Genomic DNA, 230686 nt, shown 5'->3' on the forward strand with positions numbered 1-230686 from the left:
GGATGCTGCTATCTGTCCAGTTGAATTACGTAATTCAGTATACATTCCTGTAAGAGTATCACCTGTTGATAGTTGTGTAGATACCGTTAGTTTGTATGTAGAAGATTGTGTAGTAGCCGATGCAGTGTTTGATGGAGGACTGGCTTCGGCTCCATACATAGCAGAGACACGATAAGTATAGGTTGTACTAGGAGACAGTCCAGAATCCAAGTATATTGTAGAACTAGTGCCAGTGTTGGATTTAGTAGACCAAGTGATACCTCCATCAGATGATCTTTCAATCATGTATCCTGTTACCAAGCTGCCACTGTTACTTGGCGCATTCCAATTCAAGCTTATTTGTGATGATGATACTGCACTAGCAGTGAGGCCAGTTGGAGACAATAATGTAGCTGCATTTTGCGTAGTGGCAGATGCAATGTTTGATGGTACACTGGTACCGACAGAATTGATTGCAGATACACGGTAAGCATATGCAGTACTGGGGGACAGTCCGGTATCAGAATATGTTGTTGATGTAGAGGCAGTGTTGGAAGATATTATTGACCAAGTAGTTCTGTTGTCTTGTGATCTTTCAATCTTGTAACCAGTAATTGCAGAGCCACCATTGTCTGATGGTGCAGTCCAGGACAGATTAATTTGTGAGGAGGAGATGGTAGTAGCAGTAAGACTGGTTGGCGGTTGTGGAGTTGTAGGACCGTTAGGACCTACTATAAATAGTGCAGCGTGTGTGTGGGTTCCGTCTGTTGCCTGTACCTTGTGTGAACCAGCTGTTGCAGTGCTAGGCACTTGGAATGTTGCCGAGAATCCTCCAGTGGAGTTTGATGTTATTGTTGCAAGTGCTGTGCCATCCCATCTTAGTGTGACTGCAGTACTTGGTGAGTAGGCATTATTTGCACCCGTTACTGATACCGTTGTACCTGCAGGTCCTCTGGATGGAGAAAGTACCAGCCCAATATCCCGGTAAATAGCAGTTAGTTGTGTGTCACTTGATATCGATACTGGTCGGGGGTTAGTTGTAGAGCCCGTATCTGCCCAGTGATCAAATATGTATGTTACAAAGTTGCCCATTCCAACTGTATACTGTGCACCATTTTTCAGGACAAATGTAGCAGGGGAGAAACTGGATGCTGCTATCTGTCCAGTTGAATTACGTAATTCAGTATACATTCCTGTAAGAGTATCTCCGGTGATTAACTGTGTTGACACTGTCAATGTTGATGTATTAGATTGTGTAGTAGCCGATGCAGTGTTTGATGGAGAAGAAGTCAGCCCACCATCGTACACAGCTGAAACACGATAAGTATAGGTTGTACTAGGAGACAGTCCAGAATCCAAGTATATTGTAGAACTAGTGCCAGTGTTGGATTGTATAGTAGACCAAGTAATTCCATTATTTTGTGATCTTTCAATCATGTATCCCGCTACCAAGCTGCCACTGATACTTGACGCATTCCAATTCAAGCTTATTTGTGACGATGATACTGCACTAGCTGTCAGACCAGTAGGAGATGGTAACACAGGAATTACCGGATTATTTGGAATTACAGGAATTGGAACTGGGGTAGGAATAGATGGTACTATGCTTGTAAGTCCAGAAGTGGATGTAAGAGAGTTTGTAAGTGAACCTAGCTGAGCAGATGCACCCGATGTAAATGCGCTAGATGATGATAATAAAAGAAATCCAAAGAACAGTGCAGTTATTATCTTTGTTTTGTTATCAATTTTTTTTCCATAATTTTTGCTCACAACTATTAACCTTGTTATACTTATTTTTGCAAGATATATACCAGTGAACTAATATTTTTCTAGAACATTTTTATGGTTTCAGGGCTGCATAGAAATTATCAACAATAAACAAGAAATTATATACATTCTATGATAGTTGTATGCCAGAACATGATTACAGCAATTCCTTTCTTTTATGATATAGCTGTATGATCTGATCTAGGATCCAAATTTTCTCTGCATAACAGAAAATACGGTGATGTTTTTTGTAAATATGAACCGATTATGACAAAGAATCACTGTTTGTTCTGAGCAGGCATAGGAGAGACCAGATCTTTTTTACTGTCAGATGAGGATGCTACCAACGATGCTAGTTTATCAAGATAGGAAGTTAATGAATACCAAGGGTTTGGAAGCGTCTTATCTGTGATGTAGATCAATCCCACATGTTTTGATGCAGATTGGACAAATTTTTCATCCAGATTATCAACTCCATATGATAATATCGAGAAATTAGATTTTGAATACTTTGTATGCCATCCTGTCAGTAGTTCAATTGAAGGAAGCCCGGAATTTTCGTATATTACAATATTATCTACGGTACCAAGGTATGAGGGCGATATGTCCTTGCCAGGATTTCCCACAGTAAAGTTAAGGCCAAGTGATTTTGCATAATTGTTCAAGTGTAGATAATAGCCCTCTTTTCCAGGCACATGAGCCATCTCGTCAAAAAATATGCCGTTGACGCCATACCAGTTTTTGTAGACACCAATATCAGCAGTGATTTCAGATGAATTTCTAGATCCATAACTTGTGTAAACATATCCAAGTGACGGAATTCCAGCAGATTGGAGTTTTTTTATTCCTAGAACATATGTTGGATCCCAAAATCCAGGGCCGTTGTCAGGATTGACAATGGCAATAATTGTCACTGATGGATGTGCATGCTTTACCTGTATCAGATCATCCCATGTAGAATCAGGATGTCTGTAAAGCGGAATCAGTATTCCAGTTTTTGTATCATCCACATTAATTGTAGGCGATGACAGAGCCGCAGTTAAGAATATTACGGTCAAAAAAACCCCAGAAGACAACCCCAGAATTATTATTTTCCAGTTACCAAATAAATCATGTTTCAATTATAGGTTTTAGATACTTCATGTAGATGGATTGACTTGGAACGCATGTAATTTTTCATTAGCATGTTTTAAGATAGGATTATTATGTAGAGCACCTGGATGTGGAAAAAGATTTCCAGGTATTGGGGTTGGGCCGTTTTTATGAAAGGCAAGCACTGGATTTGAATTTATGATCAATGTTGTAAGTATGATCGCAAAGGCTAGTGCGATAAAAACCATATTGTGTTTTCTCATGTTTTAATTTTGTTACTCATTTCTTAATTGGTTTTGCCATGATGGCGTCATAACAATGTTCTAGAAATGTGTTAAAGATTATTCCAGATCACAAACAGGTTTTTATAAAAATATTCCTTTGACCTTTTATCAATCTTCTCCAAAGGATTCAGAATTTTTTGCTCCAGATTTATTTTATAAATTTTTACATTATATCTGCATCAGAATAATATTATGGAAGGCTTAGCCTAGAAGATTAAGACCGGATTTCAAATCTACTGAATATACATCACCACCATAGAGGCTTACAGGACTTTTTGTTGTTGCAAGTTCTATTCCACTAGAAGTGTACACTTGGATGTATGCTTGGAGTGGCATGGGGATGTTTTCTATGTCAAGAGTTGCAGTGCCAGATGAATCCACAGGGGCAGATGCAACCACTTGACCCGTAGATGACGATGTTGGCTCTACCAGATCCACTCTTGCTGCAAGAGAGGGATTGTTTGTTACTTTTACATTCACATCAGATGTGACAAAGAAATTCTTGTACGAACCACTGAGTAGTTGACCCGCATAGTTTGTTTGTGGCTCTAAGAATGTGACTGGTGTGTGAGTCATGCCCAGATTCAAATTATTATTTTCGTACACTTGTACTCCGTCAAGAATTACCTTGAGATAATTAGTTCCATTTGTTATGATAGTGCAATCCCTTGTTGTTGGTTCAGTTAGAGTCATAGGCGATGCCCATAATACATTTTCACTAGTAGCTCCAAACGCATTGCCTTGTACTGATGCAACTACCCATTGTGTTCCAACTATGCTTGTGTTTGAAGTACATACTACATAACTCACATTTGCAGTGCCATTCTGAACATACATTCCATTTTCATACCAATTAGATTTCGACGGTATTGTTTGATCCGGAGTTGTAATTACAGAGTGAAATAACATTGCCTTGGTGTCTTGTGTTACAGCGTAATATCCAGCCCAAGTTCCATTAGCCGGTGATTGAACTCCAATGTGTAATCCTTGAATATCTTTCCAAAATGTATAAGGTGCCTTTTCTGCTGGCGCATCACCACCATATCGCCAATAACCAGGATTTGTCTGCAGTTGCTGTTGTGTTTTAGTTTCATTGGTTAGTGAGTCTGATACCACTAGACCAGTTTGTACTTGGTCAACAGAATATGGAGAAAGAGGCAATGATGGTATCGAAACTATGCCCAAGTTTGGCAAGGGTAACGGTATACCCAGAGAGCCAGTACCAGCTTGTGGCACAAGGTTTCCCGGTATAGGCAAGGGTGCAGATATCATAGTAGCACTTGCAGGACCAATAGTTGTAGATATCGATAGTACAACCAACACCGTGAGTATCCCCAAGATTGACATGAATTTTTTCATTTCTGCCTAGGTATACAATTCAACCATTATCTTGCTATGCGTGTAAACTACTAGAAAATGCGAACACATTGGTTTTGTTTAAGAATTTTAACGAAGATTTTTCTATAAAAAAATTACAGGCCCTTAATATTTATTGATCTGAATTTTAAAATGTGACACAAAAAATGCATGATGTAGAATTTGATATAAAATCAATTTTGTCCAGCCTAAATATTTTCTACGAAATGGAGGGAGATGATGAAAGAAGAATAAAAAACATATCTTCCATTACAAGTGCAAAACCAGATGATCTTTCTTTTTGCTCGTATGAAGGTAGCAAAGCAATTGATCTTATTTCTGAATCAAAAGCTGGAGTTATTTTATGCAAAAAAAGCTTATGCGGTTTAGTGCATCCAAGACAAGGAACACAGCTCATCTTTCTTGATAAACCAAGATATGTTTTTGTAAACCTAGCCAATAAAATATTTGCAAAACAAAAGAAAATGACTGGAATATCACCTAGTGCAATAATATCCAAAACCGTTGTCATAGGAGACAGATGTTACATTGGTGAGTATACCGTAATTGGAGATAATTGTAAAATAGGAAACGATGTCACAATTTATGACAAGGTAACGCTCGTAAAAGATTGTACCGTGGGCGATAGATGCATAATTCATTCTGGAGTAGTATTAGGTGACGATGGTTTTGCATTTGAGAGAGATGAGAGAGAGCTTCACAGGTTCCCGCATTTTGGTCAAGTGTTAATTGGGAATGATGTTGAGATATGCGCCAACAGCCATATTGCTAAAGGATCTCTTTGTGACACAGTAATATGTGATGGAACAAAAATTGATTCCCTAGTACATATCTCTCACAATGTTCATGTTGGAAAAAACTGTGAAATCACTGCAGGTGCAGTCATTGGAGGAAGTGCCAAAATAGGCAATTCTAGTTGGATAGGACTCAATGCTACTTTAAAAGATCAGATCAAAATTGGAGATAATGTTATTGTAGCTTCGGGTGCTTCTGTCATACATGATGTACCAAATGGTGATATAGTTGCAGGAGTTCCAGCAAAATCAATAAAAAATAAAATAAATGAAAATTCTGACAAGTTGTTTCTCATGGCAGGACAAAGCTCTGACAAGAAAGAATGAAAACCATACTAATACTCCACTAAATTTAGATGATTGACATGATTTTAGATCAATGATTGACAGAATATACATCACCACCATAAATGTTTGATGAATCAGATGCGATCATGATATTGCCAGAGTCATATACTTTGATCGTTCCAGACAATGGAAAGTGATATTGTCCAACATCAAGGCGTGCAATATGATTTACAATCTGACTTGTTGCAAGAATTTTACCTGATGAATCGGTAATATCTACTCTTGCAGCATTTTGCGGTAAGTTATTTACTGTGACATTTTCGCCTGCTAGTGTATAATAATCCGTAAATGTTCCATTTAGCATTTGTCCTGCATAAGATGACTGGGGTTCAAGAAATACATTAAATGGAGGAGGCATCTGCAGGTTCATATCAGTACGATCCACTACTTTTACTCCATCAACGTACACCCTTAGGTAATTGTTGCCATTTGTGATGATAGTACAATCTCGGGTGAGTGGCTGGTTAGGATTAGGATCATACCACAGTCTAGTGAAATTTGTAGCACTGAAAGGATTACCTGTTGCCCAAAATACGGCCCAGACTGTACCAAATGAGCTTACGTTAGATGAACATGCAACATAGTTTACATTGCTGGTTCCATTAGTCTGCACATATATCCCATTGTTGTAATAGACATTATTTGCAGGTATTGTTTGTACAGGAGTTGTAATTATAGAGTGGTAAAGCATCGCTTGTGTGTTTCTTGACAAAGCATAGATCCCTGCCCAGGTTGCATTAGATGGAGCTTGAACTCCAATGTGTAATCCTTGTGTATCTTTCCAAAATGTGTAATGTGCCTTTTCTGCTTGCGCATCACCACCATATCGCCAATAGCCAGGATTTGTCTGCAGTTGTTGCTGTGTTTTAGTTTCATTGGTTAGTGAATCTGATAATAACAGACCAGATTTAATCAATGTTAAAGACTGCGGGTTTGTGGTAATTACAGTACCAGATGCCTTTATCTCAATTGCAGCATCATCCCAGAGGTCTCCACTTCCGCTTGCAGTCCATCCGCATGTTGTAAGTCCTGCCGATGTCTTTACAGATGAGCTTGATGCACCAGTTATTGCGCTTGGCATGTTGATATTCCATTGTTGTGTGCACGTTGGAGAACCAAGTGTTACACCGCCATATATTGCTGGCAAGTCTAAAACCCAGCTGTTTGGATACTGGGTCGTAATGGATATGGTAGGACTGCTGGCAGCAGCATCATAGTTTGTTATATTGGTCGGTATCGGAGTTGTCTGGTCTACTCCGGAAAATGAATATGCGCCGACTACTACCGAGGTAGAGCCATCCATGGTAACAACAATGTTTCCAGTGCCAGACGGGTTTGTCAGGTACCAAAATCCAGTATAATCATTATGAAATGAGCGTACTGCTTTTGTTAACTGTGTTCCACCAAATGTAACAGATGTAACAAATTGGTTGTTTGCAGTCACGCCTACTACAAGCAGACGGTTGGTTCCAGTTCCGACATTAACGTTGGAAAGCGTAATCTGGTATGGTAATGAGGATACTGTACCGGATGTTGTCTTGACGCTGTTTAGTATGATAGATCCTGTCGTTGTACTACTGCTTGTAGTGGCAGACGCAGTGTTAGATGGAGAACCAGTTCCAACAGAATTGATTGCAGATACCCGGTAGGTGTAGGCAGTGTTTGGAGCAAGTCCTGTGTCAGAGTATGTTGTGGATACAGAAGCAGTATTTGCTACAACAGTAGACCATGTTATACCGCTGTCAGTAGAGCGCTCAATCTTGTATCCTGTTATTGCAGAGCCTCCGTTGTTGGAAGGTGCAGTCCAGGACAGATTAATTTGTGATGATGATATTGCACTAGCAGTGAGGTTAGTCGGGGATTGTGGTACAGAAACCGGAGCATTTTGTGTAGTGGCAGACGCAGTGTTAGATGGAGAACCAGTTCCAACAGAATTGATTGCTGATACCCGGTAGGTGTAGGCAGTACTAGCTGCAAGACCAGAGTCAGAGTATGTTGTGGATACAGAAGCGGTATTTGCTACAACAGTAGACCATGTTATACCGCTGTCAGTAGAGCGCTCAATCTTGTATCCTGTTATTGCAGAGCCTCCGTTGTTGGAAGGTGCAGTCCAGGACAGATTAATTTGTGAGGAGGAGATGGTAGTGGCAGTAAGACTGGTTGGAGATTGTGGTACAGTGAGAGTTCCAGACGAACTAGATACAGAATACACATCACCACCATATATGCTTGCAGGACTTGATGCAATTATGGAATTGTTTGAATCATATACATCGATAGTACCGGATAGTGGAAACTTGTACATGCCGACATTTAGTATTGCAGTGCCTGCACTTACAGGAGCAGTTGCAAGAACATTTCCAGCAGTACCAATTACCTTTACCATAGCAGCATTAGAAGGATTGTTGGTAATCTTGATGTTTTCATCTGTTGTAGAATAATAATTAGAATAAATCGCATGATCCATTGAACTGGATGACGAGTCTACCTGAACGAATGCATGAAGAGGAGTAGGCATATTCAGGTTCACAGTAGTGCTTGAAAAGACAACATTACCGCCGATGTAGACCTTGAGATAGTGGTTCCCATCAGTCATGACGGTGCAGTCATCAGTTTGAGGCAGGGAGTTTGCCGGTGGTGCATAAAGAGTAGTCCATGTAGAGCCAGCATCAGTTGATGATTGAACAGTCCAATAGTATCCAGTATTATCAGCATACGCCTGGCAGCCAACTATACCATTATAATTTGATCCCTCTACATACAAACCAGGATTGAACACCCCATCTGGTACCGATGTATATGGAATTGTCAAGGCTGCATGAAAAAGATGTGCGTTTGCGCCAGAAGAGGCTGCATAATAGTTAACCCACCGCCCACTGCTTGGAGCCTGTACGCCAAGATGGAGTCCTTGCGAGTCTTCATAGTAATTATATAATGTTGCAGTTCCTCCAAATGTCCATCCTGCAGTGTTTCCAGTTGTGAGCGAATCAGAGGAGACAAGACCTGATTGTATCTTGCTGATAGAATTTGTAGATGCACTGACAGTACTTGTCGGTGCTATGGTTCCAATTACGATAACCGACATTACAACCGATAATGTCAACATGATATTATGTGATCTTACCAAAACTCATTCCCCATGATTTATCATAGTCAATCTAATATCATGTCATAGAATATTTTTGGCTATGCACAAAATTATAGGTAAAATTAATCGGGATTGAAGTTACGCAATATTACTACAGTTTTCACAAGAGTGTTTGTAGAATTTATCTTGAACTCATCTAACCATAATTTCTAAAAGCTAAAACCTGTCATCAATTTGTTAAAAAAATCATCAATTGTATTCAGCCATATTTTTATCGCATCTGTAAGTTTTGCACATATTTTGAAATATAAAAAAATTCAATCAAAAAAATTACAAATTTTCTACAATGCGGATACTGCAGTCTTTCCTACTTGTAGTTTAGCACATTTATGTTCCCATTAAGATCCATAAAATAGAGTTTTCCATTCCACTCTTGCATGTAAATTGGAGCATCTGTCAAACCATACAATATTGGCACAACTTGTCCTATCGGATATCCACTTGCAGGGTCTGTTGTGGATGGAGATACACTTGATGGCAACAGAGCAGCGATATTACCTACACCATAATCTCCAAAAAAGTATGCACCCTGCAGGTTTGGATATATGGTTCCATGATAGAAAGATCCAGCAGATAGTGCTTCAAGTCCAGCAGTTGGACCAGTCTGTGGTTCCACTCCCTGATGTGAGTACCAGTATAATGGAGCAGTATAGCTTGTCAGGTTTTGTGGATTGTCATAAGGTGGGCTCTCATAGTTAGGCCAACCGGCATTTGAGCCAGCAGTGGTAAAGTCTTCAATTCGTTCCCATGTGTTAAAACCTACATCTGAGGCATATAGCTTGCCTGTCTGCAAATCTATATCAAATGTGTACGGATTTCTTACTCCATATCCCCAAATCTCTTTTTTGATTGATGTATTGGTACTTGATACAAACGGGTTTGTACTTGGAATGGAATATAATTTGCCATTGACCGGAGAAACAAGCGGCGTTATGCGTAATATTTTTCCTTCCAGTGTTGTCAAGTCCTGTCCAGCGGTAAATGTCCATCCGTCACCTGTTGATATGTAGATGTTACCTTGTGAATCAAATTTTAGAGTTCCTCCATTGTGACCGTTATTGAACGCCGGAATATTTCCCAGTACGAGTTGCTCACCTACTGACTTGTCTTCCACTATATTTCCAGATGAATCAGTCATAGCATGATACCTTATCAGCTCACCCACGGTAGATCCTGATACAGTCCTTGTCACATAAAAGTAAACATATTGTGAGGCAGAAGAGATTGCCCAGTTTGGATCAAATGCGATCCCCAGCAATCCATTTGTTTCATAATTTGTTTGTAAGTTTGGCACTGTCACAAATGGAACTGTTTGTTTTACAAATTGCCCGTTTACATTCTTGAATACAATTACATTTCCAGTATTTTTTTCATTTACCATAAATGCACCAGAGCCATCCACCCCAGGACCATTATCAGGAATAAATGCAAAATAAGCAGGGAAATTGAGTCCTGTTACGACAGATTGAGCACTGAATGCATGAGCATTTGGATCAACAGTATACAAAGTAGAAAATGCATGTCCGCTAGCATCAGATATCATAATTGTATGCGAACCAGGTGTTGCTCCACTTGGTATCGTGAAATTTCCTCCAAAGCTACCAGTAGCGTCAGATGTTATAGAAGCAGAAGGAATGATTGTAGTACCGTCAAATTTTATTGTAATAGTAGAATTTGCTGCAAAGCCATTTCCTTGACTGGCTGGAATAAGTACACTAGAGCCTGCACGACCTGTTGTTGGAAATATGTATACACGTGGTGAAACAGTGACAGATTGGCTGGCTGTATTAGCTGATGCATCATGAGCAGATATTGTATGTGTACCTGTAACAGATACCAAGGTAGACATTATTGCAGCAAAGTTTCCATTAGAGTCTGTTGTTATGGTTAATGGAACAGTAGAATAACCGTTATCCTGGAATCCCACCCCAAGTGTAGTATTATCATAGGATATGGTAATCTGAGAATTTGGTGCAAATTTAGTACCTGTTATTCTTACATCAGTACCTACATTAACTGAATTAGTGCTAAGTGAGATAGCATGAACGATAGATATTGGATTTGTAGTGGCAGATGCAGTGTTAGACGGAGAACCAGTTCCAACAGAATTGATTGCTGATACCCGGTATGTGTAGACAGTACTAGCTGCAAGACCAGAGTCAGAGTACGTTGTGGATGCAGAAGCAGTATTTGCTACAATAGTAGACCATGTGGTACCGCTGTCAGTAGAGCGTTCAATCTTGTATCCTGTTATTGCAGAGCCGCCGTTGTTGGAAGGTGCAGTCCAGGACAGATTAATTTGTGAGGAGGAGATGGTAGTGGCAGTAAGACTGGTTGGAGATCCTGGTATAGTTACAGTACCTGATGCCTTTATCTCAATTGCAGCATCATCCCACATGTCTCCACTTCCGCTTGCAGTCCAGCTGCAGATGACCGAGCCTGCAGATGCTTGAGAGGTAGAGCTTGATGCACCAGTTATTGCACCTGCAATGTTGGCATTCCATTGTTGTGTACATGTTGGAGAACCAAGTGTAGTGCCACCATAGATAGATGCAGAATCAAGCACCCAGCTGTTTGGATACTGGGTCGTAATGGATATGGTAGGGCTGCCGGCAGCAATATTGTGATTTATCATACTGGTCGGTATCGGAGTTGTCTGGTTTACTCCGGAAAATGAATATGCGCCGACTACAACAGAGGTAGAGCCAGCCATGGTAACAACAATGTTTCCAGTGCCAGACGGGTTTGTCAGGTACCAAAACTCTGCATCGTTGTTAGCAAATGATGCCGCTTTGTTTGTTAGTGGCACTCCTCCAAATGTGACGGACGCTACGTTGTTGTTGTTTGCCTCAACGCCTACTACAAGCAGACGGTTGGTTCCAGTTCCGGCATTAACGTTGGAAAGCGTAATCTGGTATGGTAATGAGGATACTGTACCGGATGTTGTCTTGACGCTGTTTAGTATGATAGATCCTGTTGTGGTACCACTACTTGTAGTAGCAGACGCAGTGTTAGATGGAGAACCAGTTCCAACAGAATTGATTGCTGATACCCGGTATGTGTAGACAGTACTAGCTGCAAGACCAGAGTCAGAGTACGTTGTGGATGCAGAAGCAGTATTTGCTACAATAGTAGACCATGTGGTACCGCTGTCAGTAGAGCGTTCAATCTTGTATCCTGTTATTGCAGAGCCGCCGTTGTTGGAAGGTGCAGTCCAGGACAGATTAATTTGTGAGGAGGAGATGGCAGTGGCAGTAAGACTGGTTGGAGATCCTGGTATAGTTACAGTACCTGATGCCTTTATCTCAATTGCAGCATCATCCCACATGTCTCCACTTCCGCTTGCAGTCCATCCACATGTTGCAAGTCCTGCCGATGTCTTTACAGATGAGCTTGATGCGCCAGTTATTGCGCTTGGCATGTTGATATTCCATTGTTGTGTGCACGTTGGAGAACCAAGTGTAGTGCCACCATAGATAGATGCAGAATCAAGCACCCAGCTGTTCGGATACTGGGTTGTAATGGATATGGTAGGGCTGCCTGCAACAGTATTGTGATTTGTAATACTGGTCGGTATCGGAGTTGTCTGGTTTACTCCGGAAAATGAATATGCGCCGACTACTACCGAGGTAGAGCCAGCCATGGTAACAACAATGTTTCCAGTGCCAGACGGGTTTGTCAGGTACCAAAACTCTGCATCGTTGTTGGAGAAGGTGGATGCTTTGTTTGTTAGTGGCACTCCTCCAAATGTGACTGATGCTACGTTATGGTTGTTTGCCTCAACGCCTACTACAAGCAGACGGTTGGTTCCAGTTCCGACATTAACGTTGGAAAGTGTAATCTGGTATGGTAATGAGGATACTGTACCGGATGTTGTCTTGACGCTGTCTAGTATGATAGATCCTGTCGTTGTACTACTGCTTGTAGTGGCAGACGCAGTGTTAGGCAATAAAGACAAAGGATTTACGGAAATGACATTTGTTGGAAGCATCAGCAAAATTGCAAAAATGACAAATATGCCAAATACTGAATATGATTTTTTAACATACCTTACCATCCACCTTACGATTAAACCTCAGTTGATATTCACGTATGCATAGATTTTTCCGTATGATCACTATAGAGATTTATTCGGTCACAACATATTACTCCAAAACAAGTTTCAATAAAATAATTTCAGATCATTTCATGTAGTACATCTATGACAAATTGAGTTGTAAATTTGAAATGGTTATTACAGCAAAAAATTTGTCTGAAGGGCAGACATGCAAATTAATCACCATGCCAATGACACTTTCGGTTCAATGGTATAGCGCATGGCATAGATTATACCTACATAGAATATCTTCAAAATTTCTACACTCATTAAGAAAAGATCTGCCTTCACTTGTAAGCCTGTATCTTTTATTATCGTTGATAGTCTCTCCTGTAACAAGTCCTACGCTTACGAGTTTTTCACAATTTCTAGTTGCAGCATCATGCGACATGTTATTGGATCTGGCTATTGAAGAGATTTGTGTGTTATTTGATGACCCGATGTATTCTAAGATCTGTAAAAGCTGACCAAGCTCAGTCCTCTTTTTTTTACCGCCATACGAGTATTCATAATTAGACCGCGAATACACAGACTTTTGATCATTGTCTACAATTGATCTTTTGAAATTTTCATCGTGTGTTCTGTGATCATCCAATATATTTTCTTGATAAAATGTTATTAAAAAAGTATTGTGTAGATTGATCTGTATCATACTAGAATAATTTTTTACTGATAAAATTTTTCATATAATTATTTCAGAAGATCACTACAGCAAAGTATTAGACAATTGATTTATGATTTGAAATAAATGACATACATATAATGTGTTCAATAATTGGCTACACAGGCAATGGAGCTGCAGCACAGTTACTCGTCAAAGGACTCAAACGCATGGAATATCGAGGATACGACAGTGTGGGCATAGCTACAATCACTAGCAACCACATAGACATAAGAAAAGGAGTGGGAAAAGTGTCAGAGGTAGACAATTCAGAGAAATTACGATTGTTGGTAGGCAACATGGGCATAGGACACACCAGATGGGCAACACATGGAGTTGTAAACAACGTCAACGCCCATCCGCACAAGTCAAGCACAGGCCAAATTGCCATAGTTCACAACGGAATAATAGACAATTACAACATATTAAAAAAAGAACTTCAGGACAAAGGATATTTTTTCAAGAGTGAAACAGATAGTGAGGTAATAGCAAACCTACTGCAATATAATTTTGACGAGACAAAAAATATAAAAAAATCAATGATAAAAACTGTCTCGTCATTAAAAGGCGAATACTCGTTTGTAGCAGTGTTTGAGCATGGATTGCTTGCAGCAGCTAAATTTCATGAGCCAATGGTAATCGGAGTTGGAAAAAACGGGTATTTTGTATCAAGCGATGTACTGGGGTTTGTTGAATATACAGATGATGTGATTTATCCAGACAACAAGGAAATTGTCATCATGAATTCAAGTGGGCTACTTCAGTTTTTTGATTTTTCTGGCAATCCCGTTAGACATCAGATTACAAAGGTTTCAAAAGAGTTCTCTGATGTCTACAAGGGAGAATATGCACATTTTACATTAAAGGAGATTTCAGAACAGCCAAACACCATAATGAGGGCAGGCCAGGCTTGCGAGGATGAGCTTGAAAAAATTATTACTTTGTTAAAAAATGCTAAAAAAATCTACGTGACAGGAAGTGGTACAAGTTACAATGCAGCCCTTGTGGCAAAGCATTTGTTCCTAAAGTATGGCAAAATTATCATAGAACCAATAATTTCAAGCGAAGTAAGATTCTATCCAGATTACTTTGATGACAAATCAGTTTTGATAGCTTTATCTCAGAGTGGAGAAAGTGCAGATGTACTAGAAGCAGTAAAGATTGCATCAAACAAGGGCACCAAGATAACCTCTATTGTAAATATCTCAACCTCGTCCCTTGTGCACATGTCCTTACATTCTGTGAGCCTCAACTGCGGACCAGAAATCGGAGTGGCTGCAACAAAAAGCTTTACATCCCAACTTGCAATATTATACAAAATTGCCAACAGTCTTGTAGATAATTCATTGAAACCTGATTTTTTAAAGATTTCAAAATCCATGAGCGAGATTTTGTCTGACCATGAACATATTTGCAAAATATCAAAAGAACTCAAAAATGCAACTGATGTCTACGTGCTTGGCAGGGGGATTCATTTTCCCATTGCGTCAGAGGCCGCACTAAAACTAAAGGAGTTGACATACATCCATGCAGAAGGCCTACCAGGCGGAGAATTAAAACATGGGCCTCTAGCACTCATGGATACTAGCGTATACGTAATCATCATAAATCCAAATGATTCCACTTATGTGGATACATTATCTAGCACGTATGAGATAAAGGCTCGCAAGGCCAAGGTGATTGGAATATCAGACAAGAATGATCCAATATATGATCATTGGATAAAAATTCCCTCCATCAGTGAACCATTTTATCCCCTTCTTGAGATAATTCCGCTACAACTTCTTTCGTATTATACAGCACTTGAAAAACAAACAGATCCAGACTATCCAAGAAATTTAGCAAAGTCTGTCACAGTAAAATAATCGGACATTTTCTAGACAAAAAGTAGCCATATGATATAAGAAAAGACAGAATGAATCTTCTAGTGTTTTATACGTAAATGCAGATAATCTTCGAATATATACTATAAATGATGATAACACATAGTTCGCTATCACATGTACACAATGACTCTGAAGAAGAGCACCATCCCCATTTTTTGGGGACAATAGAAAAAAAACATTTGCGCGAGCAAAAGATTACACAGAAGAAGATCAGTTTTTGCATTCCAAGATGTCATGCATGTAAAACTGAGATGCAATTTACAGAAGGAGAAGTAATTTATGGCGAAAGATGGTATCATAGTTCATGTTGGAAAGACATAGAAGAAGTAATAGAACTGGCATCTCATTAAACCGTTATCAAAATTCAGTATTGTTGTATCAGATTTTTAGAAAAATACATCAATACTTCAAATACAATTTCACATATCTACCCATTTCCAAGGTGAATCAATGACAGAAGTAGGAAGTTATCAACTCACAGGTGACAAAGTTAAGATTCCATTAGAGTTGGCTCATTTCCTAAGGCAGGAAACATATTCGCTGCTTATCAAAGGACATACGGGAACTGGAAAGACAACACTTGCGCTCAGCATATTGAGGAAATTAAACATTGACAGAAATTGCTTATACATTTCAACGCGAGTTTCTCCAGACCAGCTTTTCCAGTATCATACATGGATGGATGGATTTTTCAACCAGCCAAAAAAAATAGATGCCCCCCTAGATGCACCTGAAGAGGAAGAAAACATTCATCCTACATTTGTGGATGCCAGACTTGATGAACCAGTTACACTTTTTGAGCGTATTACAAATGAGTTGATGGATGTAAGGGCTCCAATCATTATCATTGATTCATGGGATTCCATAGGATGTTTCATGGACAAGGAAGCATCAATGAGTAATTCCAAAGTACTACAAACTTGGAGAGAGCGAGCAGGTGCAAAATTAATTTTTGTTACAGAGAATCCAGAAGACAGGGCACTGGATTTTTTGGTAGATGGTATAGTAGAGCTCAGACAAAAGTATCACAATGAGCGAATAATACGTGAAATTAGACTATCCAAACTGCGCGGAGTCAGAATAAACAAGCCCTCATACATATTTTCAGTCAACAACGGTATGTTCCATAGTTATGACCACTACCACCCATCAGAGTTTCTAAATCCTGCACGTTTTCTCCAGCCCAAAGATAATGTCAGAAGAGATTTGATCAAAACCAAGTCTCATTTTACCACAGGATATCCAGAATTAGATGAAATGTTGGGTGACGGATTTCCAACAGGATGCGCAGTTAGTGTAGAACTTGGGCCCCATGTAAGCGCCAATGTCGCACTTGCCTTTCTATGCAAAATAATTACAAATTTTATTGCAAGTGAAAATCTCTTTTTATTCCAACCTCTTGAAAAAACTGGTCAGGGTGTCATACTACAGTACGCCAAATCGCTCGGTTTGCAGAGTGATTTGATAAAAATTATTTCATCTACTACTCAACCAAAACAATCAACTGCCACCCTCAGAGATAATCCAAATAAACATCTAGATCATATACGCCAAGAAATACAAAAAATCAAGAAAAAACACCCAAAAAAGATGTTACTTACAATACTTGGTACAGAGGTGACAGATTTATTTTCAAAAGATCCAAGTAAGCAGGACCGCAAGTCTCTGTCATTTATAAAATCAAATTCAGATCTTTCTATTTTTGTCTCAAGACGCCTGCCGGATAACAGGCATACCATCATGTCAGATATTGTAGACGTGCGTTTACTCATAGTTGAGATTGACGGAACGCTGTGTCTCCAGTCAGAAACACCATGGTCTCACCTCTATGCAATTACTACATCGCCTGAAAATGACAATGAAATCAATTTAGGTCCGATAGTCTAGTAGATTATCGCGCAGTTTATACAGTAAAACACCAACACACAGATCTACAGATTGACATGTCATAGAACATTATACCATAGTGCTTAATATCCATATACAGCAAATCATTATTATCCATGCCAAGACAAAAAATACGAAAAAAACAGACAGTAACTCCTGCTTGAACAAAAACATGTCAAATAATTTTTCCCAATTGGTTTTTGATAAGACAATAACGAAATCAAAGTTATCCCTTGACAAAGCACATACTTTTAATGCTGATGAAACGTTAAAACACAGTAAAATTCAGGACGAGTTTGTCAACATTGCAAGTCATGAAATAAAAACTCCTATCCAGTCCATATTGACATATTCCGAGCTGCTTCATTCCAATCCCAATGAAATTCATCAGGAATACATTGAGGCAATATACAGAAACGCGCTTAGACTCCAGAGATTATCCAAAAATCTTTTAGATGTTACAAAGATGGAGAACCACACTTTCACACTACAAAACGAAAAGTTTGATATCAATGAGCTTATTTTATCAACAATACAGGATTTTGTAACACGTGCACATAATTCAGGCATAAAAACTAGGAATGTACAATTTTTGTTTTCTCCAAAGGGACGCATTTTGGCATATGCGGACAAGGATCGTATCGCTCAAGTGATATCAAATTTGATAGACAATGCCTTCAAATTTACTCAAAGGGGAAATATTTCAACAAATGTAACCAAACAAAATGACAGGATAATTGTATCTGTTAGCGACAGTGGTATCGGCATAAATTCACAGATTGCTTCAAGATTATTTTCAAAGTTTGTCACATCCTCTGAAAATGGCATAGGACTTGGCCTATACATTGCAAAAAACATTGTTGAGGCTCATGATGGAAAGATTTGGTTTCAAAATAATCCTAATAGAATTGGCGCTACAATTTCATTTGAAATACCATCCAAGATACGCACAAACTATCTAGCAAATCATCAGGTGTTACAGTAAATTTTTAAACATCAGGAAGCAATACAAGACATGAAAAAGATTCTAGTTGTTGATGATGAACCTGATATTACCACATCTGTAAGAAACGGATTGGAACGAAAAGGATTCGAAGTCCACACACACAATGATCCTTTAAAGGCACTTGAAAATTTCAAGCCAGATGTGTACGATTTGATGCTAATAGACATCAGAATGCCCAAGATGAGCGGTTTTGAATTATATCGTGAAATTAAAAAGAAAAATGAGGGTAAAACAAAAATCTGTTTTTTTACTGCATTTGAAGTGTATTATGAGGAATTTAGAAAAATGTTTCCCAACCTGGAAGTAAAATGTTTCATACGAAAACCTATCACAATTAACGATCTGGTGACACATATTAATTCAGAACTGGAAAGAAAATAAAACTAGGAATAGAGCAAAAATAATCCCAGAGAGATGATTTTAACATATAATTACCATATCTAACTTGTAGTCAGCATTACTGCATAAAACGTTACATATGCACCAACTAGAACATTATACTAGAACAATCTATCAGAGAACTTTATAACATAGAATTCCCTAGAGCAGGAGTCTAGAAAATGTCACAACAACAAATGTACAGACCCATGCTGAATATCTACGATCTGGTAGACAGAATATTAGACAAGGGTTTAGTCATTGATGCAAACTTATCTGTGTCTCTTGTAGGAATTGAGATCCTAGTCATAAGAGCAAGAATAGTTGTCTCGGGAATTGACACCTTCCTACGATATGCATCAGCATTAGGACTTGCCGCACCACCAGGACTACCGCCCAAGTAAGAAGAGAGAAGATTTGAATTGGCAGTATGTCTAGTTTGCGGCAAATTTACGGACATGGGCCTGAAAAAAGCAATGAGTGCAGGATGGGTCTTTACAAGATGTCCAGAATGTCAGCGTGGAACTCCACTTGATATCATAGTATCACACCTGTTGAAAACAGTTGGAGAGGAATATTTAGAGGGATTTTGTGAGAGGCACTGGTTCAAGGATAGCGGAATTTGTGGTTACTGCAAGATGAAACGAGAGGGATCAACTGAGAGTGTCGGCTAGACAATTAGCTCCTCAGCAGCTAACCATAGTAGATCTGGTTGATAGAATTTTAGATAAAGGTGTAGTGATAACCGGAGATATCACCATTTCAGTCGTAGGAGTAGATCTGCTTTCATTAAAAATAAATTTGGTAATAGCATCGTTGGAGACAGCAAAAAGATACGGAATAAAACTTCCCTGGGAAAAATGGGACAAGATACAGCCAAAAAAAATAAGCGGAAAAAACAGTAAGAGGTAATCAGACAGTTGCAAAGATCTAAAATGCAAATTTCTGAACCTGCACCAGAACAAATTAATCTTGATAGTGATAAACTCCAGAAGGGACTTGCAAAGTTAGTTCTTGTAGTAGTTGAATTGCTAAGACAAATTCTAGAGCGCCAAGCTCAAAGAAGAATCCAGTCAGGAAGTTTAACATCAGAAGAGGTCGAGAGGCTTGGCATGGCATTCATGCAGATAAAACAAAAAGTTGCACAGATATCAGACCAATTTGGCCTAAAACCAGATGAACTTGACGGTACTCTCAAAGGCATGCTCAAAACTACAGATTCCCAGATTGCCAAGACATCACTTGTTGATGTACTTGATAGTCTTCTAGTGAAGGGCGTAGTCCTAGGCGGAAGTGTAACTGTTTCTGTTGCAGACATTGACCTCATAACACTTGATCTTCTTGCCACACTTTCTGCAATCCCTGGCACTCGCAAGACTAGGAAAAAGAAAAATGGTTGATGGTAAGTACCTCTATTGTGTAAAAGAGGGATCCAAAAATCATCGCTTCAGTGATGCCGGATTATTTGGAAAACAGGCATATATCATCACCTACAAAGACATTAGCGCCGTAGTGAGTAACATACCATTCAAAGAGATGCAACCAGATGTAGAAAACCTCACGGCGCATCAGAGAGTAATAGAGGAGTCAAGATCACTTGGTACAACTCTGCCAGTCAGATTTGGAATAATGTTCAAGACAGATGACGGCGTGAAAAAAATGCTAGTCAAATCATATGCGGACCTAAAATCCAAAATCGTAAAGCTCAGAGACAAAGATGAGTTTGGCGTGAAAATAATCATGGACAAATCAGATCTTAAAAAGATCTCATTGATACAACATGATAATCAGGATATCGAGAAGATAAAAAAAGAGATCTTGTTGGCAGGCGAGGGAACTTCATATTTTCTTAAAATGAAGCTGGATGAAGCAATCAAGAACCAGACATATAAAAAAATAGACCAGATAAGCGGGCAGATTCACAATGAAATTACAAAGGCCTCAGAGGACAAATGTCTTTTAAAATCAGATTTTGATGAAATAATTCTAAATGCTTCATACTTGGTAGATCGCGATCAGAGCACCAAGTTTCATCAAAAGATAGACAATCTCAAGAAAAAGTATGAGAGTGCCGGTTTTATTTTTCACCTTAGCGGACCATGGGCACCATATTCGTTTTGTTGAGGCCAGACAAATGATAATAACAGCTTTAATTTTGAAATTGACTCTTGGATCAATCCTAAATGAATGCAATAGGATTGCTGCAGAACAACAATCAAAAGATCAAATCAGGTGGTTAAAATCAAGATTACTCAATCTTAGACTAGAATACCAAAAGGGAATAATCGACGAAGAGACATTTAACAAAATGCAGGTTGACATCCTAAAGGATTTGGGAAGGACTTGACAGACACTTCTGACGAAACAAATAGGGCAACACTTCATGCCATTCAGGTAAAAAACATTCAAAAGCACATAAGAGAGCAAGTTGAGAAAGTAAAGGGGGATGCATTTGCCGCACGTGAAGAAACAGTGCATAAAAGAGCAGAGAAAATAGAACAAGTTAGAGAAAAATTGAACCAGACAACTCTTGACATACAACACAAACATGAAATGATAAGAGAGAGATTAAACCAAGAGGCAGTATTTAGAGAAGCAAACATCAGAGTAAGCAGAGGTCTTGAGGCACTTGAAAAATTTATTCAGGTTTTAAGAGATACTCAGATGGAAGATGAGATGCTTAAAAAAGCAATTCGAGATCCGATAATATCGGGTTCCTTAAAATCAGATGCAATGAAGATCATAACATCGGAATTCTTTAGATCCATTCAAAAACAGCTTGTAATGCAAACAGAATTTATCAACATAGCAGCTCATGAACTGCGCACGCCAATCATGCCAATACTTGTAAATATAGAACTATTAGAAGATCAATTAGGAAAAGACAATCCAGAAATTAAGATCATAGCAAGAAATGCAAGAAGACTCCAGCGTCTTACTGAAAACATATTAAGCGTTGCAAGGTTAGAAAGCAAATCGTTTACACTAAAGACTGAAGTTTTTAATTTAAACGATATAATTTTAGCAGTAATAAAAGATGAATCAGTCCAGTTAAGCAATGACAACATAGACATAGCATATGAAACAGATACTAAAAACATACAAGTGGATGCAGACAAAGACAGAATTGCTCAGGTCATATACAATTTGTTGCACAATGCAATCAAGTTCACCGATATGGGAAAGATTGTCATTACTTCAAAACATGCAAAAGACTGCGTAGAAGTAAGTGTGAGCGATAACGGAAAAGGCATAGATCCAAAAATAATTCCAATATTATTTTCCAAGTTTGTAACAAAATCAGACAAGGGAACAGGACTTGGCTTATACATATGCAAGGGAATTATTGAGGCTCATGGTGGTAAAATATGGGCTGAACCCATGTTAGAAAAACGACAGGGAGCCAAATTCTGCTTTTCTCTACCTATGCGATCCAATATCGATTCCCCTGATCACAGCATGACTAGATAATGCAAAAGTGGATTGTTCATGCTCCCATCAGATAGATAACCTCCAGAGACTTGACATTATTTATTTGGAACTCTAGTTAGAGTTGCCATAAGACGTCTGGTTCTTAAATATATCAAAATTTGTCTTGGTTCCATCAATTACTATATCTGACCATCCCCATTCCATGTTGTTTTTTGCATCTATTGCTTTTATCACATAATCACCCACTCTTAGGTTTGAGAAATTTGCCTCCCCACGATAATTAACATTGGATTGACCAATAACATTTCCATTGGAATCAAACAGATATACAATAAAATCTCCTTTTTCAGGAGGTGCCGTGCTTGACTGACCATCATAAAGATGTACTGTGAAAAGATCTTCTACTCTTGGAGGCCATGGTGTAACTATTTTGATGTCATGTGAAGATCCTGGATACAATGATACTGGCATGAAAGAATACGAAATGTGCGGACTGATATTTACATCTACAATAAAGTAATTGTTTTCTAACATAGAAGGTTCTAGCCAAAAACGCAATGTGGCTCCGCGTGAATCAGTAAAACTCGTAGCCCATGTTTTACCATCCTGAGATTTTATATTCACTGTAGCATTAAAAATTGGTGTATATCCATCATTATAAAAAATACTAGGCCGTAATCCCCCAGGCAGGGGCAAGTTAAGAGTTAATGTCTGAGAAGTTTTCCGAAGATCTACATATCCCACGTTAGAGAACATTCCATTTGCATAAACTTCGATTTTGTATTTATGTCCCAATGGCAAAGATGTGATATCAAATGGGTTTTCTGGAATGGATTCTACATCTCTGTATACAGTGGAGTTTACATCTTGGTAAACTTTCAAAGCCATGTTTGACGAATAAGCCCTATCGCCTCCAACATATGCCAAGGTAACGATGATAGAACCCGTATCTTGTGTACTAGTCAATTCATGTGATGTGCAATTACATTTTAGAGTGTCATGCACAGGTATGTGTACTGCAGATGAACTAGTCTGGTTTTTTGGCATGTCATGATTGGTATCAGTAATATGATTTTTCGATATTGCATTATCTACCACCATGGCATAAGATTTGAAAGGCTTGTCGACATTTACCAAAACCTGAAATGGTTTACTATCATATGCTCCAATATTCCATATAGTACCCATTCCGGTACCTACTAAATGACTAGAGTTATCATAGAGATTTAGCCTTGGAAATATAGCTATGTAAGGAATGCCCCCGTTAGTATACTGACCAGTTACTAGCACAGAATACGGTCCACGTACAAGATGAACATGGCTAAATCCCATATGGCTATGATTAGAACCATAGTAAGCAGTTAATGTCATGTTCTTGTCTGGCACAATCACTTTTGTGTCATTTATTGTTCCATCACCCCAATGATCAAACGTATAATTCTGAAAGTCTGACATTGTTACAGTATAATGATCGTTTATAATAGCATCAAAGGAAAAGGGGGTAAATCCAGAACTGTTATTTTCGTCAGAACTAATCTCCGTCCAAAGGCCATTGATTGGAATACCGTTGTCAGAATATGATTTGATTGTGATAAAGACAGATGATGTTTTGTTATTTTGTTTATCATTATTTTCAATCATGCCCATTAGGTCATCAAAGTATTTTGGCAGAGTACCAAAAGGATTTGGAAGTGTGGAGTTTGTCACATATATGTATTGTACATGTTTTGCAGCATTTTCTACATAGGTCTTGTTTATGTTATCGACTCCATAGGAAACAATAGAAAAATTATTTCTAGTAAAATTTGTATGCCATCCTCCAAGTGATGATATCAATGGTAGGTCAAGACCATCATGTATAACTATATTATCCACAGTTCCAATGTAACTAGGCAATGTGTCAGTTCCAGGATTGCCAACAGTATAGTTAAGCCCTATTGATTTTACATAATTACTTAGATGAAGATAAAATGTTTCATTACCATGCATGTTTGACATTTGATCAAAAAATATACCGTTAATATTGTACCAGTTTTTATAATCATCAATATAATTTTTAATTGTAACAACATCGGTTTTTTGCGTATATACATAACCCAAGACTATGATCCCGGCAGATTGAAGTTTTTTTATTCCTACCACATAGTTTGGATCACGTACTCCTGGACCACTATCAGGATTAATTATTGCCACAATTGGCACTAAAGGATGTGAATTTTTTTCTCGTATTAGGTTATCCCATGTCTTTCCAGGATAGCTATAAAGAGGAACTATGATTCCAGTCTGAGCTTCTAGTGCTTCTGCATTTTGCCGATGTTCTGCAATAACAACACATGTAATCCCAATTATCAAAATCAAGAGAAATGATGGCATGGATCTGTTGGAATTAATAGAGCCTGAGAAGATCATGTGTTTCAAAAAATTAATGGTATTTACCCGATCTACGATAGGAGTTACTTCATACGTACCCAATGTTTTACACTACAAGACTACAGAGTTCACCTATTATCTCATTATAGGTAAAAACTACTAGAACAATAGTATGGTCACACGCAATCGAAAAAATCTACATCTGTCCATATTAAACACAAACATGAAACAATACTCTAGAACATTTTTACAATGTATTTTTATAGCTTGATTTGAGTATGTTTTCATATGAAAAATCGTAGTAGAACAGAGATAATTTCAATGATTCTAGATTCAGTGAGTTCTGGAGCTACAAAAACAAAGATAATGTACAGAGCATATTTATCATATGCGCAGTTAAAAGACTACCTTGAATTCATGGAAAAAAATGAGCTGGTCAGACACGAAGACGGAACCCAAGTATACAGAATAACTGAAAAGGGAATAAAACTAATGCGTCTGTGTGAAGAAGTTGGCGACATGATAACACCAACACATGGATATGAACTTGCAAAGGTATCATTCTAAAATCATTATTTTTTCACTTTATTTTCATATGAAACCATGTTTGTTTCATGGTTTTACACTTTTAACCACACACCATTGACAAATGAGATTTTCAAAAACAGGATCGATCTTATCGACAACTTTTATGGAATGAACTCGCCCAATGGTTAAATTCGATACATCATATTTTATAGATGTGAAAGTATTTGAAAAAGCCATCAAGGTTAACTGATTCTCAATCAGATGAGATGATAATAGATTATAACAGAGCAGTAGCAATAGCAAGAAAGTTTCTCGAGCAATATCACTCATCAATCATATTCAAGTCAGCATATAATGATAAAAAAACTTGGATGGTTTCTATGGAGGTAGGATTATTGGATGACGACATAATTGAAGTTGCAATAGATGCAAAAACTGGCAAGATATTAGGATATTCCCACTAGTGAAAGACAATTCGCTATCGATACATAGACCTGAAGAATAACAGAACATGACTGGATTTAGGAATCCAACGTGTCCAAGAATTTTGACACAGGTTTGACATACGAAAACTCTTCCAATCCATTTCTTATTGATTGTGTAATTTTATATCGAGAATTTCTAGGTAAAGTTTTTAATATTTCATTTAGGCATTCAGGATGTTTATAGCAGTCATAAAGGCTACAATTGTATTTTTTTTCTAATTGCGATAGAACCTTGTGATAGATTTCAACACCATAACCTAAAAGCGCACTTTCTACTGACACAGATACTAGTGCAACTCTTGCTGCATCATTACCACAGTTACCTTGATAGAATAAGACTGGTTTTTGGTACTTGGCCACAATACTAGATATATCATTTACTTACTTAAGTTACCATGTAAAATTCTTCTAGTACATTATTACGTGGTAGATAAAGTAAATGGAGAACATCAAGTGACGCTATGCAAGACAGACAACAATTTTTCAAATCTACAGATCAAGGTAGATATGATAAAGTCAGAGAGAATCTAGTGTTAATAATTCTTGAAAAAACTCTTGTTAGTGCACAAATCTATCACAAGGTTCTATCGCAATTAGAAAAAAAATACAATTGTAGCCTTTATGACTGCTATAAACATCCTGAATGCCTAAGTACGATACTAAAAGACCAACATAATAATTCATACAAGAGTATAACGAGATCAATAAACCAACAGTTAGACATATTTGCGGATGCAAAATCTATCATAACATTCCTCCAAGCCTTTAATCATTAGTCACTACAGTATTTCATCATCAACTGTAATCCATGTGACATTACATAAAAATAAGTTAGAACAAAATTACATAAAAAATATTTAGGAAGTTTTACGCAAATTCAAATAACATTTGTGACACATCATAAAATGTTGAACCTATGCTGTGATATTTGTTGGGAGGACATTGAAGAGATCGATATCGATACGGAATTTAATTCCGATGGAAGTATTGTATGTTTCAATTGTCAATCTAACTCTGGAGGTATGTGAGCCTCAAGATCAAATTTCTATGGAGTTTTCAAATATCAAGCGTTCCAATGGGTCGTATTTTTTTTCCATAAATTCCATTTTTTTTATTGTGTTATTTTTTTACATTTTATCACTCTCAGAGGCCTATGGAGATTCAGGTACAACAAATTCTTCCTCGTACAGTTTTAGCAATATAACATGTTCCGAAGGGATTGGCAACGTGTTGCTAATAGGACAATTTAACAATAATGACACATTTTACAGAGTAATTTTTTTGAAAATGTTGATACAGGGTAAAGATGGTCAGGTCCTTGCCACTGGTAATGGAAATATATCAGATGTCAAACCACATGAAACAAAAATCTTTAATGCAATAACCAGGTTTAGTGGCGATTTTTCTTCATGTACAATTCAAATCGATAGTGTAATACAAAAATAAATTGATACAAAACTAGCATAGAAATAATATCGTTTGACATGCATAAAGTATCATCGCTAATCACATCTATCAACAGATATGGAGATATGACATACGATAATCCTTTAAAAAATGAAATTTCATGAATAGCATAACAATAATCATGGATTTTGAATACATCATAAAACTAGAAGACAGATACATGTTATTCATACGATTTATTTTAATAAAAAAATCCAAGATAGTCAACATTGAAGCATCATAATGGATTGAACATAATCAGAAGGATGCTAGAATCAGCAAGACAGGGAGCAACCAAATCTAGGATAATGCATGACGCGTATCTTTCTTCTGAAAAAACAAGCGTATACCTAAAATTATTGCAAGAAAATAAGCTATTAAGATGCGAACTTGGCAACAGGGTATATCATACCACTGAGAAAGGATTCCAGTTACTTGATGAATCTAACGAACTAAATGAATTTTTATACAAAGTAGATCCCATATTCTCAGATTTGGACTCTTTAGGGGAATTTTCTGATCAGTTTAATGAACCAAGGGAATAACATACGATACAATTTAACAAGATATCATCACAACCTAAGGCAAGGAATTAATGAGTTTCACACACAATTCAATAGATCATTATAAAAAATGAAAAATCTAATAAAATTAGAAACGGAGATCTAGAAGATTTTTGCATGGCAACTTAAATAAATTAATGTCATATGAAAATTATGCAAGATATCATACCAACAGATATGCAACAGTTATCGCAAGATGTAATCTGGAAGGTATGGGCAAAAGGTGAAATTTTTGCAGGAAATGATCCAGTTTTTTGGCGAAGAGATGTATGTGGTGCCTGGATCTTTCGTAGCCATTACGGTAGAAAAGATTCGGAATACGGATGGGTGATAGACCGCATAAACCCAATGGTAGAGAGCGATATTGATACCATTTCAAATCTACGTCCCGTACAATGGGAAAATACGATACGAAAAACAGATGGTACCATAGAATGTAGCATAACCTCAACTGGTGTTCATAATGACAAACCAACTGAAAATGTGATAATCGCAGAACTCCAAAATGCATATTTTATAGATTTGTAAATCCCATAGTGAAAACATTTCTGAATTTTATCACTTTGAAATAGGACATGTTTGTTCAAGGTTTTCAGTCTAGTACATAATACAGATTAAAAATATGGATTGTACATCAAATAAATAACAAGAATCATTTCAACCATCAAGATATATACATATTTGAGAGGGTTGTTCCAGAATCACATTTCAAAAACACGAATTATAACAATCAATAAAAAATTACAGATTTGTATTAGTAATAATTTTTACATATGCAATGCACCTAATGGTTAAATCATACGGATCATATTTACATATGTGCAGGAATACCTCCGAAGCAATATGGATAGAGGTGATTTTTTAACAGTGAGTGTCGATGAAAAAATACGTAATGCAATACAAGTAGCTAGAAAGTTTTTAGAACAATACAACTCACCAGTGATATTCAAATCTGCCGTCCTCAACGACTGCATATGTGAGATTGTCATGGATGTTGGTTTAGCGCATGAAAAAATTGTTCAGGTAAAGATCAATATCGTTACTGGTACAATAATTGAATATACACAGTAAATTGCAGTGTTGATGTTTTCTACGTTCATGTAAAAATTAATTTTATCAAAACAGATCATTTTCTGGATCTTTACGTATGATTCATCGAGAACATTATTACTATAAATTGATGAATAAAGCTAATTTACCAACATTTTTTGTAAAAATCATGTCAATTTTTACCAAAGGTGAAAGGGTACGCATAATAGAACCAGAAAGAAATTCGGATAAGATTTACATCATAAAGGATATCAAAAAATACAGAAAAGGTGGAATGCTATACCTGCTGAAAATGCTTGATGAAAGCCATGTTTTGCGTCTCCATTACGAGAACAGCAAGTCACTTCTTGAAAGAATTTGCTAGAGTTGTTATTTTCATAACACAAACGTTAACAACAATCATTTAAACAAAATTTAGAAAACGTAAACCTAGGATTGTACATAAATAGAAAGTGTCATGCTTTGTGAGAGATTTGTTACCGATATAACCCAATTACCAGTCTCATAAGACTGGGAGATTGAGAAGAATAGCGCATAGGTTCCATCAGAGTTTGTGGTAGTAGTAACCGTATGAGTCTGTCCAGATGGACTTGTAAAGATTCCAGATACCGTAGTACTAGGCTGTCCTGTTCCAGACACCTGAATCAAATTGCCTCTATTATAAATGCCCTTGTCAGTCTGGGCAGTAAACGTATACGAGCTAGTTGATGAGATACCCGAGCCGACATTGATAGAAAGGGACTTGGTTTGACCTAGATTTGTCACAATTATGCTCCAGTTTCCTGTTTCATATGGCTGAGAAGGTGAGAAGAACATAACATAAGATCCATCAGATTGAATGGTAGTTGCAGTAGAGTATGTTTTGCCAGTAGGGCTTGTGAGTACACCAGTAATTGAGGTGTTTGCTGGTCCTGCTCCCAACACCTGGATAAAATCACCATTATTGTAGACAGTCTTATCAGTCTGTGCAGTAAAAATATTGTGACTTGCAGTAGTAGATGTGGTTGAATTCGGTGTCATTATGGAAAGTGATTGTAAGCTTGACTGTTGATCTGAGATAACTTTAACTTGATAATTCCCAGCAGGTAGTGCACTGGAGAGTTGCATCGTATACAATACTTTTCCAGTCGAGTCAGACCATGTTGTTTTGTGCAGGACTACAAATCCAGTATTATCAAGCAATTCTACATCTACAATTTTTTGTGGATTTGCACCAATTGCAGTGATTTGTACTGCATCAGTTTGTAGATAGATTGACTTGTCTAAAATAATTGCAAGTGATGTAGGTGGTGTAGTCGATGGAGGAGACGATACAGGTTGTTGCGTTGTGTTACTTTTTGATTCAAGATCAGTTAATTTTCCATTAATGTCTGCAACATTGTTTTTTACAGTATCAAGGGTAGTCAAGATATTGCTCATAGAACCTATCTGTGAATTTATCGAGTCAACTTGCGATTTTAATGAATCAAGTTCTGCAGTATAATCAGGTATTTTTACCTGTTCTGGTTTTGCTTGAATCTGTGTGTTTATAGTCAAGATTCCATATACTGCTGCAGATGTTGCAAGCAAAGTCAATACGCCAAGTGTTATGATTGCATAGTCTCTTAACACATGCAATATTTTACCTCCGAAATATATAGGAGATACTACTCTATTATCAGATTCAAAATAATAGAATAATCATTAATTATATTTTCTCAAAAGTTGATACATGTTATTAAATTTGGCTCAGCAGTAACAGGTATCATTCTAAGATAAAATTTTTCGATCATAGATAATAGCAAGACTGCAACAAAGTAGATTTCAATGCCATCATCAAATACACAGGAGAATGATGAATCTGTTAGTACACCATTCCTGAAACATCAATACCGGACATCGTTCGGTATAACTTGGGACATTTTACGAGCATGTATGGAAGCAGGTATTGATGGCATATCTGTATTCAAGATATCTCAGAAGGCAAACCTGTCACACAGTGTAGTTGTAGATAATTGTCGGAGACTAACTAATGTTGGTATTATCAAAACTAACAGAATCAAAAAAAAATATATTTTTACAATCACAGAAAAAGGGATAAAGTTCTTTTATGAACTTGAAAAATTCCATGATACAATAAAAGAAATAAACATCAGGTACTAGAGTCATCCAGTCGGTATGTTTCAACCATGTCTTCTACGGTACATGGTTCTTCAATGTCCAATTCTAATTCTTCAAAGCCTTTCCACCATGGAATCAATCTTTTCACATATAGTAACCATCGTTTATAGATCTGCCGATCTGTTTCTATGAAAGATGATTTCATATTTTATACATTTTAGAAGTTTAACATTGGTGTGCAGTGTACAGAAAAATTATTCTAGAACTTTGTACCAACAGCTTAAGATATACTCACCACATAGAAAATGTCATTGCCAAGAAAAGAGTACAAGACAATAACAGTAAAAGTAGAATCACATGCAAAATTTCTAAGAGCAATCAAGGAAGCAAAAAAAGCATATTCCGGAATTGACAATAGTGAATTCCTAGATTTACTGGTAGACATGTATAAGAAATCCAAAGCCCAATAATATGACAATCGGACATCTCATGAAAAATAGATTCTAGTTGATCTTTTCCCAGAAGAGATGGACTTTGGTCCAGATCTTACATGGAAATTAAGACAGCATTTGCATTCCTTTTGGATACATTCCTGCTCTGTGTAATGTCCACATATGCCACAGTCACAGTGTACATGGATTCGTTCTACACTACTCAATTTCTTACTATATTAGTACAAACCAAGATAAAAATGATCGCTCTATGATTCTAATGTGAATTCTAGCGTAAAAGGTCTAAAACCTCTTTTGGTGGTTTTATGTGCTAAAATTTCAAGCAAAATTAAGATGTGTTTTTGTATACAGCTGTAAGATAGGCATTAGACGACAAAGATATAGTCCTAGGATTCACTGACGAACCGGTATCTAGCCAATAATTGAATGTATCATTGCCAAAGCTGCCCATTCCTATTGTATACTGGGATCCACCCTGAAGATCAAATGAACAAGGCGTAAAACCTGTTGCCACTAACTGACCATTAGAATTGTGCAATTCACAGTACATGCCTGTCAGAGTCTGTCCTGTTGTAAACTGTGATGTTACAGTTAGTTTGGCTATGATGCTTGTACTCGCAGATGCAGTGTTTGATGGCATGCTTGTTCCTACCTGGTATATTGCAGAAACGCGGTATGTATATGTCGTATTTTGAATCAATTGAGTATCCACATATGATGTTACAGTACTGCCAGTGTTTGATTTGACAGTAAACCAAGAGGTGCCACCGTTATTTGACCTTTCAATTTTGTATCCTGTGACCAACTTGCCGGTGTCAGATGGTGCATTCCAGTTTAGAATTATCTTTGATGATGAAATACCGGTAGCAGTCAAACCAGTTGGAGATGGGAGTAGATTACTTACGGTCTGATTTGCTGCGGCACTTGCAGGGTTTACAGCAGACATGGCTAACGGCGTGGCAGTGTTTATCTCAGCTATTGCAGTCTGGTTGGCAATATTTATTTCAGAAAGCGCTGCTTGTGTGGCTGTATTTATTTCTGCGATAGACGTTGGAGTAGCAATATTAATTTCTGCAATGGCAGTCTGGTTGGCTGTCTTTATTTTCAAGATAGCTTTTTGAGCAACAGTATTAATTCCTGAGATGGCAGTCTGGTTTACTTGGCGTATTCCAGAAATGGCGGTCTGAGCAACAGTATCCTTGGTGGATGTTGCTTTCTGGTTTGCTGATATTACTGAAGAGACTGCAGTCTGGGATGCTGTGTTCACTGCAGAGTTGGCATTCTGAGCAGCTATGTTTACTGTCGAGATTGCTTGTGGAGTGAGAGACATCATGGTTGATGTTGCTTTTTGATTTACTGTTGTTACTGTAGATATGGCAGCCTGGTTGGCTGTAGTTATTGCAGAGACCACTGCCGGTGTAGCTACTTCATTAATTCCTGCAATGGCAGTCTTGTTGGCTGTAGTTATTGCAGAGACAGCAATTGGTGTTGCAGTATTAATTCCTGAGATGGCAGTCTGGTTTACTTGGCGTATTCCAGAAATGGCGGTCTGAGCAACAGTATCCTTGGTGGATGTTGCCGTCTGGTTTGCTGATATTACTGAAGAGACTGCAGTCTGGGATGCTGTGTTCACTGCAGAGTTGGCATTCTGAGCAGCTATGTTTACTGTCGAGATTGCTCGTTGTATGGCATTATTAATAGTAGATGTAGTATTTTGACCAGAAGTAGCAATCGTAGATGATGACGTCTGATTTGCAGTAGCAACTGCCATCATACCTGTCTGGTTAGCTGCGATTACTACGGATGTTGCAATTGGTGTAACAGTGATAACATTTGGATCGTTTGTCTGGTTAGCCAAGTTTATTTCTGCAAGAGCTGCCTGGGTTGCAGTATTCATTTCTTCAAATGATGCCAGGATGGCTGTATTTATTTCTGCGATAGACGTTGGAGTAGCAATATTAATTTCTGCAATGGCAGTCTGGTTGGCTGTGTTTATTTCAGAAATAGTTATCGGTGTAGCAATACCTAACTCCGAAATGGCCATCTGATTGACTTGATTTATTCCGGACAAACCTGCTTGAGCTACAGAATTTTTAGTAGAAGTAAGAAGAAGATCAGCTGTGTTTACTGTTGAAATAGATGTCTTGGATGCAGTGTTCACTGCAGAGTTGGCATTCTGAGCAGCTGTGTTTACTGTTGAAATAGTGATGGGAGTAAAAGTCGCTATAGTTGAAGTAGCTGCTGCATTGGCTGTGGTAATTGCAAAGATAGATTCTTGGTTAGATGTATTTATTGCAGAAACCACTACCGGTGTAGCTGCATTAATTTCTTCAATGGCAGTCTTGTTGGCGGTGGTAATTGCAGAGACCGCAATGGGGATAACAGTATTAATTCCTGAGATGGCAGTCTGGTTTACTTGGCGTATTCCAGAAATGGCGGTCTGAGCAACAGTATCCTTGGTGGATGTTGCCGTCTGGTTTGCTGATATTACTGAAGAGACTGCAGTCTGGGATGCTGTGTTCACTGCAGAGTTGGCATTCTGAGCAGCTGTGTTTACCGAATTGACAGCATCCTGAGAAGCTTTCTTTATTTCGGAGATTGCTACTGGAACAGTGGTTGTTATAGTTGATGTAGCTTTTTGATTTGCTGCCGTTACAGCAGAGCTGGCTGTTTTACTAGCTGTTACTACTGTTGAAATGGCAGTATTTGAAACAGTAGAGATAGTAGGATCTACCTGTGCATATGCATCGAATGCGAACATGCCAAGTGATGATAACATACCATAAACGAAGAATATTGCAAGGATCTGTTTTTTGTTGTCAATTATTTTTCTGGTGTTTAGATTCAGAGTATTCTTACCTCAACTAGACCATATGTCCGAATATATATATCAGTCAACTAAGAATTTTCTAGAACAATTTATTACCGATCTTTGGGAAAATATTGAATGATGTAACGTTTTTATGATTTCAGATCATATCTGTCGAATTTTTATTATTTGTAAGTACATGATTAAGTTTGAAGTGTCACCTCAAAATCCAATTTTGAAGTCTGATTTAAATTTCATCGAAGCTACATACGACCACATTTCATTTCAGGTTGAATTTTGTTTAAAGAAAAACATTGAAAATTAGCGACTACATCGCATTAGTTAGGTTTCATTAGTTAGGTTTCATTAGTTAGGTTTCAAAACAGAACTAACCCACCCCCGGGCGATCCTGTCTAGGAAAGCATCTACAAGCTCACCTCAGAACAAAAAAGAAATTACAAAATAAGATCACTTCCAAGTACACTAAAGGATGTCTTGGAATCCTTAAAAAGTGACCAAAAGTTCCTGGAGCATGTATTCACCAAAGGATTTTCTTGATACTTACATATCGATAAAATATGTAGAGCATGATATCTTTGCACAAACTCCAACTCCGTGAGAAGTTGCAATATATAGTGATGTGTAACTAGGCATTTGAAACAAACCCCTCTAGTTCTAAGGACATGATATTACACGTATTCATAAATTCCATATTGATTTCAACCAACATTGCAACACCTGAAGATACATCGTTCAGGTAAGAATGGCATGAGATAATTGTATAAACAAACAGGCAGTTGTGGTGCAAATATTTTATTCATGAAATCAGTGTACAAAGATCTGCATCACTAGTTTCCGGATTGAATTTCAGATGAATCACCAATGTAGTAAATCATGAGATTAATTCCAAAGACAAGTGTTGTGGTCAGTTTATCATTGAAGAATTTTTGTCATCAAAGGAATCCAAATTCTCAAGGTCAGTTATGAGTGAAAAATAAAAACCAACCAAGTGTTTCATATGTACATTGTGAATTTTTTGGGACCAAAATGTATGCAGTCCAATTCTACTAAAAATTTCATAGTTTACACTAGATACAAATTTCAAACAAGTGTATAAAATTAAAGATATGACGTATGATTTCGTCGCGTATAGTCTCTATGTATTATGACTGACTGATGTATTGGGTTGTTAGTAACAGCCAGCTCGCCCCTCGGCGAACCTTGGGGCATACACTGCTGTTCTATCAAAGCAGTCTTCTGCTGCCACCCTTTGTCTTACGACCGGATACCTTTTCTCAGGATAGGTTTCCTCCTTAGATGCTTTCAGGAGTTAGCCTAAATGGCTTAGCTGCACGGCCTGCCTTATCAGACAACCGTTAAACCAGAGGCCACGCTGCTCTGTTCCTCTCGTACTCGGAGCAACTTCCCCTCAAGTATCCACGCTTCCATCAGGCAGAGTCCGACCTGTCTCACGACGGTCTAAACCCAGCTCATGTTCCCCTTTAATAGGCGAGCAGCCTCACCCTTGGCCCCTGCTGCAGGGCCAGGATGGGAAAAGCCGACATCGAGGTACCAAACCGCGGGGTCGATAGGAGCTCTCGCCCGCGACGAGCCTGTTATCCCTGGGGTAATTTTTCTGTCACCACGAGCCCCCAATAGTGGGGACGTCATGGATCGCTAGGCCCGAATTTCTTCTCTGAATCCCGTGCGTTTGGAGATCCAGTCAGTCCAGTTTGTGGCCTTGCCCTCTTCAACGGATTTCTGACCCGTTTGAACTGAACTTTGGGCCCCTTTGATATCTTTTCAAAGGGGTGCCGCCCCAGCCGAACTGCCCACCTGCACCTGTCCCCCAAATTAATGGGGTAAGCAGTACGAAGGAAAATGACTGGTGTTACACTTTTGCTTCCAATGCCCCCGAAAAGGCATTAGCATGGCTACCAGTTACTCTATGCAATTTCCACCATACCGCAAGCACAAGCTGCAGTAAAACTCCACGGGGTCTTCTCTCCCCGATGGAAGATGCTGGACTGTTCGTCCAGCTTATGTGGCTTCACCGGGTTGTAGGCGGGGACAGCGGGGCCCTCGTTGTTCCATTCATGCACGTCGGAACTTACCCGACAAGGCATTTGGCTCACTTCTGTTACTTAGTGACCTTGATTGTTTGGAAACAAATCGAGGCGAGTTTGCATTTGCAAACCTCCCTACATCGCTGCAGGGGTCGGACTATATCTTAATCATTTTCAATGATTTCTGGCATGTAGTCTCTGAGGATTCTAAAAAGCGCGGTTTGACCTTTCTATTCATTGACCAACAAAGATTTGCAATGTCGGTCAAGCCTTCAATGGTCAGATGTTTTTTGTTTTCCATCAGTTCTAGTATTTCCCCGAAAATTTCAAGATCTTTTTTCTTCTTTGTTTGCAATTGATATTGTTTGAAGAACAAAACTATCTTTCTTAGATCTTCTAGTTTTCGTATTCGTAGTTCTTTTCTTGCACCATGATTCGTAACGACTTTTCCTGCTTGGAAGAATTGTTGTAATTCTTTTAATACAGACTCGTCACGCTCATGTTGAACAACGCGAAATTCGGGGAGTACTTGCCAACCAATAGACATCTCTGGTGATTTATTTATGGAAACGTGAAAGCATCCTTCGCCATCTACGAATCCACTAACCCAGCGCGCATCTAGTCTTTCCTGCTGATTATCTGCAGTCATGGCATTATCAGATTATTCAAAGATTTTAAGCTTTGAATAACCTAGCCTGACATTCTCAGACCTTCCAGCAAATAGCCAGATTTTACTAAGGCAATCCAAATTTGTTTTACCTTAAGAGAGTCAGAGTTACTCCCGGCGTTTACAGGCCCTTAGCTCAGTTGAACCCAAGTTTTAGGTACCTGCACTGGCCAGGATTCAGTGACTATACGCATCCTTTCGGACTAGCAGTCACCTGTGTTTTTATTAAACAGTCGGGACCCCCTTGTCACTGCGACCTGCGACGGCAATTCTACATTACCGCTGCAGGCATCCCTTATACCAAAGGTACAGGACTATTTTGCCGAGTTCCCTCGCCTACGGTATACCCGATACATCTTAGACTTCTCATCCAGCGCACCTGTGTCGGATCTCGGTACGATCATTATAAGACGCTCACTACGCAATTTTTCATGGTCTCTTGGACTCGAGCAAACTCAGCTAACGCCAAGCCATTTGCATCTCGAATTGGTTCTCGTCATTGCGACACTCCCCAACTCTTGAATACTTAGACAGAACGATGGTTCTGCAAGCCCTATCCGAAAGCGTATGCTAGATTATAACGCACCTATAAGGTACTTGAATATTAACAAGTTTCCCGTTCGATCAACTCTGTTGAGGTTGATCTTAGGATCGACTAACTCCCGGCTGACGACGCATTGCCGGGAAACCCTTACGCTTACGATGGTGGAGATTCTCACTCCACTATGCTGTTACTGCCGCCAGGATCTGCAATAGGAATCGGTCCACAGGATCTCACGACCCTGCTTCTACCCAATCCCTACGCCTAACTACCATGTGTTACCATATGATAACAATCTGAAGTATCGGTGCTTTGCTTTAGCCCCGTCCATTTTTGGGGCATCCAAGCTCGGCAGGTAAGCTGTTACGCACTTTTTAAAGGATAGCTGCTTCTGAGCTTACCTCCCTGCTGTCTTGGCTTAAATACGCCCTTCAGTTTGACACTTAGCAAAAACTTGGGGACCTTAACTTCAGTCTGGGTTGTCCCCCTCTTGATTACGAGCCTTACGCCACGTAAATCCGTCTCTTTGCTTCTACGACGCACATCTCTTCGGAGTTTGAATGGGCAGCGAAAGATTTCTCTCCCGACATGCCCTATCGGTGCTCTACAAGACACGCTGTCTCCACAAAGGCTGTACTGCGATACACTTCGTTAGGAACTAGCGATCACCAGACTAGATTGGTTTTTGACCCCTATCCCCAAATCAGACAAACAAATTGCACGTTAGAACTGCTTCAGACCTCCATCAGGCTTTCGCCCAACTTCGTCTTGTTCAGGGATAGATCGTCTGGTTTCTAGCCTTGCCGCTATGACTCTACGCACTTTCACACGCTTCCCCTCGTTATTCACTGCGGGAACTTGGTTTCCCTTCGCCTCCATCTTTAAAGATTTAGGCTCGCCATAACAGTAAGCTCCCTGGCCCGTGTTTCTAGACGGAACGCATGACACTGGAGCTATGAACGCCAGACCTTCAGCTCTATTGCTAGAACCTCCAATCTGACAAAAACTCCTTTCATGCCATGCACGTCTGTAACCAATAGATTTCAGGCACTTTTCACCCCCCTTCCGGGGTACTTTTCAGCTTTCCCTCGCGGTACTACTCCGCTATCGGTCTTGAGAAATATTTAGCCTTAGATGCTACTTTCACCTATATTCATTGCCCACTACCAAGGACAACTACTCGAGTCATAGTAAGATCCTCTCTTCCATCGCTCACGGGGGTATCACCTTCTTTGCCAGGCCTTTCCAGGCCACTTAAGCTCCGATTTGAGGATCGTAATACCATAACAACACCACATCTCTACCATGTTACCATGGCAGATTCAGTTTGGGCTATTTCCTTTTCGCTCGCCGCTACTTGGGAAATCTCTGTTGATTTCTTTTCCACGTGGTACTCAGATGCTTCACTTCCCACGGTTCGATCTCAACTACCATTGTAATTGAGTATGCTTAACGCATCGGATTCCTATTCGGACATCTCAGGATCATAGGTCGCCTGCACCTACCCTAAGCTTATCGCAGCTTGCCACGTCCTTCATCTCTTCTCAAGCCAAGCCATCCCTCTATTGGCGTCGGCACATCAGCATATTCAGTCATAATATTACACGACTATACACGACGATCATTGCTAGTCCCAGGTTACGGGTACCAGCTACGTCCTTCACTAAACAATTTCTTGCCTAGTTGCATCTTTTTTTGAAGAAAGTGTGGACAATCCACACAACCCAATTATGTTTAAGGAGGTGATCCGACCGCAGGTTCCCCTACGGTCACCTTGTTACGACTTCTCCCTTGTTGCTAAACTCGTGTTCGATGACGTCAATTAGGCGTCACCTCGCACAAACCCAACTTCAATGAAGCGACGGGCGGTGTGTGCAAGGAGCAGGGACGTATTCACTGCGCGGTTATGACGCGCGGTTACTAGGGATTCCATATTCATGAGGGCGAGTTGCAGCCCTCAATCATAACTGAGATAGAGTTTAAGGATTGCCTCCCTCTTTCGAGTTCGGAACCCGTTGTCTCTATCATTGCAGCCCGCGTGTAGCCCCAGGGTTTCGGGGCATACTGACCTGCCGTGGCCCCCTCCTTCCTCCACTTCAGCAGTGGCGGTCCCCTTAGTTAGCCCAGCTACTCCTGAGAGTAACTGCAGCAACTAAGGGCAGGGATCTCGCTCGTTACCTGACTTAACAGGACACCTCACGGCACGAGCTGGCGACGGCCATGCACCTCCTCTCAGCTTGTCTGGTAAAGTCTTCAGCTTGACCTTCATTCTGCTGTCTCCCCGGGTAAGATTCCTGGCGTTGACTCCAATTGAACCGCAGGCTTCACCCCTTGTGGTGCTCCCCCGCCAATTCCTTTAAGTTTCAGACTTGCGTCCGTACTTCCCAGGCGGCAAACTTAACGGCTTCCCTGCGGCACTGCATTGGCCATAAGCCAATGCATCACCGAGTTTGCATCGTTTACAGCTGGGACTACCCGGGTATCTAATCCGGTTTGCTCCCCCAGCTTTCATCCCTCACCGTCGAACGTGTTCTGGCAGACCGCCTTCGCCACTGGTGGTCCTCAATGGATCAGAGGATTTTACCCCTACCCACTGAATACCGTCTGCCTCTCCCACTCCCTAGCTCTGTAGTATCTCCAGCGGCCCATCTGTTGAGCAGGTGGATTTAACCGAAGACTTGCAAAGCCGGCTACGGATGCTTTAGGCCCAATAAACGTCCTGACCACTCGAGGTGCTGGTATTACCGCGGCGGCTGACACCAGACTTGCCCACCCCTTATTCACCTGTGCTTTTAGGACAAGCAAAAGACTCCTTTATCAGGAATCACTCGGACTGACCCAGTCGTGCTTTCGCACATTGCTAAGGTTTCTCGCCTGCTGCGCCCCATAGGGCCTGGGTCCGTGTCTCAGTACCCATCTCCGGGCTTCTCCTCTCAGAGCCCGTACCTGTAATCGCCTTGGTGGGCCATTACCTCACCAACAAGCTGATAGGCCGCAGTCCCATCCCATGGCAGTAAACTGTTTGGACCATAAGCCATTCCAGGCACTATGATCTATCGTGGTTTATTCTCAGTTTCCCGAGGTTATCCACGTCCACGAGTTAGGTTGACTACGTGTTACTGAGCCGTCCGCCTTGTATTGCTACAATGACTCGCATGGCTTAGTACCAATCCGATAGCAGTCAGGTCCGGCAGGATCAACCGGATTCGTTTTGTTCGTACATTTTTCAGTACGCGTCGAAGTAAGACGTAATATTTATTGGAAATTGGTGGATTGCACACACTTTCTTCAAACTTCGGATAAGATCTTTTGATCAAACCCACATGTTGTATGCGTAACTGGAGGCCTGTGAATCACAAACTGGTATACTACCAAACATCATCACAAGCGCCGCCTTGCTGTTACGTATGCAAAAATGGGATCAAAGAGAAATAATATAAACTATGCAAAATCTTGCTTTTTTTACAATTTTTTTCCGATCACTAATATTAAACAATCAGTGATAATCTACAATTGTCTTCGGTCACAGATGCTTACAAAAAACATACTAAAAAATCTGCCAAGTTATTTGAGAGATCAAAAAAACTCCACGTTGGAGGAGTGTCACATAACATACGATTTTTTGAGCCATATCCATTTGTTACAAAATCTGCAAGAGGCAAGTACCTCATAGACGTAGATGACAACAAGTATACAGACTATTGGATGGGTCATTGGAGTTTAATTCTAGGACATGCAGCTCCAAAAGTTGCAGAGAAGGTCAAAAAACAAATCTCCAGCTGCTGGATGCACGGAACGGTAAACGAAAACACCATAGAATTTTCAGAGGTGATACAAGGATCAGTTCCAGTTGCAGAAAAAATTCGTTACGTATCTACAGGTACTGAGGCTACCATGTATGCAACAAGAATTGCAAGGGCAAAGACTGGAAAAAAAATAATCGCAAAAATTGACGGAGGATGGCACGGATACACAACCGATTTGTTAAAGTCAGTCAACTATCCATTTGACCAACCAGAGAGTGCAGGACTTACAGATGAATCTCACATAATTTCAATCCCGTACAACAATCTAGAAAAATCAACCTCAATTTTAGAATCTGTAAAAAATGATCTTGCTGGGGTTATAATAGAGCCAGTGCTTGGCGGTGCAGGCTGCATACCCGCAACAAAAGAATATCTCACAGGAATCCAGGAATTTATTCACAAAAATAATGCGCTCTATATCTTGGATGAAATTGTAACAGGATTCAGATTCAGATTTGGATGTCTTTACAATACAATGAGTCTTGATCCCGATATTGTAACACTGGGAAAAATTGTCGGTGGAGGATTTCCAATTGGAGTAATTTGTGGAAAAGAGGAAATGATGAAGATAATAGATACAAAATCAAACAACAGACAAGACAGATCATACATTGGAGGTGGAACATTTTCTGCAAATCCGTTGACAATGACATCAGGTAGAGCAATGCTAAAATTTTTAAAGAAAAATTCTATCCCAGTCTACAAAAAAATTGGAAGACTAGGGGAAAATGTACGAAATGGGCTATCAAAAATATTTCAGGACAAAGTGACAGTTACCGGCATGGGCTCTCTTTTTATGCCACATTTTTTGGCAAATGGGATAACACAGGTTACAAATGCGGAAGAAGCATCAAGATGCAATATAGAAATGCTCAAGAAATATCATTTTGAGTTGATTGCAAAGAATAGAATATTTTTCCTCCCAGGAAAACTGGGTGCCATATCGTATGTACACTCAGAGTCAGACATCAAAAACCTGCTTGAAGCTTCAAAGAAATTTACAGTTTCAATCAGAGACTAGGTTCTATCTTTCTCAAGAACATTTGGTAACAGATGTTAGCAATACGTCGAAACTTTGCCAAACAGAATAATCAAAAACATGACCCGTAAAAACAGCGTTAGTTGTCCAAGGGCATAACCAGAACTGTTGTGGACATCTTCCAAACTTTTATTTCAGAATGAAAAGGACTAGTTTCAACTACGCTACGACACTCAGAGAAGACATTTATCGTCAAATTTCTACGCTTCTAATATTTTTAACATATCGTTGGCTGTTACTATCTTTATTTTCCTAAATTTTTTTAGCGCAAGTAGGTCTTCATCTCCTGTTGCCAGATAACTAGCATGGCCATCATACGCAGCTGCCAAAATTGGATTGTCTTTATGATCTCTTACCACTCCAAGTCTAGATCTTACAGCAATCAGTTTTGAAGCAGGTACAAGATCTTGCAAGAATTGCGTAACCTCTTCCTTAGTTACATATTTTCGCATTCGTGGTTCTGCAGTTATTTTTACAAACTCTTCTATGATTTTTCTGGAGATGGCAATCTCAGGGTTTTTAGTCATGATGGCATTTAAGACTGCTCGTGGTTTTCCATTCGTTATTAGATCTGATATCAGTATGTTAGTATCAAGAACTATTCTCATAAAAACTAGTTCGAGGTTATTTCTTCCTATACTTCTGGACTATCTCGTTTATCTCGTGGTCAGACATTTTGCCATATTTTGCACTCCTCGCATCTACCTTCTGGTATATCGACTTTAGATCTTTCAGTATATCTGGAATATCCATCTTTTTCATTATAACTGCATCCTTGTAACCGTACACTAGGAGTTTTGTCTTGGGCTTAGGACCTAGTTTTATCCTCAATGATTGTGGTATTACCACTGCCCCTTCCCACTGACTACTGTGATGTCTTCTTCCTCATAGGTTGTAATGTTCTTCATACTATATTCTTACTTTCTTACCAAAAATAGTTGATGGTGTAAATCAAGAAGCAACCACGAAATTGAAAGATGATCTAGTACAGACAACAATATTTACTTTAGATTTCATACTAACATCTAGAGAAAAAAATACGAGTCTCTTTATGATGAGATCATAGAACAGGTGACAGTTTCATACACGGTTTTGTCTAATGAGTTACTAGACAATAGTCATCAAGAAAGATGTCTGGCAATACGTGATGTATATCTTGGTGCAGTGTCGGTATTAGGTCAGGATTCATCTAGAAAGAATACTCCTGTTAGAAGATTTCCCACTTGTTGGTTAAAATAATTAGCCAAACCCGTTAACTAGCAAGATAGTAAACCTCAGTCATGCTCAAGATAGTAATTGTTGCAGCAATAGTAATTTTGCTTGCTCCAATGGCAACATCTTCCTTTGCCCAAGAGTACAACAAGACCATTGCAGGGGTTGGAAAAGATGCAGGAGATGGAGCAAAAACATTTGATGTGCAATATTCATCTGTAAAGGACATAGTGAGTTCATCAGTAAGTGTAAAAGACAAGTCGGTTGACTTTGTTCTTGTAGGCAAAGCTGACACAAACAGTACCTTGATTCTAAAACTTCCAACAGGATTGATTAGTGGCCCATTTATTGGAGTTTTTGAAGACGGTCAGATAATAACAAACTATACTGCAACTAACGAGTCAGGGGATACAGTAGTATCAATACCAATTACTCCACTCTCTGAAAACATTTCCATTGTTGGAACAACTGTGGTGCCAGAATTTGGGCCAATAGCTGCCATAGTTTTAGCAGCCTCCATTGTAGCAATAGTTGCAATTACAAGACTTGGACCAATACGCCTGTAAATATACAGCAAGTTGGAAAAATTCCTTTCATTTTATTATATCAATCAAAATAACTTTGATCAGGATCAAAACGTTTTCCATGACTGTGTGATTCGACATCCTTTGCCATGGTATCAAGCTCGGAAGTGTCACCAAATCTGCGATAAGTCATCTTTTCGAGTGTTTTGATTATGCTCTTTGAAGACCTATACTGTGGAAGCTTGGGCTGGTTCAATTCTGCATATAACCCAATTCCCTGTATACCATTCATTTTTGCAAACCCAAGTATCAGTCCATTGAATCCAGTAATGATAGAGGATTCAGGCGTTGTCAGGATTCCAAGTTTTTTCACCTGTTCTGTGAGTTCTTTTGATGTAGTAGTAACAAATGTTTTGGGTTCCCCCTCAATTGGATTTTTCGTGTGAAAACCGCCAAGTGTATATATGAACCGTACAGAATATTTTTTTGCAATGTTGATTACATCTTGGCACAGCACATTTAGCTCTTCTGTAGAAGATGGTTGGCCAGAACCCCCTCCAAACACAATGATATCTTTTGCATATCTATAATCCCACTTTTCTTCCGGAATGTCAATGTATCCTCCATTGTCAATCACATATGCAGGGTATGATGGCTGCACTTCACGAAACACCGACGTATTCAGATTTGAATTAATAAAGTCAATCACAATGCTTCCAACGTCTCCCATGTCTTGCATGGCTGCAATCAAGAGCGGTTTTGAGACATCAGGCTCGCCCTTTTGGATAAAATCCACATTAGTTATTTGACCTTTTATGATTAATACCTTATCTCTGAGTTCCACTAGAGCATCCCAGAGTGTATAGGAATTGGGGATGGCGAGCGATTAATTACCAGATATGTAACAAATCATCATTGGAAGATAGAGAATCAGATCCATTTAGTACGTATCAAGAGAACAAGCTGCTTCTCAATTCAATTTTCATGAAGGAAAAAATGTCCAGGTATTCCAAACAAGTTATTGACAAGTATTTCAAATCATTGCTAAGAGCACACAAGAGGGTCGAATTTGCAAGAGACTTGCTAGAACTCAGTATGATTCAAGACATTGTAGCAGACTATCTCATGGACATGCAGTGGCATGTAAAATATGATGTGTCCAATCCAGATTTTGATCCTCAATACAGATTTGATCTGGTGGCAAGAAAAGAAAAAAGAGTAATTACAGTCTTGATCCAGCCTGAAATCACGCGACAATCCACATTAGAAATTCAAAAGGACATTTTTAGTGTCAAAAAGGAGATGCCAAGTACCAGAGTGTTACTGGCTACAGACATCCAGGAATTGCCATACATTCTACAAAAGGGTGCACTTTCCGATTTTATAATAGACATGGCAAAAAAATACAAACTAGGTATACTTTTAGTTGACAAAAATTTAGAATATCAAGAAACCTGGTTAGTACCATCAGAATTCCTTTACGCATAGGCTAGATCCTGATTATCAAAAAAGAAACATGATGGATTTTATTGGTTTATCTGAAAATAGCTGGGTTATTATTTGATAAAAGCTGTACATGTGTGTTATTGATGACAGTACAAGGCTCAGAGATGAACACAAAGTGTGCCAGATGCGGAAAAGCCAAGATGTTAACAGATGGCACTACAGGCGAGCGATTTTGTGGAGGATGTGGATTCGTAATAAATGAGATTGTAAACGACTTGGGTCCTGAGAGGCAGTCATTTTCAAAAGAACAGTTCGAAGACAGAGCCAGAACAGGCGTTCCAACATCTCTTGCAATGCACGACATGGGACTTGCAACAGTAATTGGACAAGCAAACAAGGACTCGACTGGTAAGCCCTTGTCAGCATCAATGAAAAATACAATCACCCGTCTTAGGACATGGGACAGCAGAAGTCAGGTTCATGAAGCAACTGAGAGGAATTGCAGACAGGCATTCAGCGAGCTTAGTAGACTAAAAGACAAACTTGCACTATCAGATGCAGTTGTAGAAAAAACTGCATACATTTACAGAAAAGCATTAGAAAAAGGACTTGCAAAGGGCAGATCAATCCCAGGGTTAATTGCAGCTGCTCTATACTTGTCATGTAGAGAGACTGGCACTCCAAGAACATTAAACGAGGTTGCAAAGAGAATCAATGTAAAAAAGAAAGATGTTTCAAGGTGTTACAGATTATTATTGCAGGAGCTTGACATGACAATGCCAGTATTGGATCCAATAAAATGCATGTCTAGAATTGCAAGCGAATCTGGTCTCAGCGAGAAAGTAAAACGGGAGGCACTCAAGATTTTAGAACAGGCAAATAAAAAAGAGATCTCTGCAGGAAAAGATCCCATGGGTCTTGCAGCTGCTGCGCTATACCTATCATGTGCAATACATGGAGACAGTACAACTCAAAAAGTAATTGCAATAGCAGCAGGAGTGACAGAGGTAACCATACGAAATAGATACAAAGGATTGCGAGAACTCTTAGACATTCAGGTTCCAGACAAAAAGACAAAGCCTGATCCGACGGAAGACTAGCCCAAAAAAATTATATCATGATATTTCGTACAAAACTATTTGATAGAAACTATATTGTAATTTTTTGCTAGGAAATTACCTAAAGTGCGATACTGTTACCTTTTGTCCAATCTTTAGTTCTTTTTGGATCTTGACTTTCTTTACTGCATCCTCAAAGTCTTTCATCTTTATTTTTGCTGCATCCACTTGTTTTTCTGCATCTTTTGGATCAGGATATTTCTCAACAAAGTTATGCAGTACTATAGAGGCAGCAGTATTTGCAATAGCAGCAACATCTGCCCCACTCATGCCATCAGTCATCTCTGCAATCTTTGCCAGATCAACATAATCTGGATTCAGCCCATTTGGAGTTCCCATCTCTTTTTCAATAGGAATGTCTGCAGAGCTTATCTCCAATATCTTGAGTCGTCCTTCTTTATCCGGAATTGGAACTAGAATAATTTTGTCAAATCTGCCCGGCCTGAGCAGTGCAGAATCGATCATGTCTGCCCTATTTGTAGCAGCAATTACCACTACCCCATTGAGTGAAGTGATTCCATCCATCTCTGTGAGTAATTGGCTGACAACTTTTTCGGTAGTTGCACTCTCACCCATCCCCCTAATTGGTGCAATAGAATCAATCTCATCGAAAAATATTATACATGGTGATGATTGTCTTGCCCTTCGAAATATTTCTCGGATTCCCCGTTCAGACTCGCCTATCCACTTGGATAATAATTCTGGGCCCTTTACTGAGATGAAGTTTGCCTCACTCTCTGTTGCAACTGCTTTTGCCAGCAGTGTCTTGCCTGTTCCACTTGGACCATGTAACAAGATACCCCGTGGCATTCTATATCCAAGCTGTGCGTAAAGATTAGGATATTTCATGGGCCATTCCACTGCTTCTTGAAGTTCACGCTTTACATTTTCAAGCCCACCAATCTCGCCCCATTTAATATCAGGTGTCTCGATGTATACCTCACGCATTCCTGCCGGAGTGACATCGCGGAATGCAAGTTGATAGTCCTCAGAGTTTACAATTAGTTTATCCAAGGTTTCCGGGGGAATTTTTTCGTCAGACAGATTAATTTCAGGCAACAATCTTCTCAGACATTTCATTGCAGCTTCCTTGCAAAGATATTCTAAATCAGCCCCCACATATCCGTGGCTAGTACCGGCAATTTTTTCCAAATTGATATCTTCGTTTAGAGGCATGTTTCTTGTATGAATTAATAAAATCTCTAATCGTCCCTTTTTGTCAGGAACTTTAATCTCAATTTCTCGGTCAAACCTTCCAGGCCTTCTAAGAGCAGGGTCTAGTGCATTTGGTCTGTTTGTTGCAGCAATAACAATCACTTTGCCCCTACCCTCAAGGCCATCCATTAATGACAACATTTGTGATACAACTCGTCTTTCTACTTCTCCTGTAACCTCCTCTCGTTTTGGTGCAATTGAATCAATTTCATCCACGAAGATGATTGATGGTGCTTTTTCTTTTGCCTCCTTGAATATTTCACGCAGTCTAGCTTCACTTTCTCCGTAAAACTTGCTCATTATCTCAGGACCTGATATGCTGATGAAATGTGCATTGGTCTCATTTGCAACTGCTTTTGCAAGCAATGTCTTTCCAGTTCCAGGTACACCATATAGTAATACACCTTTTGGAGCCTCAACCCCCAATTTTTCAAATATTTCCGGATGCCTCATTGGTAGTTCGATCATCTCTCTGACTTTTTTTATCTCGTCAGACATTCCTCCAATGTCCTCATATGACACCTGCGGTACTCCACGCAAACTTTCACCTTTTTCAGCAATATGAAATTCTGTCTTGGGAGTTACAAGTACTGCATCAGATGCAGGAGTTATTCCAACTACTTGGAATGTCAGCCTACCACCAAAGTATGGTACCATTATATTGTCACCTTTTACAAGCGGAATATTTTCTAGAGAATCAGTCAGATATCTTTCGTCGATTGGAGGTATAGAATCAAGAGGGGCGACTATTACCTTTTCTGCAGGTACGGTCTTTATCTTTCTCACAGTCACAGTATCACCAATTCCTACACCCGTGTTGTTTCTTCCAAGCCCATCCACTCGAATAATTCCTTTTCCTTCATCAGATGGATATAGTGGAAGGCACCGTGCTACAGATCTTCGTTTTCCCGTAATTTCTAAAATATCACCAGTTGATGCACCAAGGGCATCCATAGATTCGTAGTCAATACGTGTAACACCCCTACCTACATCTCGAGTATACGCCTCCAATATTTTTAATTGAACGGAATTTTGGACTATGAATATACTTGTAGGTATGTCTTGTTATACCTTTGGAATTTTAGATATATGACAGACTAATTTTTAAACATGGATTGCTACCAAGACAAAAGATCAAACGTGGATTAAACCAACCATACTACAAAAATAGTCAAGAATTTTTATACTGTAAACATAGTCAAGATGCCATTGGATGCTTATCTTGAGGAAGAATTGTACGATCTCATAACATATTGCATTCAAAATTCAAATGCCTCCGATTATTCTTCCAAGGAAGACAGAATAAAAGAGATAGGTCAGGAATTGTTTGCAGATGGCGGTGTAGATGCACTTGAGAACATGTACTTTTCGATAGAACATAGGATAAAAGAAGAGATCTCAGGAGATGCCAAGCAATACCGTTCACTTTGGAACGGCATATCTAACGAGTGGAATTACTAGGCAACGGCGGCAAGTGGTTTTTCTTGTACAGATTCTTGCATCTCCTTTCTTGCTCTAGATAGTGCCATTCTTAGATGTTCGATTTCAATTTCATCAATCATTTCGCACATGGTATTTTATAAAAAATTATGATACTTAAGAGATGCGTATCTTTTATGCAAACGATCGCTTAGATTCTGGATTGCTTACGGGTTTCAAGTTTGTGCAATAATTAATCCATTGGTGTGTAAAAGATATCTCCTTGTCTCCGTGCAAGTAACATCCTAGTATATTTTTTCCATCGATGTATAATGGAAAATCTATGACAAATTTTTCTTGTTCTTCTATTTTTCTAAAGTATGTGGGTTTGAGGCCCATCGAATACAATTCTATCACATATTCAAATGGATTATTTCCGCCAAGTTTTTCCTTGACTGATTCAAATGCTGCATATCTTGCGGCATATTTTGCAGCATCTCTTGCTGCATCTCTTACAGTTTCTCCTGAAATAAACTCACTTCCATACCATCCATAATTATCGCGGGCAGACTGACTTGCTTCTTTCCATGCAGAATTCCAGGCCAAATCCCAAGTGTTTGTACGGCCTGACCTCATTGCTTCAATTCTAGCCAAGTCCCAAAGTGAATCTGATGCATGTTGTAGAGTACCATTGTCTTTCTTCCAAGGCATCAATATCTTTACATATTTTTCGACAATCTCCGATACTTTTGGCAAGAGAGAGTTGGCATCTCCAATAGATCTGGCAGGAGCAAAATACCTTAGTGATTGTAATTTAGATATCTGTGAATCAGAATTTGTTTGCGTCATAATTATTCAAAAATTTCTGGGTTTAATATTAATCTGTTTTTTTGCGTTCATAAAATTTTTCAGGTGGTTCTTGTCTGTCCTTTTTTCGCCCTGGCAGGTACAACTTGGCAACTGCCCCCATCATGAATCCACCAACAACCACTATGGCAATTCCGCTTATGATTAATACCAGGACTCGTCCAATTGTTTTCAGTATTGCCATTATACCATAGTTAGTGCCACTAGTAAATATGAATTAGTTACAGAGACCCCTGTTCTTTGTGAATATGTGAGATCATTCAAACGCCAGATACCTACGTTTTTAATCTCTAGTTTTTTTGAGAGATGGCAACGTGGAATCACCAAGATAAACAGTCAGGTTTTCCGTTATTTTTTTCACAGTGCCAAGTGCAGACTTTATCTCTTGTTCTGAAAGATCTTTTGTTGAGATTTTTTTGATCTGTGTTACACATTCCTGCATCGAGTCCCATAATGAATCAGTCTTGTGGGTAACGTAGATCCTTTTTATCCTCCTGTCTTTTGCATCGGGTTTTCTTTTCACGTATCCGTCCGCTTCTAGTTTATCAATTATTGGCACAAGTGTAGGACTTTCAATTCCAATCCTGTCAGCAATTTCTCGTTGAGTTGGGCCAGATTGCATGTACAATGCAAATATGACCTTAGACTGGGTCAAGTTTATTCCTGTTTTGTTTCGTAGTTCCAAATCAAATGCTTTCTGCATCATCTTTGACGCAGAATACACAATAAATCCCACACTGTTTTCATAATCAAATCTTTTCATTTGGTTCCTAACCATTAGTTTCCTAATGATTATATAACCTTGTTCTAACAAACAATGCATGAAAACAAGTTTTCCAACACCAATCATGGGAATGATAAACTGATGGCAATCAGTATAAAACAACAGTACAGATCAGAGATTGGAGTAATTTCAGAGATATTACAAGTTACAATGAACTGTGGAATGCAAGGTACAATAATATCTTCAATTGCTCGAATAGCCAACCTATCACACTATACGGCAATAGAGAAATGCCAAAAGCTAATAGACTTTGGACTAGTAGAATTGAGAACGGACAAGAAAAGTCGTAATTTTGTCATTACAGAAAAAGGAATCAAGTTTTACCAAGAAATGCAAAAATTCCTAGAGATTGCTCAAGAGATCAAGATAAGATACTAGTATTTACAGTCAAGCTAGATCCACTTGCTTTAAATTAAGAACAGATTGCTTTTTAATGAATGTCAGAAGATCTTGCCAATAAAATCGATGAGTTGATAAAATCTCAGAAAGGAGATATCGAAAGATTACAAAACATTCTGACTGCAGTCAAAAACGGCGAGCCAGTCTCTTTTGAGGATCATCAGTACATAGAAAATTTGACAGAAAATCAACCTCAATCCAGCCAAGTTTCAAATGACAGTATCACAGATGCCAAGCCAGAAAATGTATCAGACAATACAGTCCCAAGTCCTGAAATTCCAACCCAGCCAGAGACAAAATCTGCCAAGAGAATGTCTGGCAAAAGATATGCTTCAGTAGGCATTATTGTTGCAATCATAGTTGTAGCATATGTCGGACTAGACATATATGCAGTAGATAGTCTGCAATTTCGCCCTCATCATGGCCAGCAGGTAGCAATCTCAGATACTGAGCTTAGCATACAAACTGATGCATGCAATCCCTCATATTTTCCCGTCACATTTACCAAGTATGAAATAGACGCATTTTACAATTCAGACATTATAGAAAAAGCTACAGTAGGAGGTTCTACGTTATCACCAAAATCGGCTGCAATATTAAATGGAATATTTGCCATAAACAAACAGGCAGTAACTAAGATTGGACAAGAAAATACTACATTTGATCCAGCCAGGGCAACCATAACAACTTCAGTGAGCGCACCAATCTTTGGGTTCATTCCATATACAGTGGATCAGAAATATGCAGCAGTAGACTTTCAGGAAAGGATAAAAAATCCGCCTCCAGGTACATTTGATTGTTATCCATAGGACATAGAATACAGTAAAAGTTCAAGTTCTCTAGATTAAAAGGGGTCGGTCAGACCACCAATAGAAGATCTGAGTCCCCTCTTGTTGAATGAGTTTCATATGTGATACCAGGTCTTATGTTCATGTTTTTTCATTTTGAATAAGCTATGCTTCATGTCATCCTAGAAAACTCGTACAAGTTTATTTGAAAGAAAATCATAGAAGACAAGAGAAAAATAAAAAATTCACTAAAAAACTGCTAGTGGCATGGAAATCCAGATGCGTGTCGCATATCATGAGTGTACTCATGCATCAATCCCACACCATTCATTTGTGCATATGCAGACTGTCCCTCGAATATGCTGAAGATCTGTCCTTGGTCAAAGCCCACTTCAAAGTATCCCATTCCAAATATTGCAAATAGAACTACTGCTGCAATTATTGGAACCGCATGTTTTGTCTTTGTGATTTGCGATGTGTTAGCCATTTCTATTTTCGTCTCATAATATGATTATTTAAACAATTGGATGGTTTATCCAATTCAAAATACTAAAATCTAATAATGGAACAACATACACTTAGCAGTATGCATCAGGTAATACATCTACTCTCCAAGGTAGCACAAAGACATGCTCCAAGCAGAATGCTTAGTTTCGATCTAGTCCATGTCTTCAAGACAATGCAGATGATGTCAGACAACAATAAGATAAGTAGATCAATTATGATGCAGGAACTTGGGCTTGGGGAAGGTTCCATCAAGACACTAGTAAAGCACCTAAAAATGCACGGCCTTGTTGAAAATTCTAATGCAGGCATGTGGCTGACAAACAAGGGAGAGGCACTTTACACTAAATTACACATCTTAATTCCAAGAGAGACAGATATTACCAAGTGCTCAGTAGCCTTGGGAAAATTCAATCATGTGGTACTTCTAAAGAGCATGGCACATAACATAAAAAGTGGAATTGAACAACGTGATGCTGCAATCAAGGCAGGCGCAGTTGGAGCAACTACTCTCATCTGTAAAAACGAGAGACTTGTTTTGCCAGGGACTGACGAGAATTTGATGCGAAATGATCAAAAGATACATTCGCTCATCATGGAGAAATTATCACCTGAACAAAATGACGTAATAATAATAGGAAGTTCACAAAATAAAAAAATTGCAGAGATGGCTGCAAAAAGTGCTGCGTTGTACACAATAGAAGATCATGAAAAACACTAGATCTGTTATTTGTCAAGATGTAATCATAAAACCATTTACAGATTCAAGATTTTGAGATTAATTCGTGTCTTCATCAATACTGTAAATATTGTTACCAACCCAACTGCCAAGACCAGTATCAGGCTAGATGCATTTTCAAATTCCGGAATAACCGTAGTTCCAATAATTTCAATTTTAGAGTCTCCGCTTACAATTGGAATATCTAACACTCTATATCCATAATCAGAAGATGTCTCCTTAAATGAGGTTATTTCGTCACCGTTAACAAAGACCAGAAATGACTCATCAGCATTGCTCGATTTTTTTGCATCAAGTAACAATCTAGGTATCTTGATGTGTATCATACCAGGATTTTTTGAATCTATTTGTATATCAAGTGCAATATCTTGTTTATCAATAATCATGCTTTCAACTTGGCTTCCAGTAATAGTATAATTGAGATCAAAGTTTTGTCCACTGGAAAGATCTTTTACATTGAACACGCCTTCTGTAGGAATATCGGCCTGTTCAAATTGGAAAGTTACAATAGCAGAAACATGTTTGAATCCATATTGTACAACAAGAGAATACGTGCCTGGCAGATTCCATAGCGGGCCTTCTATTTTTATCGGTAATGAAAACCTTCCATCTGTTGCCACCAATATCTGTTCTACATGAACCAAGTTATTGTCAGGGTCAAATATCTGGATTGTTAATGGTATGTTAGTTACAATGCTTTTGACTTCTCCTGAGACGACCATAATGTCACCTAGATTATATTGGTCCTTGTCTATTTTTACCACAATCTGCGCTTCCGTTGGCGGTGAAAGTGGTGTAGCCGCAGCAGGTGAAAGTGCCAAGAAAAATGCGGATGCACTAACAAGCACTGCCAAAGACAACACGTGTTTTATTTTTAAATTAATATCACATTGTCTAATGTAATAAGATAAAGTCATTTCTACCGATATCAACAAAAATACTTAATCATATACATCTTGCCAACTAAGCGTGACTTGTAAAAATCATCCCATCAATCTTGAACTAGAGGTATATTCAACATCGAAAACTAAATTTAGAAAACCAATTGTCGGCGATTCATTTGTTACAAAAACGTGTCTACATCATGGTTTTTTCAGAGAAAAATCAGTATCAAGTTATGCTCATGGTTTTATTTCAACAATATCAATCAAGACTAGTGTTTTCGTTCTCTTTTTCTCTGCAACATTCTCTGCTCCCCCTCGGTAAACCTCTTCTTGTCATCTTCTGTGACAATCAAAAGTGGAGGTACATCTGTTGGCTTGCCAGCCTCGTCTAATGCAACAGAGGTAACATATGCAGTATTTGTAAGAGTTCGAGCTCCAGTAAATAGATTTTCCGCCTCTACTTTTATTTCAATTTCCATCGAAGAATGAGATACATAGTTTAATCTGGCATTTAGTATCAGTGCGTTTCCAACTAGAACGGGTTTTAAAAAGTTGACCCTGTCAATTGATGCAGTTACGGCATTTTTCTTGCAGTGTCTCTGAGCTACAAGACCTGCTATCAAGTCAATTTGCCTTAGTATTTCGCCACCAAATACATTTCCTGCAGGATTTGCATCAGATGGAAACATTCTAACTGTCATCTCTGCTCGTGATTCCTCTGCACTCTTTGGTTTCAGAGACATTCTATTGCAATAACTCAAGCCGCGGATTTATGAGTCATTCTTTTGTTTGTTACCAAAACACCATTTAATTAATAGGCATTTTGAGACTAGACATTGAATTCTGTAACTGAGACTTGTGTAGTAAGCGCACCGATAGACAAAGTATTCAAGTTTTTATCAAATATTGAAAATATTCCAAAGTGGGCTACAAAGTTTGTCAAGAAACTAACATTAGTCAATGGCAAATACAAGGTTTTAACTCCTATTGGAGAGGCATTCATCAGATTTGACACAGATCAAAAGGCAGGTTTGATTGACATCTATGCAGGACCTACCGAAGAGAGTATGACACCTGCATACATGAGAATAATTTCCTTGCAAAATAACTCCACTGCAGTAATGCTTACTTTCTTCCAGTATGACTCTACACCAGATGCTGTTTGGAGTATCTTTTGCGAATGGATAAAGATCGAAGTGGAAAACATCAGGCTATATTTTTCCTAACAAACAAGTAAAATCAATCTTATATTTTAGACATGTCAATATAGAACAAATGAAATATTTCTGGTGGAGGTTATTGGATTATGCAACAGGTGCTCTTGTGGGAGGCATCATTGTGTTTCTTTTGAACAAGTTTATCTGCAATCAATGCATAGGGCACTATACACCTGTCCTTATGATCTTAATATGGATTGGATTTATGCTGTTGTGTAACTTTATCTTTCAAAAAGCAATGCCTGCTAGCATAAAACAAGACAACATGTAAAAAGAAATTTCCCAGAAAGCAAATATAGCATAACTGATACTCCATATTGAATGGCATTTTTTGATGATTTCTGTAAAAACGTAGTAGCGTTAGACAAGAAGATAAGATTTGCAGGAATTGCAGATGGAGATGGAACGTTGGAAGGGGCATCCGAGAGGGCAGGTCTAACCCCCGTAATGAAACCAGAGGAAAGGGCACAGTATGCAATAACTGCAGCCACAAGGCAGTACACCAGACTTAGGTGGGAGTATCTACTTGGAAGGATTTCTTATGCAAGTTCACACTATACAAAAATTATCAGAGCCACAATACCAATTGCTGACGAAAACCGAAGACTTGCTCACGTACTTTTACTGTCATTTGATCCTGATGCAGACGATTTTCATCAAATCATAACAAAAAAGATAATTCCCCTAGTTAAGCAAAACATGGAAAGATTCATGCAAGAAGCTCAGAAATAACAATCAATTTCCAGTGTTTATGGTTGGACGCTCAAGTCCCCTGCTGTCAATATATTCCTGCACCCTGACATCAGAACAGATAGAAATATTTTGGCCCCTGTTATTAGCACAATAATTTTTTATCTGTAACATTTCTTGATCACAATCTGAAGTCGGCGTTGATACACATGCATCAACATCACTTGCCAGTGTTGAAACTGAATCAGGACTTTGGTTAAAGGCAGGCACCTGACCACCACCCTGATCTGACGGATAAATGAATGGAGAGACAAAAAAATAGAGCGTAAATGCAAACGCCACCCCAATCATGAGATAAACTGGAATTCTTCTCCTAATATCCATACATAGGCTGTAAATTTCTAAATTATAACTGATGCTAATCTGGGCGCTGTTCAATCTATGATACAATAATTTTCATTACAAGTGGGGGAGATAGTGCGTCAGGATTTCCGACACTTGTCCATACAAAGATCTGTGCAGTATATGTTCCTGGTGTAGTAGGTATCCACGACTGGGACGGACTTAGAGACTGACCTACATCAAGTGTACCTGTGATCCATGATAAAGAACATACAACCCCATCTTGGTTTTCAATTTGTACAAGATATGCAAACGGTTGTGCCCTGTTTTGTCCGTTAGTGACATCTGTTGTAACCTGCACTTGTTTTCCAACTGTAGTATGCCAGATGCCATTTTCAAGTGTAGCACCAGACTTGGTAAGTTGAGAATATCCAGGATATGTCATCACGGATACAATCGCGATGGTAAAAATTATCAAAATTGCACATGTGTTCACGTGATAAACTGGATTTGACTTGTTTTTTAGGGTTTGGTAAATTATGACATCACTTCAATTATCTTATCCTGTGATTTTTCTCCTGCAATTATTCTTACTTTAGACTTTGATACTCCAAGATGTTTTGCAATCTGTTTTACTATCACAGCATTTGCCTTACCTTTCACAGGCTTTTCCATTATACCAATTTCGATGGAATCGTTTTTTATTGTAAGATAATTCTTGTGAAATGACACAGATACTCTGTATAACATGCGTTACTCTTATGTAAGACAAATATTAAAGATAGAGATACGGTCATTGTGCAAGACAACAACGATGATCTCGAAAGACTTCAACTCTTAGATATCATATTTGCAAGAGGAATCAATGCATTATCAAGGGCAGATCTTGAACGCCTGCACGATTTGATAGAAAAAAAAGATTACAGCCATGATAAGAAAGCACAGAAATCCAAAACAAAACTTCTTAAAAAAATAGGTAATGCAATTTATGATCATGATGTAAAATATGGCAATTCATTTAAAATGAGCTAGAAAGAAGTTTAGGCAATGTTATATGAGATCATACATGCCATAGTTCATAATACAATATTCATAAAATATGGTTTGTTGGGACTTTTTTTCAATGGAATGTTTTCAAGTTTTATTCCAATTCCAACAGAGATTACCATCTCAGCTTTGTTGTTGGGTAAAGCAAATGTATTTGATGTATTTGTGGTGTTGGTAGTTGGCTCTACAATTGGTGGCTATATTGCGTATTATATCGGATACAACGGAAGGCTGTTAAAAAAACTTAGAAAGACTCCAGAAGAAAAATATGAACAAAAAAGCATCAACATAATGACAAAATACGGTTGGTTTACAATAATTTTTTTGTCCCCATGGATTCCCATACTTGGTGATGTCGTATCAATAGTCGCTGGAACAAAGAAATACAATATTGTGAAATATTCCATTGCAATGACAACAGGTAAGACAGTAAAAGCAGTTGCAATCGTATTTTTCGGAGTGCATTTCATACAGTGGCTAGTCCAAATTCTGCATTAGAAAGTATATTACGTGTATATTAGAACAAAATCTTGTGAAGGCTGTCTTTCCAATAAATTATAATCTAGAGTTTGAGCCTGACTTTAAGAAATTTACATTCATAGGAAAAGAAAAAATATCAATTATGATATCAAAACCCACAAACAAAATTGTGTTGCATGCTGCAGAACTTGAGATAAAACAATGTAAGATATTTTGGAATGGAATAGAGATTAAACCAAAGATAAGACTTGATGAAAAAACAGAGGAACTTACACTTGCGTTTTCTCGAAGAATATCTGGCAAGGCAGTACTTTCAATTGATTTCATAGGACAGTTAAATGACAAGCTTGTTGGGTTTTACAGAAGCAAGTACAAGTACAAAGGAAAAGAAAGACACCTTGCAACCACTCAGTTTGAGGCAGCCGACGCGCGAAGAGCATTTCCATGCTGGGACGAGCCAGAAGCCAAGGCAACATTTGATGTCTCACTTTTAGTTGACAGGCATCACACTGCAATATCAAATATGCCGATAATATCAAAAAAAATAGAAGATCAAAAGATCCTGTACAAGTTTGACACTACACCAGTCATGTCCACATACCTTCTCTATCTTGCAGTTGGAGAATTTGAGTCCATTTCAACCAAGTCTGGTAAGACTCTGATCAGGGTAATAACCACGCATGGAAAGAAACAGCAAGGAAAACTTTCATTAGAATTTACAAAACAATTCTTGTCGTATTTTGAAAAATACTTCAAGATTGCATATCCACTACCCAAGCTCGATATGATTGCAATACCTGATTTTGCGTCAGGTGCAATGGAAAACTGGGGTGCAATCACATTCAGAGAGACCATATTGCTTTATGATCCAAAGACATCATCTACTGAAACAAAACAACACATTGCTGAGGTAATTGCACATGAGATAGCACATCAGTGGTTTGGCAACTTGGTTACAATGAAATGGTGGAATGATCTATGGCTCAATGAAAGTTTTGCCACATTCATGGCAACAAAGGCAGTCGATGCATTATATCCCGAGTGGGATTTTTGGGACCAGTTCCTCATTTCAGAAATGACAGGAGGTTTGAGTCTTGATTCTCTAAAATCATCACACCCGATTGATGTGCCAGTAAAAAGCCCCGCGGATGTGCGACAAATATTTGATGAGATTAGTTACAACAAGGGAGGTTGTGTACTTATGATGCTAGAGAACTTTATTGGAGACGACAATTTTAGAAAAGGATTGTACGGATACCTGAAAAAACACGAATATGCAAATGCTACAACAGAAGATCTTTGGAACTCGCTTGGATCAATATCAAAACAACCAGTACGACAGATGATGAACACATGGGTAAGACAAGTAGGATATCCAGTAATTGAAGCCAAAACAAAGGACTCAAAATTGAGATTATCTCAGAGCAGATTCCTTTTGGAAAACAATGGTAAAGCAAAGCAAGGAAACTGGATCATTCCACTCTCTGTTAGAACTGGAGACAAGGTAACTACCAAACTAATGAAGAGGCCTATTACAATTCCCTACAAGGAAGACTGGTTTAAGGTAAATGACGGTCAAAAGGGATTTTATCGAGTAAAATATGACAAAGACTCCCTTTATGCGCTAGCAAAGCAAGTTGAAGAAAAAACAATATCGAATGTGGACCGCTGGAGTATTCACCATGATCTCTTTGCACTCTGCATATCAAATCAGATATCATTCAGAGAGTATCTTGACGGTGTGAGACATTATGAAGACGAGGATGACTATGTGGTATTGTCAGACATAATATCTAGCCTGAACTTTTTCTACATATTACTATCAAAAGAAGAATTTTGGGATGAGATAAAAAAATTCAACCTTGATTTTTTTAACAAGGTATTTGCGAAACTTGGATGGGATCCAGCCAACGAAGAAAAGTCAACAAGTGCACTTTTGCGTGCACAGGTAATCAGCTCACTTGGAAGACTGGAGGATCAAGACATAGTTACAGAAGCAAGATCAAGATTTGCCAACTTGTCAAAGACTGGAAAGCTAAATCCAGATCTTCGCGGCCCGATATATTCAGTGATAGCATGGACAGGAGACTCGTCTACATATCAAAAAATGCTGGGTTTGTATCGCAAGGCACAAACACAGGAAGAAATGGTAAGACTGCTTAGTTCACTTGCAAACTTTCAGGATAGAAAATTATTATCAAAGACGCTCTCGTTTACTCTTACAAAAGAGGTAAGAACACAAAACCTATTTCAGCCAATTGCAAGAATGGTTACAAATCCACAAGGCAAGGAACTCGTCTTGCCATGGATAAAACAAAACTGGAAAGGAATTGTATCAAGATTCGGAGTAGGAAACCCACTTCTTAACAGAATAATTGGTAGTGTTTCAATTGAATCTGATTTTGCAAAAGAAAAAGAGATCAAAAACTTTTTTGCAAAACATCATGTTCCGGGAACCGAGATGAAGCTTGCACAGACCTTGGAGAGGATAAGAATTAATGCAAGATTAGTTCAGAGTATAAGAAAAGAATTTTCCTAGACATGTTTCTCATATTGTTATAATTTAGAATACAATTCGCTCAATGTTTAATAGTGTCATAAAAACAAAATCGCTAATGAGCAATCCCTCCAATCGCAGGTTAGGAATTATCACAGTCATGTTTTTCATTGCAGGATTTTGGGGCATATTTATGGGACTGATTGTATTTACCAAACCAAACTTTATTTTGACTGCACTTGGGATGGTGAATATATCACTTGGGATATTTTTGGGATTTCGTATTATACGAAAGAATAGACAAAAAATGATGGACAGGCGAAAATAATCAGAAATTGCATCATACTGAGCAACGATTTTTATAATTTAACACCAAATGTCTAAAGATGGTAGAGTCAAGTCTAGGTCACATTTTATCAAGTGAATATGTCATTCCGGTATTTCTTTTGACAATATTTCTTGCTTCTCTGATTGCAACAAAGGTAAGAATTCCTTATACCATGATTCTGGTTGGAATTGGAATTTCAATATCAATCGTAGATTTTACAGGTCATGGAATTCCAAACGTTTCAGGATTCAAGGTAGATCCAAAACTAATCCTGTACTTTGTAATCCCACCTCTAATTTTTGAAGCAATGATGAGAATAGATCGTGAACAGTTTAAAACTATCAGGGTGTCGGCGCTATTATTATCCACAGTAGGAGTTGGAGTTGCTACCATAGTTGGGGGACTTTTACTCTCATATGTTGCAGGACTTCCAACAATTGTTGCTTTTGCATTTGCTGCGTTAATTGCTCCAACAGATGCAGCAATAGTAATTGAGGTTTTCAAGAGGATGAAGGTTCCAGTCCAACTTGCAACACTGATGGAATCAGAGGCTAGTTTTAATGACGCAGCTGGTGCAATCATATTTTCTTCAATCATGGCAGTATCAATAGCACAAGGATCATTACTTTCGCCAAGCACTTCAACAGAAATTAATGTCAATATTTTAGAAACAATAGGACATTTTACTTTAGTATTTTTTGGAGGCATTGGCATAGGAATTGGCCTTGCAGTAGGTTCGCAATTTTTACACCGATTACTAGAAGAGCCATTTTCGGAGACAGCACTTTCAGTAGCAGTTCTTTTTGGTGCAGTTGTAATCGCAAATTCACTTGGTCTTTCAGGTCTGGTTGCAGCAGCTGCTGCAGGACTATGGTTTGGTATAATCATGAGAAAATCCCATATCATAAGTGAGAAGGTAAGAGCATACACAACTAACTTTTGGGAGATGATTGCGTTTTTTGCAAACTCTGTTGCATTTTTGTATCTGGGATTGAGTATGGACATTGTTCGAATAGGACAAAATCTTCCTCTAATTGCGCTTGCGGTCATAATCGTATTAGCGGCAAGAGCTGCATCCACATATCCAATACTTGCCGTGACACATAGATTTACAAAAGAAAAGACATTTGGTACATGGAGACATGTCGTCATGATTGGCGGTATGAGAGGTGCACTTTCAGTGGCACTAGTTGCAACCCTTCCTGAAAGCAATGTAAAAGAGATACTAAAAACGATCACATTTGGAGTAGTATTGGCTTCTCTGATAATCCAGTATCCAGTCCTTTCAAGATACATCAAAAAGGCATTTCCTGAATCAATGCAAGAACCAGCAAGTAAATGACTCCAGTATAGTCATAAGAGAAGTTATTTGTCTCAAAGACCAATAAATCTACCCGCACATATTAATTTCATCAAAAAACATTAAACAAGACACCTTGGATATTTTCTAGTGTATACAAATGAGTGAAAAAAGTCAGATTGAAAAAACGGTTCTAGAGGGTATAAGCTATGCCAAGCTTGAAAGGCACAAAGATGCAGTATCATTTTTTGACAAGGCGTTAAAACAAGACTCAAAAAATGTAGATGCGTTATACAACAAAGGAATGTCTCTTTTGAAACTAAAGAAAAACAAGGATGCAGTATCATGCTTTGAAAAAATAATTGAATACGATCCCAACCACGTAGACGCACTAAACAATCTAGGGAACCATTTTGCAGAGTTGCAACAGTTTGAAAAAGCAGTTATGTATTATGACAAGGCGTTAGTAAACGATTCAGGATACATCCCAGCACTATATAACAAAGGAATTGCGTCAATTAGACTTGAAAAATATGATGCTGCCATAGATTGTCTGAACAAGGTACTTGATAAAGAACCTGAAAACATGCAAGCAATGCACTACAAGGGATTGGTACTTGGCAAACAAAAAAAACATGAAGATGCATTATCATACTTTAATAAAATTTTAGAAAGGGAGCCAGAAAATAACGAGGCAACATTCTACAAGGCTACGGAGCTATCAGAGATGGGCAGACATGAGGAGGCAATCACAATCTTTGATAAAATACTAAAAGAGTTTCCAAAAAACGGTACAATAATTTATGCAAAGGCGCGAAGTAAAGCACAAATGGGACAAAATGATGATGCCCTTGTTCTTCTTGCACAGGCAATATCCCATTACGGCAAAACCATAAAGAATTGGGCTATCAAAGACTCGGCATTCGATAAGATAAAAGGGGATCCCAGGTTTAAGACAATAGTGAAATAAAATGTCAGAAGATATGCTAAAAACAATCAAGGGTCTGCTCGCATCGGGCAGGGGAAATCCAAAGAGATTACGAGAAATAATGGAGATTATAAAAAACGATGAGCCAATTGTTATGTCAGACTATAGATACATCCAGGATTTGGTAGAGTCTCACAACAGTACAGAAATAGAGCAGCCTCAAGTTACAGCCCAACCCAAAAAAGATACATCTGTGGAGCTTCTACGAATTAGACTTGCAGAAGGACAGATATCAATAGAAGAATTTCGTGTACTCAAACAAGCCCTGACAGAAGAAGAATAAATCATTCCTAAATCTTAAATTCAAAAAGATTAGCTTATTTCTAGGATTAAAAGTGGAACAAAAACAACATCATGTCTATAACAATCAAGCATGGACTGTACAATCTTGGACTATACCATTAAAGAGACAAGTTCTAGTTTCAAACAGTGATTAGATTTGTCAAAATTTGCCCCACTACCACCAGCGCCGGTTATAATGACATGTTTTGGTCATTGCGGAATTGGCCTGGGTGCAGAAGCATATAGAAGACTATTGATTGATGTTGGAGCAGATCCACTAAAACCAACATTAAAGGGCGAAAAGGACGAGTCCCGCATACTCAAAAGATATGGAAGTACAATTTTACGATTTCCAAACGCTTATGGTGGAAATGAAATTCCACTCATCCCAAGAGCGCTTTTAATTGATCTAGATCCAAGAGCTGCCAATTTAATTTTACAGTCATATCCAGACCTGTTTGCCCTAAGAGACAAGCATGTAATTTCAGGTGCAGGCGGTGCTGCCAGAAACTGGGCAGAGGGCCGTACTAGATTCATCAAAGAAGTAAGTACAAAATATGACATGCAAAAACAGCTTGCAAGCCTTTCCCCAGAACCAGTAAGAGGTTTCACAATTCCATTTGCAATGGGAGGGGGCACAGGTGCTTCATTTGCAAGTGCGTTTATGCAATATATCAAAAAAGACACAAAAGAGCATGCTACAATTGCATCATTTGGATTATTGCCAGAATTTGGATGGGATCCTGTAATTCTAGAGGCATCTGCAATTAACATAGTAATGAATCTTGAACACCAGATAAAATACAGTGATTGTTCCATATTATTTTCAAATAAAAGACTAAGAGAGCTTGCACAAAAACATGAAAAGAGGTTGGAAAAAATATCTTCCATAATAGACGACCTTCCAAAGGAACACGAGGTAGGTTGGAAGGACTATAGAGGAATGAATTTGATTGCAGCAAATGCAATTTCTATGTTTATAGCATCTTTTGCAAGAGAGACAGAATGGGACATGTCGAACTATAGGACATGGCTTGCAACAAAGAGACCAAGATTTGCAGTTACTTGGGTAATTCCAGTTATTCCTGAAGAGAGACAGTGGAGTTCTGATCTGATGACAAGTACCAAACACAATACAATGGAGGGAATTGTAGAACACATCAACAAGAAAGAAGATGCAGTACTGTTTGATATTGATGAAAACGACATAAGAGACAAGGGAGGACCAAAGGATTCCTGTTGTGTGCTTGTAAAAGTAAAAGGAGATTTTGAAGCAAAAGAAAGAGATGTACTAAAGAACATCATAAAAGATAGATTCCACATTGAGGAATCAAGAATGATATTTATCAAGATCCCAATTCTAGAAACGGAGCAGGCAAATGTTACAATACTTGTCAATACAAAGGCAATCGGAACAAAGATCTTAGAGATTGCAAGTGAAGCAGAAGCTTCATGGGATGCATTCAAAGACGAATATGGCAAGTGGGGATTGTCTACTGAAGAATTCAAGGCAAGCCTTATGGACGTAGTCCATGAGTTTAGCTAGAAATGGCTGACTTTGCCTTTCTAGAGCAGGTTGCATCACGCATCAGAGAAAATAGGTCACAGCTAAAAGATACTGAGGACGAGCTTGCAACAGTGAATTTTAGAATTCATGAGATTCCCCTGAAGAGTCCAACAGAGTCTACATTTGCAAAAATGATAGGTCAAGACTACTATGATGCATCAGTAGATTTGGAAAAGGCAAAAGAGAAGTTAATTGCACAAAAAGATGATCTCAGTACAAAAGTAAAAGAAGATATTGCATCATTCATAACAGAGTTTACTTCACATGACCTTGTCATTCCTCTAGAACCAAACCCAAAGATTGCAGATGGTAACACTGTCTTTCACTACAAAAATAACGCAGTTTTTAATAACATACTTGCTATACTAGGCGAACTTTTGGGACTATCTCCACCAATACTTGTCAAGGACGTAATGTTCGCAGCCTCAGAAATAACAATCAAGGTAACAGATGAATATGAAGCCAAACAGAAATTTCTGAGTAGTATAAATGAAGTTCAGAAAACCTTATCAATCAAGAGAAAATAACGTCTAAGAACCATACTCGTACGATTTTACGTATAAAATATAACAAGGTAAAAACAGCCAAGATTTTATGAATAAAAATACCAAAAAGCTTCTTGCATTATCATTTATGGCAATTTTCATAGTTTCCACAGTAAGTGTTGCATTCCTAGGAGGCGGCCGGGTCGCAAACCGGGTTAGTACCACAGATAGAACAATCACTGGTACACCAGCAGATAATTACAAAGACAAGGACAGGCCAACATTTTGTCAGACAGGTCCAGCCAAATCAAACAAGTACATAACAGAATTTAAGATACCCACAGCATGTACCCAGCCGCTTGCAATAGTAGTAGACTCGTCTGGCAGCGTTTGGTTCACAGAATCAAACACAGGAAACTTGGGCAAGTTTGATCCATCTTCAAAATCATTCCAAGAATTTGCCAATCCACAGTGGCAAAGTGGAGAAAAATCCATGATGTGGGGACTTGGCATTGCACAAGATGGAAACATATGGATTACAGACTCGCAACACAGCTTGGTCTGGAAATTCAATCCAATAGACAAGAGCTATCAGAGGTTTGTATTTCCAAAGAGCAATTCGTCAGGTGGATCTTTCCCACAAATGTTACTAATTGATGGTAAAAATGCTTACATCAATGACTTTACTGGAAGACAGATTGGAGTATTTTCCACAGATCATATAGGTCCAGACATAGGCATGACCACCATTCCATCCCCTGGCAATAACAACTTTACAAGTTCAATGGTCACGGATTCTTCAGGAAAAATATGGTATACAACTTGGATATATCAACAGGGAGGAAATCTTGTAAGCTATGACCAAAAAACAGGTAACTTTACCCAGTATACTTTGCCCCAAGATATTCAAGCACCAAATGGAATAACAATTGACTCCTCAGGAAAGTTATGGATAATGGACACTGCAAGCAGTTACTTTTTTGATTTTGATCCAATAAGTAAAAAATTTACAAAGCATACAACTTCCCCACCGCCAGTATCGGCATATGGTAATGCATCAGGATTAATCAAGACGCCAATATCAAGACCATACTGGGATCATTTTGATGACAATGGAAGGTTATGGTTCAACGAACAAGTTGCGAACAGTTTGGGAGCATATGATCCATCAGCCCAATCCCTTGTAGAATATGTAATCCCATCCAAAAATCCCAATTGGTCAGATTGTGGAACCATACCAGACTGCGGAGTGGCCCAGTTACTGGACTTTACAGTAAATCACAACAAGGTATGGTTTACAGAATGGGTTGAAAACAACATTGGAGTTTTGGATCCTAGTGTTGCGCTTCCAATCAATGTAACTACATCTGATGCTTCAATCATCATACATCATGGACAAAATGCAACAGTATCGTTTAACATCAACCCACAAGAGCAGCTCAGTTCTCCGGTGTCCATAATTACAGCAAATACCGCTGGACCTCAAACCATCTCAGTTAAACCACAACAGACTAGCATCACAGTTGATACACCGCAGACCGTCAAGGTCAGAATATCAGCGGACAATTTTGCCACGCCAGGAACGTATAATGTCTTGATAGGTGCAAGGTATCAAGATATCACGGTATCAAAGTACATCAGCGTGACATTAGAGTAAGAAGTGGTTCCTAACCTAGACAAACTGATTGGAATTTCTACTTATTGTACCAAGACAGAGGGTACGGGAGGTAAGATCAAATCATCTCCAGAGCAGTTTTTCGTCTCTGAAATATTGCGAGACAAGGTACTTGACAAGATTTCATCGTCAGGAAGTTATGCAATATACAAGCTAAAAAAACAGGGCATAGACACAAACCATGCACTATCAGATATTTTTACGAAATATGGTTTGAGACTCAAAGCTCTTGGCCTCAAGGATGCAAATGCTACAACTGAGCAGTATGTATGCGATATGACAACAGGAAGATCTGCAGATACATTAATTACAAATAGATACACACTTGAGAAAATCGGTCTTGTTCAAAAACCCCTTACAAAAAAAGACATGGTTGGAAACCATTTCAAAATAAAAATAGAAAATGCAGATTTTGTAAAAGTTGCTCAATTTACAGACCATGACAAGATTCTAAATTTTTTTGGATACCAAAGATTTGGAAGCAAGAGACCAGTATCTCACATAATAGGAAAAGCCATTTTGCAAAAAAATTTTGATTATGCGGTGGAGACTTTGCTTTCCTTTACTTCAGAATATGATTTGGTACACAATAACAAGGTACGTGAAATGCTCAAGGACAAGTCAAATTATGCCAAAGTCTTTGACCAGGTTCCTCCACAAATGGACATTGAAAGAATCGTATTAAGTGAAATGATAAGCCATGATAATCCACTCAAGGCGCTTCGTGCAATACCAATACAGTTACGGAGGTTTTTTGTTGAGGCATTCCAGTCATTTGTGTACAACCAAACAATGTCAAGAGCATATGAGTTTGGAGAGAACATGATACAGCCACAACAAGGGGATGTATGTTTTGATAAAGACGATAACCTTGGAAGATACGAAAATGATCCAAAGCAGAGATTAGCAATTCCGCTTGTAGGTTACTCGTACTCAAAAAAGAATCGATTTGACAGTTTCATATCACAAATACTTGTAGAACAGCAGATAACTCCAAAAGAGTTTTTTGTAAAAGAGATGCAGGAAGCAAGTACGGAGGGAGGGTTCAGACAGGCCATCATATCATGTAATGATTTTGCAATAAAGGAACCATATGTTGAGTTTACCCTCTCAAGAGGATCATATGCAACTACACTATTACGTGAGATAATCAAGCCATCAGACCCAATAGCTGCTGGGTTTTAATCAAGGCCTTAGAAAACAGTGCCACGTGTTTTTAGAAAAAATATCATTGATCAGCATCTATTTTTTCAAAATTTAAAAATATATTTCATAGAACAATTATCTAGAATTATACAATAGCAGATTTCACTGACAAATTCAACTCAAGTCTTATTAATTATGAATTTTAGCGTTGTTCATAATTGAGAAAAATAATATTATTTTTGATATTTATTGCAATTGTACCATTAGGCAATGTGGTATGGGCATCAGATCTTGGTACACTTGGCAGTCCATATGTTACAATATCTCCAAATTCTGGACCTCCTGGAACCAAGATAACTATCACTGTGTCCCACATTCCAGACATATCAAAAACAAGTTATCCATATCCTGATCTTTACATTTATCTTCCATTTTCACAGTCTTTTGGCACTACTCTGACAAGTAATTGTGGAGGGCAAGACTGTTTCCCAATATATACACATGACGATGCAATAAATCACGATTTTGCTGACAGAGTCATCACATTTTCATTGCCCAGCATAAACAATTCAAAGCCCGTCTTTCTCAATGGTTTTGAAAATTCAGTGTGTGATGTAACATCAAATGGAAAGATATTGGAGAGGTTTTCCACCCTCTGTAACACAAAAGATGAACCTGTAGGTATGTATCAAATCAAACTTGGGTGGGTACTTGAAAGTGATTCTGAACAAAATTATACTACAAATATTATTCCATTCCTAGTTACGCCCGGAATACCTCCATCTGGTGTACCAATCGCAGATAATGGTGATACCATTTTAAAAGAATATCAGAACGGAACTATTAGTCAGGCTCGGTTTTATGCAGAACTCAAGGCGCGTAGCTGGACTGATGAACAAATAAGGCAAGCGCTTGCAGTCATAGGTAAACTGCCACACCAGATGGGCACATCAGGCCCTGATTATGGATTGCCAACATATCAAAATTCTACAGTTAGTCCTACAAACACTATACAAAAAAACACTATAGATCAAAATGCATCACAGTCAGAAATTCAGCCACATGTCAATACCAATACGATTAGAGAGCAGGACAATGTGTCACTGCAAGACAGTCAAAATACTTCTATGATCAAACCCATACAAAGCAATTCCACATTTCAACCTGCTCAAAATAACCCCCTTTGGAATAACATCATAACGGCATTATCAGTTATAGCTGCTACGATAATGGCAGGTGTTGTCATATTTGTAAAAATATACAGGAGTAAAGTAAATGCCAGATAAATCATGCAGAACATGTGGAGGAGACCTCATCAAATGGTCTGCATGTACGGAGTGCAGGAAGGCTATACAAAAAATATGCCTAACATGCAGCGAAAAAACTATCGCAGAATTTCATTCTCATCACATACATCTTGAACCATGCAAAATAGATAATGCACAAAGAACAGTTACTACAATCCAGAGTTATGACAGATATACAAAACTAAAAAATCCAAAAAAGAATCCTCGCAACAAGAATTACAGAAATATACTTGTTATTTCAGGACTAATTGTAGCAATTATGATTCTGGGCATGTTAGGCATGAGCAATACAGAGTCTTTTTCAAGTTCTAGATCATCTCAGATCCAAATGATTATTCCTTCAGAACATTCAGGTGTGATCGAGTCAATCAAGGAAACACCTAGTGTAGATACCCATCGTGTAGATACACAACATGTAGATACACAGCATCCTAGTACTAATGCCAAGTACACATACAGTAATTGCCTAGGTGTTTCAGATGGAATGCATCTAACAGTCACTTGTCCTACCGAATATGGCAGTGTGTACAAGGCAGTAGTAGATATGCCATCGGAATTAATATCTCAATTTGAGAATGGTGTATTCAGTTTGAGAGGTCTTGCAGTGACAGAGCATTTAGATTCCATATCAATACAATATGCAAAAAAAGTATATGAAGCCAAGTTTGTCAATGGCTAAAACTATCTTTCATTCAAAGAATTCAAACGAGATCATTGTCTTGTCAATGTTTATGTCAATTTTTTTATTAAAGACTTCCTCAAATATTAATTCAAGAATTGTCTTGTGGTATACAGACCAGTTTTTTCCCAATTCATGTTTCATGACATATTTGTGAAATCCATCATCTTCATGAATATGGCTTACTTGAACTGCCGAGTTTATCATTCGTAATTCAAACCACGCCAAAAAGGACCTGATGTCAATCCTGCCGTTCATAAATAATGCCATGTTTTTTACCTCATCTTTGCCAACACTAGTGGCAACATCAACTATTTCTTTTTCGTCAAATTTGTTAAAAACGTGGACAAAAACCTGTTTGTTTATTATTACAAATCCAACTGTGGACTCGTACATGCCCCAATCCAGAAACTGTTTCAGCGCCTGATTTACAAGCGTATTAGTACTTACTTGCCTATGCCCAGACTCGTTACGTAATCTTTTGATGGTATTTTCATCAAGACGAAATGTGATTGTGGATGTTTTTTTACTTGAGCTCAACTCCTTTTAGTATATGTTACTGAGCTTTTAAGATTTGTACCAATTTGTCGTATAAAGCGCGCTGTAAATCTGACATAACAATGTTAACTGTGTTTTTAGTAAAATAATTTGTCGTATTATATCATGTAAATCATCCCAAGATCATAAGATGAAATGTCGGCATGAACTGCAATGACTGTCATGATCACAATTTTTTCAACTCTAGGAATTTTCATACCCGAGAATACATGAAAAACATATTTCTTGTCATTTATTTTGCCAAGTTTTTTGCAAATTATCTTTATCTTCTGACTCTATACATAATTTTTTTAGATCATTATATCTTGCACGTATTGTAGTAGAGGTAACACCCGAGGCCTTAGTTATCTCTGCTTGCGTCTTTTGTTCTGTATTTAGAATGCATGCCAAATAGAGCGATGCTGCAGCTAATGCTTTTGGATGTTTACCACGTGCAAGACCGGTTTCCTCAGCTGTAGAGATTATTTCCAAGGCCCTTCTTTTTGATTTTTCACTAATTTGTGCTTCATTTGCAATTCTTGCTAAAAATTCTTTAGAGCTAAAAGGAATTATAGATAGATCAAATTTTTCAATCAGGCTTCGATAAGTTCTTGCAATTTCTTTTTTTCCTACGTTACTTGTAAGAGATATTTCAAGAATAGATCTAGGGATTCCGCCTTGTTTACAAGATGCATAAACGCATGCACACATTAGATTTTTTGACTTTCGTCCAACAGTCATTCTGGAGCGCATTGCCTTTCTGTACAGATGAGCAGAATTTTCTGTCACAGAATCTGGCATTCCCAGTTTCATCTGTAACATATTTAGAAATAAAAGGGCAGCCCGTAGTGTTTTATTTCTAGAAGTAATACTCCTTGTGTTCAGCATTTTCAGGCGATGAAAATCATTCTTGGCGGTTCTGGAAAGAGAATTTCCTAGGCTATCCCTGTCTGAGATTATGGTTGTCATGTTCATATCGAACATTGTCAGAGAGATACCCATTCCAGAATTTTTTTTTGCCAGATAATCAGTCGAATCATATGCATATGGCGAAATAGTTTCTAGAGATTTTTCTTCTAAAACTAGTCCGCAGGAACCACAAAGGATCTCACCTGAAACATTATCAGTCACTATTGGCCATCCTTTACAATTAGGCGTAGTACATTTTGGAAACAATTCGTTTATTTTCTGCGAACTGTTTGTAGAAACGTCTAGTACTGGTTTTACCAGTATTTGTTTGTGTTTACTCACGAATCAAATCCACCCATTGTTTTCTGTCTTTTATTTGAAAGGGTTCAATTTGTTCAATGTCTTCTTTTATCAACTGTAATGCCAGTTCAGATTCATTTTGTAATTCCTCTGAAATACGTCTGGAACGAAGTTGTGCAATTCCTTGTATCTCATAGTTCATCTCAACTTCCAAAAGGGTTTGATTCCCGATTTGCGTTATCAAAATGTCTTTTATACCAATTATTGATCCTCTAGTCCATTTGATATGAATGCCTTCGATAGGAAAGAGAGTGACTTTTTGATAGCATTTATCAGAATTACTCAATGTCACCTCCCGAGTAAACACATTTCTACCATGTGATGTATTCCGTACTCTTTCAAGACCTTTCCAAAAATATGGATCCCTTTCAATTGCAGATATTACACTCCAGACTTTTTTAGCAGATGAATTTATCATTATTTTTGATACAATGTGAATCATGCATCAGTATAGCAAACTTGAGTTAAAGTCTAGTTAGTACACACTGCAATCTATGTCATTCAAATACAATGATTACAAAGATAAAGACTTGCAAGAAACATTTGTTCTCATAAACTGTCATCTTGGAAAAGAACAACAAATAGTCAAATCCCTACAGAAATTACATGGTGTCAAAGAAGTACAAGCAACACATGGCGTATATGACGTGATAGTAAAAATTCAAACCATGACAGAGAGAGAGTTAAACGAGACGGTACGTTCAAAAATTCTAGGCCTGGGACCAGTTACTAGCATACTTATGCTCCAGTCAGAATAAACATTTACGTCATGGGATTTATAGATTATCTCCAAAATTTCTTGTGTGAGCATCAACTTCATCTTGCGGAGAAGGGGACTTGTTTTCATGTTTGTGTTCACTTTTGTGAATGCGTCCCTCCATTTTCTTCTGGTGTTCCTCCCTTGAATGGTGAAGCCTATCCTGTTCATGGATAAACTCTTTTCCACATGTGTCACATTTGACAATGTCATGGTGATGATCATGACGGGCGTGTTTTATCAGATCATCATAAACTGTAAACTTGGCATCACATTGTTCACATTTGAATTTCTTTTTAAAAAGATCCAATGTTAACGAAAAGATGTGGTAGATTAATAAAATTATCGCATTAAGAATGGCATTAGTATTGAAGAGCTGTTAAATAATCAAAATCTTAAATTTGTATATTCATGTTTGACAACATATTTTCCAAAGTTACCAAGGCACCAGAATTTCCCCCGGAATTTAATTGGGTCAACACAAAAGAACCGCTTTCACTTGAAAAACTCAGGGGCCATGTGATAGTATTAGACTTTTGGACCTATTGTTGCATAAATTGTATGCACACATTACCCATACTTGCAGAGCTTGAAAAAAAATACAGCGACATGCCAGTTGTATTCATAGGAGTACATTCTGCAAAATTCTTCAATGAGCAAGACAGGAAAAATATTGAACAGGCAGTAGCAAGGTATGAGATATCACATCCAGTACTAGTAGACGAGAAAATGGCCGTCTGGAACAAGTTTGGAATCAATGGCTGGCCTACAATTGCCATAATTGATCCCAATGGGATCCTAGTGTACAGACAGTCGGGAGAGGGTCAAAAAGAGATGATAGAAGATACGATTGATGTCATTTTAGAAAAGCATGAAAGATCTCACACGCTGGCAAGAGAACCAATCAAGATTGCGAAAACTATCAAAAAGAGTAGTGCAACATTATCTTTTCCAGGCAAGATATCAGTATCAAAAGACATGATTGCCATATCAGACTCGAATCATAATAGAGTCATTGTAACAGATCTTTCAGGCAAAGTATTGCACATCATTGGTAGTGGAAAGATAGGACTAGAAGATGGCAAATTTACAGATGCTGCATTTTTCAGACCCCAGGGAGTGGTATGGAAAGATGATTTCATCTTTGTTGCAGACACAGAAAATCATGCGTTACGAAAAATAGACCTGCAAAACAATCACGTTACTACACTTGTTGGAACAGGTAAACAAGGTCCATGGAGATCATCAGGTGGTAGAGGAAAAGAAGTTTCAATTTCATCCCCATGGGATGTTGCAGTAAAAGATGACTTGGTCTTTATTGCAATGGCAGGAAATCATCAGATATGGGTATATGATATCAATACAGATTTGACAAAGCCTTTTGCAGGGAACGGTCAAGAAGACATCATAGACGGCAACAGGATGCAAGCACATCTTGCACAGCCAAGTGGAATTTTCATTCATGATGACACGATATACTTTGTAGATAGTGAAACATCATCAGTCCGGGAAATAGATCTCAAGACGCAGTATGTCAGAACCATTGCAGGTCATGGACTATTTGCATTTGGATACAAAGATGGCAAAATCAGTGAATCATTATTCCAACACTCATTAGGATTGTGTGTAACTACAAACAAAATATTTGTTGCAGATACTTACAATTCTTCAATTAGAGTAATTGATCAAAAGAATGATTCAGTCATGACATTAATTGGAAAGCAGGGCATGAGCACAACATGTAGACTGGATGATCCAAGTTGCGACACACTAGAACTATACGAGCCAAGTGATGTCAAATGGTATCAAGACAAGCTGTACATTGCAGATACAAATAACCACATAATACGAGTTTATGATCTCATGACAAATATTCTAGAGACATTAGATATACAAATTTAGAAATTTATTCAAAAAAGCTTTCTGCAACTATTTCATATTTTAGTGCAAATTCCTTTATCTGAGAAAATTGTATTTTTCCCTTATGATATTGATCCCATATAAAATCAAGCAGTTCTATACTTGACAGATGTTCCTGATCCATTGCCGGCGTGGTTCCAAGTATTTCAGTACAAAAAATCTGCAAGTCGGCAAACTGAAAGTTATCAAGCAATACCCTCATTTGTTCAATGGTATCATCTCGTGGCTTTGATTTTCCAAACAATCCCATGAAATAGCATTTCAAGACTGCCATTTAATTCCATGGCTAATACCAATTGGCGGAAAATCCAAGTTGAGCCATGATATAGCTTGGGAAGAAAGACACCAAAGGCATGGAATAAGGATTTAAGCTTGTATCACAATTTAACATAGTATGGAAAAAGCATACGTTTTGATCGGTTGCGAGCTTGGTTCCGAAAACGAAATTGTTGAAAAATTGAAGAAAATAGACAAAGTAAAGGATGCAAAGGTAGTATACGGTGATTACGACATCGTAGTAGAAGCTGAAACCGATACTGAATCCCAGATGGACAGCCTAATTACAAAAAAGATTCGTCAATTAGCTAGGGTCAGATCCACTATGACTTTGGGCGTCGTAAGCTGATTCCAAGACCTGCAGCCAAGATCAATGCACCACCAACGGCAATCCATTGACCGTTTACAATCCATTTCGGATTTGAATACATGAACGATGAAGTAGGGCCAACCATGGAATTTCCTTGAAGGTAGAAGATTATTCCAAATGCAAAAACTACAATGCCAATAGCCATGAGTATAATTTTTGCTTTCATAATACAAGATGGACAAGTCCCAAATAAAAGGCAAAATGAGTTGATAAGAAAGGCAAAATCCTTTTTATTTCCTTCTTTAATTCACAATTTTACAGCAATATCAAGTTGGATGATTGGGGAGTAGACCTATTGGATCTAAAGAAGAACAGAAGTTCAATAGATATTGCAATATTTTTAGGAGCAGCGGCACTAGCTCTAGTCTCATATCTCACATTGGGACCAGATATTGACAGAATGATAAGACAGAGTCCTTTAATTATGGACTTGATGTTTGCACCATCCTTTGGAATTGGTTTTCTATATGGCCTTAAAATGACTGACAGGGTAATGCATCCTTCAGAATCCCGCAGCCCATTAAAACGAGCATTCTTCAAGGTATTCTTGTTTTTATTCATGATGGGGGCAATTTTTACGGCAGTCTCTTTTGCACTTCATGGGGGCGTACAACCATCACACAAGTCAATCTTTACAGACGGCTTGATTCCATGGGCAACAGAATTTATTCAGACAAATGGAGGGCTGACATTTTTGATAGTATCAAGCATAACAATAATGGCAGCTGCAACAAGGAGAATAGTTGGGATGGAGGGAATATTTAGCAAAATATTTACATTTGTTGGGACATACATCTTCTTTTCCATGCTTGCTCTTACCTTTACCCACTCAGACCCAACACATTCTCAAGTTTACCTATACGCATTTTACCAAGCAGGTATTGTTGGCGGAATATTTTATCAGATGAACAAGCTTACAACAAGAGCAAACATGTGGGAAGACTATAACAATGGATTTTAGAATTTTTTAATCCTAGGTATTAACAAGACCATTGAAATAGACAATACCATTACAAGCAAAGCGACATTTGAAAATTCTGGAAGATATGTTGTTCCAATGATACTTGTATTTGTAGTACCAGTCTGATTGAATTTCAGCATTACTGTGGAGCTGTCAGTTCCAGGAATCACTATGGAAGAGACTGGCTTTCCATCTTGTGTTACTGTTAGTTTTCCACCTATCAGATTGGTTGGTATCTGAATTTCAGCAATGTTTCCATCATGTGTACTGTTGCCAAGAAAAACAAGTTCCTTGTTCATCTCGTTAAAGGTTACATTTTGCATTTCATAGTTTGATACTGTAATAACATCAAAGGTGTAATTTTCTGCTTTTATCTTCCAGTCCCATTTGATACCAGGGTGATCAAGGCTTTTTGGAACCGAGATTTGTGCAAAAGCTGGTACTGTTAACATACCTAGTAAAATCATACATGATAAGAAAATTTGAGATCTCAATTTTTCAGAGTAGCAAGTTTGCCGCGAATTTCTTTGTCTTTTATAATTCTGGGATGGGAAATATCTGCAAGTATTACTTCGTACCAAAGATACAAACCATCTTGATGGACATAGTATGAACCGAGAAGATCCATGTTAGGAAATCGCTCCAACACTCTACGCTCTGCAACTCTTTGCATGCTAAGAGCAGGCTTGATTCGAAGTACACCCAAGTGTTTTGGTCTTCTTCCTGCAACTGGCCTCTTCTTGCGCATGTTGCCCTTACCTACACGCATTCTTACTACAACAATTCCCTGTTTTGCCTTGTATCCTAATCTTCGTGCCCTTTGGATTCTGCTTGGTCTATCCACACGTACTAGAGCGTTTTCTTTTCTCCATTGTATGGCCTTTGCCCTAAGCTCTGGAGAATTTTCTTTCCACATCTTGATCCAGATTTGATCCTGTTGGCTAGGCATACTCGGCACTACAGATTTACCCTTTATATTCTGTTAGAAAATTAGACAGGGTTTTGCTTACAAAATAAATCAAATGTTAGAGAAGCCTATTTATGAAATTAATTTTTCTTAGTTTTTATGAAATGGTCAAGACATATTTTGATATTTGCCATGATTGGGGCATTAGTACTTGGTACACAGTATAGTTTTGCAGTTCCCTCGCTTGTGATATCTACAAGCAAGCATGTTTATGAATATGGAGACTTGCTTTCAATCAACGTGCAGGTTTCAGAACTTGTCAGCAACAGTATAACTATACATATCACCGACAGTTCAAACAAGACAAGCGCACCGATTAACTTGCCAATATACAAATTAAACAATACGATAACCTCACCATTTCCCTTTTACAAGACAACCTTCAATCCCGGAACTTACCGCATTGATGCGAAATATTCCAACTCTACTGCCAGTGTTTCTTTTGATCTAATAGACACTGGCAAAATCGTCATACCGATTGAATTCAAATCACTTGTAAAGACATTGGAACAAGGATCTCCTACTGACAAGATGTATGCAGGAGTAATTCGTGAACTGATAAACAACAACATACTCAATGTTCCAAATTACAACCCTACAAATCAAACATACGTACCACAATGGTTCAAGAATAATGTCAAATGGTGGTCAAATGATTCCATCTCAGACAATGAATTTGGCATGTCAATAGAATATCTAATTCAAAAAGGAATCATCCAAGTCTAGGTTTTACTTTTTAATTGATTTGTGATCTGGTAGAGTATACAATTACAATAGTTACTAGCGTTGTAGTAGCACAAGTAAAAGGTTAGATTAAATCAAAAATAAGGTCGTCAATAATCCTGGCTTGATTAACTATATAACACCGCGAAGAATCATGATTATTTTTTCTCCTATCACATTTGCTGCAAGGGTCTGCGCTTCTTTTGTCTGAGCACCAATATGCGGGGTGCATATAATATTTGGAAGTAATGTCAGTTTATTTCCAACTGCGGGTTCTTTTTCAAATACATCAAGTGCAGCACCTGCAATCCTGCCATCTTTGAGCGCGTCATACAATGCATTTTCGTCAATGATCTCACCCCTTGATGTGTTTATTATGTATGCCGTCTTTTTCATAGTAGAGATTCTTTTAGCGTTTACCAAGTGATTGGTAGCATCAGTGAGCGGAACATGAAACGAAACATAATCTGCACTTGAGAGCAGAGTATCAATATCCGCTTTAATCAACCCTACATCACGTGCAAAATCGTCTGCAATTGGCATCACATCAAATCCAATAATATTCATATTCAACCCCCTTGCAAGTTTCGCAAGTCTTTTTCCAATATTTCCCAAACCAACTATGCCAAGATATTTTCCAGAGAGCTCACTTCCCATGAGTTCTTTTTTGAGCCACTTGCCATTTCGTATCTCTCTGTCTGCTCTAGGTATTTCTCTTGCCATTGAAAGCATCAATCCCAAAACAAGTTCTGCAACCGCATTCATTGCACCCTCTACTGCGTTGATAACCCGTATGCCTTTTGTCTTGGCAGCCTCAACGTCAATATTATCAAGGCCTACTCCCACACGTGCAATTATTTTGCACTTGGTAGTACGATCAATCATTTCTTTTGTTATCTTTGTCCTGCTTCTTACTATAACTATATCAAAATTAGAAATTTTCTCTTTTATTTGATCTGGTGTAATTTCTGGTTCGTATGTTATTTTTAATCCATTTTTTTGTAATATATCATTTAGAATTGGCGCCACCTGATCACAGATCAAAACAGATTGGTCCATAGACATGAAAGAAAACCACCAGTAACAGCATATAATCATTGCCAAGATAATTTTTTTGTTATCAAATTATATGGAAAAAATAAGATAACCTAGATCTCTTGGAGATTATGCAGTTAATATTCTACTGGGCCAAGACAATATGTTATTCAATAAAATAATCTGGAACATCATAATTGGTTGTACTGTCATATCTCTAACTCAAATCCCACCAGAGTTGAAAGTCATATGAAAATTCTCATCTAATCTAACTCAGACAAGTGTGACAACTGCAAGCAGCTGAACATGATCAATACAGAATAACGAGTATACTGTTAAATTAAAAACAAAAAGAGAAAGATTTGGGGATTTACCCGCTCAGTGATTTCGCAATTGCAGCTGCTTGATCGTCAGTACATAGACAGTGAACTATTTCCTTTTGTGGAATAGAATCTACACCTACTGGAGGTACTGCATCAGATGGGTTTGGCATATCGCCTGGATGATATCCCAAGTTGAATGGGTCACCTGCGACAAATACTGTGGCCGCACCTGTAAAGATTGCTGCATAGTCATGATTGACTGCTACATATGCACCTGGACTATCAAAGACAGCATCAATGATTGCATCCTGTGAGCCACCAATCAACCAAGTCTGAACTCCTTGAGCTTGTACATGGTTGCCTTGCACTACACGAGCAAGTTGTCCTCCTACAATGTGGAAGAAGACTGGCATGTTTCCTTGATTCACTACAAAGAGTCTGTAGTGTGTGTCAAGGTCGACAAATAATGGATGTCCTTGATACTGTTTTAGCGATGGATCATTCCAAGGTTGCACTGGGAAGACATTCTTTGTTGGATCACCCTTTATCAGCTTGTTGATATCTGCGTTGGGTGTATAACCAAATGCCATTCCGTTTACAACAGTTTGTGTTGTATTGTGAAGGAACATTGCTGTTTGGTCATAGCTGCCATCTGCGTTCAAGTACAATTGGTTGTACTGTAAGACAAATTCTTTTGCGGCAGCCTCATACCTATGATGTACGACTATGACTTTACCACCTTGGGTAGCGGTCTTGTCTACTATCAATGGATTGTAACCATTCAATGGATCAACGATTAATACTCCGTACATGCCGGACAATACATGTTGGTCCATGGATGCAAGATTAACTCCTTCACAGTGGTACTTGAATGCACCAGGAGTCTCAGCGATAAATGCATAAGTGTTGGATTGACCAATCTTAACAGCTCCAAAGTTTGTTGCACTAAGTTGAGCTGCGTGCATATCTATGGAGTGTGGAGTTGATTCAGTCGATGGTACAGTGAGAGTTACTCTGACGATGTCGCCTTGTGTAACTCTTACAGTTGGTCCTGGGACTTGGCCGTTAAAGGTCAATGCGTAATATTTTCCGCCGCCCATAATAGGCAAAGTAGTGCTTTGAGCTACCAACTTTACATCTACTACATGACGTCCCTGTGCAGTCAAATTAGCAATTTGATCTACCGGTATCTGTGCAAATGCATTTGGCATTTGTAATTTGATACCACCCATGTCATCGACTGCCTTAATCGAGGCCTGTGCCGGTGCACTAGGTACACTCTGACTTGATGCAGTCATCTGAGTCTGTGAATATGTGCTTGCGAACAATAATCCTGCTACTGCCACTACTGCGGCAATAGACATCATACTGTATCGTCTGTTCATCGTTTCGAATGATAAAATCTAAATATATTAACTTATTGGGGATTTTCTTAAGAAAATCGCAGAATCTCGCTATTTCCAATCATTCTTAATTCTAAAAAATGCGAATGCATATTAGGAAAATTAATTGTAGTTTTGGCGTGAAGTTTAGAACTGATTCTGATTCTTTGGGCAAGGTGGAAATTCCAGTAGAAGCATATTATGGAGCATTTACAGCAAGAGCAATAAAACATTACCATGTAAGTGGACAGAAATCCCATCCATATCTTATCATGGCATTTGTCATGATCAAGAGATCGGCAGCAATTGCAAACATGAAAGTAAAAGCACTTGACACCAAAAGAGGAAATGCAATAATTAAGGCCTGTGATCAAGTCCTGTCAGGAAAATATCTTGATCAGTTTGTTGTAGAGGCAATCAATTCTGGTGCAGGAACAGCATTCAACATGAATACGAATGAGGTAATAGCAAACATTGCACTCGAAGTGATTGGAGAGCAGAAAGGAGATTACAAAGTCATACATCCAAATGATCATGTAAACATGTCACAGTCAAGCAACGATACATTTCCAACTGCAATGCATGTCGCAATTTTATTTAATGTAAACCAAGTAATACCAGCAATTGACGAGCTTGTAAAGACGTTAACAAAAAAAGCAAAAGAATTTTCAAGTTATCAAAAAATTGGAAGGACCCATTTGATGGATGCACTTCCTGTAACTCTTGGAAGTGAATTTGCAGCATATGCTACAGCAATTGCAAAGGCTCGTGATGCAATCTTTGAATCAAAAAAAGATCTAGAACATGTCGCGCTTGGAGGAACCGCAGTAGGCTCCGGTGCAAACACGCCAAAGGGATACAGATTATTTGCAATAGCAGAGCTTGGTAAGATATCAAAACTTCCACTCAAACCAGAACAAGACATGCAATTTGGACTTGAGAGCAGATTTGCAATTGCAAGAGTTTCATCTACCCTGAGAAATCTGGCCCTAGAACTTGGAAGAATATCAAATGATATTAGACTAATGGCGTCAGGACCTGTAGCAGGTCTATCTGAGATTGGAATTCCTGCAGTACATGCAGGATCTTCAATCATGCCAGGCAAGGTAAACCCATCTCTTGCAGAATGTATGAACATGGTATGTTTTGACATAATTGGAAAGGATTCCACTGTTGCACTTGCAGCACAAGCAGGTCAGTTTGAACTCAATGTGATGCTTCCTGTAATGCTAAAATCAGTCCTTGATTCCATGGACATGTTAAGAAACTTTGTTCCAATATTTTCAAGGAATTTAATCGATGGACTAACTGCAAACAAGACAAAGCTTAGCCAATACATAGAAAACAGTCCAGTCATAGTAACTCTTCTCACTCCAAAGATTGGATATCAAGTTTCTGCAGATTTATTCAAGGAATCTCTCAAGACAGGAAAGACCATCAGGCAATTAGTGATCTCAAAGGGATTGTTGACTGAAAAAGAAGTAAAGGCCCTACTCAGATAAACAATGGCAAAAATCTGGGTAGAGGCATATGGTTGTTCTGCAAGTTTTGCAGATTCAGAAATGATATCAGGTCTAGTTGTAAACGGAGGACATACCCTTGCAGAAAACCAGAAAGATTCTGATCTTAGTGTGATAGTTACTTGTTCTGTAAAGGATGTAACTGCACACAAGATGGTGCATAGGATAAAAAAACTAAAATCGAATCCACTTGTTGTTGCAGGTTGTCTTCCTAAGGCAGAACAGACAACTGTAGAAAAGTTCAGTCCAAAAGCAAGCTTGCTTGGACCAAATTCCCTTGGAAGGACTTTGGATGTCATCACTTCCACATTAAACGGAGTGCGAAAGGTAGAGCTTGCAGATACAGATATCAACAAGGTTGGACTTCCAAAGGTCAGACTAAATCCAGCAGTAGGGATTATTGAAATAGCAAGCGGGTGCATGAGCGAGTGCACATTTTGCCAGACAAAGATATCCAAGGGAGACTTGACAAGCTATCGAGTCGGAGACATTGTAAGACAGGTACAGCATGAAATCCAAGATGGTTGTTCAGAGGTCTGGCTTACCTCAACTGATAACGGCTGTTATGGATTTGACATTGGTTCCAATCTACCTGAATTGATACAAAGTGTTTCAGGAGTAGAACATGAATTCATGGTACGTGTAGGAATGATGAATCCCATGTATCTCCCACGCATCAGAGAGAAACTCTTGGAGAGTTTTGTAAATGACAAAGTTTTCAAGTTTCTCCACATTCCAGTCCAGAGCGGCAGTGACAAGGTCCTCAGAGACATGAAAAGGCAACATACTTCAAAGATATTTTATGATACAAGTCATGCATTTAGGAAACGATTTGACAGATTTACCATTGCCACAGACATCATAGTAGGCTTTCCTACAGAGACTAGGGAAGATTTTGCCAAAACTGTTGATCTGATAAAGGAGACAAAGCCAGATGTCGTAAACCTCTCAAGATATAGTGCAAGGTCTGGCACCAAGGCCTCCAAAATGGAGCAAATAGACGTGTCAGAGGTCAAGCGAAGAAGTAAGATATTATTTGACATTACAAAAGAGATCTCACAGCAGAGAAATGAAGAATGGATAGGTTGGAAGGGAAAAGTTCTCTTCGATGAGGTGTCAGACGGAATAACAAAGGGAAGAAATTTTGCATACAAACAGGTAATTATAGACAACAAGGTCAGACTTGGACAAAGGGCCACGGTAAAGATCGATGGGGCTGCACCAAATGGTCTGTATGGCACCATAGTGAGCTAAATATTTTAGATCCGATCTTGGATCAAAACTAAGCAACAAAGTTTTTTAATCAATTTTGTAAGCAACAATAAGTCATGGAATTTCAGTTGAAAGATCCAGTTTTAATCATAGGTTTAGGAGGTGCAGGGTGCAAGCTGGCTGTTAACATCAAGGAGAAATTAGGTCACGACTGCCTCCTGATAAGTCATGACGAAAGAGATCTCAACCATGATGTCTCAAAGATTTTGATCGATACTAGCCCTATTTTGAATCCGTCAGCATATCTCATAAGAGGTGTGTCATTAGGTGCAAGAGATTCTATTGAAGAAAAAATTAAGGCATATTCAACAGTAATGGTCATTGCAAACCTAGCAGGAAAATCAGGTGCCGCACTTGCTCCCATAGTATCCCAGATTAGCAAAGAATCAGGAAAGAGTACACTCTCCTTTGGAATCATGCCATTCAAGTTTGAAAAAGACAGGATATTCTTTTCAGGGGTTTCTTTGAAGAGGTTGAAGACAAATTCAGATTGCACAGTAATAATAGATAATGACGCATTACTTGAGAGTAACCCAGATCTCACTCCAGATGCATGCAATGGAATCACAAATTCTGCCTTGGTACATGTAATATCCACCCTAAAGAATTCATCATTACCACTTGAAACAAGTATACTTTCAACTAGCAAGGACATTTCAGATGTAGAGACTTCACTTAGAGATTCCATCAAGATGTTATATGAAGACGCATCACCAAACAACATCAAAAGCGCATTAATGTATGTAGTAGGCGGAAACAAAGTTCCAGTCGGAGTTTTGAACTCAATGGTAAATACAATAAGCGGAATTTTCGGAGATGATAGTACAAGAGTAAGCATGTCAGTCACAGCTGGAGAAAGTTCCAAAGTTGTCCTGCTCACTTCAATTGAAGGTGAGACACGTTTTGACAGATATGACCCACTTGGCTTCATATCAAAAGACAATGTACTTGATTGGGATGAGCCTGACGCAAGTGTGAAAATTGATCTTAATTTAGATCAAATAGAATAAGATTCAGACAAAAAACAATCTGGTCTAATACAAATATAGTAAATTAAAATTTAGAATCTACTCTTTCTTTGACTTTTTTTCTGCCTTGGGTTCAGTTTTCTTTTCTTCCTGCTTTGGTTCCACTTCAGTCTTTTTTTGTTTCTCTTCTGGTTTCTTTTCCTCTAGTTTTGATTTCTCTTCTGGTTTCTTTTCCTCTAGTTTTGATTTCTCTTCTGGTTTCTTTTCCTCTAGTTTTTGTTTCTCTTCAGTCTTTTTTTGTTTCTCTTCTGGTTTCTTTTCCTCTTTCTTTGACTTGTTACCAGATTTCTTGTCTTTTTTCTTTTTACTATCAGATTTTTTGTCTGATTTTTTTGAGGTTTCTTCTGTCTTATTTTCTTCTTGATATTTTGAGACAATAACGGTACCATCATCTTTTGTAATCTTCACACGAATTTTTCTTGGTGGGTGTCGGATTCCTCGTGCCCAAACCAAGTGACTGATTTCTTCCTCAATCTTTACATTTTCAGATTTCATATGTTTGGTGGCAAACTCTCTTATCATATTGATTGCCCTCTTTGCCCTTTGATTATTTGGAGACAAGAGTACTTTGCCGAGATTAATAGTGTAAATTCGTTCTATGGATTCAGTAGACATTTTATCCTACACTCACATCAGTTCTGCGCCACTGTCTCTTCTTAGGATTAGTTCTCACTCTTCGTTTTGTCCTAACAATTATCCAAGCTGGTACAGACGAATTCTGTTTTATCTTCTTCATCAACCTGTTCTTTCTTGGAGTTGACTTGCGGGCAGCCATAAAAATTTGACATTTTAGCCTCTTTTTAAATGAATCTCATATACACAGATGGATTAGAATAATATCTTGTCATGAATTTGTTTTAGCATTCTTGCAGATGCACCCCATATCAAGTGATTATCAAACTTGAAAGCATACATTTCCATGATTGAATGATGTAATGGATCCTTGTCATTTTCAATTGTTTTCAAAAGTGGAAACAGCGGTATTCTAAGAACTGAAGCAATTTCAGAACTTGTCAAAATTTTTGGCAACTCATCCAACATCGTAATAAATGGAACTATCTTAAAGCCTGAGTTCAGAGTTGTTACGGGCTTGAGTTGTCCAATTATCATCGATTTTGAAATTTCCAGTCCCAATTCCTCCCTCGTCTCCCGGATTGCAGTTCCAAGCAAATCACCATCCCGTGGCTCCCAAGTTCCGCCAGGAAAAGATATTTCGCCTGCATGATGATTCATTGTTTTAGATCTCTCAGTCATCAATACTGTAGGTTCATTTCCAAAGACAATTATCATGACTGCTGCAAGTTTGCTTGTAGAATTATCTTGTGGTTCTGCCATGATTTCACTAGACAGGATCTGTTTTAGGTTTACGACATCCAATGTTTCATCATTCCCGTGATTCATTATTGTCATTTATTATTGCATGCATCATATCACTAGAGAACAAAGTACTCTGCTTCAGGGTGATGTACTACAATAGCCGCAGTTGATTGTTCAGGAATTATTTGGCCTGCTTCTGTAAGAGTCATGCCAGATTTTTGTGGTTCCAAAAGTTTCCATACAATATGATGTTGTGATACATCAGGACAGCTTGGATATCCCCAACTGTAACGTAGTCCTCGCTTTTCCCCAATCTTGAGATCCTCTCTAATTTTGTGGTTTATCCACTCTGCCATTGCTTCTGCTGTCTCCACTGCAATTCCATGAAGATAGTAGGCATCAGTATATCGATCTTCTTTGTTCCATTTCTCTATCAAGTCAGATACCTTTGTTCCCACAGTAACTGCCTGAAATGCAACTACATCGTCTTTGCCAAAATAGTCAGTAAGACAGAGATGCTTTGATTTGGAAGAACGTGGAAAATCAAATAGTAATTTTTCTCCGTTTGGATGGTCTACAACCATCTTTCCATCTTTGTTGTGGCAGATAAAGTATCCATATACTGCGCTTGGTTCGAATAGTTTCTCGTCAAGTATCTTCTTTTTCCATTCTTGGAACAACATTTCATGCTCTTGCTCAGAGTCTTTGGCAGATTGTCCTCTAACTCCCCAAGATAATACAAACAAGGATTTTTTGTTCAGATATTTCCAGACTTCGTTGAGGTCAATATCTCTTGATTCCAATCGTATGACATGATTTAGTTGTGTACATACAGGTGGCGTTACAGGAACAATTTCACTATGAACAAACTCAGATGCCTCAGTTTTTTCGAAAGTAGGCTCTTTCCATTTCTCAATTTTTTCTTGCCAGTCTTGCACAAATTTTTGTTTTTCTGGTGAAACTAGAGTATCCATAATTTTTAGTCCGTCAAACATAGTCTTGCAGTAAAATACACCAGGCATGTAAATCCCTCCCTCTTTTGCGACACGATTTATGTAATTGGTGTTGATTGCAGCACCTCCACAGAGAACAGGAATTTTCATATTATTCTTTCTTGCATGTTCCACAAAATACTGCATCTGTTTTGATGTAGATACCAACAGTGCCGAAAGCCCTATGGCATCAGCGTTTACCTCTTCAATTTTTTCAAGAAATTTTTGCAGTGGTACCTGCTTTCCAAGATCGTATACAGCATATCCATTGTTTTCAAAGATGGTTTTAACAAGATTTTTTCCAATATCATGTACATCGCCATAGACTGTTCCAAGAACTAGCCTTCCTTTGCTTGATCCCTCCTCCTTTAACAGATATTTTTCAAGCTCTACAACAGATGCCTTCATACATTCTGCAGACTTTAGCACAAACGGTAGGATTAGTTCCCCTGAGCCAAACTTGTCACCAACTTCCTTCATTGCAGGCAAGAGATCTTCATTTAGTGTCATAATGGCAGCCTTGTGGGTCAAGCCCCTAGGGGCACCAATTTCGAGTTTACCATCTTTTTCTACCAGATTAAGTTCGGTAGTAATTTTTTCTGCGATTGCACTTACTACATCATTTTCTATTCCATCACGAAGTCTATTTACAATTCTAAAGTTTGCCCTCTTTCCTGCAGACCAAGTTGGATCCACGTCTATTTTTTTACCAGATGTCTGGACTGTTTCTTTTGTATTTTCAAAGTATGTGATAAAATCTGCAAGTGCATTTTGATGCTTGTTAAATATTAGATCCTCTGCAAGTTTTTTTTCCTTCTCATCAATCGCGGTGTAAGGTATGACATCTTTCGGATTGATGATAACTGTGTCTAATCCATATTTTACGGCATGATACAAAAATACAGCATTGAGAGTCTTTCTTGCACGTGGAGCAAGACCAAAACTGACATTACTCAGTCCAAGAGTTGTAAACGAATTTGGAAATCTTTCCTTAACAAGATGGATTCCTTCCAACGTATTTTTCCCCGCATCTAAAAATTCAGTCTCTCCAGTAGCCAAGGTAAATGTGAGTACATCAAAAATAAAATGCTCTTCCGTCAAACCATATTTCTTACCAGTTGCAACCAAGAGTTCTGCAGTTTCTAGTTTTTCTTTCGAAGTCTTTGCCATTCCTTTGGGTCCAATGCACATGGCAACTGCCGGAACTCCATATTTTACCATCAAAGGGGCAAGCAAGTGAAATCTGCTTCCATCACCCTCCAGGTTTATCGAATTTATGATTGGTTTTCCAGGAATTTGTTCCAGTGCAGCAGCAATCACTTTAGGTTCAGTAGAATCAATTACTAGCGGTGCGTCAATTTCTAGGCTTAATAGTTTTACAAGTTTTTTCATAAACTCTAACTCATCGGAGCGTTCTGTTGTTGCAACACAAACATCAAGACAATGTGCCCCATCTTCAACCTGGTCTCGCGCAAGTTTTACCAATTCTTCAAAGTTGTCATTTAGGACGCATTCCTTTGCCTTTTTAGATCCTTGAGCATTTAGCCTCTCTCCAATTATCAGTGGCGGTGGATTTTGTGCCAGATCAACTGCCTTTAATGCGGAACTTACTCGTGGAATATTCAACAATATCGTTCTCTAGTACTTTTTCTAAATACCTAGCGGTTATTCTCCGTGGCCTTTTCGTCAATTACTTTACGTAGAAGTGAAATATGGTCAACATTTGTACCGCAGCATCCTCCAATCATTCTCACATTGTGGTATTGATCCAAAAAATCGGCCATTACGCTTGCCATATCTTTTGGCTCCATCTTGTAGACTGCCCGGCCCCCCTGATTTTCAGGCATTCCAGCATTTGGTACAACAAGCAATGGCAAAGAATTTTGCTCGTTTAACCATTGCACACTTGGAATCATTTCAGTAGGACCAGTAGAGCAGTTAAGTCCAAACGCATCAATTCCCATTTCAGACACTGTAGTATAGGCAGATTGGATGTTTGTGCCAAGAAGCATTTTTCCATACTTGTCTAATGTTACATTTGCAATTATAGGAATCCTCTTGCCAGTTTTTTTAAATGCGTTATGACATGCCTCAATTGCAAGCTTTACCTCCAGGATATCTTGGCTTGTTTCAATCAACAAGGCATCTACCCCTCCAAGAATAAGACCCTCGGCCTGAATTTCAAATGCATCTCGAATCTCATCAAGTTTTATTTGTCCAAGAGATGGATCGTTTGAGCTTGGAAGAAAACCTGTTGGTCCCATTGAACCGATCACATATCGTGGTTTATCGCTAAATTCTTGTGCCACATCAACAGCAAGTTGTGCTATTTTTTTGTTAAAATCTAATGTCTGGTTTCCATATCCATACTCATCTAGCTTTAGCTTGTTTGAACCAAACGTATTGGTCTCAATACAGTCTGCTCCAGATTGTAGGTATGAACGGTGGATCTTTTTTATCCATTCAGGTCTTGTAAACGAGAGTCCATCATTGAATCCATCCTTACCATCCGGAAAGTCATCAGGTTTAGGATTTAGTTTTTGGATCTCAGTACCCATTGCACCATCAAGGAGAACAACTTTATCTTTCATCAAAATATCTAGAGGTATTTTTTCAGTCAATTACAATTCAGTGAGATTATCATCTACTTAATTCTATTTTGTTTTAACATAATGTAAATTTCCTTCAAAGGTTATAATCAAGTAGTCAGGACAATCAATTATGACCATAATTTATGAAATTAATCCCCCAAAAGTTATTCAAGACACCATATTGTCTCATGACCAGCTCTCAGAATCTGTTGAAAGACTAAAGGAGAGAGCTACCAAGATTGGTCAGACAAGTGATGGAATTCATCTAACGGATTCAGTCCTCGGAATTCCAAGGGTTTCACCAATTACAGCTGGATTTTTCATACGAAACTCTAACAGCAAGATACGAATCACTGCAAGCATACGTGTTCGTGATAGAAATCTTACCTCAATTACGCAGACAATATGTGATGCCATCCTATTGAACCTAAACGGAGTTCTGGTTCTCAAGGGAGATACCCCGCCATCAGGCCCAAAAGATTCAGGACTAGTTCCAAGTGACATAGTAAAACAGTTTAACGAACAAGGTTTTGGAAAAAGAATTGATATGTTTCTTTCTATCTCAAGTAATCCGGATTTTGAAAAGATGCACAAAAAAATAGAAGCCCAACCAAAGGGATTCGTCACCCAAGTCATAAGTTCCATCAATCAGGTCACTAGAATGGTTGACATACTAAAACCTCAAGGATTCAAGATAATTCCATGTGTGTTGTTATCATCTGAGAAAAACAAGAAATCCGCGCAAATGCTAAATCTTGACTGGTCAGAATACAGCAAGGATGTTGTAGGATTTGTCAAGCAGATAGACAGAATTGCAGGGAACGTACTAATTAGCTCTCCAAACGACTTTGCAGGTGCGTTGGATCTCTTATATAGACTAAGATAATCAAGCAGACAAAAATTTTCATGCCACAAGTAACAGATGGGAGAATTAAGACCTAGATTAAAATTAAAGATTGACTCTAGATGAATGTCATCAAATGCAATTGTTTGCCATAGTGTCTGTATTTACAGTACTGATCGGCTTAGGATTTGTTGCTACTCATACTGCATCAGCCAATGTATGGATCCCAGATAATGAATTCAAGGGATTTTACGATATAAATGGAACTTATACAGTAATTGGTGCAGTAAAAAATACTGAAGCCAATGCGATAATTCCGACAATCACAATCAACATAAAAGATAATGACAAGACCATATCAGAAAAATATATTTTATCAACTGTGAATTCTCAAAAAGATATTCCATTTAATATCAAGATATTTCAAGTTGAAGGAAAAAATGCAACTTTAGAAAAACCTCAGGTTAGTTTTGTTACGACAGATCACAATTTTAAAGATATTGAAATAATTTATGACAAGACATTAAGAAAACACTTTGATGGTCATGAGACAGGTTTTATTGTAAATAATGACACTTCTACTGCGTACGGAGTAAGAGTATATGCTGCAATATATGGAAAAGATGGCAAGTTTTTGGATGTCGGCAAAAGTGTTGAGACAATTGACAAGATAGACCCAGGACAAAAGATTGCATTTTCCATGTACCCAGATCCCCAACATGCATCAATGATAAGTTACTATAGCTGCTTTGTAGTTGGAGATGATCCGACAATGCCCGTATCTGTTCTCAAAGACGGCAAACCATACAATTTCACATATTTGACTTCAGGTTCAGTTACAGATACTAAATTTGACGATTCTACACACAGCATAACCGCAACTGTAAGGTATCCATTTCCAGATACAGGATTTGTGAATTTTATGTTTCCAGAAGAGACAGGTGGAGAAAAATTTTCAGTGTTATCAAATGGCAAACCAGTGAAATTTGTGCAGAGTAAGGATCCAGACGGATATTGGCATGTGGCATTGTCACTCCCCCCAAGATCTACATCATATCTTGCAATTTCAGGATTTGACAAATCTGGATCATTACTACCCACAGACGACTCTAGAAATTATCTTTTGGTAATAATACCGATTGTAGCTGCTGCAATTAGTATAACGATTTGGAAGAAGAAAAAAGACTAGAAAAAAATTATTTAGACAGTCCCCAGCGTGCCAGAATTTTTGCTTCAATTTTTTTAAATACAAATCCATCAACTAGAATTCCAATGATCATTATAATGACAAGTATGCCAGATACTTGAGATATGTTATTGTCATGTTTTCCTGTATTTAGTAAAAATCCTAGTCCGGCTATAGAAAATATGATTTCAGCTGCAATAACACCTCTCCAGGCATAAGCCCATCCTTGTTTGAAACCAGATATCAGATATGGAAGGGCTGCGGGAATCATAACATTTGTAACAAGTTGCAATCCACTAGCCCCCATATTTCTAGCCGCTGCGATATATGTAGGAGGAATATTTTTGATTCCAGAATGAGTATTAATAGAAATTGCAAATAGAGCACCTGCAACAGTAACAAATATCACACCTGCATCAGTTGGACCAAACCATAAAAGAGCAAGAGGTACCCAAGCAACAGAAGGAATTGATTGTAAACCTAGTATGAGAGACCCCATGGTTTGATTAGCTGTTTCCACCTTAGCCATGAATATTCCAATAATCATGCCACCAATGATTGCAATAATCAATCCAGTTACAAGCCTCCACATACTATTTGCAACTGCGTACAGTAGACTTCCATCAGATGCTTCTTTTACCAATGTCTGTCCCACTTGTATTGGAGAAGGCAAGGATTGTTCTGGTACTACATGAGTCAAAAATACAATCTGCCACACTGTAGCAATTCCGACATAGAACAAAATTTGTTTATGGAGAGTTTTTATTTTCATTTGGAATCATCTTTTGATCTTGCAATGACTTCACTTTTTAATTCGTCAAGAATTTGATGATAGTATTTTTGGAGATTCTCATCTTCTGCAAGTCGTGGTCTTCTATAATCAATTACAATCTCTTTTTTAATTTTTGATGGTCGGTTCTTGAATACCTCAACCTTGTTGCCAAGTATTACAGACTCTGAAATATTGTGTGTAACAAATATGATTGTCTTTTTAGTTCTCTCCCAGATCAATTGCAATTCAACAAGCAACAAGTCCCTTGTTTGAGAGTCAAGTGCTGCAAAAGGCTCATCCATCAAAAGAATTTCAGGATCCATTGCAAGCGCTCTGGCTATTGCAACACGTTGTTTCATCCCAGTTGATAATTGATACGTATACGAATCTGCAAATTTTGTAAGCTGCATCATGTCAAGATACCTCTGAGATATTTCTCTGCGCTCATCTTTTGGGATTCCTGCCATCTTTAATCCAAATTCTACATTGTCAATGACTTTGAGCCATGGAAAAAGCGCACCTTCCTGAAAGACCATCGTCCTATCAGGACCTGGTTCTGATATAGGAGTTCCATTTAGTAAGATCTCTCCCGAATCTGGTTTTTCAAGACCTGCTACAATATTCAAGAATGTAGATTTTCCACATCCAGACGGACCTACTATGCAGACGAAATCTCCTTCCTCGACATTTAGATTTATACCATCTAATGCAACTACAGAGTTCCCATTATGATCAAAATGTTTTACAATATTGTTGGCTTGAAGTTTAGTCATGATTTCAAGTCCCTTGTGTCCATTACTGAAACAGTTGAAACTAATACCGCAATACCATGTATGATTTTCATATAACGTCGTTATAATATTTATCTTAAATAGTGATCGAATTTTAGCTTGGACTAACTTGTTTTATCTCATACAACAAAAAACCAATTTTGTGATTTTTTTCAAAACAAAAAACTAGATCGAGTGCTGATCATAAAAGATAAATGCTAATTTATGATCACAGAAAATCTCTATGATGAAAGGAAAAGCAGTTCTAGCTTTCTCTGGAGGACTTGATACTTCGGTTGTGATAAAATATCTCCAAGACAAACACAATCTTGATGTTATTACAGTCACAGTAGATGTAGGCCAAGAAGATAACCTCAAAAAGATTTCAGCCAAGGCGAAAAGTCTTGGAGTTTTAAAACATTACAACATTGATGCGCGACAAGAGTTTGTAGACAGTTTTATTTTTTCAGCCATCAAGGCAAACGCTTTGTACCAAAAAAAATATTGCCTTGCAACTGCACTTGCACGCCCATTGATTGCACAAAAAGTAGTAGAAGTTGCAGAAAAAGAAGGCGCATCAGCACTTGCACATGGTTGTACAGGAAAAGGAAATGATCAAGTAAGATTTGATGTCACGTATCGTTCAGGCTCTAATCTTCCAATCATTGCACCAATACGTGATCTCAATCTCACGCGAGATGTCGAATTGAAATATGCACAAAAACACAGCATACCAATCGATACCACAGCAAAAAGATTCAGTATTGATCAAAACTTGTGGGGAAGGGCAATTGAAGGTGGTGATATGGAAGACGCATTTTCAGAGCCACCTGATGATGCATTTATCTGGGTCAAGACAAAAAATTTGCCAGAGAAACCACAATATTTAGAAATAAAATTTGAAAATGGAATACCCATCACAGCAGATGGGAAGCGTATGAAATCAATTGAACTAATCAAATACATCAACAAAAAAGCAGGCGCAAACGGAATAGGGATTGTAGACCACATCGAAGACAGAACAGTAGGCATAAAATCAAGGGAAGTCTACGAGACACCTGGTGCCACATGCATTATTGAGGCACATACTGATCTTGAAAAAATGGTTTTGACAAAACACGAATTAAAGTTCAAGGCCATGGTTGATGCGGAATGGTCGTGGCTTGCATATTCTGGACTGTGGCAAGATCCACTAAAGTCAGATTTAGATATGTTTATCAATGCTACACAAAAGAGGGTTAGCGGAACTGTCAAGCTCAAAATGTTCAAAGGAAGTCTCAGAGTTGTTGGAAGAAAATCAGAATATTCATTGTATAGCCATGATCTGGCAACATATGGAGCTGGTTCAACTTTCGATCAGACTCTTGGAAAAGGATTCGTTGAGCTATGGGGACTTCAATCAACAGAAGCTAATAAATTACTAAAAAAGAGGTGAATGATCAAAGAATGAATTGTCCAGAATGTGATGCAATAATAAAAATTCCAGATGACGCAAGCATTGGGGAGATAGTCTCATGTCCTGATTGTGGGGCAGATTTTGAGATTGCTTCTAAGAACGGTGGTGTATGTGAATTAAAGCATGCTGAGAAAGTTGGCGAAGATTGGGGAGAGTAAATGCCCAAAGTTCGAATCGTGTTCGATAGAGTAAGACTGGAGGAGAAGATGCTTGAACAAAAAGCAATAGAGCTTGGACACGATACGAAGATGATCGATGCTAAAACTACTCAATTTACCACTGAAAGTAAAAAAAATAATTATGACTTCGGAGATGTTGTTTTAGAAAGATGCGTCAGTTATTTTCGTGGTCTTCATTTTACAGCAGCCTTGGAGTTTTTAGACATACCAGTAATTAACAGGACGGAAGTTGCAAACAATTGCGGAAACAAGATGTTAACATCATTGTTGTTAAAAAAACACAACGTACCCACTCCAAAAACATACTTTACATTTTCATCTGAGGCTGCAATAGAGACATTGGAAAAAGATGGTTATCCCCTTGTGATAAAGCCAATCATAGGAAGTTGGGGAAGAGGTGTCGTGCCCCTTAGAAACAGAGAAACTGCAGATGCAATAATAGAGGTAAGAGAACTAAATGACGGACCATTGGACAGGATTTACTATTTACAAGAAGTTGTGGAACGTCCCCCAAGAGACATACGAGCCATATCAGTTGGAGATCAACTGATCGCGGCAATGTACAGAACATCCACAGGTGGCTTTAAGACAAACATTGCCCTTGGTGCAGAGCCAATTGCATGTGAAATTACAAAGGAATTAGAAGACATTTGTATGAAGGCATCCAAAGCAGTAGGAGGCGGAATATTGGGAATCGATGTGATGGAAGACGAAAAACGCGGATTTGTAGTACATGAAGTAAATAACACAGTAGAGTTCAAGGGGCTTGCGAAAGTTGCCAAAAGAAACATACCAAAAGAAATGATCGACTATGCAATAAGTTACGCCAAGCGATAAATTTCAAATGTTGAAAAAAATTTTAGAGTTTAAATTATACTATATTATGGTAGGAGAGTATCGATGAAAGTAGGTGTAGTAGGGGCATCAGGGTATGTCGGCGGAGAAATTCTTAGACTACTTGTAAGCCACCCACATGCAGAAATTTCAATGGTAACTTCAAGACAATATGTTGGAGAGTATATTTCCAGAATCCAACCAAGTTTGAAGGGATTTACAGACTTGACATTTTCAGAACTTGATTATGATAAACTAACAGACAAGTGTGATCTGGTGTTTACTGCAGTACCACATGGAACTGCAGTAGATATTGTAAAAGCACTCTATGACAGAGGAATGAAAGTAATTGATCTTAGTGCAGACTATAGATTGCACAATCCTGCAGATTATGACAAGTGGTACGGTTGGCAGCATCCACATCCAGAATTGCTAGAAAAATCAGTCTTTGGAGTACCAGAACTTCATAGAGAAGAGATAAAAAAATCACAGATTGTATCATGTCCAGGATGTATGGCAGTAACATCAATTCTTGGATTATATCCATTGATCAAAAAGAACATTATCGATACAGAACACATTGTGGTTGATTCAAAAATCGGTTCATCTGGTGCAGGTGCAGGAACTGTTTCAGGTACACACCATGCAATGAGATCAGGTGTAATCAGACCATACAAACCAGCAAAACACAGACATACAGGAGAAATAGAGCAAGAGCTAAGCCAAGCAGCTGGAACCAAGATCAAGGTATCAATGAGCCCACATGCAGTAGACATTGTAAGAGGAATTCTTTGTACAAACCACGTCTTTCTTAAGCAACCAGTAACTGAAATGGATCTGTGGAAGATGTATCGTGAACAATATCAAAATGAAAAATTCGTCAGATTAATCCGTGACAAGAAAGGATTTTACAAATTCCCAGATCCAAAGTTTGTTGTCGGTTCAAACTTTTGTGATGTGGGATTTGATATTGATGAAGACAACAACAGACTGGTAGTTCTTTCAGCATCAGATAACCTCATGAAGGGTGCAGCAGGCTCTGCCATCCAAAACATGAATGTCATGGCAGGATTCAACGAGATGGAAGGAATCGCATATACTCCGCTAACTCCTGTGTAAAAAAATGATTACAATTAAGATAGGAGGAAGTGTGGTAGACGGTCTTCATCCCACTACAATAGCAGATATAAAAAAAGTCTCAGAGAATGAAAAACTCATTTTGGTGCACGGCGGAGGAAAAGAGGTAACTAAAATTTCAGAAGCATTGGGAAAAGAGCAGAAATTTATTGTGTCCCCAGGAGGAATCAAGAGTAGATTTACCGACAAAGAGACTGTAGAGATATTTACCATGGTTATGTCAGGAAAAATAAACAAATTGATTGTAGGCATGCTCCAAAAATATGGAATCAATGCTGTCGGCCTCTCTGGAATAGACGGCAAGATAATCCAAGCTGAACGAAAAAAGAAATTAATTGTGATGAATGAGAAGGGTCGCAAGATGGTAATAGATGGTGGTTATACTGGAAAAATACAAAATATCAATACAGGATTGATTCATTCCATATTAGACCAAGGATATGTTCCAGTGATATCTCCCATCGCAATAAGTGAAGAGAGTGATTTTCTCAATGTTGATGGGGACAGGGCAGCTGCATATGTAGCAGGCAAGATGCAGTCAGATAAGATATTATTTCTTACAAATGTAGATGGTTTGCTCATGGAAGAAAGGCTGGTTGAAAAACTGTCATTGGCAGAGGCAAAAGAGATGCTACCAAAGATTGGATTTGGCATGGAAAAAAAGATTCTTGCTGCAACAGAAGCATTAGAAATGGGCGTCAAGGAAGCACTTGTTGCAAACGGTAAAAAGGAAAACCCAATATCAGCGGCAATTGCTCATCATAACTGTACGGTGATATCAAGATGACAGAAGATCAATTCATGGGAAATATCTATCAGAGATTTCCTGTAACAATAGAACGTGGACTAGGAGCTCATGTATGGGATGCAAGTGGAAAGGAATATCTGGATTGCATGGGTGGCTATGGCGTTGCATTGGTTGGCCACTGCAATCCCAGAGTAGTAAAGGCAATAAAAAATCAACTCGATAAAATAATCACAGTACATAGTTCACTTTACAACAAGACGCGAGAAGAATTTCTTGAAAAATTAATAAAAATTGCACCAAAGAATCTAAGTCAGGTATACCTAAACAACAGCGGAACGGAAGCAGTAGAAGCTGCAATCAAGTTTGCACGCAAGTTTACAGGAAAGAAAAAAATGGTTGCAATGAACGGTTCATACCATGGAAAATCACTTGGTGCACTGTCAGTTACATTCAATCAAAAGTACAGAAAGGCCTTCGAACCTCTTGTTGACTCGGTAAGTTTTTCATCATTTGGCGATATCGAAGCATTGCGAAATACAGTGGATTCTGACACAGCAATGGTGATCATGGAGCCAATCCAAGGAGAAAGTGGAATCAATGTTGCCCCAGATGGATTTCTACAACAAGTCAGAAAATTATGTGATGAAAAGGGAATTGTTCTGGTATTTGACGAAATTCAGGCAGGTCTTGGAAGGACTGGAAAGATGTGGGCAAGTCAACATTGGGACACAGTACCAGACATAATGTGTCTTGCGAAGGGCATTGCAGGAGGCGTACCAATGGGTGCAACCCTAGTAAGACCAGACATCTTGGCTTCGATTAACAAGGGAGAGCAATCTTCTACATTTGGCGGCAACCCATTATCATGTGCGGCAGGAATTGGGGCAATTGATGCACTTGTAGAAGACAAGCTAGTTGAAAATGCAGACAAGAATGGAAGGATATTCAGAGAAGGTTTAGAGAGACTGAAAGAAAAACACAAGATTATCAGAGAGATAAGAGGTAAGGGCCTGATGATTGGTGTTGAAATGAAGTTTGAAGTAAAGGACATATTATTTGATGGAATTGCAAATAATCTACTCTTGCTTTATTCCGGCAAGAACATACTCCGATTATTACCTCCTCTAGTCATATCAGAGTCTGACGTAAACAAAGCTTTAGAAACTCTAGATGTAATACTAACAAAGGAGGAACAGCGAAGAAATGTCTAGAGATAAAACAGATGAGACAATAATTGAGATACTAAAAAAAGACTCGAGACAATCGTTTGTAGAAATTGGGGAAAAACTTGGATTATCAGAATCGGCAGTAAGAAGAAGAGTAAAGAATCTTACAGGTGGAGGAATAATTAAAAAATTTACAATTGAAACCGGAGATGCAAATTCTACAAGTGCCATAATTTTGATCTCAGTTGATTCATCAACTGATACATCAAAGGTATCAGCAAAACTTTCTAAACTACATGGAGTTCACACAGTATTTGAAATAACAGGACAATATGATATTGCTACAATAATCAAGGCACCTACAATTACAGACATCAATGTATGCATTGACGAATTACGAAAGGTCCCAGGTGTGTTTGATACAAACACTGTCATAATATTGCGTACAGTCACATAAAACGAATATCGACATATAATTCTGAAAATCGCCTAAAATCGTTTCAAAAATAACCAAACTAGACGATTTCTGTACGAATATGTTTATATTTGTAAAACCCAAGTAAAAATTGAGAAATGGACGACGCAAATTATTACGCATACCAGTATAACGAAATGGGTGTAAAACCAAAGAAAATCAGAATACTTGACAGTACACTAAGAGAAGGGGAACAGCATCCCGGTGTTACTTTTTCAAACAAACAAAGAATCCAGATTGCATGGATGTTGGATTATTTTGGAGTGGATCAAATTGAGATATCACCTGTAGTATCACCAGATCATAAAGAAGCAACGAAGACAATCATCAAGCAAGGATTGAAAGCAGACATTGTAGCACATGTTAGAGCATTAAAAGAAGATGTAGATGTTGCAATAGATTGTGATGCAACATGGATGGCAACATATCTTGGTATTTCTGAAATTCACATGAAGGACAAGCTAAGAATAACAAGAGAAGAAGCATTGCGAAGATCAGTCGAGACAGTAGAATATGCCAAGTCACATGGCCTCAAGATGAGATTTACAGTTGAGGACGGCAGCAGAGCAGACCCAGAGTTTCTAATGCAGATATGTAAAGCAATCTCTGATGCAGGTGCTGACAGGATCAGTTTGCCAGATACTGTAGGAATAATGAGACCAAACGGAATGTACAACTTTGTAAAATCAATTCGTGATGAAATAAAAACACCACTTGATGTCCACTGTCATAACGACATTGGACTTGCACTTGCAAATGCGCTGGCAGGATGCGACGGTGGTGCAGATCAGATTCATACAACAATCGATGGAATAGGTGAGAGAACTGGAATACCAGCACTTGCAGAAACAGCTGTTGCTTTGACATATCTGTACAAGTCTCCAAATAATTTCAGACTGGACATGCTCATGGACCTCTCAAGGCTAATTGAACAGTATACCGCAATTGTACCCTATGATTCAAAGCCAATTGTTGGACCTACTGCTTACAAGCACAAGGCTGGAACACACCTGGCAGCTATTTTGAGAAACCCTGCTGCATATGAGCCAATTGAGCCAAAGGTAGTAGGAAACAGGAGAAGGATTGTCTTTGGAGAACTTGCAGGAAAAAACGGTGCAGCATACTTGATGTCGCTATTAGGTCTTGAACAAAACGAGACTCATGCAAAAGCAGTGGCAGCTGGCCTGAAGAATCTCAGGATGGGAGATTTGCTTGAAATACCACTTGATGACAGACTTGAACGAAAGATAATTAATGACACCGAAGTGAAGGTAAAAACAGGAAAATAATATGAAATGTTTAGAATGTGACGCAAACATCAACCCTCCACAGGATTCGATGGAAGGAGAGATAGTAACCTGTCCCGATTGCGGTGCAAGTTTTGAACTTGTCAAAGGATCCTCCGGCTTTGAGTTAAAACCAGCACAATCTGTTGGTGAGGACTGGGGCCAGTGAGCTCAGGTTTATCGATTCTCTACGATACCATCAGGTGGGAAGAAAAAGCACTCTTTGATGCTGCCAAGGAGAAAGGCATCAATACAAAGATGGTAGACTGTAAGAATTTATCCATTAATTTAGATAAAAGTAAGGAAGATCACGGTATCGTAATACAGAGATGTGTGAGTTATTACCGTAGTCTTCATTCCACTGCAGCACTTGAAGGAAAAGGAGTCAAGGTAATCAATTCCTTGAATACTAGCATCTTTGCAGGAAACAAATTATTTACTCACATGCTTTTGCTGAAAAAAGGCATACCAACTCCATTTAGTGCAGTTACATTTTCAGAAGAATCTGCACTTGATCTTCTTGACAAAAGAGGGTATCCAATGGTGATTAAACCAACTGTAGGCAGTTGGGGAAGAATGATTGCCATGATAAAAGACAAGGAATCGGCAGAGGCAATAATAGAAAGCAGAGAGAGCATGTATCCAATTTATCAGGTATACTACCTTGAAGAATTTGTTAACAGACCTCCGCGCGACATTAGAGCAATTGTAATAGGGGACAGAGTCGTTGCTGCAATTTATCGCTATTCGGGAGAAGACCAGTGGAAGACAAACATGGCACTTGGTGGCAGGGCTGAGGAACTTAAAGTAACAAAAGAATTAGAAGACATTTGCATCAAGGCAAAAGAGACAGTTCAGGGGCAAATAGTCGGAGTAGATCTAATGGAAAGCAAGGAAAATGGTCTTGTGGTACATGAAGTAAACAATACAACGGAATACAAAAATACTGTCAGAGTTACTGGCGTAAATATACCAGCAATGATGATTGATTACGCAGTAAATCTAGGAAAATAAGAATTGGACTCATCAGTAACTAGTACACCAAGATATTCAGTAAAAGTGCTAGAGAAGGCCCTGAGGATTTACACACCATCTCTTTCAGAAAAACCGCTCGCAGAATTTCTAGCAGACAAGTGCGATGATTTTGGATTTGAAGACATCCACATAGATGATGTTGGAAATCTTATCGCTACAAAGGGTTCTGGATATCCAAGAATAATGTTATGTGGACACATGGATACAGTTCCAGGAAAGATAAAGGTAAGAAATGAGAACGGATTCATTTATGGACGAGGTGCATCTGACGCCAAGGCGCCTTTAATTTCCATGCTACTTGCAGCAGCATCAGTCCAGAGCAACAACAATGGAACAATAACATTTGCAGCAGTAGTCGATGAAGAAGGGAATGCCACAGGAATCAAGAGCTTGGTAAAACAAAAGCCAGAGATAGATTACGCAATATTTGGAGAACCAAGTGGAATTAAAAATATTACAATTGCATACAAGGGCAGAATTGCAATAAACTTGAGAGTAAATGTAGGCGATAGTGCACATGCAAGCGCACCATGGCTTGCAAAAAATGCAATTGAGGAGTCATATGTATTTACCAGTGCGCTAAAAAAATCACTGGAGCAAAACCAAGATGGTATAGCAAAGAGCATGATGCTTACATCATCTCTTACTGAAATCAAAGGTGGCAGCAGTCACAATGTAACGCCCCTAGAATGTGATGCAATAATGGATATCAGAATCCCAGTAAACATGAATTGCAAAATGGTTGGAGAAAGAATTGCAACAACAGTTGAAGAGATTGCAAAAAAACAAGGAGTTAATGCATTTTATTCTGTAATAGATGAGACTGAACCTTTTGAGGCGCCACACAGTTCTCCGCTTGTCAGAGCTCTGACATTGGGAATAATGGACGTAGAAAAGGCAAGGCCACAGCTAATTCGAAAGACAGGCACAGGTGACATGAACATAATAGGAAACTCGCTAAACATACCAGTTGTCACATATGGACCAGGAGATCCACATGCATCGCACACAATTGACGAACGAGTATCAACGGACGAGTTTCTAAGAAGCATTGAAGTTTTCAAGAGGATGCTGTCTCACTTGAGAAGATTACATGAATTCAAAAACCCGTCCACCAAGTCCTAAAACGAAGCTCAAAATATAGAGCGGCGGGAGTTTTTTTATAATGCTATGGTTTGTAGGTCTTGGCATTTCAGGGCTTGATGGTACAAGTGTGAATGCCATCCAGGTTTTGAAAAAGGCAGATATGACATTTTTTGAGAATTTTACTAGTCCCATTGGAAAATCAGAAGTGTTAAAAATAAAAAAACTGGTTAAAGGAAAGCTAACTATTGCACCAAGATGGATGGTAGAAGACGGCAAGGCAATCCTGGCACTTGCCAAAAAGAAAAATGTAGTACTGTTAGCTTATGGTGATCCATATGTAGCCACAACCCATCTGGAATTGCGTACAAGAGCCGAGAAAGACAAGATTAAAACAAAGACAATTCATAATGCATCCGCAATCACATCTTTGATCGGAGAATGCGGTTTGCACCATTACAAAATTGGAAGACCCGTGACAATCATGAGGGAAACTCCATCACTAACCACCGTGTATCATACAATTTATGAGAACATGATAAAGGGAAGTCATAGTTTGTTAATCTTGGAATTTGATAATAGTTCCAATTTCTTCATGAATCCAAAAGATGCGCTATACAGTTTATTGGAAACAGAAAAAGGTCAAAAGCGAAATGTCATAGACCAATCTACATTTGCAATAGTTGCATCAAGAATTGGTGCAAAGAATCAGAAAATAATTTCAGGGAAATTATTAACTCTTGTCAAGGCAGACTTTGGCAAGCCCCCACATACTATCATCATTCCCGGAAAGTTGCACTTTACAGAAAGTGATGCAATCAAGATATTTTCCCAATGCCTTGATGAACCATTTGATAATTCATCAAAGATTCAAAAAATATCAGACCAGATGCTTTCAAAGTACATCCCAAAGGCAAGAAAGGCGTTAGAGGAGGTTGTAAAAATGTTCAAAAATGATACCAGTCTTGGTCCAGTCATAGAAAATGCTCAGTTGTATATTGATGATGCAGAAAAATTCCAAAAGGACGGACAAGAAGAACTTGCAGTACTCAGCATCGGATACGCAGAAGGGCTGATGGATGCATTACGCCTCTCAAGAGGAATTGATCCTTGGACACAGAGTTTATAGATAAACCAAATTGTAATAGTTTCGCTCTAGTGATAAGATTTGGATGCATTTGATAAAGAGATAATTACGGCCTTTTTTGTGGCATCACTTTCAGGCGATACAGCCACGGATATCATACGAAAAAAGATTTCCCTCAGCCCAGAATACATCCAAGAAAAAATAGATTATCTTGTAAAAAATGGGTTTATTGAAAATAATAAAAAAACCCTTACTGAATTTGGAAGAAACTCCATACGGGTTGTACTGGCTGGAGGAGTTTTTGACATAATTCATCCAGGACACATCCACACCCTCAGGGCAGCAAAGGCCCTTGGCAATGTATTAGTTGTAGTTATTGCAACTGACAAGACTGCACAAAAAATGAAGAACCGAATCCCGTTACACAACATGGAACTTCGTAAGGACTTGGTAAGATCACTTTCAATGGTAGACTATGCAGTAGTAGGATACGAAGGCAACATATTCAAGTCAGTTGAGATCATCAAGCCAAACATCATTGCATTAGGCTATGATCAGGTACATCAAGAGAAGTTCATAATAGATGGATGTAAAAAGATTGGAATCGATGTATCAATTGCAAGACTCCAGTCTCCAATACCAGACATCAAGAGTTCAAAGATAGAAAACGACTATGGCAAGTCAATCTATGGAATTTAACCCAAGACAGGCTTTACACTTATTGGAACCCGTATTGTAACTTTTGAACCGGTAGAAAGTTTTGCTGCCTTTTTGATGTTTTCCTCTGAGATCAGCTCAATTATAGAATCATCGTGATGAGTACGCTCAAGTAGAATCAGCGCTGCGTTGATGCCGTTTATTTTTGCCGTATAGCATTTTACCCATCCATATGTTCTCTTTCCATCTGAGAAACCATCAACCAATATCGCAGTATATGCATCAAGTGAGCGCTTGGCTTCAATTGATTCCTTGTCCTTTAGTTTTACATTCAATGTTCCAGGAAATGGAACGTAGCCAAGCTTTGTCTTGAATTGCTTTGTGTATCCCTTCATCGACATGTAATATGCCCCCTCACCCATTCCAGATATTATAGTTCCCTTGAATTCCAAATGTGCTGGAATTGACTCGAGGCTTGATTTTAACACAGAAGATATCCTGATCATTTCAGAATGACCTTTGGTTGTTATTCTTACAGAGACCTTTTGCCCGCTTCGAAGTCTCTCCACACATCCACTTGCCTCCAATTCCATGAGATGTTTTGATGCAGCCTGCTGCGACTTGTTGATGCTCCTTCCAAGAGAAGATGTAGTTATTGGAACAAAATTATAACGTGCGCCCTTGGTAAAAAGTTCTGCAAGTGTAAGAATATGTTGAATCTTTAGTTCTGGCATTAATTTTATGCAACACCAAGCTCTGTAAATGTTTTGAGTATCAATCCATCAGTGGACTTGAGATTAGCCATTCTGTGACCAATCAAATACTCAATTCCGGCTTGTTTTGCAGAGTCTACTAGTCTTTGTGTTATGATTCCATCAAGTATCAGAAACTTGATACCAGAACCAGGAGCAAGTTTTCCTACAACCTCGCTTACTGGTACCTTGAAGAGTTGATTTGTACCAACATCAAGAGCTATTGCTTCTAATGATTCATTGAGCTGTGGATATACCTTCTTTACAACATTAGCAATGGGTTCATCCTTTGAATCCTTGAGCACTGGTTTTGCAGTCTCCTTTTTCATGTCTTCCGCAGTATCTTTGAGAATGTCTGCAATTTGCATAGGGGTAAGCTCTTCAACTTCTACACCCTCTGGTGCTCTGTGTACCACGTCTACAGTAACAAGAGATTTTAATTCTTTTAGTATGAATCCACCTGCTCTATCGCCGTCAAGGAATGCAACTACTTTGGATTTTGAATCACATAATGATTTTATTGATTCATCGATTCTTGCACCCTCTATTGCAAGCGCATTATCAAAACCTGCTCGTAATAAATTTATCACATCTGCCCTACCTTCAACTAGAATTATCCATGGAGAGTCAAATACTCCGGAGCCACATGCGAGTTTTTCTCTTCCAAATGATGCAAGTTTCCCGGCAGAGCCAATGTCAGATACATCCTTGAGCATCTCCTCACCTTCACTGATTGTTTTTGTAGACCATTTTTGTACGATATCCTTTGCCCTATCTACAATCTCTTTTTTCTTGGCAGTGCGTACATCGTCAATTGCATCTAACTTGAATTTGGCTTGAAATGGACCTACTTTATCAATACTTTCTATTGCAGCTGCAATAAGTGCGGCTGTGTTGATATCAGTACTCATAGGAATCAGAGCATCTCCTTTTGTTTGAGTAGACGAGGCCGTAGTATTGACTTCTATTCGTCCTACCTTCGACACCTTCTGGAGTTCATTCAGGTTCATTTCGGGGCCAAGCAGACCTTCTGTCTGGCCGAAAATCGCACCTATGATATCTGCTTTTTCAACGAGTCCATCGACGTCGAAGCTGAGCTTAACGTGATACTTGACAATTCCTGTATATGGCAAATCATTATCCTCTTAATGTTTGATCAATTATTTTTCCTAACGGTATGATATAAGTGCTTATTCCTTATTCCTTCGCGCTAACCCTCAAATTCGTATGTGGATAGATCTTCTACATTTTTTATTTTGCCTTTTGTGATAATGGTAAGATATTTTCTATACGAGAGATCAATTGTCATCCTATGTTGAAGTTGAGAGATTATCCTCTTTGTAAGATAACGCCCCTTTTGGTCAGAGTCTAATAACAGTATGAGAATGTTGTACTTGGGCATACTGTCGGCAAATTTTATGAGACCTTTGAAGCTGTGAAACTGGCATATTTTTCCAGAAACCCCCAATTTTTTCAGTGCTTCCTCGTCACGCTTTCCTTCTACAACAATTATGCTGTTATGTACAGAGTTGAGTGATTTTACAAAACCTTGTATTTTGTAGATTTCATCTGATTCAAAATTCACAAGCTTATTTACAAGCTAGACTATTAAGCAATTTTCAGACTCGCATGTCAGAATTTCTTATAATCCAAAATACAAAGGTGGAAGGAATCGGGACGTTAGGAGATCTATTCAAAGCAGATGGATTTAGTACAAAGACAATCCTTGCAAAAAATGAAAAAATTCCAGAAACTAGATATGATGCCATAATAGTTCTAGGCGCCCCAGAGAGTGCAAATGATGATCTTCCATATCTAAAACAAGAGATGGTATTGATTCGTGATTCGGTAAAAAGAGATATTCCAGTGTTAGGTATTTGTCTTGGGTCACAGCTTATTGCCAAGGCATTTGGTGCCAGAGTATACAGTGGACCCAGAAAAGAAATAGGATTCTACAATGATATTGAGTTTGACAATATTTCCCAGTCAAAACTCTTTGATGGAATAAAGAGTCCATTTCTTGCATTTCATTGGCATGGTGACACTTTTGATCTGCCAAAGAATGCAATCAGACTAGCACATTCGGTACATTATCAAAATCAGGCAATAAAGATAGGCAGTGCAGTTGGAATACAGTTTCATCTTGAGGTGGATGAATCAACCATAAGACTCTGGCTAGAAAAATCAAAGGAAGAACTAGGCAAGACAGACTATATCCATCCAAGCATAATTGAGAAACAGATACCTGAAAAAATTGGCGTGGTCAGAGAGAATCTACGAGTATTTTATAAGAATTTCAAGTCAGAATTCAATCTTTAAACCATAAAAAAAGTGGCGTAGATTTCCATCGTAATATCCCTCCATAGGAAGCAAATCATAAATGCGTCAAAACGACTTAATCTTTAATTATAAAATCCTAATTCAAAAACATGACCAAACTCACTAAAGAACTGATTATTGAAATTAACAAAGGCATCATACAAGAATGGTTAGAGCAATCCAACTGCGTTTGAAGCCGTAAATGTCAATCAAGATGAATTGAAAAATATTTTGAAGGTGGTCGACAAACAAGAAAACCTCATAATGAAGGCATCTTACATTTTTGGTGGAATACCATGGGCACAACCATTTAGTGGAGGAAATAAAAGAACCGCCTTTGTATGTGCAGACACACTTTTACGATTGAATGGTTTTAGGCTCGCAATTGACGATGAAAACGAGAAGAATATCTTAGAAAACTACTAGAGATTCAAGAAGAGAGGTCTAAATTAAACGAAGATGTAATGGCTAAAATAATTTTATATGTATCAAAGAGGATTAGAAAGATATGAATCAAGAAGCATTACAAGTGGCAAAGGAGAGCATGAAGGACAATCGAAAATTGCTTACTGCTCTTGGCAATGAAAAACCAATCCATTTGACTCTTGCTCCAAAAGAAGAAAAAATCTTATCATCAGTATTGGACTTGCTGCCAAAATCAACAGAAGGTAAATTAGTTTTAGCAAGTCTAGTCGCTTTTGTAGCATGGGAACTACGTAATAAAGATCGAAAATAGACCTACAAAAGATCTGGTAGTGGATTGAACGTATCGCATATCCATTAACTTAACAAGATCCATTTTGACAAAAGTTTAATGCAGTGTTAAACTCTCTTAAACTAATTAGTGGGCTACCTATTTGAACAAATTACAACTACAATGTATTGAATAATTTCCTTTTTTACTAGCCCATTTGATAAGCGGTATAATCGCTTCTCTTAATTCTCTTCCTCTTGTGGATAAGGAATATTCTACTCTGGGCGGAATCTCTCTGAAAACTTCCTTTTCTATGAGTTCCTCTTTTTCTAAATCCTTTAGCATTGATGCAAGCGTTGATGGGCTTATTCCTTTTAATTCTGACATTAATTCATTGTAACGCAATATCCCATGATTTCCTATCTCATTTACTATCAGCAATCCCCACTTTTTTCCTATGGTATCTATTACACCATCAAGTGGGCAGAGACAAATTGCATTACTCTGATTTTTCATAGTAACTACTATACTACGAACTTTGTATTTTAAATACTTTGATTTTCATAGTAATTACATGGTAAAAGAAATTGATAACAACAACACGAGATTATTCCTATGTGAGATATGTAAACTAGGTTATGATGATGTCAAATTTGCTCAAATGTGCGAACACCATTGTAATGCATCAAACAGTTGTTCGCTTGAGATAACAAAACATGCAGTTCTAAAGTGATTATGATATGAGTACAATTTACAATGTAATACAAAAACCTCGCTATGCCTTCATTGCTGCCATTATTTTCATCACATTATCTGCTCTATTTTGGCTTTTGACATTCTACTTTACACCAACACCACTTCCAAAATATATTGAGATGTACGGATTGTCGTTTACCTATATTACTATAACATTGGGTTTTGTGATAGCAATTTTGACAGGGCTGAATACATCGCTGGTTTTGTGCAGAAAACAAATGACAGGAAGTTTAGGTTTCAAAAAAGGCGCTGGATCAAGTGCATGTAGTGCGTTCGTCGGTGCAATAGCATCTGGATGTCCTCTTTGTACTGCGCCTCTGTTAGGTGTTTTTGGGCTTGGTGGTGCATTAGCATTGTTTCCCTTTCAAGGTCTTGAACTCAAAACTGCTGCAATAATTATATTGGGAATATCGTTGTATTATACTTCAAAAAATGTTAGAATAGCATGCAAGTTGTGATTTGACAATTAACTGATATTGCAAGCCCAAGTTTGACAAAAGTTTAATATAAAACACTTAGACCTTCGAATTTCGTCATGATACACAAAAAAACACAGATCTCATCATTGCGATCTGCAAATAAAGAGGAGAGATCCTTTTGAATCCAGTAACAAAGATTTTTGAAGAAACATTTGCAACAGATCATAAGGTAATCACCGAAGATCTATCCAAAGCAGTATTGAAAAAATATGGAATTAAAGTTCCAGGCTATGCACTTGTAACCAATACAAAAGATGCTGTAAAAGCAGCAAAGAGATTAGGTTTTCCACTAGTTATGAAAGTAGTCTCACCACAAATACTTCACAAGAGTGATGTAGGAGGAGTAAAGGTCGGACTACAAAACGAGAAAGAAGTAAAGAAGGCATTTCTTGAAATGTATCCAAGACTCTCAAAGAAAAAAGGAGTCCATGTAAAAGGAATTTTGCTTGAGAAGATGGTCCCGCAAGGAGTCGAACTCATCATAGGGCTCCAGAATGATCCACAATTTGGTCCGGTAATCATGGTAGGACTAGGCGGCGTACTAACTGAAATATTCAAGGATGTTGCATTCAGAATGCTACCAATTACAACAGAGGATGCAAAATCAATGCTCGTAGAATTGAAGGGCTCAAAGATCCTTCAAGGGTACAGGGGTAGCAAATCAATTGATTTGAATATGCTCTCAAAAGCAATTGTACAAATCAGCAAGGTTGGTGTAGACAATGCAAAATATTTTGACAGCGTAGATTTCAATCCAATAGTAGTTTATCCAAAGTCATACTATGTAGTTGATGCAAAAATAATCTTAAGAAAAGAGATCAAAAACGATGCAATCTCAACAGCAAAACCAAACATCGAGTTCATGGAGACATTCTTTACTCCACAATCAGTTGCACTAGTTGGTGCATCTGCAACTCCTGGAAAAGTAGGAAACTCGGTTCTTGACAGCATTGCAAAACATGACTATACTGGCAAAGTATATCCCATAAATCCAAAGGCAGAAGAAATTTTGGGACTAAAATGTTATCCATCGCTTGAGGCAATACCAGACAAAGTCGACTTGGTTGTAGTATGTGTTGACTTGTCCATTACACCTCCTGTCCTTGAAGCATGCGCCAAGAAAGGAATCCACAACATGGTAATCGTATCAGGAGGCGGAAAAGAACTCGGAGGAGAGAGAGCAGACTTTGAATCTCAAATCAAGAGCCTTTCAGAACAGCACAAGATTAGAATAATTGGTCCAAATTGCATCGGTATGTTTAATGCAGCAAATAGACTAGACTGTGCATTCCAAGGTCAAGAGAGAATGGTTCGTGCAAAACTCGGACCAGTCGCATTGCTATCACAGAGCGGTACAATGGGAATCAGCTTCCTTGAAACTGCAGACTCGTTCGGACTATCAAAGATGGTAAGCTATGGTAACAGATCAGATGTAGACGAGGCAGACATGATCTGGTACTTGGCAAATGATCCTCAGACCAAAGTAATTGCATTATATGTTGAAGGTTTTGGCGATGGTAGAAAATTCGTCGAGACCGCAAAACGCGTGATGAAAGAAATGCACAAGCCAATCGTAATTTGGAAGAGTGGAAGAACTACACTGGGGGCAAAGCAAGCAGCATCACATACAGGTTCACTTGGAGGCTCTAACGCAATAATCCAAGGTGCATTCAAGCAGGCAGGAATAGTTTCAGTAGAAAGTTATCAAGAACTTGCTTCAGTTGCAAAAGCACTAGCATGGCAACCAGCAGCTAATGGTCCAAGAGTTGCGCTTGTCAGCAACGGTGCAGGTCCTATGATTGGTGCAATAGACCAATTTGAAAAATATGGACTAGAGCTTGGCAAAGTAACAGAAGCAACACTCAAGGAAATGAAAGATCATTATCCTCCAACATATGTAATTGGAAATGGTAATCCTGCAGATGTCACAGGAGGAGCAAATGCTGATGACTATAGATATTCCATACAAAAATTCATGGACGATCCAAATATCGACATTGTAATGCCTTGGTTTGTATTCCAGGACGATCCACTTGAAGAAACAATAATTGATTATTTGGGAGAATTCTCAAAACAAGGTAAAAAGCCATTACTTGTAGGTGGAAACGGCGGTCCATACACAGCCAAAGTCTCAGGATTAATTGAAAAGCACAATGTCCCAGTGTATGACGATATCCGAAACTGGGTTGCAGCAGCATCTGCCCTGCACCAGTGGGGAAAGATCAAACCCAACAAGGTTTAATTTCCACATAGTTTGGAGTTTGTGCATGTCTCTAGTTAACGTCTCAAAATCAGAAGGAATTTGTACAATCAAGATAAACAGACCGGACAAGCTTAATGCCATGAACATGGATGTAGCAAATGACATCATCAAGGAATTCAAAGAAATTGAAAAGGATGACTCTGTAAAGGTTGTAATCGTCACAGGAGAAGGAGACAAGGCATTTTCTGCAGGGGCAGACATTGCATACATGTCGACAATCACGCCAATAGAATCAGAAACTTATGCAAAACTTGGTCATCTGCTCACACATACAGTAGAAAACTGCAGCAAGCCAACAATTGCAGCAATCAATGGATTTGCACTCGGAGGCGGATGCGAGCTTGCACTTGCATGTGATATCAGAGTAGCTGCAGATACTGCAAAGATGGGACAACCAGAAGTAACAATAGGTGTATGCCCAGGCTGGGGAGGAACCCAAAGATTACAAAGAACAGTTGGAATTTCCCAGGCAAAAGATTTGATCTTTACTGGAAGAATTGTAAAGTCAGATGAGGCAAAAGAGATGGGTCTAGTAAACAAAGTAGTAGAACTTTCAAAATTAATGGAAGAGACTAACAACATTGCAAAGATGATTGCTCAGAATTCTGCAATGGCAGTAAGAATGTCAAAAATTGCAATAAACAAGGGAAGAAATTCAGACATTGACACAGGTCTTGCTCTTGAATTATACACATGGGGCTTGTGCTTTACCCATCCGGACAGAGTAGAAAGAATGACGGCTTTTGTAAACAAGTCAAAAAAATAAGCTGGACCTAATCTGTGATTCCTATTATGTCAGGTATGAAAAGATTATTATAATTTAAAGGACGAATAGGTTCATGAGTAACACACAGACCACAAAACTGGTCACAATTACACCAAAAGCCGCAGAAAAAGTAATTGCTTTCATGGCAGAAGAAGCCGAAAAGCCACAATTTCTACGAGTCTACGTACAAGGCGGAGGATGTTCAGGATTATCCTATGGAATGGGATTTGAAAAGGCATCTGAAGAAGACGACCTTGTGATCGAAGAAAATGGTGTCAAGATGGTAATTGACAGTTATAGCGTCGACTACCTCAAGGGTGCAAATATCGACTATATTGAGAGCCTAATGGGTGCTGGATTTAAGATCAACAATCCAAATGTAACCAAGTCTTGCTCTTGTGGAAGTTCATTTAGCACATCCTAGATTCGAAATTTTTCAATTTTTATTTTCTAGCAACTAGTGTAAACTAGATCAACATACAATTTAGAAAAGTATTATCGAATTTTAGATGACCATCAAAGTCATAGTAGTCAAGACATGTGGAATTTTTCTTACTTCCTTTGTTATTATTTTCTCAAGAGTCATGGAGTCAGATGCCTCCACCTTTATTATTATATCATACAGTCCCAAGGTTCCTGTAACTTCTGTTATGCCTTTGATTTCCATAAGTTTTCTTATCACTGGATTTTCTTTTCCAGTTTCACAATGTATTGCCACAAAAGCCTTGCTCATAGAACATTATCACAATATATCAAGTATTAGGTATTTCTATGGCCAGAGGCCTCGTGCTTCAAATGCTTCGAGCACTCTGCCAACTGCAAGCACCATGCTTGCTTTTCTCATGTCTACACCGTGTTTCTTTGAAAGAGCATATGTATCATTGAAACCACGTACAATGTGGTGTTCCATTTTACTTGCAACTTCATCAAATGTCCAATAGTACCTTTGTAAGTTTTGTACCCATTCCAGATATGATATACACACACCACCAGAGTTTGCCAAAATATCTGGAATAACCATGATTTTCTTTTTGAATAAAATATCATCAGCGTCAGGAGTTGTAGGACCATTTGCGGCCTCTGCAAGTATTTTACATTTAACGTTTCTTGCAACTTGAGGAGTGATCTGATTCTCAAGTGCTGCAGGTACAAGAACATCACAGGGGGTAGTAAGTAGTTCCTCTGTTGATACCTTTTTACTTCCAGGATAGCCAACAACGCTCCCATGTGCATTCTTGTATTCAAGCACCTTCTTGGAGTCAAGTCCTTTAGGATTAATTATGGAACCTTTGGAATCACTTACTCCAATAATTTTTGCGCCCATCTTTTCAACATATTCTGCTACAAATGTTCCAGCATTACCATAACCCTGAATGACAACTTTTGCCCCCTTGAGGTTGAGTCCAATCTTCTTTGCGCCTTCTCGTATACAATAAGCAACACCAAGACCAGTAGCTACATTTCTTGCAAGAGAGCCTCCAGCTGAAATTGGTTTTCCTGTGATAACAGCTGGTTCTGCCTGTCCATGCATTACACTATAAACATCCATTATCTGAGCCATTTCTTTTCCAGTTGTATACACATCAGGAGCTGGTACATCTTTGCCAGGTCCAATAATTTCAGATATAGCATATGCATATCTTCTTGTCATTCTCTCTTTTTCTCCAGCCGAAAGCCTTTTTGGATCACAGATGATTCCTCCTTTTCCTCCTCCAAATGGAACATCGACAATAGCACACTTCCAAGTCATCCACATTGATAGTGCCTTTACCTCCTCGATTGTAACATCAGGATGATATCGTATACCTCCCTTGTGTGGACCTCTAAAGTCATTATGTTGTGATCTATATCCTGTGAATATTTTGATTCTACCATCATCCATCTTAACAGGCAGAGAAACTATCAGAATTTTTTTTGGATTTGCAAGCATTTCATGAATGCCAGCATCAAGTTTCAAAATTTTTGCGGCATCTGCAAGTTGCTTGAGAGCATTTTGCCAAGGATCGATTTTAGTCAATCTTTATCGATATGTCTCACTGGATATTGTATTTAAATTTGTTGAGACATAATCTTTGGACCCACCAAAATTCAGGAAGCGCGATAACTGTCAATGGACTTGATGGTGTAATGCACGATATGCTACAGGTACAGCAAGATGGTGAAACAATATCTCAGCCCGCAGAGATAGTAGTATTCAAACACGGCCTGATGATATCGATAACTGCCATGTTGTCTTCTGACGAACTCATAAAAGTAGCAGAGACTTTATGAGCGCATCCCTTATTTTTTATTTTTATATGTGAAATTGATCATGATGTATAGAAATGAACAACTTACTATTGTCTAATCAAGCATAAATCAGAAGCAACTCCTTTATTTTATCACAAGCGGATATGATTTAGTGAAAATTCAATATTCTAGAATAATAATTATTGGAATTATAGTTGCTGCAATTGTACCAATGTTAAGTATCTCAGATAGCGTTTACAATACAATGACATCTTATGAGCTCCCACAAACGCCTAATATCACATTACATTTCAATGGTAGTGATTTTGATCGTTCTCCATTCAACCAATTTGAAATAAGACAAGGACAGAATATGACACTCGTGTTAAATGTAACCTCAGAACCCACAAATATTCCAGTTACACTTAGTACACTACATCATATTGGATTTACAAAAACAAATGGATTAGACTTCCAATTATCATCTACTAATGTCACTACTCCAAATAAAGTGATACTTTACATATCATCTACAAAAGATGCAACTCCAAATACATACAGGACTAGAGTATTTGCAAGTACACTAGTGAATGGAAGTTTTACTATTGGAACAGATCTAAGAATACTAGTTACCAATACAACCTCAACAATAGGACAGATTGGAAAGCCTTGGATTATAGGAATGTCTTCTCCCTTGGAACAATACAGATCAGGTATTAAAATACATGATATTCAATGTCAGCCTAATTATTTCACATTAATAATCAAAGCCGAAAATAATTCTCCTGCATGTGTAAAACCTGATACTACCACCATACTCATTAAACGTGGTTGGGCAAAAGCAATACAATAGACAGTTTATTTTAGAATACATCCACACTTTGAACAAAATGAAGAACCAAAACGATTGTTGTTTCCGCAACTAGTACACGTAGATCTTGAAGACATCTCATCACTTCTTATTCCAGTAATCCAACGTTCTAGTTCCTTTCTTGGATATAGTATTTTTTTCACAGACATTGTTAGACGCTTCAATCCATTTGGATCAGTAACACCATTTAGCGAGATTATTGGTTTCCCAGCTTCTCGTTATAATCTTTCCAATTATCCATGAGACAGATGGTGGGAGAACTGATCCAAAGCTTCTCTGGTAGAATAATCTAGATCTTGTTGTTAGTTATGCGACAAAGCAGGGCAGCACATGCTTATTGTTTTGTAGTATCTTGATCCAGTTTTGCAGATCCGCCGATCTTAGAGTTGACCAAATTGCGTAGATCATCATCAGTCTTGCCTTCAGTATTTACGCCCAATGACTTGGCAAGTGTTTCAAGTTTTTGTCTCTCAGACATGACAGGTCCTGAGATATTGAGGTTAAACTCGCCTTTGGCTTTCTGTATTTCATCGTGAACCATGTTTTTTGTTTTATCATATTGAGCCATGACTCGCGCAAGTTTTTTTGTTGCATCTGGTAATCTCTTGGTTCCAAGCAGCAATACCAAAGCTGCCAGAGCAATCATTATCCAGTCATTGCCTATGATATTGAGCGCAAAGTTGAGCATGTGGTTATTGTCTTGTTTCTAAAATTAAAGCTTTCAGAGTATGTTTTATACGTGATCAATCAGAAGATAAACTAGATCTTTCTATTTTGTGTCTCTTAACATAGAAACATCAAAACTCCAGATGTGACTAATGCAGTCACAAATGCTACCAATATTTCACCCATGTTATGACTCCTTTGGTTTAGACCTCTGTGCATAGACTTGGAATATTATTTTGTCAGATCTATCTTTCATTCCTAGCATTCAACTTCTTTCCCAATTAGTGAGGAATTTATGGCGTCCTCAACCCATTCTGGCATATTTCTTAAAATTGGGCCACTTGTTTAGAGGGTCAATTGCATTAGTTCCCAGATCTGAAAAATATTCTAAAAAGATACAATTCGCATAGTTGAATGAAATTTTTTAGATAAGAATTGCCTTTTTTATATAAGCAGGCATAAACTTTTCTATGAAAGTATTTGGTGATAAAAAAGATTTCAATCCTGTTTTTTTAAGTCTGAATAGAAATAGCGCATTATTCAAAGATGTTAAAAATATAATTCATAATCTAAAAAAAGATGTGATTCCAGGCGAGAGAATTAAGTTTAAACAAATTCCAAAATATTACATAATCAGACATGGTGTTGATAATGCATTTCATGTTTATCTTCCTAATGGAATGAGACTCATCTACTCGATAACAATCTACAAGGGAGAGAAAACCGCTTTTTTGATGGAATTAACTGATCATGGCAGATATGAGAAACGATTCAATTACTAGTATATTTTCATACGTATAAATACATACGTTTACATATGTATTTATATGTAGGTAGACACATGGTAATTATGAAGCAAGATGCCCAAATCAGTTTTTAAAAATGAAGTGAGAGTCAACAAGAGCCTACAGAGTCATCCTGATCCAATACAGATTATGAACTATATTCTAGAAAATACTCAAAAATTCAATCCTACTATTAGAAGCATCACAATAATTGAGAAGTTAATTTACGAGTACAAGGAATTTTCTACAAAAGATCAACTATATAAAAAATTGCCAAAAGGCATGCAGTACCCCATGTTTAACTTTATTTTAGAAATGCTAGAAAAAGAAAATAAGATAATGTTTGACAAGAATGGATCTTTTTTCTGGACAGGTCAAGCTAACCAAAAGCTACAACAAAGCCTTGATTCTGCAATGGAATACTGATTGTATAATGCTTTAACCAACTACAAAAATGCTGTTTAATTTTTGAGAATTCCACGAATTCGTGAATAGTAGACAACTCTGGTTTGTGGTGATTTAACAGTCCCTCAAATAGACCAAAGGGATTCTTCAAGTATGTTTTATGCATAAATCAGTTATTTCAAGGTACAAAAAACATAGCTAAGGTTGAAGATTTAGACCAGCATGACTTGCTTTCTCTTGAGAAACACAAATCCCAATACAAACAACCCCGTTACAAATAAAATAAGATAAGGAACAGAGCTTCCAAAAGAATTGGCAATTACTCCAATAATCAAGGGCCCAAATGCCCAGCCAATTCCAAATGTTGCCTCATATGCACCAATCAACGCCCCCGCATTTTCTTTTGTCTTTCTTATGATAATTTCAAATGTTAATGGGAAATACACACTAAACCCAAACCCAAGCACCAGTACTGCAATGCTAAATTCCACCATAGAATGCGAGTAGAACAGTATCAACATTCCAGCAGATATGGATATGATAACAAACATGATACTGATAAGAAATTTCTTCATGAGAAAGTTTGATGCTAACAGTGATACAAGACGAGAGATTCCAAATACAAAAAAGAGCAGCTCAATGTTTGATTCAGAGATTGATCGTTCACTCATAAATGCTGGAAGTATTGCCAAAAATACCCCAAAGCTTACACTAGAAAACAAAAGAATTACAATAACTGTTGGAAATTTTATCAAGTGTTTTGCAGATGCAATGGACATCATTGCATTGCGAGTTGTTTTTCCATCTTTTGACAACATCAACGAGGAAATCAATGAGGTTGCAATTACAAATGCGGCAACTTGGAAGAGTACTCTATAAGATACATCAAAGTGTTCAAGCAAAAATGAACCGATGAGAGGTCCAATCATAAGGCCTGCAACAAAAAAAGCCATAAATCTAGAAATTGCTTTTACGCGATTCTGAGGACTGGTAGATTGCGATATGATAGATTCGCACGGAGGCCAGAAAAACGAATGTGCAACTCCGACCATAGTTCTAAATATTATAATCTGTGGGATCGAGTCTGCAACAGACAACAAGCAAATTGATACAGAATCAAGAACTAGCCCAAGAGAAAGAAGAAGACCCTTGTTGAATCTGTCAAGCAGTAGCCCAACAAAAAGCGGGATGAACATGTAAGGAATAAAATTCGCAAACCCAATTACTCCAAGGTCAAAATATGATGCACCCAGATCCTTTGAGAATAGCGGAACGATTGGATTGTGCATCCCATATGAAAATCCGACAATTAGCGCAATGACATAGACAAGAGTTACTTTATTCATCTTTACTTGTATGCTGCAACCATGATTGCGCCCCCAAGCATGCCTTTTTCAAACTCCACTCTTGAAAATCTTTCAAGAAGGAGCGACTCTAGTTTCTTGTTTTGTGGCCATAATTTGTACGTGCCATACAAAGTGGCAAATTTTAGCCCAAGTCTTCCTCCACCAATGATTGCAAGTACAGGAAGTATCATCCTCAGGTAAAATGACACCCCTGCTCTAAGTACCGCATTATCAGGCTTGCCTAGATCAACTATGACAAATCTTCCGCCTTTTTTTAGAACTCGATATATCTCAGATATTGCAATTCGGAGATTTATCGCATCTCTTAAAGAATATCCAGTAAGTACTGCATCAAATTTTTCGTCACGAAATGGAATGTGTTCAAAGACTCCGCATGTCAATACAGGTGTTACAGAAAATAATCTGCTGGTATTTTTGAGCATTGTTCTCAGTGGATCATACAATGTGATGTTGAGATCCCCATTACATATCTCAGATGCTGTCTTTGACATGTTACCAAAACCGGAACCTGCATCAAGTACACTATCTCCCGGATGAACCCTATTTGTTATACCCCTTTGACGAAACTCAGAGTCCCTTCCAAGTGAAATCAAAGAATTAACCTTGTCATATACAGGAATTATTTTTTCCAACACATCTAGGACTTCGCCCCAATAACTTCCAAGGCCCACGCCAGTCTAGAAATAGTACGATATTATATGTCATCACGGTTTTGGACAGATTAAGCTCAAAGGTTTTACTAGTTATCAATACAGTATCAGAACCAAAAATTAAATCATCCAAAAGCATTCCCTGTTCTAGTGCATTATTGTCCCAAGTGCAAGTCAAAGATAGACGTTCAGCGTACATTTAATCAGAAAATACACTTTAGCTGTCCCAAGTGTAAAATTGAGGACATTATAGATTCCAAGAAGAATTTGGATGAGGTATTCCTAGAGTTTTTGATAAAGTTCGATAATGACGAGATACCAACCAAGAGCCAGTCAGAATCAACTCTAGAAAAAGAAGGCATCCTGCAGACAGAAGATGAAATAAACAAGATGATAGGAAGTGCCAAAATTGCAGATATTACAAGGTCTGTTCTTTTCTCAAAGAAACATTATGTATCATACTTTAAGATAATAGAGGAACCCGAGCCTGAAATGGGCTCGGCTGTATCAGATTCAGGTCTTGATCAGCGCATAATCGATGTCGTGGAATCAAAAGGAATAAAGAAATTTTACAAATTTCAAGAAGAGGCCATACATCATATTGTCTCTGGTGACAACATAGTAATCACCGCACCCACCGCATCTGGAAAAACAGAATCATTTGTGATACCAATCATTGAAAGAATAGGCAATTCAAAAAATCCAGTTTCCGCAATACAGGCAATTTTTGTTTACCCAACCAAGTCTCTTTCCCGCGACCAGTATCCAAAGATAAAAGAAATTGCGGACAAGATGGGCATAAGATGTGCAGTATTTGACGGAGATACAAAACAAATGGAACGTGGAGAAATTCTTGTAAACCCTCCTCAAATCATAATAACTAACTTTGATGTATTACACTATCACTTGTGGCATCGAACTAGGTTTGCCGCCTTGTTTAATACAACCAAATTTCTTGCGGTTGATGAAGCGCATGTATACTCTGGAATATTTGGCTCTAATGTTCACTATATCATAAAAAGATTGAAACGAATTGCACCAAAGCTGCAAATGGTTGCAGCATCTGCAACACTAGAAAACGCATTACAGTTTTGCCAGATTTTATTTGGTGTAAAGATGATCCAAGTTTCAGGCTCTGGTAAGAAAGGCAAGATAGAATTTTCAATGCTCTTTCCATCCCTGATGACCCAGCGTGCACTAATGATTGACATACTAAAGAAATTGACATCAAAACAACACAAAACGTTAGTGTTTACCAACTCACACCTTAATTCTGAACTTTTGGCACTGCAGGCAAGAAGGCAAAAAATAGACATCAAGGTTCATCGTGCAGGCCTAATGGCAAACTATAGAAGGTCGGTTGAAAACTTGTTCAAGACTGACAAGCTGCTTGCAATCTCTGCAACTCCCACACTTGAGCTTGGAATCGACGTAGGCAATGTGGATGGAGTCATATCATCTACAATTCCAGTAAACAGACTCACGCAGAGGATTGGCAGGGCCGCAAGAAAAGGCCAGGGCGGATATGCATTTTTGATACTAGGCAATGATCCGATATCCCAGTATTACAAGAATCACCCGGCAGATTATTTTGAGGATGTTGAGCAGATGTACATTGATCCAAAAAATCCCTTTGTTGAGGAATTCCAGGTTATTGCGATGGCTTGTGACAAGCCGATTGCAAAACATGAACTACCAGAACACAAAGATGTCATTGATAGACATGTTGGTGCAGGCAGTCTTGTCTTGATTGAAAATAGGTATGTCCCAAATTATGATCAAATACAATCAATTTTGGAAGATTATAGCATAAGAGGAATAGGAAGATCAATTGACATTTTCCTAAATGGCAAAAAAGTTGGAGAGCGCGTATTGCCCATTGCATTAGAAGAGCTTCACCCGCAAGCAGTTTACTTTTTGGCAGGAATTAGATACAAAGTCAAAGAGACTGGATATCCAGAGAAGATGACCGCAAAGTTAGAGCATCTTCCAAAGAATTATCCATACTACACCAAGGCACTTACAGAAGAGTGGCCAACAATAGAGACGATTTTTGAGAAAAGACTCGTAAATGGTATCGAGGTTGCATTCTGCAAGCTACACATTCAGAAGCGTGTGTACGGTTATGTCAACTTGGAGTTGGGTCAAGAGTTAGGGCAGGGACAAAAAATAATTTTAGAAAAACCGCTTGATTATGATTTTGTGACAAAGGGAATTGTATTCAAGGCCCCAAGACCATTAGATGAGATCAACAAGGCAGAAAATGAAGAATATGTAGAGGCAAGCGGATACCATGCCACAGAGCATGTTATAATAGAAGGAAGCAACATGATAACAGGCGGCGTCTCACAAGACTTGGGCGGTATATCCCTTGGCACATCTGGCTTGATCTTTGTATACGATTCTGCAATAGGCGGAAATGGTGCAAGCAAGGCACTATATGACAGGCTTGAAAAGGCCTTTGAGCGAAGTCTGGACATAGTAGCAGAATGTCCTTGCAAGAGCGAGGCAGGTTGTCCACGCTGTACTTTTTCATACAGGTGCGGCAACAATAACGAATACCTTCACAAGTTATCAGCAAGAGAGATTCTACAGAGAATAATAGATGGTCAAAGAACGGAGGTGACAGAGCCTATAGAGGGCGACAAGCCTCTGGTATGACGGAATAAAACTTGAAAGATCGAAATGATACAAATTATTAATATCATCAGCAATGAATTATCATGGAAAAAGTTGCAATAGTAACTGGCAGTTCAAGCGGAATAGGTTTTGAGACTGCACTTGCATTGGCACGCGAAGGATACCGCACATATGCAACAATGCGGGATGTCAAAAAAGGAGACAGGATTCTAGACATTGCAAAAAAAGAGAATCTTAAGATCAATGTAATAGAACTTGATGTCAATAATGAAAATACTATTAAAAAAGCAGTTGAATGCATAATAAGCGAAAAAAAGAGAATTGATGTTCTAGTAAACAATGCAGGTTATTTTCTGGTGGGATGTCTGGAAGATCTAACTATTTCAGACCTAAAGGATCAGTTTGAAACAAACTTTTTCGGAGTGGTAAGAACAATCCAGGCAGTACTGCCTACAATGCGCAGTCAAAAGTCAGGAACAATAGTAAACATAAGTTCGGTCGCAGGAAGAATAGGCTTTCCAGTTACTCCGGGATACATTAGCTCCAAGTTTGCATTGGAGGGTCTAAGTGAATCAATGCGATATGAACTGTTTCCGTTTGGAATAAGGACAATAATCATAGAACCCGGAGTCATCAAGACAAACCTGTTTTCTACCCTGAAAAAGGCAACAAAAGCAGAGTCTCCATATAAAGACATGACTGAAAAAGTAATGAAGGGATTATTGATGATGTCAGAGATGGGAACCCCTCCACAAGAGGTTGCCAAGACAATTGTCAAAGCAGTTTCATCTGAGAATCCACTGCCACGCCATCCCGTTGGCAATGATGCAATAATGTTTCTAGAGGCAAAAAAAGACAAGACGGACATGGAGTTTGAAAATTACATAAAAAAAGAGCTTTTCAGCTAAAATACACCTTTTTTAATGTAATTTTACCAATACTAGAATATTATCGCATAAAATTCTATGAATATCACATGATTCTTTTGGTTAGATTGATATACGACATGAGAGCAATTTTTGTCAAAGTCAACAGATTCAATCAAAAATTTAGTGATATTAAAAAATGAAATGGAAAACCCTTCAACACAATGGCATTGCGTTTCTTCCGCCCTATGAATCAAAAGGCATAGCAATCAAGATCAAAGGAGAAAAAATTTCATTAAACATAGATGCAGAAGAGATGGCCTACCAGTGGGCAAAAAAGAAAGATACCCCTTATGTCAAGGACCAAGTCTTTCAAAAGAATTTTCTTTCCTATTTTGTAAAAACACTTCCTACAAATTTCAAAAACATTTCACTTGCGGATATTGACTTTTCTGAGGCATTCAGGATTGTGGACATGGAAAAAGATTCCAAGTTGACCATGACCAAGGAAGAGAAGAAAAAAATTGCAGCTACAAGAAAAGAGATTAAAGAAAAAATGAAGGCAATGTACGGCAAGGCAATAATTGATGGAAAAGAAGTTGATGTGGCCAACTGGATGGCAGAACCACCGGGCCTTTTCATTGGAAGAGGTGACCACCCATTGAGAGGCAAGTGGAAACCACGAATTACAGAAAAAGACGTTACACTAAATCTTGGAAAAGATGCCAAAATTCCCCCAGGCAAATGGGGCAAGATAATCCACGAGCAGGACTTTATGTGGCTCGCAAGCTGGGTGGACGTACTCACTGACAAGAGAAAATACGTATGGCTTTCCGATACATCAGATCTCAAGCAAGAGCGTGACAAGATGAAATATGACAAGGCAACAAAACTGGCTGCAGAAATAGACAAAGTGTTAGGCGCTGTGATAAAGAAAATGTCAGACAAGGATGAGAAGGTACGAAGAGTTGCAACTGTTTGTTATTTGATTTACAAGACTGCAATGAGAGTAGGGGATGAAAAAGATCCGGATGAGGCAGACACTGTAGGTGCTACCACACTAAGAGTAGAACACATAAACCTAAAACCTGGTGTCATAGAGTTTGATTTCCTTGGAAAAGATAGTGTGAGATGGCAAAAGCCACTTCCAGTGACAGAACAGGACAAGATATTTTATGAAAATCTCAAAAAACTAACAGAAAAAAAGAAAAAGGATGATCTCATATTTGACGGAATTACATCAAGACATGTCAACGAGTTTCTCTCAGGCATAGTAAAGGGACTTACTGCAAAGGTATTCAGAACATATCTTGCAACACAGGTAGTTACAAACTATCTCAAAAAAGTTGACAGTCTAAAATCAAAATCAGAAAACATCAAGATATACCATGCAAAATTAGCTAACTTGGAAGCTGCCATAACATGCAATCACAAGAGAACCATACCAAAGAACTTTGATGAAACATTACAGAAAAAGCGTGAGTCGATCAAGAAATTAAAGGAGGTAAAACCCAAGACTGAGAAGCAAATTGAAAAACTAAAACAACGCGAAGAAAAATTAAAACTTGCGCTAGAATTGACAGAAAAAACGCGAGATTACAATTTGGGAACTTCACTTCGAAATTACATTGATCCAAGAGTAGTCAAAGCGTGGTCAGATTCAGTGGGACTAGAGTGGGAAAAACTTTACACCTCTGCATTACAAAAGAAATTCCAGTGGGTGTCAAAAGTGGATATCAACTGGAAAGAGATTGCGCAAGTTTGAGCAAGCTACATTTAATTGCATCAAGAATTTAGGCGTTATTTATGCCGGGGTAGCTCAGCCTGGCCTAGAGTGCCAGTCCATACAAAAGGGTAATACTCATAATCTGGAGGTCGTGGGTTCGAAACCCACCCCCGGTATACCACCTCTGTTTCGAAACCCAATAAACGAATTTGGGGTGTTTTTTCTTGGGCCTTTAATTCAAAAGGAAGCCTTTTGATATGATGGAAACAGATCTACACAACTCGCCCAAGCGTTTTGAGAGGGAAAAGGGAAACATCTCCGGATACCTGTCAAAGAAGTGTTTCGTGTTTTTTGGATTCATTCTTTATTTAATTTGCATTTGTAACCTAAATTTTTGACTATTGATAACATAGTTTCTATTTGTCAGCTCTAATTGCAGTCAGAAAAAGAAACTAGTTCTTCTTCCTTAGCTAAAGTATCAAAGATGGAATCATTAGGTTGCTACAACATCATGATAATAACAAAGTATGGCTAGTTGTTTGAAATCTCGCTTGAATTTTTCAATATGCTTAGGAATCTCTTTTTTTACCACTCTATCAAATTTGGTCTTGGGTATAAAAATAGAAAATTCCAAGTTTGTATCCTGATAAACAAAGCCATCCTCTTTCCAATATCCTTCAGATGGACTGTCAACACTCAACCCGTCGTACCTATCAATGAAGAAATTTTTCACATCTACAATATCTTGATCTGGAATTGGATCGCCGTTGTTATAATTGGTTGACAATTTATAATGAAGTTTTACTTTATTTTGAAGTAGGCGTTTAGACAACGCCTACAGTTTTGTATATGGAATATTTAACTTTGAAAGTATATCACATTGTTTTTTTGAAATATAGTATTCTGTTCTTGATACTGCTCTAAATGGTTGTCCGCTTTTTCTTAAAGCACCTATCATTTTGGCTTCAATCTTGGGATCGACCTGGACCTTTCTGTAAGTATTCAGCTGTTGTGCTTGCATGTGTGTTATAATAAACCCTATAGGGTTATTAATATTATTGAGCTTAATTCTAGAACAAAATAGTTACGAGCTCTCACGTTCCCACACCCTTTCTATATATGTCTGATGAAGATTCTTTTTCATCCTGCATAACGGCAACCACATTTCATTTCAGGTTGATTTTGTTTAAAGAAAAATATTAAAAATTAGTTTGTGTACATTGTATTGGTTGAATTTCATTAATTGGGTTTCAAATCAGAACCGATAGACCCACCCCGGTACTTTGTTTTTCAAAGTACTGACCAACTGTAAAATGTCAAATTTTTAATTTTGATTTTACCATCTTCAAGATACGTTCTGCCCATTTGATGGCATTTTCTGCATCCTTCAAGCTCATCAGATCAGGTTGGTATTCTGACTGGTTTTTCATACCAAGTAGAGTACTAAATTGCTTGCTAATGATATCATGTTCTTCTTTTGTCAAGATTCCCATGATTAGCGATAGTACGTCAGGATGCTGACCGGATGAACGTCTGCCAATCTCTGATGTTGTCAAGGCATCTAGCGCATTGATTGAGCTGTGGACAGAACTCATTACTGCGCTATCATAGGCTTCTTTTTCCAGTGCAATTTTTGCCATCATTAACGAGTTTTCAGCCTTTGTAACATACCCTGAAGCCTTCTTTGGATCTATCGTCTTTGCCATTTTATTTTATCAAGCTCCAAACCTGCTATAAGCATATGATTGTCAAGAATTGAGCGCACAAGATCGCCTCTTTTTTTAGAAACAAATTCTTTTTTAGAGAATACGATTGGAGAAATTCTGCCATGAAATATTTCTGATAGTTCTGTTTTTGCCTTACCTACAATAGTATAGACATGATCTGGATCATTTGATATTACCAGCAGATCAATGTCACTGTCCTCTCTTTCCTCTCCCTTTACAATACTTCCAAAGACGGCTGCCGAGATTATTTTTTTTGTGTCAAAATATTTTTTTAGAATCAATACTAGGGTTACTAGAGTTTTATTTTCTGCCTCAAAAATAGGCTTCACAATCTGATTTAGTATGTAATTTTTATGATTTAGCGATATCTGGTAAGCCTTTCCTACAGGCTGCACTTTTATGATACCAAACATCTCAAGTCGTCCTATTGTTTGATTGGCTTCTGTATGAGAAATATTTGCAGTTTCTGCAAGTCGCCGTACTGTGAAAATCCTGCCTTTGTATTCAAAAAGAGCGCGAAGAATACTAATCGATGCCCTGTTACCAAGCAATTGTTCTAGATAGTTATGAAATCTCATACTAATTCTTCCATATGGAATTTATTTATGCCATATGGAATAATTATCTTCCATATAACCTTTGATGTATAAAGATACTCATATCTCAAGCATGTTTCATGATTCGATTAGTTTTGAACATTTACTAACCAAGAGACTTTCAGTGTAATTCTACGAGAATTTGGAATTTTCTGACCATGTAACGAGCGGTGTTAAACTGATCTCACAAAACCCACCCCCGGTATACAACTAAAAGTAAACCCCACATGATATCCTAGTCTGTAGCAAGGCAGCGTACTTATTCCAAGGCCGTAGACAAGATAGATCTCTAGACCCCTCCAAACATCTTCCATTGATAACAACACTATAATTTATGTTGGAATAGGAGTTGCAGTTGCAGCTGGTGGTGGGACCATAATTGTCATCATGAAGAAAAGAAAACCCGCCATCCATTGATTATTAAATCTAAATTTAATTTTTGGTTATAAAAAGAGTAATTTAGCAAAGTATCGAATTGAGATGTGATGTCTCAAATATTCCAAACATGTTTAGAGAAAAATCAAGGTGAACCCGATTTAGTTTTAATTTTAGACATTTTATCAACATAGTAATCATAAAACCAAATTAGATGCCGCTAGTCACATGTAATCAGAGTGATTTTCTCAGATTGACATTTTAAACAAAAAATTTGTGAAATGGGTTGTCCCTATCCACGTATAAGGTCAGCCCATGATTTTCGTTCTTCCATTGGAACATCATGTGGTCTTCCTTCTGCTTTCTCTTTTATCAGATCAGCTGCCATCTCTGCCTCAATTTGTAGCTCTTCTTCAATTCTTCTTGAGAACAAGCCAGCAGGCCCAGATATTTTGTAGTTCATGCTAATTTCCAAAAGAGTTGCATTTCCCAGTGCGCTCAAAAGAAAATCCTTTGTTCCAGTTATCACACCCTTTGTCCAAAGTATATGTAATTCTCCTTTGGGCACAAGGGTAATTTTTTGTAGGCACCTGTCTACCTTGCCTATGACAACTTCTCTAACAATCTCATTTTCTTTCTTTGAGATGTTCCTAATTTTTTTAGTCAAATTCCAGAACTTGGGATCATCATCGACTTTTGATACCACGTCGTACACCTTTTCTGGTGGTGCACCAATCTGTATTCTGACTTTGATTTCTACCATGTCATATTATTAGTGATTCTAGAATAAATCAGGTATGTATACATTGTAAGACGATTGTGTCGGTAGGGCTGGAGTAACTGCTCATTGTATCATTTCTTAAATATTTAGAAATTAACTACACATCATGGAAGAGACACACCATAACAAGAAAAAAACATCTACCATTACATTCAGGTTTGATTCAGATCTCATAGACAGATTACAGAAAGAGGCTAAAAATCATCAAGTAAATACCAACACACTTGCAACCCAGGCCTTGAAAAGATTCCTAGAGTGGGACATTTACCAATCAAGGATAGGCCTGGTCAGCCTTAACAAATCTGTGTTTACAAAAATTTTTGATGGTTTGAGTGAAAAGAAGATAATAGAAATTGCATCCATTGGGAAGGATGAAATGCTCGATATTGCAATGTTCATGAAAGGAGAGACTGACATTATTTCCTTTATGTTATGGTTTGAGATGCAAATGATCAACTCCTCTGTTCAGGTAAGTCACATGTCTGATAATGGGACTCATACTTTTGTTATGAAACACGATATTGGTAAAAACTGGTCATTATACAACAAGACAGTCTTGGAGCTCATCTTCGAAGAGTTGTTCCACAAAAAAATTGATGTCAAATATGACAAGAACATGTTTGCACTCAAATTCTCAGAATGATTTGAAAATGAAATCCAAATTGCATAAATCTAAGATCATCCAACTTAATCATTTGAGGCAAGTTTCAAATGTATAAAATAAGAAATCATGGTAAAACTCATTGGTACTAGTTAGACCGATTTAACCCCTACCGGCATACTTTTCATAGAGGCGAATACCTTTTATTCTAAGACGATTCAAATACTGAAAATGTCCAAAAAGGTGCTAGTTTTTGCAGTGCTGTTTTCTCTTGTACTATCCATGACAGCAATGCAAGAGGCAAGTGCTCTGACTAGAGGTGCAGGTGAATATGGTCGTACCACATCAATCTTGAATCCAACCCAGGTCTGCGGTAACCATGTCTGCCAGCCAGGTGAGAGTACCAAATGGTCATCAGCAATATTATCATCACAACGTCAAGGTCCCGGCAAAGCTACTGGTGCACAGTATGGATTCATTATAATGCATCAATTGGTTGTAAATTCTCTATCAAAGATGGCCTATGCAAATCAAACAACTTGGAGCCATCCAGTCACATCAGTACATACAGGCATGAATTCCACTGGATCAAAATAGACGTTTATATTCCAAAAGCAAATTCTGGCAAAAACACAACCCAATGTGGAACATGATTTCCAAAGTTAATGTTAAATTGGCAGGTTTGACCCAGTTTCATAATGACAGAGTTTGAAGAGTTTGCACATGCCCTTTTAGATCAGCTCTCAGTTGAAATAAACGAGGAAAAAGAAATAACAAACTCAAAGACAAAATCCATTCAGGCGTTTGCCTCAAAGATAAAGTTTGAAGATATTGAACCAATTTGCAGTAGGTTATTTTCAGACATGTCAAAAAAAATAGTAGAATTTACAGGAATTTCAGTATCGCAAGCAAGAGTCGAGTTTCCCGAACTTGTCGAGTTTAAGCGTCTAAAAGGGCGCAAGGTGTACCCAACAAAAGAGTCTGCAGAATTTGTAGACGAATTGTTCACCGCAATTGCACATGAAGATGTTTTAAAGATAGCAACTCTTGCAGAAAATCAGACTTTTAGATACCTAGTCTATTCAACGTATGCAAAGGGGTACATCTCGCAGATATCTACCACGTATGGAGATTTTTACGAATCTGCAATATACCTAAACAAGTTCATCCTATCAAGTTATCCTCAGATCATACTATACAAGCAAGGCGAACCCTATGAATCAAGATTTGATCAAGTAAACTCTGGATACATTGGAGCCTTGAAGATGACCATCCTTGAGGAACAGATTCACTCGATACAAAATAATCTGTACAGCATTAACAAAAATGCAGTATCCGAAGTAAATGCAATCAACGAAGAGCTTGCAAAAATAATCTTGTGTCTTGATGATACTACAACAAAAAACCTTTACAATTATTTACAGATACCTGAAGTTCCAGATGAATATCCAGTAGCAAAGAGGGCAAACCTATTTTTCATATTAAATCCAGATAATTTCATAGTTCAAGTCTTGGGTCCAGATGTGATGACATTTACAAAGGTTACAGTCGATCCCAAAATCTCGGAGATGATTCCACAACTTCTTGACATTTACCAGAGATGGTTAAAACCAATCCAGTCACATCATGCAGCATTTACAACAATGGAAGGAATGGCAGAGTTTGCGGTAAAAAACATTCTAAGGGATGATCAAGATTTCAAGAATTACCTAGTCACGTTTGCAAACAGTGACATCTCAGCATATCAAATCAGAAAGAGTATTGGGACAGATTTTACAGAACATGTCTTTGCAAAGCTAGGCAAGAATACATACAGAACATTGATTGCAAATCCTCCAACAACTCGGGAACTCAAAAATCCAGAAAGTTATATAAATAGAAAATGAATGAATTTGATCCATTTGCAGCAGAGTGGATTTCTTATGCAAAAAGTCCACAATACACACTAATTGAAAAATGTCTAAAATTATCCCAGATCCTAGAATTTCCTGACTTGGATATCACAGAATATATACAAAAATTAAAAACATTTGAACAAGGGTTATGTGATCACATATCCGATGTCAAAAACCCCATCTACCTTGTTTCCATGTTAAATGAGTACATGTTTGACATCTTGGAATTTGAAGGAAATAGTGATGACTATTACAATCCAAGAAACAACTTTCTCAATGTAGTAATTGACAAGCGTACCGGAATACCAATTACATTATCAATTATCTACATCGAGCTTGCAAAAGTAATAGGACTTGAGCTTAGTCCTGTTGGGTTTCCAGGTCATTTCCTTGTAAAATATTCAGAGGAGCTTGTTTTGGATCCATTCAATGGAGGTAGTCTATTAGATATCGAAGACCTGCAGGACATACTTGATGCTACATATGGTGAAGGAGTAGAGTTTGAGCCAGAATATCTAAATGACATAGAACCAGAAAAGATTTTGATAAGAATTCTAAGAAACCTAAAGGGCTCGTACACCGAGTCTTTCAGTTATGAGAAAGCAATGCACTGCATCAATATGATACTAGGCCTTGATCCCAACGCACCTGAAGATATTAGAGACAAAGGAATTATTCAGACAAGACTATTACAAAATGATCTTGCGTTAGCATCTCTTAACAAGTATATCGAACTTGCTCCAGAAGCAGATGATGTTGACGATGTATTAGAGATGATAAAAAACATCAAGGAAAAATCTAGTCAATAATTGATTGTACGTCTTTTCCTTTTTTGATCAGCTTGTGTTCGTATCTTACAATTTTATTTCGGATTGTTCCTTTGAGGATATCGACCTCGTTTCTCAGGCTGGCTACCTCATCTTCAAGTCTAGCTACTCTTTCATAAATGGATTCATCTTCGCCTGCCATATGTTTAATCTTCACTAGATGTGACCTTAAAAATTTATGGTTTATTTTGTTGAGGATTTTGTCAGTATTTTCTATAGGGTAAATTCACCGTTGCATGATTGGCACTTGCCTTTCTCGCTTCCAATCAATCCTATTATCAAAATTTTTCCTATTGTACCGCATTTAGGACATAGGCCGGTTGTAACGTTTTTTGGACCGCTTGATCTTGGTTTTACCGATTTTCTCCTTACCATTGAATAAATTTGCAAAAATCGGTTTATTAAGTTTAAGCGTAGATCGCAGAAAGCGCGGGGAGTGGGATTCGAACCCACGGGTCCTTACGGACATGGGATTAGCAATCCCACGCCCTACCAGGCTAGGCGACCCCCGCACGATGTTGCTGAAATTTAAACTGTTATTATAACTTTGGAACCAAATCTGGAATGAATTTCCTTATTCTTCGCCAAAACGTTTGTAGTTTTCCACAAGATCCTTGAGGTGAATTTTCTCCCCGCCTACAATCTTCAAATCCACTTTGATTTTGCCTTTCTCAATAGTAATAATATTGTATGTGTTATCAAAGAGTCCCCTCATTCTTTCAGAAGATACAGTTCCGGCATTTGCTATAGATAAATTTCCAAAATTCCAAAACCATGGCCTGTGCTTGTGGCCACATATTACAAGGTCTATCTTGCTTGCAAGTGCAGTACGCAGTGCATCTCCAGAATCTATTACAGTTACCCTATCATTTCCAGTATCAGGAACGCCGATCAGATGATGATGCATTGCAAGTATCTTGGTCTTGTTTTCATATTTTTTCATGGTTCTCTCCAGCCACAGGTTCTGTCTATACCCTATCTCGCCCTCATCTCGATCAGGTCTTGCAGTACCAAGTGTTACAAGTATTGTATCATCATCTAGTTCATTTACAGAATCAAAAGGAAAGAACTTTTTGAAGAGAAGATATCCCGTGTTTCTATAATCATGATTTCCACTCATTGCAATTATCTTTTCAGTATCAAACTGAGAGAACTTGGCTTTGCATTTTTCATATTCCTTGAGTAGTCCCTCATTTGTGAGATCACCAGTTGCTACAATAACAGACGGTTTGAGTTGATTTATCTCTTCCACTGCGATATCAAAGGTTTCCTCTTTGAATTGAGCCCCAACATGAACATCTGAAATCTGTACTATCTTCATCAACAAGGTCTCCTATCAATGATGGGTTTAAGCTTTAGCATTATACAATAAATTTTGCAAGTAATTTTCTAGTTAGAATTAAATATGTAGATACTACAATCCCGCCTGATTTGGGAAAAAAGGCTGCAATAATCAGAGGAGATGGTATTGGCCCAGAAATTGTTGATTCAATGTTAAAGGTATTGAAGGCATGTAACACTCAAACTGAATTGGTTTTATGCGAAGCAGGATCTGAACAATGGGAAAAATATGGTGGAGAGACATACATTCCAGATGCAACAATGAGTATTCTGGAAAACTCGGATGCTGGGTTCAAGGGACCTACAACCACAATCCCCAAGCCAAACTCTCCAAGAAGTGTTGCAGTGACACTGCGACAAAAATTTGATCTATATGCAAACATCAGACCAATCAAGACATACAAGAGAATAACTCCAGACAAGACATTGGATTTTGTGTGTTTCAGGGAAGCAACTGAGGGGCTCTACACTGGAATTGAATTCAAGGTATCAGATGATGCTGCAATTGCAATTAGAAAGATCACACGGCAGGGAAGCAGTCGTTTTATCAACTCGGCATTAGCATGGGCAAAAAAATACCACATGAGCAAGTTGGTTGCAGTAACAAAGAGAAACATTCTAAAAATTACCGACGGAATATTCTGGGAAGAAGTGGAAAAGGCATCCAAGGCAAATCCCGGAATATCTGTTGAAGAATTATACATAGACAACATGACCCAACAACTGGTCATAAAACCAGAGCAGTTCAACGGCTCTGTCTTGATAAGCACTAACCTCTTTATGGACATAATATCAGAATTGGCATCAGGCATAATTGGATCCATTGGATTGGTTTACTCTGCAAACATGGGAGACAAGTTTGCCATGTTTGAGGCTGCTCATGGAAGTGCACCGTCATTCAAGGGACTAAACAAGGTAAATCCAACTGCTGCCGTATTATCAGGAGCATGGATGACAGAATATCTTGGTGAGACACACATCAGAGATGCAATATTTGCTGCCACAGATCAGGTAATCAATGAAGGCAAGTATGTTACATTTGACATTGGTGGGAGTGCGACCACTACACAAATGACTGATGCAATAATAGAGATTGCAAAACAGAAACTACGAAAATAGGATAGCATTCAGCCTAGATTTTACAAAGACTATGACAGACATTATTGATGCAATCAAAACAATAAATGATGCAGAACCAAACTCTGGAACACTTGCAGTGTTGTCATTAAGAGTAAAGTTTGAATGAATGATTGGCAGAGGTTGATTCTGAACTAGGGGAGAAGATGATGGTGGGATCGATATTAGATCAAGTGACCTGTCATCGTTTGCATTCATGTCACCTGCAGTATTGGCAGAATTTGCATCAAAGAATAGTCGGTATTGTCCATTTGGAACATTACTCCATACAAATGCTACAGGAACACTATGTTTTGCAGGAACATCTAGTTTGACAAAATTATTGTAAAAAAGTGAGGATTGATTTGTTATTTTTAGTGTGAATATTATAGAATGTGCGTCAGCGTTTCCTGTATTTTGAATCTGTTTTGTTATTACAATACCATTTGAGGTATAGTTTTGTTTTTCAACTTTGAGAGAATCAGGAACCCAGGAAAGTTCAGCATGCGAAAATCCATTTGATACTACAACCAGTCCAGAGGGCCATGTGTCAGTCTTGTCATAATATTGATACTTTCCAACAGAACCAAAGAACTGTGTAAATGAATGCCCAGGCAGTATGATTCCGCTATCAAAGACTCCTTGTGGACCATAGTTTGATGTTCCAGTAGTAACAGTATGTGTCCTATTATCCCGATTTGTCCAAGTAACTGTATCTCCGACAGAGACATTTACCTGAAATGGATTATAGCATGAGAGATTAGGCATGCAATGATTTGCAGTTCCATTTACTATAATCACTTGTGCGTCATATGCCTGTACACTTGGAAACCACATAGAATAGAAAATTGCAGTCACGGTTACAGCACAAATCAGATGATAAAATCTCAACAATGTCAACTTCTCTCCTTTACAGATAAACTAAGTGTACTTTTTGTAAGAAAATCATATTAGGGTTTGTTTCTTGTACATTCTATTACAATCAATTCTTCATAAAATAATTTCTTTTTTGCGGCGATTTTAACATCAAAACCAAGAGACGTGGATAATTGTATCAAGGAGTCATACTTTGCAAGAGAAGAGGTAAGAAATACCATCTTACCGCTTTTTTCAATTCTCTGGCTAGCAGATTTTATTATCATACTTGGGATCTCTATACCATCATGCAGACCATCTACTGCAGGATCAAACAATTTATCAGATGGTAGATATGGTAGGTTACACACAATCAGATCAAAACTAGTATTCAGTGCATCAGCTGCATTGCAACAGATGCAGTTGTCAATTGTTGCATGTGTCTTGACTAGCGCAGCAATGTTAATATCAGTTGCAACAACAAGTGTAAAATTTTTTGATAAAGTATCTGCGAGAATTCCAGAGCCTGTTCCAATGTCAAGTGCAGACTTGCCTGTTTTGTTTTTTAAATAATCAGAAAAGAAGATCGAATCCTCTGCTGGCACATAGTAATTACTGGATTCTTTTTGCAATTTCTATTATCTCACCATCAGGTATTTCTTCAAGTCTTTTATCTGAGTCAATCTCTATTCCCATTTTTTTTCCAATGTTACGTATGGTCTTTCTTTTAAATGAAAATAGCTTGTTTACGGCATGTACTGTTTGACTTGAGAGTACATGCTTTTGGATAATAGATAACACAATTGAATCAACCTTTGGAGGTGGTCTAAAGTTTGTGTTTTTTACATCCATGATGTTTTCAATATCAAGACAATAGTTTGCAAGAACTGATATGGCCCGTCTTTCCTTGCCATTTTTTTTGGTTAGCTTTTGGGCAAACTCCTTTTGTACCATTACAATAGCACGCTTGAATTTTCTTTGAACAAGCCATTCTATGGCAGTTCTGCTCTCAGAGTAGGGAAGATTTGAGACAAGAATGGTAAATTCTATACTTTTCTTGAAAGCATCACCCTCTTCCAAGACTAGATTTGGAATATGTGATAGAGTATTCCTTGCTTGCGAATACAGAAGTGGGTCTTTTTCTACAGAGATTACCTGTTTTGCATCTCGGCAGAGCGGCAATGTCAGGATACCATGGCCTGTTCCTATCTCAAGGACAATGTCATCTTTTGTTATACCAGCAGAATCAATTATTGATTTTACGATTGATTGTGTTATTAGGAAATGTTGCCCTAGAGACCTGCGTTTGATCATTTTCTAACAAAGAGACTCATCCTTGTTTCCCCCGTTATCTCTTCGATGATTCTCTTTGCAATTTGTTTTGCTGGTTCTTTTAGTCCAACTCTTTCCTGCAAGTCCTTAAAGTCGGTAAATTTTTTCTTTTCCCTTTCCTCTAGCATTGTCTTCATGTATGTTTTTCCAATTCCAGGTATCAATTCAAGTGCATGAATTCTAGGAGTGAGTGGTTGTGCATTGTTGAGATAATCTACAAATCTTTTTTCATTTTGCAATACAATTTTTTCCACTACTGCATTTAGTTCACTCTGTGCAGAAGATGATATATGTTCATGCTCTAGCCTGCCAAGCACTGAAAGAATTTTTGTTCTGCCTTCTTTTCCTATATAGACTCGTTCTCCAATCTCAAAGGTAGAATTTGGCATGGCAAGCAGTTCAAGTATGGTCAATCTTTCCTCTCCTATAGCTGTAACAATTATTCCATCTCGTCCTCTTACAGTAGTTGATTTTCCTCTTGTGACAAAATCTAATACGTATGCGTATTCCTCATACTTCCTAGTTTGAGAATGTTCCAAGATAAACCGTACTCCTAAACTTAAGAGTTCTCCTTGATTATCTTTAGCATCTTGTCGAGTGTTTCAGCAAGAATTAGTTTCTTCCAGCCGAAAGTAAATGCTCGCAATTCAGCTTCAGTACTTGGGAGATTATTTACAATTTCTACTGCTTCTTCTTCTTGTATGCCACATTCTTTTACAAGTTGCTGCTTGAGTTTCTTTGCAGCCTTGGCATCAATTTTTGAAAACTTTGTAACATAATCATATGTCCATCTTTGAATTTGGTCCATTGATTCAGTATCAACTTTTTCCATAATTTCTTTTACTTCTGGAATAGAAATGCCTTGTTTCTTCTTTACTTCTTCCATCTATGCAACACCAAATGGTTTGATATGGTCTAACCTAGTGATTAAGGTTTTTGACTTGTTACCAAGATTAACTGCAAGTTTCACGGTTCTTCTGCCTACAGTAGTAACTGTTCCCACCTTTCCATGATATCTGCGATGTGGTAATGCCTTGTGTTGTGAAGGATCTAGTATTACCAAAACTTTGTCACCCACTGCATATTCTCTTAATAGAAAAGAGACTCCTCTGACCTTATCCTTAGTCATAACGGATCGTGACTTGTGCATAAAGCCGTGTGAACGACCCTTTGGTTTCTTAGTAGTCATTAATTGTTAAGACTTGAGATGACCATAATTTAACACTTACTGGGTATAAAATAAAAATTAGACGGCATGGAAGATGATACTTCCATCCGGGAAACAATGATGAAAAGCCTATTCTTCAGGCTCTTCTTTCTTTTTCTTCTTGGTCTCATCCTCTGGATCTGCAACACCGCCTTCGGTTAGTGTGTAGAGAACCTCTTGTTCTGGATGGTGAGGACTGTCAACCATTCTGGCAATTCTCTTCTTACCTGATTTCTTGAGGTAAACACGATATGTTGAGGCATGTGCTACAACGTTTCCTCCTACAGGTCTTGTTGGATCACCGAAGAATTGGTCAGGTGATGACTGGACTTGGTTTGTCGCTATTGCTGCCACATTGTATGTTTCAGCAGTTCTTGAAAGCAGATGCATGAATTTGTTTAATCTCTGTTGCCTTACAGAAAGAGTGCCCCTGCCAAGGAATTCGGCTCTGAAAAGGCCTACTGCAGAGTCTACAATAATTAATTTTATTTTATTTTCTTCAATTACAGGACCTGCCTCTTGTAAGATCAATTCCTGATGAGCACTATTGTATGCTCTTGCCACCATAATTCTGTCAAGAATTTTTTCTGGATCAAGACCCTTTGCTTTTGCAATTGAAACAATTCTTTCGGGTCTGAATGTATGTTCAGTGTCTATGTACAACACCCCACCGTCAAGTCCACCTTCTTCTTTTGGTTTTTGAACAGTCACACATACAGTATGACAAAGTTGTGTCTTGCCAGCACCAAATTCACCATAAACTTCGGTTACGGCTTGTGTCTCAATTCCGCCATCAAATAGAGTATCAAGTGCATTAGTTCCAGTTGTGATCTTTCCTATATCCTGTCTTCTTTTATAGATCTCAGTTGCTGAAACAAATTCTTTAGCAATTTGACCGTTATCAATTAGCTGTTGTCTCGCTTTGTTTACCAGATTTACAGCAGCATCAAGATCCATACCAGTGATTTCCGATATGTCTACTGGTCCTCTTACAACAAGATCCAATATGTTATGGATTCCTGCATCGCTTAGCTTCTTGGAAGTTACTGGGCCTACCCCATCTAGATTTTCTAATCTTAAATCGTCCATCTTACCGTATGGTACAGTACCAGTACCTTATAAAGGAATCCTTTGATGAAATTGTTACCTTCTCGGTGGTTTTTTTTGACTGTTAGTTTAGGTTAGTAGATTAATCCTTCTGTCTTATAACAAAAAACAGATCGTCAATGTTATTGCAGTTTTCCTAAAATAACATAATTACCATAGTTAGACCACCAAAAGTTGGTTTGCGTTTATGACAGGATAACTACATGTCATATACAAAAACCACGTTAAGAAGTCAGATCAGATTTATGATTTGTTGCCTTTTGTATTAATGCAATTCATTTGTTTGGATCTGAATAACATTTCTGTTTCCAAGACAAAAAAAGATAATTTTTTTATTAAAAATTCCAGTAACATAGTTAATCGAGTCTTTTATACGGCAAAAACCAATTACGAGTGGAACCGTGGATGTGTCTTCCTAGTGCACGATCACACCATCACTATGACACAAGTCCCTAATATCCACGGTTTCATTGTGTTTATTTTATAGATACAACCATGGCGTGGTATTAATACATCAAGACATATTTGCCAGTTCAAAATGAACGAACACATTCTTTTCAATGCATACCACATAGTAAATAATGCAGATTCTATACTGGCGGTGGTTCTTTTGGGCTCAACCCCAAAAGGGCAACCGCTAGAATCTGATATTTTTTTATTTACAAAGACAACCTGTTTGCGGTCATATTGACAAACTATCAACGAGACTCTCAGACAGGTTAAATATAGAAAATCAATGATTCAATAGATAGATACAGATAACTTGCAAAATTCTACTTTCTTCTTCGTTGACCGGGTTTGTTTTGACCGGGGACTCTTTTTAGGACGAATCTTTTTCTAAAATTATCCTTGTTTCGTGTAATGGATATTGTTCCATGTCTTTCCCGTGATGGAACTTTAGGAGTTTGTCCTCTTACTTTTCCTGCTTTAGTAAGCGATCCGTGAGTTGGCACAAGTCAACTTTTATTTTAATTCAATTTATGTATTTGGTTTTGATAAAAAACCTACCAGTACTTTGCCTTGATGGTTTCTATTACTCTCTCGTGCTCTGGACCTTTTCTTCTTGCATATTTTTCCATTGCAGTCAATGGAACACCACCCAATGCTCTTGCAAGACCGGTAAATGCCTTTTTCTTGAAAGTATTATTACTTCCGGTTTTATCCATGAATTTTTGGATTCCATACTTGAAGTTATGTTGCCATGTCTTGTACATGACACCAAGTTGTGGTGCAGTCAATTCATTTCCAATATCAAAGAACTCGGATTTTTCAAGCAATCCAATTGGAACAAATGTGAGTGGAGTCACAGTAAACTGGGATTCGGGTTGCTCTCTTTCTAGTTCATTGATGAGTCGTATTGTATCCCAACCGTCTTCTTCTGTTTCTGCGTTGTCAAGACCCATGATTAATGTAAATGCCGGAATCCAATGATTTTCGTTTAGTGTCTTTACCCCTTCTTTTACAACCCAATGCCATTCCTCTGGTTTGTATGGAGAGAGTTTTCTGTCTGCATATTTTCCAATCAATCTCAAGCTTCCTGTTTCAAATCCACATTGAACTCCAGTCTTGTTGTTAGGACCAGATTTGATTATCTTAGATATGTTTGGAAGTAATTTTTCATCAGCAATTGCACCAGCCAGGGTACCATGAGTTGGATTGGTGTGCTCAATTCCACATGACATGACTGCCTTGAAGAGTTCTTCTAATGCATCTCTATTTGGTGCCATGTTCTTTGTCTTTCTTGGATCAAGCCCATAGACAAAGATATCATCACTGTGGAGCCATGCGTTACGCTGTCCCCCTTTCTTTATGTTCACCTCAATCTCTTGCTTTACTTTTTCAGGTGAATAATATCTCAATGGTCTTAGTGTAACGTCACAAAACTTGCAACCTCTCCCACATCCTCGCATGACTTCTACCATTCCATGCATACTTGGCTCCACGATATTTGGTATACTATCAACATCTGGCTCGTCCCAATAGTGTATGAATCTACCATGGAATTTTTCTGCATCTTTTCCAAATTCTTTTACTTCAACTTTGAAATCGCTCTTAACAAATGGATTCATGTTTTCAAATTCTCCAGCAATTAGTTTATTGAAAAATTCTCCAGCATGTCCATCAATTTCTGGTGCAATGCCACCCAGCTCTCCTTCCAATACTGCATACAATCCATATTCTTGGATCTTTTTTGGATCATAATTATACTGCCAAGTTCCAGAAGCTCCAGCAATTACTTTGGCATGGCTTCCGTTTTTCTTTTTTGCAGCATTTATCTTCATGTGTAAATCGCGATTGTAAAATTCATCATATGATGTCTGTTTTCTACCATAGGTAAATGTCATAGTTACAGGACCCATTCCAAGAGGATCCATTTCATAGGTTCCAACCACTTCAGTTTCAGGACCAATAAACTTGTCCACATGATCAGGATGTGCCACTACAACTTCTTCTCTCTTGTATCCATCTCTGAGAAGAGCAGCTTCTACTTTTCGTAGTCCATATGGAGCATAATTTGCAATACCATTTTTTTGACCTATAGGATTACAGATAAAATCAAAGAGAACTTTTGGTGTTACCTGATCTTTTAAAATATAGTACCAGAAACTGTTTTTCGGTCTGTGTGGATCTACCGCAGGAGCGCAACCAAAGAAAGTTGCCAATGATATTCCACGATATGGAGACATCAATGTACGGTCTGCAGTTAGTACAATCTTAGCCAATTTTCAATTTGGATGGATTTTTATAGCATTTTAAGTTTTCCGGCATTTCCATATTCTAGTAATTATCAAGCACGCCTGATTTGTTCCGGTGTGTGTACCCAAACTCTTTGTTTGAAAGTAGAGTAGACCCATCAAAAACAGTTCCATCCTTGCATGCCATCACATCACCAAAGCAACAGCTACCACAAATTCCAATTCCACATTTCATCATTCTTTCAATGCTTGCCTCAACATGTGTCTTGTTTGAGGATGCGATCTGTACAACTTTGTGCATCATTTTTTCAGGACCACATGTATATACTGCGTCAAACCCAGTTTCATGGAATAAATTCTCCATCACATCTGTAACGAGGCCCTTTTGTCCATAGCTTCCATCTTCTGTAACAACAATCACTTTATGCAGAGTACCTTCAAGTAGTTTGTTTGCCAGTCCTTCAAAAAAGACTTCAGATTTTGTCTTTGCCCCCATGATGATTGTTACATCATCGGTTTTCTTGAGAAATGTAACCAGTCGTATTAAAGGAACAAGTCCAGTTCCTCCACCAACCAAAAGTAGTTTGCCTTGCTTTATTGTAAACGAATTTCCATATGGTCCTCTAATACCTATCTGATCTCCAACCTTCTTTGAGAATAATTCTGTAGTGGCAAACCCGTGTTTTCTTACTGTAAATGCGGCCTTGCCATTTTCTTGTGATATCATTACACTCATCGGGATTTCATTTACACCAAGTATCCACACCATCGCAAATTGTCCTGGAAGAACTTGGGACATTGTATCATCAGAGAAAAATAGAGTGCGTACTGTGGGAGTTTCGTCAACCACTTTCTCTATTGTCACAATCTTTGGAGTATCAAAACTTTTTTGCAAGTCCAACCATCTCACTTAATTTTTTAAAATTCTTTTTTTCCATATACTTTGATATCCCATTATTTATCTCAGAGAAGACGCCAGTCCATTTTTCTCCAACAGCACTGCCAACCTGTATGGCTCTTGACCCTGCAAGTAAAAATTCTACTGCATCTTCCCAACTTGAGATACCACCACAACCAATGATTGGGATATCAAACTTGGATGAGATTTCATAGACGCATCTTACCGCAACAGGCTTGATTGGAGGTCCAGACAGTCCACCAATTTTGTGACTCAGAATAGGCCTTGCTGTTTCCACATCAATTGCCATTGCACGTAATGTGTTTATTGCGGTTATACCATCAATTCCACTTTCACATGCAGTTTGTACAGTTTCTAAATAGTCTGAAGAGCCAAGACCAACTTTTGCAAGCACTGGAACCTTTGATTCTTTTTTTACGGATTTGACTATGGTGTGGACAAGTTCAGGATCATCTCCTACTTCAAGCCCAACTTTTTCGACATGAGGACATGACAGGTTAAGTTCGTATCCAAGAATTTTTACATTTTCAAATTGTTTTATCATGAATGTAAAGTCCTCTGGAATAGAGCCAACAAGGCTGATAATTATCGGAACATCTTGATTTGATGACAACATTTTTGCAAAATATGATGCACCGGGGTTTGATAGTCCGACGGCATTTAGATATCCATGTTGTAGCCCAACGACAGTTGGGTTTGGGTATCCATCCCATGGTTCCCTGCTAAGTGATTTGGTAACAAGTGCACCTGCTCCTTCTTTATATAGACGACCAAAAACGTCAAGTGATATACCTAGAATGCCAGATGCAAGCATAGTTGGTCTTTCAAGTACAATCGGGCCCACATTAGTTGAGATGTCAGGACTCACTTCTAATAATAAAAAATAGTTGTCTTATAACGTTTGATATAGTTCTGGATCTATAATGTTACATTTTTTAGTAAGCCATGGAAATGCACTCTATGCATTCTGTAATTTTAACAGAGTTAGGTATTGCAGTTTTTGATGATAATAAATGTGTGAAATCGTTTCCATTTTCAAATCCAGCTACACAATATGTAGAGATAAAAAAAGAACAGGTCAGTCTGAATGAGTTAGAACATTTTCTTACTAATTTGGGAAGTATCGTTGTTGTAAACGATTCTTCACTTTTGAAACTTTTGAGGAAAAAATCCATAGAAGCAGACATTATGGATGAAAAAAAGATAGAGACAATCCAGTCTTCAAAATTACGAGTCCTTGTAGATTCTGGATTTGCAACAAATGAAGGAGATGCAAGGGGAAAACTGCGAGACTTTGCACTAAGTCTTTCATCATCAAGAGTTACAGAAATTTCTGAAAGTCCAGACTTGCACATAATTCAAGCAATCAATACATTAGATGAGATTGATAAGATAATCAACTTGCTAAGTTCCAGAGTAAGAGAGTGGTATGGATTACATTTTCCAGAGCTTGATAACATGATAGACACAATCAGTGGATATTCAAAAATCATAATGGCTGGAAGAAGAGATGATCTTACCCAGAACACGTATCTTGATGCAGGCTTTCCAGAAGAGAAGGCTGAGATGTTATCACTATTACAAAAAAAGAGCAGAGGAGGTCAAATCTCAGATGAGAATTTTACCATAGTTCAAAGTATTGCAAAACAGATCTTGGATCTTTTTGAATTAAGACAATCGCTAGAAAAGCACATCGAATCACAAATGCAGTTGATTGCGCCAAATATTTCAGTCATACTTGGCTCTGCAGTAGGAGCAAGAATACTTGCCAAGGCAGGAAGTCTAAAGAGACTTGCAAGTATGCCTGCAAGCACCATCCAAGTTCTTGGCGCTGAAAAGGCTCTATTTAGAGCTCTCAAGACTGGAGCACAGCCACCAAAGCACGGTTTACTATTTCAGCATCAACTAGTTCATGCAGCTCCACGATGGCAGAGAGGCAAAATTGCAAGAGCAATAGCTGCAAAAGCTGCAATTGGTGCAAGAGTGGATATCTTTGGCGCTGGAAGAAATGATACGCTACTTGAAAAACTCAACATACGTGTTACCGAAATAGGAGAAAAATACAAGGACGAGCCTGAGAGGCCAGCCTTCCAGCCACACAGAAATGAGGAACATAGAGACAGAAGGTTTGGAGGAGACAGAAGGTTTGGAGGAGGAAGAGGTGGAGAAAAGAGAAACGACTGGCAAAAAAACAAGAGAAAGAAGTTTGGAAAACGAAGAAGATAATATTTTTTGGGTAAAAAGCGAGGGAGAAAAGAGGCTTGCAACCATAAATCTCGTGCCCGGAAATCAAGTCTATAGAGAAAAGCTAGTCAAGATAGATGATGAAGAGTTTAGAATATGGGATCCTTATCGTAGCAAACTCGGTGCTGCGATAATGAATGGCCTTGAGATTTTGCCCATTGTCAGAAAGTCCAATGTTCTTTATCTAGGAGTATCAACTGGAACAACTGCAAGTCATGTATCAGACATCGTTGGTCCAAGTGGAATTGTTTTTGCAGTAGAGCACTCAAGTAGAGTTGCAAGAGATTTTCTGGAAAGAGTAGCTTCGTTTAGATCAAACATCGTTCCAATTTTACAGGATGCGCGTAGTCCCAAACAATATTTTTCAGTATATGGTCCTGTTGATATTGTCTATGTAGATATTGCCCAGCCAGACCAGACAGAGATTGCAATATTAAATTGCAAAACATATCTGAAAAAAGGCGGATATATGATGCTAGTGATAAAAACGAGAAGTATCGATGTTACAAGAGAGCCAGCTCAGGTAATGCGCTCAGAGGCCAAAAAACTATCTGCCAACTTTGAGATAGTCCAAGAGATAAACTTGGAACCTTATGAAGGAGACCATGGCATGATTGTGGCAAAATATCTAGGATGAGACACTCAACAAGATTTTGACTGGTTTCCAGCTCTTTCTAACAAATTCAGGAACATTTCCATTTTTAGATATCCATTCCTTGATGAACCACATAGTTTTAGGATCAGATGGATATCCACTTCCCAAATCGTGACTCTTTCGTAGTTTTTCTATAGCCCTGTCTCTGTTTACTTTTGCAATGATTGAAGCTGCAGAGACCACAGGGTATTTTCTGTCAGCATGATGACTTGAAACGATTTTTCCAGTCTTGACTATATTTGATATGTAGAGACCAAACCGTTTTGGGTTTACGTCACATGAGTCAACATATGATGAGTCTGCCTCCAGTTTTTTTATAACTTTGGCCATATAGTCTGCTTCAAGTTTGTTTAACAGATTTTTACTGACGCTCTTATCTATTGTCTTTGGAGAAATTTTTGCAACGTGATAACCTTCTACAATAGATAGTATCTGCCCGTATAATTTTTCTCGTGATTGAGGACTGAGTTGTTTTGAGTCTTTGACGCCAATCTTAACAAGCTGTTTTATATTTTTTTGTTCAATAGATATCCCAGATATTACAAGTGGACCGAGAACTGAACCCCGTCCTGCGTCGTCGACTCCGCAGACTAGCATATTTGACTTATTCCTGTGGCAGACGTATTAAATCATCTTAGGGATCAAGTGATCGTTTCATAGATTATGAAAAGCAACATTATAAAAAAACTAGCATGAAAGATCGCCATATTTTCCTTGCAGACCAGCAGCTCGCGCTATATTAGAGCCAGATTGATCACTCATTATGGCAAGGTGACATACTCCACTCTTGTCAGAATGATCATGAAGATTATCTGTAAATGCAATTGCTGCATTCACAGACGAATCTGGAGAGTGAGCTCGCTCAAAAAGAATATGCCCAACAGCTTCAGGCACAGCTATCATCAAGATCACCAATATAGCAAATTTGTTGATTGATCTTTTATTCATGTATCATTTACCGTGATTCATGGCTATATTTACTATGGAAGAAATTATCATGAGAAATTTCCATTTTGGAAGCAAATTACATTATAATATAGTATATTCCGGGTTATAATTTCCAGATCGGAAATTGATATTAATAACATGTATCAATGTAAAATTATGCTCGATGAGATAGACAAAGTAATACTCTCTCATCTGGGAAGAAATGCAAGAATTTCCTCACAGGAGATAGCCAGTACACTTCAAGGCATTGGCTGTACAATTACCGATAGAGCTGTACGACAAAGACTCGTAAGGCTTGACAAAAACAAATCGATTCTAGGGTATTCTGTTATTTTGAATCCAAATCTAGTATCAGATAAAGTCAACAGGACAATACTTGTTAAATTCAAATTTTCTAAGAATATTTCAGATGGAATTAACAGGTTGACAAGATATCTAAACGAGTCTTCCTTTTGTATCTATTCAGCAAGACTGAGCGGAGATTTTGACTGGGTTTGTCATTTTGTCTTCTCATCAATAGAACAATACGATCTTGAAACAAACAATTTTCTAAATAGATTTGCAGATGTGATATCTGATTTTCGTTCCTATGAATCAAAGGCTACAAAATCTGCGCCTTATGTCCTATTTGATGAACATGTGGTTAATGAAAAAAAGCTTCAAGTGTATACCATATTGAATTCTATTAAAAAGTATGACAGTCTAAATGATCGACTCCAGTCCATAGTAGAGAATCTTGTAAAATATTTCAATGCCAAGTTCGCACGAATCTGGTTTTATGACAAGAAATCAAAAACACTGATTCTAAAATACAGTGCAGGCAAGTACAAGAACATAAATGGTGAGTTTTCCAGAGTATCTCAAAATTCTTTAAAAATTGGTTCTATTGTAAAGACAAAGAGACCCGCGGTTTCAAATGATGTGGTACATGATCCCAGAATAAAATATCACGAATGGGCAAAAAAAGAGAAGATCAGGTCTTTTGCAGGGTATCCAATATTGTACAAGAGTGAAGTTGTAGCTGTTTTAGCTATTTTCAGTGGAAAATCACTCACACCAAGCGATTTTGAGATCCTAGGAATATTCTCAGACCAGCTCTCAAAGGAGCTTTCGGGTTTTTTTGAAACAAAAGACTTTCTTCTCATTTGAGGAAAAATTAACAACCATTATGTCATTTTGTCAATATCCAGTGTGGCCATTTCAATTTATTAAATCAATTTTGACAAGACAACCTGTTGGAATCCGAACTTGTAGAAATAACAGAAGGGAGTACAAAACTTTTGGTGCCAAGGGAATCTCTATCAGAAAAAACACCCCCAAAGGAACCTGCATTTTTCAACCCAAGGGCAAGAATTAGTAGAGATTTTTCAATAATAGCATATTCTGCATTTCTTAAAAACTTCAAGGGCCCAAAGATCTTTTTAGATTCACTTGCCGGTATTGGAGCAAGAAGCATAAGAGTTGCAAACGAAATAGAATCAATAGAGAAAGTAATAGCAAATGATGTCAACCAGCAAGCCTTAGAGATTGGGAAAAGTATTGCAAAATTAAATCAAGTTACAAAATGCGATTTTTCAGAAAATGAAGCTTGTAGGTTTTTGAGTCTGCACTCAACAAGAGATGGACGCGGTGCAATTGTAGATGTGGATCCATTTGGTTCACCCTCGCGTTATCTTGATTGTGCAATGAGGGCAACATTTCATGGCGGACTCTTGTCGGTAACAGCTACTGACATGACTGTATTACATGGAATATTTCCAGAGGCATGCCAGCGCAAGTATTATGGAACTCCCATTAGAACAATATACGGAAATGAGATAGCATTACGATTGATTCTAGGATGCATGAATATGGTGGCAGGTAGAATGGACATTATGATATCGCCACTATTTGTCCAGCACAACATGCATTACTACAAGGCCTATGTCAAGATACTTGTTAGAACAAATACCAAAAATTGCATGGGATATATTTTACATTGTGATAATTGTGGGAACAGAAAAGTTGTACGTGACATAGAGCACATATGCAATATTTGTAATTCAAAGGCAAAACTTGCAGGACCTCTTTGGACAGAAGATCTATACGACAAAAATTTTATCGATTCCATGGTAGTAGAGGAAAAAAACATGACAATTGACAAGTCTTGTAAAGCTGTACTTGAAAAATGCCAAGAAGAGATAGGCATGCCTCCCACATATTTCACTCTAGATGAGATTGGACATAGAAAGCAATCTGCCCCACCCTCTCTTTCCAAAATAATAGAAAAGATCAGAGAAGTAGGCAAAAAGGCTACAAGAACAAGCATGAATCCCACAGGATTCAAGACAGATGCCACTATTGATGAGATTCTAGCATTGGTTTAATTTCCAAGATATCCCAAGCAGACATAATACAGTTCACTGCTTGATTTCCTACTCGCTTGGGGTTTTCTCAATTGTACCTTGGCAAATTTTTTTCGAATATAGTCTCTAAACTCAATAGAATACTGACCATCAAAGACCTTGAAGAGCGCATTGCCTTTTTTTGCTAACACCTGATCCATTATCTTGCTTGCCGCATAATTGAGTGAGATTTGTCTTGTGTGGTCTACATCCCACATTCCAGTCACTGTCGGAGACAAGTCACAGATGACAGCATTCACTTTGCCTCCAAAATAATCAAAAACTTGTTCCACAATAGATTCATCTTCAATATCTCCCCTGACAAAATGGACCTCAGGAATTTCTTCTACATATGATTTGTCAATACCCATAACTTGCCCTCTGTTTCCTGAAAGTTCATGTGCGACTTGACTCCATCCACCAGGAGAGCAACCCAAATCCAAGACAAAAAATCCAGGACCTATTATTCTGTATGATGTGTTTAGTTCTTTTAGTTTGTATGCAGCTCTGCTTCGATATCCCTCTTTATGCGCTAGTCTCCTATACAAGTCACGCCTTGCATCGATTAATTTCATTTTTTAGCCTTCTTCGTAGAGAGATCTGTCAATACCCATTGTTCAATCAAAGGACAAGTTCTCGGACTAATTTCGCCTTCAAGCGTACATTTTGATTCCACGGGACATATCAGACAAGGAGCAGATTCTATTGATTGTGTTGTTACCGGTACATGTGCAATCATTAGCTTGTAAGTCCAACGTCCATTTTCAAGAATTTTCTCTCTTTTTACCAAGTGCTGTCTTTCAAGTTTTAGTGCAAGTCTTGAGCCATCCCTGCTTGAAAGTTTTAGTTTTTTCCAAAGCTCACTTTGGAACATGCCGTTGTCGCCACGTTTTGCAACCAAACCCAATACAGTTGTCTTTAATTTATCCATGTCAAGGCCTTCTATCTGGAAATTTTCGATCTCTTTTTCGTCAATTGCTTCAAGTTCTTCTTCTGAAAGTTCAGTCTCCTTTTTCTTGTCGACTTTAGACTTTTTCTTTTCTAGCTTATCAGATTCTGCTTTCTTGTCAGCTTTTGGTAATTCTTTTTTCTTCTCTGCCTTGGCTACTTCCTTCTTGTCTTCAGACTTTTTGATTAGTTTTTTTTCTTTTTTAGCCATGATTAATCACTAAACTATAACATTACTCCGGTATTACTACTAGCACTTGTGCAATATAATAACATATAATTTCTTATTGTACCCTAATGTTAGCCATTACACTAATGCTGTTTTGATTGGTTTTGTCTTTCATTTCTGCCACAATTTGATATATACCGGGTTTGTCGATCACAGGAGAAAACGTATCTTGAATTGGTAGAGATGAATTGGTTTGTGCAAAACATTGTGTAAAATAAGCATTCTGAATAATCACCTGTTTTGGAGACGTATTTGGATCGTATATAGTCATGTACAAGTCACCGCAATCAAATGAAGTGTCATTCACCAGTACTCTAAAGTTCAATGGTGTTGATACGGTATAATTGCTTACAAGATTTAGCAGTCGAATTTGTTTATCACCTTGTTGCTGTCCAATGGTTGATGGAAATTTAAATTGCCACATGTTTAATTGCCTATCAGGCTGTCCCAAAACATCAGACAATACATATCCCCCAAAAATCAATGATGCAATTATAGGAAAAACAAAAACAAGATAAGCAATTTTTTTTACCGCCAATTATGATATAACCGCTCTAGTTCCCATATATCTATTTGGTCGAAAAAGATTCAAGTAACAAATTTGACGAATAAGTTAAATCACAGCCAAGCCAATAGCCGCTAGATGCGACTTAGAAAATTTAGAGTTCAAGGCTATCGTTGCATTCATGATTCAGGGGAAATCAAAGTTGGGGATCTTGCAGCATTTGTTGGAAGAAATGAAAGTGGAAAAACTACAATTTTGGAAGCTCTCACGTTACTTAACAAAGATACAAAACTTTCCGAATTAGATTTATGTGATGAAATGAATGAGGAACTCAAATCAGAGATAAGACTTGCAGAGGGAGAGTTTGTGTTAAGTGAGAAAGAGACTTCACTAATTCGAGAGAAATTTCCTAACCTTCAGGACATAAGAAAAATGAAAATCTATAGGACGAATAAACATGCCAGAGTACAATATGATTTTGGCGATGTAAAAATCAGTGGCGAGGCAAGTAAAAGACTCAATTCTTGGGAAAATTTTGTAGAGAGAATCAAGTCTTTTGTGGAAGCTATGCCAAACCCAATACGAATCAGAGTTGATACCAAATTTCTAAATGCCCCACCACCACGAACTAGAGAAGTCTTTATGGACATGATGGCCGAATTTAACAATAACATTTACCTAATTGCATCACAGGAACCTCGGGTGATTTCAGAATGGAAGGATATCTACCAAGATTTGGAAACCATATTTGACAACATGTTAATAGGAACAAACGAACGTTCTGCCCTAGATAATTTCATAGAGGATAAGTTACATCCAAGATTTGTTTACTTTTCAGATTATAAAAAAATACTTGGAAATATTGATCTTGAAGAATTTGTCAGGGAGACAAAAGGGATTAAAGCAAAGGGATTAGAATATGTTGAAGAATTTGACAAGGCAGAGACTGTAAATAATTTATTTTATTTAGCAGAGCTTGATGCCCAGAAGCTAGAAGAGGTTAGAAGCAGTCCATCAAGATTGATAAAATTATTACACACTTCAAGTAGGAGGCTCAGTGAGAAACTTAACCCGGCGTGGAAGGGAGACCCCATCCATGTTGAACTTAGATGGAATCCAGGAAATGTTTTGAGTGTAGTCATATCAGATGTACATAAGGATGGCACTGTGACAAATACAGGGTTACTTAACAGAAGGGCAGAAGGATTCAAGTGGACTTTTTCATTCATCGTAAACTTTGCAGCTGAAACTCAAAAGGCAGAATTAAAGGAAGCAATACTTTTACTTGACGAGCCTGCAAGAAATCTCCATCCTGCACAGCAGAGAGGAATTTCAGACTTGCTAAAAGGACTTGCAGGATCTAATCAAATACTTTATGCAACTCACTCACCTTTTATGATATTTGATTATACGCAAGGAAATCTGTTGGTGGTAGAGCTTGACAAGAGAAGACATCTAAGTAAGATCTATTATGATTATTGGAATGCGGACGATCAAACTCTCATTCCAATATTGTATGGTCTATCAAGAGGCCTTGTAGAATCCATAGTAGACAAACAAATAGGCTTTAACTCTAGACCTGTGATAATAGTTGAAACCATGTCAGATTGTATGTATCTGAATGCATTTGACAGATTCCTAAAGGATCCAAATCTTTCTATGAATCCACTTAACATAGTTGCAGCATACAACAAGAATTCGGTTATGCCACTTGCAGTATTTTATAAAAATCACGGGTATGATACCTTTATACTATTGGACAATACTGAGGAATCAAGAAAAATTTCTACAGAGCTACAGTCTAATGAATTCAAATCAGTACAAATGGTCTTTTTTGAACTTGCAGGACAACCAAAATTGTTCATTGAGGATCTTTTGATGGAAGATGATTATCTTTATGCTGTAAACCAAACTTATGAAGTTAGATTAAGAAAAGAGGGGTATGTAACATTGACCAAAGATCAAGTGGCAAGCAAGGGCAAGAAAAGCATAATAGACAATCTAAATGAAATTTGGAAAGAAAACCAGCACCTTGGGTGGGAGAAATTTGACAGAGAAGATATTTGCAGGTATATTTGTGAGAAAATAGTATTAGGCGAGACAGACTTTTTATCAGACAAGACAAAGGATCAGTTCAGATCACTATACAGATTGATTGCAGAGAGAATAAGACAGAATCAAAACTTGGGAATCCAGTCATCTGCAACCGGTAATCGATGAGGCAAAAAATATCAGCATTTGTACTTTACTCCTAAATCATACCAGAACACAAGATGATAAAGTAGAATTTCTTATTAAGATTTAATTTAGAGAGAGGTTGTGAGTCTATGAGTAACGTGTTATTAAGATCGTTTATTGTTCTTGCTTTACTTCTGGGCAGCGTATTTACAACATATGTAGCATACCCAGTTTATGCAGATTCTGGGTTTGTAACTGTAACCGCAACTAATTCTGGGGGGCAAACGATGATTTCAGTTAGCAATAGTGCAAATAATACTGGAAATATTGTTTCATTTACTTTGCAGATAACCGGAGAAGGCTCCTTCAAATCATTCAATATACAAAATGACTGGACAGGTACAAAGACTTCACCAACTACTTTGGCATTTAGTGCAATAACTCCACTTGCACCAGGAATGACAACATCTTTTGGAATCAAGACAGATCAGCAAGCACCAACCATGACTTGGAAAACATCAGATGGTGAATCAGGTCAGATCGGGGTTCAACAGACTAGTTCCAATCAAGGAGGAGGGACTATTCAACAACCTGGCAAAAATGTTAGTAGCAATCAGAGTACTGGCAAAACATCAGCCACTAAGACAATACAACAACCACCCAAAGGCATACTTGATACGTCAACATTTAGAATCATTCCTGCTACCCCATCACCAAATTCTCACATTCGTGTAGTTGGTTTTAGTTTTTCAGCACTGACCAATCTTGATTTGTATATAGGTAATGACAAAATAGGCTCGTTTTCATCAGATGGTAACGGAAACTTTGTTACAACTGTACTTGTACCAGCATCAGAACAGCCGGGCAGTGTCAATTTTATTCTAAAGGATCAACAAAATGATCAAAAAACATTTTCTACAAATATCAAGGCGCCATCAAGTCGTAACAGTAGTCTGGTTACAAATATCCCTTTGACACTAAACGTTGATCCTATTTATCACAGAGGAGAGACAAAGACAATTAACGGCACAGATAATCCTCAAAGCACCATAACTATAACTCTGTTAGATCCAAAAGGAAATCCAATAACAACTTCAGTTGTACAATCAGATAAAGACGGAAACTATGCAATGAAGAATGTAGTGCCAACCGATAGAATTTTTGGCAAATATTCAGTCACAGCATCAGATGGAAAGAATCAGGTAACTAAACAATACAACGTTGTCACAACTCACAACATTTCAGTTGTATCATCGGCTACAAGGTACGAACCGGGACAAATAGTTATCATAAATGGCACCTCAATCTCAAATCAGATTGTGCATTTCGTAGTGACAGATCCTACCAATCAAGTCATTTATTCAAAGGATGCAAATGTTACATCAGCAGGCACAGTTTCCATGTCATATCAGTTAGATGATTCAGCCATAAAGGGAACCTATGAGGTAACCGTAACACAAGGCACTGATCTTGTGACTATTTTCTTCGGAGTAGGACAAGATGTATCTCAACCTATAACAGCAACACTAGACAAGATTAGTTACCAGAATACAGACAATCCTGTTGTAAGTATCACAGGTCCTCCATCATCAACTCTGAATCTCATCATAGTAGACCCTTCTGATACACAAAAGTTTGCAGACATTGTCAACCTAGGATCAAGTGGGCAGGCAACATATTCATTTAATTTGACTTCATATACACCTGGAATTTATTCTGCCGTAGTTTCTCATGCAGAGGAAAAAGTGCAGGTACCATTTGCAGTAGGACTTTCAACTAATACTGGAAAAATCTCACTTAGTATTGTGAAGAACTCATACTTGCCAGGGGATAACATCATAATTATTGGAACCACTGCCAATGCAAACAGCCTTCTTCAAATTTCCTTGACTGACCCTAATGGACAAATAGTAAAAACAGAACAAACATTCTCAGACAAGACGGGTCACTTTTCTTCATTTGATTTCAACCTCCCATCCACTGCAATTCCAGGAACATGGAAACTAGATGGTACTAGCGGAGTCAATCACTCATCTGTACCGTTAATTGTAAAGTCATCAAAACAAGCAATAACTATTTCTCTTGATAGGGCATCTGGTGCATACACTAGAGGGGATATTGTAACAATTTCTGGAACCGATGCAGGCGTTACTGCAGAAGTAACCATCACCATAAACGGCAATAGCACTGTTATCGATAAATTGCCCACCTCATCAACAAACCGAGGAGACTATAGTACAGCTTGGCAAGTTCCACGCAATGTCAACCCAGGAACATATACGGTTGAAGCATCCTCCGTTACAGGCAAAGCAACAATCAGCATGACAATTCAGTAGGGAATCAATTAGCAATATTTTTTACATCCAATACTTGAGAACGATTTGTGAACCTAAAGAGCAGGATAGATGAGATACCAGACTTTCCAAAAAAAGGAATTTTATTCAGAGATATCAGCCCGCTCTTAAGAGATCCATCAGCTTTATCACTTGTAATAGATGAGTTTACAAAAATAATACATCCAAACGATGTAGATGTTTTTGCAGGAATAGAATCAAGGGGATTTCCCCTGGCGTGTGCATTGGCTCTCAAATACAATAAAGGGATGATAATGATTAGGAAACAAGGAAAATTGCCAGGTGTTACTCATAAAACAACATACAACATAGAATATGGAAGTGCAACAATGGAGATTCAAACTAATGCAATAAAGAAAGGTCAAAAAGTGTACATTTGCGACGATCTGCTTGCAACTGGAGGTACTGCAAAAGCAGCTGCAAATCTAGTTGAAAAAATTGGTGGTAATGTAGCAGGTTTTGCTTTCATAATAGAATTAACTGATCTGAAAGGATCAAAATCAATCAAGGGTTACAAATACAACTCGTTGGTGAAATATTGATAGAACAGGCAGAGATAGGAATCTTTGGAGGGACTGGAATATATGATTCAGGCCTTCTTACAGAAAGCAAAGAAATTACAATAGACACGCCATTTGGTAAGACTTCAGATTCCATAACAGTTGGAATTTACAAGGGGAGAAAAGTTGCATTCATGCCAAGACATGGTAAAAAACACACCATTCCACCTCACTTGATAAACTTTAGAGCAAATATCTGGGCATTCAAAGAGATGGGAATTAAGAGAATCATAGCACCATCGGCAGTTGGAAGTCTCAGAGAGGAATTAAAACCCGGGGATGTGGTGCTTCCATCACAGTTTATAGATTTTACAAAATCAAGAAAATATACGCTTTATGAAGACACCAAAGTCATTCACATATCAGTGGCTGATCCATTTTGCCCTGAGCTTCAAAGTGTTGTTTACAATATAACAAAGAAAATGAATTTGCATGTTCATAAAGATGCTACATACATTTGCATTGAGGGGCCAAGGTTTTCAACAAGAGCAGAATCAAAATTCTATAAAAATGTAATAGGTGCAGACATTATAGGTATGACGCTAGTTCCAGAATGCCAGCTTGCACGAGAAGCCCAGATGTGTTATGTATCAATTTCCACAGTAACAGATTACGATGTATGGGCAGACAAGCCAGTTACTGCAAGGGAAGTCCTAGAAACCTTGTCTAAAAATGTAGGAACGACAAAGAACATACTGTCATTGCTTTTTGATTCAATACCAGAACAGCGCAGTTGTCTATGTCACAAGGCATTTGAAGAAGCCCAGTTCTAGCCATCTGCAAAGGATTCTTTTGTTAGTCCTTCCGGAAGAGTGATATCTCCGCGAACAAGTTTTTGCTGGAGTTCGTTTATCACTTCATCCACATCATAACCAAGGTTCACAAGACTTTTTTCCACCATCTTTGATATTTTGGCACCAATATTATGACCGCCTATTCTGCCAAAGGCTATCGCGTTGAACTTGAACTGGTGACCATCAATATTAAAAGTGCCAGTTATCTTGGCAGCTATTTGACTACCACGAACATTATTGATATGAACTTGAATATCCATGCAAGATTTAGATCTCTACTGCTTTGTTAATTGATGTTTCTATGAGAAAGCTCCAGTGCTTATCATCATCAATCTTAAAATCATTTACCCTAAGTTTTATCACTTTTTCGTCAATACATTCATGTTGAATTTCGTCATTTTGTTTTATCTTTATTAATTTCCATTTATCCTTGTGTTTTTTAAGATTGCATGAAAGTACAGCCCATTTTTGATCTGCAGATATTTTAGGCATTCCAACATAGTCTACAATGCTGTCTATTCCAAGTTGTTTTTCTTCACAGAAAATTTTCTTGCACTTGACACATCTCCATGTATCAATTGAGCCTATCGTTCTTCTCTCATAATTTAGATTTGTGACTCCATAGTATACTATTTCATGATTACAAGAAGATTCTTCGTCTGTGGACATATTTCCTCCTCCATTATCGGTTATATTTAGTTCTTGCATCATCATATGGTTTTTCTAAAACAATTGAAATGTTATCTACCAAGAGATTCTTCTTAAATGAAATATTTTCTCTTTCACACATTCTTCTATACATATTCACAACAGCAAATCTAGGATGCATTGATTCAAACTCTGTTTTCGTGATATCAATAAAGCCTCCATTTTGAATGAGACTTGTTGCTACTTGATGTGCATCATCTTCAGATATGTTCAGATCATTTGCTATGTCTTTGGCAGACATTTTGCCTTTTTTTACAACCAAGACATAAACTTTGGACTGTATTGGAGACAACCTAAGCTCTGAGACAATATTTTCCTCAACAGTATCAATATTGACACTCATTGATATTGAGACTCATAATGCCATAAATAAACATGCCAAGATTATAGCTGAAAATAAATATGGAATACAGTCAATTGTTTCATGAGATTAATCATAGGGTTAACTGGAAGTTCAGGAGTCATATATGGTGTAAGAATGCTAGAAGTTCTCAAGCAATGCAATGTCGATGTTCATTTAATCATGACAGAGTGGGCAAAGAAATGCATTGTATTAGAAACTGATTATGATTTGAAATATGTAAAATCATTAGCGGGACACTATTCAGATGATTCAAACATGGCTGCAAGTGTTTCAAGTGGAACACACAAGACAGATGGCATGATAATTATTCCCTGTACCATGAAGACACTTTCGAGCATTGCCAATGGATATGAAGAGACTCTGGTTGCCCGAGCTGCCGGAGTTACCATGAAGGAATCTCGCAAGCTGGTTCTAGTTCCAAGAGAGACTCCACTTACCAGCATTCATCTTGAAAATATGCTCAAGCTTTCAAGAATTGGAGTAATCGTATTACCAGCCATGCCAGGTTTTTACAACAGACCAAAGAACATTGATGATATTTTGAATCATGTTGTAGGAAAATGCTTGGATCAATTTGGAATTGAGCACAACCTGTTTAAAAGATGGGAAACTACCTGAGTGGAATTAGTTATCGTAGAATTATGAAATAATTGTACACTTGCTTTTGATTAAAATTCTACGAGTGTTTATATTTGGAGCATAGTTAAATCATACAGAATATCTTTGGCAAGCTACAAAAGCAGATACACTAATGACAAATCATTTGATATCATCATTCCCTTAATGGTTTTACTATTCTTGGGTGTGGTATACATGCTTTCACTTAGATCTTCACAGGGGTATGTCAATTTCATACTTATTGGAATAGCTGCTATGATCATGATCTATTGGGTAAGAGTATTAAAAAAAATGACAGTAGAGAGTACTCCACAATATACACCAAAGGAAGCAGACACAAAGAACTGGGTGTATGACCTCATAAAGGGAGAAAAGGAAATAATATTTGTAGCAGAAGTACCAGGTCCAGAGGATCAGGTAACTGTCAGATTGATTGACAAGATTCTATATGTACGAGGCTCGGGACACTTTTCAAAAGAAGTTCCAATTGAGACAACGCCAGACATGGGAATTCATGATTTCAAATACAGAAATGGTGTTCTCACCCTACGAATTAAAAAATTAGAAACTCTTTGATTCTTCTAGTTTTGCTGGAAGATATTTGTCTGTAATATTAGTAAGACCATACTTTGAGAATGCCTCAAGTTCTGCCTTTCTCTTCAACTTGAGAAAGACCTCGAGCTGTTTTTTCCAGTTTCCTTCTTGATATCTAGGATCTTTTTGAAGGTCATAGATTCGCTTTATGTCAGATTCAGTCATGGGAATTGTAGGAAGTTTATATTTTTCAATGTCAGTTGCCCAGACACCCAACCACTTGGCATCTGGTACAGTTAGTTCCCTCAAGTGAGCTGCATTTGCAGAACCAGATTTTATTACCATTGCAATGTGTTCACCATATACATCACCATCAGCCAATATAACAACAGGTAACCCCATTTCAGTGTTCAACCTTCTCAAAAGATTTCTTGTTGACCTAGGAGCTTGACCGGCAGTGTCTACAATTATAGATTTGAATTTTTTATGAACTTTTTCTTCTACGAATCTTGTAAAAAGACCGCCCTTTTCTATGGCAATTACAAGTTCTGCACTAGTATCAACAAGTTCAGCACTGCTCAAACTTGGACCTATTAAATATCCATCAGGATGATCTGACAGATTCATTCTCTTTCCTTCATATCCTGGAACAGTGTATTCTATTGTCAGGTCACCAAATACACTGCTTCGTTCTTCAGGAAATATGTGAAACTCTTCACGCGGGCTTGTGAGTACAGCTTCAAGGTCCACAATTATATTGTCAGACTCTGGCTGATCCTCAAAATCAATGCTAAATGCCTGTGATGAATAGTAAATGTCTCGCAATGTAGATGATTTTCCCTCTCGCACCAACCTGTTTACAAAGAAGGCAAGCCATGCAAGCTGTGTGTAAGAACGTAACTGGGACATGTTTCGTGAACTGCGAACAGCGTTAGCACTACCCAAAATGTATTGTCTTATTTTTTTATCATAAACAATATTGCTTACAGATCTACTTGGTATAACAAATTGTGGAAATTTTCCCTTGTCTAGATTTTCATATATGCTAAGACCCTGTTGTTCCAACATTGACAGCAATCTTTTCTTTCTTGTTTCCGTAGTCTTGGCACTAGACTTGTTCTTCAATCTCACTTCCCATCCTTATTAGTTGGTTATAATTTGGTTCTTTTTTCTTGCCAGCAAGTTCAGTAGCAAATTGTGCAATGAGTGGTACATATTTTGAATAAAGATTTGCTCGCTTTTTTGCCATGTCCGCAGCCCCTTGTCGCGACATGTGAACAGCTAGCTTTCTTGCCAAGTACTGTAACGCATTCTTTAATTCTCTTTCAAGCTCGGGCCTATCTGCTACATTTTCTTTTCCTACAGTCTTGTAAGGGATTCTAGTGGAACAAATATGTGATACTATGACAAGAGGCGGATCTCCTTTTATTTTATATCTAGTCCATTCAGTTTCGTTAACTATCTTAAGTACCACATCACTTCCCTCATCATACAAGAGTGGTATACGATTTGCGAAACGGTAAACTTTGAGCCCGTTTGGTGGGATATCCCCACCATAAGCAATACCCATTTCGACTACGAATGGAAATCCGGAATATGCAGATGCATTGCGTTGCCAAACTGCTGCAAACTCTGGGTTGAAAAACTTCATTATCCCTTTTGAGAGTGGTTCTTCCCCAAGAGGCGCCAAGCAGCTAGGATCAGGTGCAAGAAATTCCTCGAATTTTTGAAGTGCATCAGCTAGTTTTACCAATTCTTCGTTTGTCATGCTGCCTATTCTTTTGTCTGGCTTGAACTTGGCAAATTCACAGAATTTTTCAGCAGTTGTTGGTCCAACCCTCTGAAATCGTTTTGTCAAGAATGTGAGAAGTGTATCACCCTGAACAGTACTTGCAAGTTGTTTGTAATATGGACTCTCGGGGCTTAATTCCACTGCATGAGACTGTGATTCTCCAAAGTCCCAATATGTAATGGTTTTATTTGCAACATCGATATCATCGATCCTAATTTTTTGCAGCCCTTCAAAATCAATATTCAGAAATGACATGACAGAGATTACAGTTCGTACGGGTTTTGATATGTCAGACCAGCGTTTCTGTGCACGCTCTAGTATTTCTTTTGGTGGTAGATTTTTTTTCAAGCTCAATTCTTTTTTGACTTTGTCAATCATCTTATTGTCTATAGTTGGAATCTGATAATGTGTATCAGTAATCATTCTTCTAATGGTCTCAACATCAATACCATGTGGATGAGGTTTGATAACGGTGGGAGGACGAGGCATATCTTTTACAATTCTTACATAATGAAATTTTTCTCCAGCCGGATCTTCAAATGTTATTGATGCATAAGGTGTGATCAAGGAAGTTTGGTATACATAATCTCTGATTTTGGATCCTGCTTTTGAGTAATCTCCTTCAAGAACAATACTTACTGTGAGACCTGTCTTTGATCCTTCTTTTGTTGTATGTTTTTGTATGACTGGTTTGTTTTTCTGGATGTCAAGCAACATCACAAACTCATCAAGTGATTTTCCATCAGAGCAACTCTTCACAGTCACGGGTTTGTTAGTAGTGATCTGACCATAGAGTATGGCCATCGTAGCACCAAGACCAAACATACCTCTTGCTTGTTTGAGACCAAACTTGGATCCATAAAGAACAGTACCAAAAGCAAGTGGAATGTGTTCAGGATCAATTCCCGGACCATTATCTTTTACAGTCAAGATGTAGTGTTTTGGATCTGCTTGTTCTGGATTGACGGCTTTTATCGAGAGATGAATATCAGGAAGTATTTTCCGGTGGTCACATGCGTCAAGTGCATTTTCCACAAATTCTCTAACTGAAGTATAAAGCGATCTAGTGGGATTACTAAATCCTGCAAGGTCTCTATTTCTGTAAAAGAATTCGCTTGGAGATATTTGGCTAAAGACTTCTTTACTCAAGTATGTTTCCACCCTCCCAAAGTTGGAGTTTTTCTAATTTTTGTCTACGTCGTGACTCTTGGAGATCGTTGTAAACTTTTCCATGTGTGCTACCACTTGAAATAGATGTTATTGCGTTTACAGCAGATTTCAGCTGTATTCCATCGCCAATTATGGCAACAGTTCTACCATAAACAGATACTTTGGCGCCGCTTAGGTCTTCTATGTTTTTCCTAACACGACCACCCTCGCCTATTATTCTGCTCTTTATCCGCTCAATTTGGGCAGATGATTTTCCAGCAAACTGGCGCAGATCCATGATATGTAGCGAGGTTTCCTCCTGAACAAGACTCATTGCATTCTCCGCTGAGAATCCACGACCTATGGCCATTACAATTTCTTCAGCCTTAAATGGCATTATATTTTCAACGTTACCCACTCCCTTTATGACTGTCTCGCCTGTTTGACCATCAATGGTTAATGAGACAGAACAAATTTTTTCTATTTTGGTTTTTATCTTTCCAGATTTTCCAATCAGTACACCAACACGATCAACTGGAATTAGTATGATTTTCTCAAAAATCATTTTGTAACCCTCTCAAATACATCAATTGGATTGTCCACTGTAAGTCCTCTCTTAACAAAGAATTTGGTAATATTACTAATATCTCTTTCAAGAAATTCTTTTGTCTTAGGATGTCTTATATCTACTGCCGATCCAAAATCAAAAACCACAGGTCCTTTTTCTGTCTTGAAAATATTAAATTCTGAAAGATCAGCGTGTACCAGTTCTGCTTTTTGATATAGATCAGAAATGATTTCTATTGTCTTTTCATAATCTGTGTAATCCACTTCTGATTCAACCAACGTAGGTGATGGAACACCATTAGATCCTATAAATTTCATTACTAGAATATTTTTTACCACGGTAATTGGTTCTGGACATGGTATTCCAGTGTTAAAAGATTTGCTTAAATTACGGAATTCTTTTTTTGCCCACAACTCTACAAGAGATCTGGTTCCTTTTTTTATTCGTGTAAATCGGGGATCACCTATAAGATAAGGATAACGCCTCTTAAAGTTAGAGGTAGTAACAAGATAAATTTTTACAGCAAGATCTTGACCAGAAGGATCAACTGCCCAATACATTTGAGATTCTTTTCCTGCACCTACTGCTCCGTTGACATATGAGATGATGCCATTGTTTATCATTCGCGAGAGAAGCATCACAGTTGGTTTATCAAACACTGCTTCGAGTACTTTGTCTTTATCGAATATTTCCTTCTCAGTTTTTCTTGCCCTCTCTTTTCCGGCAAGTCTGAGGTTCATCTTTTTTGCAAGTTTGTCTTGCAATCCTAAATCAGATTCTTCAGGACTTGAATCTTCAGATTCATCATTTAATTCCAACGAGTCCAAGTTATGCTCCTCGTGGACTTCGTTGAACTCATCTACAGAATCTTCACTCATACTGATTTTACTCCTAGTAACAATACAGTTTGTAATACAAACCTTGTAAAATCGATTGCTGTCAGAAATCTTGCGGCAATAGTCCCTTTTGTTTTAACATATCAACTTGTGACAGGGTATATCTCCAAGTAATGTCTCCGCGATCATCAGATTTGAAATCCCATGGAGCGATTGTTACAACATCATTATCCCTTATCCAGATTTTTCTCTTCAGTTTTCCTCTAATTCTACCCATTCGGGTCTTGTCATCAGTGCATCTTACAAGTATATGATCACTGCCCAAAAGTTTTACAACTCTTCCCAATAGTTCACCTTCTCCAGGTAATTGCATTTCCTTCAATTCACTTTCGTTTAGTACTTTTCGCTTACCCAAAATTCTCAGACAATGATGTATTCAGTATGTATATAATCGTTGTATTTTCAAAATTTGAAAACAATAAGAAAAGGAACACCCTCAATTTCTTTCACACCTTTTGCAGATCCTATCCCTATTTTTATTGAAAGATCAATTGTTTTTTTACCAACCATGTTGATTATTGAAGAAGTTCGCAGAAGAGATTCTGCTTCTTTTTCGTCGATTATACGGTCTCCATAGTAACTCTTGGTAATGGTTATATCTAGATCAGATTGCCTAACTGTTCTACCAACTAATTCTGCATCACAGATATTTAGCATCCTATTGCTTTTTTGATTCACTATCTTAACTGCGAAATTCATTTACGCATATTGACCCTTTAGAGGGGATCTTGCTCCGCATGCTTCACACTTGAGAAGTGTCACTCTATTTTCTTTTTCAACCCTTGTATCTGGACTTTTACAAGTGGGGCATTCAACATATTCCTTGAGATATCTATTCAAAAGTGCTGAAAATTCATGAGGATCTTTTTTGCCCACAAAGACTGCTTTGTCTCCTCCAAACTGTGCAGGTGTTGCAAACTCTTTTGATAGATATTGTAAAAGTTTTTCAGGATCTCTTCGTAGTATTTTTGGAAATTCTGAAAAATTTCTGAAAAATGTTCTATTTCCTTGCCACATGATATCTACTTTGGGAAGTTCAAATCTTGATGTAGAGCTAGTCTTAGTCTGAGACACTTTATCTTGGATGTTCTTTAGTAATTTTTCGTATTCGGCTTTTGTCAACTATTTCAGTATGAGAATAGCCACCTATATGGATTTACATGATAAATTTGCTACTTGACACATATAATGTATGATTAGTCATGAAAACTTGTTCTAAATTGCTAATTCTGTTTTTTAGTGAAAATATAATGTGTTTTTACAAATTTGTGTCAATTGTACACTAGCCTCTAAGTTTTGGCATACCCTTGAATTCAGGCAATACTTGAATGAGTTTTGTTTACCAGCCCTCTAAATACGCCCATCATCATTTCATGTTCTTTTTTTCTATCCCTCATATCTTGTGTCCCTTTAAATAATTCAATTAGCATTTTGGCGTTTAGTTCAAGATCCACATCTTCAAGGAACTTTGCTCCACCCCTTATTACATCAGCGGCGTTGACCATCATCTCTATGGTATCCAGATCAATCGGATTTTTTTCTAGTTTTTGTAGACAATTAAAGATGAGTCTAGTCAATCTTGAGCATTCTTCAAGGAACAGGTTTTTGTGCATCTCAATGAGGGTCATACCATAGTACCGTACTTTCCCCATTTAAGGTGATCGTTATGTATAAAATTCCCATATATGGATAATAACGTCATTTAGTATCACAATAATTATACCAAGAACTTATCCATACGTCCCGGACATAATAATCAATTGCCGCGAAAAGAATACAAAACAATCACCGTAAAAACAGAGGCTTTTCAGAAATTCGTAAAAGCCACAAGAGATGCGAAAAAGAATGATCCATCCATGGATAATAGTACATTCCTAAATTCACTCATAACAAAATACCAGAAAAACAGGAGATTGTCCTGATTGAGGACAGATGACTCTGTTACATCATGGTCAAGATAAAGATAAACATGTCAATTGGTGAACTAATGATTGAATTTACTGATACCTCAGACTTGGAAAATCAATTAAAAAACATTGATCTTGTAAAGATAGAATCACTGCTTGCAACAAAAATTCATTGTCATCCACATACAAAAGAATTCACACAGGCAACCCCAATGGATACGCAAATTATAGAACTTGGTACCGTGAATCTATTGAGGGTATCAGAGGGAGGTCAAGATGCTACAAAACTTGCCATATTCTTGTCTGCAAACAAAATGAACCCAGAAGATGTCAAAAAGATAACAGGCATAACAATACGGAGTTGATACTATGTCAATAATAGAAAACCAAAACACCCCATCACTTTTAGAAATGTGGAAGTTCATTGATAAAAATCTGAATCCAATAGGAATTACACTAGACAAGGCAAGTTTGGATCATGTACAGATTTTTAGATTGTATATAGAGTTACGAAATTTAGATAAAACATTCAGAGATTCAATACAGGTACACGTGTTAAAAAATGAACTTGCGTATTCTTTGTTATCTACCTTGATAAATTAGAATATGACGCATCATAATTAAAAAATATAGAGTTACCGACCAAGTCCTTGTAACCAATAAGACTTTCATCTCAATTCCTTAAATGTACACAACTGGAAGATACATGGTGACAAAAAATGAAAATGAGTCTTATGATTACAAAGAAGAGGATCTCAACATCCTGTTAGAACGCTATGAAAAAATGTCAGAAAAATACAGAAATTTATATGATAATTCCCCAGATCTTTATAGAACAATCAACATAGATGGCATCATTTTAGATTGCAACAAGACCTATGCAAGTAAATTAGGATACAGCAAAGAAGATATCATTGGGAAAACAATTTTTGAACACGTGGCAGAAAACAGTCAGAAACTATTACAAGATGCATATGACACATGGAAAACTACTGGGGTTGTGTCAAGTAGAGAGATATGGCTAAGACGAAAAGATCAAACAATATTTCCAGTTTTGCTCAGTGCTACTAGTCTGTACGGTAACGATGGCACACTTGTAGGAAGTAATACTACGATAAAAGATATGACTGAGATATATAACGCAAAAAAAGAAATTGAGGAACACAAATTAAAAAATCTCAATGCCATAGGAGATCTCTCTGCTAGAATATCACATGATTTTAGAAATCCCATATCAATAATCAGAAATAGTCTAGAACTAATGAAGATCCAAAACCATGATCTCAGTGAGAAAAACAAGAATCATGTATTAATGATGGAACGAGCCATTGCTAGAATATCCCATCAGTTAGAAGAGGTTTTAGACTATGTCCTACCAAGGCCATTAGATCTTCAGACCCATTCATTATGCAACATTGTAGAGGCTGCAATCTCTAAGATAGACTTTGGAAAAGTGGTGTTGAGTGTTCCAAAAGAAGATCATGTAATAGTATGTGATGGAGCAAAAATTGAGATTGTTCTTACTAACCTAATACTAAATGCAGTTCAAGCCATGGAGAAAAAAGGTAACATATTTGTAAGAATCAATGACATGACAGATTCCATCACAATAGGAGTGGAAGATACTGGCCCTGGCATACCAAAACACCTGATAGAAAAAATGTTTGAGCCCCTATTTACGACAAGACAGATTGGAACCGGTTTGGGACTAGTTAGCTGCAAGAGCATCATAGAAAAACATGGTGGAACAATCAACATAAGCACTCAGACTGGAAAGGGAACTACATTCACCATAAAACTGCCAAAATTCCAACCACTCAAGACTCCCATTCATAGTGGATCATATTGAGGTTTTTTTGGATTACATTTGGAAAAAGAAGAAAATTGTACTAAGGCTTTCCTATTCGGAAGACATTAGTACCACATTTTGGGCACACGCCCTTGACCGCAGGTCGTCCGTTCTTTAGCTTAACTTCCTTTGGGTTTGAGATGTCGACTTTTTTTCTGCATTTTACGCAGTATGCTTGAGTCATTTCAACTTCTTACGAATGAAGTGGTATATAGCAAGACGCTGTAAAAATTATTTCACTATACACTAGAGGGTGTTAAATTTTTACATGGTCTAATTCAGATCATAGATCTAGTTTTTACATAAAAATATATGTTTTTATGATATTTCTTACGAGTAAGGGATTCAACGCCATGAAATTAACAAATTGACCAGAAGAATAATCAAATTGTTAAATGTAGGTATGTTTTTAAAAGCCACAAAAAAGACTCAACTGAATGGCAACTAAAAAAGGCCTCATCATTACTGTTATGATACTAGCAGTCATTTCAGGAGCAAGTTTTGTGGTATGGTTTCTCCCACAAAACCATGGATCCTCGTTTGTGGTTTCAGACTACAAAAGCGAGTTGAACAGTGTGAGAGACAGACATTTGCTCATCGTTACGGATATGAAATCAAACCTAAATGGATTGTTAAACAAGACAGTGTCTCCTGATAATTTTACAAGCCATGCCCAAATCTCATCATCTCAGATTACCTCATTGATAACTGAGGTAGTGGAGAGTAACCCACCGGCAGAGTGGAAACACAGCTATGGAGCATATTACGAATCCCTCAAAAAGTATAACGATTACCTAGCTGAGACAATATCTCTTGCAAACAAGATCAAGGGAAAAGCACCCTCAAGCGATATCAGTGACGAGATGTCAAAGCTTGATTCTCTCAAGAAAGAGTCAGACTCTTTAGCATCAGAGTCAAATCAAACTCGTCCATAAAATTGTCAGAAAATACACGATTAACATAAGACATCTTGAAATATTTGTAAAATCGGTAGAAACTACATTAATTAATAGGAAATGCTATTTTCGTCTATACCATGTCAATAAAAGAAGCCAGTTTGCAAAGCGGGACAACAGAAACAAAGACTAGTCGGCTATTGGTAATTTGTGTTGACAGAGATGATGATATCGGAAGCAAGGCAGGTGTTATTACCCCAGTAGTGGGACGTAACGCATGCATAGAAGCAGCCCAACGACTAGCACTAGAAGATCCAGAAGATGCAGACTCTAATTCAATTTTTGCCGCTGTGAAAACATTTGAGGATTTGACAAGCAAGGGATACCAAGCAGAGGTTGCACTTGTTTCAGGTACACAACATAAAGGGGTACAAGGAGATGAAAAAATTGTTTCCCAAGTAAAGGCAATTACAATGAAATTTGCGGCAAATGGTGCAGTCATAGTATCAGATGGAGAGGATGATGAAAGTGTCATACCAATAATTCAAAATGTTTTGCCTATAGTTTCTGTAAAAAGAGTAGTAATGCGGGCAAGCAGATCAGTTGAATATTCTTATGCTGTTTTAGGAAGATATCTCAAGACAATTGCGTTTGATTCAAAATATTCAAAATTCTTTTTAGGCGTTCCCGGAATGCTTTTGCTAATAGGAGGAGTAGCAACTGTTTTTGGTCTAACCCGAGAAATATTTGCAGTCCTAGTAAGCATTTTGGGAGGAGCATTTCTAATAAGAGCATTCGATGTTGACAGAGCTTGGACAAATTGGAACAAGCCTACACCTGGAGGGTTCATACGAACATTTACGCTAGTGGCAGGAATTGTAATGATTCTTGCATCACTTACAGCAGGCATTGGCTCTGCAGTACCTGGCATCACTACAAAACCTGATAGCATTTTGAAACTAGTTTTGAATCAACAAACAACTGGACTATTCATATCAGGAATGTTGCCTTTCCTTTGGATGGGAATAGGATGTATTTTTGGAGGCTCGCTGTTAAGTAGTTGGTTCAAGGGAAGCATCAGATCAATTACAGACGTACTACGACTTATCGTACTAGTCACACTCTACCCGGTTGTTTCCCAATTTACTACAATCATGGTAAAAGGAGAGAGTCCGTTCACTCTCATTCCGCCGTTACTAATTGGTCTTGCAGTAATACTGATATCAGCATCCTTACTCTTCCATAAATATAGAAAGAAGAAGGGTGGCGAAGTACTATCAGAATAAAAGATAAAGTTCTCAACTTGGGTGGTTTGTACAGACTATACTCTAGAAGATTAGAAAACGATATTCAGAGTGGAGAAATGCCAAAACATGTTGCCATAATACTCGATGGAAATAGGAGGTGGGCAAAACGTAATCTTATCATGAAGATAGATGGTCATTTCAGAGGTGCGGACGCAGTAGAAAAATTACTAGATTGGTGTGAAGAGCTAAATATCAAAATAATCACCTTGTATGTGTTATCAGCAGAAAATCTTAACAGAAAAGACGATGAATTAGACTATCTCTATGATTTGATAAATAAGAGACTATACAAGCTATACAATGATCCAAGGATACACAAAAACCGCATGAAGGTAAAGGCTATTGGCAGCATGGAGTTGTTACCAGACTTTCTAAGAGACATTCTCAACAAACTTGAGGAAACTACAAAAGATTACGATGATCATTATCTAAATATTGCAATAGCTTATGGAGGACAAAATGAACTCGTTGATGCAATCAAAAAGATTGGCTCTAGGATCAAGGATGGTTCTCTTGACATCAATCAAATAGACAAAGAAGTAATCGAGTCTAGTCTTTATACCTCACACCTGCCGCAATCGTCTCCAGACATGATATTGAGAACATCGGGTGAAAAACGGTTGAGTGGTTTTCTGCTTTGGCAGAGTGCATACAGTGAGCTTGTCTTTATGGATGTATATTGGCCAGAATTTAGAAAAATAGATCTCATGCGTGCAATTAGGACTTTTCAGAAAAGAGGCCGTAGGCTTGGAAAATAGAAATACTAGATGTAAGAAACTCCTTGTGTAAATGTTGGAAGAAAGATCTGCAGGCACTGTTATTTATCGCCAATCACCCCAAGGCAAGCTGTATTTGTTGCTAAACTACCCCTCAGGTCATTGGGATTTTGTCAAGGGAAATATTGAGAAAGGTGAAACTTTCAAGCAAACTGTTCTCAGAGAAATAAGAGAGGAAACCGGAATAGAAGACATTACATTTGTAGACGGGTTTGAAGACAAGGTAGAGTACCATTACCAACGAGACGGCCAAGTCATACACAAGGAAGTTATTTTCTTTTTAGCAAATACAAAAACAAGTAAAGTGGTTTTATCACACGAGCACCGTGATTATACGTGGTTAAACTTCAATGACGCCCTTGAGAAACTGACCTACAAGACTGCTCAGAACATATTTAAAAAAATTAAAGATCTATGATCTAAGGGTTAGATCTTGAAGTTTTTGTACTTCGAGTTGAGGGTTTTTCGAATTCAGTATTGTCCTTCCAACAATCAGATAATTTGCACCTGCATTTAATGCATTATTTGGGTCACCACCCTGAGTTCCAATACCAGGTGAATAGATCTCGAATTTTCCCTTTGCTTTCTTGGCTGATAGTTCTATGAGTCTTGGCACCGTAGCTCCAACAACTATCCCATCAACATGTGATAAATAAGACCATTTCAAGAAAAGATCATGAATACTTGACATTTTTCCACTAGATGGATCTTGTACTCTCAAACCATAACCGAGCTTTGCCCCAGGATGACTCATGTGTACCAGAGTTATTACACCGTGACTATCATTGTGGGCATTTTTTACAAGTTGCAATAAATTTTCTGGACCCATTATAGGATTAGATATTACAGCATCAAATTCACTATACCAGAGTCTTTGCAAAGTTACCATGTTAGTATTTCCAATGTCATTTAGCTTAATGTCCGCAATCGTTTGCAGCCCAAAATCATGTGCAACCTTGTTTATTCTCTTGATGCTCTTCTCTCCCAGAGGTAACAAGAGATGAAAATTAAATTTTATAGCACATAGGTGCTTTCCAAGTGTTTTAATATTCTTCAGAGTATGTTTTTCAAGTAATTCCAGATTTGTGCCATCAAGATCATTTGCTAGTATTATAGAGCTTCTAGAAGAAGAAGCTCGTATTCTTTTTCGAAAGCTGCTCATAGCTTGACTAGAGGATGCTTACCTTTGAGTTTTATCACTTTTAGGTATGAGTATCCATGGTCATTCACGGTGCTGACAAAAGATGGTTCTGCGCCATCCTTGCTAGAATATTTTAGAAACGGTTTTGCAGGTTCTGAGTCAAGTTTGACATGACAAAAATACGAAGTCTCATCAGACTCATTAAAATTCATGAATACTCCCATATTCCATTTATTACCATCTGGGAAAACAAATAGTGGAAATGGAGATTCTTCAAATCCATAGCTTAGCTTAATCAAACTTGTAAGATCCTCAAGCTCAATTGATTGGTATACTACTTCTGGAGGCGACGTAGTTTCGGGTTTGAGAGTTTCAGGAAGCGATTTTACTCGTACGATTGGGGAGTAGATATACATTGGATTTGAGACAGTGTTGACAACATCAAAGTCTTCTTTTCCCGCCTTGAAACCATATGAAAGATAGTGCCCATTTTTCTCTGTGTAGACATAATAATTGACAGATCTTTCCTTTAGTAGATCCATTTGAACTGAGATTATGCTTTTTCCATCAAGCTCAAAAGAAAAGGCGGTACGTGGAACCCTTTCCAAGGCACACACCATTCTTGAAAATTCAGTCATGTCTAACACTTCAATATAAAAAGGAAGTTTTGTCATAAGATTTCTCAAAAACTGTCCACATTAAAAGTAGTCGTTTATGGTTTTCTTTTCTCTACTGCCTTCTGTCAATAATGTCATTTACATCAGGTCCAGTACCAATTAATGTCACAGGCACCTTGAGTTGTTCTTCAATATTTTTGATGAAATATTTGGCAGGAGAACTTAGATCTGAGAATGACTGCATTTGTGCACATTCAGGAAAGACCACGTCAAGTTTAGTAATTCCCAACTGTGTTGCACTATTTAGCATGATTGATCTTCTTGCAAGATCAAAATCAAATTCAGCTGCACGTCTTTGTCTTCCAGTTACTGTTCCTACTTCTTGCCATCCATTAGCCACCGCTTTTTCTGGACTAATTTCATTTTTTAATGGACCTTCCCCAACTCTGGTAACAAAAGATTTGAAAACGACAAGCACCTCGTCAACACTCTTTGGTCCTATTCCAACATCTGCACAAATTGCAGACGCCGTTATATCCTTTGATGTAACATATGGATAAGTGCCATGCCATAACGAGAGAAATGTACCTTGAGTTCCTTCCACTATTACATTTTCTTTTCTGTCAAGTGCAAAATTTACTTGATTAGGAATATCATCAAGATATAAAGTAAGAGACTCGATATCTCTTGCAAGTTTTAGTGTACGCATTGCCCTATCAGCATTGGCTGGTCCAGTACCAGTTCCCGTACTACCTATAGACTGCTTTAGTCTCCCTCCAGAGTCTGTTGCTCTATGTGACTCTTCAATTATACCACATTGAAAATCCACAAACGATCTATCATGAGTACCGAATTCTTCTATTTCTTTTAGAAGTACTTCAGGACTTACTACTACCCCGGGTCCTATGAGTAATCTAGTACTAGGATTTAGAAAAGCGCTTGGTAGCATTCTAACTTTATACTTTTTATTTTCATATTCAATTGTGTGACCAGCATTTGGTCCCACTCCACCGCGAACGGCTACTGTTGGGTTATCATTCATTGCAAGGTAAGAAACTATTTTCCCTTTTCCCTCATCGCCATAAAAACCACCGACAATAACTGTAGAAGGCATATACATGATTGGCATAACCTGACATATTTAAGCCAAATCTTAACAATACGGTTTTAGAACAGATCTAATTCCTAGATTCATATGACCTCTCCAAATTATGCGGGAAATATCATAGTAAACTTGGCAGGCCTTCCGGAGTTTCTAAGAAAACCAATATTGCACAAGAGACTAGCAGAATTTTTTTCGATGACCCAAGAGGACCAGAAAGAGATCATAAACAATGCGTTACAAGCAGGGCCTACCATACAATTTGACAAATTTTCCATCTTGTTTAAGACGTGGCTCGAGATTCTTTGTAATTTGTCCGAAGAACAGAGAATAATCATGTTTTCAAGATATATCAACGAGATCACAAGTCACCCAGAAAAGCTAATTGTCTTTAACCTAGATGGAATTTTTGAAATATATATGTCATTATCAGTAGATCAACGATCCATACTTTCTGCAACCATCAAAAAAATAATTAAAACATTTGATGAAAAGGACAGAAAGAAACTTTACATGATAATTCCAGAAATGGTAAAAAATGAGATGGATATCTAAGTTGGCTTTTCTGGTTTTCGTTGACTCTCATCTGCGAAATTGACAACATCTCCTTCAGGAGTCAAAACACCGACAAACACTTTCTCATATTTCTTTACTACTTTCCTATGATCAGGCATTGACATGTCTAATTTCATTTCATTCATGACCATGACTCGATATTGCTTCCACTCAGCCCAGCATTCATTACAGCACGGATATGCAGAAGCAAACGGATCAAGTTCGACGCCGTCTGGAATTTCCTTTTTACATTTGGTACATGTTCTTACCATAATGAAACAACAAAAATGTAGCAATTTAATTCTTTAAGAGATTAACATGTACAAACCATATAGTATAATCAAATTTCAAAAAATACACCCAACAGTACATGATTAACAATCCCACTAAACATGAATTTCATAGTTTTGTCTTAGGTAACTCAATAGTAAAGGTAGTAGGATTGTTTGTTACCCGAATTTGTCCCCTGTGACTTTTTATTATAGTATTGCAGCTAGCCAAGCCAAGTCCAGTTCCACGTTGTTTTGTTGTAAACAAGGGCTCAAATATTTTGTTCATGTATTTTTCAGGTACTCCAGGCCCCGAGTCGGTTACACTAATTACATATGTATCTGGTTTATCTTCCACAGATATGACGATTTTTCCCGAATCACCTATTGCCTGGATTGCGTTAATGACAATGTTTGATAAAACAATTTCCAACTGGACAATATCACCTGTCATAGATACATCCTGTACAGGAGTTACAATTTTGACATCATCTGGAACAGATATATTTTCAAGAGTATTCTGTATCAGTGTATTTGATGAAAATTTTGTAATTTTCAACGGTCTCTCTCTAACAAAATCTAAAACTCCTCCAATCTGGTGATCCATTTTATCAATTGCGCGCATTAGGTGTTGTAATCTTTTATCCATATTTTCATCTCTAAAGTCTTTGAGAGATATCAAAGAAACCTCACTTTTTATCACCGTGAGTGTATTTCTCAAATCATGAGATATTCTAGCAGCTAAATTTCCTACGGCAATCATCTTTTCAGTTTTCAGCATAGTTTCATTTGACTCCTTCAGTTTGTTTCTCAAAATTAAAATCAAGTTTATTCCAATAGTTAATGAAGCTAAAAGTATTGGCATGATTTTTACATTATAATTAAAATCATCGATTTTAGATTTAGCTGCCTGTGACAAGATAAAAGAGGAATAATCGGTAGTTTTCTTCCATCCCTTTTCATTAACAGCTATTGTCTTATTGTCTTGTACCTGATAATCTTCCCAGTTTTTTTCAAACCTGATTAGATCTCCAGTTATTGGTTCAACCCAGAAAGTTGAATTTGTGTTAGACAATATTTTCACATTTGCATATTGAGGAAAAGTATAACTAATGTCCACATTACGTGTCTCAGATTTGAAAACATAGACATTAAGTCCATTAATTATGTCCGTTCTTTGATAAATAAGTGGTGCATCAGCAAAAATCAATGGATGAAGGAAGTTATAATTTTGCTTGTGTACCCCAGGTTTAAACCAGAATTGTTTTTCAGGCATATCCTTGTAGGTCAGGCTGTATGCATTAACTTGGTACAATCGCTCAGAATGAAACACTTCTTTTTCTGCATCTTCATTTATTCCACTTATAACGGACGAAATTGTCACATAATCCCCATTAATACTAGTTACCTTTTGAATCAGAGATTCCTTCAGATCAAACTGTTGTGATAAATTTCCTCCAACTTTACTTGCAATCTGATCTTTTCCCTCTTGTTCTAGATAAACCTGAAAATTGTGGTGTATTTTTTGAGATTCAGGAATATAGACGGCAAACCAAATTGTAACCACTATGATTGTTGACATGAACATGAGAAGAATTCTCTTCTGAATCATACTCGAAAAAATTTCATAAAATGTCTATTAAGGTCTTCGCCAAATATCATTTTTAAGAATATTCTACAAAAACTATTCTACTTTAAACAGATTAGACATTATCATGGTTGATAAAATATCAACAATATTGACATCCCTTAAGAAGAAATAATAGGTTTGCAAGTCATACATATGTCATGAAAATAAAATGTCCCAAGTGTGATAAAATAGCAGAGTTGGGAGATGATTTTTCCTATGTCAAATGTTCAAACTGTTCACTTGACATATCATATGGTGAATATGTGAAACTTATCGCTTACAAGGATGCAAGATATTCAGATGTTTTAGGAGATTATACCAAAGACACTAGTGGTACTACATCCGGAACTCTTGATGATTGGTAGAAAAAAATCCACTGCAAGACTTATGTAATTTCAGAAGGCAGCAATATCTAGTTGGAATTTATAACTTTTGCAGAATCTGCCCTCAATCTTTTAGGCTTTGTAGTCGGACTAATTTTAGGAATATTTGCATATATTGGATTTAGGAATACTGGCAGTCCAACACTTTTTAGATTGAATATTTCTTTTTTTTCAATCAGCATAGGATTTGGCGTTGTGGGGTTTGGATACATGTTAGAGTCTTTTGTCTTGGGTTATGTCAAAATAGATACTTGGATTCAAACATTAGGCATAGGAATTCAAACAGTGGGATACTTTTTCATAGCATTCTCTCATGGAATAAAATCATTTTTTCCAAAGTCGAGATACTTCAAGTCTATAGTGGCGCCTCTTTTCATCATTCCAGCTAATTCAATTGAGCATATTATAAGGTCAATTTCTTTTATCCTATTGGTATATGGGACAATTGAAACCATAATGTCATATATGGAAAATAGAAATAGAAATACTATTTTCGTAGCTACAGGCCTAGGGTTACTTGCACTGGGCGAGTTTTTGGGATGGTATTCGATTGTATTTCCAAAATCAGTGTTGTATTTTATCTCAGTATCTACAAAGATAGTTGGATTAGGAGCACTTTTTGTTCCAATTTCTCAGGTTCCATTGAAAGGAGGACCAAGGTTTGGCAATAACATATAGAACTCACATGAGTATAATAGGAGACATACTTTCTACTACGAGGGACGAGATTCCTGACGAGTCAGGAGCTAGTGTAACATACTTGATCCGAAAAGCAAATGTTTCATATGCCAGACTTTCAAAAATTTTAGAAACTCTTGTTTCACAAGGTCTTTTGGAGCAGACAAATTCTGAGAGAGCTTGCAAGTATAGAATTAGTGAGAGAGGAAGAGAATTTCTTCAGGCATATCGAGGATTTAGAGAATTTGCAGATTCATTTGGCCTGAGAATTTAACCGTCGGCCTCATTATCGGTAACATCATCATTATCATCTTCTACATCATCATCTTCAGGATCATCATCGAATTCATCTTCAAAATCATTCTCAAAGTCATCTGACATAATAATCACACAAAATATTTTCCTATAAAAGACTTACATAGTCCCAATGACATCATCACTCAAATCTAGTTAGTTGGTCCTACCCAGCCACTACACGAAACACAGATTTGCATACCGTCTTCATTTACGTAGGTTTCTCCGCCTGGAGGACACTGACATTGTTGTATCTCATCCATGGTACTATAGTATACATATCAATCTTATATCATTTTCATAAAAAGAGATAATTTACTATTAAACAGTAAGAAAAATTGTGATTCTACCGTGCAATGATACCATGATAAAAAAGGCATATGAAATTGTACAAAAGGGAGGAACCGTAGTGTTTCCTACCGATACAGTGTATGGGATAGGCTGTGATCCACGCAACCAAGATGCAGTTAACAAGATTTACAAAATAAAGGGCAGAGAGAAAATGAAACAACTTCCGGTTTTGGCATACTCAAAAAAAGACATTGCAGACATAGCATTTTTTGATGAGATTTCTGAAAAAATAGCAGACAAGTTTTGGCCTGGTCCAGTTACGTTGATTCTCAGAGTCAAGGACAAGAAAATTGAAGAAGCCCTTGATCTCAAAGGCAAAATTGCAGTGAGAGTTCCCAATCATCCTTGTGTACTTGCCCTTTTGGAAAAATGTCGATTGCTTGTAGGTACTAGTGCGAATCTTTCTGGGGAATCATCATTTAGTGACTCTAAAGAAGTGGCAAGTAAATTCTCAGGCTATGACATATTGCTTGATGGAGGACAAATTACCAACTCGCATGAATCCACCATAGTTGAAGTTGTAGATAATGAATTAAAAATAGTAAGAGAAGGCAAAATAAAAATGGAGTCGTTAGTGTGAATTTAATTGCAACATGCAGCAGACATATGGAGGAAGAGGCATGTAATGAAATTTCTGAAATTATTGAAGATCTCGGGGATGACTCGCCCAGAATAGGAAAATCAAGTTTTTCTGGTATAATTTGGATTGACACTTGCATTGATCCATTTTCTGTGATAGACAACATCAAAAAAATAATTCTAGACGAACCATGGAGAATGAGATATTGTCACAGATTCATACCAATAAGACATACTACTTCATCCAATCTTGAAAACATTGTAGAGAGCGTAAAAAACCAAATTAAAATCATGAAGGATATAGATACTTATAGAATCACAATTGAAAAAAGAGGATCAGATATATCCTCAAAAGAATTGATAAATTTAATTGCAGACATAATTCCAAACAAGGTATCTTTAGAGTCTTACTACTGGAATGTCATGATTCAGATAATGGGCGGTATTGCAGGGATTTCCATACTAAAAGAAGAAGACATTGTGAGTACATTAAGACTCAAACGAGATTCAATGGAATAGTGTTGCAGATCTTTCTACAAGCAAGTCTTCCAGAGGCGTACTAGAAATAACACAGTCAATCTCTTTTTGCGTCATTCCAAATTCTTTTTTTATGAATTTGGAATTGTCTTTTGAGAACACATTACTCTCTAAAAGATCGTTAATTTTATCAAATAGTTTTTCAAGCAATGATTTTTTTCCAATTATCACAAGTATGGTATCGGTATTTGGTTTTACACCGACTTTGGATATGGCATCGCTAATTTGTCTAGTACATGCAAATCGCATGAGAATATCAGTCTCAAGTTTATTTGAAAGTAAGGTATCTGCTCTTTTAGCAGACAAGGAAATTGCCACTGTTTTTTTGACATGTTCTACGTTCAAGACATACCGTGCTTGAATTCCTTGGATAACAAGATCTGGGTGTGTCTCTCGAATAGATTCAAGAAATTTGATTGGTTCTTTGACGGTTTTTTTGAGCAATACAAGTTCTACAGTAGTATTCATCAAATCAAACTGTATTCTTTTTGATCTTCCGCCATGGACCACTGGGATTATGCTTACAACATCCCCATTTTTTAACAAGGTCTCCTTTCCTTGTAACACAGACGAGTCTACGCCATTTACTGCAACTAGGATATTATCGTGGTCAATCTGAGGTAAATTTGCAGGTATTGATACTTTGAGATGATCCAATAGTGCAAATATGGTGATGCCATCACGTTGAACTTCAAGTTTATCAGATGAAAATGATTTTCTTGCACTGCCCAGAAGCTTGACTATTATCATGGTATCATCAAAAAATATGTTAGACTATATCGAATTTTTGTAATGTATCTAGTTGAGTATCTGTTCTTCAATCTCTTCAGTCTCATCAACTGATTCATCTGGAGCAACCACTTCAGACTCTTTTTCTTTTTGCTCCTCTAGTTCGCGTCTGAGATAAGAAGAAATGTAGCCCGCAATTTCGTTCTTTAGACCTTTAGATCTAACAATTGCGATTTCGTTTAGAACCTGTTTGTTGTGTGTAAAATCAATATCAAATTTTCCTTTATAAGTAGACATAAGTTCTGTGGAAATTCGTCTGATTCTATTCACGAATTGCATGGGACAAAGGGGTTTTTTATACCTATACACCAAGATACGAGTCGGCATTTCTTTCTACTACAAGCAGCATTTCATCATATGATTTGTTCAGGATACTAGCAGCACAAAAAAGGACGCTTGGAAGAAATGCTATTTGTGCAGTTTTCATACCAAAGCACTTGGAGAATTTCACCGGCCCATCAGTTTCCAACAATATTTTGTCATGATGTGTTTGTGAAAGAAGGACTTGTTTGTCATCAGAGTATACCATTGCAGGTCCATACGACACAAAACAGCCTAATTCCATTGCCTTTTGTAATTGTTTTTTGCTGCCAGAAAACCAATGAAGTAAAACACCTTTTATAGAATAAGAAGGGAGTATAGAAAAAATTTCATCCAGAGTTCTCCTTGAGTGAACAGATATTGGTTTACCTAATTTTTCTGCAAGCGAGAGCATCTTTTGAAACACTAATACTTGCCTTGAGAATCCAGCCTCGTCTGAGACATATGTCTTGTCAAGACCAATCTCACCTATGCCAGATATTTTGTTAGAGTTTTGAGTAATTAGTTCCACCATTGCATGTAGATCATCATCTGCTTTTTCAGGATGAATTCCAATAAAGGGAAGGACGAGGGAGCTACGCTTACTCAGATCAAGTGTGGATTTTGAGCTCTGGTTATCCATGGACACACAGCAGGCCCTAATTTTCATTTTATCCATAGTAGTGAGTATACATTCCATGTCACTAGAATATTCATTGTCTGATAGATGGATATGAGTATCAGTCAGCCAGGTCATTTGTCACATATCTGAGCATGAAATAGTGTGTATAAATCGATCCTTGCATAGTTTTTTTCCACTCAAAGTCTTTTATCAAGGGTTTTCGGATTTATAGTATGGTAACATCTGAATTTGGACTTTCTGTAATGTACAGAATTTTGAAAAAAGCAGGCGCAGAAAGAGTAAGTGATGAATCTGCCAATGAACTTCGAAGAATACTGGAGGAAATTGGTGTTTCAATTGCAAAAAATGCAGTAGAGATGTCAATACATGCAGGTAGAAAAACGATAAAATCAGAAGATATCAGACTGGCTGCAAAGCAATTTTCAAAATTTTAATCTAAAAGATTTAATTGTTCAAGTAAAGACATTTTGATCGCGGTGAGGTGGCAGAGTGGCTATGCGTTCGCCTGCAAAGCGAATCTATAGGGGTTCAAATCCCTTCCTCACCTCTCTTATTTTGATGTAAAAGGGGCTGCACGTTATTGTTTTCCGTAATACCGTTATAGAATTCCGTAATACCTGCTTTTTTGATGTAAGGTAATTCTACCATGAAAAAACGCCTTAGTTTAGCATTTATCCTATGTTTCAGTACACGTTCATAGGACTTCGTAATTGTCACCTTCCCTGTCAGATAATCACTTTCGATTTTACTGAACAAAGCACCTAAAGTTATGTTCAAAACCTTCCTAATAGGATTTTATGAAACTAGTTGGCTCAGTAGCTTACGGGTAAACCTTCTACAGGGTTGGCGGAGGTCTAACTTGTAACATTACATTATTTTCTACATAGTATATTGGATCTCCATTCTGATCGAATTTTTTTGTTTTTGATACACTAGTGACTGTTGCTTTTAATCTGATAACTGCATTATCGTCAAGCCTATATTCATTCCATTCTTCTTGCTGAGTTGAATAAGACATGTTAGGGAACTCCATTTCATTTTTTAGTGCTTCTGGTGTGTATACAGTACCATCCGGAGTACCTTTCTTACCAGATATGTTCATAACAGTAGTTAGTGTTTGACCATCTATACGATAGTTTGATTGACCACTTGAGCTGATCTTAGTAATTTTAGTTACCACATATTTTGTTTTAATTATGGTATGATCATTTCTTATTTCATATTTGTTCCAAGGTTCACTTACCACCTCAAAATCTAGAGGTTTTTCTTGAACTGACAAACTACTATGCTCCAATTATGATTGGATCTTTTGTTCTTGATTGAATTGCATGTTGTGTCGGTTTAGCACCTATTGAAAATGATACTGCGCCACTACTTGTAGCAATATTATCAAGATCTTTGTTTAATACTACCCTACTAGAAATTAATAGAAAATCCATATTTCCCATTACTTGAACAGTAGGTTGCATCTGTTTAACAAACATGAGTTCATCGTTTTCCAGTCTTTGTAATAATTCCTCATTATCTTTCATTGACTGTTGTGATGCTTTTTCCACAATGTCCTTTGGTGCTTTTTCTGCTACATGAGTCATGAATTACATAGTCATGATTAGTTATTTTAAGGATTGTGTAACTAAGCGTCGTACATCCTCAACATTATGGGTTTTTAGTGCTATTCCTGTAGAGATTTGGTGTTTATAATTTATGTCAGCGTTAAAAATAATACCATTTATTCGAAGAAAAGTATCGGCAATTACAAATCCCATCCTTTTATTACCATCAGCAAAATATTGGTTAAAAGATAATGTATGCCACAGATATGCAGCTTTACCGATTATGGCATCTCTTTCAGGTTCATTTTCATAAACCTCTTCCACTTGGTATAACATAAAATCCACTCCTCCTTCGTATAAGTAACCAAATGCTTTTGGTTTAGGTTGAAGACTTTTGTGAATTTCTTCTATCTGTTCTTTAGCTAGATAATAAATCACCATTAAATCTCATCTCTCTTTCGATTAATCCATTTTTTTACAAATTTCTTAGCCTCCTTCTTTCCTTCGTCAACCCATTGTTGTATTTGATCTTCAGTAGGAGAGTAACCCATATCTTTGAGAATACGTTTCCAATTCATATCAGATAATACAAATCTCGGGCTAGAATTTAGTTTGATTTCAGATGCAAATGTTGCATATTGTATGCATTTATCAATTCCTCCTTTCTGTTTGAAAATTTCCTTGAGTTTTTCTATTGTTTTATTAAAAATATCTTCATAGTATGCCTTTTGTTTGATTTGTCTTTCAGTCTTTATTAATCGTGATGAACCAGTTGGACGACTACTGTTTACATAAAAGCCATCAGATAGAAACATTACAAACAGCGTATTTTTTCTGCCAACATAATGACCATCATGATCATAATATCCAACCTTAAGTTTCTTAGATTCAAGTCCGTCAATTACTCTATGACAATAATCTATGTCATAAAGACAGAATATTACAATAAATCCAGTTTCAATCATATCATGTAATTCATGAATTTTTGTAGTAATTTTAGCTGAATAATATCCGTCATATTTCCTAAAAATTCGTCCTACTTCTTCCGGATAATACCAAGTCGATAAATTAGCAACTATTTTTTCAGCATTTTTGTTCTTTTTTAGATCAGAGCCCATGAATTCAAGAACATCTTTTTCATGAGGCATATTGGGATCGATTGTGAATGAACCAGGAAACATAACCATTCCAAAGTCTTTAGGTTTCTTACTGTTTGACTTGTAATTTGTTAGGCCTGTCTTAAAGATAGTCAACATCTGATTTAATTCCTCCAAATCTTCAACATGAACCACATTACGAAATTCATTATTTTGAACAAGATTTTCTATTAGCACAATCAAGCTTCTTTCATCCAATCCATCATGATCATCTCCTGCAAGTTCACCAATAAAGAACGGAATTAACTCTAGGCTTGCCTCACGCACATAACCTGAGCCATATACAGGAATTTTATCGACTGAAGTTACTAATTCAGTAATCGCATGAAATATGTTTGACATTCTTGTTTTCAGGATAGAATAACACAGTCCTTGCCATTTTTGTTCGAATTCATGATTTGGCGGTATTCCAAGAATAACTCCCTCAGTTCGAGGTCGTGATAAAAGACCACTACCAGTATCCCATTCTATTACTGATCTATTTTCTAGATTCTTCCTTATTAGATATTTTGTAAGATCTAATCTATTATTTACATCAATGACTTTGTAATGGCGTACATCTACTTTTTCTAGAAAATTTTCTTCCACTAATGATTCAATTGATTTGTATAGGTTTTTTCCGTTAGCTTCTTTGTGAAATCCTTTCTTTTTTAGGTCAGATCGTATTTCTTTCAGATCAAATATTTTACCTGGTTGTGGAAGACATGATAATAGATCTTTTCTTTTCATGAAGTACTATAATCACGAGGTTTATCTTAATCTAGTTTTTTTAGAATTTCGCATTCTGTAATTCTTATATACTAAGATCATATGCATGATTGTTTCTATTCTTTAATTGGCGGTTTAATATCAGGCCCCAATGATGCATTAAATTTTGTAACATCCGTATTGAATTTCTTTTGATGTGCGTTATCAAATCCATCTTTAGTAGCTTCAGCTAGATCATAAAACCTATTACAAATATCTCCCCACACTAGACCCACCAAAAGTTCTCCTTGTAGTTTTTCAGCAGTCTTAAGTTCAAAGGTTGAAGGAATCACATTTTGTGCCAAACCTATCACTTCTCCAGTATTAGGATCTACTAATGGAGAACCACTAGAACTCGAAGTACCAATTATATCAGTTTGAATTCCATATGGATCTTTTACATTATCTGAAGGTAATAACGCACCCACATGTCCAAATTGAATTATTGGACTAAGTCTCACTCCAGTTATCTTTGTAGTTATAGTAGACAATGAATGTGATCCTCGAGGAAAGCCACACATAGATATTTCATCAGAAATTTGTATCTTTGACGGTTTCTTTTTTATTTTTATAGATGGATACGAAGTATTGTTAACATTCTTCATTTTAGCTAAAGCAACATCCATTTCATAAGGATCAGATGTAGATTGCTGACCTGCATCCCTATTAGCTAAGAGCCTACCATTTACAACTATGGGTATTACTGCACTCTCAGTTTCTGAAGCGACTGGAAGTAATACAACTGTTTCAACATTTTTTCCTTTTGCTTGTAATGATTTTTCTATATCTATGCATTCGTTTAACACATGAGCTGCAGTCATGACATATCCACGTGAATCATAAATGAAACCACTACCGTTTATTCCAACTAATTTTGTATCCATATCCATTAATCCTATAGACACTGTAGCTGATTTGATCTGTTGAATTATTTTCTGATCTTTTGGAAAACTCATTTTATTTTTTCCAAATTAGTTTTATCCACTGTATAATAATGAAGAATATCACCAAGTAACAAATAGGTATAAACTACACATCTAGTCGCATCTGTTTTGTTAAATTTTGCATGATCTCCCTTACTAGCATAGCGGTAAATCCCACTAAGAAATTCATCCACATAACTAAACATGGAAGAAATGAATATTTTCTCAGTATTACTATCAATAGATAATTTCATGGCTTCCAGAATTCTATTTTTGAATTTAGTATCGTCTAATTGTATAGGCTTCCCATTTTCAGAATGACTAACATCAGTCGTTGGAGGATATAATACGTCAGCAACATCTTTGATCACTCTCCTACAAGTAGCAGCAACTTGAGAATATATTTCAGGATTCTTATCGAGAGAAAGCTGTTCGTATGTAATTGTTAATTTTTCAATTGCGCCTGGACACAAAGTTGTAAGTTTATGATCTACTTCTCGTCTTATTTGACTGAAAATCTCTTCAGGAATTTTTCCATATTCCAATTCCAAAATTATTTCATCTAGAAATTCATGGATTCTATTTTTAACTCCGTTAATTACTCGGTCAATGTAATTATTAGGTACACTCGCAATAGAAACAAAAGAGTCCTCGTTTAAAGATCCTTTTTCTCTAAGCATTTTGTTCAATTCATCAAGAGTTGCGCTACTGTGAATCATCATACCATTTTTCTTGAGAGGTTCTAATTCTGCAATAGGTTGTTCTAATTCAGCTATTCCGAATATTTCATTTATGTAATGAGGCAGCTGTAATTGTCGATTAAATGGATTATAAAAAATCATACTGGCCAATCTATATTTTGGGAGTTTCTCTCTAGCCTCACCTTTAGTCTTAAAGAGTCCTTGATAGCCATTCATTTCCCAATCAATCCATTGATTGTTTTCTGAAATTCCCAGATATCTACAAATGGTTTTGCATTCTCGTAACAAGTCACCCATAATGATTGACTCGGAGCGTAGATCTTCACGCAGTTTTTTTGCATTCTTTAGTGCCTGATTAGATTTTGAGGAAGCAGTATTTTCTTCCATAGCTTTGACATATTCATATGCTTGTGATGCGAGTCTTGAGATTTCTATAGCGATCATACGTCTATCGTGACTTACGACTCGTTGGCGTATGCGACTTTGAGATAAAGACGTAATTTGCGAATATATTTCTTTTATAGTTTCATACTTATCTGGAAAATTTTCTTTCATGCGTCCCATCAACCCGCCATATGATATCAGTAGAGAAGTTAGTTTTTCTTCTATCAGTTCCTCTTTTTCATCAAAAGTTAACATGTCAGGCGGATGGTATATCACATCATAAAGATTTGAGATATCATGAATAAGATCTTTCGATGTCATAATTTCTTTTTTAGTTATGAACTTAAAGACTTGTTGATCTGTTTCTAATTCATGTGTGTACGGGATTTCGTTCAAACTATCTGGACTAATTTAATCCAGATTCTTTTTTCTTGGTTACAATCTGATACCCTATCTTGTTGATTATAGTTTCAAGCATCATTCTCAGATCACTACCCTTTTCATAGTTCCTAGAGTATGGGCCAACGGTTGTTCTTTTTCCTCTGGCCAATTCATACCCCTTGTGGGCCGAGTCTTTTCCAACTATTCCTATGCAATTACCCCCGTAATCTCTCACAGCAGAAAAACATGGAATGTCGCTTGGCCCATCTCCAAGGTATATCATGTACTCAAAAGGAATTCTTCTATCTACCCGCTTGATTGCATTATTTACTAGGTATGGCTTTTTTCGCAAGTCAGTTCCTGATATTCCCTTGTTAATTGCATACAAAAATTTGGTCTTTTCAGTAAATGTAACACTTGATTTTATTCCTACGATACTACCATGCATATCTATTGCAAACCTTCCTGCAAAGATATCATCAAAATATTTTGAAAGAACACTGCCTTTGATGAGATCCTCCATTCCAGAGGATATGATATAACATTCTAGGCTGATACCTGCTTTAGTAAAATCCTTGTTTTGCTTTATCATGGATTTCAATTCTGGAATAAACTCTGGAACTCCTTTGTATGGTTTAACATGCTCTCCAAGTGCAGTTAGTTTTTCATTAGTATCTTGTTCAATATGACATGATTTCATTAGTTCAACAATCTCATTCATGTATGCCAAAGGCGGATCCCAGCCTTGAGAAACCATCTTTGATACATTTTCCCAAAATAACTTCTGTGATAATCCATTATAATCAAGCAAAAACCCTGTAGTATCAGGAGCTAAAGTTTCATCACAGTCACAAATGATTGCAATAGTGTTTTGGTTCAACGATTCACCTTTTTGTTGTTACAAATGGTTCCTTAAAGGATCTATTTTGAATATTAGGTACAGTATTTTCGATAAAACATACAATTGTGTACGAACCTGATCAGGCCCAATCTCATTTATTCAATGACGTGGGCGATTCCTGATATCATAATTTATTCAAAACAATCGTTGTGAATTTTTGTACGTTGGTAGATATGTCCAAATCAGTTCCCTCTTCCACTACACCTGCACCAAAGTTACCTTTGATGCAGAATAGACTGTTAATGCTTCCTCCCGGATAATCTTGTTGTTTTCCATAGCATTTATCAGCATTAATGCCTCCCGGCGTCCATTCAGTATATCCCCCACCTGCCTTAGATGCTGCAACAAAATTATCATAGTACTTGCTAGCATCATCCGATGAATCGAATTTGTAAACTGCCACAGTTGATGTTGATGCCGTAAAATCTGAACCTATTGTAAAACTCTGAGATAGCCCATCTACAAAACCAGTTGCATTTTTCTTAAAAGGCGTAACATCATGAATTATCCATTCTGTGCCTATGTCATCCCTTACCAATTAACGCATCCACATTTCGAGGATCTATTTTTAACGCTTCATTATAAAACAAGATTGCTGTTTTAGTTTCACCAAACGTAGCAAGACAAGATCCCTTTCCAATTAACGCATTAACATAATCAGGATTAATTTCCAATGCATTGTTATAACATACTAAAGCTTCAGAAATTTTACCATATTTTTCAGCTAAAATAGAACCCTTGTTGGAGAGTAATTCGACTGTATTCTCATTCAATTTAATAAATTCCTGTTCCAGTCGCATCATTTTTACCAATTCTTCTAATACGCAACCTTCCAGAATATCCTTTTTCTTTTATTGTTGCCATGACATTCTTTATATCATAATCCATAGCAACAATATTTTTTTCATCCATATCTATGGCCACAATTTTGCCATTGTGTTTCATTTCTAGACTTTCCTTGAACATATTATAGACTTCTTCCCCTTCTTTAATTTCTCTTAGAAGTTTATCACCTCTTGTAGGATATGTGAAACATAAGTCATCCGTTACTTGCGGATCGTTTGGTTTTTTCAATCTTGGAATATTTACAACTCCCATCTTTTCTCCACTTTTCTCGTGTTTTACTCGTTCATTATGACTTTGTAAGATCATTCGTATAATATTCCTACATTGTTTTATGGATGAAAATATTTGATCGAGCCCTTCCTTATTTACAGTAACTGCTTTTTGTTTTCCTTCGCTGTCTATGTAAGCATAAGCATCATCATGTGTATTATCATCTCTACCAAAAAATAATCTGTAGCCATGTTTGTATGCATCATATAGTGCACGATATTCTTGATACGATGTTCCTATTTTTGTCATCTCGCTTTTGATGTTATCACATGATCTTTGAATGATCCCAGCTGATTTTTGCTCTTGAAGCTCTAATGGTGGATAACCAACAAATTTTGAAACATATGCTATGTTTCGTTTTCCTATATGAGTATAGAAATCAACAACTTCTGATATGCCATATGATGAAATTTTTTTTAAAAGCCCTAATTTCTCTTCGTTACCATATCAAAAGTAGATTTGAATGTCAACGCTAGTACAGCAAGATTTTCAGAATACTGACAGAATTTTACAATGAGTTCTAGATTCAATACCTGGATCTGTTTCTCGTGTTCCTCTTTACTTGAACTAGGATCAACTGAGGTAAGAATTCAATTACTTCCTTCATAGCATCAACCATAAAGAAGAGTCCATCTTCATCATACATAGAATAGAGCATTTCTGCTAGAGGAGGAATTTCACCTTCTTGATAAATTTCTATAGGAGGCAAACTACATTCATTCTAAATCCAACTAATAGCTAATTAAAATTAACACGTTCACAATTATTTGTGTACGACATTTTATCAACTAATACCAATTTGTACACTTGCAGATCACATGAGGATTTTGAGTTAATTACTAATTGTAAATTATTTTAATGAAATATCATATTCAAATTGATATGGTTTGAAATTCTCATCATATCCTAATTGAAATACCAACTTTATATTATTTGTACCCTCAGGCACACCTTTGAATAGAATCGATCCACTCTTTGTAACACCAGGATAGATTTGTGTAAGCGTATCCAAAGAACCACCATAAGTTGTATCGTACTGGTTTCCTGCACTATCCAATATAGCCATGGCAGTTGGTACAAAATCATCTGCTTCAGTTCCATAATTTTTCACTTGTAGATCTATTCTAAAGTCAGTCTCTTTTGTTCCAAGTTGATTCGTTACAAATTGTCCCGCATCAATCACAGATACTTCAAAATGCCCTTTTGAGATTTTTTGATTAACTTTTACAGCATTTTTAGAAAAATCTTGATCTTGTATTTGTTGAATAGCTTGTGGACTTAATGTCATCAATCCAAATATTGACGTGCTAATCTTTTCGAATGTTAGATCATTTGTTTTAAAGGACAGATAAACAGTACCATAGCCAGAACTTCCTTGTTTTATTTGGTTAGAAGGTATTTCCCAGACATAAGCAAGTGTATTCTTCCCACTTATGAGATAGCTGTATTGCTTGAAATCATCTTTACTAACATTTACAGTTCCAGTGTAAACTGTTTCATTATTTGAATTAACAATAGATACAATTCCTATACCATCTGATGAAATGTAGTTATTCGAAGAATCTGTCAAACTAAACCTAGCTTGAATTCTATCAGGTTGTGATGTTGCAAAAAATTCTCCAATATATTCAGAATACTTTGGTGCAGATAATACATTATTTCCTTGATCTGTGCTTGATTGAATATTCTGAGGAGGTTGATTATTTGTGATAGATATTATTTTGTTGTCAATTAACCACTGTATGGATTTAACATATTCATCATCACTAATTTGGCCCTCACCCCACCATTTGGCAATATTTTTTATCCATTTTGGAATAGGTGGTAATGACGTCTGAGCTTCAACATTCACGGAAGTACCAATAACAATCCCTGCTCCAAGGGCCAATATTGTAACAATGATTACTGTTCTAGTAGAATTGCGTATCAAGATAAACCACCAATCGTTCCAAGTAGATACGACTTCATTGAGTGATTTTTCTTTGAGTTCCTATTAAGTACTCGGTTAAACAGGTACTACATCTGTTAGAACATGGTACTATCTTATGAATCCATGCTAGTTTGCTATAACCATTGGACTGGGAAGAACTATTCCAAATTAGTGACATTAGAATATTGTTTTATCTTCACGATAACCATGAAGCACGATATTCTGAACTAGAAAAAACTGTCATTAAAACTCGAAGTGTACTCTCAGTTTCATTACAAGACTTGACAAATCGTAAACTAATTGATAGAACAGTAAAGCCAACAAAACCCATTCAAACTACATACAAACTGACAGACAAAGGACAGAGACTAGTTCAACTGCTGATCAGCGTACAAAAACTTGTATTGTAATACATTTGGTTTCAGTAATTATCTTCTTTATGATCTAGTCTGATGTTATCCTAAGATAGTAATTACACTTACACAATTTTACTAATAAGGTAATTTACTGATATCAACATACGGTAACATTTTACACATACTTTGAACGAGTATTAGCCTACTATCGTCCTCTACTTACTGCGAATGGCTTACGTTCAAATGCGTTTGATGATTTCCAATTATACGATCAAATCATTGTTCAGGCATGATTTTCTAATTTACTAATATGGTACAGTATGTCGTATCAGATATGTAAAACATGTGCATGCCTAATCATTTCTGCTACTTGTTGTAATGCCTTACGAACAAAACGAGTTTCAGTTTTACAATTACACAATCGAACTAGATCAGTCATTTACTTATTCATAATATACAACCACAAGTGCAAGAGTGCTTAGACACATACAGCTTAGTTATCTCTTGCGTTAAAGATCCCGGGATAGCGAGTGGTCAGGACTTTGTATACCACAGCACGTTGTGCCTTTACCGCCACTTACATGTGTCTTATGATCGACACTTCAGCAACATCGCAAGCAGACTGAAGGGATTATACCTTCGAGCGAGAAGACGTTACCCCTGTTAGTGTTCCGACTAACTGGATACAATAAGAAGATAATACTACTAAATAAACAGAATTATTGATTTTACTAATCTGCAAACCCAGTGGAACCATGTTACCGTGAATCAATACTTCAAAGATTGTATAGTGTGTAAGCCTGATCACATCCTTATACTCTGATGATCTGGTTACGAACAAAGTTCCCCAATGATTTACAATTATACAATCAATTCGATGATATTGTGCCTACCGTAGTTTGTAATGAGTAATTTACTAATTTGTATGCAAAACGATGTTTTACTAATGTGTCCTCCCAACGTGAAACAACTGATCACATAAGTAATGTTCATAGAATGGGTACGGTATATTGTAGAAACTATACTACAATCTATTAGTACGTGGTATGGTCTTATTCAAACAGTTCAATGACGTGGGCGATTTCCAGACGCGAATCATACCTAACCAATTTACCAGTCACCCCCAACGTCACGGATAATCAGATTCCATGCTTCTAGCCACTTGTTCTTGTGCTCATACATAGATGGTAGAAAATAATGCTTTTGAGAGATATTTCCTCGTCTGCCCTGCATAAACTCAGCCAACAAAGGGTCTACTTTACCAGAATTAATAGTAAAGTTAAGCTTTCGTAAAAATCGTATTTCATACCCCAGTATTCGTTTATTCAAAAATGTATAGACGGCTTTACTCGTCTTAAAATCAATTTTGTTATGAAGTAATGGATGACAATATACTGCATTAGATTTCTTTGTTCCCCGATCCCAAAATAACTCCATTATGCCGTCATTACATAACACAGTATGATTGTTAAATGCCCTAAGTGCCTCCTCTGTCCGTAGTCCAGATACTAGCACAAATAATGAGAATATCTTGTGCTTGTAAGGTAACTTTTTGATTGAATCCAACACGTCCTCAAGTTTTATTCTATTAGATAGACTGTAATTGTTAACAGTAGATTTTGTAGTCCATTTGATCTCTTTACGTTTTAACCAATGGGTAAATTCATCATGAAAGTAACTGTCGTATCGGATATCCATATAACGAGTAAGATTGGCAATTGCCTTCAGTACGTCTAGTTTTTTCCTAGTAGACTCTAACGATATGAGATCATCAGTAAAAGCTAGATCATTGTATTTCAGCGAATAGTCCAGCATCACATATGCATAGTGTTTTTGTTTTTTTGCAACGAGCCATGATTTGTAATCTTCCCAGTTTAGATCTTTGACACAAGTCCTAAATCGTTGTACAGTTGTATTAGTAGTATTATTGCTTCTGCAAAGCGAATCTATAGGGGTTCAAATCCCTTCCTCACCTTTGTTTTTCATTCCATATGATTACTAGATATTGCATCACGAATGATTTTTGCTGTAGATTCTTTATCTTGCACTTCAAAGATAATTTTTTTGTACTTTTCATTATTTAGGGATACGGTTATGCATTTTTCCGGGTTATGCATTTCAAAAAATAAGAGGCCGTCTTTTGAAAGGAACATGCCATCTTTTACTACGCCCGGAAGTGATGCTCCCGCAATCTTTAGTTGCTGAAAAGGTTCCCAAGATACCACCACATTAGTAGACACGGATGATATATGATCCAGTGGGATAGTTACGCTTTTTCTTATTGCCAATATTATATCAATTCCATGAATTTCAAAGACAAGATTTTTGCCTTCGATTTTGATAGTTCCAGTCATTAGGATATCAGTGAATCATAGGTCATAATTATATCATAATAACCTGCTTTTCTAAATAGGGCAATTTGTAGATAGAGTGAATTTGGCAGAAAGAAGTAATGGTCTACTAGAATACATTCCGGGTGCAAAGCCTGTTTCATATCAGTACACCAATGGTCAACCATTGGACGGGTTTTCACAAAATGTCAAGGATAGCATAAAAGAATATGCAGAAAGTGCACAGAGCGAAGTTGAAAAAGGTCATAATTTCTTACAGTGGGTTCTAACCAGAGTCTTTGAAGCAACCGAAGATGATGCTACTGATGCAATAATAGACGGAGCAAATGATCTTGGAATAGATGCATATCTGCCAGTAGATTTCTCTGAAGACAAGATCTATTTATTCCAGTCAAAGTATGGAACATCCCATTCAATTGAGGCCATTGCAAAGTTCAAGGAAGATGTCAAGAAGCTACAAGGAAGAGACATCTCAAAAATGCGTCCAGAACTTGCCCACTTGGTGACAAAAATTCAAGAAAAAAATCTCAAGATAGAATGCATCTATGTCACAGACCAGAAACTGGAGGATGAGAATTTTGATGCAGTTGAAATATACGATGTGGATGTGATAATACAGAAACTTTGGGATAGGATAAAAAAACCAGCGGCAGGCAAAAAAGCTCCCATCAAACTTGAAACTAAACTACGATATCAGAATACCCTTCTTGGAATTTTAAAACTAAGAGAGCTTACCAATTTTGTCACAAAGAACAAGGACTATGTCTTTGAGTCAAACATAAGACAGTGGATGCAGTTCAAGACCACGGTAAACAAGGGATTGAGAGAAACTTTGCAAGAAGTACCTCACAAGTTCTTTTACTACAATAATGGGATAACAATAGTTGTAAGTGATTTTGAAGAATTGGAGGACAATTCCATAATGTTGCACTCCCCTCAGATAGTAAACGGAGCACAGACATCCAATTCTGTATTAGATCATGCTAGACGTACACATAATTTGGATGGAAGTATAACGGTTACAATCATAAAGGCTGCAGATGAACTTGACCAGAACAATATTACAAAATATAGAAATTCCCAGAATGCAGTAAGAGGAAAAGATTTGGTATCCCTGATGGATTTTCACAAATCATTAAAATCACAAATGGAAAATATTCATTATTTTTATGAGATACAGGGTGGCTCATTTGATACCAAGACAAAGTCTCATCAAAGTGAGTTTGTAGGAGATGCGATTTACAACAAATATCTGCCAGATAACCATAAAAAAGTCATAGTGGCAAAAGATGCTATACAGGCATTTGTTGCAGGAATAGAACAAAGACCAACGGAGGCATATAGCTCCCCTGCACAGTTCCTGCCAAGAGGCAGCAAATATGACGAAGTCTTCAACGAGAAATTAAATGATGATTACAGGCTCCTTCTTTATCCGTACTGTGTAAAGGAATACGCAAAGAAAAACCTCAACTATGGAAAGAAAGGAGGTCACAAGACAAAAAGATATGCAACTTTGTTCTTTGTTGCGGTATACTTTAAGATCCTTCATGAAAAGATCTTGTTTACAAAAGACGACTTTAAAGAAGACATATCCAAGCTAGAGCCCGTATTCAAGAGTGTCAAGCTAAATCAACGTATACTCAAACTTACAGATACCATTGCTACCAAGTTCCTAGAAGATACTGTGGTTGATGACGAAATGACTGCTGCAAATACATACCATAATTTCTTCTCTCATCACGTATGGCAGGATTCCATGGTTCGTGTAATAGAGAAGAAAATAAAACAAGAGGAAGAAGAGATAATCAGCATTCAGAAAGTAGTCCAAGATCTTTTTTAGAAAATTAACTTAGATGCGGCAGAATGATGACTGATAGGTTCTCTTGCAGGAGGTCCACATTAGCCATCCATCCTACCGCTGTTTTATTCTACATCCTGCTAGTATTTAATATGGTTTTTACAAACATGATTTTTATATCGAACTGAATCGAGTGTTATCTACATGGTAGAAACACAACAATGTGCCATATGCAAAGGCCCTTTGGATCATGTTTATGTCCCAATGGAGTCTTGGAGCATAAAAGGTCAGTTGTGCAGCAAATGTTACTCGAAGAAAATTGGAGAGCATTATCCAGGTACCCATGAAAGAGTAAACAGGTCAAATTAGAAACCAGCCAGTTTTGATTAGATCCTTATCTTGTGATTCTCCTGTGCCAGTAGCATAGCGCCAAATGTATGGCGCTTTGGTATCCATCTTTTTTTGTATCAGAATTAAAGATTCCAATTCAGAATTCACATTCCCAGACGGTGTACCACAACTTTGACAAAATTTGCATTTTGGGTCAAGGCCTAGTGGTAAAGACTGGATTACAGGATATGCCCTACATGCAAGCGGCCGGTTTTCATATATTTTACATACATATCCTCCATGGGGAGATCTTTTACTTGATTTTGTATCAAGAAATGGACAAGTATTACCATCCATGTCCTTTCCCATCATCTGATATGCAAGTATTGTTTTCGGCTCAGATTTTGTTTCAGACACACCTATTCTTGGCAGGATTGTTACTTCGATGTCATTTTTTTCTGCCAGTGATACCATTTTCTCTTTTTCTTCAGGCATGACAAGCACACCAATCTTACCAAATTGTATCGTAGGATAATACTCTCGTTCAATGCAACATTGAGAACATTCTTCCACACAAGAAAAATCCAATATCTTCCATATGCTAAAAAAGGATAAATCTCCTTTCATCAAAGACAAGATCTGATCCCTATAAGGTTTCCAAAGGGCATAAATAGTAATACCCTTATATCACCAATTCTTATACTTTCTAACAATGGTAGCATATAGAACAAGCATGCAGATAGTAAGAGATTTGCTTACTGTAACAGAAGAAAGCGGTATGAACGGCATTAATGTAACATCACTTCTAACCAAGGCAAACTTATCACATTCGAGACTTTCAAAATTCATAGACAACCTCACCGGTGCAGGCCTAATGAATAAGATAGAATACGACGGCAAGAACACATTTGTCATAACATCAAAAGGTAAGCAATATCTGGAAACATACGAAAGATTCCAGAATCTCGCAGATTCTTTTGGTTTAGAGCTCTAAGCCAATTTTTTCATTATTTTAGATCAGAGATTAGATATCTTATTTTATAAAATTTTAAAAAAATTATAAATGTAATTTTTTTATGAAAGATCATCCCCGGATTTGATCAGACACAACTTACAGCAAACAAATTTTTGATAAACCATACAATAAACAACTTAGATCTAATGATCGATCCTAGGAATCATGTCAAAGAACCGACAGATCTATAAAGGTGTGGTTTGGTTTATCAAAAGGGGAGTAATTGTGGGAGAGACACTAGTATGGTGGAAAGGACTTGCAAAAGAATTAGAATTAGACATAGAATCCCTTGACGAACGAAAAGATGAAAGCAGACTATAGTTAGCACATAATATTTTTATAACATAATAGAGCCTCGAACGGGATTCGATCCCGCGGCCTAACGCTTACGAGGCGTTCGCTCTACCAGGCTGAGCTATCGAGGCAGTGGTTCGCAATGTAATCAGAGTTTATAAAAAGCCTTTGCGCTTTTGATTCATTGAAAGTATCAATTTCAGGAGTTAGGGGAATTTTTGGCAGTGACCTAAATCTTGAAGACATAATCCATTATTGCAGAAATTTTTCACGTCTTGTCAAGTCAAAAAAATGTGTAATAGGCAGAGATACAAGGCCATCAGGCGAAATTGTAACCAATGTTGCAATTGCTTCACTTTTAGAGAGAGGAGTATCAGTGTACAATCTAGGTACGTCCCCTACTCCCGTTATTTTCAGAGAGGCAAGAAAATATGGAAGCGGTTTGATAGTTACTTCTTCACACAATCCATTAGAATGGAATGGCCTCAAGTTCATTCTAGATGGGAGAGGCATCAACGAATCAGAACTAGAATACTTGGAAAAGAAAGACATGTTTCAAAGAGAAGCGATTGGAATTGAAACACAAGTCAACTCAGGTTATATCGATGAGGCTATCAAAGTAATTGGCGATATAAAAAAATCATCAAAAATAGCAATAGATGTTGGTGGAGGGGCAGCATTTAGTGTCGCTCCACAGTTGTTAAGAAGATTAGGTTGTAAAGTAAGCATCATCAACGGTACACCTGGCAGATCAACTCGAAGTCCAGATCCCACAAACGATCAATTGTCAGAGCTTGTTCATGCATCAAAAAAAGCAAACATAGGTTTTGCTTTTGATCTTGATGGAGACAGACTAGTCGTAGTTAGAAACGGTAAAAAACAATCACCAGATGTAACACTAGGTCTTGGCGTAGCAGGTGCACTTGAGAAAGGATACAAGAAATTTGTTCTCAGCATAGACACAAGTATTACAATTGAGAAATTTATCAAACAGGAAGGTGGTCAAGTAAACAGATCAAAAGTGGGAGAAGCAAATGTTGTGGACTTGATGTTAAAAACTAAATCACAAGCTGGTGGAGAAGGAAGCAGTGCAGGATTTATCCTACCAGAGTTTAACATGTGCAGAGACGGTCTTCTTACAAGCGGTCTTATTGCATCAATGGTTGGGACAAAACAGTTTGAAGACATAAACAAATTCATGGAAGGGTATCATCAAGTACGAACCAAGGTTAGTGTAGATTCGAAACTTCATAAAAAAACACTTGAAATCCTTTTGAAAAAAATGAGGAAACAATCAAGTCAGATAATAACAATTGATGGAATAAAATCAATAATAGATGAGGATAGTTGGGTCTTGGTAAGACAATCAAATACTGAACACATTATCAGGATCTCTGCAGAGTCAAATGATTTGAGTAAAGCTAAAGAAATAGAAAAACAGATCACCAAGTTGGTTAAACAAAGCTATGAAGAGTCCAGATGAGACAAAAATAATCAAGACATTTCAAAATAGATTCGGAAAGAAATCAAGATTTCAACCAGAAGATGTCGAGGTCTTGAAGATAAAAAATGCTAAATTTGTTGTAAAGTCAGATATGTTGGTACAAAGCACTGACGTTCCTACAGGGATGAAACTGGGAGAGATTGCAAGAAAAAGTTTGGTTTCATGTGTGAGCGACTTTGCATGCAAGGGAATCAAGCCCATATTTGCTACTATTGCACTAGCAATACCACGTGGTTTTACTCAAAAAATGATCAATGAGTTGGCAAACGGTTTTCGGAAGTCAGCCGAGGAGTTTGGATTGCACATAGTAGGAGGGGATACAAATGAAGGAAAGGAGCTGGTCATAGAAGTATCCATGTTTGGAGATGGCAACAAGAAAATGCCATCAAGAGGAGGTGCAAAAACAGGAGACATTATAATAACATCAGGGCCTTTTGGCCATTCTTCAGCAGGTTTGAAGATTGTTCTGGATGGTTACAAGGCAGAATCCAATACTGCAAAAAGATTCAGAAATGCAATCTTTAGACCAAATCCCAGATTAGATTTTGGATTAAAGGCTGTTAGATATTTTTCTTCATCAATGGATTCTAGTGATGGACTTGCTATAACGCTAAACGATATGAGTGAACAGAGCAAAAAAAAATTTGTGATAACCAGTGTGCCCACCGAAAATAATGTAATCAAATTTGCACGTCAAAATAAAATGAATTTTGAGGATCTAGTGTTTTGTGGCGGCGAGGAGTATGAAATTGTATTCACAGTACATCCAAGAGATTTGAATAGAGTTAGAAATTTAGCAAAGAAAATGAATGTTTCATTATATGAGATAGGTTATGTATCCAACGGAAAAAACGTGGTTTTGGTTGACAATGACGGACTCAGAGTCATAAAGAGATGCGGTTGGACACACCTTAGATCCTAATGTTTTTTAAACCCGTTAAAGAGTCTTCAAATGTTGTCCGCACAAGAAGCTAAGGAAAAATGGGGCATAGCTCATATTTTCAGTAGTTTTAACAATACCATAGTGCACATCACAGATGTTTCCGGTGCAGAGACCGTAGCAATTAGTTCCGGTGGACGACATGTTAATGCAGACAGATACGAATCATCCCCCTATGCTGCAATGAAATCAACTGCAGCAGTAGTGGAGGCAGCACATGATAAGGGCTTTACAGGTCTTCACATTAGAGTAAGAGCAGTAGGCGGAGTCGGTTCACGAGTTCCAGGCCCAGGTGCACAGGCAGCAATCAGAGCTCTAGCAAGAGGCGGATTCAAGATTGGAAGAATTGATGATGTAACTCCAATTCCTCATGATACTACCAGAAAGAAGGGTGGTAAAAGAGGAAGAAGAGTCTAGTCGTCTACTAGCTTCACTTTTACTTTGGCGTTTTTGTTTTCAAAGAATTTTGTCATAAAGGCAATAAATTTATCTTCGAGTTTTTTTCCTTTGGTTTTTGCAATTTGATCTCCAAGTTTCAATTCCATCCCAGAGAAAAGTTCTGTCTTTATCAATACTTTGAAAAAGGCCCAACCAAATCTTTCCATCGGTTTGCTTATTAGAAAACCTTCCTTGACACCACAGAGAGTCTGTAATTCATCCATGGCAGCGGAAACAATCTCTAGGTCAATTTCATATTTGGTTGTTGCAATCTCAAGAATAGTAGCTCTGCCGTGCATAAACAACCATCCATCAGGATGTACAAATAATAAACTTACTTGAGACATACACGATGTAAGAAATTATTTGCACCTAGCAATTATCAGATGTTTGTACTTGGAGAGTCATTAGAAGATACAGGCTCTGTAGATTCTGACGTTGACTTGGTTTGACCTTTTAGCTTATCTGACCAAGATACCATCTTACCATCTTGTTCAACACTTATTGTAGTTTGTATTCTTACATGAATTCCAACAGATCTGAACAATGTCAATAATTTCCCCCCATCAATGATTTCAGTGATTTCCCCTCCTTGAATAAGCTCTGCAAGTTTTTCTACGACGAGCTTGGTCTCAGTAGGAAATTGTGATTCTGCATTCTGAAGTACCTCTTCTCCCCTATATCCAAGTTGTTTGAGAACAATATCCCTAGGAGAAAGCTTCTGTATTTTTGATTCAGGTTTGACCTCTTCAATTCGTTGTCTTTGTGAGATATTTTTTTGCATCTCAAGCATTCTTTTTGCTTTAAGAAGTTCTAATTCTTTGTCTTCGTCAATCAACCCTTGATTACCCCAATTGGAACAAGCTTTGCTACTTTTGTAGCTATTCCAAGTTCATGAGATACATTTGCTACAGCATCAACATCCTTGTATGCCTCAGGCGTTTCCTCCACCACACCTTCTCGTGTAAGAGCTTTTATGAAAATTCCTTTATCATTCAATGATTTTTGTACTTGGCCTTCTGTGAAATTTCTTCGTGCTGCAGATCTTGACATCATCCTCCCTGCACCGTGTGCAGTAGAACCAAAGCTCAAATCCATAGAGCCTGGCTTTCCCAACAAAATCCAGCTGCCAGTACCCATAGAACCAGGTATGAAGACAGGCTGGCCTATGTCTCGATACTTTCGTGGTATTTCGTCTCTTCCTTGCGGGAATGCTCTTGTTGCACCTTTTCTATGAACTACAACTGATCGTAACTCACCATCAATTTTGTGTTTTTCGACTTTGGCAATGTTATGAGCAACATCATAGATTAGTTTCATGTCAAGGTCAGATTCTGACTGTTTGAAAACTCTTTCAAAGGCTTTTCTTGTCCAGTGTGTTATCATTTGCCTGTTACTCCATGCATAATTTAATGCGGCAAACATTGCTTTTCTATACGACTCTCCCTCTTCTGAAGAATTTGGAACACATGCAAGTTCTCTGTCTACTAGATTTATTTTGTATTTAGAGAGCGCTTGTTCAGATACTCTTAGATAATCACTGCATACTTGGTGTCCAAAACCTCTTGAACCGCAATGAATCAGTACAGTAATTTGTCCTTCATTAAAAATTCCCATCTTTTTAGCAGCCTCTTTGTCATGAATTTGATCAACACGCTGGACCTCAAGGAAATGATTTCCAGAACCAAGACTTCCAAGTTGTGGCGCACCTCTCTTGCGTGCAGTAGGAGATATTTTTCCAGGATCGGCATTTTTTATCTGTCCATTTTCTTCACACACGTCAGCATCATCATTTGAGCCATATCCGTGATCAACTGCCCATTGTACTCCTTTTACGAGAACCTCATCAAGATCAGATGAGGTCAATTTTACAGCACCTTTAGATCCTACTCCGGACGGAATGGATGTAAATAATTCAGTAACAAGATCCCTGAGTCTTGGCCTGACATCTTTTTCCATGAGACTTGTTTTGATTAGTCTCACACCACAGTTGATATCATATCCTACCCCTCCTGGGCTAATCATGCCTTCTTGTGCGTCCATAGCAGCTACTCCACCAACAGGAAAGCCATAACCCTCATGACCATCTGGAAGAACTACAACGTGCTTGAGAACTCCGGGTATTGTGGATACATTTACTGCTTGTTGAATAGTTCTGTCCGTAAGCATTTTTTGCAATAATTTGTCATCGGCGTAAATGGTTACCGGAACTTTCATACCTTTTGATGGATCAGCCTCAATACGATACTCCATTTCTCGTATTTTCTTTGGAATTAGTGACGACATCCCTTTCTGCGAAAAAAGGTATTTGTACACAATTTAAATCATGAGTATGAGATCAAGTCATTTAATCAGTTTGGCAGTATGTCGATACAAGTCATACAGTGTCTTTCCATCAAGTAAAACAGTATCATCACCTAGTTGATCGTCATTGATTTTGTTTTCTAGGTTATTTTTTTCTAGTTTTTTATCAGAGTCCATAGATTTGATTTGTTCACAAGCATAGAAAAAAGTGTCGGTTTTAATCTAGATTCATACAAGTAGATTTATTTTCCTTGATCAACTGATCCCAAACATGCCAATTCTTCCAATAGATAGCGGCCGTTATGGTACTGATGAAATGAAGGAGATTTTTGATGATCAAAAAAAGATAACATATCAATTAGATATCGAAGCAGCAGTTGCCCTGTCTCAGTCAGAGATAAAGATGATTCCAAAGGATGCAGCTTTGAACATATCAAAGATGGCAAGATCTGGCAAGATTTCAGTAAAAAGAGTAAAACAGTTAGAGGCAAAAAGTGATCACGATACAGCAGCGTTGGTAGAAGCCCTCAGTGAAATCTGCAAACCTTCTGCAAAACCTTGGATACATTATGGTTTGACAAGTAATGATCTAGTAGATACAAGCAATTCATTGCAAATTCGTGATACTTTACAAATAATAGAGCCAAAGGTTGCAAAACTAGCCATTATTTTAGCAGATCAGGCAATCAAATACAAGGGATTGCCAGCAGTAGGCAGAACCCACGGCCAACATGCAAGCATCATTTCATTTGGTTTAAAATTTGCAAACTGGTCACTTGAGATGTCAAAACATGTAGAAAGAATCGAAGAGATCAAGAAAAGAGTATTGATCTGTAAAACTCTTGGCGTGGTAGGAACTGGCTCTCTCATGGGTGCAAAAGCGTTGGAGGTGCAAAAAAGAGTAGCGCAGAAGCTTGAACTATATCCTGCAGAGGTCACAACCCAAATAGTTGCACGTGAAAGATATGCAGAATTTATCTTTTACATGGCTTTGATTGGATCTACACTTGAAAAAATTGCTGTAGAGATCCGTAATCTTCAGAGAACAGAGATTGGCGAGGTTGCAGAATCTTTCAAGAAAGGCCAGATGGGAAGTAGTGCAGTTCCCGTAAAGAGAAATCCCGTAAAGAGCGAGCGTGTGACTTCGCTTTCAAGACTATTGCGCAGTCAGATATCAGTAGCGTTTGAGAACATACCACTATGGCATGAAAGAGATCTGTCAAATTCTGCAAATGAGAGATTTATCATTCCAACAAGTTCCATTTTGCTTGATGAAATGCTTGGTACCATGACAAGAATCGTCAGCTCCTTATTTGTAAATGAGTACAGGATAAGACAGAATCTTGAAATAACAAGAGGGCAGATATTTGCAGAATTTGTTCTTGATGCATTAATACAGAAAGGGGTTCCGCGATTTGAGGCCTACAGAGACATACAACGGGTAGCATTTGCATCTTTAGAAGATGGAACAGATTTTAAAGAGGCAGTAAAAAATGACAAGGCATTCTCGGCTCATCTAACTAATGAAGAGATAGACAAAATTTTCATTCCTGAAAATCACCTTGGTGCATCGTTTGACATAATCAAGAAGGTATCAAACAAGGTCAAAAATTCATGTTCCAAGTTTTCTTGACTTTTAATAGATTTTTGTGAATTAAAGAGCCATATTGCATTGCTTTTTTGAGCTTTAGCGCAGACTCTTCTGGAACTCCAATTGATACAGCAAGTTTTCGGATAAGATGTTTTCTGACCAAATCGTCCTTGCCTTTTATTTTATATTCCAGTGGAACCAATTTTGCAAATCCTATAAACTCTTTTGACAAAAATGGTTGTACAATACTGACGCCAAATTCAGACACAATTTGATTTACTGCCTTCATCATTCTTGTTTCGTTGAGTATCTTATCTTCCATCATCTCAAGCACCATATCTTTTCCCTCTGAGATCGAGTCTCTATATGCGTTGTATCCACAGAAAAGCTCATCAATTCCATTGGCAGTCATCACCTTTGTAACTTTGTGTTTTTGTGCAAGTTTTGCCACATAATAAAACGCAATACAATTTTCATTCCAAGACAGATTATCTACATTGATTTCATCCCAGATCTTTTTTGCCACATCTCCAAATGTTTTCTCGGAGATTATTTCTATCTCATGATTCATACCAAGAACTTTGGCCATTCTTCTTGAAAATTCCACATCATGTGAACCCTCAAAGCCCATTGTGAAAAGCAATACATTGTAACCCAAATCTTGACAAATTTTTGCCAAAAGACAGCTATCAACTCCACCAGAAAAAGATATTCCTATTTTTCCAGAGCCCTTTGTACCTTCAATGGCTTGAACCATTTGTGTGTGTAATTCTTTTTCAAGTTCGGGCATTACAGGCACCATTTTCAGAATAGGTTTACTTTGAGAGTTAAATATAGGATTCTGTAAAAAATTGCAAGAGAATGTTCAAACTAACTGAAGAACAGATCAGAGTCGAATTGCAAGGATTGCAGGGATGGAGTATAGTAAACGGAAAGCTACACAAGGATTTTGTATTCGAAGATTTTATTGAAGCCTTTGGTTTTATGTGCAAGGCAGCAATACATATTGAAAAGATGAATCACCATCCAGAATGGTTTAATGTATACAACAAGATTTCAATAGACTTGGTGACCCATGATGCTGGTGGAATAACACAAAATGATGTATTCCTTGCGAAAACTCTGAATTCGCTAAAGTAAATACCATCATAACACCTGTACAGAATTTATATACGGATTGAGCAGAATTGTTCAAATGTCAACGGGTTCTACAATTTTGGATTCAGATTTTAGATATATAGATAGTAAAGGAAATCTTTTGAAAAGTAGAACCGAACTTTCAATAGCACAGATGCTGGAATTTTTGCAAACCGAATACCAGTATGATTATTCCATAACTCTAAAAAATGGAAAGAAGATAAGTGTAGATTTTAAAACTGACAAGGGTCTAATCGAAGTAATAGATACTGAAATTGACATTGCAAAATACAAAGAACTCAAAGCAGAATTGCCTGATGTAAAGATAATTGCATTGGGACATCCAAAGTTTGCAGCAAGGCTATCAGAGCTACAAGACGTAATTCTCTACAAAACTCAGGAGGTACAGACAGGTTCCATATTCATGGAAGATCCTTCATTTGCATTTGATTATGCGCACATATTGCCCTTGGTGGAGAAATGTTCAATCCTACACGGCCATACATCATCAGTCACAGTAGAATTAGTAGGAGAAATGAAGAACAATTTATTGATGGACTTTGGAGAAGCAAAAAAGATAATCAAGGAAGTCATCTCAGTTTTAGATCACAAATTTTTCATTAATGAAAAATATCTCATCAAAGAAGATGACCAACATTATAACATTGGATTTGACGGTCCAAAGGGAAGATTTGATCTCCAAGTTCCAAGGAATACAACCTATCTATTGAAGGGCGAGGCAACTGTTGAGAATTTATCTACAGAACTAATCAAGCTACTTGTTCCAAAGATGCCAAAAAATATTGAAGCCGTGGGGGTCTATGTGTATGAGGGTTATAACAAGGGAGCCCACATTATATCACAAATTTCAAAGATCTAGACATGGAACCGACTATCAAGGAAACTGCTTGGAATCCTGAGATTGAGAAAGAAATTCTAAAACAATGGGAAGAATCTCACATTTATGATTTCAAACCGGAGGGAGACATATTTGTAATTGACACTCCTCCGCCGTATCCATCAGGAAGACCATGGCACATTGGAGCTGCATCACACTATGCTCAGATAGATATGATTGCAAGAACTGCAAGAATGTTTGGAAAAAAAGTTCTATTCCCAATAGGAATTGATAGAAATGGTCTACCTGTTGAGCTATACACCGAGAAAAAACATGGAATTAGGATGCATGAGACAGAAAGGGGAGAGTTTCTCAAGCTTTGTGCAACAGCGCTAGATGATTTGGAGGCAGAGATGATACAAATCATGAAGAGTCTTGGCCTTAGCGGTAATTTTACAGAATATTACAGAACAGATTCTGAAAAATATCGTACCTTGACCCAATCTACATTCATTGACATGTGGAAAAAGGGACAGATCTACCTTGCAAATAGACCCAACAACTATGATTGGGTAACAGGCACCACCATAGCAGACGCCGAGATTGTCTACGAAGAGATTCCCACTAAACTAGTTCACATGAAGTTCAAGGTAAAAGAGACAGAAAAAACCATGATCATTGCAAGCACTAGACCAGAGCTGTTATGCGCGTGTCAGACAGTGATTGTGAATCCAGAAGATGAACGATATACAGACATTATTGGAAAAAAAGTCATCATCCCTCTGATAAACAGGGAAGTAGAGATCAGGACACACCCTTCCGCTGAAAAAGAATTTGGTTCTGGAGCAGTAATGGTCTGTAGTTATGGCGATCAAAATGATGTTGCATTATTTAGAGATCTCAAGCTAGAAGAAATTGCAGCAGTAGGAATGAATGGTAGAATGAAAGAGGTTGCAGGACCATATGCAGGTCTCAAGGTAAAACAAGCAAGAGAAAAAATAATTGAAGACTTGCAAAACCAAGGTCTGGTAGAAAAAATAGAGAACATCAATCATCGAACTCCAATATCTGAGAGAAGTAAGACAGCAATTGAGATTATTTCCATGGAAGAATATTATCTAAAACAAAAAGATTCAGTTGACAAGATAAGGGAACTTGGTTCAAAGATTGATTTCCATCCTGCGATGCACAAGCAGATCTTGATGAATTGGCTGGAATCAATATCAATTGACTGGCCAATCTCAAGAAGAAGATTTTATGGCACAGAAATACCCATTTGGTATTGTAAAAAATGCAACGAACCACATGTACCAGAATCTGGAAAATACTATAGACCATGGAGAGATCCAAGTCCAATATCAAATTGTATCAAATGTGGTTTCACAGAATTTGTAGGTGAGCAGCGTACGTTTGACACTTGGATGGATTCTAGTGTATCGCCACTTTACATAACCAAATACAAGCAAGATGAGGAATTTTTCAAAAAAACATATCCTACTACTATAAGACCCCAATCAAAAGATATTGTCCGCACATGGCTATACTATACCATACTACGATGTGAACAACTCACTGGCAAGACACCATGGAGTGATGCGTGGATAATGGGATATGGTGTGGATGAACATGGTGCAAAGATGAGTAAAAGTAAGGGCAATGTGATTGATCCGCTACCAATAATACAAAAATTTGGTGCAGATACGTTCCGGTTCTGGAGTGCAAGTGAGATTAATCTGGGATATGATTTTAGATGCTCTGAACAAAAAATAGAGACAACCAGAAAATTCCTAAGCAAACTTTGGAATGTCTCAAGATTTCTGTCCGGATTTCCGGTAATAAAATCCGGAAAACTGAGTCCTTCTGACAAGTGGATACTCTCTGAGCTTGATAAGGTAATTGAAGAATGTAAAAAAGGATACAACGAATACAATTTCTTTGTACCAGCTACTGCACTAAGAGAATTTGTCTGGAATCTTTTTGCTGCACATTATATTGAGATGGTAAAAGGAAGGGCGTATAGCTCTGGATTTACAGAAGAAGAACGAGACGGGGCAATATTCACACTTCATAAGGTATTATCTTCAGTTTTGACACTGCTTGCACCAATTACGCCGTTTATCACAGATTATCTATGGCAGAATCTGTATTCTAAAAATACCATACATCATGAAAAATTTGTAGAACCTGATGGACACGAAGATTGGACAAGACATACAAAAGAGATAACTGAATTCAATTCCGAAGTTTGGAACAAGAAAAAAAGTATGAGCCTATCACTAAAAGATACTGTAAAGATTGCGATTCCAACAGGCTTGGAACCCTTTGCAAAAGATCTCAAAGCCATGCACAACATTGTCTAGACAAAAAGACACAAATTAGAACTTAAATAACATGTGATCCACTTTTTGCACATGCCGCGAATTGTACACTTTGACATTCCTTCAGACAATCCAGAACTAGCACAGAAATTCTATCATGAAGTATTTGGATGGGAGTTTAACAAATGGGATGGTCCCATGGAATATTGGATGATAAAGACAGGAGACGACAAACAAGCTGGAATTAATGGAGGTCTTGCGAGAAGAATGCCAGGACAGATAGGCATGACAAATACAATAGATGTTCCTTCCATAGATGAATACACCAGCAAAATTATATCAAAAGGTGGTCAAGTACACACACCAAAGTTTCCAATTCCAGGAGTTGGGCACTTGGCGATATGTGCGGACATTGATGGAAATATCTTTGGAATCATTCAGATGGATATTAGTGCAAAATAAAATTGTCAAACAGTTATTTTTACCAGTAATTTCGCAACATTAAAGCCAATCTTTTTTACTTGTTCCTCTTGTTTTTTGTCTTGCAATGTTCCATCGGCATGGAATACTTCATGGGCTTTTGCTATTGCAATCTGATCCGGGATTACAATTACACCAATATTTTCAAGAATTGCACGTACATGAACCATCCCACGAAGACCTCCAAGACCCCCTGGAGATGCACTCATTATTCCTGCAACCTTGCCCTTGAAACAAGCCAGAGGCTCTTCGCCTTCAACGGGTCTAGATACCCAATCAATTGTATTTTTGAGAACACCTGAGATAGAGCTGTTGTACTCTGGTGATGAAATCAAAAATCCCTGATGTGACAACATCAAGTCCTTGAGCTTGCGTGCATTAGATGGAAGACCTTGCTGCTGTTCCAAATCTCCGTCATAAAGTGGCATTGCAAAATCTCGAAGATCAATTACAGTAACATCTGCACCACCCTCCATTGCACCACCTGTTGCAATTTTGACTAGTTTTTTATTAAACGAATCAGTGCGAGTGCTTCCAGCAAATGCAAGAATTTTTGGTTTTACCAATTATAGTTTGACGTGATTATAGTTTAACAAGTTTTCTTTTGTATTATCAGACATTCATTTGAGGCGTTCTTTAAATAACAATTTCATCTTTCACAAAGAGTTGAAGGCTGTAATCATCAGAAAGCATGGTGGACCAGAGGTCTTGTCGTATGAAGAAATTCCAGATCCTGTTCCTAAAAAAGGGCATGCTCTAGTCAAGGTAAATTATTGCGCAGTGAATCACTTGGATATTTGGGTGAGAAATGGAATTCCTGGCAAGACAGTATCATTTCCACACATTCTTGGTTGCGATGTTAGTGGTACTTTGATAGAGGGATTTGGAGGTCTCAAAAAGGATGACAAGGTGATAATATATCCAGCAGTTGACAGCAATGTTGCACGAGTATCTTTTGGAATCATCGGAGGGTTTGGAAGATATGAAGGTGGTTATGCTGAAATCATCCAGATTCCAAAAAAAAACATAATAAAAAAACCAAGTTGGTTCTCAGATCAAGAGGCTGCTTCAATTAATATCTCATATCTTACAGCGTGGAACATGTTAGAGAAATCAAGATGTAAAAAAGATGACATTGTTTTGATCTGGGGTGCAAACAGTGGAGTTGGCTCGGCTGCAATCTTGCTTGCAAAAGCAAAGGGTCTGAAGACCATTGCTATTGCATCTGACAAGAACAAGGTAGAATTTGCAAAAAAACTTGGGGCAGACTTTGTCATAGATAGAAATGCCAAAGATGTAACATCTGAGGTTCTAAAGTTTACAGATCAGGTAGGAGTGGATATTGTAATTGATCACGTTGGAGCACAGACATGGCCCACAAGCCTCGAAGTCCTCAAGGTAAAGGGGAGAATGATTGCATGTGGAACCACGACTGGAGGAGAAGCAGTGGTAAACATCAGATCATTTTATAGTAAAGAGGCTCAGATAATTGGTGCATATTTGGGATCAAAATCACAGCTTGTTGCATTACATAAATTCATGAAATTAAAAAAAATCAAACCCATAATTGATAGCATATTTGATCTAAAGGATGCCAAACTTGCACAGCAAAAGATGGAAAAAAGCAACCAGTTTGGAAAAATTTTGTTGCAAGTATCTAGCTGACAAATTTTCTGCATTCACAATCAAGGACAAGACAAGTTTCACTGTGTCTTATGTGGTCATCTAGTCCATGACCACAATTGACATTTTTGCACGTATACCTACTTTTTTCCCTCTCTACAACCTTACGGGCAATTTGATTTGCTTTTTCTTTTGAATATCCCTTTTTGTCAATGTAATAGTGAACTACCCTATTGTAGAGTTCATTAGGATCAAAGATATGACTCATTGATAGAAAATAACGTCCTCCAAACTATTAGTTCTTTAGTTGGCCTGTGCTTCTCGTTCACGCAATATATTCAAAGCAGAGCCTGCCTGGAACCATTTTATCTGAAAGTCATTGTAGGAATGCTTTAGCATGATCTCATCTTTTGTACCATCTTTATGGTATAACACACATCCGATATTTTTTCCAGGTTGCATTTGAGATAAATCCAGTATGCTTATTTTATCAGTTTCCTGGACTTTATCATAATCAGATGAATTGACAAAAGTGAGTGCTAGTACTCCTTGTTTTTTTAGATTTGTTTCATGTATGCGTGCAAAACTTCGTGCAATAACTGCCGCACATCCAAGATATCTCGGAGACATGGCAGCGTGTTCTCTACTGCTTCCTTCCCCATAATTATTGTCACCTATTACAATCCACTTGAGATTCTTCTCTTTGTATTGTCTTGCTATAACTGGAAATGATTCAGTATTCCCATTTAGCAGATTCTTTCCCTTACCAACATCGTTTGTAAATGCATTGACTGCACCAAGGAATATGTTGTCACTAATTTTGTCAATATGTCCGCGTAATGATAACCATGCACCTGCTGGAGATATGTGATCTGTTGTGCATTTACCTTTTGCCTTTAGTAAAAGTGGCAAATCCACAAAATCTTTACCATCCCATTTCATAAATGGAGCTAGTTTTTGCAATCTCCCACTTGAAGGATTTATGGCAACTTCTACATCATCAGGGTTTGTAGCAGGTGGAACATAGATTTGACCTATGTTTGAAAATCCCTTTGTTGGTACCTCTGGTGCTTTTTTTGGCGGTTCTAGCATGAACTCTTTTCCGTCAGAACCCTTTAGAGTATCTTTTAGCGGATTAAATGATAATCGACCGCCAAGAGCAAGAGCTACAATCAACTCAGGACTGCCCATAAAGGCCATTGTCTCCCTCCTACCATCATTACGTCCGGGAAAATTTCGGTTAAATGAGGTAATGATAGTATTTGGTTCTCCAGGTTTTATCTCTGGCCTATTCCATTGTCCTATGCATGGTCCACATGCATTAGCTAATACGGTCGCACCAATCTCATTTAGAGTGTGCATCTGTCCATCTCGTTCAATCGTCGCTCTAATTTGTTCAGAACCTGGTGTTACAAGGAGCGGGATCCTTACATTCATTCCATGTGATTTTGCTTGCTCTGCAATAGACGCGGCTCTTGTCATGTCTTCATAAGATGAATTTGTACAACTGCCGATAAGAGCTACAGAAATACTATCAAGATATTTGTTCTTCTTGACATCTTCCGCAAGTGCAGATATTGGTCTTGCAAGATCTGGTGTGTGAGGACCTGCGATGTATGGCTCTAGTGTAGATAGATCAATCTCTATCACTTTATCAAAATATTTTTCTGGATTTTGTTCAACTTCGGGATCTGCAACAAGAATATCTCGATGCTTGTTTGCAAGATCTGCAATTTGTTCACGATTAGTAGACTTGAGATAAACTTCCATTCTGTCATCATATGGAAATACGGAACATGTCGCACCAATTTCTGCACCCATGTTTGTTATTGTGGCTTTTCCAGTACAACTAATTGATTTGGTACCAGGTCCAAAGTATTCTACTATGGCATTTGTTCCACCAGATACTGTAAGCTTCCATGCTACATACAATATGATATCTTTTGGTGCAACCCATCCATTCAGCTCCCCTTTGAGGTGTATACCAATTCTTTTAGGATACAATAGTTCCCATGGAAAACCTGCCATTACTTCTGTTGCATCAAGTCCGCCCACTCCAACAGCAAGCATGCCCAGACCGCCTGCATTTGGCGTATGTGAATCAGTTCCAATCATTAGTCCACCAGGAAAGGCATAGTTTTCAAGTACGACTTGGTGGATAATTCCTGCACCGGGTTTCCAGAATCCTATTCCATATTTTCTTGAGGATGATTCAAGGAATTTGTATACTTCGCTGTTTTCATCTAGTGCAACTTTAATGTCTACATCTCCATTAACTTTGGCTCTAATGAGATGATCACAGTGAACAGTTGTTGGAAGTGTACTTCGCTTTAGACCTGATTGCATGAATTGCAGAATTACCATTTGACCTGTAACATCTTGTAATGCAACTCTATCTGGTCGTAGAAGCGAGTAGCTTTTACCCGGTTCTAGATCTTTTGCACTCTCCATATCATCAAGATGGCCAACAAGAATTTTTTCAGTCAGAGTAAGCGGCCTATTGACTAGTTTTTTATATTTTGAAATGTTCTCTTCAATTTTTTTGTAAACCTTTGAAACTAGTTCTGGAGTTGTCTCTATTTCCATCACAATAACAATATACAATCAATTCGAATTTAATATAAACGGTATAACTACTTTTTATTTTAGATCATTTTAGTAATAATTATTTCACATCTTCCATGTTGAAACGTACTATATTAGAAGAAATTCTGATTATAGAGTCTTTTTTGAACTTGTATTGTTTTTTCTCATCTATTTTTGTCCATAGGTACAAATTTGCAGGTTCATCTTTTGCCTCATAATACGTCTTCATGTCAGATTCTGAGGAATCCCACTTGCCATCTAACTCACACCTGATGAACTCAATATATGTAATCTTCATTTGCTTGTAACCTCACATATTTACTATATGTCAATTTCTTCCACAAGATCTCTCATTTTACCACTATCCATTTTATTTTGCAAGTCTTTGAGGGCAGTTTTTACTTCAGATTTATTTTCACCAAGCGTTTTTGTTAGCTCGATTAAAGATGAAGGCGTATTCCTCATCATGGTATACACAATTTTTCTTTCCATGTCTGAAAAGTTTTCCTTGCCAATTTGATGAATTTTGTGCAATATTATTTGTCGAATAACTTTCAAATCATTAATTCTACCCTGCAGGTTTTCGATTTCTTCATCCATTTCTGCTAGGTTATTTCTAAGACTCCAAAGTGCAAGGCTAGGATCATTTGAGATTTGTTTGAATCTATTCTCAAATAACTTTTGAGATCTGTTGTCATGTATTTTTTCTTCATAGTCTATAGTAAATTCGTCTTCTGAAAGGGAAATTGATAGATTAAATGATGAATTTAGACGATAGTACTTTCTGTCAGGTGCTCCGAATTTACTTTTCTCACCATATGTGCTAACAAAACCAGTGTCTTCCAGTGTTTGCATATGGCGCAGCATGGCCTGCTGTCCAATTCCTATTTGTTTTGAAACTTGGTTAAAATACATCGATTCATTAGAAAGAGTGGATAGAATATCTCTCCTAGCCTTGTTTCCAAGTACGTGGAAAATTGAGTCTATTTGATTGTGCATGCCAATAAAAAGAAAAAGGAATTACATATCCATTCCGGACATGTCCCCCCCTGGGCCTCCATAACCTCCAGGTTTTGGTATTTCTCTTGATTTTGATGCCGCAATCACATCATCGATTCGTAATATCATACAAGCAGTCTCTGTTGCTGCACTTATGACCTGTTCTTTGACAGCAAGTGGCTCATAGATGTCTCTTGTAGATAGATCACCGACCTTTGCGGCGGTGACATCAATTCCATAGATTGCCTTACCGGAAGCACTCTTGGAACGCAAATCCACTTGAGTGTCAAGTGGATCCATTCCTGTATTTTCTGCCAAGACTAGTGGTATGGTTTCTATTCCATCTGCAAACTTTTGTGCAGCCAGCTGTGCCCTACCCTCAAGAGTGTTAGCCCATTCTCTTATCTTGTAAGCAACATGTGCCTCAGGGGCACCTCCGCCTACAACAATTTTGGGATAAACAACTGCATCCTTTACTGCCATCAGTGCATCATGAACAGATCTCTCTGCTTCATCCACTATTCTTTGAGAACCCCCTCGTACAAGAATGCTCACAGCTTTTGGATTTTTGCATTCTTCCACAAATACCCATCTATCTGTCTCAACAAGTCTTTCTTCTACTAGGTTAGCAGCTCCAAGATCGTTGGCAGTAAGTTCTGTTACATTTGAAACAATTCGTGCTCCTGTTGCTTTTGCAAGTTTTGTCATATCGCTTTCTTTTATTCTTCGTACTGCCAAGATTCCAGCCTTTTGCAGATAGTGTTGTGCCATGTCATCAATTCCTTTCTGGCACAAAACGACATTTGCACCAGACTGGGTTATTTTGTCAGTCATTTTCTTTATCATCTTGTTCTCTTCATCAATGAATAGTTGCATCTGGTCTGGAGAATTGATGTTAATCTTTGCATCAAACTCTGTCTTTTCTATTTCCAATGGTGCATTGAGAAGTACAATCTTGGCATTCTCAATCCTCTTTGGCATTGCACCATGTACAACTTCCTTGTCAAGAACAATTCCTTGGATGAGTTTTGTGTCCCGGATTGAACCTCCGCTCTTTTTTTCAACCTTGATGTTGTCAATATCTACTCTGTATTTGTCTCCTGATTTTTCTGCAACTGCCAAGATTGAATCCACTACTACATCAGCTAGTTCGGATGAGTTTGTTGAAACTAGCTTTGATGCAAGTGTAGTGGTAGCAATCTTCTTCAAATATTTCTTGTCTCGTGGGTCAATCAGGGTTGCTATTTGTCTTAGCACCTCTATTGCTTTCTCAGATGCTTTCTTGAAGCCGTCTACGACCAGCGTAGGATGAACATTCTTGGTCACAAGATCTTCTGCTTTTTCTAGTAGTGCACCTGCAAGAACTACAGTTGATGTAGTACCATCTCCCACTTCATTGTCAGTAGCTTTGCTTATCTCTACCATCATCTTAGCTGCAGGGTGCTGTACATCAATCTCCTTTAGGATTGTTGCACCATCATTTGTAATGGTGACATCCCCAAGAGTGTCTACCAGCATCTTGTCCATGCCTCTTGGACCAAGACTGGTTCGTACCAGCTCTGAAACTAGTTTTGCTGCTTGGATATTGTTTCTTTGGGCATCATTTCCCTTTGTTTGCGTTGATCCTTCCTTTAGAAGGATGATTGGAGTTTGTTGTGTTGGTAACGTCATATTGTATCACGTTGGTCACATAATGTGTGTAAGGAATATTTTAATTTTACGACAAATGTGTTTTAGAAAGATTGGTTCGATCCAATAAATTGTAGGAGAGTAGGAGAATTGTGAATCGTGGATCGAACCTGGATCTATTACATTTTTAAAAATTTATTTTTTATGGATAATTGATCCATCTATTTTTCAACTTTCAAATAATTTGAAATGTGTTTTAATTTTTTTATGTGATAAACCATATTTGAAAAAATAATTTTAAACAGAATAAAAATCATGATAAAAAAAATTATGTAAAATTTTAAATATTTGAAAGTAGATTATATTGTCATGGCGGAAAAGTCAAGACAGATGACTTGAAAACCGCGTGACCCAGCAGAGTACAACTGTGGACATCGGCGCAGCGGCGTCCTGATGCTTGGGAGGGAATCTCCCCGTGTTCTGCTAATGGGTCACGCCATTTAATTTTAATAAACCTCATATTTTGATAGTAATTTCATAGATGAAATTGGTAGATTGTTTTAATGCTAGTGTATTGAATAATTATTACGATTAATAATTTTTACATCACATAAGTATACTGATTATCAAAAAAAGAAAAGACGGTTTATTCCACCGTCACTATCTTTCCTTTAGGACTATCCTCTTCCTTTAACTTGAATTTCATTTCAAGTATTCCATTAGCATATGTAGCCATGACAGAATTTTCATCGATTTTTTGTCTTATTGGTATTTTGGCATGATATTTTCTTTCTCCATGCTCTGCATCGATATTGATTATACTTCCAACCACCTCTATCTTGATATCTTTCTTTTCTATTCCAGGCATCTCTGCGACAACCTTCAAAATCTTTTCCTTACCATCTACGATTGTGTCAACGAATGGTTCCCTGTTTTCTGCAGTTGGAAGAAGGCTTGGTCGTACGTTTCCATATTCCCTTACCACGGGTTTACCATCAGGTCCCCTCGCTAAGGAATAACCATAGTAATACGGACCAAATGTTCGCATGTTGGATGAGTTTCTTAGTTCATACCACATGTCTCCAATCTCTCTGAATGGTCTAGTCATTCTTTGGAAGAGGTCATCAAATTCATCGATCTCGAACATATGATTCCACCTTATGACTAATTGTCATTACTCCAATATTAATTTTATTACAAAATGTAATATAGATGACAATTAACAAAAATTAGTGGATTTTTCCTAGCAGATACATCAGTGTAGGCCAACAGTAACTCCATACAAGTTTCCATGTTGACTATGACCAGAAATAATATTGTTTCATTATTTTCAACAATTTTTTACACATATCACGAATCCAAGTTTGACGCTCAATATTTTCTAATTTTTTTGTTACAAAAAATATGACCATTTGTAATGCATGTCAGATCATAAATAACTCTAAAACACCATTTTAATAACATAAAATCAATATGAACAGTCAACACCATCCCCATTAATCATAATAATATCAAATTAAATTTAAAAAATCAGTGGGCCATGCTAAATGATGCTGACATATGCGAGTGTATCAACTCTTTGATTTTTTTACAATTAAGACATTTCTGTTTTAGAGGCCCATTGCAATTCATGCATATTTCGATAGATGCTAATTCATCACCACATTTTCTACATAGTGTTTCCAAATTTGAAACCCCCATTATTTTTAAAATGATAAATCCAAAATATAATTTTTATTGTACATTTATTCTAATTTAATATGCGGATCTAGATAACATAGTCTAATCTCAGTCCTATTCTATAAGATCCAAATTCTTCAAGGATAAGGTACAATAAACCTATCATCAGATGGAATCAGAGATCATCCAATTAACAAACCTAGTTCTTCTGTTTAATCAGATTTACAAAGTATTTGTGAAGAGAAATGTCCCCGGTAAGCTCGGGATGAAATGCAGTGCCTATGACGTTTCCTTGTTTTACTGCAATTATTTTTTCATTAAACTTTGAGAGTATTTCCACATCTTTTCCTGTTTCTATGATAGATGGTGCACGAATAAACACACCATGAAACTTGGAGACGCCAATTTTATCCATCGATATTTCAGATTCAAATGAATCTTTTTGTCTGCCAAAAGCATTTCGTTCTATTTTGATGTCAAGAAAATCCAATAGTGGTTGGTCCATTTCACCAACTACTCTATCTTTTGCTTTTTTTGAGAGCATTATCATACCTGCACATATTCCAAACACAGGCATTCCACTTGCAATTTTTTCTTTAATTTTTTTCAATGAACCATTGACTAGAGAAAGTGTGCCTATCACAGTGCTTTCTCCACCAGGTATAATCAGCCCATCAAGATCAGATATTTGTTCAGGAGTTTTAACCTCAGTCACAATACCTTCCATACCTAGTTCTTCAATTGCCATCTTTGTAGCCAGTATGTTCTCTGCAACATCTCCCTGAACTGCCAAAATTCCTACATTTATTCCGCCGCTCATGCTGTACTACCACGTTCTTGCATTCTAAGCTCAAGGTTCTTTGTATCTAATCCCAGCATGGATTGTCTTTCATCAATCATTTTTTGTGCTTCTTTTACTTTATCCGGATCTTCCCAGAAAGTTGTTGCCAAGACTATTGCTTGTGCTCTCTCTTTTGCATCGTCAGCTTTGAATATTCCAGATCCTACAAATACTCCATCACAGCCCAAAGTCATCAAATATGCAGCATCGGCAGGAGTTGAAATTCCTCCTGCTGCAAAGTTTACAACTGGCAATCTGCCCAAACTTGCAGTCTCTTCCACAATAGAGTAAGAAACTTTCAATTCTCTTGCAACACTGATCAAGTCTTGTTCATCACCAGCATCATAGATTGATTTTATACGTCTCAGTTCAGTGTTTACATTTTTAATATGAATGACTGCTTCTGCAACATTACCAGTACCAGGTTCTCCTTTTGTTCTAATCATTGCCGCACCTTCCTCTATTCTTCGAAGAGCTTCACCAAGATTTCGTGCACCATTTACAAATGGGCTTGTGAAATCCCATTTCCATATGTGGTGGTTTTCATCTGCAGGGGTTAGAACTTCTGATTCATCTATCATATCCACATTTGTTTCTTGCAGAACCATTGCCTCGTATACATGACCTATTCTACATTTTGCCATGACAGGAATTGTTACAGAATCAATAATCTCTTGAATAATTCTAATACTTGCAGTCCTTGCAACGCCGCCAGCTTTTCTAACGTCAGATGGAAGTTTATCTAAAACCATCACTGCTACTGCACCAGCATCTTCTGCAATCTGGGCTTGTTCAACGGTAGTAACATCCATCACAACTCCATTTTTGAGCATGTGCGCAAAACCACGTTTTAGAGTAGAAGTTCCGCGTGTTGTACCAAACGATCCTATCTTTTCTTTGATTATCCCTTTGGCATTACCCAAATCACCAGCGAGTGGAATCATGAGATTTGATCGCTCCTTAGGCTATTTATTTTGTTATTTCTGCAATCACGGAATCTAGATTGCTTTGCACCTCAGTTATCAAGGGAGGAATGAATTTCTGAGTAGAATTTTGGTCGGGCCACTGGATATTGATAGATTTGCCATCCAGTGTGACTTGTAACCCAAATTTTTCATACTCGTTTAGATCACTTTTTACTGGATATGATGTTGTCGGGATTTCCATAAATCCAGTCTCTTTTATTAGTGCAGTTAGTCTTTTGACCTCATCTTTTGACAATTGATACTGTTTATCAGGTTCAGAATAACCATTCTTTGTGAGACTATAGGTAGTTTGACCATCATTTGAGATTGTTAGAACTTCTGCTGTATCAGCACCAATGCTTTGCGTAAGACCAAATGATATTTTTTTGAGGTGCTCTTTACTGTATTCTATTGATATAACATCATCAGAATTGACTGCAACATTTGGGATTTCGGGTCGAAGAAGTGTAGGAACCACAATGAAAAGTGCAGCAAGAACCGGTATTGCTCCCAATAGTATGATTATAGGACGAACCAATTTTCACTCTCCAAGTGACTCTGATCTATATTATGCATGTAACTGATCAAAAGATGAAAATCATAATGTGTTGTTTTCTTGCAGTCCAATGCTCAAAATGAGTTACAATGGTACCAATAAATCTTCAGAAGTCAAGTAAATTAAAATTCAAGTGTATTTATGTCCATTACGTGGGGTCGTAGCCTAGCCTGGTATGGCGACAGTTTAGATCACATGATCACCGCTAAGGGCTCCAGTGGTTTCACAAGCTTCACTGACGCAAGGATGATGTACAGTTTGGAGCTGTAGTGACCCGTGTGTCGCCGGTTCAATTCCGGTCGGCCCCACCATCCGATCTCTGTTTGACCGAACAGTTATAAGGAAAAAGAGACCTAGTAATCATACTAGGGAGAGTGTGATTTGAGTTTTACAATACCAAAAATACATGGAGGTAGTCAGGATTGAGTAGAGGTAATTTTCCAACATTTGGCGCCTCCAAAACTGGAACTTTTGTTTCCACCTTGAAAAACTATAATCTGCCGCCTTTTATTTTAGAAAAAATTGCTGCAGACTGCAAATCAGATCTGGTCAGAAAAGGCAGAATTGAAGAACGCCTGCAAAGCATGAATGATTCTGCTCTTGAACTTTTGCACAAGGTTTTTGTTGATTGTCACGAAGATTCCGCTGGCACATATGCCAACTATCGATTTTTTGCATACATCTCAAGCATGTTCCACAAGTGTGAAATTTTGTTAAACGAAAAAATTCCAGGCCATTCTGGCAAGATCTACAAAGTACCCATCGCAGTGAAAAACAATGGCATGTACATTGCAGTTGGTTTCAACAAATCTTCGGGCGGTCCAACAACAAAAAGAGAGGCCGTAAAATTTTATGAGATGGTTGATGACATAAAGAAAGGAGAGCATGGAAATCAGCTTTCAGAAGGAGTTTTCGGATCTTCTGTCGGGTTTGATGGGGAAGCACTTGTCACATTAGAAAAGCTAAGTACAACAAGAAAGAAAGATCCGCAAAATAAGATAGATTTCAAGACAGCTAGTTTTCAAGACAGAATATATTCTGTCACAAAGTGCTAGTGCTTCTTTTTAGCGGGACAGAATTTTATGTGTACTTGTTTTTCCACAGTCAATGTAGTTTCATTTTCATGAAATAGTTTTGTACTACAGTCAGGACAGACGAATTCTGGCATAAAAAATCTCCAAGGCACTTACTTATAGTCTTTTAGGGTTTAGACAAAAACTATTGTATTATGATCGTAAACTGGAAGTATCTATAGTTGCAAACAGAGCAACTTTTTCTGTTTGTTTATAATCTACATCATAGTGTTCAAAGGGCAACGATGCAAAGAGATGTTTGTCCCATATATCATGTACTAGTTCCTTGTAGTTTTTGTATCCTTTTTTCCTCAGGAATTCATGAGCAAGTTCATGAGAAACCTTTGGACAATTAGTCTCCATTAGAAATGTTAAATCATTTTTTTGTGGACTCTTGCTCCATAAAACCATGCCAAAATTCTCTGCAAAATATCCCTCACATGTACAATCAGTCCAAAGCGGCCTAAAATAAGTCAGATAAAAATGAAAAATATCCCTTCCCCTATCAGCGTGGTCTTCAAGCAATGTAGGAGTATCAATAATTCGTAATCGTCCACCAGATCGTACAATCATCTCATCTACTTGAATGTCAACTTTTTGTGAAAAAGTCTTTTCAATCCAAACCTTGTAAAAATGTGCCATCTTTGTGACGTATTCAAATTCCCATTTTTTATTGTCCACATCCTCTTCTTTTACCAAGAAAATGAAATGAAGAATCATATAATGAAAAAATCATGACGCGATTAAAAGTTCTTTGCATAAAAAATTAGGATACCCTATGATGTAGGGTTCAAAAATATGGGTAAAGATTTCTCCACAGAGACTTAGCTTTGACCTTCTATTCCCATCAGGGTCAGAGTTGAACGAATCTTCTCTATTTTACGAATTTTCCAAGTGATGATTTCCCTTAATGCTTCCACTGTTGGAGATTCAATCTTGGCCAATATATCGTAGGCCCCAAAGGTACCGTGAACTTCCTTGACTCCGTTAATTGCTTTCAGTTGTGAGATGATAGATTCTTCAGAGCCAAGTTCACAATTTATTAGCACATATGCAGTTGCCATAGTATACCTATACAATGCAAATATATCAATAGATCTGTTTTCTCATGTAAATCAAGAATTATATCATTGTTGAAAATAGAACCTCTTTTCTGCATAAAATCTCAAGAATCCTTTTGATTGTAGACATTTTTAGAAGATTTAGGAAAAAAGAATGTTCCCCGGTTCTGACTCACATAGAGTCATTGGTACTATTAGCCTAATCCTCATCTTGTTCTATTACCGGGGTGCCCTGTAGCACGGCTGGGTGGACCAAAAATCATATTTCATCATCCCAGTCCGTCTGCGTGCATTTGGGGCGATATGATTATTTTCTAGTCAAATATTAATCCAGTGAGCTTCATTTCAAATCCAGATATAGAAGTTCTCAGCTTGAAATTGTCAGCAATTTTAGGATCAACTTCTCCTATAGTTCCAAGTTTCTTGCCAGATATTACAATATTACCAGTTCGTCCATCAACAAACATGTGTTCTTTTTGTGCAATTGTTTCACAGGTTAGATTAAAACCAATTTTTAGAAGGGATTGAAGAACAGATTTTATTTCTGTAAAGTTTGCATCCTTGTGTGCATCAAGGCAAGCAAGATGAACCACTTCTCTGATTGAAGAACCTTTTTCGAATACTGTTCCTATCTCAAAGATCTTTTGAGGATATGATTCATGGATATTTCTTGACAAGACTTCCATCATACCAGGAAGAAGTACATCACGAAGAATCATGTGTTCTTGGCTTTTTGAATCTGCGACAGATATTTTTTTAGACGAATCTCGATTGGTTTTTTCATACAAAATTTCTTTGCCAGTAAGCTCAAAGTTCATTACTTCAGTATATCCAAGACCAACCATGAGTGAACGAATAATTTCAAGTGACTTTGTGATATCATTTCTTTCTCCTGCAGAGACAGATTCAGGCATCGTAGGTACTAGATTTTGAATTCCATACCCAAGTGCTACCTCTTCAACCAGATCCATCACTCCAAAAATATCTGTCCTATATCGTGGAATTGTACAAATGATTTTTTTCCCTTTCATTCTTGCATCCAGTCGACTCTTTTTTAGGGACTTTATCATAAGAGAACTAGATATGTCAATTCCGAGCGTTTTGTTTACTAGTTCTGGTTCAAGTATCAGATCTCGTGGTTTTAATGATGGTGTGAAATTGTTTGCTCCAGTTATTCTTACAGAAAAAAGTTGAAAGCCAGCTACCTGTAAAGCATTTGCAAGAACTGCAAGCACTCCCTCTGCCGCATTTTTATCGGTTGCAGTAACCTCTACAAGTAAATTCCTAGTCTTGTTGTTAATTTCCGTGAGTCTTGAGTTAATTATTGGTGGAAAAGAGACTGTATTTCCCACAGAATCAATTAGCATAGGAACTTTATCTTTTCCTTCCAAGATGTGTTCATATTTTTTTCCTGCATCTGTTTTTTCAAGCATTTCTTTAATTGTCATTGATACATCAGATTCAAGAGAAATGAAATTATGGTTTTTTGCTACCGTTTTGTAATATAATGGAAATTTTATTTTGTCAAGATCGTGAATTCCAATTGATGTTTTCTTTCTTCTTCTCCCTAGTCCATTATGAAGATCTTCCTGCATTGTAATTATTTGCCTTATTGTTTCATCATTTAGAACACCATTTCTTGCCTCAATCGCTGTAACATAGGGCCGCACCTTTGAAACAGATGCATCTGCCTTTATTGCATTTTTTCCACTCTTGATTTTCAACCTAGGCATTCCGAGTTTTATTTCAAGTAGTCCTTGGAGACCTGTGATTATTCCGTAATCAGTGGAATAGTCAGGCCTGTTTGGACTGTATTCTACATTGATGTGATTGCTTGTTTCTTCTTCAACATCTAATCCAATAAATGGTAAAGTATCCACAATCTTTGTTTTTGGAATTTTCTTTCCCAGAATCTTGCTTATTCTGTCAAAGTATAACGTGACTACGGGCATTTTGGTACACTCCTTAGCCAACTAAACTTGTTTTCATACAAATCGCGTACATCATCAAGACCAAACTTGAGCATTGCAATTCGTTCTATCCCTCCACCCCAAGCAAGTACGGGATTTTTAATTCCCAGTGGTTTTGTTACCTCTGGTCTGAACATACCCATTCCAAACAACTCTACCCATTTTCCAAGATTCTCATTGTATATCATTGATTGTAGTGATGGTTCCGTATATGGAAAGAACGTAGGCCAAAATTTTATCTTCTTTATTCCCATTTTGTGATAAAATTCTGTCTGCAATCCCATCAGGTCTCTCAGTGTTACATTTTTGCCCGTTACAACTCCTTCAACCTGATGAAATTCGGCTAGATGTTTGTAGCTTAGTTTTTCATTTCGAAATACTTTACCTATTGAGAAGAGTCTTGCCTCATCATATTGGTGGTCTGCAAGGGCACGAATTGTTATACATGTAGTATGCGTTCGCAGCACAAGCCTTTTTGCTTCCTGGTTTTGCCATTGATAATTCCAGCCCTTCTTGTGTTCTTGTGAGATTTTCCTTATTTGATCTGGTTTTGCTACTGTACCTGCAATGGTATCATGTAGGTAAAATGTATCTTGCATTTCTCTTGCAGGATGATCTTGTGGGGTAAACAGAGCATCAAAGTTCCAAAAGCTAGACTGGATGTTATTTCCAATTATTTCAGAAAATCCCAGCCCAACAAATATCTCGCGCACTTCGTCTATGACATCTCTTAACGGATGACTACGTGCAGCAAATACAGGAGGAGCAGAGGCTTGTACATCAATAGCCCTTGTAACTTTTACTTCTGAATCAGGCACAGATACAATCTCAGATATACTTGTAAGATCAATTTCATTAGGAACGTTTTTGGTTGTTTCCAGTCCTTGTTCGGTAAGACCAACCAAGACAGATTTTTTTGAAGCAAGAACTACAAACTCGGGTCTTTTTTTCAGAGATTCTAGCGCACTCTTATCTTCTAATTCATCTGCAGATACCCCTGCAGGAGTTTTAGATGATATGATTTTGATAATTTTTTCTTCAGCTGTGGAATCATGATATCCCTTTAACATGAGCCTATTTTGGTAAATTTCAATCCAACCATTCTTCTTTGCATTTGCAATAGCAGGGCCAAATTCATTTTTTAGGTAATTTTTTGCGTCATCAAGTTCACAAGAATATCCATCTAATGACTTTAGATAGTTTACAAGTTGTCTTTCTGGCAATCCCTTTTCTAGTGCCTCACTACCTCTCTTTCCTAATGTTACAACAGTTTTCTCCGATTCAGATACATTGACTAGATTTTTGAATTTGAGCCATTCAATGCCGCGTCTTATTTGGTCTAGGGAAAGTTGTGTAGTAGTAGCAAGATCCTCCGGCGTCAGGTTTTTCTTTTCAGACAATGTCTTGAGAATTTTTTGCTCGATTGGATGCAGAATTTGCGACATTATCACAAAAAGCCAAAAAGACTTTTTAAAGTATGCTTTTTGGGGTTTAAAATAGAAAAATTATTGGTTTTTATTTATTTTCTACACTTGTTAGTAATTTCATTTTTCCATCATAGAATATCAAACCTGCTTGTGGATTCGTATGATTACTGAACATGAATGGAATATGGTTTGTAGGACATGGTGGAGAAGATACGAGTATGTGTAACAACTCATGTGCATTATCTGAAAACTTGGCATCAGTCCAATAGTATTGGAAGTTCTCAGGACTGCTAGTACATGGAATAGGCAATCCTCCTCTAAACCCTGTTGGAAATAAGGTAAAGGTTACATCATGAAATGAAATTTGTGGTGAGTTAAAGTAAGCGTCATGAGAATAATTTGGTGTCTCAAAATAATATACTTGATTTCCCAAAGTGACTACACCTGTATCATTTTTCAAGTACGCCATTGGATGTGGTTGTGGCACATTTGTTACCATAAAGAAAAATGTTAGAGTCATAACAATAATTACGCCAATTCCTGCTCCAGTAATTATCAAAAGATGGGGAGTTTTCATTTCCTAACCCTTATTACATATACCGAAATTGCAACTGTTATTCCTCCAACAATACTACCAATTCCTATTACAGTTAACCAAGAATTATTCTCATTGTCATGTGGTATCAATGAGTTCCTTGGAGGACCTGTCAATCCAAGTTGTTTTTCAAGTAATCCTTGTTTTAGTACAGATGAGTTTTGACCACAACCATAACATTGTGCTTCTATAGGAAGAACGGTAGAAAACAGAGGAGCTGTTGTCATTACAATGATTGCAAGATGTAGAGTTTTCAAAATATGTTATTCTTCAACTTTCAAACTTTAAAAAACTGGCGTAGATTCTTGCTGTAACTTTCTTCTAAGAAATACAAAATTGTCAGATTTACCATAAAGACTTTTTAAACCTAAACCTAACTGAATCGTGAATGTCATCTGAAGAGTTTACAGTAACTCCTTGGAGCGTGGAAGGAGATATTGACTATGATAAACTCATGCAAAAGTTTGGTACAGAAAAAATTTCCCCAGAATTAGAAGCACGCATTGAAAAAATAACTGGAGAGATGCATCCAATGTTAAAGTTAGGATATTTTTTTAGCCATAGGGATTTGGACAAGGTTTTGACAGAATATGAGAAGGGAAACAAGTTTTATCTTTACACCGGAAGAGGCCCATCCGGAAAAATTCACATGGGGCACCTTCTTCCATGGATTTTTACAAAATATCTTCAGGAAAAATTTGATGTCAATTTGATATTTCAGTTAACTGACGATGAAAAATTTCTGTACAGTGATGGAAAATCTATGGATGATGTATCAAAGTTTACACAAGAAAACATCCTGGATATAATTGCCATTGGATTTGATCCAAAAAAGACAAAGATCCTAATTGATACAAAAGACATCAAACGGATTTATCCCATATCACTTGAGATAGCAAAAAGAGTTACCTATTCTACTGTCAAGGCAGTTTTTGGATTCGAAAATTCTACAAACATAGGCATGATTGGGTTTCCGCCGATACAGGCAGCACCGTGTTTTTTACCGTCAATAATAGAAGGGCGTCCCACTCCTGTACTCATACCTGCAGCAATAGACCAGGATCCCTATTGGAGAGTAACAAGAGATATTGCTGAAAAATTAGGATATCCAAAACCTGCCCAGATTCATTCCAAGTTTTTGCCTGGACTTGGCATGCAAGGAAAAATGTCTTCCTCAATTCCCGAGACTGCCATATTTACTACAGACGATGATGGTATAATAGACAAAAAGATTTCAAGTACGTTTACAGGTGGCCAGCCCACTGTTGAGCTTCAACGAAAACTTGGTGCAAACTATAGCATATGTCCAGTATTTTGGTATCTAAGATATTTCTTTGATACTGAAAAGGAATCTGATGAGAGGGCAAGAAAGTGTAAGAGCGGACAGCTGCTATGTGGAGAATGCAAGAGCAATCTAAAAGATGCTACAAAGCCTTTCCTATCAGAGTTCAAGAAGCAAAGAGAAAAAGCAAAAGATCAAGTAGACAAGTTCATGTTTGATTAACCAATATGAAAGTAGACATTACATGTGCAGACAATTACGAAGCGCAGAAACTTGCTAGTCTAATATACATAAAAGATGATAATGAAATTTTTATCAGCGGCATTTTAGAGATAATTGAAAATGAGATAGTCATATCTCTAAAAGACAAATCTGCCCACAGTGTACTGTTCAAAGACAAGATTCAGGCAGAGTTTTTTGCAGATTTTATCCAGTCTGTAGTTGATGATGTAAACAAAATCACAGAGACCAAAATTCGTGAAGATGTTGTTGAAATAACAAAAGAGTAATTTTAGACAAGAGACTTGTCCATTTCCTGAGTGACTAATTCCTGCACCTTGAGAAAGTATAGCCTAGTTGTATAGGGCATGTCATCAAGGTTATCAGATATTGCCATCATGAGATAGCGAACGGCTCGTTTTGATATGTTGAGGTTGAATTTCAGATAAAGGATTGGATCTTGTTTCACACCAATTTTGTCTACAAGCCACGGTGGAGCCATCTCTTTTGCTTCTCCAATTATTTTATTGTACCAGAGAGCTATATTTTCAGGATCAAGGCCGTCCTTTAGACCTGTGATATCAGAAGACATTTTGCTAAACATTCTGTCTGTTAATTCTTTCAATGTCTTACTAGACATTTTAGAGTTTTATGGAACCTACTCAAAGATTGAAAAGTTGTTTGTCAACTAAGTATATTTCCGTCAGCATCAATCTCAGAGTTTTTGATTCGTGTTGTAGAGATACGTGTACCATCCTTGGCAAGAGCCATCGGAACGACGATCACGACAACTGGGGGGGAATTTCTTTCTGTCCGTAACTTGTTCAAATCTTTGCCTTTTGAGGAAGTTTCTTCACTTACTATCAATGCTTCCACCTCTTGTTCCAATACTGCCGGACCAAAATCATTATCAAGTTTGCTTATCACATACTTGGAATTTGGAAAATTTTTTTTTATCACGTCTTCTAGTGTTTTGTATCGTCTAGGATAATCATTGATAGGGATTTTTCCTTTTTTTCTTGCAAGTTCGTCACTGGTTAGACCTATGATAACTTTGGATGAGATTGAAAATCCATTTCTCAAGAGTTCTATATGCCCCCTATGAATAATATCAAATGTACCGCCTAAAGCCACAAGTTTGAATCTAGTCATACCATCTTGCATTTATGATATTTGTCATTTAACAAGTACTACATTAATTGATGGTACTGCAGAGGAAAGAGGAACAGAGTCATAATTCCACACATATGTCTCAACAAAATAGGATCCTGCTGTATTTGGTCTCCAGTTTACTGATACATTGTGATTCCCCGGGCCAAGAAATACTCCCTTGTATTTTCCTATGAATTCTACTTGTCCATTGAATTGTTTGACTTGGACATAATAGATAAACGACTGGGTAGAATTGAGAAGATATTTTGTATCACTTGTTATATTTACAGATGCGTTTACTGGAATTGTAGAGTACGAAGTACCATTAGGATCAGTTATCTTAGTATTACTTACAATTACAGGTAGCGTCGCCTGAACACCCTTTACATGGATCAGGTTTGATTGGTAATTATCAGATTCTGCAATTATCATATAGGATTGCGCCCTAGTGTTTGAATTTGAAGTTATGCTAAATTGAGAATCTTTTCCAGGGTCAATAGAAATAGGATTAGATATTCCTATAGCAACTATTCGTTGAAAGGCATCATATGATATCAAGTAGAGTTTTGTATTAGTAGATTGCTGTGCTCCATTATTTGTTATATTGCCAGAAATGAGCAACTTGTCAGAAACTTGAAGAGAGCCAGGAGAAATTTGCAAGAGCTGTTGTTTTGCAGACGACGATTGGAACCCTGCAATTTTTACTTGGATTTGAGTGATAGAGGGATCCGCTTTTGTAGATGATATCATGAAAGGAGCTTTTGCTCCAGGCTGTATTACCTGTAAAAGAGTTGTCCCGGTTTTGTATTCTATCTGATTAGAGTTACTATCCATGAATGTAACTCCAAGTGTAACTGCGTTGACAGGAGAATTAAGGTTATTTTGGACCTCCCCGAACACCACAGTAGTACCATCACTTGCCTTGTCAGAATATTCTGTTTGGAGTACTACAACACCAAGACTTGTTGAAGGTGGAAGATCAGCCCAAGCAAGATTGGTTGTAAACAATACCATAATCAAAAAACTTGAAAGCAACAAGGTTTTCATGTCAATAGTTCCAAAGAGGGATTAATCATATACAGCATATCATAATCTATACAACATAGTTTAGAAGGTTCTACTAAACTTGCGTTAGGAGATAAAAATTATAAAAAGAAGATAAAAGATTTAGTTAATTTACTTGTGTTTCTTTGCGGTAATTACACACCAGTAAATGAATCCAGGTATCAATCCTACCATCAATGGTATGTATACGCCCGCTTGACTCCAATCTTGCATATCTAAATTACCTAATCACCAAAAAACTTGCATAGTATTTAAATCCATCTTTCAGAGGTTCTGGGAAGTCTCCGTCGGGTCGATCAGAGCGGAAAAAAGCGTCGGATCAAGTACAGCGATCATGAGTGGATCATGGCCATTTAAATAAAACTCGAGCATGATTTGTGATCAAGACTTGGAGATACTAATCGAGCCATGGAATCAACTTGTGATTCATGAAGTACTAGAATTAAAATTTGAGGACTGGATAACTCAGATAATTGCCAGTGCAAGGTCTGCAGGAGGCGGCATACCCACCATTTTCTGGGCAAATGGAGTGTCATTTCATTTTGCGACATTTCCTGATACAGATACCATAGTACAAGAGAAACTCAAAGGTAGAATCCATTATTCGTCCATCACATTTGCCATAAAAGAAAAGTTTGAAAAACAGATTATTCGTGAAGGAGGAGCTGTGAATTTTACAGACGTAAGCCATAACGAAATATTTAGCAAATTGACAGAGAGATTAAGATCCCAGTCAAAGTTCCAAAATATGCACTAGCGTTTTCTGGATTTATAATAAACTAAGAACCCGCCTGCTGCAACAAGTCCAGTGCCTATTATTTGGTAAAGATAGGGGATAGTATCAGACCAGAATGGAAAGATAAAGATCCCAGCAGTAATCATGCCAAGATAGACAAGCATGGTTTGGTCTATATCAAATGGCATCAATGGTTGCTTCTTTTTTCCATAGTATAAAGAATTCTAATTTAGTATTCTGTAGATAATCAGAGGAAATCTATCAGTTGAAATCAAAATGTTTTCTTGATTTTGCGCCATCAGTTTCTTGAATGAATCGTATAGTTGGTTCATTTTTCCCTTAAAACACGAATGAATGATTTCTCGTCCATACTAGGAGATCAATAAAACATTATTTAATAATACTACAGAGTAGTGTTACGATCAAAATAAAAAGAGTTTATGAAAAATATTCTTCGGATGATGGTTTTAGGATATTAATTGATAGACTATGGCCACGAGGGGTTTCAAAAGCCAACGCCCATGTTGATTTGTGGCTTAGAGAGATAGCACCAACTGACCACTTGAGAGAGTGGTTTTCCCATGATGTAAAAAAATGGAAATCATTCAAGAAAAAATACAAAGAAGAATTAAAGGAAAACAAATTGTCATTAGACAAAATTAGAGATCTTCAAAAAGAACATAAAACTATCACACTAGTTTTTTCTGCAAAAGACGAACAACACAATAATGCTATTGTCTTAGGTGAAGTCTTACACATTTTATGACAATCATAATAACAAACAAAAACACTTTGTCAAACATCCATAGTGAACATGGTTAGTTGTTTTTAAATACAAACTTGCAATACATGAATTTATGAAAATAACTGTAAGCAGTGAAGAGAAATCAGAATGAAATTAATTCAAAATATACATCTCCCGGTACTTATGATGATATACATAGTTGATGACGATGTTCTGGTACATCGACAGTTTAACATTCCTCGTTCTGGATTGTAAGAAAATTAGGTGATTTTGGTTAAATTCAGTTCCTCGCCAATTTTTCTCATCTACGCGGTATTTTTATCATAAATGTTGACGGCAATTTTGCTTCAATTGTCCATCCATGTTGTTCCACTAGGTTTTTACAGGTGGGCAATCCAAGACCAGTTCCTGATCTTTTTGTTGTAAACAGAGGTTCGAAGATCTGTGGTAATACTTCAGGTGATATACCATTTCCAGAATCTGAAATTTCTATCACATCATTGTTTGATTCGTTTCTAATTGCCACAGTAATCTCACCTTGAGTGGTATCAATTGCCTGAATTGCATTATTAATTATATTTTCAAAAACAATTTCCAATTTTATCCTGTCACAATCTACTGTCAGGTCGTCTTTAGGCAAGACTAACTTGATATTGTCAGGTAACTTGATTTTACCAATACAAGAGTTCAGAATTTGTAATATTGAACAAGACTCTTTTTTAATATCAGTAGATCTGACAAAATTCAATACATCTTGAATTTGATATGATATTCGTGAAGCTGATTCATTTATCATATTAATCAGCGATAATTCTTTTGCATCCATGTTTTGTTTGCGTATTCTTAATAATTCAGCAGCATTTAGAATTACACCTAACGGATTTCGGATATCATGTGTAAGCTTGGACGATAATTCCCCTACTGTCATCAGTCTTTTTGCTTTTTCTTCCTCAAGGGCTGCTTTTGTGCTATAAATCTCTGTCATGTCTCTTAGAGAAACGGTTCTTCCCACAATCTTTCCAGTATCATCATAAAGACTTGTTCCGCTAATGAGGGTAGGAAATTCCGAACCATCTTTTCTTTTTAGCCATATTGTCTGATTTGTTATTTTACCAGTCTTTTTCCATTCTTCCATTCCCTTTGATAATTCCCTAAGGCTTTTTTTGGAGGTATGCTCAAAAACGGATTTTCCAATGACCTCATCTTTTGTGCAACCTAGACTTCGTAGGTAATTTTCATTACAATCCAGTATGATGCCATCTTCAGAAATGGAACGAAGCATATCAGGTGCATACTCGTAAAGACCCCTATACTTTTTCTCTGTTGCAGAAAGAATTTCATGGGTTTTTTTGAGTTCTTGGTATTGATCCTTTATTCGTTTTTCTGATAATTCCAATTTCTCGACCTCTACAAGTTTTTTTCGTGCTGTCTGAATGTTTTTAACCATGGTGTTAAATGACCGGCCAAGTTCTCCAAATTCATCAGTAGAATCTTCTTCCACACTTGTTTCAAAGTGTTCTTCAGATATTAGCTCCGTTGCTTTTTTAAGCCTAACAATCGGTTCTGAGAAGAACTTTGATGTAATCAATGAAAAAATTATCACGCCGACTACAGATACTGATACAAGTATTAGTATTCCACCACCCAAGATGGTGATAGATTCCGAACTTGTAGATAGATGGTAGCTCAGCGTACCAATGAAAATGGTTGGAATTACAGAGGATATGAGAAATAATGCTGTCAATCTTGTTCTTAATCGAATAGATCTAATAGTTTTATTTTCTGTAGTATAATGAGATTTCAAAATCATTAATCCTATTCCTGATAGAATGAACAATATACTTGTGTGAATTGCCATTCCAGTGCTCCATCCAGGTATGTGATAGTAGAGAAATGGTAAATTTGTTGCATATCCGATAAGACCAAGACCTCCAGAAGACAATATAGATAGACCAATCCAAAATAAGGGTTTTTTTGATTTCGTATAATTTGACAGAGAAAATATTCCAGCTGTTACTATCATTACAAAGTCTACCATTGTAGGTATGGATGGCCTTCCTAGAACGGTAGTGTTTTCATCATGTATCTCTTTTACAAATAGATTCTCGATTCCTGTATATACACCAGATATGTTGGATACAAGTAATGTGCCCATAAACAGAAAAATCACCATGCCAGATGCAGCGATGGCGATTTCACTTGCACCTAACTTTCCTTTTTGCATATTGGCGATAAAATAAAGAATAATTCCGCTAAAAATGAAAGAGACCGAAGTGCTAAATTTCATATTTACTGCATGAGGTAACACTTCTTCCAGAGTTGTTATGTCAAAGATCCATCCTACTGTGACCACTATTCCCATTCCAAAAACTATTATTGCCAAGATCTTTGTTATCATTAATTCAAATCCTGTC

The 230686-nt window shown here is 37.6% G+C and carries 264 protein-coding genes, 4 tRNA genes and 2 rRNA genes (1 of these 270 cut by a window edge); 134 read left to right on the top strand and 136 right to left on the bottom strand.

Annotation, left to right across the window (positions count from 1 at the left end; all coding sequences use genetic code 11):
- The 4 genes from BQ3481_RS05710 to BQ3481_RS05725 form a co-directional block, all read right to left on the bottom strand.
- Positions 1–1749, bottom strand: a 1749-nt coding sequence (locus tag BQ3481_RS05710) for a fibronectin type III domain-containing protein (RefSeq protein ID WP_197706559.1), incomplete at its 3' end; no start/stop codon positions are given.
- A 275-nt stretch (positions 1750–2024) separates the two neighbouring features.
- Positions 2025–2804 (bottom strand): spherulation-specific family 4 protein, encoded by a 780-nt coding sequence (locus tag BQ3481_RS05715; RefSeq protein WP_157927406.1) that lies wholly within the window; start codon positions 2802–2804, stop codon positions 2025–2027.
- Positions 2805–2885: 81 nt separating this feature from the next.
- Positions 2886–3101 (bottom strand): hypothetical protein, encoded by a 216-nt coding sequence (locus BQ3481_RS05720; RefSeq protein WP_157927407.1) that lies wholly within the window; start codon positions 3099–3101, stop codon positions 2886–2888.
- Positions 3102–3323: 222 nt separating this feature from the next.
- Complete coding sequence (locus BQ3481_RS05725) at positions 3324–4469, bottom strand: hypothetical protein (RefSeq protein ID WP_157927408.1); 1146 nt, start codon at positions 4467–4469, stop codon at positions 3324–3326.
- Between the two features lie 164 nt (positions 4470–4633).
- Between BQ3481_RS05725 and BQ3481_RS05730 the strand changes: the two genes are divergently transcribed.
- Positions 4634–5620: a UDP-3-O-(3-hydroxymyristoyl)glucosamine N-acyltransferase gene (locus BQ3481_RS05730; protein ID WP_157927409.1), complete on the top strand. Its 987-nt coding sequence runs from the start codon at positions 4634–4636 to the stop codon at positions 5618–5620.
- Between the two features lie 49 nt (positions 5621–5669).
- Here the strand turns inward: BQ3481_RS05730 and BQ3481_RS05735 are convergent, their stop codons facing one another.
- The 3 genes from BQ3481_RS05735 to BQ3481_RS05745 all read right to left on the bottom strand — a co-directional run bounded on the left by BQ3481_RS05735 (position 5670) and on the right by BQ3481_RS05745 (position 13480).
- Positions 5670–8768, bottom strand: a complete 3099-nt coding sequence (locus BQ3481_RS05735; RefSeq protein ID WP_157927410.1) for a fibronectin type III domain-containing protein — start codon at positions 8766–8768, stop codon at positions 5670–5672.
- 328 nt (positions 8769–9096) lie between these two features.
- Positions 9097–12846, bottom strand: a complete 3750-nt coding sequence (locus tag BQ3481_RS05740; RefSeq protein WP_157927411.1) for a PQQ-dependent sugar dehydrogenase — start codon at positions 12844–12846, stop codon at positions 9097–9099.
- Between the two features lie 244 nt (positions 12847–13090).
- Positions 13091–13480, bottom strand: coding sequence for a winged helix-turn-helix domain-containing protein (locus tag BQ3481_RS05745; protein WP_157927412.1), 390 nt, complete (start codon positions 13478–13480; stop codon positions 13091–13093).
- 167 nt (positions 13481–13647) lie between these two features.
- Here BQ3481_RS05745 and glmS point away from each other — a divergent pair, with 167 nt between their 5' ends.
- The 11 genes from glmS to BQ3481_RS05800 all read left to right on the top strand — a co-directional run bounded on the left by glmS (position 13648) and on the right by BQ3481_RS05800 (position 22174).
- Positions 13648–15411: a glutamine--fructose-6-phosphate transaminase (isomerizing) gene (gene glmS, locus BQ3481_RS05750; protein ID WP_157927413.1), complete on the top strand. Its 1764-nt coding sequence runs from the start codon at positions 13648–13650 to the stop codon at positions 15409–15411.
- Positions 15412–15882: 471 nt separating this feature from the next.
- Positions 15883–17319: an RAD55 family ATPase gene (locus tag BQ3481_RS05755; RefSeq protein WP_157927414.1), complete on the top strand. Its 1437-nt coding sequence runs from the start codon at positions 15883–15885 to the stop codon at positions 17317–17319.
- A 172-nt stretch (positions 17320–17491) separates the two neighbouring features.
- Complete coding sequence (locus tag BQ3481_RS05760) at positions 17492–18304, top strand: sensor histidine kinase (protein WP_157927415.1); 813 nt, start codon at positions 17492–17494, stop codon at positions 18302–18304.
- Between the two features lie 30 nt (positions 18305–18334).
- Entirely contained in the window at positions 18335–18706 is a 372-nt protein-coding gene (locus BQ3481_RS05765) for a response regulator (RefSeq protein WP_157927416.1), read from the top strand.
- Between the two features lie 194 nt (positions 18707–18900).
- Positions 18901–19107: a gas vesicle protein GvpJ gene (gvpJ, locus tag BQ3481_RS05770; protein WP_166289891.1), complete on the top strand. Its 207-nt coding sequence runs from the start codon at positions 18901–18903 to the stop codon at positions 19105–19107.
- 18 nt (positions 19108–19125) lie between these two features.
- Positions 19126–19377 carry a hypothetical protein gene (locus BQ3481_RS05775; protein ID WP_157927418.1) on the top strand — a complete coding sequence of 84 codons (252 nt, stop codon included), beginning with the start codon at positions 19126–19128 and terminating at the stop codon, positions 19375–19377.
- Positions 19367–19615 (top strand): gas vesicle protein, encoded by a 249-nt coding sequence (locus tag BQ3481_RS05780; protein ID WP_157927419.1) that lies wholly within the window; start codon positions 19367–19369, stop codon positions 19613–19615. The genes BQ3481_RS05775 and BQ3481_RS05780 overlap by 11 nt, the downstream gene beginning before the upstream one ends.
- An 8-nt stretch (positions 19616–19623) precedes the next feature.
- A complete protein-coding gene (locus BQ3481_RS11660) occupies positions 19624–20103 on the top strand; it encodes a gas vesicle protein K (RefSeq protein ID WP_157927420.1) in 480 nt (159 codons plus the stop codon).
- Positions 20096–20827 carry a GvpL/GvpF family gas vesicle protein gene (locus BQ3481_RS05790; RefSeq protein ID WP_157927421.1) on the top strand — a complete coding sequence of 244 codons (732 nt, stop codon included), beginning with the start codon at positions 20096–20098 and terminating at the stop codon, positions 20825–20827. The genes BQ3481_RS11660 and BQ3481_RS05790 overlap by 8 nt, the downstream gene beginning before the upstream one ends.
- A 10-nt stretch (positions 20828–20837) precedes the next feature.
- The gene (locus BQ3481_RS05795) at positions 20838–21050 is read left to right on the top strand and encodes a hypothetical protein (RefSeq protein ID WP_157927422.1); all 213 of its coding nucleotides are present in this window, start codon (positions 20838–20840) and stop codon (positions 21048–21050) included.
- Positions 21047–22174: a sensor histidine kinase gene (locus tag BQ3481_RS05800; protein WP_157927423.1), complete on the top strand. Its 1128-nt coding sequence runs from the start codon at positions 21047–21049 to the stop codon at positions 22172–22174. Before BQ3481_RS05795 ends, BQ3481_RS05800 begins: the two co-directional genes overlap by 4 nt.
- 72 nt (positions 22175–22246) lie before the next feature.
- On the opposite strand, the gene BQ3481_RS05805 is transcribed toward BQ3481_RS05800, so the two are convergent.
- On the bottom strand, positions 22247–24607 hold the full coding sequence (locus BQ3481_RS05805) for a spherulation-specific family 4 protein (protein ID WP_157927424.1): 2361 nt from the start codon (positions 24605–24607) through the stop codon (positions 22247–22249).
- 186 nt (positions 24608–24793) lie between these two features.
- On the opposite strand from BQ3481_RS05805, the gene BQ3481_RS05810 reads away from it, so the two are divergent.
- The 8 genes from BQ3481_RS05810 (at position 24794) to BQ3481_RS05840 (ending at position 28941) form a co-directional block, all read left to right on the top strand.
- A complete protein-coding gene (locus tag BQ3481_RS05810; RefSeq protein WP_157927425.1) occupies positions 24794–25072 on the top strand; it encodes a DUF4364 family protein in 279 nt (92 codons plus the stop codon).
- Positions 25073–25257: 185 nt separating this feature from the next.
- Positions 25258–25497 (top strand): hypothetical protein, encoded by a 240-nt coding sequence (locus tag BQ3481_RS05815; protein WP_157927426.1) that lies wholly within the window; start codon positions 25258–25260, stop codon positions 25495–25497.
- Positions 25498–26634: 1137 nt separating this feature from the next.
- Positions 26635–26964 (top strand): hypothetical protein, encoded by a 330-nt coding sequence (locus tag BQ3481_RS05820; RefSeq protein ID WP_157927427.1) that lies wholly within the window; start codon positions 26635–26637, stop codon positions 26962–26964.
- 121 nt (positions 26965–27085) lie between these two features.
- Positions 27086–27208 carry a hypothetical protein gene (locus tag BQ3481_RS11865; protein ID WP_255408353.1) on the top strand — a complete coding sequence of 41 codons (123 nt, stop codon included), beginning with the start codon at positions 27086–27088 and terminating at the stop codon, positions 27206–27208.
- Entirely contained in the window at positions 27195–27509 is a 315-nt protein-coding gene (locus BQ3481_RS05825; RefSeq protein WP_157927428.1) for a winged helix-turn-helix domain-containing protein, read from the top strand. Before BQ3481_RS11865 ends, BQ3481_RS05825 begins: the two co-directional genes overlap by 14 nt.
- A gap of 171 nt (positions 27510–27680) precedes the next feature.
- Positions 27681–28055 (top strand): hypothetical protein, encoded by a 375-nt coding sequence (locus BQ3481_RS05830; RefSeq protein ID WP_157927429.1) that lies wholly within the window; start codon positions 27681–27683, stop codon positions 28053–28055.
- Positions 28056–28394: 339 nt separating this feature from the next.
- Positions 28395–28598 carry a hypothetical protein gene (locus BQ3481_RS05835; protein WP_157927430.1) on the top strand — a complete coding sequence of 68 codons (204 nt, stop codon included), beginning with the start codon at positions 28395–28397 and terminating at the stop codon, positions 28596–28598.
- 148 nt (positions 28599–28746) lie between these two features.
- On the top strand, positions 28747–28941 hold the full coding sequence (locus BQ3481_RS05840; protein WP_157927431.1) for a hypothetical protein: 195 nt from the start codon (positions 28747–28749) through the stop codon (positions 28939–28941).
- Between the two features lie 65 nt (positions 28942–29006).
- Here the strand turns inward: BQ3481_RS05840 and BQ3481_RS05845 are convergent, their stop codons facing one another.
- Positions 29007–30194: a hypothetical protein gene (locus BQ3481_RS05845; RefSeq protein ID WP_157927432.1), complete on the bottom strand. Its 1188-nt coding sequence runs from the start codon at positions 30192–30194 to the stop codon at positions 29007–29009.
- Between the two features lie 189 nt (positions 30195–30383).
- On the opposite strand from BQ3481_RS05845, the gene BQ3481_RS05850 reads away from it, so the two are divergent.
- Positions 30384–30719, top strand: coding sequence for a winged helix-turn-helix domain-containing protein (locus BQ3481_RS05850; RefSeq protein ID WP_157927433.1), 336 nt, complete (start codon positions 30384–30386; stop codon positions 30717–30719).
- 269 nt (positions 30720–30988) lie between these two features.
- Positions 30989–31147, top strand: coding sequence for a hypothetical protein (locus BQ3481_RS05855; RefSeq protein WP_157927434.1), 159 nt, complete (start codon positions 30989–30991; stop codon positions 31145–31147).
- 310 nt (positions 31148–31457) lie between these two features.
- Here BQ3481_RS05855 and BQ3481_RS05860 read toward each other — a convergent pair whose 3' ends face one another.
- The 3 genes from BQ3481_RS05860 to BQ3481_RS05870 form a co-directional block, all read right to left on the bottom strand.
- Positions 31458–33890: a fibronectin type III domain-containing protein gene (locus BQ3481_RS05860; RefSeq protein ID WP_162287752.1), complete on the bottom strand. Its 2433-nt coding sequence runs from the start codon at positions 33888–33890 to the stop codon at positions 31458–31460.
- 1218 nt (positions 33891–35108) lie between these two features.
- Positions 35109–38798 (bottom strand): 23S ribosomal RNA (locus tag BQ3481_RS05865).
- Positions 38799–38949: 151 nt separating this feature from the next.
- Positions 38950–40419: ribosomal RNA gene (locus BQ3481_RS05870) — 16S ribosomal RNA — on the bottom strand.
- The 16S and 23S rRNA genes sit together here, the layout of an rRNA operon.
- A 306-nt stretch (positions 40420–40725) precedes the next feature.
- On the opposite strand from BQ3481_RS05870, the gene BQ3481_RS05875 reads away from it, so the two are divergent.
- Positions 40726–42039: an aspartate aminotransferase family protein gene (locus tag BQ3481_RS05875; protein ID WP_157927436.1), complete on the top strand. Its 1314-nt coding sequence runs from the start codon at positions 40726–40728 to the stop codon at positions 42037–42039.
- Between the two features lie 218 nt (positions 42040–42257).
- Here BQ3481_RS05875 and BQ3481_RS05880 read toward each other — a convergent pair whose 3' ends face one another.
- Both BQ3481_RS05880 and BQ3481_RS05885 read right to left on the bottom strand, forming a co-directional pair.
- The gene (locus tag BQ3481_RS05880; RefSeq protein ID WP_157927437.1) at positions 42258–42665 is read right to left on the bottom strand and encodes a putative toxin-antitoxin system toxin component, PIN family; all 408 of its coding nucleotides are present in this window, start codon (positions 42663–42665) and stop codon (positions 42258–42260) included.
- 16 nt (positions 42666–42681) lie between these two features.
- Positions 42682–42906 (bottom strand): hypothetical protein, encoded by a 225-nt coding sequence (locus tag BQ3481_RS05885; RefSeq protein ID WP_157927438.1) that lies wholly within the window; start codon positions 42904–42906, stop codon positions 42682–42684.
- Between the two features lie 431 nt (positions 42907–43337).
- On the opposite strand from BQ3481_RS05885, the gene BQ3481_RS05890 reads away from it, so the two are divergent.
- The gene (locus tag BQ3481_RS05890) at positions 43338–43835 is read left to right on the top strand and encodes a PEFG-CTERM sorting domain-containing protein (protein WP_157927439.1); all 498 of its coding nucleotides are present in this window, start codon (positions 43338–43340) and stop codon (positions 43833–43835) included.
- A 40-nt stretch (positions 43836–43875) separates the two neighbouring features.
- Here BQ3481_RS05890 and BQ3481_RS05895 read toward each other — a convergent pair whose 3' ends face one another.
- Complete coding sequence (locus BQ3481_RS05895; protein ID WP_157928485.1) at positions 43876–44589, bottom strand: PAC2 family protein; 714 nt, start codon at positions 44587–44589, stop codon at positions 43876–43878.
- 119 nt (positions 44590–44708) lie between these two features.
- On the opposite strand from BQ3481_RS05895, the gene BQ3481_RS05900 reads away from it, so the two are divergent.
- On the top strand, positions 44709–45281 hold the full coding sequence (locus tag BQ3481_RS05900; protein ID WP_157927440.1) for a hypothetical protein: 573 nt from the start codon (positions 44709–44711) through the stop codon (positions 45279–45281).
- 101 nt (positions 45282–45382) lie between these two features.
- Positions 45383–46339: a transcription initiation factor IIB gene (locus tag BQ3481_RS05905; protein ID WP_231911738.1), complete on the top strand. Its 957-nt coding sequence runs from the start codon at positions 45383–45385 to the stop codon at positions 46337–46339.
- A 75-nt stretch (positions 46340–46414) separates the two neighbouring features.
- Here the strand turns inward: BQ3481_RS05905 and BQ3481_RS05910 are convergent, their stop codons facing one another.
- Entirely contained in the window at positions 46415–48613 is a 2199-nt protein-coding gene (locus BQ3481_RS05910) for a CDC48 family AAA ATPase (RefSeq protein ID WP_157928487.1), read from the bottom strand.
- Positions 48614–48775: 162 nt separating this feature from the next.
- On the opposite strand from BQ3481_RS05910, the gene BQ3481_RS05915 reads away from it, so the two are divergent.
- Positions 48776–49033 (top strand): hypothetical protein, encoded by a 258-nt coding sequence (locus BQ3481_RS05915; RefSeq protein ID WP_231911739.1) that lies wholly within the window; start codon positions 48776–48778, stop codon positions 49031–49033.
- 153 nt (positions 49034–49186) lie between these two features.
- Here BQ3481_RS05915 and BQ3481_RS05920 read toward each other — a convergent pair whose 3' ends face one another.
- The 3 genes from BQ3481_RS05920 to BQ3481_RS05930 form a co-directional block, all read right to left on the bottom strand.
- Positions 49187–49840 (bottom strand): DUF2203 family protein, encoded by a 654-nt coding sequence (locus BQ3481_RS05920; RefSeq protein WP_157927442.1) that lies wholly within the window; start codon positions 49838–49840, stop codon positions 49187–49189.
- Positions 49841–49868: 28 nt separating this feature from the next.
- The gene (locus BQ3481_RS05925) at positions 49869–50042 is read right to left on the bottom strand and encodes a hypothetical protein (RefSeq protein WP_157927443.1); all 174 of its coding nucleotides are present in this window, start codon (positions 50040–50042) and stop codon (positions 49869–49871) included.
- A 99-nt stretch (positions 50043–50141) separates the two neighbouring features.
- On the bottom strand, positions 50142–50621 hold the full coding sequence (locus BQ3481_RS05930; RefSeq protein ID WP_157927444.1) for a MarR family winged helix-turn-helix transcriptional regulator: 480 nt from the start codon (positions 50619–50621) through the stop codon (positions 50142–50144).
- A gap of 102 nt (positions 50622–50723) precedes the next feature.
- Between BQ3481_RS05930 and BQ3481_RS05935 the strand changes: the two genes are divergently transcribed.
- On the top strand, positions 50724–51020 hold the full coding sequence (locus tag BQ3481_RS05935; RefSeq protein ID WP_157927445.1) for a winged helix-turn-helix domain-containing protein: 297 nt from the start codon (positions 50724–50726) through the stop codon (positions 51018–51020).
- 59 nt (positions 51021–51079) lie between these two features.
- On the top strand, positions 51080–51850 hold the full coding sequence (locus tag BQ3481_RS05940; protein WP_157927446.1) for a hypothetical protein: 771 nt from the start codon (positions 51080–51082) through the stop codon (positions 51848–51850).
- Between the two features lie 238 nt (positions 51851–52088).
- On the opposite strand, the gene BQ3481_RS05945 is transcribed toward BQ3481_RS05940, so the two are convergent.
- Entirely contained in the window at positions 52089–52316 is a 228-nt protein-coding gene (locus tag BQ3481_RS05945) for a CbtB domain-containing protein (protein ID WP_157927447.1), read from the bottom strand.
- Positions 52317–52391: 75 nt separating this feature from the next.
- Between BQ3481_RS05945 and BQ3481_RS05950 the strand changes: the two genes are divergently transcribed.
- Entirely contained in the window at positions 52392–53054 is a 663-nt protein-coding gene (locus BQ3481_RS05950) for a DUF4443 domain-containing protein (protein ID WP_231911740.1), read from the top strand.
- Positions 53055–53089: 35 nt separating this feature from the next.
- Here the strand turns inward: BQ3481_RS05950 and BQ3481_RS05955 are convergent, their stop codons facing one another.
- Positions 53090–53926 carry a hypothetical protein gene (locus BQ3481_RS05955; RefSeq protein ID WP_157927448.1) on the bottom strand — a complete coding sequence of 279 codons (837 nt, stop codon included), beginning with the start codon at positions 53924–53926 and terminating at the stop codon, positions 53090–53092.
- Between the two features lie 299 nt (positions 53927–54225).
- A complete protein-coding gene (locus BQ3481_RS05960) occupies positions 54226–54699 on the bottom strand; it encodes an acyl-CoA thioesterase (protein WP_157927449.1) in 474 nt (157 codons plus the stop codon).
- A gap of 93 nt (positions 54700–54792) precedes the next feature.
- Between BQ3481_RS05960 and BQ3481_RS05965 the strand changes: the two genes are divergently transcribed.
- From BQ3481_RS05965 to BQ3481_RS05970, 3 genes are read left to right on the top strand one after another with little or no spacing between them, the layout of a single operon-like run.
- Positions 54793–55182, top strand: a complete 390-nt coding sequence (locus BQ3481_RS05965; RefSeq protein WP_157927450.1) for an SRPBCC family protein — start codon at positions 54793–54795, stop codon at positions 55180–55182.
- Positions 55183–55231: 49 nt separating this feature from the next.
- Positions 55232–55444: a hypothetical protein gene (locus tag BQ3481_RS11735; protein WP_231911741.1), complete on the top strand. Its 213-nt coding sequence runs from the start codon at positions 55232–55234 to the stop codon at positions 55442–55444.
- 50 nt (positions 55445–55494) lie between these two features.
- The gene (locus BQ3481_RS05970) at positions 55495–55905 is read left to right on the top strand and encodes a hypothetical protein (RefSeq protein ID WP_157927451.1); all 411 of its coding nucleotides are present in this window, start codon (positions 55495–55497) and stop codon (positions 55903–55905) included.
- 3 nt (positions 55906–55908) lie between these two features.
- Here the strand turns inward: BQ3481_RS05970 and BQ3481_RS05975 are convergent, their stop codons facing one another.
- The 3 genes from BQ3481_RS05975 to BQ3481_RS05985 form a co-directional block, all read right to left on the bottom strand.
- Positions 55909–56247: a hypothetical protein gene (locus BQ3481_RS05975; protein ID WP_157927452.1), complete on the bottom strand. Its 339-nt coding sequence runs from the start codon at positions 56245–56247 to the stop codon at positions 55909–55911.
- 55 nt (positions 56248–56302) lie between these two features.
- Entirely contained in the window at positions 56303–56653 is a 351-nt protein-coding gene (locus tag BQ3481_RS05980; protein ID WP_157927453.1) for a hypothetical protein, read from the bottom strand.
- 89 nt (positions 56654–56742) lie between these two features.
- Positions 56743–56955 (bottom strand): DUF167 domain-containing protein, encoded by a 213-nt coding sequence (locus BQ3481_RS05985; RefSeq protein ID WP_157927454.1) that lies wholly within the window; start codon positions 56953–56955, stop codon positions 56743–56745.
- Positions 56956–57003: 48 nt separating this feature from the next.
- On the opposite strand from BQ3481_RS05985, the gene BQ3481_RS05990 reads away from it, so the two are divergent.
- The 13 genes from BQ3481_RS05990 to BQ3481_RS06050 all read left to right on the top strand — a co-directional run bounded on the left by BQ3481_RS05990 (position 57004) and on the right by BQ3481_RS06050 (position 69986).
- Entirely contained in the window at positions 57004–57237 is a 234-nt protein-coding gene (locus BQ3481_RS05990; RefSeq protein ID WP_231911742.1) for a hypothetical protein, read from the top strand.
- Between the two features lie 15 nt (positions 57238–57252).
- The gene (locus BQ3481_RS05995; RefSeq protein ID WP_157927455.1) at positions 57253–57750 is read left to right on the top strand and encodes a YqaA family protein; all 498 of its coding nucleotides are present in this window, start codon (positions 57253–57255) and stop codon (positions 57748–57750) included.
- A 34-nt stretch (positions 57751–57784) separates the two neighbouring features.
- Positions 57785–60271, top strand: coding sequence for a M1 family metallopeptidase (locus BQ3481_RS06000; RefSeq protein ID WP_231911743.1), 2487 nt, complete (start codon positions 57785–57787; stop codon positions 60269–60271).
- 76 nt (positions 60272–60347) lie between these two features.
- Positions 60348–60557: a hypothetical protein gene (locus tag BQ3481_RS06005; protein ID WP_157927456.1), complete on the top strand. Its 210-nt coding sequence runs from the start codon at positions 60348–60350 to the stop codon at positions 60555–60557.
- Positions 60558–60615: 58 nt separating this feature from the next.
- Positions 60616–61899, top strand: coding sequence for a cation:proton antiporter (locus BQ3481_RS06010; RefSeq protein WP_157927457.1), 1284 nt, complete (start codon positions 60616–60618; stop codon positions 61897–61899).
- A gap of 118 nt (positions 61900–62017) precedes the next feature.
- The gene (locus BQ3481_RS06015) at positions 62018–62827 is read left to right on the top strand and encodes a tetratricopeptide repeat protein (RefSeq protein ID WP_157927458.1); all 810 of its coding nucleotides are present in this window, start codon (positions 62018–62020) and stop codon (positions 62825–62827) included.
- 1 nt (position 62828) lies between these two features.
- The gene (locus tag BQ3481_RS06020; RefSeq protein ID WP_157927459.1) at positions 62829–63128 is read left to right on the top strand and encodes a hypothetical protein; all 300 of its coding nucleotides are present in this window, start codon (positions 62829–62831) and stop codon (positions 63126–63128) included.
- Positions 63129–63284: 156 nt separating this feature from the next.
- Positions 63285–64673, top strand: a complete 1389-nt coding sequence (locus BQ3481_RS06025; protein ID WP_157927460.1) for an FtsZ/tubulin family protein — start codon at positions 63285–63287, stop codon at positions 64671–64673.
- A 2-nt stretch (positions 64674–64675) separates the two neighbouring features.
- The gene (locus tag BQ3481_RS06030) at positions 64676–65221 is read left to right on the top strand and encodes a hypothetical protein (RefSeq protein WP_157927461.1); all 546 of its coding nucleotides are present in this window, start codon (positions 64676–64678) and stop codon (positions 65219–65221) included.
- 67 nt (positions 65222–65288) lie between these two features.
- Positions 65289–66836, top strand: a complete 1548-nt coding sequence (locus BQ3481_RS06035) for a virginiamycin B lyase family protein (RefSeq protein ID WP_157927462.1) — start codon at positions 65289–65291, stop codon at positions 66834–66836.
- Between the two features lie 3 nt (positions 66837–66839).
- Positions 66840–68039 (top strand): tRNA pseudouridine(13) synthase TruD, encoded by a 1200-nt coding sequence (gene truD / locus BQ3481_RS06040; protein WP_157927463.1) that lies wholly within the window; start codon positions 66840–66842, stop codon positions 68037–68039.
- 179 nt (positions 68040–68218) lie between these two features.
- Complete coding sequence (locus BQ3481_RS06045; protein WP_157927464.1) at positions 68219–69286, top strand: hypothetical protein; 1068 nt, start codon at positions 68219–68221, stop codon at positions 69284–69286.
- Positions 69276–69986 (top strand): hypothetical protein, encoded by a 711-nt coding sequence (locus BQ3481_RS06050; RefSeq protein ID WP_157927465.1) that lies wholly within the window; start codon positions 69276–69278, stop codon positions 69984–69986. Before BQ3481_RS06045 ends, BQ3481_RS06050 begins: the two co-directional genes overlap by 11 nt.
- A gap of 9 nt (positions 69987–69995) precedes the next feature.
- Here BQ3481_RS06050 and BQ3481_RS06055 read toward each other — a convergent pair whose 3' ends face one another.
- From BQ3481_RS06055 to BQ3481_RS06065, 3 genes are all read right to left on the bottom strand, one after another.
- Positions 69996–70526: a ribbon-helix-helix domain-containing protein gene (locus tag BQ3481_RS06055; protein WP_157927466.1), complete on the bottom strand. Its 531-nt coding sequence runs from the start codon at positions 70524–70526 to the stop codon at positions 69996–69998.
- 246 nt (positions 70527–70772) lie between these two features.
- Positions 70773–71774: a transcription initiation factor IIB gene (locus BQ3481_RS06060; RefSeq protein WP_157927467.1), complete on the bottom strand. Its 1002-nt coding sequence runs from the start codon at positions 71772–71774 to the stop codon at positions 70773–70775.
- Positions 71767–72234 (bottom strand): SRPBCC family protein, encoded by a 468-nt coding sequence (locus BQ3481_RS06065; protein ID WP_157927468.1) that lies wholly within the window; start codon positions 72232–72234, stop codon positions 71767–71769. The genes BQ3481_RS06060 and BQ3481_RS06065 overlap by 8 nt, the downstream gene beginning before the upstream one ends.
- 52 nt (positions 72235–72286) lie before the next feature.
- On the opposite strand from BQ3481_RS06065, the gene BQ3481_RS06070 reads away from it, so the two are divergent.
- Positions 72287–72550 (top strand): Lrp/AsnC ligand binding domain-containing protein, encoded by a 264-nt coding sequence (locus BQ3481_RS06070; protein WP_157927469.1) that lies wholly within the window; start codon positions 72287–72289, stop codon positions 72548–72550.
- An 18-nt stretch (positions 72551–72568) separates the two neighbouring features.
- On the opposite strand, the gene BQ3481_RS06075 is transcribed toward BQ3481_RS06070, so the two are convergent.
- The gene (locus BQ3481_RS06075) at positions 72569–72859 is read right to left on the bottom strand and encodes a C2H2-type zinc finger protein (protein WP_157927470.1); all 291 of its coding nucleotides are present in this window, start codon (positions 72857–72859) and stop codon (positions 72569–72571) included.
- A 101-nt stretch (positions 72860–72960) separates the two neighbouring features.
- Here BQ3481_RS06075 and BQ3481_RS06080 point away from each other — a divergent pair, with 101 nt between their 5' ends.
- Positions 72961–74451, top strand: coding sequence for a thioredoxin-like domain-containing protein (locus BQ3481_RS06080; protein ID WP_157927471.1), 1491 nt, complete (start codon positions 72961–72963; stop codon positions 74449–74451).
- 4 nt (positions 74452–74455) lie between these two features.
- Here the strand turns inward: BQ3481_RS06080 and BQ3481_RS06085 are convergent, their stop codons facing one another.
- Positions 74456–74719, bottom strand: coding sequence for a hypothetical protein (locus BQ3481_RS06085; RefSeq protein WP_157927472.1), 264 nt, complete (start codon positions 74717–74719; stop codon positions 74456–74458).
- 144 nt (positions 74720–74863) lie between these two features.
- On the opposite strand from BQ3481_RS06085, the gene BQ3481_RS06090 reads away from it, so the two are divergent.
- Positions 74864–75094, top strand: a complete 231-nt coding sequence (locus BQ3481_RS06090; RefSeq protein ID WP_157927473.1) for an Lrp/AsnC ligand binding domain-containing protein — start codon at positions 74864–74866, stop codon at positions 75092–75094.
- Here BQ3481_RS06090 and BQ3481_RS06095 read toward each other — a convergent pair.
- Positions 75069–75281 (bottom strand): hypothetical protein, encoded by a 213-nt coding sequence (locus BQ3481_RS06095; RefSeq protein ID WP_157927474.1) that lies wholly within the window; start codon positions 75279–75281, stop codon positions 75069–75071. The genes BQ3481_RS06090 and BQ3481_RS06095 overlap by 26 nt on opposite strands.
- 129 nt (positions 75282–75410) lie before the next feature.
- Between BQ3481_RS06095 and BQ3481_RS06100 the strand changes: the two genes are divergently transcribed.
- A complete protein-coding gene (locus tag BQ3481_RS06100) occupies positions 75411–76076 on the top strand; it encodes a hypothetical protein (protein WP_231911744.1) in 666 nt (221 codons plus the stop codon).
- Here BQ3481_RS06100 and BQ3481_RS06105 read toward each other — a convergent pair.
- Both BQ3481_RS06105 and BQ3481_RS06110 read right to left on the bottom strand, forming a co-directional pair.
- Positions 76073–76528 carry a hypothetical protein gene (locus BQ3481_RS06105; RefSeq protein WP_157927475.1) on the bottom strand — a complete coding sequence of 152 codons (456 nt, stop codon included), beginning with the start codon at positions 76526–76528 and terminating at the stop codon, positions 76073–76075. The two genes, BQ3481_RS06100 and BQ3481_RS06105, sit on opposite strands and share 4 nt — an antisense overlap.
- 38 nt (positions 76529–76566) lie before the next feature.
- Entirely contained in the window at positions 76567–77025 is a 459-nt protein-coding gene (locus BQ3481_RS06110; protein ID WP_157927476.1) for a 50S ribosomal protein L15e, read from the bottom strand.
- 117 nt (positions 77026–77142) lie between these two features.
- Between BQ3481_RS06110 and BQ3481_RS06115 the strand changes: the two genes are divergently transcribed.
- Positions 77143–77769, top strand: coding sequence for a hypothetical protein (locus tag BQ3481_RS06115; protein WP_157927477.1), 627 nt, complete (start codon positions 77143–77145; stop codon positions 77767–77769).
- A gap of 129 nt (positions 77770–77898) precedes the next feature.
- On the opposite strand, the gene BQ3481_RS06120 is transcribed toward BQ3481_RS06115, so the two are convergent.
- Both BQ3481_RS06120 and BQ3481_RS06125 read right to left on the bottom strand, forming a co-directional pair.
- Positions 77899–78831, bottom strand: a complete 933-nt coding sequence (locus BQ3481_RS06120; protein ID WP_157927478.1) for a D-2-hydroxyacid dehydrogenase — start codon at positions 78829–78831, stop codon at positions 77899–77901.
- 340 nt (positions 78832–79171) lie between these two features.
- Entirely contained in the window at positions 79172–80509 is a 1338-nt protein-coding gene (locus BQ3481_RS06125; RefSeq protein ID WP_157927479.1) for a multicopper oxidase domain-containing protein, read from the bottom strand.
- Between the two features lie 137 nt (positions 80510–80646).
- Here BQ3481_RS06125 and BQ3481_RS06130 point away from each other — a divergent pair, with 137 nt between their 5' ends.
- The 3 genes from BQ3481_RS06130 to BQ3481_RS06140 all read left to right on the top strand — a co-directional run bounded on the left by BQ3481_RS06130 (position 80647) and on the right by BQ3481_RS06140 (position 84308).
- The gene (locus tag BQ3481_RS06130) at positions 80647–82008 is read left to right on the top strand and encodes an aspartate ammonia-lyase (RefSeq protein ID WP_157927480.1); all 1362 of its coding nucleotides are present in this window, start codon (positions 80647–80649) and stop codon (positions 82006–82008) included.
- 3 nt (positions 82009–82011) lie between these two features.
- Positions 82012–83280, top strand: a complete 1269-nt coding sequence (locus tag BQ3481_RS06135; RefSeq protein ID WP_157927481.1) for a tRNA (N(6)-L-threonylcarbamoyladenosine(37)-C(2))-methylthiotransferase — start codon at positions 82012–82014, stop codon at positions 83278–83280.
- A 74-nt stretch (positions 83281–83354) separates the two neighbouring features.
- Positions 83355–84308, top strand: a complete 954-nt coding sequence (locus BQ3481_RS06140) for an FtsZ/tubulin family protein (protein ID WP_157927482.1) — start codon at positions 83355–83357, stop codon at positions 84306–84308.
- A gap of 57 nt (positions 84309–84365) precedes the next feature.
- Here BQ3481_RS06140 and BQ3481_RS06145 read toward each other — a convergent pair whose 3' ends face one another.
- The 5 genes from BQ3481_RS06145 to BQ3481_RS06165 form a co-directional block, all read right to left on the bottom strand.
- Entirely contained in the window at positions 84366–84941 is a 576-nt protein-coding gene (locus tag BQ3481_RS06145; protein ID WP_157927483.1) for a 50S ribosomal protein L31e, read from the bottom strand.
- 1 nt (position 84942) lies between these two features.
- On the bottom strand, positions 84943–85101 hold the full coding sequence (locus BQ3481_RS06150) for a 50S ribosomal protein L39e (RefSeq protein WP_148694356.1): 159 nt from the start codon (positions 85099–85101) through the stop codon (positions 84943–84945).
- Positions 85102–85154: 53 nt separating this feature from the next.
- Positions 85155–85661, bottom strand: coding sequence for an NUDIX hydrolase (locus tag BQ3481_RS06155; protein WP_231911745.1), 507 nt, complete (start codon positions 85659–85661; stop codon positions 85155–85157).
- Between the two features lie 98 nt (positions 85662–85759).
- On the bottom strand, positions 85760–88261 hold the full coding sequence (locus tag BQ3481_RS06160) for a methionine synthase (protein ID WP_157927484.1): 2502 nt from the start codon (positions 88259–88261) through the stop codon (positions 85760–85762).
- A gap of 32 nt (positions 88262–88293) precedes the next feature.
- Positions 88294–89226 (bottom strand): homocysteine S-methyltransferase family protein, encoded by a 933-nt coding sequence (locus BQ3481_RS06165; protein WP_157928492.1) that lies wholly within the window; start codon positions 89224–89226, stop codon positions 88294–88296.
- 130 nt (positions 89227–89356) lie between these two features.
- Here BQ3481_RS06165 and BQ3481_RS06170 point away from each other — a divergent pair, with 130 nt between their 5' ends.
- Positions 89357–90112 (top strand): 5,10-methenyltetrahydrofolate synthetase, encoded by a 756-nt coding sequence (locus BQ3481_RS06170; RefSeq protein ID WP_157927485.1) that lies wholly within the window; start codon positions 89357–89359, stop codon positions 90110–90112.
- Between the two features lie 94 nt (positions 90113–90206).
- Positions 90207–91259, top strand: coding sequence for a peptidase (locus tag BQ3481_RS06175; protein WP_157927486.1), 1053 nt, complete (start codon positions 90207–90209; stop codon positions 91257–91259).
- 7 nt (positions 91260–91266) lie between these two features.
- Here the strand turns inward: BQ3481_RS06175 and BQ3481_RS06180 are convergent, their stop codons facing one another.
- Together BQ3481_RS06180 and BQ3481_RS06185 are read right to left on the bottom strand one after the other, a co-directional pair.
- Positions 91267–92028 (bottom strand): ABC transporter permease, encoded by a 762-nt coding sequence (locus BQ3481_RS06180; RefSeq protein WP_157927487.1) that lies wholly within the window; start codon positions 92026–92028, stop codon positions 91267–91269.
- Entirely contained in the window at positions 92025–92801 is a 777-nt protein-coding gene (locus tag BQ3481_RS06185; RefSeq protein WP_157927488.1) for an ABC transporter ATP-binding protein, read from the bottom strand. The genes BQ3481_RS06180 and BQ3481_RS06185 overlap by 4 nt, the downstream gene beginning before the upstream one ends.
- A gap of 244 nt (positions 92802–93045) precedes the next feature.
- Between BQ3481_RS06185 and BQ3481_RS06190 the strand changes: the two genes are divergently transcribed.
- From BQ3481_RS06190 to BQ3481_RS06250, 13 genes are all read left to right on the top strand, one after another.
- A complete protein-coding gene (locus tag BQ3481_RS06190) occupies positions 93046–94233 on the top strand; it encodes an argininosuccinate synthase (RefSeq protein ID WP_157927489.1) in 1188 nt (395 codons plus the stop codon).
- A gap of 11 nt (positions 94234–94244) precedes the next feature.
- The gene (gene lysW/argW, locus BQ3481_RS06195; RefSeq protein ID WP_157927490.1) at positions 94245–94412 is read left to right on the top strand and encodes an alpha-aminoadipate/glutamate carrier protein LysW; all 168 of its coding nucleotides are present in this window, start codon (positions 94245–94247) and stop codon (positions 94410–94412) included.
- Entirely contained in the window at positions 94413–95270 is an 858-nt protein-coding gene (gene lysX / locus BQ3481_RS06200) for a lysine biosynthesis protein LysX (RefSeq protein ID WP_157927491.1), read from the top strand. It abuts the gene before it with no gap.
- Between the two features lie 63 nt (positions 95271–95333).
- Positions 95334–96386, top strand: a complete 1053-nt coding sequence (gene argC, locus BQ3481_RS06205; protein ID WP_157927492.1) for an N-acetyl-gamma-glutamyl-phosphate reductase — start codon at positions 95334–95336, stop codon at positions 96384–96386.
- Positions 96387–96390: 4 nt separating this feature from the next.
- Positions 96391–97191 (top strand): [LysW]-aminoadipate/[LysW]-glutamate kinase, encoded by an 801-nt coding sequence (locus BQ3481_RS06210; RefSeq protein ID WP_157927493.1) that lies wholly within the window; start codon positions 96391–96393, stop codon positions 97189–97191.
- Complete coding sequence (locus BQ3481_RS06215) at positions 97188–98363, top strand: aspartate aminotransferase family protein (RefSeq protein ID WP_157927494.1); 1176 nt, start codon at positions 97188–97190, stop codon at positions 98361–98363. The genes BQ3481_RS06210 and BQ3481_RS06215 overlap by 4 nt, the downstream gene beginning before the upstream one ends.
- Complete coding sequence (gene lysM, locus BQ3481_RS06220; protein WP_157927495.1) at positions 98356–98775, top strand: HTH-type transcriptional regulator LysM; 420 nt, start codon at positions 98356–98358, stop codon at positions 98773–98775. The genes BQ3481_RS06215 and lysM overlap by 8 nt, the downstream gene beginning before the upstream one ends.
- Positions 98776–98891: 116 nt before the next feature.
- Entirely contained in the window at positions 98892–100082 is a 1191-nt protein-coding gene (locus BQ3481_RS06225; RefSeq protein WP_157927496.1) for a LeuA family protein, read from the top strand.
- 1 nt (position 100083) lies between these two features.
- Complete coding sequence (gene lysW/argW / locus BQ3481_RS06230; RefSeq protein ID WP_157927497.1) at positions 100084–100248, top strand: alpha-aminoadipate/glutamate carrier protein LysW; 165 nt, start codon at positions 100084–100086, stop codon at positions 100246–100248.
- A complete protein-coding gene (lysX, locus tag BQ3481_RS06235; protein ID WP_157927498.1) occupies positions 100245–101093 on the top strand; it encodes a lysine biosynthesis protein LysX in 849 nt (282 codons plus the stop codon). Before lysW/argW (BQ3481_RS06230) ends, lysX (BQ3481_RS06235) begins: the two co-directional genes overlap by 4 nt.
- Positions 101094–101096: 3 nt before the next feature.
- Positions 101097–102239: a M20/M25/M40 family metallo-hydrolase gene (locus tag BQ3481_RS06240; protein WP_157927499.1), complete on the top strand. Its 1143-nt coding sequence runs from the start codon at positions 101097–101099 to the stop codon at positions 102237–102239.
- A 40-nt stretch (positions 102240–102279) separates the two neighbouring features.
- Positions 102280–103326, top strand: coding sequence for a diphthine synthase (gene dph5, locus BQ3481_RS06245; RefSeq protein ID WP_157927500.1), 1047 nt, complete (start codon positions 102280–102282; stop codon positions 103324–103326).
- A 39-nt stretch (positions 103327–103365) separates the two neighbouring features.
- Positions 103366–103983 (top strand): adenylyltransferase/cytidyltransferase family protein, encoded by a 618-nt coding sequence (locus tag BQ3481_RS06250; RefSeq protein WP_157927501.1) that lies wholly within the window; start codon positions 103366–103368, stop codon positions 103981–103983.
- Here the strand turns inward: BQ3481_RS06250 and BQ3481_RS06255 are convergent.
- The 3 genes from BQ3481_RS06255 to BQ3481_RS06265 all read right to left on the bottom strand — a co-directional run bounded on the left by BQ3481_RS06255 (position 103980) and on the right by BQ3481_RS06265 (position 106278).
- Entirely contained in the window at positions 103980–104675 is a 696-nt protein-coding gene (locus BQ3481_RS06255; RefSeq protein ID WP_157927502.1) for a DUF120 domain-containing protein, read from the bottom strand. The genes BQ3481_RS06250 and BQ3481_RS06255 overlap by 4 nt on opposite strands.
- 5 nt (positions 104676–104680) lie before the next feature.
- Positions 104681–105826 carry a DNA primase DnaG gene (dnaG, locus tag BQ3481_RS06260; RefSeq protein ID WP_157927503.1) on the bottom strand — a complete coding sequence of 382 codons (1146 nt, stop codon included), beginning with the start codon at positions 105824–105826 and terminating at the stop codon, positions 104681–104683.
- 77 nt (positions 105827–105903) lie between these two features.
- Complete coding sequence (locus BQ3481_RS06265) at positions 105904–106278, bottom strand: toprim domain-containing protein (RefSeq protein WP_157927504.1); 375 nt, start codon at positions 106276–106278, stop codon at positions 105904–105906.
- Positions 106279–106322: 44 nt separating this feature from the next.
- On the opposite strand from BQ3481_RS06265, the gene BQ3481_RS06270 reads away from it, so the two are divergent.
- The 3 genes from BQ3481_RS06270 to BQ3481_RS06280 all read left to right on the top strand — a co-directional run bounded on the left by BQ3481_RS06270 (position 106323) and on the right by BQ3481_RS06280 (position 107748).
- The gene (locus tag BQ3481_RS06270; protein ID WP_157927505.1) at positions 106323–107012 is read left to right on the top strand and encodes a type 1 glutamine amidotransferase; all 690 of its coding nucleotides are present in this window, start codon (positions 106323–106325) and stop codon (positions 107010–107012) included.
- Between the two features lie 219 nt (positions 107013–107231).
- Positions 107232–107438: a Fic family protein gene (locus BQ3481_RS06275; RefSeq protein WP_255408281.1), complete on the top strand. Its 207-nt coding sequence runs from the start codon at positions 107232–107234 to the stop codon at positions 107436–107438.
- Between the two features lie 82 nt (positions 107439–107520).
- Positions 107521–107748, top strand: coding sequence for a hypothetical protein (locus tag BQ3481_RS06280; protein WP_157927507.1), 228 nt, complete (start codon positions 107521–107523; stop codon positions 107746–107748).
- A 117-nt stretch (positions 107749–107865) separates the two neighbouring features.
- Here the strand turns inward: BQ3481_RS06280 and BQ3481_RS06285 are convergent, their stop codons facing one another.
- Positions 107866–108222, bottom strand: coding sequence for a winged helix-turn-helix transcriptional regulator (locus BQ3481_RS06285; RefSeq protein WP_157927508.1), 357 nt, complete (start codon positions 108220–108222; stop codon positions 107866–107868).
- A 58-nt stretch (positions 108223–108280) separates the two neighbouring features.
- Between BQ3481_RS06285 and BQ3481_RS06290 the strand changes: the two genes are divergently transcribed.
- The 5 genes from BQ3481_RS06290 to erpA all read left to right on the top strand — a co-directional run bounded on the left by BQ3481_RS06290 (position 108281) and on the right by erpA (position 112394).
- Complete coding sequence (locus tag BQ3481_RS06290) at positions 108281–108439, top strand: hypothetical protein (RefSeq protein ID WP_157927509.1); 159 nt, start codon at positions 108281–108283, stop codon at positions 108437–108439.
- Between the two features lie 7 nt (positions 108440–108446).
- Positions 108447–108920, top strand: a complete 474-nt coding sequence (locus BQ3481_RS06295) for a hypothetical protein (protein WP_157927510.1) — start codon at positions 108447–108449, stop codon at positions 108918–108920.
- Positions 108921–109059: 139 nt separating this feature from the next.
- On the top strand, positions 109060–111183 hold the full coding sequence (locus BQ3481_RS06300) for a 3-hydroxypropionate--CoA ligase (RefSeq protein WP_157927511.1): 2124 nt from the start codon (positions 109060–109062) through the stop codon (positions 111181–111183).
- A 25-nt stretch (positions 111184–111208) separates the two neighbouring features.
- Positions 111209–111970, top strand: coding sequence for an enoyl-CoA hydratase/isomerase family protein (locus tag BQ3481_RS06305; RefSeq protein WP_157927512.1), 762 nt, complete (start codon positions 111209–111211; stop codon positions 111968–111970).
- Positions 111971–112043: 73 nt separating this feature from the next.
- Positions 112044–112394: an iron-sulfur cluster insertion protein ErpA gene (erpA, locus tag BQ3481_RS06310; RefSeq protein WP_157927513.1), complete on the top strand. Its 351-nt coding sequence runs from the start codon at positions 112044–112046 to the stop codon at positions 112392–112394.
- An 81-nt stretch (positions 112395–112475) separates the two neighbouring features.
- Here the strand turns inward: erpA and BQ3481_RS06315 are convergent, their stop codons facing one another.
- Complete coding sequence (locus tag BQ3481_RS06315) at positions 112476–112703, bottom strand: Lrp/AsnC ligand binding domain-containing protein (protein ID WP_157927514.1); 228 nt, start codon at positions 112701–112703, stop codon at positions 112476–112478.
- Between the two features lie 36 nt (positions 112704–112739).
- On the bottom strand, positions 112740–113987 hold the full coding sequence (locus BQ3481_RS06320; protein WP_157927515.1) for a Glu/Leu/Phe/Val family dehydrogenase: 1248 nt from the start codon (positions 113985–113987) through the stop codon (positions 112740–112742).
- A gap of 41 nt (positions 113988–114028) precedes the next feature.
- Between BQ3481_RS06320 and BQ3481_RS06325 the strand changes: the two genes are divergently transcribed.
- Positions 114029–114241, top strand: coding sequence for a DUF4367 domain-containing protein (locus BQ3481_RS06325; protein WP_157927516.1), 213 nt, complete (start codon positions 114029–114031; stop codon positions 114239–114241).
- A gap of 130 nt (positions 114242–114371) precedes the next feature.
- Entirely contained in the window at positions 114372–115052 is a 681-nt protein-coding gene (locus BQ3481_RS06330; protein ID WP_157927517.1) for a hypothetical protein, read from the top strand.
- Positions 115053–115404: 352 nt separating this feature from the next.
- Here the strand turns inward: BQ3481_RS06330 and BQ3481_RS06335 are convergent, their stop codons facing one another.
- Positions 115405–115758, bottom strand: a complete 354-nt coding sequence (locus tag BQ3481_RS06335; protein ID WP_157927518.1) for a translocase — start codon at positions 115756–115758, stop codon at positions 115405–115407.
- A 448-nt stretch (positions 115759–116206) separates the two neighbouring features.
- Between BQ3481_RS06335 and BQ3481_RS06340 the strand changes: the two genes are divergently transcribed.
- Positions 116207–116518 carry a hypothetical protein gene (locus tag BQ3481_RS06340; RefSeq protein WP_157927519.1) on the top strand — a complete coding sequence of 104 codons (312 nt, stop codon included), beginning with the start codon at positions 116207–116209 and terminating at the stop codon, positions 116516–116518.
- 78 nt (positions 116519–116596) lie between these two features.
- Positions 116597–116947: a hypothetical protein gene (locus BQ3481_RS06345; RefSeq protein WP_157927520.1), complete on the top strand. Its 351-nt coding sequence runs from the start codon at positions 116597–116599 to the stop codon at positions 116945–116947.
- A 191-nt stretch (positions 116948–117138) separates the two neighbouring features.
- Here the strand turns inward: BQ3481_RS06345 and BQ3481_RS06350 are convergent, their stop codons facing one another.
- On the bottom strand, positions 117139–118272 hold the full coding sequence (locus BQ3481_RS06350) for an MFS transporter (RefSeq protein ID WP_157927521.1): 1134 nt from the start codon (positions 118270–118272) through the stop codon (positions 117139–117141).
- 2 nt (positions 118273–118274) lie between these two features.
- The gene (locus BQ3481_RS06355; protein ID WP_157927522.1) at positions 118275–118964 is read right to left on the bottom strand and encodes a class I SAM-dependent methyltransferase; all 690 of its coding nucleotides are present in this window, start codon (positions 118962–118964) and stop codon (positions 118275–118277) included.
- 129 nt (positions 118965–119093) lie between these two features.
- Here BQ3481_RS06355 and BQ3481_RS06360 point away from each other — a divergent pair, with 129 nt between their 5' ends.
- The 4 genes from BQ3481_RS06360 (at position 119094) to BQ3481_RS06375 (ending at position 124351) form a co-directional block, all read left to right on the top strand.
- Positions 119094–121604 carry a DEAD/DEAH box helicase gene (locus BQ3481_RS06360; protein ID WP_231911747.1) on the top strand — a complete coding sequence of 837 codons (2511 nt, stop codon included), beginning with the start codon at positions 119094–119096 and terminating at the stop codon, positions 121602–121604.
- 62 nt (positions 121605–121666) lie between these two features.
- Positions 121667–122491: an SDR family oxidoreductase gene (locus BQ3481_RS06365; protein ID WP_157927523.1), complete on the top strand. Its 825-nt coding sequence runs from the start codon at positions 121667–121669 to the stop codon at positions 122489–122491.
- A 157-nt stretch (positions 122492–122648) separates the two neighbouring features.
- Positions 122649–124214 carry a DNA topoisomerase I gene (locus BQ3481_RS06370; protein ID WP_157927524.1) on the top strand — a complete coding sequence of 522 codons (1566 nt, stop codon included), beginning with the start codon at positions 122649–122651 and terminating at the stop codon, positions 124212–124214.
- Between the two features lie 43 nt (positions 124215–124257).
- Positions 124258–124351 (top strand) — tRNA-Met (locus BQ3481_RS06375).
- Positions 124352–124668: 317 nt separating this feature from the next.
- Here the strand turns inward: BQ3481_RS06375 and BQ3481_RS06380 are convergent.
- The 5 genes from BQ3481_RS06380 to BQ3481_RS06400 all read right to left on the bottom strand — a co-directional run bounded on the left by BQ3481_RS06380 (position 124669) and on the right by BQ3481_RS06400 (position 127636).
- Positions 124669–125007, bottom strand: a complete 339-nt coding sequence (locus BQ3481_RS06380; protein WP_157927525.1) for a hypothetical protein — start codon at positions 125005–125007, stop codon at positions 124669–124671.
- A 3-nt stretch (positions 125008–125010) separates the two neighbouring features.
- Positions 125011–125196, bottom strand: coding sequence for a hypothetical protein (locus tag BQ3481_RS06385; RefSeq protein ID WP_157927526.1), 186 nt, complete (start codon positions 125194–125196; stop codon positions 125011–125013).
- A 295-nt stretch (positions 125197–125491) separates the two neighbouring features.
- Positions 125492–125881, bottom strand: a complete 390-nt coding sequence (locus tag BQ3481_RS06390; protein ID WP_157927527.1) for a HEPN domain-containing protein — start codon at positions 125879–125881, stop codon at positions 125492–125494.
- Positions 125866–126480 (bottom strand): nucleotidyltransferase family protein, encoded by a 615-nt coding sequence (locus BQ3481_RS06395; protein WP_157927528.1) that lies wholly within the window; start codon positions 126478–126480, stop codon positions 125866–125868. Before BQ3481_RS06395 ends, BQ3481_RS06390 begins: the two co-directional genes overlap by 16 nt.
- 685 nt (positions 126481–127165) lie before the next feature.
- Positions 127166–127636, bottom strand: coding sequence for an SRPBCC family protein (locus BQ3481_RS06400; protein WP_157927529.1), 471 nt, complete (start codon positions 127634–127636; stop codon positions 127166–127168).
- 124 nt (positions 127637–127760) lie between these two features.
- Here BQ3481_RS06400 and BQ3481_RS06405 point away from each other — a divergent pair, with 124 nt between their 5' ends.
- The 4 genes from BQ3481_RS06405 to BQ3481_RS06420 all read left to right on the top strand — a co-directional run bounded on the left by BQ3481_RS06405 (position 127761) and on the right by BQ3481_RS06420 (position 130959).
- A complete protein-coding gene (locus BQ3481_RS06405) occupies positions 127761–128297 on the top strand; it encodes a hypothetical protein (RefSeq protein ID WP_157927530.1) in 537 nt (178 codons plus the stop codon).
- Between the two features lie 189 nt (positions 128298–128486).
- Complete coding sequence (locus BQ3481_RS06410) at positions 128487–128852, top strand: hypothetical protein (protein ID WP_157927531.1); 366 nt, start codon at positions 128487–128489, stop codon at positions 128850–128852.
- 101 nt (positions 128853–128953) lie between these two features.
- Positions 128954–130141, top strand: a complete 1188-nt coding sequence (locus BQ3481_RS06415; protein WP_157927532.1) for a hypothetical protein — start codon at positions 128954–128956, stop codon at positions 130139–130141.
- Positions 130138–130959, top strand: a complete 822-nt coding sequence (locus BQ3481_RS06420; protein ID WP_157927533.1) for a SirB1 family protein — start codon at positions 130138–130140, stop codon at positions 130957–130959. The genes BQ3481_RS06415 and BQ3481_RS06420 overlap by 4 nt, the downstream gene beginning before the upstream one ends.
- Here the strand turns inward: BQ3481_RS06420 and BQ3481_RS06425 are convergent.
- The 4 genes from BQ3481_RS06425 to BQ3481_RS06435 all read right to left on the bottom strand — a co-directional run bounded on the left by BQ3481_RS06425 (position 130949) and on the right by BQ3481_RS06435 (position 132298).
- A complete protein-coding gene (locus tag BQ3481_RS06425; protein WP_157927534.1) occupies positions 130949–131134 on the bottom strand; it encodes a hypothetical protein in 186 nt (61 codons plus the stop codon). The two genes, BQ3481_RS06420 and BQ3481_RS06425, sit on opposite strands and share 11 nt — an antisense overlap.
- A 56-nt stretch (positions 131135–131190) precedes the next feature.
- Complete coding sequence (locus tag BQ3481_RS11615) at positions 131191–131352, bottom strand: hypothetical protein (protein WP_166287679.1); 162 nt, start codon at positions 131350–131352, stop codon at positions 131191–131193.
- A gap of 53 nt (positions 131353–131405) precedes the next feature.
- Positions 131406–131489: transfer RNA gene (locus tag BQ3481_RS06430), tRNA-Ser, on the bottom strand.
- A gap of 62 nt (positions 131490–131551) precedes the next feature.
- Positions 131552–132298 (bottom strand): metallophosphoesterase family protein, encoded by a 747-nt coding sequence (locus BQ3481_RS06435; protein ID WP_157927535.1) that lies wholly within the window; start codon positions 132296–132298, stop codon positions 131552–131554.
- 110 nt (positions 132299–132408) lie between these two features.
- Between BQ3481_RS06435 and BQ3481_RS06440 the strand changes: the two genes are divergently transcribed.
- On the top strand, positions 132409–133437 hold the full coding sequence (locus tag BQ3481_RS06440) for an isocitrate/isopropylmalate dehydrogenase family protein (protein WP_157927536.1): 1029 nt from the start codon (positions 132409–132411) through the stop codon (positions 133435–133437).
- Here BQ3481_RS06440 and BQ3481_RS06445 read toward each other — a convergent pair.
- The 11 genes from BQ3481_RS06445 to BQ3481_RS06495 form a co-directional block, all read right to left on the bottom strand.
- Positions 133426–134334, bottom strand: coding sequence for a hypothetical protein (locus BQ3481_RS06445; protein WP_157927537.1), 909 nt, complete (start codon positions 134332–134334; stop codon positions 133426–133428). The two genes, BQ3481_RS06440 and BQ3481_RS06445, sit on opposite strands and share 12 nt — an antisense overlap.
- Positions 134335–134384: 50 nt before the next feature.
- Positions 134385–134921, bottom strand: a complete 537-nt coding sequence (locus BQ3481_RS06450; protein WP_157927538.1) for a HemK2/MTQ2 family protein methyltransferase — start codon at positions 134919–134921, stop codon at positions 134385–134387.
- Positions 134902–135603 (bottom strand): 16S rRNA (adenine(1518)-N(6)/adenine(1519)-N(6))-dimethyltransferase RsmA, encoded by a 702-nt coding sequence (gene rsmA, locus BQ3481_RS06455; RefSeq protein ID WP_157927539.1) that lies wholly within the window; start codon positions 135601–135603, stop codon positions 134902–134904. The genes BQ3481_RS06450 and rsmA overlap by 20 nt, the downstream gene beginning before the upstream one ends.
- Entirely contained in the window at positions 135600–136160 is a 561-nt protein-coding gene (locus tag BQ3481_RS06460; protein WP_157927540.1) for a DUF655 domain-containing protein, read from the bottom strand. The genes rsmA and BQ3481_RS06460 overlap by 4 nt, the downstream gene beginning before the upstream one ends.
- A 20-nt stretch (positions 136161–136180) precedes the next feature.
- A complete protein-coding gene (locus BQ3481_RS06465; RefSeq protein WP_157927541.1) occupies positions 136181–136507 on the bottom strand; it encodes an RNA polymerase Rpb4 in 327 nt (108 codons plus the stop codon).
- The gene (locus BQ3481_RS06470) at positions 136508–136810 is read right to left on the bottom strand and encodes a 50S ribosomal protein L21 (protein ID WP_157927542.1); all 303 of its coding nucleotides are present in this window, start codon (positions 136808–136810) and stop codon (positions 136508–136510) included.
- A 108-nt stretch (positions 136811–136918) separates the two neighbouring features.
- Positions 136919–137917 (bottom strand): DNA repair and recombination protein RadA, encoded by a 999-nt coding sequence (gene radA, locus BQ3481_RS06475; RefSeq protein WP_157927543.1) that lies wholly within the window; start codon positions 137915–137917, stop codon positions 136919–136921.
- A 791-nt stretch (positions 137918–138708) separates the two neighbouring features.
- The gene (locus BQ3481_RS06480) at positions 138709–138888 is read right to left on the bottom strand and encodes a 30S ribosomal protein S30e (RefSeq protein ID WP_157927544.1); all 180 of its coding nucleotides are present in this window, start codon (positions 138886–138888) and stop codon (positions 138709–138711) included.
- 51 nt (positions 138889–138939) lie between these two features.
- Positions 138940–140622, bottom strand: coding sequence for a B12-binding domain-containing radical SAM protein (locus tag BQ3481_RS06485; RefSeq protein ID WP_157928494.1), 1683 nt, complete (start codon positions 140620–140622; stop codon positions 138940–138942).
- Positions 140623–140713: 91 nt separating this feature from the next.
- Positions 140714–141526, bottom strand: a complete 813-nt coding sequence (locus BQ3481_RS06490; RefSeq protein WP_157927545.1) for a dihydroorotate dehydrogenase electron transfer subunit — start codon at positions 141524–141526, stop codon at positions 140714–140716.
- Positions 141510–142418 carry a dihydroorotate dehydrogenase gene (locus tag BQ3481_RS06495; protein WP_157927546.1) on the bottom strand — a complete coding sequence of 303 codons (909 nt, stop codon included), beginning with the start codon at positions 142416–142418 and terminating at the stop codon, positions 141510–141512. The genes BQ3481_RS06490 and BQ3481_RS06495 overlap by 17 nt, the downstream gene beginning before the upstream one ends.
- Positions 142419–142510: 92 nt before the next feature.
- Between BQ3481_RS06495 and BQ3481_RS06500 the strand changes: the two genes are divergently transcribed.
- Both BQ3481_RS06500 and BQ3481_RS06505 read left to right on the top strand, forming a co-directional pair.
- A complete protein-coding gene (locus BQ3481_RS06500) occupies positions 142511–143776 on the top strand; it encodes an NOP5/NOP56 family protein (protein ID WP_157927547.1) in 1266 nt (421 codons plus the stop codon).
- Positions 143757–144431 carry a fibrillarin-like rRNA/tRNA 2'-O-methyltransferase gene (locus BQ3481_RS06505; protein ID WP_173848053.1) on the top strand — a complete coding sequence of 225 codons (675 nt, stop codon included), beginning with the start codon at positions 143757–143759 and terminating at the stop codon, positions 144429–144431. The genes BQ3481_RS06500 and BQ3481_RS06505 overlap by 20 nt, the downstream gene beginning before the upstream one ends.
- Here the strand turns inward: BQ3481_RS06505 and rnhB are convergent.
- Both rnhB and BQ3481_RS06515 read right to left on the bottom strand, forming a co-directional pair.
- Positions 144423–145046 carry a ribonuclease HII gene (gene rnhB / locus BQ3481_RS06510; protein ID WP_157927549.1) on the bottom strand — a complete coding sequence of 208 codons (624 nt, stop codon included), beginning with the start codon at positions 145044–145046 and terminating at the stop codon, positions 144423–144425. The two genes, BQ3481_RS06505 and rnhB, sit on opposite strands and share 9 nt — an antisense overlap.
- Positions 145047–145136: 90 nt before the next feature.
- Entirely contained in the window at positions 145137–145397 is a 261-nt protein-coding gene (locus tag BQ3481_RS06515; RefSeq protein WP_157927550.1) for a hypothetical protein, read from the bottom strand.
- A 156-nt stretch (positions 145398–145553) separates the two neighbouring features.
- Here BQ3481_RS06515 and BQ3481_RS06520 point away from each other — a divergent pair, with 156 nt between their 5' ends.
- Positions 145554–146546, top strand: a complete 993-nt coding sequence (locus BQ3481_RS06520) for a GAF domain-containing protein (RefSeq protein WP_162287754.1) — start codon at positions 145554–145556, stop codon at positions 146544–146546.
- 86 nt (positions 146547–146632) lie between these two features.
- Positions 146633–147763 (top strand): tRNA (guanine-N1)-methyltransferase, encoded by a 1131-nt coding sequence (locus BQ3481_RS06525; RefSeq protein ID WP_231911748.1) that lies wholly within the window; start codon positions 146633–146635, stop codon positions 147761–147763.
- Here the strand turns inward: BQ3481_RS06525 and BQ3481_RS06530 are convergent.
- The 3 genes from BQ3481_RS06530 to BQ3481_RS06540 form a co-directional block, all read right to left on the bottom strand.
- Complete coding sequence (locus BQ3481_RS06530) at positions 147760–148356, bottom strand: RlmE family RNA methyltransferase (protein ID WP_157927552.1); 597 nt, start codon at positions 148354–148356, stop codon at positions 147760–147762. The genes BQ3481_RS06525 and BQ3481_RS06530 overlap by 4 nt on opposite strands.
- Entirely contained in the window at positions 148353–148940 is a 588-nt protein-coding gene (locus BQ3481_RS11740; RefSeq protein WP_231911749.1) for a transcriptional regulator, read from the bottom strand. The genes BQ3481_RS06530 and BQ3481_RS11740 overlap by 4 nt, the downstream gene beginning before the upstream one ends.
- 73 nt (positions 148941–149013) lie before the next feature.
- Entirely contained in the window at positions 149014–149496 is a 483-nt protein-coding gene (locus BQ3481_RS06540; protein WP_157927553.1) for a hypothetical protein, read from the bottom strand.
- A 105-nt stretch (positions 149497–149601) separates the two neighbouring features.
- On the opposite strand from BQ3481_RS06540, the gene BQ3481_RS06545 reads away from it, so the two are divergent.
- From BQ3481_RS06545 to BQ3481_RS06560, 4 genes are all read left to right on the top strand, one after another.
- Complete coding sequence (locus BQ3481_RS06545; RefSeq protein ID WP_157927554.1) at positions 149602–151683, top strand: AAA family ATPase; 2082 nt, start codon at positions 149602–149604, stop codon at positions 151681–151683.
- Positions 151684–151790: 107 nt separating this feature from the next.
- Complete coding sequence (locus BQ3481_RS06550) at positions 151791–153977, top strand: hypothetical protein (RefSeq protein ID WP_157927555.1); 2187 nt, start codon at positions 151791–151793, stop codon at positions 153975–153977.
- Between the two features lie 47 nt (positions 153978–154024).
- Positions 154025–154537: an adenine phosphoribosyltransferase gene (locus BQ3481_RS06555; protein WP_157927556.1), complete on the top strand. Its 513-nt coding sequence runs from the start codon at positions 154025–154027 to the stop codon at positions 154535–154537.
- On the top strand, positions 154531–155328 hold the full coding sequence (locus BQ3481_RS06560) for an S-methyl-5'-thioadenosine phosphorylase (protein WP_394336735.1): 798 nt from the start codon (positions 154531–154533) through the stop codon (positions 155326–155328). The genes BQ3481_RS06555 and BQ3481_RS06560 overlap by 7 nt, the downstream gene beginning before the upstream one ends.
- Here the strand turns inward: BQ3481_RS06560 and BQ3481_RS06565 are convergent.
- Genes BQ3481_RS06565 through BQ3481_RS06575 form a run of 3 tightly spaced genes read right to left on the bottom strand, consistent with a single transcriptional unit; the run spans position 155325 to position 156400 of the window.
- Positions 155325–155609 (bottom strand): hypothetical protein, encoded by a 285-nt coding sequence (locus tag BQ3481_RS06565; protein WP_157927558.1) that lies wholly within the window; start codon positions 155607–155609, stop codon positions 155325–155327. The genes BQ3481_RS06560 and BQ3481_RS06565 overlap by 4 nt on opposite strands.
- Positions 155610–155616: 7 nt before the next feature.
- Complete coding sequence (locus BQ3481_RS06570) at positions 155617–156018, bottom strand: hypothetical protein (RefSeq protein ID WP_157927559.1); 402 nt, start codon at positions 156016–156018, stop codon at positions 155617–155619.
- Positions 156019–156031: 13 nt separating this feature from the next.
- The gene (locus BQ3481_RS06575) at positions 156032–156400 is read right to left on the bottom strand and encodes a helix-turn-helix domain-containing protein (protein ID WP_231911750.1); all 369 of its coding nucleotides are present in this window, start codon (positions 156398–156400) and stop codon (positions 156032–156034) included.
- An 81-nt stretch (positions 156401–156481) separates the two neighbouring features.
- Between BQ3481_RS06575 and BQ3481_RS06580 the strand changes: the two genes are divergently transcribed.
- Both BQ3481_RS06580 and BQ3481_RS06585 read left to right on the top strand, forming a co-directional pair.
- Entirely contained in the window at positions 156482–157039 is a 558-nt protein-coding gene (locus BQ3481_RS06580) for a UbiX family flavin prenyltransferase (protein WP_157927560.1), read from the top strand.
- Between the two features lie 195 nt (positions 157040–157234).
- Positions 157235–157615 (top strand): Hsp20/alpha crystallin family protein, encoded by a 381-nt coding sequence (locus BQ3481_RS06585; RefSeq protein ID WP_231911751.1) that lies wholly within the window; start codon positions 157235–157237, stop codon positions 157613–157615.
- Here the strand turns inward: BQ3481_RS06585 and BQ3481_RS06590 are convergent.
- The 8 genes from BQ3481_RS06590 to BQ3481_RS06625 all read right to left on the bottom strand — a co-directional run bounded on the left by BQ3481_RS06590 (position 157601) and on the right by BQ3481_RS06625 (position 163606).
- On the bottom strand, positions 157601–158641 hold the full coding sequence (locus BQ3481_RS06590; protein ID WP_231911902.1) for a DNA topoisomerase IV subunit A: 1041 nt from the start codon (positions 158639–158641) through the stop codon (positions 157601–157603). The genes BQ3481_RS06585 and BQ3481_RS06590 overlap by 15 nt on opposite strands.
- A gap of 40 nt (positions 158642–158681) precedes the next feature.
- Positions 158682–160514 carry a DNA topoisomerase VI subunit B gene (locus tag BQ3481_RS06595; RefSeq protein WP_157927563.1) on the bottom strand — a complete coding sequence of 611 codons (1833 nt, stop codon included), beginning with the start codon at positions 160512–160514 and terminating at the stop codon, positions 158682–158684.
- The gene (locus BQ3481_RS06600; protein WP_157927564.1) at positions 160507–161079 is read right to left on the bottom strand and encodes a KH domain-containing protein; all 573 of its coding nucleotides are present in this window, start codon (positions 161077–161079) and stop codon (positions 160507–160509) included. Before BQ3481_RS06600 ends, BQ3481_RS06595 begins: the two co-directional genes overlap by 8 nt.
- Positions 161076–161960, bottom strand: coding sequence for a serine protein kinase RIO (locus BQ3481_RS06605; RefSeq protein WP_157927565.1), 885 nt, complete (start codon positions 161958–161960; stop codon positions 161076–161078). Before BQ3481_RS06605 ends, BQ3481_RS06600 begins: the two co-directional genes overlap by 4 nt.
- Before the next feature lie 61 nt (positions 161961–162021).
- Complete coding sequence (gene eif1A, locus BQ3481_RS06610; RefSeq protein WP_157927566.1) at positions 162022–162333, bottom strand: translation initiation factor eIF-1A; 312 nt, start codon at positions 162331–162333, stop codon at positions 162022–162024.
- 47 nt (positions 162334–162380) lie between these two features.
- A complete protein-coding gene (locus tag BQ3481_RS06615; protein WP_157927567.1) occupies positions 162381–162677 on the bottom strand; it encodes a DUF424 domain-containing protein in 297 nt (98 codons plus the stop codon).
- A complete protein-coding gene (locus BQ3481_RS06620) occupies positions 162678–163100 on the bottom strand; it encodes a translation initiation factor IF-2 subunit beta (protein WP_157927568.1) in 423 nt (140 codons plus the stop codon). It abuts the gene before it with no gap.
- A 191-nt stretch (positions 163101–163291) separates the two neighbouring features.
- Positions 163292–163606 carry a hypothetical protein gene (locus BQ3481_RS06625; protein ID WP_157927569.1) on the bottom strand — a complete coding sequence of 105 codons (315 nt, stop codon included), beginning with the start codon at positions 163604–163606 and terminating at the stop codon, positions 163292–163294.
- 132 nt (positions 163607–163738) lie between these two features.
- On the opposite strand from BQ3481_RS06625, the gene BQ3481_RS06630 reads away from it, so the two are divergent.
- From BQ3481_RS06630 to BQ3481_RS06645, 4 genes are all read left to right on the top strand, one after another.
- Complete coding sequence (locus BQ3481_RS06630) at positions 163739–163900, top strand: hypothetical protein (protein ID WP_157927570.1); 162 nt, start codon at positions 163739–163741, stop codon at positions 163898–163900.
- 26 nt (positions 163901–163926) lie between these two features.
- Positions 163927–164250, top strand: coding sequence for a hypothetical protein (locus BQ3481_RS06635; protein WP_157927571.1), 324 nt, complete (start codon positions 163927–163929; stop codon positions 164248–164250).
- A gap of 4 nt (positions 164251–164254) precedes the next feature.
- Positions 164255–164488: a hypothetical protein gene (locus tag BQ3481_RS06640; protein ID WP_157927572.1), complete on the top strand. Its 234-nt coding sequence runs from the start codon at positions 164255–164257 to the stop codon at positions 164486–164488.
- Positions 164489–164591: 103 nt separating this feature from the next.
- Positions 164592–165734, top strand: coding sequence for a two-component system sensor histidine kinase NtrB (locus tag BQ3481_RS06645; protein WP_162287755.1), 1143 nt, complete (start codon positions 164592–164594; stop codon positions 165732–165734).
- A 40-nt stretch (positions 165735–165774) separates the two neighbouring features.
- Here BQ3481_RS06645 and BQ3481_RS11620 read toward each other — a convergent pair whose 3' ends face one another.
- On the bottom strand, positions 165775–165918 hold the full coding sequence (locus BQ3481_RS11620; protein ID WP_173848086.1) for a DUF5679 domain-containing protein: 144 nt from the start codon (positions 165916–165918) through the stop codon (positions 165775–165777).
- Positions 165919–166171: 253 nt separating this feature from the next.
- On the opposite strand from BQ3481_RS11620, the gene BQ3481_RS06650 reads away from it, so the two are divergent.
- The 4 genes from BQ3481_RS06650 (at position 166172) to BQ3481_RS06665 (ending at position 169131) form a co-directional block, all read left to right on the top strand.
- Entirely contained in the window at positions 166172–166669 is a 498-nt protein-coding gene (locus BQ3481_RS06650) for a hypothetical protein (protein ID WP_157927574.1), read from the top strand.
- 101 nt (positions 166670–166770) lie between these two features.
- Complete coding sequence (locus BQ3481_RS06655) at positions 166771–167916, top strand: DUF373 family protein (RefSeq protein ID WP_157927575.1); 1146 nt, start codon at positions 166771–166773, stop codon at positions 167914–167916.
- 77 nt (positions 167917–167993) lie between these two features.
- On the top strand, positions 167994–168695 hold the full coding sequence (gene uppS, locus BQ3481_RS06660; RefSeq protein WP_157928498.1) for a polyprenyl diphosphate synthase: 702 nt from the start codon (positions 167994–167996) through the stop codon (positions 168693–168695).
- Positions 168696–168726: 31 nt separating this feature from the next.
- Entirely contained in the window at positions 168727–169131 is a 405-nt protein-coding gene (locus BQ3481_RS06665; protein ID WP_157927576.1) for a bis(5'-nucleosyl)-tetraphosphatase, read from the top strand.
- On the opposite strand, the gene BQ3481_RS06670 is transcribed toward BQ3481_RS06665, so the two are convergent.
- The 3 genes from BQ3481_RS06670 to BQ3481_RS06680 are packed head-to-tail and all read right to left on the bottom strand — an operon-like array spanning position 169126 to position 171585.
- Complete coding sequence (locus BQ3481_RS06670; protein ID WP_157927577.1) at positions 169126–169875, bottom strand: orotidine 5'-phosphate decarboxylase; 750 nt, start codon at positions 169873–169875, stop codon at positions 169126–169128. The genes BQ3481_RS06665 and BQ3481_RS06670 overlap by 6 nt on opposite strands.
- On the bottom strand, positions 169872–170528 hold the full coding sequence (locus tag BQ3481_RS06675) for a hypothetical protein (RefSeq protein WP_157927578.1): 657 nt from the start codon (positions 170526–170528) through the stop codon (positions 169872–169874). Before BQ3481_RS06675 ends, BQ3481_RS06670 begins: the two co-directional genes overlap by 4 nt.
- Before the next feature lie 55 nt (positions 170529–170583).
- A complete protein-coding gene (locus tag BQ3481_RS06680; RefSeq protein ID WP_157927579.1) occupies positions 170584–171585 on the bottom strand; it encodes an adenylosuccinate synthetase in 1002 nt (333 codons plus the stop codon).
- A gap of 81 nt (positions 171586–171666) precedes the next feature.
- On the opposite strand from BQ3481_RS06680, the gene BQ3481_RS06685 reads away from it, so the two are divergent.
- Entirely contained in the window at positions 171667–172128 is a 462-nt protein-coding gene (locus BQ3481_RS06685) for a hypothetical protein (protein WP_157927580.1), read from the top strand.
- On the opposite strand, the gene BQ3481_RS06690 is transcribed toward BQ3481_RS06685, so the two are convergent.
- Complete coding sequence (locus tag BQ3481_RS06690) at positions 172125–172400, bottom strand: Fe(2+)-trafficking protein (protein ID WP_157927581.1); 276 nt, start codon at positions 172398–172400, stop codon at positions 172125–172127. The two genes, BQ3481_RS06685 and BQ3481_RS06690, sit on opposite strands and share 4 nt — an antisense overlap.
- Before the next feature lie 127 nt (positions 172401–172527).
- On the bottom strand, positions 172528–174009 hold the full coding sequence (locus BQ3481_RS06695; protein ID WP_157927582.1) for a porin PorA family protein: 1482 nt from the start codon (positions 174007–174009) through the stop codon (positions 172528–172530).
- 176 nt (positions 174010–174185) lie between these two features.
- On the opposite strand from BQ3481_RS06695, the gene BQ3481_RS06700 reads away from it, so the two are divergent.
- From BQ3481_RS06700 to BQ3481_RS06720, 5 genes are all read left to right on the top strand, one after another.
- The gene (locus BQ3481_RS06700; RefSeq protein ID WP_157927583.1) at positions 174186–174392 is read left to right on the top strand and encodes a hypothetical protein; all 207 of its coding nucleotides are present in this window, start codon (positions 174186–174188) and stop codon (positions 174390–174392) included.
- A gap of 51 nt (positions 174393–174443) precedes the next feature.
- Positions 174444–175088 carry a hypothetical protein gene (locus BQ3481_RS06705; protein WP_157927584.1) on the top strand — a complete coding sequence of 215 codons (645 nt, stop codon included), beginning with the start codon at positions 174444–174446 and terminating at the stop codon, positions 175086–175088.
- Positions 175072–175362: a winged helix-turn-helix domain-containing protein gene (locus BQ3481_RS06710; RefSeq protein ID WP_449240199.1), complete on the top strand. Its 291-nt coding sequence runs from the start codon at positions 175072–175074 to the stop codon at positions 175360–175362. The genes BQ3481_RS06705 and BQ3481_RS06710 overlap by 17 nt, the downstream gene beginning before the upstream one ends.
- A 360-nt stretch (positions 175363–175722) precedes the next feature.
- A complete protein-coding gene (locus BQ3481_RS06715; protein WP_231911752.1) occupies positions 175723–176313 on the top strand; it encodes an L-threonylcarbamoyladenylate synthase in 591 nt (196 codons plus the stop codon).
- Positions 176310–176831, top strand: a complete 522-nt coding sequence (locus BQ3481_RS06720) for a THUMP domain-containing protein (RefSeq protein WP_157927585.1) — start codon at positions 176310–176312, stop codon at positions 176829–176831. Before BQ3481_RS06715 ends, BQ3481_RS06720 begins: the two co-directional genes overlap by 4 nt.
- Here the strand turns inward: BQ3481_RS06720 and cgi121 are convergent.
- Genes cgi121 through BQ3481_RS06735 form a run of 3 tightly spaced genes read right to left on the bottom strand, consistent with a single transcriptional unit; the run spans position 176820 to position 178695 of the window.
- Positions 176820–177599, bottom strand: a complete 780-nt coding sequence (gene cgi121 / locus BQ3481_RS06725; protein WP_157927586.1) for a KEOPS complex subunit Cgi121 — start codon at positions 177597–177599, stop codon at positions 176820–176822. The genes BQ3481_RS06720 and cgi121 overlap by 12 nt on opposite strands.
- A gap of 48 nt (positions 177600–177647) precedes the next feature.
- A complete protein-coding gene (locus BQ3481_RS06730) occupies positions 177648–177908 on the bottom strand; it encodes a hypothetical protein (RefSeq protein ID WP_157927587.1) in 261 nt (86 codons plus the stop codon).
- A 31-nt stretch (positions 177909–177939) separates the two neighbouring features.
- Positions 177940–178695 carry a TatD family hydrolase gene (locus BQ3481_RS06735; RefSeq protein ID WP_157927588.1) on the bottom strand — a complete coding sequence of 252 codons (756 nt, stop codon included), beginning with the start codon at positions 178693–178695 and terminating at the stop codon, positions 177940–177942.
- Positions 178696–178793: 98 nt separating this feature from the next.
- Between BQ3481_RS06735 and BQ3481_RS06740 the strand changes: the two genes are divergently transcribed.
- Positions 178794–179015, top strand: a complete 222-nt coding sequence (locus BQ3481_RS06740) for a histone family protein (protein WP_157927589.1) — start codon at positions 178794–178796, stop codon at positions 179013–179015.
- A gap of 41 nt (positions 179016–179056) precedes the next feature.
- A tRNA-Cys gene (locus BQ3481_RS06745) sits at positions 179057–179128 on the top strand.
- A gap of 288 nt (positions 179129–179416) precedes the next feature.
- Here BQ3481_RS06745 and BQ3481_RS06750 read toward each other — a convergent pair.
- The 11 genes from BQ3481_RS06750 to BQ3481_RS06800 form a co-directional block, all read right to left on the bottom strand.
- Complete coding sequence (locus BQ3481_RS06750) at positions 179417–179860, bottom strand: hypothetical protein (protein WP_157927590.1); 444 nt, start codon at positions 179858–179860, stop codon at positions 179417–179419.
- A 4-nt stretch (positions 179861–179864) separates the two neighbouring features.
- Entirely contained in the window at positions 179865–180173 is a 309-nt protein-coding gene (locus BQ3481_RS06755) for a hypothetical protein (RefSeq protein WP_157927591.1), read from the bottom strand.
- A gap of 21 nt (positions 180174–180194) precedes the next feature.
- Positions 180195–180575, bottom strand: coding sequence for a Fic family protein (locus BQ3481_RS06760; RefSeq protein WP_157927592.1), 381 nt, complete (start codon positions 180573–180575; stop codon positions 180195–180197).
- Positions 180575–182020 carry a hypothetical protein gene (locus BQ3481_RS06765; protein WP_157927593.1) on the bottom strand — a complete coding sequence of 482 codons (1446 nt, stop codon included), beginning with the start codon at positions 182018–182020 and terminating at the stop codon, positions 180575–180577. Before BQ3481_RS06765 ends, BQ3481_RS06760 begins: the two co-directional genes overlap by 1 nt.
- A 95-nt stretch (positions 182021–182115) precedes the next feature.
- Positions 182116–182994, bottom strand: a complete 879-nt coding sequence (locus BQ3481_RS06770; RefSeq protein WP_157927594.1) for a trypsin-like peptidase domain-containing protein — start codon at positions 182992–182994, stop codon at positions 182116–182118.
- On the bottom strand, positions 182991–184442 hold the full coding sequence (locus BQ3481_RS06775; RefSeq protein WP_157927595.1) for an AbiTii domain-containing protein: 1452 nt from the start codon (positions 184440–184442) through the stop codon (positions 182991–182993). Before BQ3481_RS06775 ends, BQ3481_RS06770 begins: the two co-directional genes overlap by 4 nt.
- 10 nt (positions 184443–184452) lie before the next feature.
- Positions 184453–185307, bottom strand: coding sequence for an HAD family hydrolase (locus BQ3481_RS06780; protein WP_157927596.1), 855 nt, complete (start codon positions 185305–185307; stop codon positions 184453–184455).
- 145 nt (positions 185308–185452) lie between these two features.
- Positions 185453–185866: a hypothetical protein gene (locus BQ3481_RS06785; RefSeq protein WP_157927597.1), complete on the bottom strand. Its 414-nt coding sequence runs from the start codon at positions 185864–185866 to the stop codon at positions 185453–185455.
- On the bottom strand, positions 185853–186101 hold the full coding sequence (locus BQ3481_RS06790) for a tetratricopeptide repeat protein (protein WP_157927598.1): 249 nt from the start codon (positions 186099–186101) through the stop codon (positions 185853–185855). The genes BQ3481_RS06785 and BQ3481_RS06790 overlap by 14 nt, the downstream gene beginning before the upstream one ends.
- A gap of 1 nt (position 186102) precedes the next feature.
- Positions 186103–186693 carry a hypothetical protein gene (locus tag BQ3481_RS06795; RefSeq protein ID WP_157927599.1) on the bottom strand — a complete coding sequence of 197 codons (591 nt, stop codon included), beginning with the start codon at positions 186691–186693 and terminating at the stop codon, positions 186103–186105.
- Between the two features lie 601 nt (positions 186694–187294).
- Positions 187295–188374 carry a DUF4352 domain-containing protein gene (locus BQ3481_RS06800; protein WP_157927600.1) on the bottom strand — a complete coding sequence of 360 codons (1080 nt, stop codon included), beginning with the start codon at positions 188372–188374 and terminating at the stop codon, positions 187295–187297.
- Positions 188375–188517: 143 nt separating this feature from the next.
- On the opposite strand from BQ3481_RS06800, the gene BQ3481_RS06805 reads away from it, so the two are divergent.
- A complete protein-coding gene (locus BQ3481_RS06805) occupies positions 188518–188784 on the top strand; it encodes a winged helix-turn-helix transcriptional regulator (RefSeq protein WP_157927601.1) in 267 nt (88 codons plus the stop codon).
- Between the two features lie 1056 nt (positions 188785–189840).
- Here BQ3481_RS06805 and BQ3481_RS06810 read toward each other — a convergent pair.
- Together BQ3481_RS06810 and BQ3481_RS06815 are read right to left on the bottom strand one after the other, a co-directional pair.
- Positions 189841–190545, bottom strand: coding sequence for an integrase (locus tag BQ3481_RS06810; protein ID WP_157927602.1), 705 nt, complete (start codon positions 190543–190545; stop codon positions 189841–189843).
- 167 nt (positions 190546–190712) lie between these two features.
- Positions 190713–191084, bottom strand: coding sequence for a hypothetical protein (locus tag BQ3481_RS06815; RefSeq protein ID WP_157927603.1), 372 nt, complete (start codon positions 191082–191084; stop codon positions 190713–190715).
- An 82-nt stretch (positions 191085–191166) separates the two neighbouring features.
- On the opposite strand from BQ3481_RS06815, the gene BQ3481_RS06820 reads away from it, so the two are divergent.
- The gene (locus tag BQ3481_RS06820; RefSeq protein WP_157927604.1) at positions 191167–192921 is read left to right on the top strand and encodes an AIPR family protein; all 1755 of its coding nucleotides are present in this window, start codon (positions 191167–191169) and stop codon (positions 192919–192921) included.
- Between the two features lie 318 nt (positions 192922–193239).
- Here the strand turns inward: BQ3481_RS06820 and BQ3481_RS06825 are convergent, their stop codons facing one another.
- Complete coding sequence (locus BQ3481_RS06825; RefSeq protein WP_320410687.1) at positions 193240–193782, bottom strand: YkgJ family cysteine cluster protein; 543 nt, start codon at positions 193780–193782, stop codon at positions 193240–193242.
- Positions 193783–193942: 160 nt separating this feature from the next.
- Here BQ3481_RS06825 and BQ3481_RS06830 point away from each other — a divergent pair, with 160 nt between their 5' ends.
- Positions 193943–194203: a winged helix-turn-helix domain-containing protein gene (locus BQ3481_RS06830; RefSeq protein ID WP_157928501.1), complete on the top strand. Its 261-nt coding sequence runs from the start codon at positions 193943–193945 to the stop codon at positions 194201–194203.
- Between the two features lie 186 nt (positions 194204–194389).
- Positions 194390–194545: a hypothetical protein gene (locus BQ3481_RS06835; protein ID WP_157927606.1), complete on the top strand. Its 156-nt coding sequence runs from the start codon at positions 194390–194392 to the stop codon at positions 194543–194545.
- A gap of 30 nt (positions 194546–194575) precedes the next feature.
- On the opposite strand, the gene BQ3481_RS06840 is transcribed toward BQ3481_RS06835, so the two are convergent.
- A tRNA-Thr gene (locus tag BQ3481_RS06840) sits at positions 194576–194649 on the bottom strand.
- Positions 194650–194702: 53 nt separating this feature from the next.
- On the opposite strand from BQ3481_RS06840, the gene BQ3481_RS06845 reads away from it, so the two are divergent.
- From BQ3481_RS06845 to BQ3481_RS06855, 3 genes are read left to right on the top strand one after another with little or no spacing between them, the layout of a single operon-like run.
- Entirely contained in the window at positions 194703–196001 is a 1299-nt protein-coding gene (locus BQ3481_RS06845) for a phosphomannomutase (RefSeq protein ID WP_157927607.1), read from the top strand.
- Positions 195985–196944, top strand: coding sequence for a thiamine-phosphate kinase (gene thiL, locus BQ3481_RS06850; protein WP_157927608.1), 960 nt, complete (start codon positions 195985–195987; stop codon positions 196942–196944). Before BQ3481_RS06845 ends, thiL begins: the two co-directional genes overlap by 17 nt.
- A 30-nt stretch (positions 196945–196974) precedes the next feature.
- Complete coding sequence (locus BQ3481_RS06855; RefSeq protein ID WP_157927609.1) at positions 196975–197379, top strand: 30S ribosomal protein S11; 405 nt, start codon at positions 196975–196977, stop codon at positions 197377–197379.
- Here BQ3481_RS06855 and BQ3481_RS06860 read toward each other — a convergent pair.
- The 4 genes from BQ3481_RS06860 to BQ3481_RS06875 all read right to left on the bottom strand — a co-directional run bounded on the left by BQ3481_RS06860 (position 197376) and on the right by BQ3481_RS06875 (position 199881).
- Entirely contained in the window at positions 197376–197699 is a 324-nt protein-coding gene (locus tag BQ3481_RS06860; protein ID WP_157927610.1) for a hypothetical protein, read from the bottom strand. The genes BQ3481_RS06855 and BQ3481_RS06860 overlap by 4 nt on opposite strands.
- A gap of 83 nt (positions 197700–197782) precedes the next feature.
- On the bottom strand, positions 197783–198238 hold the full coding sequence (locus BQ3481_RS06865) for a DNA-binding protein (protein WP_231911754.1): 456 nt from the start codon (positions 198236–198238) through the stop codon (positions 197783–197785).
- Positions 198235–199686: an RtcB family protein gene (locus BQ3481_RS06870; RefSeq protein ID WP_157927611.1), complete on the bottom strand. Its 1452-nt coding sequence runs from the start codon at positions 199684–199686 to the stop codon at positions 198235–198237. The genes BQ3481_RS06865 and BQ3481_RS06870 overlap by 4 nt, the downstream gene beginning before the upstream one ends.
- Positions 199687–199743: 57 nt before the next feature.
- Positions 199744–199881: a hypothetical protein gene (locus BQ3481_RS06875; RefSeq protein WP_157927612.1), complete on the bottom strand. Its 138-nt coding sequence runs from the start codon at positions 199879–199881 to the stop codon at positions 199744–199746.
- Positions 199882–199975: 94 nt separating this feature from the next.
- Here BQ3481_RS06875 and purB point away from each other — a divergent pair, with 94 nt between their 5' ends.
- A complete protein-coding gene (gene purB, locus BQ3481_RS06880; RefSeq protein WP_157927613.1) occupies positions 199976–201337 on the top strand; it encodes an adenylosuccinate lyase in 1362 nt (453 codons plus the stop codon).
- Here purB and BQ3481_RS06885 read toward each other — a convergent pair.
- Entirely contained in the window at positions 201309–202097 is a 789-nt protein-coding gene (locus BQ3481_RS06885; RefSeq protein WP_231911755.1) for an asparagine synthase C-terminal domain-containing protein, read from the bottom strand. The two genes, purB and BQ3481_RS06885, sit on opposite strands and share 29 nt — an antisense overlap.
- A 59-nt stretch (positions 202098–202156) precedes the next feature.
- Between BQ3481_RS06885 and BQ3481_RS06890 the strand changes: the two genes are divergently transcribed.
- Genes BQ3481_RS06890 through BQ3481_RS06905 form a run of 4 tightly spaced genes read left to right on the top strand, consistent with a single transcriptional unit; the run spans position 202157 to position 206050 of the window.
- Positions 202157–202435, top strand: a complete 279-nt coding sequence (locus BQ3481_RS06890; protein WP_157927614.1) for a 4a-hydroxytetrahydrobiopterin dehydratase — start codon at positions 202157–202159, stop codon at positions 202433–202435.
- A 55-nt stretch (positions 202436–202490) separates the two neighbouring features.
- Complete coding sequence (locus BQ3481_RS06895) at positions 202491–203312, top strand: 6-pyruvoyl trahydropterin synthase family protein (protein ID WP_157927615.1); 822 nt, start codon at positions 202491–202493, stop codon at positions 203310–203312.
- A gap of 2 nt (positions 203313–203314) precedes the next feature.
- Entirely contained in the window at positions 203315–205630 is a 2316-nt protein-coding gene (locus BQ3481_RS06900) for a valine--tRNA ligase (protein ID WP_157927616.1), read from the top strand.
- Between the two features lie 51 nt (positions 205631–205681).
- Positions 205682–206050, top strand: coding sequence for a VOC family protein (locus tag BQ3481_RS06905; protein WP_157927617.1), 369 nt, complete (start codon positions 205682–205684; stop codon positions 206048–206050).
- Positions 206051–206055: 5 nt separating this feature from the next.
- Here the strand turns inward: BQ3481_RS06905 and BQ3481_RS06910 are convergent, their stop codons facing one another.
- Positions 206056–206634: an NADPH-dependent FMN reductase gene (locus BQ3481_RS06910; RefSeq protein ID WP_157927618.1), complete on the bottom strand. Its 579-nt coding sequence runs from the start codon at positions 206632–206634 to the stop codon at positions 206056–206058.
- Positions 206635–206734: 100 nt separating this feature from the next.
- On the opposite strand from BQ3481_RS06910, the gene BQ3481_RS06915 reads away from it, so the two are divergent.
- The gene (locus BQ3481_RS06915; RefSeq protein WP_157927619.1) at positions 206735–207733 is read left to right on the top strand and encodes a zinc-binding dehydrogenase; all 999 of its coding nucleotides are present in this window, start codon (positions 206735–206737) and stop codon (positions 207731–207733) included.
- 261 nt (positions 207734–207994) lie between these two features.
- Here BQ3481_RS06915 and BQ3481_RS06925 read toward each other — a convergent pair whose 3' ends face one another.
- The 8 genes from BQ3481_RS06925 to BQ3481_RS06960 all read right to left on the bottom strand — a co-directional run bounded on the left by BQ3481_RS06925 (position 207995) and on the right by BQ3481_RS06960 (position 216929).
- Positions 207995–210277 (bottom strand): aconitate hydratase, encoded by a 2283-nt coding sequence (locus BQ3481_RS06925; protein ID WP_157928504.1) that lies wholly within the window; start codon positions 210275–210277, stop codon positions 207995–207997.
- Positions 210278–210356: 79 nt separating this feature from the next.
- Positions 210357–210575, bottom strand: coding sequence for a hypothetical protein (locus tag BQ3481_RS06930; protein WP_157927621.1), 219 nt, complete (start codon positions 210573–210575; stop codon positions 210357–210359).
- A gap of 23 nt (positions 210576–210598) precedes the next feature.
- Positions 210599–211276 (bottom strand): ArsR/SmtB family transcription factor, encoded by a 678-nt coding sequence (locus BQ3481_RS06935; RefSeq protein WP_157927622.1) that lies wholly within the window; start codon positions 211274–211276, stop codon positions 210599–210601.
- 21 nt (positions 211277–211297) lie between these two features.
- Complete coding sequence (gene thsB / locus BQ3481_RS06940) at positions 211298–212947, bottom strand: thermosome subunit beta (protein ID WP_157927623.1); 1650 nt, start codon at positions 212945–212947, stop codon at positions 211298–211300.
- A 604-nt stretch (positions 212948–213551) separates the two neighbouring features.
- Positions 213552–214052 (bottom strand): archaeal heat shock protein Hsp20, encoded by a 501-nt coding sequence (gene hsp20 / locus BQ3481_RS06945; RefSeq protein WP_157927624.1) that lies wholly within the window; start codon positions 214050–214052, stop codon positions 213552–213554.
- A 732-nt stretch (positions 214053–214784) separates the two neighbouring features.
- Positions 214785–215405, bottom strand: a complete 621-nt coding sequence (pdxT, locus tag BQ3481_RS06950; protein WP_157927625.1) for a pyridoxal 5'-phosphate synthase glutaminase subunit PdxT — start codon at positions 215403–215405, stop codon at positions 214785–214787.
- Positions 215402–216370 (bottom strand): pyridoxal 5'-phosphate synthase lyase subunit PdxS, encoded by a 969-nt coding sequence (gene pdxS / locus BQ3481_RS06955; RefSeq protein ID WP_157927626.1) that lies wholly within the window; start codon positions 216368–216370, stop codon positions 215402–215404. The genes pdxT and pdxS overlap by 4 nt, the downstream gene beginning before the upstream one ends.
- A gap of 25 nt (positions 216371–216395) precedes the next feature.
- Positions 216396–216929: a hypothetical protein gene (locus BQ3481_RS06960; RefSeq protein ID WP_157927627.1), complete on the bottom strand. Its 534-nt coding sequence runs from the start codon at positions 216927–216929 to the stop codon at positions 216396–216398.
- A 440-nt stretch (positions 216930–217369) separates the two neighbouring features.
- Between BQ3481_RS06960 and BQ3481_RS06965 the strand changes: the two genes are divergently transcribed.
- Complete coding sequence (locus tag BQ3481_RS06965; RefSeq protein WP_157927628.1) at positions 217370–218002, top strand: hypothetical protein; 633 nt, start codon at positions 217370–217372, stop codon at positions 218000–218002.
- Between the two features lie 171 nt (positions 218003–218173).
- Here BQ3481_RS06965 and BQ3481_RS06970 read toward each other — a convergent pair whose 3' ends face one another.
- The 6 genes from BQ3481_RS06970 to BQ3481_RS06995 all read right to left on the bottom strand — a co-directional run bounded on the left by BQ3481_RS06970 (position 218174) and on the right by BQ3481_RS06995 (position 223330).
- Positions 218174–218719 (bottom strand): hypothetical protein, encoded by a 546-nt coding sequence (locus BQ3481_RS06970; RefSeq protein ID WP_320410688.1) that lies wholly within the window; start codon positions 218717–218719, stop codon positions 218174–218176.
- Between the two features lie 125 nt (positions 218720–218844).
- On the bottom strand, positions 218845–219084 hold the full coding sequence (locus tag BQ3481_RS06975; RefSeq protein ID WP_101009471.1) for an Lrp/AsnC family transcriptional regulator: 240 nt from the start codon (positions 219082–219084) through the stop codon (positions 218845–218847).
- 311 nt (positions 219085–219395) lie between these two features.
- Entirely contained in the window at positions 219396–221033 is a 1638-nt protein-coding gene (gene pheT / locus BQ3481_RS06980; RefSeq protein ID WP_157927630.1) for a phenylalanine--tRNA ligase subunit beta, read from the bottom strand.
- Positions 221024–222496, bottom strand: coding sequence for a phenylalanine--tRNA ligase subunit alpha (gene pheS / locus BQ3481_RS06985; protein WP_157927631.1), 1473 nt, complete (start codon positions 222494–222496; stop codon positions 221024–221026). The genes pheT and pheS overlap by 10 nt, the downstream gene beginning before the upstream one ends.
- Before the next feature lie 70 nt (positions 222497–222566).
- The gene (locus BQ3481_RS06990; RefSeq protein ID WP_157927632.1) at positions 222567–223055 is read right to left on the bottom strand and encodes a hypothetical protein; all 489 of its coding nucleotides are present in this window, start codon (positions 223053–223055) and stop codon (positions 222567–222569) included.
- Positions 223052–223330: a hypothetical protein gene (locus BQ3481_RS06995; protein ID WP_157927633.1), complete on the bottom strand. Its 279-nt coding sequence runs from the start codon at positions 223328–223330 to the stop codon at positions 223052–223054. Before BQ3481_RS06995 ends, BQ3481_RS06990 begins: the two co-directional genes overlap by 4 nt.
- Before the next feature lie 131 nt (positions 223331–223461).
- Here BQ3481_RS06995 and BQ3481_RS07000 point away from each other — a divergent pair, with 131 nt between their 5' ends.
- Both BQ3481_RS07000 and BQ3481_RS07005 read left to right on the top strand, forming a co-directional pair.
- The gene (locus tag BQ3481_RS07000) at positions 223462–224577 is read left to right on the top strand and encodes a tryptophan--tRNA ligase (RefSeq protein WP_157927634.1); all 1116 of its coding nucleotides are present in this window, start codon (positions 223462–223464) and stop codon (positions 224575–224577) included.
- Positions 224578–224582: 5 nt separating this feature from the next.
- Positions 224583–224864, top strand: coding sequence for a hypothetical protein (locus BQ3481_RS07005; RefSeq protein ID WP_157927635.1), 282 nt, complete (start codon positions 224583–224585; stop codon positions 224862–224864).
- A gap of 2 nt (positions 224865–224866) precedes the next feature.
- Here BQ3481_RS07005 and BQ3481_RS07010 read toward each other — a convergent pair whose 3' ends face one another.
- The 3 genes from BQ3481_RS07010 to BQ3481_RS07020 all read right to left on the bottom strand — a co-directional run bounded on the left by BQ3481_RS07010 (position 224867) and on the right by BQ3481_RS07020 (position 226773).
- On the bottom strand, positions 224867–225178 hold the full coding sequence (locus BQ3481_RS07010) for a hypothetical protein (RefSeq protein WP_157928505.1): 312 nt from the start codon (positions 225176–225178) through the stop codon (positions 224867–224869).
- Between the two features lie 80 nt (positions 225179–225258).
- Positions 225259–225726 carry a phosphopantetheine adenylyltransferase gene (locus BQ3481_RS07015; RefSeq protein ID WP_157927636.1) on the bottom strand — a complete coding sequence of 156 codons (468 nt, stop codon included), beginning with the start codon at positions 225724–225726 and terminating at the stop codon, positions 225259–225261.
- A 24-nt stretch (positions 225727–225750) separates the two neighbouring features.
- Positions 225751–226773 (bottom strand): FxLYD domain-containing protein, encoded by a 1023-nt coding sequence (locus BQ3481_RS07020; RefSeq protein WP_157927637.1) that lies wholly within the window; start codon positions 226771–226773, stop codon positions 225751–225753.
- Positions 226774–227179: 406 nt separating this feature from the next.
- On the opposite strand from BQ3481_RS07020, the gene BQ3481_RS07025 reads away from it, so the two are divergent.
- Positions 227180–227548 carry a hypothetical protein gene (locus BQ3481_RS07025; protein WP_231911756.1) on the top strand — a complete coding sequence of 123 codons (369 nt, stop codon included), beginning with the start codon at positions 227180–227182 and terminating at the stop codon, positions 227546–227548.
- On the opposite strand, the gene BQ3481_RS07030 is transcribed toward BQ3481_RS07025, so the two are convergent.
- Positions 227545–227715, bottom strand: a complete 171-nt coding sequence (locus BQ3481_RS07030) for a hypothetical protein (RefSeq protein WP_157927639.1) — start codon at positions 227713–227715, stop codon at positions 227545–227547. The genes BQ3481_RS07025 and BQ3481_RS07030 overlap by 4 nt on opposite strands.
- A gap of 239 nt (positions 227716–227954) precedes the next feature.
- Between BQ3481_RS07030 and BQ3481_RS07035 the strand changes: the two genes are divergently transcribed.
- On the top strand, positions 227955–228293 hold the full coding sequence (locus BQ3481_RS07035) for a DUF488 domain-containing protein (RefSeq protein ID WP_320410706.1): 339 nt from the start codon (positions 227955–227957) through the stop codon (positions 228291–228293).
- 280 nt (positions 228294–228573) lie between these two features.
- Here BQ3481_RS07035 and BQ3481_RS07040 read toward each other — a convergent pair whose 3' ends face one another.
- Positions 228574–230686, bottom strand: partial view of an ATP-binding protein gene (locus BQ3481_RS07040; RefSeq protein WP_157927640.1) — the 3' portion only. It continues 167 nt past the right edge of the window; the window shows 2113 of its 2280 coding nt (coding positions 168–2280); its start codon lies beyond the right edge, outside the window; the stop codon is at positions 228574–228576.

The organism is Candidatus Nitrosotalea okcheonensis (genome assembly GCF_900177045.1).
GTDB classification, from domain to species: Archaea; Thermoproteota; Nitrososphaeria; order Nitrososphaerales; family Nitrosopumilaceae; genus Nitrosotalea; species Nitrosotalea okcheonensis.

What these genes read in the sequence shown, in the direction of transcription:
- BQ3481_RS05720 (WP_157927407.1), bottom strand. Translation starts at nt 3,101, where the DNA reads ATGAGAAAACACAATATGGTTTTTATCGCACTAGCCTTTGCGATCATA.
- BQ3481_RS05725 (WP_157927408.1), bottom strand. Translation starts at nt 4,469, where the DNA reads ATGTCAATCTTGGGGATACTCACGGTGTTGGTTGTACTATCGATATCT.
- BQ3481_RS05740 (WP_157927411.1), bottom strand. Translation starts at nt 12,846, where the DNA reads ATGGTAAGGTATGTTAAAAAATCATATTCAGTATTTGGCATATTTGTC.
- glmS (WP_157927413.1), top strand. Translation starts at nt 13,648, where the DNA reads ATGTGTTCAATAATTGGCTACACAGGCAATGGAGCTGCAGCACAGTTA.
- BQ3481_RS05755 (WP_157927414.1), top strand. Translation starts at nt 15,883, where the DNA reads ATGACAGAAGTAGGAAGTTATCAACTCACAGGTGACAAAGTTAAGATT.
- BQ3481_RS05760 (WP_157927415.1), top strand. Translation starts at nt 17,492, where the DNA reads ATGTCAAATAATTTTTCCCAATTGGTTTTTGATAAGACAATAACGAAA.
- BQ3481_RS05765 (WP_157927416.1), top strand. Translation starts at nt 18,335, where the DNA reads ATGAAAAAGATTCTAGTTGTTGATGATGAACCTGATATTACCACATCT.
- gvpJ (WP_166289891.1), top strand. Translation starts at nt 18,901, where the DNA reads ATGTACAGACCCATGCTGAATATCTACGATCTGGTAGACAGAATATTA.
- BQ3481_RS05790 (WP_157927421.1), top strand. Translation starts at nt 20,096, where the DNA reads ATGGTTGATGGTAAGTACCTCTATTGTGTAAAAGAGGGATCCAAAAAT.
- BQ3481_RS05795 (WP_157927422.1), top strand. Translation starts at nt 20,838, where the DNA reads ATGATAATAACAGCTTTAATTTTGAAATTGACTCTTGGATCAATCCTA.
- BQ3481_RS05810 (WP_157927425.1), top strand. Translation starts at nt 24,794, where the DNA reads ATGAAAAATCGTAGTAGAACAGAGATAATTTCAATGATTCTAGATTCA.
- BQ3481_RS11865 (WP_255408353.1), top strand. Translation starts at nt 27,086, where the DNA reads ATGAATAGCATAACAATAATCATGGATTTTGAATACATCATAAAACTA.
- BQ3481_RS05830 (WP_157927429.1), top strand. Translation starts at nt 27,681, where the DNA reads ATGCAAGATATCATACCAACAGATATGCAACAGTTATCGCAAGATGTA.
- BQ3481_RS05840 (WP_157927431.1), top strand. Translation starts at nt 28,747, where the DNA reads ATGTCAATTTTTACCAAAGGTGAAAGGGTACGCATAATAGAACCAGAA.
- BQ3481_RS05850 (WP_157927433.1), top strand. Translation starts at nt 30,384, where the DNA reads ATGCCATCATCAAATACACAGGAGAATGATGAATCTGTTAGTACACCA.
- BQ3481_RS05860 (WP_162287752.1), bottom strand. Translation starts at nt 33,890, where the DNA reads ATGTTCGCATTCGATGCATATGCACAGGTAGATCCTACTATCTCTACT.
- BQ3481_RS05880 (WP_157927437.1), bottom strand. Translation starts at nt 42,665, where the DNA reads ATGAGAATAGTTCTTGATACTAACATACTGATATCAGATCTAATAACG.
- BQ3481_RS05890 (WP_157927439.1), top strand. Translation starts at nt 43,338, where the DNA reads ATGCTCAAGATAGTAATTGTTGCAGCAATAGTAATTTTGCTTGCTCCA.
- BQ3481_RS05905 (WP_231911738.1), top strand. Translation starts at nt 45,383, where the DNA reads ATGACAGTACAAGGCTCAGAGATGAACACAAAGTGTGCCAGATGCGGA.
- BQ3481_RS05915 (WP_231911739.1), top strand. Translation starts at nt 48,776, where the DNA reads ATGCCATTGGATGCTTATCTTGAGGAAGAATTGTACGATCTCATAACA.
- BQ3481_RS05920 (WP_157927442.1), bottom strand. Translation starts at nt 49,840, where the DNA reads ATGACGCAAACAAATTCTGATTCACAGATATCTAAATTACAATCACTA.
- BQ3481_RS05925 (WP_157927443.1), bottom strand. Translation starts at nt 50,042, where the DNA reads ATGGCAATACTGAAAACAATTGGACGAGTCCTGGTATTAATCATAAGC.
- BQ3481_RS05930 (WP_157927444.1), bottom strand. Translation starts at nt 50,621, where the DNA reads ATGAAAAGATTTGATTATGAAAACAGTGTGGGATTTATTGTGTATTCT.
- BQ3481_RS05935 (WP_157927445.1), top strand. Translation starts at nt 50,724, where the DNA reads ATGGCAATCAGTATAAAACAACAGTACAGATCAGAGATTGGAGTAATT.
- BQ3481_RS05940 (WP_157927446.1), top strand. Translation starts at nt 51,080, where the DNA reads ATGTCAGAAGATCTTGCCAATAAAATCGATGAGTTGATAAAATCTCAG.
- BQ3481_RS05945 (WP_157927447.1), bottom strand. Translation starts at nt 52,316, where the DNA reads ATGGCTAACACATCGCAAATCACAAAGACAAAACATGCGGTTCCAATA.
- BQ3481_RS05950 (WP_231911740.1), top strand. Translation starts at nt 52,392, where the DNA reads ATGGAACAACATACACTTAGCAGTATGCATCAGGTAATACATCTACTC.
- BQ3481_RS05960 (WP_157927449.1), bottom strand. Translation starts at nt 54,699, where the DNA reads ATGTCTCTGAAACCAAAGAGTGCAGAGGAATCACGAGCAGAGATGACA.
- BQ3481_RS11735 (WP_231911741.1), top strand. Translation starts at nt 55,232, where the DNA reads ATGAAATATTTCTGGTGGAGGTTATTGGATTATGCAACAGGTGCTCTT.
- BQ3481_RS05970 (WP_157927451.1), top strand. Translation starts at nt 55,495, where the DNA reads ATGGCATTTTTTGATGATTTCTGTAAAAACGTAGTAGCGTTAGACAAG.
- BQ3481_RS05975 (WP_157927452.1), bottom strand. Translation starts at nt 56,247, where the DNA reads ATGGATATTAGGAGAAGAATTCCAGTTTATCTCATGATTGGGGTGGCG.
- BQ3481_RS05985 (WP_157927454.1), bottom strand. Translation starts at nt 56,955, where the DNA reads ATGTTATACAGAGTATCTGTGTCATTTCACAAGAATTATCTTACAATA.
- BQ3481_RS05995 (WP_157927455.1), top strand. Translation starts at nt 57,253, where the DNA reads ATGTTATATGAGATCATACATGCCATAGTTCATAATACAATATTCATA.
- BQ3481_RS06005 (WP_157927456.1), top strand. Translation starts at nt 60,348, where the DNA reads ATGAGCAATCCCTCCAATCGCAGGTTAGGAATTATCACAGTCATGTTT.
- BQ3481_RS06010 (WP_157927457.1), top strand. Translation starts at nt 60,616, where the DNA reads ATGGTAGAGTCAAGTCTAGGTCACATTTTATCAAGTGAATATGTCATT.
- BQ3481_RS06015 (WP_157927458.1), top strand. Translation starts at nt 62,018, where the DNA reads ATGAGTGAAAAAAGTCAGATTGAAAAAACGGTTCTAGAGGGTATAAGC.
- BQ3481_RS06020 (WP_157927459.1), top strand. Translation starts at nt 62,829, where the DNA reads ATGTCAGAAGATATGCTAAAAACAATCAAGGGTCTGCTCGCATCGGGC.
- BQ3481_RS06030 (WP_157927461.1), top strand. Translation starts at nt 64,676, where the DNA reads ATGGCTGACTTTGCCTTTCTAGAGCAGGTTGCATCACGCATCAGAGAA.
- BQ3481_RS06035 (WP_157927462.1), top strand. Translation starts at nt 65,289, where the DNA reads ATGAATAAAAATACCAAAAAGCTTCTTGCATTATCATTTATGGCAATT.
- BQ3481_RS06050 (WP_157927465.1), top strand. Translation starts at nt 69,276, where the DNA reads ATGCCAGATAAATCATGCAGAACATGTGGAGGAGACCTCATCAAATGG.
- BQ3481_RS06065 (WP_157927468.1), bottom strand. Translation starts at nt 72,234, where the DNA reads ATGATTCACATTGTATCAAAAATAATGATAAATTCATCTGCTAAAAAA.
- BQ3481_RS06070 (WP_157927469.1), top strand. Translation starts at nt 72,287, where the DNA reads ATGTCATTCAAATACAATGATTACAAAGATAAAGACTTGCAAGAAACA.
- BQ3481_RS06080 (WP_157927471.1), top strand. Translation starts at nt 72,961, where the DNA reads ATGTTTGACAACATATTTTCCAAAGTTACCAAGGCACCAGAATTTCCC.
- BQ3481_RS06085 (WP_157927472.1), bottom strand. Translation starts at nt 74,719, where the DNA reads ATGGGATTGTTTGGAAAATCAAAGCCACGAGATGATACCATTGAACAA.
- BQ3481_RS06090 (WP_157927473.1), top strand. Translation starts at nt 74,864, where the DNA reads ATGGAAAAAGCATACGTTTTGATCGGTTGCGAGCTTGGTTCCGAAAAC.
- BQ3481_RS06095 (WP_157927474.1), bottom strand. Translation starts at nt 75,281, where the DNA reads ATGAAAGCAAAAATTATACTCATGGCTATTGGCATTGTAGTTTTTGCA.
- BQ3481_RS06105 (WP_157927475.1), bottom strand. Translation starts at nt 76,528, where the DNA reads ATGTTAACAGTACCAGCTTTTGCACAAATCTCGGTTCCAAAAAGCCTT.
- BQ3481_RS06110 (WP_157927476.1), bottom strand. Translation starts at nt 77,025, where the DNA reads ATGCCTAGCCAACAGGATCAAATCTGGATCAAGATGTGGAAAGAAAAT.
- BQ3481_RS06115 (WP_157927477.1), top strand. Translation starts at nt 77,143, where the DNA reads ATGAAATGGTCAAGACATATTTTGATATTTGCCATGATTGGGGCATTA.
- BQ3481_RS06120 (WP_157927478.1), bottom strand. Translation starts at nt 78,831, where the DNA reads ATGTCTATGGACCAATCTGTTTTGATCTGTGATCAGGTGGCGCCAATT.
- BQ3481_RS06125 (WP_157927479.1), bottom strand. Translation starts at nt 80,509, where the DNA reads ATGAACAGACGATACAGTATGATGTCTATTGCCGCAGTAGTGGCAGTA.
- BQ3481_RS06135 (WP_157927481.1), top strand. Translation starts at nt 82,012, where the DNA reads ATGGCAAAAATCTGGGTAGAGGCATATGGTTGTTCTGCAAGTTTTGCA.
- BQ3481_RS06140 (WP_157927482.1), top strand. Translation starts at nt 83,355, where the DNA reads ATGGAATTTCAGTTGAAAGATCCAGTTTTAATCATAGGTTTAGGAGGT.
- BQ3481_RS06145 (WP_157927483.1), bottom strand. Translation starts at nt 84,941, where the DNA reads ATGTCTACTGAATCCATAGAACGAATTTACACTATTAATCTCGGCAAA.
- BQ3481_RS06150 (WP_148694356.1), bottom strand. Translation starts at nt 85,101, where the DNA reads ATGGCTGCCCGCAAGTCAACTCCAAGAAAGAACAGGTTGATGAAGAAG.
- BQ3481_RS06155 (WP_231911745.1), bottom strand. Translation starts at nt 85,661, where the DNA reads ATGGCAGAACCACAAGATAATTCTACAAGCAAACTTGCAGCAGTCATG.
- BQ3481_RS06165 (WP_157928492.1), bottom strand. Translation starts at nt 89,226, where the DNA reads ATGAAAGATAAAGTTGTTCTCCTTGATGGTGCAATGGGTACTGAGATC.
- BQ3481_RS06170 (WP_157927485.1), top strand. Translation starts at nt 89,357, where the DNA reads ATGACCATAATTTATGAAATTAATCCCCCAAAAGTTATTCAAGACACC.
- BQ3481_RS06175 (WP_157927486.1), top strand. Translation starts at nt 90,207, where the DNA reads ATGCAATTGTTTGCCATAGTGTCTGTATTTACAGTACTGATCGGCTTA.
- BQ3481_RS06180 (WP_157927487.1), bottom strand. Translation starts at nt 92,028, where the DNA reads ATGAAAATAAAAACTCTCCATAAACAAATTTTGTTCTATGTCGGAATT.
- BQ3481_RS06185 (WP_157927488.1), bottom strand. Translation starts at nt 92,801, where the DNA reads ATGACTAAACTTCAAGCCAACAATATTGTAAAACATTTTGATCATAAT.
- BQ3481_RS06190 (WP_157927489.1), top strand. Translation starts at nt 93,046, where the DNA reads ATGAAAGGAAAAGCAGTTCTAGCTTTCTCTGGAGGACTTGATACTTCG.
- lysW/argW (WP_157927490.1), top strand. Translation starts at nt 94,245, where the DNA reads ATGAATTGTCCAGAATGTGATGCAATAATAAAAATTCCAGATGACGCA.
- lysX (WP_157927491.1), top strand. Translation starts at nt 94,413, where the DNA reads ATGCCCAAAGTTCGAATCGTGTTCGATAGAGTAAGACTGGAGGAGAAG.
- argC (WP_157927492.1), top strand. Translation starts at nt 95,334, where the DNA reads ATGAAAGTAGGTGTAGTAGGGGCATCAGGGTATGTCGGCGGAGAAATT.
- BQ3481_RS06210 (WP_157927493.1), top strand. Translation starts at nt 96,391, where the DNA reads ATGATTACAATTAAGATAGGAGGAAGTGTGGTAGACGGTCTTCATCCC.
- BQ3481_RS06215 (WP_157927494.1), top strand. Translation starts at nt 97,188, where the DNA reads ATGACAGAAGATCAATTCATGGGAAATATCTATCAGAGATTTCCTGTA.
- lysM (WP_157927495.1), top strand. Translation starts at nt 98,356, where the DNA reads ATGTCTAGAGATAAAACAGATGAGACAATAATTGAGATACTAAAAAAA.
- BQ3481_RS06225 (WP_157927496.1), top strand. Translation starts at nt 98,892, where the DNA reads ATGGACGACGCAAATTATTACGCATACCAGTATAACGAAATGGGTGTA.
- lysW/argW (WP_157927497.1), top strand. Translation starts at nt 100,084, where the DNA reads ATGAAATGTTTAGAATGTGACGCAAACATCAACCCTCCACAGGATTCG.
- dph5 (WP_157927500.1), top strand. Translation starts at nt 102,280, where the DNA reads ATGCTATGGTTTGTAGGTCTTGGCATTTCAGGGCTTGATGGTACAAGT.
- BQ3481_RS06255 (WP_157927502.1), bottom strand. Translation starts at nt 104,675, where the DNA reads ATGCCAGAACTAAAGATTCAACATATTCTTACACTTGCAGAACTTTTT.
- BQ3481_RS06270 (WP_157927505.1), top strand. Translation starts at nt 106,323, where the DNA reads ATGTCAGAATTTCTTATAATCCAAAATACAAAGGTGGAAGGAATCGGG.
- BQ3481_RS06280 (WP_157927507.1), top strand. Translation starts at nt 107,521, where the DNA reads ATGAATCAAGAAGCATTACAAGTGGCAAAGGAGAGCATGAAGGACAAT.
- BQ3481_RS06285 (WP_157927508.1), bottom strand. Translation starts at nt 108,222, where the DNA reads ATGAAAAATCAGAGTAATGCAATTTGTCTCTGCCCACTTGATGGTGTA.
- BQ3481_RS06290 (WP_157927509.1), top strand. Translation starts at nt 108,281, where the DNA reads ATGGTAAAAGAAATTGATAACAACAACACGAGATTATTCCTATGTGAG.
- BQ3481_RS06295 (WP_157927510.1), top strand. Translation starts at nt 108,447, where the DNA reads ATGAGTACAATTTACAATGTAATACAAAAACCTCGCTATGCCTTCATT.
- BQ3481_RS06305 (WP_157927512.1), top strand. Translation starts at nt 111,209, where the DNA reads ATGTCTCTAGTTAACGTCTCAAAATCAGAAGGAATTTGTACAATCAAG.
- erpA (WP_157927513.1), top strand. Translation starts at nt 112,044, where the DNA reads ATGAGTAACACACAGACCACAAAACTGGTCACAATTACACCAAAAGCC.
- BQ3481_RS06315 (WP_157927514.1), bottom strand. Translation starts at nt 112,703, where the DNA reads ATGAGCAAGGCTTTTGTGGCAATACATTGTGAAACTGGAAAAGAAAAT.
- BQ3481_RS06335 (WP_157927518.1), bottom strand. Translation starts at nt 115,758, where the DNA reads ATGCTCAACTTTGCGCTCAATATCATAGGCAATGACTGGATAATGATT.
- BQ3481_RS06340 (WP_157927519.1), top strand. Translation starts at nt 116,207, where the DNA reads ATGAAAGTATTTGGTGATAAAAAAGATTTCAATCCTGTTTTTTTAAGT.
- BQ3481_RS06345 (WP_157927520.1), top strand. Translation starts at nt 116,597, where the DNA reads ATGCCCAAATCAGTTTTTAAAAATGAAGTGAGAGTCAACAAGAGCCTA.
- BQ3481_RS06350 (WP_157927521.1), bottom strand. Translation starts at nt 118,272, where the DNA reads ATGAATAAAGTAACTCTTGTCTATGTCATTGCGCTAATTGTCGGATTT.
- BQ3481_RS06365 (WP_157927523.1), top strand. Translation starts at nt 121,667, where the DNA reads ATGGAAAAAGTTGCAATAGTAACTGGCAGTTCAAGCGGAATAGGTTTT.
- BQ3481_RS06370 (WP_157927524.1), top strand. Translation starts at nt 122,649, where the DNA reads ATGAAATGGAAAACCCTTCAACACAATGGCATTGCGTTTCTTCCGCCC.
- BQ3481_RS06385 (WP_157927526.1), bottom strand. Translation starts at nt 125,196, where the DNA reads ATGCAAGCACAACAGCTGAATACTTACAGAAAGGTCCAGGTCGATCCC.
- BQ3481_RS06390 (WP_157927527.1), bottom strand. Translation starts at nt 125,881, where the DNA reads ATGGCAAAGACGATAGATCCAAAGAAGGCTTCAGGGTATGTTACAAAG.
- BQ3481_RS06395 (WP_157927528.1), bottom strand. Translation starts at nt 126,480, where the DNA reads ATGAGATTTCATAACTATCTAGAACAATTGCTTGGTAACAGGGCATCG.
- BQ3481_RS06400 (WP_157927529.1), bottom strand. Translation starts at nt 127,636, where the DNA reads ATGGTAGAAATCAAAGTCAGAATACAGATTGGTGCACCACCAGAAAAG.
- BQ3481_RS06405 (WP_157927530.1), top strand. Translation starts at nt 127,761, where the DNA reads ATGGAAGAGACACACCATAACAAGAAAAAAACATCTACCATTACATTC.
- BQ3481_RS06410 (WP_157927531.1), top strand. Translation starts at nt 128,487, where the DNA reads ATGTCCAAAAAGGTGCTAGTTTTTGCAGTGCTGTTTTCTCTTGTACTA.
- BQ3481_RS06415 (WP_157927532.1), top strand. Translation starts at nt 128,954, where the DNA reads ATGACAGAGTTTGAAGAGTTTGCACATGCCCTTTTAGATCAGCTCTCA.
- BQ3481_RS06420 (WP_157927533.1), top strand. Translation starts at nt 130,138, where the DNA reads ATGAATGAATTTGATCCATTTGCAGCAGAGTGGATTTCTTATGCAAAA.
- BQ3481_RS11615 (WP_166287679.1), bottom strand. Translation starts at nt 131,352, where the DNA reads ATGGTAAGGAGAAAATCGGTAAAACCAAGATCAAGCGGTCCAAAAAAC.
- BQ3481_RS06435 (WP_157927535.1), bottom strand. Translation starts at nt 132,298, where the DNA reads ATGAAGATAGTACAGATTTCAGATGTTCATGTTGGGGCTCAATTCAAA.
- rsmA (WP_157927539.1), bottom strand. Translation starts at nt 135,603, where the DNA reads ATGATCAAACGCAGGTCTCTAGGGCAACATTTCCTAATAACACAATCA.
- BQ3481_RS06465 (WP_157927541.1), bottom strand. Translation starts at nt 136,507, where the DNA reads ATGGAAGAAGTAAAGAAGAAACAAGGCATTTCTATTCCAGAAGTAAAA.
- BQ3481_RS06470 (WP_157927542.1), bottom strand. Translation starts at nt 136,810, where the DNA reads ATGACTACTAAGAAACCAAAGGGTCGTTCACACGGCTTTATGCACAAG.
- radA (WP_157927543.1), bottom strand. Translation starts at nt 137,917, where the DNA reads ATGGACGATTTAAGATTAGAAAATCTAGATGGGGTAGGCCCAGTAACT.
- BQ3481_RS06485 (WP_157928494.1), bottom strand. Translation starts at nt 140,622, where the DNA reads ATGTCTCCATATCGTGGAATATCATTGGCAACTTTCTTTGGTTGCGCT.
- BQ3481_RS06500 (WP_157927547.1), top strand. Translation starts at nt 142,511, where the DNA reads ATGCATTCTGTAATTTTAACAGAGTTAGGTATTGCAGTTTTTGATGAT.
- rnhB (WP_157927549.1), bottom strand. Translation starts at nt 145,046, where the DNA reads ATGCTAGTCTGCGGAGTCGACGACGCAGGACGGGGTTCAGTTCTCGGT.
- BQ3481_RS06515 (WP_157927550.1), bottom strand. Translation starts at nt 145,397, where the DNA reads ATGAATAAAAGATCAATCAACAAATTTGCTATATTGGTGATCTTGATG.
- BQ3481_RS06520 (WP_162287754.1), top strand. Translation starts at nt 145,554, where the DNA reads ATGCTCGATGAGATAGACAAAGTAATACTCTCTCATCTGGGAAGAAAT.
- BQ3481_RS06530 (WP_157927552.1), bottom strand. Translation starts at nt 148,356, where the DNA reads ATGAAATTAATCGATGCAAGGCGTGACTTGTATAGGAGACTAGCGCAT.
- BQ3481_RS11740 (WP_231911749.1), bottom strand. Translation starts at nt 148,940, where the DNA reads ATGGCTAAAAAAGAAAAAAAACTAATCAAAAAGTCTGAAGACAAGAAG.
- BQ3481_RS06545 (WP_157927554.1), top strand. Translation starts at nt 149,602, where the DNA reads ATGCGACTTAGAAAATTTAGAGTTCAAGGCTATCGTTGCATTCATGAT.
- BQ3481_RS06550 (WP_157927555.1), top strand. Translation starts at nt 151,791, where the DNA reads ATGAGTAACGTGTTATTAAGATCGTTTATTGTTCTTGCTTTACTTCTG.
- BQ3481_RS06565 (WP_157927558.1), bottom strand. Translation starts at nt 155,609, where the DNA reads ATGGATATTCAAGTTCATATCAATAATGTTCGTGGTAGTCAAATAGCT.
- BQ3481_RS06570 (WP_157927559.1), bottom strand. Translation starts at nt 156,018, where the DNA reads ATGTCCACAGACGAAGAATCTTCTTGTAATCATGAAATAGTATACTAT.
- BQ3481_RS06575 (WP_231911750.1), bottom strand. Translation starts at nt 156,400, where the DNA reads ATGAGTGTCAATATTGATACTGTTGAGGAAAATATTGTCTCAGAGCTT.
- BQ3481_RS06580 (WP_157927560.1), top strand. Translation starts at nt 156,482, where the DNA reads ATGAGATTAATCATAGGGTTAACTGGAAGTTCAGGAGTCATATATGGT.
- BQ3481_RS06585 (WP_231911751.1), top strand. Translation starts at nt 157,235, where the DNA reads ATGCTTTCACTTAGATCTTCACAGGGGTATGTCAATTTCATACTTATT.
- BQ3481_RS06590 (WP_231911902.1), bottom strand. Translation starts at nt 158,641, where the DNA reads ATGTTGGAACAACAGGGTCTTAGCATATATGAAAATCTAGACAAGGGA.
- BQ3481_RS06600 (WP_157927564.1), bottom strand. Translation starts at nt 161,079, where the DNA reads ATGATTTTTGAGAAAATCATACTAATTCCAGTTGATCGTGTTGGTGTA.
- BQ3481_RS06605 (WP_157927565.1), bottom strand. Translation starts at nt 161,960, where the DNA reads ATGAGTGAAGATTCTGTAGATGAGTTCAACGAAGTCCACGAGGAGCAT.
- BQ3481_RS06615 (WP_157927567.1), bottom strand. Translation starts at nt 162,677, where the DNA reads ATGAATTTCGCAGTTAAGATAGTGAATCAAAAAAGCAATAGGATGCTA.
- BQ3481_RS06625 (WP_157927569.1), bottom strand. Translation starts at nt 163,606, where the DNA reads ATGACCCTCATTGAGATGCACAAAAACCTGTTCCTTGAAGAATGCTCA.
- BQ3481_RS06635 (WP_157927571.1), top strand. Translation starts at nt 163,927, where the DNA reads ATGGTCAAGATAAAGATAAACATGTCAATTGGTGAACTAATGATTGAA.
- BQ3481_RS06640 (WP_157927572.1), top strand. Translation starts at nt 164,255, where the DNA reads ATGTCAATAATAGAAAACCAAAACACCCCATCACTTTTAGAAATGTGG.
- BQ3481_RS06645 (WP_162287755.1), top strand. Translation starts at nt 164,592, where the DNA reads ATGGTGACAAAAAATGAAAATGAGTCTTATGATTACAAAGAAGAGGAT.
- BQ3481_RS11620 (WP_173848086.1), bottom strand. Translation starts at nt 165,918, where the DNA reads ATGACTCAAGCATACTGCGTAAAATGCAGAAAAAAAGTCGACATCTCA.
- BQ3481_RS06650 (WP_157927574.1), top strand. Translation starts at nt 166,172, where the DNA reads ATGGCAACTAAAAAAGGCCTCATCATTACTGTTATGATACTAGCAGTC.
- BQ3481_RS06655 (WP_157927575.1), top strand. Translation starts at nt 166,771, where the DNA reads ATGTCAATAAAAGAAGCCAGTTTGCAAAGCGGGACAACAGAAACAAAG.
- uppS (WP_157928498.1), top strand. Translation starts at nt 167,994, where the DNA reads ATGCCAAAACATGTTGCCATAATACTCGATGGAAATAGGAGGTGGGCA.
- BQ3481_RS06665 (WP_157927576.1), top strand. Translation starts at nt 168,727, where the DNA reads ATGTTGGAAGAAAGATCTGCAGGCACTGTTATTTATCGCCAATCACCC.
- BQ3481_RS06670 (WP_157927577.1), bottom strand. Translation starts at nt 169,875, where the DNA reads ATGAGCAGCTTTCGAAAAAGAATACGAGCTTCTTCTTCTAGAAGCTCT.
- BQ3481_RS06675 (WP_157927578.1), bottom strand. Translation starts at nt 170,528, where the DNA reads ATGACAAAACTTCCTTTTTATATTGAAGTGTTAGACATGACTGAATTT.
- BQ3481_RS06680 (WP_157927579.1), bottom strand. Translation starts at nt 171,585, where the DNA reads ATGCCTTCTACAGTTATTGTCGGTGGTTTTTATGGCGATGAGGGAAAA.
- BQ3481_RS06685 (WP_157927580.1), top strand. Translation starts at nt 171,667, where the DNA reads ATGACCTCTCCAAATTATGCGGGAAATATCATAGTAAACTTGGCAGGC.
- BQ3481_RS06690 (WP_157927581.1), bottom strand. Translation starts at nt 172,400, where the DNA reads ATGGTAAGAACATGTACCAAATGTAAAAAGGAAATTCCAGACGGCGTC.
- BQ3481_RS06695 (WP_157927582.1), bottom strand. Translation starts at nt 174,009, where the DNA reads ATGATTCAGAAGAGAATTCTTCTCATGTTCATGTCAACAATCATAGTG.
- BQ3481_RS06700 (WP_157927583.1), top strand. Translation starts at nt 174,186, where the DNA reads ATGAAAATAAAATGTCCCAAGTGTGATAAAATAGCAGAGTTGGGAGAT.
- cgi121 (WP_157927586.1), bottom strand. Translation starts at nt 177,599, where the DNA reads ATGATAATAGTCAAGCTTCTGGGCAGTGCAAGAAAATCATTTTCATCT.
- BQ3481_RS06735 (WP_157927588.1), bottom strand. Translation starts at nt 178,695, where the DNA reads ATGACCTGGCTGACTGATACTCATATCCATCTATCAGACAATGAATAT.
- BQ3481_RS06740 (WP_157927589.1), top strand. Translation starts at nt 178,794, where the DNA reads ATGGTAACATCTGAATTTGGACTTTCTGTAATGTACAGAATTTTGAAA.
- BQ3481_RS06755 (WP_157927591.1), bottom strand. Translation starts at nt 180,173, where the DNA reads ATGACTCATGTAGCAGAAAAAGCACCAAAGGACATTGTGGAAAAAGCA.
- BQ3481_RS06760 (WP_157927592.1), bottom strand. Translation starts at nt 180,575, where the DNA reads ATGGTGATTTATTATCTAGCTAAAGAACAGATAGAAGAAATTCACAAA.
- BQ3481_RS06765 (WP_157927593.1), bottom strand. Translation starts at nt 182,020, where the DNA reads ATGAAAAGAAAAGATCTATTATCATGTCTTCCACAACCAGGTAAAATA.
- BQ3481_RS06770 (WP_157927594.1), bottom strand. Translation starts at nt 182,994, where the DNA reads ATGAGTTTTCCAAAAGATCAGAAAATAATTCAACAGATCAAATCAGCT.
- BQ3481_RS06795 (WP_157927599.1), bottom strand. Translation starts at nt 186,693, where the DNA reads ATGACAAAAATAGGAACATCGTATCAAGAATATCGTGCACTATATGAT.
- BQ3481_RS06810 (WP_157927602.1), bottom strand. Translation starts at nt 190,545, where the DNA reads ATGCTGGACTATTCGCTGAAATACAATGATCTAGCTTTTACTGATGAT.
- BQ3481_RS06815 (WP_157927603.1), bottom strand. Translation starts at nt 191,084, where the DNA reads ATGACTGGAACTATCAAAATCGAAGGCAAAAATCTTGTCTTTGAAATT.
- BQ3481_RS06830 (WP_157928501.1), top strand. Translation starts at nt 193,943, where the DNA reads ATGCAGATAGTAAGAGATTTGCTTACTGTAACAGAAGAAAGCGGTATG.
- BQ3481_RS06835 (WP_157927606.1), top strand. Translation starts at nt 194,390, where the DNA reads ATGTCAAAGAACCGACAGATCTATAAAGGTGTGGTTTGGTTTATCAAA.
- thiL (WP_157927608.1), top strand. Translation starts at nt 195,985, where the DNA reads ATGAAGAGTCCAGATGAGACAAAAATAATCAAGACATTTCAAAATAGA.
- BQ3481_RS06855 (WP_157927609.1), top strand. Translation starts at nt 196,975, where the DNA reads ATGTTGTCCGCACAAGAAGCTAAGGAAAAATGGGGCATAGCTCATATT.
- BQ3481_RS06860 (WP_157927610.1), bottom strand. Translation starts at nt 197,699, where the DNA reads ATGCACGGCAGAGCTACTATTCTTGAGATTGCAACAACCAAATATGAA.
- BQ3481_RS06870 (WP_157927611.1), bottom strand. Translation starts at nt 199,686, where the DNA reads ATGTCGTCACTAATTCCAAAGAAAATACGAGAAATGGAGTATCGTATT.
- BQ3481_RS06875 (WP_157927612.1), bottom strand. Translation starts at nt 199,881, where the DNA reads ATGGACTCTGATAAAAAACTAGAAAAAAATAACCTAGAAAACAAAATC.
- purB (WP_157927613.1), top strand. Translation starts at nt 199,976, where the DNA reads ATGCCAATTCTTCCAATAGATAGCGGCCGTTATGGTACTGATGAAATG.
- BQ3481_RS06885 (WP_231911755.1), bottom strand. Translation starts at nt 202,097, where the DNA reads ATGGTGCCTGTAATGCCCGAACTTGAAAAAGAATTACACACACAAATG.
- BQ3481_RS06890 (WP_157927614.1), top strand. Translation starts at nt 202,157, where the DNA reads ATGTTCAAACTAACTGAAGAACAGATCAGAGTCGAATTGCAAGGATTG.
- BQ3481_RS06895 (WP_157927615.1), top strand. Translation starts at nt 202,491, where the DNA reads ATGTCAACGGGTTCTACAATTTTGGATTCAGATTTTAGATATATAGAT.
- BQ3481_RS06900 (WP_157927616.1), top strand. Translation starts at nt 203,315, where the DNA reads ATGGAACCGACTATCAAGGAAACTGCTTGGAATCCTGAGATTGAGAAA.
- BQ3481_RS06905 (WP_157927617.1), top strand. Translation starts at nt 205,682, where the DNA reads ATGCCGCGAATTGTACACTTTGACATTCCTTCAGACAATCCAGAACTA.
- BQ3481_RS06925 (WP_157928504.1), bottom strand. Translation starts at nt 210,277, where the DNA reads ATGGAAATAGAGACAACTCCAGAACTAGTTTCAAAGGTTTACAAAAAA.
- BQ3481_RS06930 (WP_157927621.1), bottom strand. Translation starts at nt 210,575, where the DNA reads ATGAAGATTACATATATTGAGTTCATCAGGTGTGAGTTAGATGGCAAG.
- BQ3481_RS06935 (WP_157927622.1), bottom strand. Translation starts at nt 211,276, where the DNA reads ATGCACAATCAAATAGACTCAATTTTCCACGTACTTGGAAACAAGGCT.
- thsB (WP_157927623.1), bottom strand. Translation starts at nt 212,947, where the DNA reads ATGACGTTACCAACACAACAAACTCCAATCATCCTTCTAAAGGAAGGA.
- hsp20 (WP_157927624.1), bottom strand. Translation starts at nt 214,052, where the DNA reads ATGTTCGAGATCGATGAATTTGATGACCTCTTCCAAAGAATGACTAGA.
- pdxT (WP_157927625.1), bottom strand. Translation starts at nt 215,405, where the DNA reads ATGAGCGGCGGAATAAATGTAGGAATTTTGGCAGTTCAGGGAGATGTT.
- pdxS (WP_157927626.1), bottom strand. Translation starts at nt 216,370, where the DNA reads ATGATTCCACTCGCTGGTGATTTGGGTAATGCCAAAGGGATAATCAAA.
- BQ3481_RS06975 (WP_101009471.1), bottom strand. Translation starts at nt 219,084, where the DNA reads ATGGCAACTGCATATGTGCTAATAAATTGTGAACTTGGCTCTGAAGAA.
- pheT (WP_157927630.1), bottom strand. Translation starts at nt 221,033, where the DNA reads ATGCCCGTAGTCACGTTATACTTTGACAGAATAAGCAAGATTCTGGGA.
- pheS (WP_157927631.1), bottom strand. Translation starts at nt 222,496, where the DNA reads ATGTCGCAAATTCTGCATCCAATCGAGCAAAAAATTCTCAAGACATTG.
- BQ3481_RS06990 (WP_157927632.1), bottom strand. Translation starts at nt 223,055, where the DNA reads ATGAAAACTCCCCATCTTTTGATAATTACTGGAGCAGGAATTGGCGTA.
- BQ3481_RS07000 (WP_157927634.1), top strand. Translation starts at nt 223,462, where the DNA reads ATGTCATCTGAAGAGTTTACAGTAACTCCTTGGAGCGTGGAAGGAGAT.
- BQ3481_RS07005 (WP_157927635.1), top strand. Translation starts at nt 224,583, where the DNA reads ATGAAAGTAGACATTACATGTGCAGACAATTACGAAGCGCAGAAACTT.
- BQ3481_RS07010 (WP_157928505.1), bottom strand. Translation starts at nt 225,178, where the DNA reads ATGTTTAGCAAAATGTCTTCTGATATCACAGGTCTAAAGGACGGCCTT.
- BQ3481_RS07015 (WP_157927636.1), bottom strand. Translation starts at nt 225,726, where the DNA reads ATGACTAGATTCAAACTTGTGGCTTTAGGCGGTACATTTGATATTATT.
- BQ3481_RS07020 (WP_157927637.1), bottom strand. Translation starts at nt 226,773, where the DNA reads ATGAAAACCTTGTTGCTTTCAAGTTTTTTGATTATGGTATTGTTTACA.
- BQ3481_RS07030 (WP_157927639.1), bottom strand. Translation starts at nt 227,715, where the DNA reads ATGCCATTTGATATAGACCAAACCATGCTTGTCTATCTTGGCATGATT.